Annotated in this window: 200 protein-coding genes, 2 tRNA genes, 3 rRNA genes and 4 pseudogenes (2 of these 209 only partly in view); 87 read left to right on the top strand and 122 right to left on the bottom strand. The window is 66.2% G+C overall.

Annotated elements, in window-relative coordinates; translation table 11 throughout:
* A protein-coding gene (locus tag RAM80_RS28860; protein WP_416423779.1) for an efflux RND transporter permease subunit crosses the window boundary here: on the bottom strand, positions 1-1,578 show its 5' portion. The gene continues 807 nt to the left of window position 1, outside the view; only the first 1,578 of its 2,385 coding nucleotides appear in the window; the start codon lies at positions 1,576-1,578; the stop codon falls past the left edge of the window.
* Complete coding sequence (locus RAM80_RS28855) at positions 1,575-2,606, bottom strand: WD40/YVTN/BNR-like repeat-containing protein (RefSeq protein ID WP_416423778.1); 1,032 nt, start codon at positions 2,604-2,606, stop codon at positions 1,575-1,577. The genes RAM80_RS28860 and RAM80_RS28855 overlap by 4 nt, the downstream gene beginning before the upstream one ends.
* Before the next feature lie 182 nt (positions 2,607-2,788).
* On the opposite strand from RAM80_RS28855, the gene RAM80_RS28850 reads away from it, so the two are divergent.
* From RAM80_RS28850 to RAM80_RS28830, 5 genes are all read left to right on the top strand, one after another.
* Positions 2,789-4,618, top strand: a complete 1,830-nt coding sequence (locus RAM80_RS28850) for a DUF1302 domain-containing protein (protein WP_416423777.1) — start codon at positions 2,789-2,791, stop codon at positions 4,616-4,618.
* Positions 4,619-4,634: 16 nt separating this feature from the next.
* A complete protein-coding gene (locus RAM80_RS28845) occupies positions 4,635-5,987 on the top strand; it encodes a DUF1329 domain-containing protein (protein WP_416423776.1) in 1,353 nt (450 codons plus the stop codon).
* Positions 5,988-6,113: 126 nt separating this feature from the next.
* Positions 6,114-7,031 carry a LysR family transcriptional regulator gene (locus tag RAM80_RS28840; protein WP_416423775.1) on the top strand — a complete coding sequence of 306 codons (918 nt, stop codon included), beginning with the start codon at positions 6,114-6,116 and terminating at the stop codon, positions 7,029-7,031.
* A gap of 200 nt (positions 7,032-7,231) precedes the next feature.
* The gene (locus tag RAM80_RS28835; RefSeq protein ID WP_416423774.1) at positions 7,232-8,482 is read left to right on the top strand and encodes an MFS transporter; all 1,251 of its coding nucleotides are present in this window, start codon (positions 7,232-7,234) and stop codon (positions 8,480-8,482) included.
* Between the two features lie 102 nt (positions 8,483-8,584).
* Positions 8,585-9,667, top strand: coding sequence for a M14 family metallopeptidase (locus RAM80_RS28830; protein WP_416423773.1), 1,083 nt, complete (start codon positions 8,585-8,587; stop codon positions 9,665-9,667).
* A gap of 21 nt (positions 9,668-9,688) precedes the next feature.
* Here RAM80_RS28830 and RAM80_RS28825 read toward each other — a convergent pair whose 3' ends face one another.
* On the bottom strand, positions 9,689-10,633 hold the full coding sequence (locus tag RAM80_RS28825; RefSeq protein ID WP_416423772.1) for a 2-hydroxyacid dehydrogenase: 945 nt from the start codon (positions 10,631-10,633) through the stop codon (positions 9,689-9,691).
* A gap of 364 nt (positions 10,634-10,997) precedes the next feature.
* Here RAM80_RS28825 and RAM80_RS28820 point away from each other — a divergent pair, with 364 nt between their 5' ends.
* From RAM80_RS28820 to RAM80_RS28810, 3 genes are read left to right on the top strand one after another with little or no spacing between them, the layout of a single operon-like run.
* Positions 10,998-11,780, top strand: a complete 783-nt coding sequence (locus RAM80_RS28820; protein ID WP_416423771.1) for an endonuclease/exonuclease/phosphatase family protein — start codon at positions 10,998-11,000, stop codon at positions 11,778-11,780.
* On the top strand, positions 11,777-13,006 hold the full coding sequence (gene clsB / locus RAM80_RS28815; protein WP_416423770.1) for a cardiolipin synthase ClsB: 1,230 nt from the start codon (positions 11,777-11,779) through the stop codon (positions 13,004-13,006). The genes RAM80_RS28820 and clsB overlap by 4 nt, the downstream gene beginning before the upstream one ends.
* A complete protein-coding gene (locus RAM80_RS28810) occupies positions 12,999-13,973 on the top strand; it encodes a lysylphosphatidylglycerol synthase domain-containing protein (RefSeq protein WP_416423769.1) in 975 nt (324 codons plus the stop codon). Before clsB ends, RAM80_RS28810 begins: the two co-directional genes overlap by 8 nt.
* Here RAM80_RS28810 and RAM80_RS28805 read toward each other — a convergent pair.
* From RAM80_RS28805 to RAM80_RS28790, 4 genes are all read right to left on the bottom strand, one after another.
* Complete coding sequence (locus RAM80_RS28805) at positions 13,924-15,969, bottom strand: ATP-binding protein (RefSeq protein WP_416423768.1); 2,046 nt, start codon at positions 15,967-15,969, stop codon at positions 13,924-13,926. The two genes, RAM80_RS28810 and RAM80_RS28805, sit on opposite strands and share 50 nt — an antisense overlap.
* A 55-nt stretch (positions 15,970-16,024) precedes the next feature.
* Positions 16,025-16,702 (bottom strand): response regulator, encoded by a 678-nt coding sequence (locus tag RAM80_RS28800; protein ID WP_416423767.1) that lies wholly within the window; start codon positions 16,700-16,702, stop codon positions 16,025-16,027.
* Positions 16,699-18,081, bottom strand: a complete 1,383-nt coding sequence (locus tag RAM80_RS28795) for an ATP-binding protein (RefSeq protein WP_416423766.1) — start codon at positions 18,079-18,081, stop codon at positions 16,699-16,701. The genes RAM80_RS28800 and RAM80_RS28795 overlap by 4 nt, the downstream gene beginning before the upstream one ends.
* A gap of 216 nt (positions 18,082-18,297) precedes the next feature.
* Positions 18,298-19,350, bottom strand: coding sequence for an NAD(P)-dependent alcohol dehydrogenase (locus tag RAM80_RS28790; RefSeq protein ID WP_416423765.1), 1,053 nt, complete (start codon positions 19,348-19,350; stop codon positions 18,298-18,300).
* A 183-nt stretch (positions 19,351-19,533) separates the two neighbouring features.
* On the opposite strand from RAM80_RS28790, the gene RAM80_RS28785 reads away from it, so the two are divergent.
* Both RAM80_RS28785 and RAM80_RS28780 read left to right on the top strand, forming a co-directional pair.
* Positions 19,534-20,436: an AraC family transcriptional regulator N-terminal domain-containing protein gene (locus tag RAM80_RS28785; protein ID WP_416423764.1), complete on the top strand. Its 903-nt coding sequence runs from the start codon at positions 19,534-19,536 to the stop codon at positions 20,434-20,436.
* A gap of 121 nt (positions 20,437-20,557) precedes the next feature.
* Positions 20,558-21,343, top strand: a complete 786-nt coding sequence (locus RAM80_RS28780) for a CSS-motif domain-containing protein (protein WP_416423763.1) — start codon at positions 20,558-20,560, stop codon at positions 21,341-21,343.
* A 122-nt stretch (positions 21,344-21,465) separates the two neighbouring features.
* On the opposite strand, the gene hppD is transcribed toward RAM80_RS28780, so the two are convergent.
* Positions 21,466-22,542 (bottom strand): 4-hydroxyphenylpyruvate dioxygenase, encoded by a 1,077-nt coding sequence (gene hppD, locus RAM80_RS28775; protein ID WP_416423762.1) that lies wholly within the window; start codon positions 22,540-22,542, stop codon positions 21,466-21,468.
* Positions 22,543-22,871: 329 nt separating this feature from the next.
* Here hppD and RAM80_RS28770 point away from each other — a divergent pair, with 329 nt between their 5' ends.
* The 3 genes from RAM80_RS28770 (at position 22,872) to RAM80_RS28760 (ending at position 25,428) form a co-directional block, all read left to right on the top strand.
* The gene (locus tag RAM80_RS28770) at positions 22,872-23,696 is read left to right on the top strand and encodes an HDOD domain-containing protein (protein WP_416423761.1); all 825 of its coding nucleotides are present in this window, start codon (positions 22,872-22,874) and stop codon (positions 23,694-23,696) included.
* Positions 23,697-23,874: 178 nt separating this feature from the next.
* Positions 23,875-24,186, top strand: a complete 312-nt coding sequence (locus RAM80_RS28765) for an RcnB family protein (RefSeq protein ID WP_416423760.1) — start codon at positions 23,875-23,877, stop codon at positions 24,184-24,186.
* Between the two features lie 312 nt (positions 24,187-24,498).
* Complete coding sequence (locus tag RAM80_RS28760; RefSeq protein WP_416423759.1) at positions 24,499-25,428, top strand: AEC family transporter; 930 nt, start codon at positions 24,499-24,501, stop codon at positions 25,426-25,428.
* A gap of 4 nt (positions 25,429-25,432) precedes the next feature.
* Here the strand turns inward: RAM80_RS28760 and RAM80_RS28755 are convergent, their stop codons facing one another.
* Positions 25,433-26,278 carry an SDR family oxidoreductase gene (locus RAM80_RS28755; protein WP_416423758.1) on the bottom strand — a complete coding sequence of 282 codons (846 nt, stop codon included), beginning with the start codon at positions 26,276-26,278 and terminating at the stop codon, positions 25,433-25,435.
* A gap of 89 nt (positions 26,279-26,367) precedes the next feature.
* On the opposite strand from RAM80_RS28755, the gene RAM80_RS28750 reads away from it, so the two are divergent.
* Entirely contained in the window at positions 26,368-26,748 is a 381-nt protein-coding gene (locus RAM80_RS28750) for a winged helix-turn-helix transcriptional regulator (protein WP_416423757.1), read from the top strand.
* Between the two features lie 109 nt (positions 26,749-26,857).
* Here RAM80_RS28750 and RAM80_RS28745 read toward each other — a convergent pair whose 3' ends face one another.
* Both RAM80_RS28745 and RAM80_RS28740 read right to left on the bottom strand, forming a co-directional pair.
* Complete coding sequence (locus tag RAM80_RS28745) at positions 26,858-27,586, bottom strand: methyl-accepting chemotaxis protein (RefSeq protein ID WP_416427585.1); 729 nt, start codon at positions 27,584-27,586, stop codon at positions 26,858-26,860.
* 126 nt (positions 27,587-27,712) lie between these two features.
* Positions 27,713-28,483, bottom strand: a pseudogene (locus tag RAM80_RS28740) (MCP four helix bundle domain-containing protein); the annotation flags it as partial.
* A 224-nt stretch (positions 28,484-28,707) separates the two neighbouring features.
* Here RAM80_RS28740 and RAM80_RS28735 point away from each other — a divergent pair.
* The gene (locus tag RAM80_RS28735; RefSeq protein ID WP_416423756.1) at positions 28,708-30,288 is read left to right on the top strand and encodes an aldehyde dehydrogenase (NADP(+)); all 1,581 of its coding nucleotides are present in this window, start codon (positions 28,708-28,710) and stop codon (positions 30,286-30,288) included.
* Between the two features lie 78 nt (positions 30,289-30,366).
* Here the strand turns inward: RAM80_RS28735 and RAM80_RS28730 are convergent, their stop codons facing one another.
* From RAM80_RS28730 to RAM80_RS28710, 5 genes are read right to left on the bottom strand one after another with little or no spacing between them, the layout of a single operon-like run.
* Complete coding sequence (locus RAM80_RS28730; RefSeq protein ID WP_416427584.1) at positions 30,367-31,149, bottom strand: sugar phosphate isomerase/epimerase family protein; 783 nt, start codon at positions 31,147-31,149, stop codon at positions 30,367-30,369.
* Positions 31,146-31,886, bottom strand: coding sequence for an SDR family NAD(P)-dependent oxidoreductase (locus RAM80_RS28725; protein ID WP_416423755.1), 741 nt, complete (start codon positions 31,884-31,886; stop codon positions 31,146-31,148). Before RAM80_RS28725 ends, RAM80_RS28730 begins: the two co-directional genes overlap by 4 nt.
* A 13-nt stretch (positions 31,887-31,899) precedes the next feature.
* The gene (locus RAM80_RS28720; RefSeq protein ID WP_416423754.1) at positions 31,900-33,228 is read right to left on the bottom strand and encodes an MFS transporter; all 1,329 of its coding nucleotides are present in this window, start codon (positions 33,226-33,228) and stop codon (positions 31,900-31,902) included.
* 55 nt (positions 33,229-33,283) lie between these two features.
* Entirely contained in the window at positions 33,284-34,111 is an 828-nt protein-coding gene (locus RAM80_RS28715) for an amidohydrolase family protein (protein ID WP_416423753.1), read from the bottom strand.
* Positions 34,108-35,130, bottom strand: coding sequence for a Gfo/Idh/MocA family protein (locus RAM80_RS28710; protein WP_416423752.1), 1,023 nt, complete (start codon positions 35,128-35,130; stop codon positions 34,108-34,110). The genes RAM80_RS28715 and RAM80_RS28710 overlap by 4 nt, the downstream gene beginning before the upstream one ends.
* A 99-nt stretch (positions 35,131-35,229) precedes the next feature.
* On the opposite strand from RAM80_RS28710, the gene RAM80_RS28705 reads away from it, so the two are divergent.
* The 3 genes from RAM80_RS28705 (at position 35,230) to RAM80_RS28695 (ending at position 38,677) form a co-directional block, all read left to right on the top strand.
* Positions 35,230-36,183, top strand: coding sequence for a LysR family transcriptional regulator (locus RAM80_RS28705; protein WP_416423751.1), 954 nt, complete (start codon positions 35,230-35,232; stop codon positions 36,181-36,183).
* A 69-nt stretch (positions 36,184-36,252) separates the two neighbouring features.
* Positions 36,253-37,656, top strand: a complete 1,404-nt coding sequence (locus RAM80_RS28700; protein ID WP_416423750.1) for a DUF2252 domain-containing protein — start codon at positions 36,253-36,255, stop codon at positions 37,654-37,656.
* 73 nt (positions 37,657-37,729) lie between these two features.
* Positions 37,730-38,677, top strand: coding sequence for an aldo/keto reductase (locus RAM80_RS28695; protein WP_416423749.1), 948 nt, complete (start codon positions 37,730-37,732; stop codon positions 38,675-38,677).
* 4 nt (positions 38,678-38,681) lie between these two features.
* On the opposite strand, the gene RAM80_RS28690 is transcribed toward RAM80_RS28695, so the two are convergent.
* From RAM80_RS28690 to RAM80_RS28675, 4 genes are all read right to left on the bottom strand, one after another.
* The gene (locus RAM80_RS28690) at positions 38,682-39,092 is read right to left on the bottom strand and encodes a response regulator (RefSeq protein ID WP_416423748.1); all 411 of its coding nucleotides are present in this window, start codon (positions 39,090-39,092) and stop codon (positions 38,682-38,684) included.
* 126 nt (positions 39,093-39,218) lie between these two features.
* Positions 39,219-40,484 (bottom strand): NupC/NupG family nucleoside CNT transporter, encoded by a 1,266-nt coding sequence (locus tag RAM80_RS28685; protein ID WP_416423747.1) that lies wholly within the window; start codon positions 40,482-40,484, stop codon positions 39,219-39,221.
* A 31-nt stretch (positions 40,485-40,515) separates the two neighbouring features.
* The gene (locus RAM80_RS28680; protein ID WP_416423746.1) at positions 40,516-40,911 is read right to left on the bottom strand and encodes a cytidine deaminase; all 396 of its coding nucleotides are present in this window, start codon (positions 40,909-40,911) and stop codon (positions 40,516-40,518) included.
* Positions 40,912-41,209: 298 nt separating this feature from the next.
* The gene (locus tag RAM80_RS28675; protein WP_416423745.1) at positions 41,210-42,070 is read right to left on the bottom strand and encodes an aldo/keto reductase family oxidoreductase; all 861 of its coding nucleotides are present in this window, start codon (positions 42,068-42,070) and stop codon (positions 41,210-41,212) included.
* A 199-nt stretch (positions 42,071-42,269) separates the two neighbouring features.
* On the opposite strand from RAM80_RS28675, the gene yghU reads away from it, so the two are divergent.
* Positions 42,270-43,109, top strand: coding sequence for a glutathione-dependent disulfide-bond oxidoreductase (yghU, locus tag RAM80_RS28670; protein WP_416423744.1), 840 nt, complete (start codon positions 42,270-42,272; stop codon positions 43,107-43,109).
* 36 nt (positions 43,110-43,145) lie between these two features.
* On the opposite strand, the gene RAM80_RS28665 is transcribed toward yghU, so the two are convergent.
* Positions 43,146-43,604 carry an REP-associated tyrosine transposase gene (locus tag RAM80_RS28665; protein WP_416423743.1) on the bottom strand — a complete coding sequence of 153 codons (459 nt, stop codon included), beginning with the start codon at positions 43,602-43,604 and terminating at the stop codon, positions 43,146-43,148.
* Between the two features lie 2,000 nt (positions 43,605-45,604).
* Positions 45,605-46,276, bottom strand: a complete 672-nt coding sequence (gene rutR, locus RAM80_RS28660) for an HTH-type transcriptional regulator RutR (protein ID WP_416423742.1) — start codon at positions 46,274-46,276, stop codon at positions 45,605-45,607.
* Positions 46,277-46,501: 225 nt separating this feature from the next.
* Between rutR and rutA the strand changes: the two genes are divergently transcribed.
* From rutA to RAM80_RS28630, 6 genes are read left to right on the top strand one after another with little or no spacing between them, the layout of a single operon-like run.
* On the top strand, positions 46,502-47,584 hold the full coding sequence (gene rutA / locus RAM80_RS28655; protein WP_416423741.1) for a pyrimidine utilization protein A: 1,083 nt from the start codon (positions 46,502-46,504) through the stop codon (positions 47,582-47,584).
* Entirely contained in the window at positions 47,584-48,312 is a 729-nt protein-coding gene (gene rutB / locus RAM80_RS28650; RefSeq protein ID WP_416423740.1) for a pyrimidine utilization protein B, read from the top strand. The genes rutA and rutB overlap by 1 nt, the downstream gene beginning before the upstream one ends.
* Positions 48,313-48,323: 11 nt before the next feature.
* Positions 48,324-48,707, top strand: coding sequence for a pyrimidine utilization protein C (gene rutC, locus RAM80_RS28645; RefSeq protein ID WP_416423739.1), 384 nt, complete (start codon positions 48,324-48,326; stop codon positions 48,705-48,707).
* Positions 48,708-48,716: 9 nt separating this feature from the next.
* On the top strand, positions 48,717-49,496 hold the full coding sequence (gene rutD, locus RAM80_RS28640) for a pyrimidine utilization protein D (RefSeq protein ID WP_416423738.1): 780 nt from the start codon (positions 48,717-48,719) through the stop codon (positions 49,494-49,496).
* A gap of 14 nt (positions 49,497-49,510) precedes the next feature.
* Positions 49,511-50,032 (top strand): NADH-dependent FMN reductase RutF, encoded by a 522-nt coding sequence (rutF, locus tag RAM80_RS28635; RefSeq protein ID WP_416423737.1) that lies wholly within the window; start codon positions 49,511-49,513, stop codon positions 50,030-50,032.
* 23 nt (positions 50,033-50,055) lie between these two features.
* Complete coding sequence (locus RAM80_RS28630; protein WP_416423736.1) at positions 50,056-51,081, top strand: purine-nucleoside phosphorylase; 1,026 nt, start codon at positions 50,056-50,058, stop codon at positions 51,079-51,081.
* Positions 51,082-51,181: 100 nt separating this feature from the next.
* On the opposite strand, the gene RAM80_RS28625 is transcribed toward RAM80_RS28630, so the two are convergent.
* The 13 genes from RAM80_RS28625 to RAM80_RS28565 form a co-directional block, all read right to left on the bottom strand.
* Positions 51,182-52,342: an alpha/beta hydrolase family protein gene (locus RAM80_RS28625; protein ID WP_416423735.1), complete on the bottom strand. Its 1,161-nt coding sequence runs from the start codon at positions 52,340-52,342 to the stop codon at positions 51,182-51,184.
* Positions 52,343-52,362: 20 nt separating this feature from the next.
* Positions 52,363-53,337 carry a VOC family protein gene (locus RAM80_RS28620; protein ID WP_416423734.1) on the bottom strand — a complete coding sequence of 325 codons (975 nt, stop codon included), beginning with the start codon at positions 53,335-53,337 and terminating at the stop codon, positions 52,363-52,365.
* 243 nt (positions 53,338-53,580) lie between these two features.
* The gene (locus RAM80_RS28615; RefSeq protein ID WP_416423733.1) at positions 53,581-54,324 is read right to left on the bottom strand and encodes an SDR family NAD(P)-dependent oxidoreductase; all 744 of its coding nucleotides are present in this window, start codon (positions 54,322-54,324) and stop codon (positions 53,581-53,583) included.
* A gap of 14 nt (positions 54,325-54,338) precedes the next feature.
* Entirely contained in the window at positions 54,339-55,793 is a 1,455-nt protein-coding gene (locus RAM80_RS28610) for a carbohydrate porin (RefSeq protein ID WP_416423732.1), read from the bottom strand.
* Between the two features lie 85 nt (positions 55,794-55,878).
* Positions 55,879-57,114, bottom strand: a complete 1,236-nt coding sequence (locus tag RAM80_RS28605; protein WP_416423731.1) for an MFS transporter — start codon at positions 57,112-57,114, stop codon at positions 55,879-55,881.
* 123 nt (positions 57,115-57,237) lie between these two features.
* A complete protein-coding gene (locus RAM80_RS28600) occupies positions 57,238-58,176 on the bottom strand; it encodes an NAD-dependent epimerase/dehydratase family protein (RefSeq protein ID WP_416423730.1) in 939 nt (312 codons plus the stop codon).
* A 2-nt stretch (positions 58,177-58,178) separates the two neighbouring features.
* Positions 58,179-59,162 (bottom strand): fumarylacetoacetate hydrolase family protein, encoded by a 984-nt coding sequence (locus RAM80_RS28595; RefSeq protein ID WP_416423729.1) that lies wholly within the window; start codon positions 59,160-59,162, stop codon positions 58,179-58,181.
* Positions 59,159-59,590, bottom strand: coding sequence for a VOC family protein (locus RAM80_RS28590; RefSeq protein WP_416423728.1), 432 nt, complete (start codon positions 59,588-59,590; stop codon positions 59,159-59,161). Before RAM80_RS28590 ends, RAM80_RS28595 begins: the two co-directional genes overlap by 4 nt.
* Before the next feature lie 11 nt (positions 59,591-59,601).
* Entirely contained in the window at positions 59,602-60,348 is a 747-nt protein-coding gene (locus RAM80_RS28585) for an SDR family NAD(P)-dependent oxidoreductase (RefSeq protein WP_416423727.1), read from the bottom strand.
* Complete coding sequence (gene hisD, locus RAM80_RS28580; RefSeq protein WP_416423726.1) at positions 60,348-61,631, bottom strand: histidinol dehydrogenase; 1,284 nt, start codon at positions 61,629-61,631, stop codon at positions 60,348-60,350. Before hisD ends, RAM80_RS28585 begins: the two co-directional genes overlap by 1 nt.
* A gap of 28 nt (positions 61,632-61,659) precedes the next feature.
* Positions 61,660-62,676: an SMP-30/gluconolactonase/LRE family protein gene (locus RAM80_RS28575; protein ID WP_416423725.1), complete on the bottom strand. Its 1,017-nt coding sequence runs from the start codon at positions 62,674-62,676 to the stop codon at positions 61,660-61,662.
* A gap of 14 nt (positions 62,677-62,690) precedes the next feature.
* Positions 62,691-63,821, bottom strand: coding sequence for an FAD-dependent oxidoreductase (locus tag RAM80_RS28570; protein ID WP_416423724.1), 1,131 nt, complete (start codon positions 63,819-63,821; stop codon positions 62,691-62,693).
* Between the two features lie 328 nt (positions 63,822-64,149).
* Positions 64,150-64,917: an SDR family NAD(P)-dependent oxidoreductase gene (locus RAM80_RS28565; protein WP_416423723.1), complete on the bottom strand. Its 768-nt coding sequence runs from the start codon at positions 64,915-64,917 to the stop codon at positions 64,150-64,152.
* 168 nt (positions 64,918-65,085) lie between these two features.
* On the opposite strand from RAM80_RS28565, the gene RAM80_RS28560 reads away from it, so the two are divergent.
* Together RAM80_RS28560 and msrA are read left to right on the top strand one after the other, a co-directional pair.
* Positions 65,086-65,991, top strand: coding sequence for a LysR family transcriptional regulator (locus RAM80_RS28560; RefSeq protein ID WP_416423722.1), 906 nt, complete (start codon positions 65,086-65,088; stop codon positions 65,989-65,991).
* Positions 65,992-66,064: 73 nt separating this feature from the next.
* Entirely contained in the window at positions 66,065-66,571 is a 507-nt protein-coding gene (gene msrA, locus RAM80_RS28555; RefSeq protein WP_416423721.1) for a peptide-methionine (S)-S-oxide reductase MsrA, read from the top strand.
* A 210-nt stretch (positions 66,572-66,781) separates the two neighbouring features.
* Here msrA and RAM80_RS28550 read toward each other — a convergent pair whose 3' ends face one another.
* The 3 genes from RAM80_RS28550 to RAM80_RS28540 all read right to left on the bottom strand — a co-directional run bounded on the left by RAM80_RS28550 (position 66,782) and on the right by RAM80_RS28540 (position 68,331).
* Positions 66,782-67,069, bottom strand: a complete 288-nt coding sequence (locus tag RAM80_RS28550; RefSeq protein ID WP_416423720.1) for a DUF3077 domain-containing protein — start codon at positions 67,067-67,069, stop codon at positions 66,782-66,784.
* Positions 67,070-67,502: 433 nt separating this feature from the next.
* Positions 67,503-67,862: a DUF427 domain-containing protein gene (locus RAM80_RS28545; protein WP_416423719.1), complete on the bottom strand. Its 360-nt coding sequence runs from the start codon at positions 67,860-67,862 to the stop codon at positions 67,503-67,505.
* 52 nt (positions 67,863-67,914) lie between these two features.
* A complete protein-coding gene (locus RAM80_RS28540; protein ID WP_416423718.1) occupies positions 67,915-68,331 on the bottom strand; it encodes a winged helix-turn-helix transcriptional regulator in 417 nt (138 codons plus the stop codon).
* Between the two features lie 135 nt (positions 68,332-68,466).
* On the opposite strand from RAM80_RS28540, the gene RAM80_RS28535 reads away from it, so the two are divergent.
* Positions 68,467-70,068 carry a phytoene desaturase family protein gene (locus tag RAM80_RS28535; protein WP_416423717.1) on the top strand — a complete coding sequence of 534 codons (1,602 nt, stop codon included), beginning with the start codon at positions 68,467-68,469 and terminating at the stop codon, positions 70,066-70,068.
* Positions 70,069-70,070: 2 nt separating this feature from the next.
* The gene (locus RAM80_RS28530; protein ID WP_416423716.1) at positions 70,071-70,301 is read left to right on the top strand and encodes a hypothetical protein; all 231 of its coding nucleotides are present in this window, start codon (positions 70,071-70,073) and stop codon (positions 70,299-70,301) included.
* Between the two features lie 82 nt (positions 70,302-70,383).
* Here RAM80_RS28530 and RAM80_RS28525 read toward each other — a convergent pair whose 3' ends face one another.
* A complete protein-coding gene (locus tag RAM80_RS28525) occupies positions 70,384-71,361 on the bottom strand; it encodes an aldo/keto reductase (RefSeq protein WP_416423715.1) in 978 nt (325 codons plus the stop codon).
* A 100-nt stretch (positions 71,362-71,461) separates the two neighbouring features.
* Between RAM80_RS28525 and RAM80_RS28520 the strand changes: the two are divergent.
* Positions 71,462-72,368 (top strand): annotated as a pseudogene (locus RAM80_RS28520) (LysR family transcriptional regulator).
* Positions 72,369-72,401: 33 nt separating this feature from the next.
* A complete protein-coding gene (locus RAM80_RS28515; RefSeq protein WP_416423714.1) occupies positions 72,402-73,247 on the top strand; it encodes an NAD-dependent protein deacetylase in 846 nt (281 codons plus the stop codon).
* Between the two features lie 37 nt (positions 73,248-73,284).
* Here the strand turns inward: RAM80_RS28515 and RAM80_RS28510 are convergent, their stop codons facing one another.
* The 6 genes from RAM80_RS28510 to RAM80_RS28485 all read right to left on the bottom strand — a co-directional run bounded on the left by RAM80_RS28510 (position 73,285) and on the right by RAM80_RS28485 (position 79,087).
* Positions 73,285-74,205 carry a GlxA family transcriptional regulator gene (locus RAM80_RS28510; protein ID WP_416427583.1) on the bottom strand — a complete coding sequence of 307 codons (921 nt, stop codon included), beginning with the start codon at positions 74,203-74,205 and terminating at the stop codon, positions 73,285-73,287.
* Between the two features lie 116 nt (positions 74,206-74,321).
* The gene (locus tag RAM80_RS28505; RefSeq protein WP_416423713.1) at positions 74,322-75,320 is read right to left on the bottom strand and encodes a 4-hydroxyproline epimerase; all 999 of its coding nucleotides are present in this window, start codon (positions 75,318-75,320) and stop codon (positions 74,322-74,324) included.
* 10 nt (positions 75,321-75,330) lie between these two features.
* Positions 75,331-76,182: an ABC transporter permease gene (locus RAM80_RS28500; protein ID WP_416423712.1), complete on the bottom strand. Its 852-nt coding sequence runs from the start codon at positions 76,180-76,182 to the stop codon at positions 75,331-75,333.
* The gene (locus RAM80_RS28495) at positions 76,179-77,042 is read right to left on the bottom strand and encodes an ABC transporter permease (protein WP_416423711.1); all 864 of its coding nucleotides are present in this window, start codon (positions 77,040-77,042) and stop codon (positions 76,179-76,181) included. The genes RAM80_RS28500 and RAM80_RS28495 overlap by 4 nt, the downstream gene beginning before the upstream one ends.
* Positions 77,039-78,157, bottom strand: coding sequence for a quaternary amine ABC transporter ATP-binding protein (locus tag RAM80_RS28490; RefSeq protein WP_416423710.1), 1,119 nt, complete (start codon positions 78,155-78,157; stop codon positions 77,039-77,041). Before RAM80_RS28490 ends, RAM80_RS28495 begins: the two co-directional genes overlap by 4 nt.
* 78 nt (positions 78,158-78,235) lie before the next feature.
* Complete coding sequence (locus RAM80_RS28485) at positions 78,236-79,087, bottom strand: glycine betaine ABC transporter substrate-binding protein (RefSeq protein ID WP_416423709.1); 852 nt, start codon at positions 79,085-79,087, stop codon at positions 78,236-78,238.
* 667 nt (positions 79,088-79,754) lie between these two features.
* Here RAM80_RS28485 and RAM80_RS28480 point away from each other — a divergent pair.
* The 4 genes from RAM80_RS28480 to RAM80_RS28465 all read left to right on the top strand — a co-directional run bounded on the left by RAM80_RS28480 (position 79,755) and on the right by RAM80_RS28465 (position 85,002).
* The gene (locus RAM80_RS28480) at positions 79,755-81,074 is read left to right on the top strand and encodes an NAD(P)/FAD-dependent oxidoreductase (protein WP_416423708.1); all 1,320 of its coding nucleotides are present in this window, start codon (positions 79,755-79,757) and stop codon (positions 81,072-81,074) included.
* 166 nt (positions 81,075-81,240) lie between these two features.
* Positions 81,241-82,572, top strand: coding sequence for an MFS transporter (locus RAM80_RS28475; protein ID WP_416423707.1), 1,332 nt, complete (start codon positions 81,241-81,243; stop codon positions 82,570-82,572).
* Between the two features lie 31 nt (positions 82,573-82,603).
* Positions 82,604-83,509: a dihydrodipicolinate synthase family protein gene (locus RAM80_RS28470; protein ID WP_416423706.1), complete on the top strand. Its 906-nt coding sequence runs from the start codon at positions 82,604-82,606 to the stop codon at positions 83,507-83,509.
* Positions 83,506-85,002, top strand: a complete 1,497-nt coding sequence (locus RAM80_RS28465) for an aldehyde dehydrogenase (protein ID WP_416423705.1) — start codon at positions 83,506-83,508, stop codon at positions 85,000-85,002. Before RAM80_RS28470 ends, RAM80_RS28465 begins: the two co-directional genes overlap by 4 nt.
* A 95-nt stretch (positions 85,003-85,097) precedes the next feature.
* Here the strand turns inward: RAM80_RS28465 and RAM80_RS28460 are convergent, their stop codons facing one another.
* From RAM80_RS28460 to RAM80_RS28440, 5 genes are read right to left on the bottom strand one after another with little or no spacing between them, the layout of a single operon-like run.
* Positions 85,098-85,403 carry a DUF4124 domain-containing protein gene (locus RAM80_RS28460; protein ID WP_416423704.1) on the bottom strand — a complete coding sequence of 102 codons (306 nt, stop codon included), beginning with the start codon at positions 85,401-85,403 and terminating at the stop codon, positions 85,098-85,100.
* A 48-nt stretch (positions 85,404-85,451) separates the two neighbouring features.
* Positions 85,452-86,582: an XdhC family protein gene (locus RAM80_RS28455; RefSeq protein ID WP_416423703.1), complete on the bottom strand. Its 1,131-nt coding sequence runs from the start codon at positions 86,580-86,582 to the stop codon at positions 85,452-85,454.
* Positions 86,569-87,792: a c-type cytochrome gene (locus RAM80_RS28450; RefSeq protein WP_416423702.1), complete on the bottom strand. Its 1,224-nt coding sequence runs from the start codon at positions 87,790-87,792 to the stop codon at positions 86,569-86,571. Before RAM80_RS28450 ends, RAM80_RS28455 begins: the two co-directional genes overlap by 14 nt.
* Positions 87,793-87,803: 11 nt before the next feature.
* The gene (locus RAM80_RS28445; RefSeq protein WP_416423701.1) at positions 87,804-89,996 is read right to left on the bottom strand and encodes a molybdopterin cofactor-binding domain-containing protein; all 2,193 of its coding nucleotides are present in this window, start codon (positions 89,994-89,996) and stop codon (positions 87,804-87,806) included.
* Positions 89,997-90,006: 10 nt separating this feature from the next.
* Positions 90,007-90,459 carry a (2Fe-2S)-binding protein gene (locus RAM80_RS28440; RefSeq protein WP_416423700.1) on the bottom strand — a complete coding sequence of 151 codons (453 nt, stop codon included), beginning with the start codon at positions 90,457-90,459 and terminating at the stop codon, positions 90,007-90,009.
* Positions 90,460-90,635: 176 nt separating this feature from the next.
* Here RAM80_RS28440 and RAM80_RS28435 point away from each other — a divergent pair, with 176 nt between their 5' ends.
* A complete protein-coding gene (locus RAM80_RS28435; protein ID WP_416423699.1) occupies positions 90,636-91,037 on the top strand; it encodes a hypothetical protein in 402 nt (133 codons plus the stop codon).
* A 192-nt stretch (positions 91,038-91,229) separates the two neighbouring features.
* On the opposite strand, the gene RAM80_RS28430 is transcribed toward RAM80_RS28435, so the two are convergent.
* Positions 91,230-91,814: a DUF4760 domain-containing protein gene (locus tag RAM80_RS28430; RefSeq protein WP_416423698.1), complete on the bottom strand. Its 585-nt coding sequence runs from the start codon at positions 91,812-91,814 to the stop codon at positions 91,230-91,232.
* Positions 91,815-91,948: 134 nt separating this feature from the next.
* Between RAM80_RS28430 and RAM80_RS28425 the strand changes: the two genes are divergently transcribed.
* On the top strand, positions 91,949-92,152 hold the full coding sequence (locus RAM80_RS28425) for a hypothetical protein (protein ID WP_416423697.1): 204 nt from the start codon (positions 91,949-91,951) through the stop codon (positions 92,150-92,152).
* A 35-nt stretch (positions 92,153-92,187) separates the two neighbouring features.
* Here RAM80_RS28425 and RAM80_RS28420 read toward each other — a convergent pair whose 3' ends face one another.
* Positions 92,188-92,529 carry a hypothetical protein gene (locus RAM80_RS28420; protein WP_416423696.1) on the bottom strand — a complete coding sequence of 114 codons (342 nt, stop codon included), beginning with the start codon at positions 92,527-92,529 and terminating at the stop codon, positions 92,188-92,190.
* Positions 92,530-93,038: 509 nt separating this feature from the next.
* On the opposite strand from RAM80_RS28420, the gene RAM80_RS28415 reads away from it, so the two are divergent.
* Positions 93,039-93,485, top strand: a complete 447-nt coding sequence (locus RAM80_RS28415; protein WP_416423695.1) for a hypothetical protein — start codon at positions 93,039-93,041, stop codon at positions 93,483-93,485.
* A gap of 18 nt (positions 93,486-93,503) precedes the next feature.
* Here the strand turns inward: RAM80_RS28415 and RAM80_RS28410 are convergent, their stop codons facing one another.
* From RAM80_RS28410 to RAM80_RS28400, 3 genes are all read right to left on the bottom strand, one after another.
* A complete protein-coding gene (locus RAM80_RS28410; protein WP_416423694.1) occupies positions 93,504-95,015 on the bottom strand; it encodes a DHA2 family efflux MFS transporter permease subunit in 1,512 nt (503 codons plus the stop codon).
* Between the two features lie 129 nt (positions 95,016-95,144).
* Positions 95,145-95,894, bottom strand: a complete 750-nt coding sequence (locus tag RAM80_RS28405) for a sulfite exporter TauE/SafE family protein (RefSeq protein WP_416423693.1) — start codon at positions 95,892-95,894, stop codon at positions 95,145-95,147.
* A gap of 69 nt (positions 95,895-95,963) precedes the next feature.
* On the bottom strand, positions 95,964-97,079 hold the full coding sequence (locus tag RAM80_RS28400) for a Rieske 2Fe-2S domain-containing protein (protein ID WP_416423692.1): 1,116 nt from the start codon (positions 97,077-97,079) through the stop codon (positions 95,964-95,966).
* Between the two features lie 341 nt (positions 97,080-97,420).
* Here RAM80_RS28400 and RAM80_RS28395 point away from each other — a divergent pair, with 341 nt between their 5' ends.
* A complete protein-coding gene (locus tag RAM80_RS28395) occupies positions 97,421-98,578 on the top strand; it encodes an MFS transporter (protein ID WP_416423691.1) in 1,158 nt (385 codons plus the stop codon).
* A 173-nt stretch (positions 98,579-98,751) separates the two neighbouring features.
* Here the strand turns inward: RAM80_RS28395 and RAM80_RS28390 are convergent, their stop codons facing one another.
* Complete coding sequence (locus RAM80_RS28390; RefSeq protein ID WP_416423269.1) at positions 98,752-100,002, bottom strand: IS256 family transposase; 1,251 nt, start codon at positions 100,000-100,002, stop codon at positions 98,752-98,754.
* Between the two features lie 15 nt (positions 100,003-100,017).
* On the bottom strand, positions 100,018-101,298 hold the full coding sequence (locus tag RAM80_RS28385) for a hypothetical protein (RefSeq protein WP_416423690.1): 1,281 nt from the start codon (positions 101,296-101,298) through the stop codon (positions 100,018-100,020).
* Between the two features lie 361 nt (positions 101,299-101,659).
* Between RAM80_RS28385 and RAM80_RS28380 the strand changes: the two genes are divergently transcribed.
* Entirely contained in the window at positions 101,660-101,953 is a 294-nt protein-coding gene (locus RAM80_RS28380; protein WP_416423689.1) for a Bro-N domain-containing protein, read from the top strand.
* Between the two features lie 343 nt (positions 101,954-102,296).
* Here RAM80_RS28380 and RAM80_RS28375 read toward each other — a convergent pair whose 3' ends face one another.
* Positions 102,297-102,644, bottom strand: a complete 348-nt coding sequence (locus RAM80_RS28375) for a type II toxin-antitoxin system ChpB family toxin (RefSeq protein WP_416423688.1) — start codon at positions 102,642-102,644, stop codon at positions 102,297-102,299.
* Entirely contained in the window at positions 102,641-102,895 is a 255-nt protein-coding gene (locus RAM80_RS28370) for an AbrB/MazE/SpoVT family DNA-binding domain-containing protein (protein WP_416423687.1), read from the bottom strand. The genes RAM80_RS28375 and RAM80_RS28370 overlap by 4 nt, the downstream gene beginning before the upstream one ends.
* 253 nt (positions 102,896-103,148) lie before the next feature.
* Here RAM80_RS28370 and yfcF point away from each other — a divergent pair, with 253 nt between their 5' ends.
* From yfcF to RAM80_RS28355, 3 genes are all read left to right on the top strand, one after another.
* Complete coding sequence (gene yfcF, locus RAM80_RS28365; protein WP_416423686.1) at positions 103,149-103,766, top strand: glutathione transferase; 618 nt, start codon at positions 103,149-103,151, stop codon at positions 103,764-103,766.
* Positions 103,767-103,919: 153 nt separating this feature from the next.
* The gene (locus tag RAM80_RS28360) at positions 103,920-104,300 is read left to right on the top strand and encodes a DUF2946 domain-containing protein (protein ID WP_416423685.1); all 381 of its coding nucleotides are present in this window, start codon (positions 103,920-103,922) and stop codon (positions 104,298-104,300) included.
* 94 nt (positions 104,301-104,394) lie between these two features.
* Positions 104,395-106,455, top strand: coding sequence for a TonB-dependent receptor (locus tag RAM80_RS28355; RefSeq protein WP_416423684.1), 2,061 nt, complete (start codon positions 104,395-104,397; stop codon positions 106,453-106,455).
* Between the two features lie 8 nt (positions 106,456-106,463).
* Here the strand turns inward: RAM80_RS28355 and RAM80_RS28350 are convergent, their stop codons facing one another.
* Positions 106,464-107,042 (bottom strand): CGNR zinc finger domain-containing protein, encoded by a 579-nt coding sequence (locus RAM80_RS28350; RefSeq protein ID WP_416423683.1) that lies wholly within the window; start codon positions 107,040-107,042, stop codon positions 106,464-106,466.
* A gap of 127 nt (positions 107,043-107,169) precedes the next feature.
* Here RAM80_RS28350 and RAM80_RS28345 point away from each other — a divergent pair, with 127 nt between their 5' ends.
* Positions 107,170-108,021, top strand: a complete 852-nt coding sequence (locus RAM80_RS28345) for an alpha/beta fold hydrolase (protein ID WP_416423682.1) — start codon at positions 107,170-107,172, stop codon at positions 108,019-108,021.
* Between the two features lie 24 nt (positions 108,022-108,045).
* Complete coding sequence (locus RAM80_RS28340; protein ID WP_416423681.1) at positions 108,046-108,840, top strand: alpha/beta fold hydrolase; 795 nt, start codon at positions 108,046-108,048, stop codon at positions 108,838-108,840.
* Here the strand turns inward: RAM80_RS28340 and RAM80_RS28335 are convergent.
* Complete coding sequence (locus tag RAM80_RS28335) at positions 108,833-109,453, bottom strand: cell wall hydrolase (protein ID WP_416423680.1); 621 nt, start codon at positions 109,451-109,453, stop codon at positions 108,833-108,835. The two genes, RAM80_RS28340 and RAM80_RS28335, sit on opposite strands and share 8 nt — an antisense overlap.
* A gap of 309 nt (positions 109,454-109,762) precedes the next feature.
* On the opposite strand from RAM80_RS28335, the gene RAM80_RS28330 reads away from it, so the two are divergent.
* Positions 109,763-110,818, top strand: a complete 1,056-nt coding sequence (locus RAM80_RS28330; RefSeq protein ID WP_416423679.1) for a permease — start codon at positions 109,763-109,765, stop codon at positions 110,816-110,818.
* A gap of 27 nt (positions 110,819-110,845) precedes the next feature.
* Here the strand turns inward: RAM80_RS28330 and mnmH are convergent, their stop codons facing one another.
* The 3 genes from mnmH to otnI all read right to left on the bottom strand — a co-directional run bounded on the left by mnmH (position 110,846) and on the right by otnI (position 114,088).
* Positions 110,846-111,952, bottom strand: coding sequence for a tRNA 2-selenouridine(34) synthase MnmH (gene mnmH, locus RAM80_RS28325; RefSeq protein WP_416423678.1), 1,107 nt, complete (start codon positions 111,950-111,952; stop codon positions 110,846-110,848).
* On the bottom strand, positions 111,945-112,982 hold the full coding sequence (selD, locus tag RAM80_RS28320; protein ID WP_416423677.1) for a selenide, water dikinase SelD: 1,038 nt from the start codon (positions 112,980-112,982) through the stop codon (positions 111,945-111,947). The genes mnmH and selD overlap by 8 nt, the downstream gene beginning before the upstream one ends.
* Before the next feature lie 323 nt (positions 112,983-113,305).
* Entirely contained in the window at positions 113,306-114,088 is a 783-nt protein-coding gene (otnI, locus tag RAM80_RS28315) for a 2-oxo-tetronate isomerase (protein WP_416423676.1), read from the bottom strand.
* Between the two features lie 161 nt (positions 114,089-114,249).
* Between otnI and RAM80_RS28310 the strand changes: the two genes are divergently transcribed.
* Positions 114,250-114,723: a DUF1348 family protein gene (locus RAM80_RS28310; protein ID WP_416423675.1), complete on the top strand. Its 474-nt coding sequence runs from the start codon at positions 114,250-114,252 to the stop codon at positions 114,721-114,723.
* A gap of 246 nt (positions 114,724-114,969) precedes the next feature.
* On the opposite strand, the gene RAM80_RS28305 is transcribed toward RAM80_RS28310, so the two are convergent.
* From RAM80_RS28305 to RAM80_RS28265, 9 genes are all read right to left on the bottom strand, one after another.
* Positions 114,970-117,243 (bottom strand): FdhF/YdeP family oxidoreductase, encoded by a 2,274-nt coding sequence (locus RAM80_RS28305; RefSeq protein ID WP_416423674.1) that lies wholly within the window; start codon positions 117,241-117,243, stop codon positions 114,970-114,972.
* Between the two features lie 219 nt (positions 117,244-117,462).
* Positions 117,463-118,050, bottom strand: coding sequence for a PqiC family protein (locus RAM80_RS28300; protein WP_416423673.1), 588 nt, complete (start codon positions 118,048-118,050; stop codon positions 117,463-117,465).
* Between the two features lie 5 nt (positions 118,051-118,055).
* The gene (locus tag RAM80_RS28295; protein WP_416423672.1) at positions 118,056-119,723 is read right to left on the bottom strand and encodes an intermembrane transport protein PqiB; all 1,668 of its coding nucleotides are present in this window, start codon (positions 119,721-119,723) and stop codon (positions 118,056-118,058) included.
* Complete coding sequence (locus RAM80_RS28290) at positions 119,716-120,330, bottom strand: paraquat-inducible protein A (RefSeq protein WP_416423671.1); 615 nt, start codon at positions 120,328-120,330, stop codon at positions 119,716-119,718. Before RAM80_RS28290 ends, RAM80_RS28295 begins: the two co-directional genes overlap by 8 nt.
* Positions 120,327-120,935, bottom strand: a complete 609-nt coding sequence (locus RAM80_RS28285; protein WP_416423670.1) for a paraquat-inducible protein A — start codon at positions 120,933-120,935, stop codon at positions 120,327-120,329. The genes RAM80_RS28290 and RAM80_RS28285 overlap by 4 nt, the downstream gene beginning before the upstream one ends.
* A gap of 159 nt (positions 120,936-121,094) precedes the next feature.
* Positions 121,095-122,060 (bottom strand): L-arabinose ABC transporter permease AraH, encoded by a 966-nt coding sequence (gene araH, locus RAM80_RS28280; protein WP_416423669.1) that lies wholly within the window; start codon positions 122,058-122,060, stop codon positions 121,095-121,097.
* Positions 122,061-122,081: 21 nt separating this feature from the next.
* A complete protein-coding gene (gene araG, locus RAM80_RS28275) occupies positions 122,082-123,611 on the bottom strand; it encodes an L-arabinose ABC transporter ATP-binding protein AraG (RefSeq protein WP_416423668.1) in 1,530 nt (509 codons plus the stop codon).
* A gap of 104 nt (positions 123,612-123,715) precedes the next feature.
* Positions 123,716-124,720, bottom strand: coding sequence for a substrate-binding domain-containing protein (locus RAM80_RS28270; protein WP_416423667.1), 1,005 nt, complete (start codon positions 124,718-124,720; stop codon positions 123,716-123,718).
* Between the two features lie 118 nt (positions 124,721-124,838).
* Positions 124,839-125,717 carry an SMP-30/gluconolactonase/LRE family protein gene (locus RAM80_RS28265; RefSeq protein ID WP_416423666.1) on the bottom strand — a complete coding sequence of 293 codons (879 nt, stop codon included), beginning with the start codon at positions 125,715-125,717 and terminating at the stop codon, positions 124,839-124,841.
* A 200-nt stretch (positions 125,718-125,917) separates the two neighbouring features.
* On the opposite strand from RAM80_RS28265, the gene RAM80_RS28260 reads away from it, so the two are divergent.
* Entirely contained in the window at positions 125,918-127,066 is a 1,149-nt protein-coding gene (locus RAM80_RS28260; RefSeq protein ID WP_416423665.1) for an aldose epimerase family protein, read from the top strand.
* Between the two features lie 86 nt (positions 127,067-127,152).
* Here RAM80_RS28260 and mrdA read toward each other — a convergent pair whose 3' ends face one another.
* The 7 genes from mrdA to RAM80_RS28225 form a co-directional block, all read right to left on the bottom strand.
* Positions 127,153-129,081 (bottom strand): penicillin-binding protein 2, encoded by a 1,929-nt coding sequence (gene mrdA, locus RAM80_RS28255; protein ID WP_416423664.1) that lies wholly within the window; start codon positions 129,079-129,081, stop codon positions 127,153-127,155.
* 361 nt (positions 129,082-129,442) lie between these two features.
* Positions 129,443-130,144 carry a GntR family transcriptional regulator gene (locus RAM80_RS28250; protein WP_416423663.1) on the bottom strand — a complete coding sequence of 234 codons (702 nt, stop codon included), beginning with the start codon at positions 130,142-130,144 and terminating at the stop codon, positions 129,443-129,445.
* Positions 130,145-130,174: 30 nt separating this feature from the next.
* On the bottom strand, positions 130,175-131,263 hold the full coding sequence (locus RAM80_RS28245) for an AI-2E family transporter (RefSeq protein ID WP_416423662.1): 1,089 nt from the start codon (positions 131,261-131,263) through the stop codon (positions 130,175-130,177).
* Between the two features lie 72 nt (positions 131,264-131,335).
* On the bottom strand, positions 131,336-132,655 hold the full coding sequence (locus tag RAM80_RS28240) for a sensor histidine kinase (RefSeq protein WP_416423661.1): 1,320 nt from the start codon (positions 132,653-132,655) through the stop codon (positions 131,336-131,338).
* Positions 132,652-133,320, bottom strand: coding sequence for a response regulator transcription factor (locus RAM80_RS28235; RefSeq protein WP_416423660.1), 669 nt, complete (start codon positions 133,318-133,320; stop codon positions 132,652-132,654). Before RAM80_RS28235 ends, RAM80_RS28240 begins: the two co-directional genes overlap by 4 nt.
* Positions 133,320-133,628: a PepSY domain-containing protein gene (locus RAM80_RS28230; RefSeq protein WP_416423659.1), complete on the bottom strand. Its 309-nt coding sequence runs from the start codon at positions 133,626-133,628 to the stop codon at positions 133,320-133,322. Before RAM80_RS28230 ends, RAM80_RS28235 begins: the two co-directional genes overlap by 1 nt.
* On the bottom strand, positions 133,628-133,936 hold the full coding sequence (locus tag RAM80_RS28225) for a PepSY domain-containing protein (RefSeq protein WP_416423658.1): 309 nt from the start codon (positions 133,934-133,936) through the stop codon (positions 133,628-133,630). Before RAM80_RS28225 ends, RAM80_RS28230 begins: the two co-directional genes overlap by 1 nt.
* Positions 133,937-134,148: 212 nt before the next feature.
* On the opposite strand from RAM80_RS28225, the gene RAM80_RS28220 reads away from it, so the two are divergent.
* From RAM80_RS28220 to RAM80_RS28205, 4 genes and pseudogenes are all read left to right on the top strand, one after another.
* On the top strand, positions 134,149-135,228 hold the full coding sequence (locus RAM80_RS28220; protein WP_416423657.1) for a patatin-like phospholipase family protein: 1,080 nt from the start codon (positions 134,149-134,151) through the stop codon (positions 135,226-135,228).
* A gap of 60 nt (positions 135,229-135,288) precedes the next feature.
* Positions 135,289-135,645 (top strand): 6-carboxytetrahydropterin synthase QueD, encoded by a 357-nt coding sequence (queD, locus tag RAM80_RS28215; protein ID WP_416423656.1) that lies wholly within the window; start codon positions 135,289-135,291, stop codon positions 135,643-135,645.
* Between the two features lie 240 nt (positions 135,646-135,885).
* Positions 135,886-136,647 (top strand): annotated as a pseudogene (locus RAM80_RS28210) (Tar ligand binding domain-containing protein); the annotation flags it as partial.
* Complete coding sequence (locus RAM80_RS28205) at positions 136,645-137,508, top strand: methyl-accepting chemotaxis protein (RefSeq protein ID WP_416427582.1); 864 nt, start codon at positions 136,645-136,647, stop codon at positions 137,506-137,508. The pseudogene RAM80_RS28210 and the gene RAM80_RS28205, both read left to right, overlap by 3 nt.
* A gap of 235 nt (positions 137,509-137,743) precedes the next feature.
* Here RAM80_RS28205 and rrf read toward each other — a convergent pair.
* From rrf to RAM80_RS28180, 5 genes are all read right to left on the bottom strand, one after another.
* Positions 137,744-137,859: ribosomal RNA gene (gene rrf, locus RAM80_RS28200) — 5S ribosomal RNA — on the bottom strand.
* 143 nt (positions 137,860-138,002) lie between these two features.
* Positions 138,003-140,896, bottom strand: a 23S ribosomal RNA gene (locus RAM80_RS28195).
* Positions 140,897-141,115: 219 nt separating this feature from the next.
* A tRNA-Ala gene (locus RAM80_RS28190) sits at positions 141,116-141,191 on the bottom strand.
* A 10-nt stretch (positions 141,192-141,201) separates the two neighbouring features.
* A tRNA-Ile gene (locus tag RAM80_RS28185) sits at positions 141,202-141,278 on the bottom strand.
* A gap of 84 nt (positions 141,279-141,362) precedes the next feature.
* Positions 141,363-142,899: ribosomal RNA gene (locus tag RAM80_RS28180) — 16S ribosomal RNA — on the bottom strand.
* The 16S, 23S and 5S rRNA genes sit together here with 2 tRNA genes alongside, the layout of an rRNA operon.
* Before the next feature lie 946 nt (positions 142,900-143,845).
* On the opposite strand from RAM80_RS28180, the gene rhtA reads away from it, so the two are divergent.
* The 4 genes from rhtA to RAM80_RS28160 all read left to right on the top strand — a co-directional run bounded on the left by rhtA (position 143,846) and on the right by RAM80_RS28160 (position 146,670).
* On the top strand, positions 143,846-144,733 hold the full coding sequence (gene rhtA, locus RAM80_RS28175) for a threonine/homoserine exporter RhtA (protein WP_416423655.1): 888 nt from the start codon (positions 143,846-143,848) through the stop codon (positions 144,731-144,733).
* A gap of 182 nt (positions 144,734-144,915) precedes the next feature.
* Positions 144,916-145,197 (top strand): hypothetical protein, encoded by a 282-nt coding sequence (locus RAM80_RS28170; RefSeq protein WP_416423654.1) that lies wholly within the window; start codon positions 144,916-144,918, stop codon positions 145,195-145,197.
* A gap of 105 nt (positions 145,198-145,302) precedes the next feature.
* Complete coding sequence (locus RAM80_RS28165; protein WP_416423653.1) at positions 145,303-146,043, top strand: SDR family oxidoreductase; 741 nt, start codon at positions 145,303-145,305, stop codon at positions 146,041-146,043.
* A gap of 30 nt (positions 146,044-146,073) precedes the next feature.
* The gene (locus RAM80_RS28160; protein WP_416423652.1) at positions 146,074-146,670 is read left to right on the top strand and encodes a 2-hydroxychromene-2-carboxylate isomerase; all 597 of its coding nucleotides are present in this window, start codon (positions 146,074-146,076) and stop codon (positions 146,668-146,670) included.
* 57 nt (positions 146,671-146,727) lie between these two features.
* Here the strand turns inward: RAM80_RS28160 and RAM80_RS28155 are convergent, their stop codons facing one another.
* On the bottom strand, positions 146,728-148,536 hold the full coding sequence (locus RAM80_RS28155; RefSeq protein ID WP_416423651.1) for an aminopeptidase P family protein: 1,809 nt from the start codon (positions 148,534-148,536) through the stop codon (positions 146,728-146,730).
* Positions 148,537-148,821: 285 nt separating this feature from the next.
* On the opposite strand from RAM80_RS28155, the gene RAM80_RS28150 reads away from it, so the two are divergent.
* The 3 genes from RAM80_RS28150 (at position 148,822) to RAM80_RS28140 (ending at position 152,971) form a co-directional block, all read left to right on the top strand.
* Positions 148,822-150,948 (top strand): TonB-dependent receptor family protein, encoded by a 2,127-nt coding sequence (locus tag RAM80_RS28150; protein WP_416423650.1) that lies wholly within the window; start codon positions 148,822-148,824, stop codon positions 150,946-150,948.
* 153 nt (positions 150,949-151,101) lie between these two features.
* The gene (locus RAM80_RS28145; protein WP_416423649.1) at positions 151,102-152,214 is read left to right on the top strand and encodes a DUF3182 family protein; all 1,113 of its coding nucleotides are present in this window, start codon (positions 151,102-151,104) and stop codon (positions 152,212-152,214) included.
* Positions 152,201-152,971, top strand: a complete 771-nt coding sequence (locus tag RAM80_RS28140) for an alpha/beta hydrolase family protein (RefSeq protein WP_416423648.1) — start codon at positions 152,201-152,203, stop codon at positions 152,969-152,971. Before RAM80_RS28145 ends, RAM80_RS28140 begins: the two co-directional genes overlap by 14 nt.
* Here RAM80_RS28140 and RAM80_RS28135 read toward each other — a convergent pair whose 3' ends face one another.
* Positions 152,972-153,217 carry a hypothetical protein gene (locus tag RAM80_RS28135; protein ID WP_416423647.1) on the bottom strand — a complete coding sequence of 82 codons (246 nt, stop codon included), beginning with the start codon at positions 153,215-153,217 and terminating at the stop codon, positions 152,972-152,974.
* Between the two features lie 431 nt (positions 153,218-153,648).
* On the opposite strand from RAM80_RS28135, the gene msuE reads away from it, so the two are divergent.
* From msuE to RAM80_RS28115, 4 genes are read left to right on the top strand one after another with little or no spacing between them, the layout of a single operon-like run.
* Positions 153,649-154,212 carry an FMN reductase gene (msuE, locus tag RAM80_RS28130; RefSeq protein WP_416423646.1) on the top strand — a complete coding sequence of 188 codons (564 nt, stop codon included), beginning with the start codon at positions 153,649-153,651 and terminating at the stop codon, positions 154,210-154,212.
* An 8-nt stretch (positions 154,213-154,220) separates the two neighbouring features.
* Positions 154,221-155,369, top strand: coding sequence for an FMNH2-dependent alkanesulfonate monooxygenase (gene ssuD, locus RAM80_RS28125; RefSeq protein WP_416423645.1), 1,149 nt, complete (start codon positions 154,221-154,223; stop codon positions 155,367-155,369).
* A complete protein-coding gene (locus tag RAM80_RS28120; RefSeq protein WP_416423644.1) occupies positions 155,366-156,538 on the top strand; it encodes an acyl-CoA dehydrogenase family protein in 1,173 nt (390 codons plus the stop codon). The genes ssuD and RAM80_RS28120 overlap by 4 nt, the downstream gene beginning before the upstream one ends.
* An 8-nt stretch (positions 156,539-156,546) precedes the next feature.
* Complete coding sequence (locus tag RAM80_RS28115) at positions 156,547-157,647, top strand: sigma-54 interaction domain-containing protein (RefSeq protein ID WP_416423643.1); 1,101 nt, start codon at positions 156,547-156,549, stop codon at positions 157,645-157,647.
* A 79-nt stretch (positions 157,648-157,726) separates the two neighbouring features.
* On the opposite strand, the gene sfnG is transcribed toward RAM80_RS28115, so the two are convergent.
* Positions 157,727-158,815, bottom strand: a complete 1,089-nt coding sequence (sfnG, locus tag RAM80_RS28110; RefSeq protein ID WP_416423642.1) for a dimethylsulfone monooxygenase SfnG — start codon at positions 158,813-158,815, stop codon at positions 157,727-157,729.
* A gap of 154 nt (positions 158,816-158,969) precedes the next feature.
* Positions 158,970-160,529: a glucosyltransferase domain-containing protein gene (locus RAM80_RS28105; RefSeq protein WP_416423641.1), complete on the bottom strand. Its 1,560-nt coding sequence runs from the start codon at positions 160,527-160,529 to the stop codon at positions 158,970-158,972.
* A gap of 210 nt (positions 160,530-160,739) precedes the next feature.
* Between RAM80_RS28105 and RAM80_RS28100 the strand changes: the two genes are divergently transcribed.
* Positions 160,740-161,978, top strand: coding sequence for an acyl-CoA dehydrogenase family protein (locus RAM80_RS28100; protein WP_416423640.1), 1,239 nt, complete (start codon positions 160,740-160,742; stop codon positions 161,976-161,978).
* A gap of 135 nt (positions 161,979-162,113) precedes the next feature.
* Here RAM80_RS28100 and RAM80_RS28095 read toward each other — a convergent pair whose 3' ends face one another.
* The 5 genes from RAM80_RS28095 to RAM80_RS28075 all read right to left on the bottom strand — a co-directional run bounded on the left by RAM80_RS28095 (position 162,114) and on the right by RAM80_RS28075 (position 167,825).
* Positions 162,114-162,893 (bottom strand): glycosyltransferase, encoded by a 780-nt coding sequence (locus tag RAM80_RS28095; RefSeq protein ID WP_416423639.1) that lies wholly within the window; start codon positions 162,891-162,893, stop codon positions 162,114-162,116.
* On the bottom strand, positions 162,890-163,333 hold the full coding sequence (locus RAM80_RS28090) for a GtrA family protein (RefSeq protein ID WP_416423638.1): 444 nt from the start codon (positions 163,331-163,333) through the stop codon (positions 162,890-162,892). The genes RAM80_RS28095 and RAM80_RS28090 overlap by 4 nt, the downstream gene beginning before the upstream one ends.
* Complete coding sequence (locus tag RAM80_RS28085) at positions 163,330-164,838, bottom strand: glycosyltransferase family 39 protein (RefSeq protein WP_416423637.1); 1,509 nt, start codon at positions 164,836-164,838, stop codon at positions 163,330-163,332. The genes RAM80_RS28090 and RAM80_RS28085 overlap by 4 nt, the downstream gene beginning before the upstream one ends.
* Before the next feature lie 178 nt (positions 164,839-165,016).
* Complete coding sequence (locus RAM80_RS28080) at positions 165,017-166,411, bottom strand: FAD/NAD(P)-binding protein (protein ID WP_416423636.1); 1,395 nt, start codon at positions 166,409-166,411, stop codon at positions 165,017-165,019.
* Positions 166,412-166,460: 49 nt separating this feature from the next.
* Positions 166,461-167,825 (bottom strand): LLM class flavin-dependent oxidoreductase, encoded by a 1,365-nt coding sequence (locus tag RAM80_RS28075; protein WP_416423635.1) that lies wholly within the window; start codon positions 167,823-167,825, stop codon positions 166,461-166,463.
* 328 nt (positions 167,826-168,153) lie between these two features.
* On the opposite strand from RAM80_RS28075, the gene hflK (RAM80_RS28070) reads away from it, so the two are divergent.
* The 4 genes from hflK (RAM80_RS28070) (at position 168,154) to RAM80_RS28055 (ending at position 174,124) form a co-directional block, all read left to right on the top strand.
* Positions 168,154-170,085: a protease modulator HflK gene (hflK, locus tag RAM80_RS28070; protein ID WP_416423634.1), complete on the top strand. Its 1,932-nt coding sequence runs from the start codon at positions 168,154-168,156 to the stop codon at positions 170,083-170,085.
* A 15-nt stretch (positions 170,086-170,100) separates the two neighbouring features.
* On the top strand, positions 170,101-171,141 hold the full coding sequence (gene hflC, locus RAM80_RS28065; RefSeq protein WP_416423633.1) for a protease modulator HflC: 1,041 nt from the start codon (positions 170,101-170,103) through the stop codon (positions 171,139-171,141).
* A complete protein-coding gene (gene hflK, locus RAM80_RS28060; protein WP_416423632.1) occupies positions 171,138-172,184 on the top strand; it encodes a protease modulator HflK in 1,047 nt (348 codons plus the stop codon). Before hflC ends, hflK (RAM80_RS28060) begins: the two co-directional genes overlap by 4 nt.
* 68 nt (positions 172,185-172,252) lie before the next feature.
* The gene (locus RAM80_RS28055; RefSeq protein WP_416427581.1) at positions 172,253-174,124 is read left to right on the top strand and encodes a cation-translocating P-type ATPase; all 1,872 of its coding nucleotides are present in this window, start codon (positions 172,253-172,255) and stop codon (positions 174,122-174,124) included.
* Between the two features lie 319 nt (positions 174,125-174,443).
* Here RAM80_RS28055 and RAM80_RS28050 read toward each other — a convergent pair whose 3' ends face one another.
* Together RAM80_RS28050 and RAM80_RS28045 are read right to left on the bottom strand one after the other, a co-directional pair.
* The gene (locus RAM80_RS28050) at positions 174,444-175,481 is read right to left on the bottom strand and encodes a GlxA family transcriptional regulator (RefSeq protein ID WP_416423631.1); all 1,038 of its coding nucleotides are present in this window, start codon (positions 175,479-175,481) and stop codon (positions 174,444-174,446) included.
* A gap of 64 nt (positions 175,482-175,545) precedes the next feature.
* Positions 175,546-176,109: a helix-turn-helix domain-containing protein gene (locus RAM80_RS28045; RefSeq protein ID WP_416423630.1), complete on the bottom strand. Its 564-nt coding sequence runs from the start codon at positions 176,107-176,109 to the stop codon at positions 175,546-175,548.
* Between the two features lie 275 nt (positions 176,110-176,384).
* Between RAM80_RS28045 and RAM80_RS28040 the strand changes: the two genes are divergently transcribed.
* From RAM80_RS28040 to RAM80_RS28015, 6 genes are read left to right on the top strand one after another with little or no spacing between them, the layout of a single operon-like run.
* Positions 176,385-179,306, top strand: coding sequence for a monovalent cation/H+ antiporter subunit A (locus RAM80_RS28040; protein WP_416423629.1), 2,922 nt, complete (start codon positions 176,385-176,387; stop codon positions 179,304-179,306).
* Positions 179,306-179,650 (top strand): Na+/H+ antiporter subunit C, encoded by a 345-nt coding sequence (locus tag RAM80_RS28035; RefSeq protein ID WP_416423628.1) that lies wholly within the window; start codon positions 179,306-179,308, stop codon positions 179,648-179,650. Before RAM80_RS28040 ends, RAM80_RS28035 begins: the two co-directional genes overlap by 1 nt.
* Positions 179,647-181,263 (top strand): monovalent cation/H+ antiporter subunit D, encoded by a 1,617-nt coding sequence (locus RAM80_RS28030; protein ID WP_416423627.1) that lies wholly within the window; start codon positions 179,647-179,649, stop codon positions 181,261-181,263. The genes RAM80_RS28035 and RAM80_RS28030 overlap by 4 nt, the downstream gene beginning before the upstream one ends.
* Positions 181,260-181,748, top strand: coding sequence for a Na+/H+ antiporter subunit E (locus RAM80_RS28025; RefSeq protein WP_416423626.1), 489 nt, complete (start codon positions 181,260-181,262; stop codon positions 181,746-181,748). The genes RAM80_RS28030 and RAM80_RS28025 overlap by 4 nt, the downstream gene beginning before the upstream one ends.
* Positions 181,745-182,023, top strand: a complete 279-nt coding sequence (locus RAM80_RS28020; protein ID WP_416423625.1) for a K+/H+ antiporter subunit F — start codon at positions 181,745-181,747, stop codon at positions 182,021-182,023. Before RAM80_RS28025 ends, RAM80_RS28020 begins: the two co-directional genes overlap by 4 nt.
* Positions 182,020-182,364 (top strand): Na+/H+ antiporter subunit G, encoded by a 345-nt coding sequence (locus RAM80_RS28015; protein ID WP_416423624.1) that lies wholly within the window; start codon positions 182,020-182,022, stop codon positions 182,362-182,364. Before RAM80_RS28020 ends, RAM80_RS28015 begins: the two co-directional genes overlap by 4 nt.
* 188 nt (positions 182,365-182,552) lie before the next feature.
* Here RAM80_RS28015 and RAM80_RS28010 read toward each other — a convergent pair whose 3' ends face one another.
* Positions 182,553-183,560, bottom strand: coding sequence for an ABC transporter substrate-binding protein (locus RAM80_RS28010; RefSeq protein ID WP_416423623.1), 1,008 nt, complete (start codon positions 183,558-183,560; stop codon positions 182,553-182,555).
* A 53-nt stretch (positions 183,561-183,613) separates the two neighbouring features.
* A complete protein-coding gene (locus RAM80_RS28005; RefSeq protein WP_416423622.1) occupies positions 183,614-184,081 on the bottom strand; it encodes a hypothetical protein in 468 nt (155 codons plus the stop codon).
* A 355-nt stretch (positions 184,082-184,436) separates the two neighbouring features.
* Between RAM80_RS28005 and RAM80_RS28000 the strand changes: the two genes are divergently transcribed.
* The 3 genes from RAM80_RS28000 to RAM80_RS27990 all read left to right on the top strand — a co-directional run bounded on the left by RAM80_RS28000 (position 184,437) and on the right by RAM80_RS27990 (position 185,445).
* Positions 184,437-184,715 (top strand): hypothetical protein, encoded by a 279-nt coding sequence (locus RAM80_RS28000; RefSeq protein WP_416423621.1) that lies wholly within the window; start codon positions 184,437-184,439, stop codon positions 184,713-184,715.
* Positions 184,716-184,740: 25 nt separating this feature from the next.
* Complete coding sequence (locus RAM80_RS27995) at positions 184,741-185,130, top strand: hypothetical protein (protein WP_416423620.1); 390 nt, start codon at positions 184,741-184,743, stop codon at positions 185,128-185,130.
* A 75-nt stretch (positions 185,131-185,205) separates the two neighbouring features.
* Positions 185,206-185,445 carry a DUF2789 domain-containing protein gene (locus RAM80_RS27990; RefSeq protein ID WP_416423619.1) on the top strand — a complete coding sequence of 80 codons (240 nt, stop codon included), beginning with the start codon at positions 185,206-185,208 and terminating at the stop codon, positions 185,443-185,445.
* Here RAM80_RS27990 and RAM80_RS27985 read toward each other — a convergent pair.
* From RAM80_RS27985 to RAM80_RS27930, 12 genes are all read right to left on the bottom strand, one after another.
* Positions 185,433-185,648: a hypothetical protein gene (locus tag RAM80_RS27985; protein ID WP_416423618.1), complete on the bottom strand. Its 216-nt coding sequence runs from the start codon at positions 185,646-185,648 to the stop codon at positions 185,433-185,435. The genes RAM80_RS27990 and RAM80_RS27985 overlap by 13 nt on opposite strands.
* A 118-nt stretch (positions 185,649-185,766) precedes the next feature.
* Positions 185,767-186,993, bottom strand: a complete 1,227-nt coding sequence (locus tag RAM80_RS27980) for a methyl-accepting chemotaxis protein (protein WP_416427580.1) — start codon at positions 186,991-186,993, stop codon at positions 185,767-185,769.
* A 438-nt stretch (positions 186,994-187,431) separates the two neighbouring features.
* On the bottom strand, positions 187,432-187,836 hold the full coding sequence (locus tag RAM80_RS27975) for a TraR/DksA family transcriptional regulator (RefSeq protein ID WP_027979546.1): 405 nt from the start codon (positions 187,834-187,836) through the stop codon (positions 187,432-187,434).
* Between the two features lie 349 nt (positions 187,837-188,185).
* A complete protein-coding gene (locus tag RAM80_RS27970; RefSeq protein WP_416423617.1) occupies positions 188,186-189,211 on the bottom strand; it encodes an ABC transporter permease in 1,026 nt (341 codons plus the stop codon).
* A gap of 10 nt (positions 189,212-189,221) precedes the next feature.
* Positions 189,222-190,778 carry a sugar ABC transporter ATP-binding protein gene (locus RAM80_RS27965; RefSeq protein ID WP_416427579.1) on the bottom strand — a complete coding sequence of 519 codons (1,557 nt, stop codon included), beginning with the start codon at positions 190,776-190,778 and terminating at the stop codon, positions 189,222-189,224.
* A 30-nt stretch (positions 190,779-190,808) separates the two neighbouring features.
* Entirely contained in the window at positions 190,809-191,693 is an 885-nt protein-coding gene (locus tag RAM80_RS27960; RefSeq protein ID WP_416427578.1) for a sugar ABC transporter substrate-binding protein, read from the bottom strand.
* A 227-nt stretch (positions 191,694-191,920) separates the two neighbouring features.
* A complete protein-coding gene (locus RAM80_RS27955; RefSeq protein WP_416423616.1) occupies positions 191,921-192,937 on the bottom strand; it encodes a Gfo/Idh/MocA family oxidoreductase in 1,017 nt (338 codons plus the stop codon).
* A gap of 146 nt (positions 192,938-193,083) precedes the next feature.
* Entirely contained in the window at positions 193,084-195,021 is a 1,938-nt protein-coding gene (gene iolD, locus RAM80_RS27950) for a 3D-(3,5/4)-trihydroxycyclohexane-1,2-dione acylhydrolase (decyclizing) (RefSeq protein WP_416423615.1), read from the bottom strand.
* A 110-nt stretch (positions 195,022-195,131) separates the two neighbouring features.
* Positions 195,132-195,977, bottom strand: coding sequence for a TIM barrel protein (locus tag RAM80_RS27945; RefSeq protein WP_416423614.1), 846 nt, complete (start codon positions 195,975-195,977; stop codon positions 195,132-195,134).
* A 51-nt stretch (positions 195,978-196,028) separates the two neighbouring features.
* Entirely contained in the window at positions 196,029-196,838 is an 810-nt protein-coding gene (gene iolB, locus RAM80_RS27940) for a 5-deoxy-glucuronate isomerase (RefSeq protein WP_416423613.1), read from the bottom strand.
* Positions 196,835-197,743 carry a myo-inosose-2 dehydratase gene (gene iolE, locus RAM80_RS27935; RefSeq protein ID WP_416423612.1) on the bottom strand — a complete coding sequence of 303 codons (909 nt, stop codon included), beginning with the start codon at positions 197,741-197,743 and terminating at the stop codon, positions 196,835-196,837. The genes iolB and iolE overlap by 4 nt, the downstream gene beginning before the upstream one ends.
* Before the next feature lie 35 nt (positions 197,744-197,778).
* Entirely contained in the window at positions 197,779-199,722 is a 1,944-nt protein-coding gene (locus tag RAM80_RS27930) for a bifunctional 5-dehydro-2-deoxygluconokinase/5-dehydro-2-deoxyphosphogluconate aldolase (RefSeq protein WP_416423611.1), read from the bottom strand.
* 274 nt (positions 199,723-199,996) lie between these two features.
* Between RAM80_RS27930 and RAM80_RS27925 the strand changes: the two genes are divergently transcribed.
* Together RAM80_RS27925 and RAM80_RS27920 are read left to right on the top strand one after the other, a co-directional pair.
* Positions 199,997-200,905 (top strand): MurR/RpiR family transcriptional regulator, encoded by a 909-nt coding sequence (locus RAM80_RS27925; RefSeq protein ID WP_416423610.1) that lies wholly within the window; start codon positions 199,997-199,999, stop codon positions 200,903-200,905.
* A gap of 334 nt (positions 200,906-201,239) precedes the next feature.
* Positions 201,240-201,596 (top strand): hypothetical protein, encoded by a 357-nt coding sequence (locus tag RAM80_RS27920; RefSeq protein ID WP_416423609.1) that lies wholly within the window; start codon positions 201,240-201,242, stop codon positions 201,594-201,596.
* On the opposite strand, the gene RAM80_RS27915 is transcribed toward RAM80_RS27920, so the two are convergent.
* Both RAM80_RS27915 and ercA read right to left on the bottom strand, forming a co-directional pair.
* The gene (locus RAM80_RS27915) at positions 201,581-202,903 is read right to left on the bottom strand and encodes a NahK/ErcS family hybrid sensor histidine kinase/response regulator (protein WP_416423608.1); all 1,323 of its coding nucleotides are present in this window, start codon (positions 202,901-202,903) and stop codon (positions 201,581-201,583) included. The genes RAM80_RS27920 and RAM80_RS27915 overlap by 16 nt on opposite strands.
* A complete protein-coding gene (ercA, locus tag RAM80_RS27910) occupies positions 202,887-204,050 on the bottom strand; it encodes an alcohol dehydrogenase-like regulatory protein ErcA (protein ID WP_416423607.1) in 1,164 nt (387 codons plus the stop codon). Before ercA ends, RAM80_RS27915 begins: the two co-directional genes overlap by 17 nt.
* A gap of 178 nt (positions 204,051-204,228) precedes the next feature.
* On the opposite strand from ercA, the gene RAM80_RS27905 reads away from it, so the two are divergent.
* Together RAM80_RS27905 and RAM80_RS27900 are read left to right on the top strand one after the other, a co-directional pair.
* Positions 204,229-204,360 carry a hypothetical protein gene (locus tag RAM80_RS27905; protein WP_416423606.1) on the top strand — a complete coding sequence of 44 codons (132 nt, stop codon included), beginning with the start codon at positions 204,229-204,231 and terminating at the stop codon, positions 204,358-204,360.
* 46 nt (positions 204,361-204,406) lie between these two features.
* Positions 204,407-205,072: a response regulator gene (locus RAM80_RS27900; protein ID WP_416423605.1), complete on the top strand. Its 666-nt coding sequence runs from the start codon at positions 204,407-204,409 to the stop codon at positions 205,070-205,072.
* 107 nt (positions 205,073-205,179) lie between these two features.
* On the opposite strand, the gene RAM80_RS27895 is transcribed toward RAM80_RS27900, so the two are convergent.
* A complete protein-coding gene (locus RAM80_RS27895) occupies positions 205,180-206,502 on the bottom strand; it encodes a putative bifunctional diguanylate cyclase/phosphodiesterase (protein ID WP_416423604.1) in 1,323 nt (440 codons plus the stop codon).
* Between the two features lie 176 nt (positions 206,503-206,678).
* On the opposite strand from RAM80_RS27895, the gene RAM80_RS27890 reads away from it, so the two are divergent.
* Positions 206,679-207,341, top strand: a complete 663-nt coding sequence (locus RAM80_RS27890) for an HAD family hydrolase (RefSeq protein ID WP_416423603.1) — start codon at positions 206,679-206,681, stop codon at positions 207,339-207,341.
* A gap of 50 nt (positions 207,342-207,391) precedes the next feature.
* On the opposite strand, the gene RAM80_RS27885 is transcribed toward RAM80_RS27890, so the two are convergent.
* The 3 genes and pseudogenes from RAM80_RS27885 to RAM80_RS27875 form a co-directional block, all read right to left on the bottom strand.
* Positions 207,392-208,102: a methyl-accepting chemotaxis protein gene (locus RAM80_RS27885; protein WP_416427577.1), complete on the bottom strand. Its 711-nt coding sequence runs from the start codon at positions 208,100-208,102 to the stop codon at positions 207,392-207,394.
* A gap of 228 nt (positions 208,103-208,330) precedes the next feature.
* Positions 208,331-208,540 (bottom strand): annotated as a pseudogene (locus RAM80_RS27880) (methyl-accepting chemotaxis protein); the annotation flags it as partial.
* A 1,011-nt stretch (positions 208,541-209,551) separates the two neighbouring features.
* Positions 209,552-211,083 (bottom strand): IS3 family transposase gene (locus tag RAM80_RS27875; RefSeq protein WP_416422263.1). Its coding sequence is split into 2 segments (ribosomal slippage): positions 209,552-210,642 and positions 210,642-211,083, totalling 1,533 coding nucleotides; the frame shifts between segments, so codons are not numbered across the junction.
* A 314-nt stretch (positions 211,084-211,397) separates the two neighbouring features.
* Between RAM80_RS27875 and RAM80_RS27870 the strand changes: the two genes are divergently transcribed.
* The 3 genes from RAM80_RS27870 (at position 211,398) to RAM80_RS27860 (ending at position 214,361) form a co-directional block, all read left to right on the top strand.
* Positions 211,398-212,929 (top strand): IS3 family transposase gene (locus RAM80_RS27870; RefSeq protein ID WP_416422263.1). Its coding sequence is split into 2 segments (ribosomal slippage): positions 211,398-211,839 and positions 211,839-212,929, totalling 1,533 coding nucleotides; the frame shifts between segments, so codons are not numbered across the junction.
* Between the two features lie 376 nt (positions 212,930-213,305).
* A complete protein-coding gene (locus RAM80_RS27865; protein ID WP_416423602.1) occupies positions 213,306-213,788 on the top strand; it encodes a GNAT family N-acetyltransferase in 483 nt (160 codons plus the stop codon).
* A 33-nt stretch (positions 213,789-213,821) separates the two neighbouring features.
* Positions 213,822-214,361 (top strand): YbhB/YbcL family Raf kinase inhibitor-like protein, encoded by a 540-nt coding sequence (locus RAM80_RS27860; protein WP_416423601.1) that lies wholly within the window; start codon positions 213,822-213,824, stop codon positions 214,359-214,361.
* Between the two features lie 82 nt (positions 214,362-214,443).
* On the opposite strand, the gene eutC is transcribed toward RAM80_RS27860, so the two are convergent.
* From eutC to eat, 3 genes are read right to left on the bottom strand one after another with little or no spacing between them, the layout of a single operon-like run.
* Entirely contained in the window at positions 214,444-215,244 is an 801-nt protein-coding gene (eutC, locus tag RAM80_RS27855) for an ethanolamine ammonia-lyase subunit EutC (RefSeq protein WP_416423600.1), read from the bottom strand.
* Between the two features lie 9 nt (positions 215,245-215,253).
* The gene (locus tag RAM80_RS27850) at positions 215,254-216,648 is read right to left on the bottom strand and encodes an ethanolamine ammonia-lyase subunit EutB (RefSeq protein WP_416423599.1); all 1,395 of its coding nucleotides are present in this window, start codon (positions 216,646-216,648) and stop codon (positions 215,254-215,256) included.
* 15 nt (positions 216,649-216,663) lie between these two features.
* Positions 216,664-218,025 (bottom strand): ethanolamine permease, encoded by a 1,362-nt coding sequence (gene eat, locus RAM80_RS27845; protein WP_416423598.1) that lies wholly within the window; start codon positions 218,023-218,025, stop codon positions 216,664-216,666.
* Between the two features lie 396 nt (positions 218,026-218,421).
* Here eat and RAM80_RS27840 point away from each other — a divergent pair, with 396 nt between their 5' ends.
* On the top strand, positions 218,422-219,477 hold the full coding sequence (locus RAM80_RS27840) for an AraC family transcriptional regulator (protein WP_416423597.1): 1,056 nt from the start codon (positions 218,422-218,424) through the stop codon (positions 219,475-219,477).
* A gap of 4 nt (positions 219,478-219,481) precedes the next feature.
* Here RAM80_RS27840 and RAM80_RS27835 read toward each other — a convergent pair whose 3' ends face one another.
* The 3 genes from RAM80_RS27835 to RAM80_RS27825 all read right to left on the bottom strand — a co-directional run bounded on the left by RAM80_RS27835 (position 219,482) and on the right by RAM80_RS27825 (position 222,524).
* Positions 219,482-220,729 carry a hypothetical protein gene (locus tag RAM80_RS27835; protein ID WP_416423596.1) on the bottom strand — a complete coding sequence of 416 codons (1,248 nt, stop codon included), beginning with the start codon at positions 220,727-220,729 and terminating at the stop codon, positions 219,482-219,484.
* 107 nt (positions 220,730-220,836) lie between these two features.
* Positions 220,837-221,310: a GFA family protein gene (locus tag RAM80_RS27830; RefSeq protein WP_416423595.1), complete on the bottom strand. Its 474-nt coding sequence runs from the start codon at positions 221,308-221,310 to the stop codon at positions 220,837-220,839.
* A gap of 59 nt (positions 221,311-221,369) precedes the next feature.
* Positions 221,370-222,524 carry an MFS transporter gene (locus tag RAM80_RS27825; RefSeq protein WP_416423594.1) on the bottom strand — a complete coding sequence of 385 codons (1,155 nt, stop codon included), beginning with the start codon at positions 222,522-222,524 and terminating at the stop codon, positions 221,370-221,372.
* A 293-nt stretch (positions 222,525-222,817) separates the two neighbouring features.
* On the opposite strand from RAM80_RS27825, the gene RAM80_RS27820 reads away from it, so the two are divergent.
* Positions 222,818-224,576 carry the 5' portion of a mechanosensitive ion channel family protein gene (locus RAM80_RS27820; RefSeq protein WP_416423593.1) on the top strand. It continues 260 nt past the right edge of the window, so only the first 1,759 of its 2,019 coding nucleotides appear in the window; its start codon is at positions 222,818-222,820; its stop codon lies off the right edge, out of view.

Raw genomic sequence — 224,576 nt, 5'->3', positions numbered from 1 at the left:
CACGGTGACCAGCGACACCGTCGACTGCACCCCGGCGGTGTTGTCCAGCTGCCACATCAGCTCGTCCATCGGCTGCATGGTCTCGTAGCGCGAGCAGCCTTCGGCGGCGGTCTGCACCATCACCACCAGCACGTCGGAGCTGGTGGCGTAGTGGTCGATGATGAACTGGTTGTCCTGGTTGTAGCGAGAGTCGGGGCGCAGCTCCGGGGCACCCTGGTCGAGGTCGCCGATCTTCAGGTTGTGGCCGTACCACAGGCCGCCACCCAGGGCGATCAACGCCAGCGCGACCGACACCGGCGCCACTTTCGGGCTGGCAAAGTTCGCCAGCGCGCGCCAGAACGGGTGCTCGCGCACCGCGTCCTTCTTGCTGCGCTCAATGGCGCGTTTGCTGATGCCCACGTAGGAAATCGCCACCGGCAGCAGGATCAGGTTGGTGAACACGATCACCGCCACGCCGATCGAGGCGCCGATGGCCAGCTCGCGGATCACGCCGATGTCGATGATCAGCAGGGTGATGAAGCCCACGGCGTCGGCCAGAATCGCGATCATGCCCGGCAAAAACAGCTGGCGGAAGGTGCGCCGCGCTGCGGTCAGGGCGTTGTCGGCGTCGCTGGACTGCAGGGCGATGCCGTTGATTTTCTGCACGCCGTGGGAGATGCCGATGGCGAAGATCAGGAACGGCACCAGCATCGAATACGGGTCCAGGCCGAAGCCGAACGCGTGCATCAGCCCCAGCTGCCAGACCACCGCCACCAGCGTGGTGCTGAGCACGGCGATGGTGCTGCGCAAACAATTGGTGAAGAAATACAGCAGCACCAGGGTAATGACGAAGGCGACGCCGAAGAACATCACCACCATGATCAGGCCGTCGATCAGGTCGCCGACCTTCTTGGCGAAGCCGACGATGTGCACCTTGACGTTGGGGTTCTGCGCCTGGAACTTGTCGCGGATCTTTTCCTCAAGGCTGTGGGAAAACTTCTGGTAGTCCAGGCTCAGCAGCTTGCCCTGGTCGTTGGGGTCGGGGTAGGACTCCAGCAGCGGGATCTCGACGATGCTCGACTTGAAGTCGTTGGCCACCAGCCGCCCCACCTGGCCGGACTTGAGGATGTTGCTGCGCAGCAATTCGAGGCTGTCGGCCGAGCCGTTGTAGCTCTGCGGAATCACCTCGCCGCCGGCAAACCCCTCCTCGGTGACCTCGGTCCAGCGCACGCTGGGGCTCCACAACGACTTCATGCCCGAGCGGTCGACGCCGGGAATGTAGAACGCCTCGTCGTTGATCTGCCGCAGGGTCTCCATGTAGTCCTTGTTGAAGATGTCGCCGTTCACCGCCTCCACCGAGATACGCACGGTGTTGCCCAGGTTGGCCAGGTCATTGCGGTGTTCAAGCATGCGCTGGATAAACGGATGCTTGAGCGGGATCATCTTCTCGAAGCTGGTGGAGGGACGAATCTGTGTGGCTTGCCAGAACAGGAAGAGGCTGGCCAGCAGGCAGAGAATGATGACCGCGGGGCGGTTGTTGAAGATCAGGCGTTCCAGCAGGGTGCCCTGGGGTGCCGGGAAGCGTTGCTGAATGCTCATGGTTGCACGGCCTCGCTGCCGTTGAGGGTGGCGCGATGCGCACCGTTTTCGCCTACCAGCAGCAGGCCGTCGCCAGCGGCTGCTGCGGCCGCCAGGGCCTGGCGGTCCGGGCGGGTGACGCGGCTGAAGCGCTGGCCGTCGTCGACGCTGCGCAGCACCGTGCCGCCCTCGCCCACCAGCACCAGCGTGCCGTCGTGCAACAGCCGGGCGTTGGCCAGGCCGGCGTCCAGCGGCCCGCGTTCGCCCTGCACGGCGATGGCTTGCCAGCTGTCACCGAAGTCGGTGGAACGGAACACATGGCCGCGCAGGCCGAACACCAGCAAGGTGCGGGGCTGGGCGGTGGCGACGGCGCCGAACAGCGTTCCCTCGTAGGGGCCTTGCAGGCGCTGCCAGCTGGCACCGCCGTCCGCGGAACGGAACATCAGGCCCTGCTCGCCGACGATCACCAGGCCCGCGTCCTTCACCGCGGCAATGGCGTTGAGGTGCAGCTGGTCGGGGTTGTCCAGCCGTGCGCTGGCGTCCTGCCAGTGGCTGCCACCGTCCTCGGTCACCAGCAGCGCACCGTAGGCGCCCACGGCGAAACCGTGGCTGACGTTCTCGAACCACACCCCCAGCAACGGCGCCTGCCGCGCCGGGTCCTGGAACTGCAGGGCCCAGGTGGCGCCGCCGTCGGCCGTGGCGAGGATCTGCGCGTCGTGCCCCACCGCCCAGCCGTGCTGGGCATCGACGAAGTACACCGCCGTCAGCAGTTGCTGGCTCGGCACGCTCGCCTGGCGCCAGCTGCGGCCCTGGTCATCGGACAGCAACACATGGCCGCGCTCGCCCACTGCCACCTGCCGCGTGCCGACGCTGGCGACGTCGGTCAACAACCCCGACGCCGCCCGTGGCAGTTCGCCGGCCTGCACGGCCCCGGCCATCACCAGCGCCAGCCACCAGGCGCCCCCCTTGCCCACCCTCAACCGCTGCCTCGCCACCGCACTCGCTCCCATGACTGTCGCCGCCACCCCCAGGGCGCGGCCCGGGGCCATTCTAGGGAGCCGCCCCAGGCCCACGCACTTCACCTTTGGCTATAGGCATAAGAATTTGCTGGAAGGCAGAACCCGGCGCGCTCCCTACCATGCGGCAGACCTGGAGCACAGGGGATATCACCAGCAGCCAGCGGGGCAACTGACCCCGCGTCTTAGCCATGCAGGTTTTGGGGGAGAGCAGCGTGAACACGATAAAAACCTTGGGGACACTGTATCCCCACACCCTGGCAATGGCCGTGGCCCTTGCCGGCGCCGCGCCGGCCATGGCAGCGGATTTCAGCATCGGCGACATCGAGGGCCACCTGGACTCGACGCTGTCCATCGGCGCCAGCTTCGGCACCGCCAACCCGGACAAGCAGTTCATCGGCACCGCCAACGGCGGCCACGCCGCCACCCGCACCAGCGACGACGGGCGCCTGAACTTCAAGAAGGGCCAGGCGTTTTCGGAGATCTTCAAGGGCGTGCACGACCTGCAGCTCAAGTACCAGGACAGCGGCGTGTTCATCCGCGCCAAGTACTGGTACGACTACGCCGTGGAGCACGGCAACACGCACCTCTACGACATTGACGACAGCGGCCGCGACGAGGCCGCCAAGGGCCAGGGCGCAGAGATTCTCGACGCCTTCGTGTACCACAACTACAGCATCGCCGACCTGCCGGGCAGCGTGCGTGCCGGCAAGCAGGTGGTCAGCTGGGGCGAGAGCACCTTCATCGGCAACTCCATCAACGCCATTAACCCGGTGGACGTCTCGGCCCTGCGCCGCCCCGGCTCCGAGGTCAAGGAGGGGCTGATCCCGGTGAACATGCTGTACGTCAGCCAAGGCCTGAGCGACAACCTGTCGGTGGAAGCCTTCTACCAGCTGACCTGGCAGAAGACCGAGCTGGACAACTGCGGCACCTTCTTCGGCAGCGACGTGGCCGCCAAGGGCTGCACCCAGGGCATGACCATCAACGGTAGCGACTTCGACCGCACGGCCAGCAACTACGGCTACGTGCCGCGCGGCAGTGACGACGATGCGCGCAACAGCGGCCAGTTCGGCGTGTCGCTGCACTGGACCGTGCCGCAGCTCAACGACACCGAGTTCGGCTTCTACGCCCTCAACTATCACGCGCGCAACCCGGAGTTCAACTGGACCGTGGGCAAAGGCGCGCTGGCCGACCCGGTGGGCGGGCTGAGCGGCAAGGGCGGCGTGAGCACCGCCACCTATTACCTCACCTACCCCGAGGACATCCACCTGTACGGCCTGAGCTTCGCCACCAACGTCGGCGCCACGGCGCTGTCGGGCGAGATCAGCTACCGGCCGAACATGCCCATGTCGCTCAACGCCAGCGACGTCTCCAACGCTGCCGTGCTGGGCTCGGCCGCCACCAGCCCGCTGGTCAACGCCGGCCTGCCGATTTTCAGCAGCGGCTGGGCCAGCTCGACCTACGGCTCGACCATCCAGGGCTACAAACGCATGCCCTACACCCAGGCGCAGACCACCGCGGTGCGCACCTTCGACCACGTGCTGGGCGGCGACCGCCTGAGCCTGGTGGGCGAAGTGGGGATGGGCTACATCAGCGGCCTGGGCGCCACCGACGGCTCGGACCTGCGCTTTGGCCGCAGCAGCGTCTACGGCAACGGCGCGCTGGCCGACGCCGGCACCGCCTTGCTGCTGGGCGGGCTGTCGGGCAACGCCATCTGCCAGGCGCTGAACAGCTCCAACCCCGGCCAGTGCAACAGCAAGGGCTACTACACGCCGATCTCCTGGGGCTACCGCCTGCGCGCGGTGGAGGAATACAGCGACGTGTTCGCCGGGGTCAACCTCAAGCCCAACGTCACCTTCTCACACGACGTGCGCGGCAACGGCCCGACCTTCACCGAGGGCAGCAAGGCCATCAGCGTGGGCGTGGATGCCGACTACCTGACCAAATACACCGCCAGCCTCAGCTACACCAACTTCTTCGGCGGCGATTACAACACCAACACTGACCGTGACTTCGTCGCCTTGAGCGTCGGCGTCAGCTTCTGATCCTGCGAGGTACCCGATGAAACACTTGCACCTGTTTACCCTGAGCCTGTGCCTGCTGGCGTCCCACGTGCACGCCGCGGTGACCGCCGACCAGGCCGCGCGCCTGGGCGCCGACCTCACCCCGGTGGGCGCGCAGAAGGCCGGCAACGCCGACGGCAGCATCCCGGCCTGGACCGGCGGCCTGCCGGTGAACGCCGGCAAGGTCGACGCCGACGGCTTCCTGGCCGACCCGTTCGCCAGCGAAAAGCCGCTGTTCGTGATCACCCAGGCCAACGCCGCGCAGTACAAGGACAAGCTCACCCCGGGCCAGCTGGCGCTGTTCGCCCGCTACCCCGACAGCTACCGCATTCCCGTGTACCCCAGCCACCGCACGGTGAGCCTGCCCGACAAGAGCCTGGCCGCCACCCGCCAGAACGCCACCGACACGCAGCTGGTGGCCGGCGGCAACGGCCTGGAACACTACCACCCCGGCGCGGTGCCCTTCCCGCTTCCCAAGGACGGCCTGGAGGTGATCTGGAACCTGATCGGCCGCTACCGTGGCGACACCATGAAACGCATCGTCATGCAGGCCTCGCCCCAGGCCAACGGCGACTTCACCCCCACCGTGCTCAAGCAGGAGCTGGCCTTCCCCACCGGCCTGAGCGACTACGACCCGCAGGAGCAGGCGAATATCCTCAGCTTCTACCGCGAGGAGTTCCTGGCCCCGGCGCGCATGGTCGGTGGCGTGCTGCTGGTGCACGAGACCGTGGACCAGGTGAAGGAGCCGCGCGAGGCCTGGATGTACAACGCCGGCCAGCGCCGGGTGCGCCGCGCGCCGCAGGTGGCCTATGACAGCCCGGCCGCCGAAGGCCTGCGCACCTACGACGACTTCGACCTGTTCAACGGCGCCCCGGACCGCTTCGACTGGAAGCTGGTGGGCAAGCAGGAGCTGTACATCCCCTACAACAGCTACCGCCTGGAAGCGCCGACGCTCAAGTACACCGACATCGTCAAGGCCGGCCATATCAACCAGGACCTGACCCGCTACGAGCTGCACCGGGTGTGGCACCTGACCGCGACGCTGAAGCCGGGCGAGCGGCATATCTATTCGCGGCGTGATATCTACATCGACGAAGACAGCTGGCAAGGCGCCGAGACCGAGGCCTACGACGGCCACGGCGCGCTGTGGCGGGTGTCGGAGGGCCATGCGAGCTTCTTCTACAACGTCAAGGCGCCGTCATTCGCCGCCGAGGTGCACTACGACCTGCTGTCGGGGCGCTACGCGGTGAACTCGCTGCACAACGAGGAGAAGAACGGCTACACCTTCAACGTCCCCATGAGCCGCAAGGACTTCACCCCGTCGGCGTTGCGGGTGACCGGCATTCGCTAAAAGCGGACGCGGCCTGGCGGCCGCTGCTACGGTGTTCGCGAATCCCGTAGCAGCGGCCGCCAGGCCGCCTCATAGGCCCGAATTTTGCTTTGAATTCATGAACATCCTGAAGTTCGGCGAGTGCTCATGAAGTTGCATCAACTGCGGGCCATGGTCTCCATCTGTGAAAGCGGCAGTATCCAGGAGGCCTCGCGCCTGCTGCATATCTCCCAGCCGGCCCTGTCCAAGGGCATCAAGGAACTGGAAGCGGAGCTGGGCGTGCCGCTGCTGATCCGCTCCAACCGCGGCATCACCGCCACCGAGTACGGTGAACGGCTGGTGCGCCGCGCACGCCTGATCCTCGAGGAAGTGCGCCGCGCACGCGAGGAAATCGAGACGCTCAAGGGCGTGATGGACGGCAAGCTGTCCATCGGCGTGTCACCGGTGACGCCGGGGCCGCAGTTCGTCAACAGCCTCAACCGTTACCGCAAACGTTACCCAAAGGTGCACATCCAGATCCACGAGCTGCGCCCTTCCAAGCTGATGGAGGGCCTGCGCGAGGGTTTGCTGGACATGGCCCTGACCTCCCTGCCCGCCGCGCGCTGCACCGATGGCTTCCATTGGGTGGAGCTGTTCGAACAACCCGCGGTGCTGGCCGTGCGCACCGGCCACCCCAGTGCCGGCGCCACCAGCCTGGCCGAACTGCGCGAGCTGGACTGGCTGCTGCAGGACTCCATGGAGCAGTCCAAGGTGAACATGATGTTCGAGCACCATGCCATCGCCTGGCCCGACAACGTCATCGAGTGCGCCTCGGTGGTGCTGTTTTCCGAGATGGCCGCCACCAGCGATGCGGTCAGCTACTGGTCGCAGCGCATTCTCGACCGCACGCAGAATTTCACCAACGGCCTGCAGGTGCTGAAGATCGCCGAGCCGGTGCCGCCGATGAACATCTCGCTGGTGTGCCGCGACCAGGAGCTGATGACGCGCGAGGCCAAGGCGCTGGCCGATGAGCTGATCTATGTGTACAAGAGCCCGCATGCGGTGAAGGCGCCGGAGCTGGCCTGACACCCGTAGCCGCTGCCGAAGGCTGCGCTGGCCCTGTGCCTCACTGAAAATCTCCGGTGTTCACACCGGCCAGCGCAGCCTTCGGCAGCGGCTACGGTCGCCATAACCAGCCCTGATAAGCATGTGCAGAGGTGATTATCCAGGCGCAGGGGGCTGGGGCATGCTGTGGCCATCGCAACTCCACCGCACAAGGATTTCCCATGAGAGCGCCCCCGCGCCGCCCCTTGGTGATCGGCCTGCTGATGGCCGTGATGGTCATCAGCGTGCTGGACAAGACCATCTTCGCCTTCGCCGGCCCGCAGATCATCGATGAACTGCAGCTGAGCGCCGAGCAGTTCGGCTTCGTCGGCAGCGCGTTTTTCTTCCTGTATTCGCTGTCGGGCATCGCCGTGGGCTTCCTCGCCAACCGCTTTCCCACCCGCTGGATTCTAGCCCTGATGGCGCTGGTGTGGACCAGCGCGCAGCTGCTGGTGACCTTCGCCAGCGGCCTGGCGGCGCTGACCGCCAGCCGCCTGCTGCTGGGCGCCGGTTGTGGCCCGGGCACGGCGGTTACCCAGCACGCCAGCTTCAAGTGGTACGCCGCCGACAAGCAGGTGCTGCCGGCGTCGCTGCTGCAGGTGTCGATCATGCTGGGCGGCCTGCTGGGCGCTATCGCCCTGCCCTTCAGCATTGCCCATTTTGGCTGGCGCTCGGCCTACCTGCTGTTGGCAGGCCTGAGCCTGGCGTGGATGCTGGCCTGGTGGCTGTTCGGCGCCGAAGGCAGCCAAGGGGCAGCACCGCAAGCGGCGAGCCCGACCGTGCCCTACCGGCACCTGCTGCTCAACCGCACCTTCGTGTGGATCTCGCTGATGTGCTTCCTGGCCTACCTGCCCAACGCGCTGTCGTTCAGCTGGTCGGCGGTGTACCTGCAGAAAGGCCTGGGCCTGGGCAGCATGCAGGCCGGCTACGTGCTGTTTGCCGCCACCTTGAGCATCATCGTCATCAACCTGCTGCTGTCGGCGCTGTCCCAGCGCCTGCTCAAAGGCGGCGCCAGCGTGCAGCGCAGCCTGGTGCTGCCGCCCATGGCCTGCTGCATCCTCGGCGGCCTGGCCTTCTGCGCCCTGGGCACGCTGACCGCCGGGCTGGCCATGAAGCTGGCGTGCTACGTGCTGGGCGGCGTGCTGCTCAACGGCGTGTTCGCCTTCGGCATGACCATCACCTCGCACATCTCGCCGCTGCGCCAGCGCGGCGCCATGCTGGCGATTCACGTGGGCAGCATGACCCTGTCGGGCATGTTCGCGCCCTGGGCCGTGGGCCGGCTGGTCACGCTGTTCGACGGTGACATCGCCCGCGGCTTCGAGACCGCGCTGCACGGCATCGGCGTGGCCGCCATGGTCTGCGCGGCGCTGGGGCTGGTGATCATCGCGCCGGCGCGCACGCGCCAAGCCCTGCAGGCGCGCTGGGCCGGCTGAACCCCCCTGTTTTCCATTGCTTGACCCACGGCGCGCGGGCCTGCCCCGCGCGGCGCCTGCCTGCGCGCGCCGTTCCCGTTCGTTGCCTACCAGGACCCTCGCATGAACCTTTCCGTGTTTGCTTCAAGCTACGCCCAGGCGCGCCAACAGTTTCTGCTGGCCTGCGCGCGCCGCGGCCTCGCCGTGCAGTCGCACGTGCACCCGCACACCGGCAGTGACAATGAAACCCTGGCCCTGGACGTGTGCCGGGTGGGCGCGCCCGACGCGCGCAACCTGATGGTGATCAGCAGCGGCTGCCATGGCATCGAGGGCTTTTGTGGCTCGGCGGTGCAGCTGGATCTGTTGAACGACGACAGCTGGATGGCGCTGACCGAACAGCAGGACCTGGCCGTGCTGTACCTGCACGCGCTCAACCCCTACGGGTTTTCGTGGCTGCGGCGGGTGACCCATGAAAACGTCGACCTGAACCGCAACTTCCTCGATTTCAGCCAGCCCCAGCCGGCCAACCCCGGCTACGCCGCCATTGCCCAGCGGCTGCTGCCCGAGCAGTGGCCGCCGTCGCGCATCAACGAACTGAAGCTGATGCTGCAGGTGCTGCGCAAGGGCCGCAAGGCACTGCAAGCGGCCATCTCCAGCGGCCAGGCGAGCCACCCCGACGGGCTGTTCTTCAGCGGCACCGCGCCCACCTGGAGCAACCAGCGGGTGCGCCAGGTGCTGCGCGAACACGCCCAGGCCTGCCAGCGCATCGGCTGGATCGACCTGCACACCGGGCTGGGCCCGATGGGCGTGGGCGAACGCATCTACAAAGGCCCGGCCAGCGCCGACGACCTGGCCCGGGCCAAGGCCTGGTGGGGTCCTGCGGTGACCAACAGCTTCGACGGCAGCTCCACCTCGGCGCACCTGCGCGGCACCCTCGACCTGGCCGTGATGGAAGAATGCCCGCAGGCCCAGTACAACGGCCTGACCCTGGAATACGGCACCCAGCCCGGCCCGCAAGTGCTGCAGGCGCTGCGCGCCGAACAGTGGCTGCAGCGCCACCCGCGCACCGGCGCCGAGCAACGCCAGCGCATCAAACAGCAGATACGCGAGGCGTTCTACGTGGAGACTGATGAGTGGAAGCGCCGGGTGCTGGAGCAGGCCCGCGAGGTGTGCCGGCAGACGGTGGACGGCCTGCTCACCCGATAAAGCCCCCTAACAGCAAAGGGGTTACACCGGGGTGAGCGGGCGCTTGCCGTTGTAGAACCAGCCCTCGATGTTCTTCCACACCAGGTCGCCCATGGCCTGGCGGGTTTCCTGGGTGCCGCTGCCCACGTGTGGCAGCAGCACCACGTTGTCCATCGCCAACAGGCTTTCGGGCACCTGCGGTTCGGCCTCGAACACATCCAGGCCGGCGCCGGCGATGGTGCCCTGCTGCAGCGCCTGGATCAGCGCCGGCTGGTCCACCACCGAACCGCGGGCGATGTTGATCAGGAAGCCCTTGCTGCCCAGCAACGCCAGGCGCCGCCCGTCGATCAGGCGGTCGGTGGCCTTGCCGCCCGGCACTGCCAGCACCAGCACGTCGCAGGCGCTGATCATCGCGTCGAGGTCGGCGAAGTAGCGGTAGTCGACCCCCGCCTTGGGGCTGCGGTTGTGGTACAGGATCTCCATGTCGAACGCCGCCGCCCGCCTGGCGATGGCCTGGCCGATGTTGCCCAGGCCGACGATGCCCAGCTTCTTGCCGCCGACCTTCACCGCCACCGGGAAGCGCGCTTGGGGCCACTTGCCGGCACGCACGTAGCGGTCGGCCTCGGTGAAGCGGCGCAAGGTGTCGAGAATCAGGCCCATGGCCGTGTCCGCCACGCAATCGTCCAGCACCTGCGGGGTGTTGGTGACCACGATGCCGCGGTCGCGGGCCACGTCCACGGCGATGGCGTCATAGCCCACGCCGAAACTGAAGATGGCCTCCAGGTTGGGCAACTGCCCCAGCAACGCCGCGCTGGCCCCGTACACCCCGCTGGTGACCAAGGCCTTGATGCTGGCGCCGTGGGCCTGCAGCCAGGCCTGCTGGTCGGCCAGTTCCCAGTAGTGGGTGGCGGCGAAGTGGGTGTCTACCGCTGTTTGCAGACTGGGCAGCAAGGGGCCTGCGATAAGGACTGGGGTGGGCTGGGTCATGGGAGCTCCTGGGGTAGTTGTTGTGCGAAGCGGGTGAAGTCATCGTACAACTTAGCAGAAGTGTACGCAAAGGACGCGGCCTGCGGCCGCTGCTACACCCCGTCCTGTAGCAGCAACTGTCTTGAAACCGCGTTGCCTGCATCGCGACTAAAGTCGGCTCCTACGCCGTCCGTGGTAGGAGCCGGCCTTGGCCGCGATGCAGGCGACGCGCATTCGCGGGCATACCGCGCCGTAGCTACGCGGGTTTGGTGTAGCCGCAGCACCTGTAGCAGCGGCCGCAGGCCGCGTCCCACCCACACCAGCGAACTTTGCCCGCCCCCCCGAGTCGGTATTGAATACCCAGCCGCGCAAGGACGGTCACGCCATGCTCACGCCCCAACCCCGGCCATTCGCCGAGGCGGCCGCCACGGTGCGCACCCTGCGGCTGCTAACGGTCAACACCCACAAGGGCTTCAGCGCGCTGAACCGTACCTTCGTGCTGCCCGAGCTGCGCGAGGCGGTGCGGGCGGTGTCGGCCGACGTGGTGTTCCTGCAGGAGGTGCTGGGCATGCACCGCCTGCACGGCCAGCGGTTCGACAACTGGTCGGACGTGCCGCAGTACGAGTTCCTCGCCGACAGCATGTGGCCGGTGTTCGCCTATGGCCGCAACGCGGTGTACCCGGACGGCGAGCACGGCAACGCGCTGCTGTCGAAATTCCCGATCCTGAGCCATGACAACCACGACATCAGCGTCAACGGCGCCGAGCAGCGCGGGCTGCTGCACTCGGTGCTGGCCGTGCCAGGGCACCGCGAGGTGCACACGGTGTGCGTGCACCTGGGCCTGGGTGAACGCCAGCGCCAGCGCCAGTTGCAACTGTTGGCGCAGCTGCTGGACGCGCTACCCATCGACGCCCCGGTGATCGTCGCCGGCGACTTCAACGACTGGCGCAAGCGCGCCGACGCGGTGCTGGCCGAGTGCGGCCTGCACGAGGTGTTCGCCCAAGCCTACGGCGCCCCGGCCCGTACGTTCCCGGCGCGCCTGCCGCTGCTGTGCCTGGACCGTGTGTACCTGCGCAACGCCACCGCCCTGACCCCCAAGGTGCTGGCGCGCAAGCCCTGGTCGCACCTGTCCGACCATGTGCCCCTGGCCGTGGAGGTGCGCCTGTGAACCGCTCGTGGCGCGATGACAACGCCGTGCAGCTGCTGATCAACGGCGAGGCGTTCTTCGACAGTGTGCTGCAGGCCATCGCCGCGGCGCGCGAAGAGGTGCTGATCGAGACCTTCATCCTGTTCGAGGACGAAGTGGGCCGGCCCTTGCAGTTGGCGCTGATCAGCGCCGCCCACCGCGGCGTGCGCGTGGAGGTGCTGGTGGACGGCTACGGCACCGCCGACCTCAGCAGCCGCTTCCTGCGCGAACTGGTGGAGGCCGGCGTGCACCTGCAGGCTTTCGACCCGCGGCCCAAGGTGCTGGGCCTGCGCACCAACCTGTTCCGCCGCCTGCACCGCAAGATCGTGGTGGTGGACGGCGAGACCGCCTTCATCGGCGGCATCAACTACAGCGCCGACCACCTGCTGCAGTCCGGGCCCATGGCCAAGCAGGACTACGCGGTGAAGGTGCAGGGGCCGATCGTCGCCGACCTGCACCAGGCCACCCTCACCCTGCTCGACGAGACCAGCCGCGTGCGGCGCCAGGCCCGGCCCTGGCTGACGCCGCGCCAGCGCATCGAGGCCGACAGCGGCACCGCGCGCATGCTGTTGCTGATCCGCGACAACCAGGCCCACCGCGATGACATCGAGCACCAGTACCTGCTGGGCATCCGCCGCGCGCAGCAGCGCATCATCATCGCCAACGCCTATTTCTTCCCCGGCTACCGCCTGCTGCGCGAGTTGCGCAACGCCGCGCGCCGGGGCGTGGCGGTAACCCTGATTCTGCAGGGCATGCCCGACATGCCGCTGGTGCGCCTGTGCTCGCGGCTGCTGTACAACTACCTGCTGCGCGACGGCGTGCAGATTCGCGAATACACCCAGCGGCCGCTGCACGGCAAGGTCGCGGTGATCGACCAGACGTGGGCCACGGTGGGCTCCAGCAACCTCGACCCGCTGAGCCTGTCGCTGAACCTGGAAGCCAACGTGGTGATCGACGACGCCACGTTCAATCAGGTGCTACATGACCACCTGGCCGAGCTGGCCAGCCAGCATTGCAAGACGGTGACCCTGCAGCGGGTGCTGCGCGGCTACTGGTGGCGGGCGCCGCTGATTTTCCTGAGCTTCCACTTTCTGCGGCATTTCCCGGCCATCGTCGGCATGTTCCCGGCCCACTCGCCGAAGCTGGCCCCCTTGGGGCCGGTACTCAAGGAACCGGTGGAGAGCGCCGAGGCCAAGGCTTATGAGTAGCCACCCACGCCTGTGGAAATGGCTGCGCCGGGGCGTCAACGTGCTGTTCCTGGTGCTGGTGCCCGTGCTGCTGGTGATGCTGCTGCGCAACATGGACTGGCAGGAGGTGGGCCACGCCCTGCGCGCCTACCCCTGGCCGTTGCTGGCCGCGGGCGCCGGCATCGCCCTGCTGAGCTACGGCGTGTTCGCCAGCTACGACCTGCTGTCGCGGCGCTACACCGGGCACCGCCTGCCCGCGCGCCAGGTGCTGCCGCTGGCGTTCGTCTGCTACGCGTTCAACCTCAACCTCAGCTCGTGGGTGGGCGGCATCGCCCTGCGCTATCGCCTGTATGGCAAGCTGGGGCTGGACGTGCCGACCATCACCAAAATCCTCAGCCTGGGGCTGGTCACCAACTGGCTGGGCTATTTGCTGCTGGGCGGCGTGGTGTTCGCCGCCGGCCTGCCGCCGCTGCCCGACAGCGTGAAGATGGGCCAGGACGGCCTGCGCCTGATCGGCGTCGCCATGCTGCTGGCCGGCGCCGCGTACCTGCTGGCCTGCGCCTTTGCCACGCGCCGCACCTGGCATGTCCGCCAGCAGGCCATCACCCTCCCCGGCGTGCGCCTGGCGCTGGCGCAGGCGCTGCTGGGGGCACTGAACTGGTCGCTGATGGCGGCGTTGATCTACCTGCTGCTGCCGGCCAAGGTCGGCTACCCGACGGTGCTGGCGATCCTGCTGATCAGCAGCATTGCCGGGGTCATCACCCACATTCCCGCCGGGCTGGGGGTGCTGGAAGCGGTGTTCATGAGCCTGCTGCAGGGCCAGTACTCCAAGGGCACGCTGCTGGCGGCGCTGCTGGGCTACCGCGCGCTGTACTTCCTGCTGCCGCTGCTGATTGCCTGCGTGGCCTACCTGTGGCTGGAACGCCGGGCCAGGGCGGTCACGCGTCCAGCACCGCCCGCACCCGCTCGCTCAGGGCCTGCAAGGTGAACGGCTTGACCAGCAGGTGCATGCCCGGCTCCAACTGCGCCCGGGTCATCACCGCCTGCTCGGCGTAGCCGGTGATGAACAGCACCTTCAGCCCCGGGCGGATGCGCGCGGCGGCGTCCGCCACCTGGCGGCCGTTGAGGCCACCGGGCAGGCCGACGTCGGTGATCAACAGGTCCACCTCGCCGGTCATCTGCAACAGCGCCAGGCCGGCCACGCCGTCGGCGGCCTGCAGTACTTCGTAGCCCATCTCCTCCAGTTGCTCGGCCACCAGGGTACGCAAGGTGGCCTCGTCGTCGATCAGCACCACGGTCTCGCCCAGCCGCGCCGGGCGCGCCACCGGGCTGGCGCAAGGGTCGCTGGCCTGCTGCGCGGCGCCCAGGTGGCGCGGCAGGTACAGGCGCACCGCGGTGCCCTCGCCCAGGGTCGATTCGATGCGCACGCGCCCGCCCGACTGGCGGGCGAAGCCGTAGACCATCGACAGCCCCAGGCCGGTGCCCTGGCCGATGGGCTTGGTGGTGAAGAACGGATCGAAGGCCCGGGCGATGACTTCGGGAGGCATACCGGTGCCGCTGTCGATCACGCTGAGGCACAGGTACTGGCCGGCGGGCAGATCGTCGTCGCTGCGCGCCGGCAGCGACTGCTCATGATGGTGCACCTGCAGCACCAGGTGGCCGCCGTCGGGCATGGCGTCGCGGGCGTTGATGCACAGGTTCAGCACGGTGCTTTCCAGCTGGTTGGGGTCCACCAGCACGGTCCACGGCGCCAGCTGCGGCTGCCAGTCGAGCACCACGGTGGGGCCCAGGGTCTGGCGGATCAGGTCGCGCAGGCCGTCCACCAGCAGCACGACGTCGGTGGGGCGCGGGTCGAGGGTCTGGCGGCGGGCGAAGGCCAGCAGCCGGTGGGTCAAGGTGGCCGCGCGGTTGGCGGCGCCGTGGGCGGCGTCCAGGTAGCGGTCCAATTCACCGAAGCGGCCCTGGTCGATGCGCCGCCGTAGCAGCTCCAGGCTGCCGGTGATACCGGTCAGCAGGTTGTTGAAGTCGTGGGCCAGGCCACCGGTCAGTTGGCCCACGGCTTCCATTTTCTGGCTGTGGCGCAGCAGCTCTTCGGCCTGGCGCAGGGCCTCGGTGCGCTCGCGCTCGACAGTGATATCGCGGCCCACGGCGTTGAAGAAGCCGTCGCCGGGCACCGCCGCCCAGTTGATCCAGCGGTAGCCGCCGTGGCTGTGGCGCAGGCGACAGTCGAGGTCGTGCACCGATTCGCCGCGGGCCAGCTGCGCGGCGGCGGCCAGCACGGTGGCGCGGTCATCTTCATGCACCAGGTCGAGCACGCTGCTGCCGCGCAGCTGGCACTCGTTCCAGCCCAGCACCTGCTCCCAGGCCGGGTTCAGGGCTACCACCTGCAGGTCCTGGCGGGTCACCAGAATGATGTCCGAGGACAGCTGCCACAGGCGGTTGCGGTCGGCGGTGCGTTCGGCCACCTGGCGCTCGAAGCTGTCGGCCAGCTCCTTGGTGCGGCGCTGGGCGATGATGGTGTCGGTGGTCTCCATCACCGTGTCGAGAAAGCCCATGACCTGGCCCTGCTCGTCGCGCACCGGGCTGTAGGAGAAGGTGAACCAGGCGGGCTCGGGGTAGCCGCGGCGGTTGATCACCAGGGGCAGGTCCTGGTTGAAGGTGGGTTCGCCGGCCAGGGCGCGGTCGGCGATGGCGCGAACCTGGGGCCACACTTCGCCCCACACCTCGCTGAACGGCCGGCCCAGGGGCGCGGGCTTGTCACCGAGGATCGGCACGAAGGCGTCGTTGTGGATGGCGATCAGCTGCGGGCCCCAGGCCAGGCAGGCCGGGAAGGCGTTGGACAGCACCAGCTCCACGGCCATGCGCAGCGCCAGCGGCCAGTCGTCCATGGGCCCCAGGGGCGTGGCGCTCCAGTCGAAGCGGCGCACTTCGTCGCTCATCACGCCGGTGGTGGCGGGAAAAACACCCAGCGATACTTCCTGCATCGGCTGAACCTTCAATGGCTGAGCCCGACAGGATAGCCCCTGGGTGCCGGGGCGGCTACCACTCCAGCTTGTAGCCCACGCCGTAGATCGACTGGATCGGCTCCTGGCCCGGCGCCGCCTGCTCCAGCTTGCGCCGCAGGTTCTTGACGTGACTGTCCACGGTGCGGTCGGTGACCACGCGGTGGTCGCTGTACAGGCGGTCGATCAGCTGGTCGCGCGAATACACCCGCCCCGGGTGCTCGTTCAGCGCCTTGAGCAGGCGGAACTCCACGGGCGTGAGGTCCAGTTCCACCTGGTTGAAGCGCGCCTTCCAGGTGCTTTCGTCCAGCTGCAGGCCGGCGTCGCTGGCCGCGCGCGGCCGCCGGCGGAGGATGGCGCGCACCCGGGCCACCACTTCACGGGGGCTGAAGGGCTTGCAGATGTAGTCGTCGGCGCCCACGTCCAGGCCCAGCAGGCGGTCCACCTCCTCCACCCGCGCGGTGATCATCACCACCGGCACGTCGCTGAAGGCGCGCAGCTGGCGGCACACCGCCACGCCGTCCTGGCCGGGCAGCATCAGGTCCAGCAGGATCAGGTCGGGCATGGCCGCGCGCACTGCGGGCAGCACCTGCAGGCCGTCGCCGATGCATTGCACCTGGTGGCCGGCGGCGCTCAGGTAGTCGCGCAGCAGCGCCGCCAGCTTGGGTTCGTCTTCTACTACGAGGACGTGTGCGGGTAGGTCTTCGATGCTCATGCTTGCTCCAGGGGCAACACGATGGCCAACCACAGCCCGCCCATGGGCGAAGGCTGCGCAGTTAGCGTACCACCGTGGGCCTCGACGATGGCGTGGCAGATGGCCAGGCCCAGGCCGGCGCCGCCGCTGGCGCGGTTGCGCGAGGCTTCGCCGCGGTAGAAACGCTCGAACAGGCGTGGCAGGAATTCAGGGCTGACGCCGGGGGCGGTGTCCATGAAGTCGATGTGCACCCGGCCGCCTTCGGCGATGGCACTGACCCGCAGCTGGCCGCCGGCCTGGGTGTAGCGCAGGCTGTTTTCCAGCAGGTTGTTGAACAGCTGCTGCAGGCGGCCTTCGTCGCCCAGCACCTGGATGGGCCCGCGATGGGCCTGCAGGTCCAGGCGAATGTCATGGCTGGCGAAGCGCTCGCGGAAGATGGCGGCGCACTGGCCCAGGGCGTCGACCACGTCCATGGAGTGCTTGCGGTAGGACAGCGCGCCGACGTCGGCCAGGGACAGCTCGTAGAGGTCGTTGATCAGCTTGCCGAGCATGCCCACCTCTGCCAGCAAGGACTGCAGCGATTCGCCGTCGAGCTTGCGCACGCCGTCTTCCAGCGCTTCCAGCTCGCCACGCAGCACCGACAGCGGCGTGCGCAGTTCGTGGGAGACGTCGGCCATGAATTCGCGGCGCATGCGCTCGTTGCGCTCCAGGGTCAGGGCCAGTTGGTTGAAGTCGCGGGCCAGCAGGCCGACCTCGTCGTCGCTGTCCACCGCCACCCGCTCGCTGTAGGTGCCCGCGGCCAGCCGGTGGGTGGCGGCGGCCACCTGGCGCACCGGGCCCAGCAGGCGCCGCGACACCCACCAGACAATCAAGGCGGCGAGCATCAGCGCGACCATGGCGACGATCAGGCTGGAGGCGATCTGCTGGCGCATGAAGCGCTCGCCGCCGGCCTCGGTGACGCTTTGCAGCGGCGTGGTGGCCAGCCAGCCGACGGTCTTGCCAGCGACCACCACAGGCACGCGCAGGGCGTCGTCGCTGACGTCGTCGAAACCCATCACGCGCTGGTTGTCGGTGTCCAGCAGGGTGATGCGGAACACTGCACCGGTCAGGTCGGAGGTGGGGGTGAAGCGCACCACGTCGTCGGCAGTCGGCGCGTCGGGGCGCACCAGCTGGAACCAGGCGTGGGGCTGGTTGCGCAGAAAGTCCCAGCTGCCGTGCTCGCGGTAGGCCTGCACGAAGCGTGGCTGGGCGTCGCGGGTGCGCTGCTCGGCCAGTTCGTTGATATAGCCAAGGAACCCGCGGGTAAAGCTGAAGCCGTTGGCGAAGGCCATGGCCAGCACCACCAGGATCATGGTGGTCATCAGGGCCAGGAACAGTTTGGTGGACAGGCGGGTTTTCATCGGGCGGGCACACGGGAGTCGCTGGAGCCGTGTATTTAAGGCGCGCCGGGGGGATGGGTGCAAGGGTTGCGAGGGAAAGTTCGCATTTGCTGCACATTTTCCACACCACGCCGTAGCCGCTGCCGCAGGCTGCGCTGGCCCTTGCGTACGCTGAAGATCTTCAGTGCATGCGAGGGCCAGCGCAGCCTGGCGGCAGCGGCTACGGGGTGCGGTGCATCAGGCCTTCAGGGTGGCCATGTCGATGACGAAACGGTACTTCACATCACCCACGATCATGCGCTCGAACGCTTCGTTGATGTTGCGGATGTCGAGCATCTCGATGTCACAGGTGATGCCGTGCTCGGCGCAGAAGTCCAGCACTTCCTGGGTCTCGGCGATGCCGCCGATCAGCGAGCCGGCCAGCACGCGGCGTTGCAGCACCAGGTTGGCGGCGTGCAGCGGCGGCGACACCGGCTCGATCAGGCCCACCAGGATGTGCACGCCGTCGAAGGTCAGGGTCTGCAGGTAGGGGTTGAGGTCGTGCTGCACCGGGATGGTGTCCAGCAGGAAGTCGAAACGCCCGGCGGCAGCGGCCATCTGCGCCTCATCGGTGGAGACGATGACGTGGTCGGCGCCCTGCTTGCGTGCCTCGGCGGCCTTGCTGGCGGAACGGGTGAACACGGTCACTTCGGCGCCCAGGGCCTTGGCGAACTTGATGCCCATGTGGCCCAGGCCACCCATGCCCAGGATGCCGACCTTGTGGCCAGCGCCCACGCCGTGGTGCTTGAGCGGCGAGTAGGTGGTGATGCCGGCGCACAGGATCGGCGCGGCAGCAGCCAGGTCCATGCCCTCGGGAATGCGCACCACGAACTCTTCACGCACCACGATGTGGTCGGAGTAGCCGCCCATGGTGTTGGTGCCGTCGATGCGGTCCGGGGTGGCGTAGGTCATGGTCGGGCCGGCCTGGCAGTACTGCTCCAGGTCCTTGCGGCAGGCCGCGCACTGCTGGCACGAGTCGACCATGCAGCCCACGCCCACCAGGTCGCCGACCTTGTAGTTGCGCACGGCCGGGCCCACGGCGGTGACCTTGCCGACGATTTCGTGGCCAGGCATCAGCGGGTACACGGCAATGCCCCACTCGTTGCGGGCCTGGTGCAGGTCGGAGTGGCACACGCCGCAGTACAGGATATCGATGCTGACGTCGTTGGCGCGCGGGTCGCGGCGTTCGAAGGCCAGTGGCGCCAGGGGCGTGGTGGGGGTAAGTGCGGCGTAACCCAGAGCTTTAGACATGCGGTACCTCTTTTGCGATAACAGGGCACAAGCCCTTAAAGCGGCGGCATTGTCCGGATTCAGGCGCCCCGGGGCCATGGGTGATCCTGCGCGATGCATGCCTATTCCTCCGGGAGCCCCCGCAGGCGGGCAAAAATTTGCGATCATGGCACCCTGACTGTCATCACCATTGCGGAACCCTTCATGTCACCCACCTGCCACCTGGACGCCAATGCCCGTCTGGTGTCCCTGCTCCAGCCCCTGGCCCACTGCGACGGCTTCCTGCCCACGGCCATCGACGGCCTGCGCGTGGTCAGTTCCCACGGCAACGCCGCCCGTTGCCCACAGATCTACGACCCCAGCCTGATGATCATTGCCCAGGGCAGCAAGATCGCCTACCTGGGCGAGCGTGCGCTGGAGTACGGCGCCGGCCACTACCTGGTGCAGGCGCTGCCGGTGCCGTTCCAGTACGAGACCTTCGCCACCGAGCAATTGCCGCTGCTGGGCGTGAGCATTCCCATCGACCGCCTGGTGCTGGGTGAGCTGGTGCTGGCCATGGGGCCAGCCGAGCATCAGGTGCAGACGCCCTCCTCGATGGTCAGCGCCGAGCTGGACGAGGACATGCGCTGCGCCGTGGAACGCCTGCTGGAGTGCCTGCACGACCCGCAAGCCTGCCGCATCCTGGGCCAGTCGCGCCTGCGCGAGGTGCTGTTCGCCGCCCTGCGCGGGCCCCAGGGCGGGGTGCTGCGCGCGCTGGTGGAGCAACAGGGGCAGTTCGCGCGCATTGCCGGCGCCCTGACCTGGCTGCACAGCCATTTCGATCAACCGCTGCAGGTCGATGAACTGGCGCGCCGGGCCAATATGAGCGCCTCGACCTTCCACGAGCATTTCAAGCGCGCCACCATGGCCTCGCCCATCCAGTACCTCAAGCAGCTGCGGCTGATCAAGGCACGCTCGATGCTGGTGGCCGAAGGCATGAGCGTCAGCCAGGTGGCGCACCGCGTGGGCTACCAGAGCAGTTCGCAGTTCAGCCGCGAGTACAAGCGCTACTTCGCTCGCAGCCCGGCCCAGGAACGCCTGCCGCGCGCCGAGGCGCTGGCCAATTGAAACGGCCCACCGGGCGCTGCGTGAAGTCCCACGCCACGCTGCGATAGCGGCCACAAAAACGCCGGGCACGCGCCCTTATGCTGGCGGGATGATCCTCCTCCCCCGACACAAGGACGTGCCCATGAAAGCCTTTCCCCTCCCCTCGGCGCGCGTGCGCGCGCTGCTCGTCGCCGGGCTTATCGGCTTGCTGCCGGTGCTCAGCGGCATGCTGGTGCTGCGCTGGCAGGTGACCCGCACCTTCGAATTCCAGGCCCAGCATGTGGCTGGCGAAGCCGTGCGCCAGCTGGACAGCATGATCGACCAGGCCGCCCAGAGCGCCCAACGCCTGATGCCACTGGCGGGCAAGCCCTGCAACGCCGCGGTGATCCAGGCGATCCTGCAGGAAGTCACCATCGAGCCCTACGTGCGCTCGGCCAACCTGGTGCGCAACCACGACGCCTACTGCAGCTCGTTCTACGGCGCCTACAAGCGGGCGGTGGAGCCTGGCGAATACTTCAACCGTCACCTGCTGTTGCGCGCCAGCAACCCGGTGACCCCGAACGAGGCATCGCTGGTGTACCGGCTGTACGAACACCCGCGGGGCGTGCGTACGGTGATCGACGGCCGCACGCTGGCCGAGGCGCTGCGGCTGATCCAGGGCGACACAGTGCTGATCATGCAGGTAGGCAACGCGTTCCTGTGGGGCGACAGCAGCATCCAGGATGGCGAGATTCCCGACCACCAGGCGCATCACACCTCGCAGGTGTCGGAACGCCATGGCTACCGGGTGCACAGCGGGTTCTCGCCGGAGAAGGCCTGGGAGCTGTGGAGGATACAGGGACTGTCGACCCTGGGCGGGTTGTTGTTGCTGGGGGTGCTGACCGGCGGCGTGTGCCATTGGCTGTTGCGCCGCCAGCAGCGTCCGTAGCAGCGGCCAAAGGCCGCGTCCGCGTATACCGCAGATCGGCGGTGGGGCCGGACGCAGCCTGCGGCAGCTGCTACGCACATCACCCGGCCCAAGGCTGGGTCCGCGTGCACCGTGGATCGGGGTTATTCGGTGCTTAACACGCCGCGCTCGATCTGGTCGCGCTCGATGGATTCGAACAGCGCCTTGAAGTTGCCCTCGCCGAAGCCGTCGTCGCCCTTGCGCTGGATGAACTCGAAGAACACCGGGCCCATCAGGGTCTGCGAGAAGATCTGCAGCAGCAGGCGCTGGTCACCCGGCTGCGACGAGCCGTCCAGCAGGATACCGCGCGCCTGCAACTCGCCCACCGGCTCGCCGTGGCCGGGCAAGCGGCCCTCGAGCATCTGGTAGTAGGTGTCGGGCGGCGCGGTCATGAAGCGCATGCCAATGGCCTTCAACGCGTCCCAGGTCTGCACCAGGTCGTCGGTGAGGAACGCCACGTGCTGGATGCCCTCGCCGTTGAACTGCATGAGGAACTCCTCGATCTGCCCGGCGCCCTTGGACGATTCCTCGTTCAGCGGGATGCGGATCAGGCCGTCGGGCGCGGTCATGGCCTTGGAGGTCAGGCCGGTGTATTCACCCTTGATGTCGAAGTAGCGGATCTCGCGGAAGTTGAACAGCTTCTCGTAGAACCCGGCCCAGTAGGCCATGCGCCCGCGGTAGACGTTGTGGGTCAGGTGGTCGATGACCTTGAGGCCCGCGCCCACGGGGTGGCGGTCCACGCCCGGCAGCCAGTTGAAGTCGATGTCGTAGATGGAGCTGCCCTCGCCGAAGCGGTCGATCAGGTACAGCGGCGCGCCGCCGATGCCCTTGATGGCCGGCAGGCGCAGCTCCATGGGCCCGGTGGCGATCTCGATGGGCTGGGCGCCCAGTTCCAGGGCGCGGGCGTAGGCCTTGTGGGCGTTGGCCACGCGGAAAGCCATGCCGCACACCGACGGCCCGTGCTCGGCGGCAAAGTACGACGCCAGGCTGTGCGGCTCGTTGTTGAGGATCAGGTTGATGCTGCCCTGGCGGTACAGGTGCACGTCCTTGGAGCGGTGCTCGGCCACCTTGGTGAAGCCCATGATCTGGAAGATCGGCTCAAGGGTGCCAGGGGTGGGCGAGGCGAATTCGATGAACTCGAAGCCCATGAGGCCCATGGGGTTGTCGTAGAGATCGGCCATGATGTGTTTCCTCGTGCAGGCAGTGCGCTAAAAACGAAAGAGGGTGTCGTTCGGTCAGGCACGTGCACGGGGTGGCGCGCAGGAGATGCCCCGCACGCTGCGGGCGAGAAAATCACCAAAAATCAATTTGAACCCGAGTCGCTTCATGTGGACCCATTCCCCGCCGGTTTATTCTTATATGCGTAACTTGATTCTACAACGCGTAATTCGATTTGTCCCGCCCTGGTTTCCCGGTCGGGGTAACAGCACATTGCGTCGGGATTTGCCGGGCAAGCCGGCAAAAATTGCCTATGGTTGAATCTACCCGCGTCCACAACAGGTGTCATGCCATGGAAATCGAAACGCTATTCGCCGATCTGCACAGCCTGCCCAGCATTCCCAAGGTGGCGCAAGACCTGATCCAGCAGTTCGACAGCCCCTCAACCAGCCTCGAAAGCGTGGCCCGCAATATCGAGAAAGACCCGGTGATCGCCGCCAAGATCCTGCGCCTGGCAAACTCCGCGCGCTTTCGCGGCGCCCGTGAGTCGGCTAGCATCGAGGACGCCGCGCTGCGCCTGGGCTTCAACACCCTGCGCACCCTGGTGCTGGCCTCGGCCGTGACCGGTGCCTTCAAGGCCAGCGCCAACTTCGACCTCAAGGGCTTCTGGCTCAAGAGCTTCCAGGTGGCCGGCATCTGCCGCCTGCTGGCCAAGCAGGCCGGGCTGGACGCCGAGACCGCGTTTACCTGCGGGGTGATGCACAACATCGGCGAGCTGCTGATCCAGACCGGCGCGCCCATGGTGGCGGCGCAGATCAACCACGCCCACAAGGCCGGCAACGCCGGCCGCGCGGCCAGCGAAACCCTGCACCTGGGCTTTGGCTACCCCGAGGTGGGTGCCGAGTTGGCGCGGCGCTGGCAGCTGCCGGTGAGCATCCAGCACGCCATCGCCTACCAGGCCCGTCCCGTGCAGGCCCCGCCACCCGCCGAGCTGCCACGCGTGGTGGCCCAGGCCATCGCCATCTCCGACGCCCTGCAGGCCAGCGGCGGCGACACCGACGACGCCCGCGAGGCCGTGGACGGCCCGCTGCTGGAGGGCCTGGACCTGGACGCGCTGTTCAGCGCCCTGCCGGCGGTGCTGGAAGCTGACAAGGCGTTTGCCGAGTTGTTGACCTGAGGGGCCCTGTGGGAGCGGGCTCTGCCCGCGAAAGCCACACTGCGGGGAAACAGTCCGACCGCAGTGGTCTTTTCGCGGGTAGAACCCGCTCCCACAAAGGCGTCCGCCGGCAAAAAAGGAATGTTTCGGCGCCCCCGGGGTCAGAGGTTGTGACGACCTCAATCACCGGGAGTACAGGATGAAAATCACGACATGGACCGCGATGGCGGTCGTGGTGGCAAGTCTGAGTGGCGTGGCGGGGCTGACCCAGGCGGCGCAACCCGCGGAGCCGGCGGTGCAGATACCCGGCACCGACACCGGCCAGTTCAAGGTCGGCGACAAGATCCCCGACCACTTCCGCCGCGATTCCGAAGAGGTGAAGAACTGGCAGGCCCACGGCCTGTCGGCCCCCGACGAGGACAAGAGCCACTGGGTGCGGGTGAACGACAAATACGTGCTGGTGCAGTTGAGCAACAGCGTCATCGAGAAAATCGTGCCGGTGAAAAAATAAGCCCCTGCGGGGGCTTTTTCGCAGGCAACAAAAAACCCGCCGAGGCGGGTTTTCTTCAAGACCATCCAACTCCTTGTCGGCAGCCCTCCGGGCCAATGGTCGATCTTCCCTGATCCCGCTGCACTCCTGTGCAGCAGTTGATGGATCCAAGTCTACGCAGGGTGAGAATTTTCCCATAGAGGAGATTCCCGCCGGCCCGTGTAAGCATTCTCCTACACGCTGTACGCCAGCCCCGGCAAGAAAGATTGGACGCTAACGATTCACTTCCTTAACCTTGCCAGCCTGTCCGGCACTCCAAGGTTTCCGCTGCTCATGTCTTCTGTGTTGAATGTCCTGTTGCCCATTTTCGCGCTGATCCTGGTGGGCTATGTCTGCCGCCGCACCAACCGCCTGGGCCCCACCGCTGCCTCGGAGATCAACCGCATGGTGGTGTGGCTGTGCCTGCCGGCGCTGTTGTTCACCTCCACCGCCACGGCCACCTGGGAGCAGATCTGGCACCCCGGCTTCGTCGCCACCTTCACCCTGGGTACCCTGGCGATGTTCGTGCTGACCCTGGCGCTGCGCTGGAAGAAAGCCGGGCACTTCGCCGACGCCAGCATCGACGCCCTCAGCGCGTCCTACGCCAACACCGGCTACATCGGCATTCCCCTGTGCGTGATGGTGCTGGGCGGCAGCGGCCTGGAGCCGGCGCTGATCGCCTCGCTGCTGGTGGTCTGCGTGCTGTTCGGCCTGGCCCTGGTGTGCATCGAGATTGGCCTGCAGAGCGAAGCCCAGGTGCACCGCATTGTCTTGAAAGTGCTGGTGGCGCTGGCCAAGAACCCGCTGGTGGTGTCGCCGATCCTCGGCGCCTGCTGGGCCATGACCGGCGCGCCGCTGCCGGCGCCGGCGAGCAAGTTCCTGAGCCTGCTGGGCGCGGCCACCACGCCCTGCGCGCTGATTTCCCTGGGGCTGTTCCTGGCGCAGAAACAGCAAGGTCCCCGCCAGGGGACCTCGCTGCTGGTGCTGATCAAGCTGGTGGGCCACCCCTTGCTGACCTGGTTCCTGGCCTACAAGGTGTTCCACCTGCCGCCGCTGTGGGCGCATTCGGCGCTGCTGCTCAGCGCCCTGCCCACCGGCACCGGGCCGTTCATGCTGGCCGAGTACTACAAGCGCGAGGCCTCGGTGGTGTCCAGCACCATCCTGATCTCGACCCTCGGTTCGCTGCTGACCCTGTCGATCTGCCTCTACGTCATCAACAACTGACGCCTCAGCCCTTCAGGGCGACCGCCACCGCCTCGGCCACCGGGGTGGTGGGCCGGCCGATCAGGCCGCTCAGCACTTTGCTGTCATCGAACAGCGCGCCCTTGGCCGCCGCCGCGTCGGAGTTGGCCAGCAGGTCAGCGATCGGCTCGGGCAGGCCCACCTGCACCAGGACGGCCTTGTAGTCGGCCTCCGGCAAGTTGTTGTAGGGCACGTTTTTACCGGCCTGGCGCGACACCTCGGCAGCCAGCTCGGCCAGGGTGTAGCTGCTGTCGCCAGCCAGTTCGTAGGTCTTGCCCACGTGGCCTTCGCTGGTCAGCACCACGGCGGCGGCCTCAGCGTAGTCGGCGCGTGCAGCGGAGGCGATGCGCCCTTCCCCGGCGGCGCCCAGCAGGGCGTCATGGGCCACGGCGGCCGGCACGCCGGCGCTGTAGTTCTCGTTGTACCAGCCGTTGCGCAGCAGCACATGGGGCACGCCGCTGGCGGCCAGCGCCTGTTCGGTCTGCTGGTGTTCGGCGGCCAGGCCCAGGGCCGAGCCGGTGGCGTGCAGCACGCTGGTGTAGGCCACCAGCTTGACGCCGGCCTGCTTGGCGGCGTTGATGACGGCCTGGTGCTGGGCGGCGCGCTTGCCCAGTTCGCTGGACGAAATCAGCAGCAGCTTGTCCACGCCCTGCAGGCCTACCACCATGGCTTCGGGCTGGTCGTAGTTGAATTCACGCACGGCCACGCCCAGGTCGCCGGCCTTTTCCGGGTGACGGGCCAGGGCGATGATTTGGTCGGCGGGCACGCGCTTGAGCAGCGCAGCGATAACCAGACGACCCAGCTGACCGGTGGCACCAGTGATTGCGATCATGAAGATTTACCTTGGCAAGTGATGAAAGAGCGATCACCCTATAGCCTAAGCTAACGAAAAGTAAGTACGCACAAAAAGGTAAGTATGAAATGAGCGATTCATTCTCCGCCCAGGCGCGCCGGGGCGAATTGATGGACGCCAACTGCCCCTCGCGCGACGTGCTCAAGCATGTCACCAGCCGCTGGGGGGTGTTGGTGCTGGTGATTCTGGCGGGCGGCATGCACCGCTTCAGCGACTTGCGGCGCAAGATCGGCGGGGTCAGCGAGAAGATGCTGGCGCAGACGCTGCAAGGCCTGGAAGGCGACGGGCTGGTGCTGCGCACCTCGCTGCCGGTGGTGCCGCCCCATGTGGAATACCGCCTGACGCCCTGGGGCGAGGAAGCGGCCGCCTTGGTGGGCGGCCTGGCGGACTGGATCGAGCGCACCTTGCCGCAGATCATGGCGCACCGGGCGGCGGCCGAAATCGAGTAGGGCCCCGTGTAGCCGCTGCCGCCAGGCTGCGCTGGCCCTCACGTACACCACACATCTGCGGCGTGGCTGCCGGCCAGCGCAGCCTGCGGCAGCGGCTACGGGGCGAACCTCAGAACTTGAACCGCGACACCAGCCCGTCGAGGTTGCCGGCCAGCTGCGCCAGGTCGCGGGTGGCTTCGCGGGACTGCTCGGCGCCCTCGGCGGCGCGGCTGGCGAAGTCGCGGATGTTGAGCAGGTTGCTGTCCACCTCGCGGGCCACCTGGGCCTGTTCCTCGGTGGCGCTGGCGATCACCAGGTTGCGCTCCATGATCTGCTCCATGGCCTGGGTGATGCCCTGCAACGCCTGGGCGGCGCCATCGGCGATGCCCAGGGTGGCGTCGGCGCGCTGGGCGCTGGTGTGCATGGCCTGCAGCGCCAGGTCGGAGCCGCTGCGCATGCCCTGCACCATGGTTTCGATCTCCAGCGTCGACTGCTGGGTGCGGTGGGCCAGGGCCCGCACTTCGTCGGCGACCACGGCAAAACCACGCCCCGATTCACCGGCGCGCGCCGCCTCGATGGCCGCGTTCAGCGCCAGCAGGTTGGTCTGCCCGGCGATGGCGCCGATCACGTCCAGCACCGTGCCGATGGCCTGGGAGCGCTCGGCCAGGGCGCTGACCTGGGCCGCGGTGGCCTGCAGGTCGCTGCGCAGTTGTTCGATGCTGGCGCGGGTGTCGGCGACCTGCCCCTGACCCTGGCGCGCCACCTGGTTGCAGTCGCGGGTCGAGTCGGACGTGGACACCGCATGGCTGGCCACCTCGTCCACCGCCGCGCTCAGCTGGGTAACGGCGGTGGCGGCCATGTTCACTTCTTCGCTTTGCCGGTGCATGCCGTCGCTGCCGGCCTCCGAGGCCTGGCGCAGGGCGTGCAGGGAAGATGCCAGGGCGCTGGCGCTGGTGGAGATTTCACCCAGGGTCTGGCGCAATTGCTGCTGCATGGCCGCCAGCGCGGTCAGCAGGCGCCCGGCCTCGTCGCTGCCGTCGGCCTTGATCGGCTGGCTGAGGTCGCCGCCGGCAATGCGCTCGGCCGCGGCCAGGGCGGCGTTCAGCGGGATGACGATGCTGCGGGTGAGGATCAGCGCCAGGCTGATGGTGGCCAGCGCCGCCAGGCCGATGAACACCAGGATCACCGTGCGCGACCGCGCGTACTGCTCGGCCGAGCCCTGGGTTTCGTTGCCGATGCCGGCGCTGTAGTAGTCGGCCAGCTCATTGAGCTGGCTGCCGGAGTCATCCACCAGCGGCTTCATGTCCACCAGCAGCAGCTTCAACAGGCCGGCGCGGTCGCCCTGCCCAGCCAACACGAACGAGCGTTGCAGGGCGCTGTTGTAGCCGTTGAGCGACTGCTCGAAGCGGGCAAAGATCGCCTGCTCCTGGGGCGTGTTCACCCGTGGTCGGTAGCCCTGCAGTTTCGCCTGCAGGTCGTTGAGGCGGGTGTCCATCTGGCTGCGGTAGCTGATGATGCTGGTGGGGTCGGTGTCCAGCGCCATGCGCAGGGAGATGGTGCGGATGCGCAGCATGATTTCGCGGATGTCACTGACCGCCCGCAGGCTGGGCACCCAGTCGTTTTCAGTGGCCACCTGGCCCTGGCGAATATTGGCCATCTGCCCCAGGGCAAAGAACCCCAGCAGGGCCACCAGGGCGGCGATCAGGGAGAAGCCGGTCAAGGCGCGGGGGGCAACACCGATGTTTCTTATTAGCATGAACGTGTCCCGAGGCAGGTGAGTAATGGCCAGTGGCCAAATCCTGCCTAGTTATCGTACATCACAGTGCAATCTGTAGCCCTGAACGCAAATATTCTCCGATGGAATACCCGTCTTTACTCACGGACCTGCGATTGCACAAGCCTCATCATGGTTGTACGATGTCCGTCAACATCAAGCCGTTAGTGCTTTCTCAGAACAATCTGAAGAACCAGGAGATCACGATGTCCACCCTTCTCGGCCACAACTTCATTGCCGGCAGCCGCAGCGCCCAGGGCAGCAAGCGCCTGCAGAGCCTGGACGCCACCACCGGCGAGGCCCTGCCGTTCGAATTCATCCAGGCCACCGAAGCCGAAGTCGACGCCGCCTGCCTGGCCGCCGACAGCGCCTTCGCCGAATTCCGCCACCTGAGCCCGGCCCGTCGCGCCGAATTCCTCGAGGCCATCGCCGACGAAATCGACGCCCTGGGCGACGACTTCGTGGCCATCGTCTGCCGCGAAACCGCCCTGCCCGCCGCCCGCATCCAGGGTGAGCGTGGCCGTACCAGCGGGCAGATGCGCCTGTTCGCCAAGGTGCTGCGCCGCGGCGACTTCCTCGGCGCGCGCATCGACCTGGCCCTGCCCGACCGCAAGCCGCTGCCACGCGTGGACCTGCGCCAATACCGCATCGGCGTAGGCCCGGTGGCCGTGTTCGGCGCCAGCAACTTCCCGCTGGCCTTCAGCACCGCCGGTGGCGACACCGCCGCCGCGCTGGCATCCGGTTGCCCGGTGGTGTTCAAGGCCCACAGCGGCCACATGGCCACCGCTGACCAGGTGGGCTGCGCGATCATCCGCGCCGCCGAGAAGACCGGCATGCCCAAGGGCGTGTTCAACATGATCTTCGGCGGCGGCGTGGGCGAGTGGTTGGTCAAGCACCCGGCCATCCAGGCCGTGGGCTTCACCGGTTCGCTGAGCGGCGGCAACGCCCTGTGCAAGATGGCCGCCGAGCGCCCGCAGCCGATTCCGGTGTTCGCCGAGATGTCGAGCATCAACCCGGTGGTCTTGTTGCCCGAAGCCCTGGCCAGCCGCGGCGAGACCGTGGCCAAGGACCTGGCTGCCTCGGTGGTGATGGGCTGCGGCCAGTTCTGCACCAACCCGGGCCTGGTGATCGGCGTCAGCTCGCCAGCCTTCACCGCGTTCCTGGGCCAGCTGCAAACGCAGATGGCCGCCCAGGCGCCGCAGACCATGCTCAACGCCGGCGGCCTGCGCAGCTACAGCCAGGGCCTTGCGCACTTGCTGGCCCACCCGGGTGTCACCCACCTGGCTGGTGAGGCCCAGTCGGGCAACCAGGCGCGGCCGCAGCTGTTCAAGGCTGACGTGTCGCTGCTGCTGGAAGGTGATGAACTGCTGCAGGAAGAAGTGTTCGGCCCGGCCACCATCGTCATCGAGGCCAAGGACGATGCCCAGCTGAAAGCGGCCCTGCAGGGCCTGCGCGGCCAGTTGACGGCCACGCTGATCGGCGAGTCCGCCGACCTGGTCGCCTACCAGTGGCTGGTGCCGCTGCTGGAGCAGAAGGTCGGGCGCATCCTGGTCAACGGCTACCCCACTGGCGTGGAAGTGTGCGAAGCCATGGTACATGGCGGCCCGTACCCGGCCACCTCCGACTCCCGCGGCACCTCGGTGGGCACCCTGGCCATCGACCGTTTCCTGCGCCCGGTGTGCTACCAGAACTACCCGCAGGAGCTGCTGCCTGAAGCACTGCGCAACAGCAACCCGCTGGGCCTCAAGCGCCTGGTGAACGGCGAGTGGAGCGACGCCGCGCTGTAGCGCAAAACCCCGTAGCAGCTGCCGAAGGCTGCGTCCGCGGCCCACCTGAAGGGCCGGTGACGCGGCCTTTGGCCGCTGCTACAGGGGTCGCAATTGTGTTGCGGTTTGATAGGCCAAGGCCAGACGCGCCTGGCTTTCCAACGCCCCATAGGGCATCTCCACACTCACCTGCACATCCTTCGGCAACGCCGCCAGCAACCCGGCCAGCGGCAATTGGCCCTGCCCGAGTGGCAGGCGCCCTTCCCGTGCTTCAGTGATGATCAGCGCTTCCGGCGGCGCCAACAACGGCGCGTCGCACAACTGCACCGCACGCAGCCAGCGCGGGTCGACATCGGCCAGCATTGCCACGTCCCCTCCACTGCGGAACAGGTGCAACGCATCCACCAGGATGCCGCCGTTGGCCTGCCCTGCCCCTTCCACGATCTGCCGCGCCTGGGCCAGGTTGCCCACCGCGCGCCAGCGCATGAACTCCAGGTCCACCCGCAGGCCGAAATCCACCGCCAGCTCGCACAGGTGCGCGTAGTGGTCGGTCAGGCGCGAAAACTGCGGGTCATCGCCGGACACCGTCAAGCTGACCGCGCCCAGGTCGGCACCGGCTTCCAGCAGCGGCAGGCAGGCCGCCACGTCGACGTCGGGGGTCAGTTCGACGAACTCGATGTCGCTGACAGCCATGCCTTCGGTGTCCAGCAGCACCTTCAGGGCCTGCCGCGCCGCGGCGTCCAGCGGGTAGCACAAGCCACCGGCCGTGGCCGGGTGCAGGCGCAGGCCCACGGCAGAAAAACCAGCCCCCGCGGCCTGGCGAACCAGGTCGGCGGGGGCCAGTTGCAGCGCGGTCAGGTGAGCCACGCCAAGGGCCATCAGTAGGTGGCCCTGCCGCCGCTGAGGTCAAACACGAAGCCGGTGGTGAAGCTGCACTCGGGGCCGGCGATCCAGGTCACCATGTTGGCGATTTCCTCGATCTGCAGGAAGCGCCCCATGGGGATCTTGGCCTTGCTGGCGGCGATGTGCTCGGCGGTCATTTCGGCCATCAGGCCGGTTTCCACCATGGCCGGGGCAATGCAGTTGAGCAGCACGCCGTCCTGGGCCAGTTCCTTGGCCGCCGACTTGGTGAAGGCAATGACGCCGGCCTTGGCCGCCGAATACGCCGAGATGTACTGCACGCCGTCCTTGCCGGCCATGGAGGCGACGTTGACGATGCGCCCGTACTTGCGTTCACGCATGTGCGGGATGGCGGTGCGGCAGCAATAGAACACGCCGGTCAGGTCGATGGCCAGCACCTGGTCCCAGGCCTCCACCGGGTAGTTCCAGCTTTCCACCACCGGGCCGTTGATGCCGGCGTTGTTGACCAGAATGTCGACGCGGCCCAGCTGCGCCACCACCTCGGCGAAGGCGGCTTCCACCGACGCCAGCGACGCCACGTTCACCGACTGGCGCAGGGCCGGGGTGAAGCCGTTGGCGCTGGTGTCCCAGTTGTCGACGTTGAGGTCCCAGATCACGATGTTGGCGCCCGCCTGGCGCAGGCGCTTGGCGATGCCCAGGCCGATGCCGCGCATGCCGCCGGTGATGATGGCCGTCTGGCCTTCCAGGTGTTGACTCATGAAAACGCTCCTTTCAAAGGTTCGGGATATCGGGCAGACGCTTGAGGTCTTGCACCATGAACAGGTAGCAGGCGGCGCCGAACAGCGTCACCAGCGAGATAAAGGCCATGGCCCAGACGAACGAGCCGGTCAGGGTCACGATGATGCCGATCACCAGCGGGATGACGATGCCGGCGGCGTTGGCAAACAGGTTGAACAGGCCGCCGCTCAGGCCGATCAGGCCCTTGGGGGCGATGTCGGAGACAATCATCCAGGCCAGCGACGACATGCCCTGGGCGAAATAGGCCACGCACAGGATGGCGATCACCAGGGCGTCGGAGGCCACGTAGTTGGCCAGCACGATCACCGAGGCCATCAGCAGGCCGGTGATCACCGGCAGCTTGCGCGCCACGTTCAGGGAAATGCCGCGGCGCAGCATGGCGTCCGACAGCCAGCCGCCGAACAGCGTGCCCACCGAGGCGGCAATGAACGGCAGCACCGCCACCCAGCCCACTTTCAGCCACGGCATGTGGCGCTCGGTGACCAGGTAGGTGGGGAACCAGGTGAGGAAGAACACGTTGGTGGAGTTGCAGGCGAACTGGCCCAGGCAGATGCCCAGCATGTTGCGTTGCTTGAGCAGTGCCGGAATCTGCGACCAGGCAAAGCGCGTGGCCTTCTGGCTGCCGTCCACCACGCCACCGCCCTCGGCGATGTAGTCCAGTTCGGCCTGGTTGGCCTGGGTCGACTCGTGGGGCTCATGGAATTTGCGCCACCACACCAGCCCGTACAGCACGCCCACGGCGCCCACCGACATCAGCATGAAGCGCCAGCCGTAGGCGTGCAGCACCCAGAACAGCAACGGCGTGAGGAACGCCAGGCCGCAGTACTCGGCCAGGGTGTAGATGCTGGTGGCCCGCGCCCGCTCGCTCTGCGGGAACCAGATGGCGACCACGCGGCTGTTGGTGGGGAAGCACGGCGCTTCGGTGGCGCCGATCAGCAGGCGGATGCCCAGCAGCGAGGCGAAGCCGGTGGCCAGGCCCTGCAGGCCGGTGAACAGCGACCACAGGGTCAGCGCCAGCCAGTAGGTGAGCTTGGTGCCCAGGCGGTCCAGGAGGATGCCGCCAGGAATCTGCGCGGCGGCGTAGGTCCAGGAGAACGCCGAGAAAATCAGGCCCATCATGGCCGCGTTCAGGCCCAGGTCAGCGCTGATGCTGGGGGCAGCGATGCCCATCACGCTGCGGTCCAGGTAATTGATCAGGGTGCCCCCGGCGATCAACCCCAGGATCATGAAGCGGGTGCGGCTGCGCGCGGCCACGGCGGGGGCGGCGTACGCGGGAAGTTCAAGTTTGCTGTCGACACTCATGGCGGGTACCTCATCTTGTTTTTGTTAGTGCACAGGCATCCTTGCCGCCGGCAAATCAGCAGAACCCGAACAGGCGCCGCGGCGTCTCCCACATCACGGTGCGGCGCACGGCCACGTCGGGCATGAACTGCTCGGCCAGCTTCAGCAGCGGGCCGTAGTCGACGCGTTGCTGCATGCGCAGGAACGGCCAGTCCGACCCCCACACACAGTTATCCGCGCCGAAGGTTTCCAGCAGCGCCTGCACATAGCCCACGGTGTCCTCGAACACCGTGTCCATGGGCGCGAACTTCTGCATGCCGGAGATCTTCACCGTGGCCCGCCCGCGCTCGGCCAGGCGCAGCAGCGCCTGGAAGCCGGGCTGGTACAGGCCGTGCTCGATCTCGGGGCGGCCGCAGTGGTCGATCAGCAGGCGCACGTCGCTCTGGTCAATCAGTTCCAGCAATTGCACCAATTGGTCGCCCACCGTCTGGATCTGCGCGAACATGCCCAGCTCAGCCAGCTTGGGCAGCAGCGCCTCGGCGCCGGCCATCACCGTCAGGCCCTCGGTGGCCGGGTTGAAGGCCACGCCCACCACGCCCTTGGCCTGGTAGCTGGCCAGGGCCTCAAGGCTGATGTCGTGGTCGACCACCACCACGCCCTTGTAGCGCCCCTGCCCTGCGGCCAGCGCCGACAGCAGCAGGCGGTTGTCGCCGCGGTAGCCGCTGGTGGGCTGCACCAGCAGCGCGTGCTGCACGCCGTAGGCGTCCAGCACCCGGTCGAACTGGTTGAGGGTGCCGATCTCCTGCCCGGCGGGGCGGTAGATCGTGTTGGCCAGGTAAGGGAAATTGGCCGGGTCGAACAGGTGGTTGTGGCAGTCGATCTTCGGTTCGTCGTAGATGCTCATTGCACGGCCTCCCAGCCGCCGCTGCGCTGCGAGGCAAACAGCGCTTCAAGGGTACGCAGGGTCGCCAGGGCATCTTCGATGGGCCAGCTGGGCACGTCGTCGCCCAGCAGCTTGCGCGAGAAGCGTTCGATCTGCAGTTGGTAATGGTTCACCGGTTCAAAGCTCAACACTTCGCTGGGGAAGGCGCCGACGCTCAGGTGGTCGCCGATCTGCAGGTGGCAGGCGCTGGGCCGCGCGTGGGCGCAGGGGAAATCGAAATTCACCCAGCCGGTGGCGCCCAGCACCGCCAGGCGCTGGTGCGTGCCCCAGCCGTCGGGCCCGGCCTGGGTCGCCACGGTGAGCGCGGCGTGGCAGTCGCCGTAGTCGAGCAAGGCGCTGGACAGCCGGTCGATGCCGAACACCGGGTCGTACTCCAGCGCCGCGATCACGCGTTTTGGCGAGCGCTTGAACACCAGGTTGCAGGCGCTGACCGCGTACACGCCCAGGTCATAGAGGGCGCCGCCACCGGCCGTGGGGTCGTTGCGGATGTCGGCCGGGTCGAGAAACTGCTTGGCCAGGGTGATGTGCGCGGCGCGCACCGCACCCAGGGTGCCTTGCACGCTGGCCTGCTCCAGCGCCGCCCACTGCGGGTGGTTGCGGAAGGCCAGGCCTTCCTCGATGTGCAGGCCGGTGCGGTCGCGCACCTGGCACAGCTGCTGCACCTGGGCAGCGCTCAGGCACAGGGGCTTCTCGCACAGCACGTGTTTGCCGGCTTCGAGGGCGCGTACCGCCCAGTCGAAATGCAGCTGGTTGGGCAACGGCACGTACACCGCGTCCACCGCCGGGTTGGCCAGCAGGTCATCGTAGCTTGCGTGCAGATGGGGAATATCGAAGCGTTCGGCCACCTCGCGGCCCTTGCTCGCGTCGCGGCTGGCCAGCGCCACCAGGCGGGCGCTGGGGGCCAGGAGCATGGCGGGCATGGTGCGTTCGGTGGCGATGTTGGCGGCGCCGAGCACGCCCCAGTGGATAGTCCTGGCCATGGCCGGTCACCCTTGTTGTTATGAATGGCGCCAGACTACAAAAATACCCCCGCGATGGCTCATACTCAGATGGCGCAAACCATAACCAAAGGTTAAGACATGCCCCTGCTCCCTGCCGAAGGCCCTGAACCGGGCAACATGGTCTTCAAGCTGCGCCACATGGAAGTGTTCCGCGCGGTGATGCTCACCGGCTCGATCAGCGGTGCGGCGAAGATGCTCTACGTCTCGCAGCCGGCGGTGAGCAAGCTGATCGCCTACGTCGAGAGCCGCCTGGCGCTGCGCCTGTTCGACCGCGTCAACAACCGCCTGGTGCCCACCAGCGAGGCCCAGGCGCTGTACCGCGAGGTGGAGCGCGTGTACCAGGCGGCGCTGTGGGTGAACGAGTGCGCGCAGTCCCTGGCCACCACGCCCAACCGCCAGCTACGGGTGTGCTGCAGTGCCTCGCTGTCCACGGTAGTGCTGCCCCATGCCCTGGCCGAGCTCAAGCGCCAGGTGCCGGCCATGCACATTGAATGGCGCACCATTCTGATGAGCGAGATGCCGGTGCAGATCCTCGGCAAGAAGGTCGACCTGTCGATCTCGGCGCTGCCGGTGGTGCATGACCACCTGTATTCGCTGCCGTTCATGCGCGGGCGCATGGTCTGCGTGCTGCCGCCGGGGCACGCGCTGGAAAGCCAGCCAGTGATCGACATGGCGCACCTGGCCCGCGAGCCGCTGCTGCTGTTCCGCCCCGACATCCCGTTCGGCAAGCTGATCAGCGACGCCATCGAGCGCAGCGGCGTGGCGCTGAACTCGTTCCTGGATTTCACCAACGCGCCGGAGGCGGTGGCGCTGGTGAAACAAGGGCTGGGGGTGACCATCATCGACGAGTTCGTGGCCCAGGACAGTGGCCTGGTGGTGAAGCCGCTGGCGGAAGAGATCGGCTTTGATATCAGCTTCGTGTTCTCGCGCTTCGACCCGCTGCCCGAGGCGGCGCGACGGATGATGCAGGTGCTGCTGGACCAGGCACAGCGCCTGGGGCGCCAGATCCCCGGCTTCAACTGGCCCGCCTGACGCCCACATTTTCATGTGGGAGCGGGCCGCTGCTACACTGGCCGGGTCTGCCAAGGAAGCGTACACCCCATGCCCACCCCCCGCGAAAACCACGGCAAGGCTGCGCGCAAGCATTGCCCGCGTTCCAGCCACCGCCACCCCGGCAACGTCGACCGCGACCCGCTGGCGCTGATCGAGGCGTCCAGCAAGGGCCGGGTGAAATCCCTGGTGGCCCTGCGCTACGGGCGCATGCTGGCCTCGCCCTTCACCTTCTACCGCGGCAGCGCGCTGCTGCAGGCCCACGACCTGGCCGGCACCCCGGACATGGGCCTCAACGTGCCGCTGTGCGGCGACGCGCACCTGATGAACTTCGGCGGCTTCGCCACCCCCGAACGCAACCTGGTGTTTGGCCTCAATGACTTCGACGAGGCCCACCCCGGCCCCTGGGAATGGGACCTCAAGCGCCTCACCGCCAGCTTCCTGATTGCCGCGCGTTCGCTGCGCCACAGCGAAAGCGTCGAGGAAAACCTCTGCCGCGAAGTAGTCAACAGCTACCAGGCCACCCTGCTGTTGTGCGCCGAGCAAGGCGTGCTCAACACCTGGTACGGGCGCATCAGCCCCGGCGAGCTGATGGAGCAGCCACAGAACAGCCACACCCTGGAATACCTGCGCCAGACCATCGAGAAAGCCCAGCGCCGCACCCACGCGCGGCTGCTGCCCAAGATCGTCAACGAGAGCCGCCACGGCCACCTGACCCTGCGCGACGACTTGCCGGAGATCTTCCACCTGCACGGCAAGCACTCGCTGCTGGACCACGATGACGACTGGCTGGCTGCGCACCGCTGGCAACCGCTGTACAAGGCGCTGATCAGCAAGTACCGCAGCACCCTGCAGGGCGACCGCCGCGAGCTGTTCTCGCGCTTCGAGGTGCACGACCTGGCCTTCAAGGTGGTGGGCGTGGGCAGCGTCGGCACGCGCTGCCTGGTGGCGCTGCTCACCGACGAGCTGCGCAACCCGCTGTTCCTGCAGTTCAAGGAAGCGCGGCGCTCGGTGCTGGCCGACTACGTCAAGGCGCGCTCGCCGTTCAAGCACCACGGCCAGCGCGTGGTCGAAGGCCAGCGCCTGATGCAACCGGCCAGCGACCTGTTCCTGGGCTGGACCGCCAGCCCCAACGGCCACCATTTCTACCTGCGCCAGCTGCGCGACATGAAGGTCTCGGCCGAGCTGGAAACCTTCGACGACCAGACCCTGGCCGCCTACGCGCGCCTGTGCGGCCGCGCCCTGGCCCGCGCCCACGCCAAGGCCAGCGGCGAGGCGGCCACCATCAGTGGCTACATCGGCCGCGGCCAGGCCATGGCCGATGCGCTGTTCGCCTATGCCCAGGCGTACGCACTGCAGAACGAAAAAGACTATGAGCGTTTCCAGCACGCCTGCCGCAGCGGGCGCCTGCAAGCGCGCAGCGAAGCGGACTTCACGGCCGATCGCCTGCCTTGATCTTCATCCGCTGGCCGGTTTATCTGTGCTTACATCCAAGGGGTTCTTTCATCTCACTGCCAGGAGCAACGCCATGCAACTGCGACACTTGGGCACGACCGGCATCGACATCGCGCCGCTGGTCTTCGGTGGCAACGTACTGGGCTGGACCGCTGACGAAAAGACCAGCCTGGCCATCCTCGACGCCTTTATCGACCAGGGTTTCAACGCCATCGACACCGCCGACGTCTACTCGGCCTGGGTGCCGGGCCACCAGGGTGGCGAATCGGAAACCCTGCTGGGCAAATGGTTCGCCAGCCGCCCCGGCGTACGCGACAAGGTGGCGCTGTTCACCAAGGTCGGCATGCGCATGGGCAGCGACGACAAGCAGGGCCTGAAGGCAAAGTGGATCGTGCAGGCGGTGGAGGATTCCCTGCGCCGGCTGAACACCGAGCGCATCGACCTGTACTTCTCGCACCAGTTCGACGCCAGCACGCCGGCCGAGGAAACCCTGGCGGCCTACGCCAAGTTGCTGGACGCCGGGAAGATCCGCGCCATCGGCGCCTCCAACTTCACCGCCGGCCAACTGGCCGCCAGCCTGGCCACCGCCCGCGCCCACGACCTGCCCAGCTACCAGGTGCTGCAACCGGAGTACAACCTCTACGACCGCGGCAGTTTCGAGGGTGAACTACGCGCGCTGTGCATCGCCGAGCACATCGGCGTGGTCACCTACTACAGCCTGGCCTCGGGCTTCCTCACCGGTAAATACCGCAGCAAGGCCGACCTGGGCAAAAGCGTGCGCGGCGGGCGCATCGACAAGTACCTGGACGCCCGCGGGCTGGCGTTGCTCATGACCCTGGACGACATCGCCCAGGCCCATCAGGCGCAACCGGGGGAAGTGGCCCTGGCCTGGCTGATCGCCCGCGAAGGCGTGACCGCGCCCATCGCTAGCGCCACCAGCGTGGCCCAGGTCGAAAGCTTCGGGCGGGCGGCGCGGCTGAGCCTCAGTGCCCAGGAACTGGCGGCGCTGACCGCCGCCTAGCCGCCTAGTGGGCGGCGCGGGCGTGCTGCAGGGCATCTTCCACCCCTTGCAGCATCTGCCCGATGGTCCACGGCTTGCGCAGGAACGCCACCTCGCACTTCACCCCGGAAGACTCCGGGGTTTCGTGGCCCGACATGATCAATATCGGCAGTTGCGGCCAGTGGTCGTGGACAAAGTTCGACAGGTCAGCGCCATTGAGCTGGCCGGGCATGAGGATATCGGTCAGCAGCAGGCCGACCTCGGGCGCACGTTGCTCAAGGAAGGGCACGGCGGCGTCGGCCGTCTCGAACTCGACGGTCTGGTACCCCTCTTCCTTGAGAATTTCGCAGACGAACTCGCGGATGATCACCTCATCCTCTACCACCACGACCAGGGGGTGAGCGAGTTCGTTGCGTTCCATCGTGACTGAATTCATGACTATCATTTCCTGATCTGGGCTACAGCGTGCGCCGCGTGTACAACGTAGGAGCAGCAACCCGGACGGAAATTCAATTTTGATTCAATACAGTTACATTTCTCGCCGATTTCCGTTGCCGCGGCGTCACAACGAGATGAAAAACCCGACGATCGCCGCACTCATCAGGTTCGACAACGTGCCGCCAATCATCGCCCGCAGCCCCAGCCGCGCCAGCTCCTGGCGCCGCTCGGGGGCGACGCTGCTCAGCCCCGCCAGCTGGATGGCAATCGACGACAGGTTGGCGAACCCGCACAAGGCGAAGGTCACGATCACCTGGGTGTGCGCCGACAGCAGCGGCACGCCCGCCTCCGCCGCCTTGCCGGGCGTAAGGTGGTTGGCCAGGTCGGCGTAGGCTACGAATTCATTGAGCACCATCTTCTCGCCAATGAAGCCGCCGGCCAGGATCGCCTCGTTCCATGGCACCCCCAGCAGGTACGCCAGCGGCGACAGCACGTAGCCCAGGATCAGCTGCAGGGTCAGCTGCGGGAAACCCAGCCAGCCGCCGGCCCAGCCCAGCAGGCCGTTGACCATGGCGATCAGCGCGACGAACGCCAGCAGCATCGCCCCTACCGCCAGGGCCAGGCGCAAGCCCACCTGGGCGCCTTCCGCGGCGGCATCGACAATGTTGGCGGCGCGGTTTTCCTTGGCGTGCAGGGCCTCCAGCGCCTGGTGGTCGTGGGCCTGCTCGGTCTCCGGCTCCATCAGCTTGGCCATCAGCAGCGCCCCCGGGGCGGCCATGAAACAGGCGGCGATCAGGTACTTGAGCTCCACCCCCAGGCCGGCGTAGCCCAGCAGCACCGAGCCGGCCACTGCCGCGAAGCCGCCGACCATGATGGCGAACAGCTCCGAGCGCGTCAGCCGCGCCAGAAACGGCCGCACCACCAGTGGTACCTCGGACTGGCCGATGAAGATGGCCGAGGTCACTACCATGGATTCCACCCGGCTGGTGCGCAACACCAGGCGCAGCACGCCGCCCACCACGCGAATGATCCAGCCCATCACGCCCAGGTGGTAGAGCACGGCGATGAAGCTGCCGAAGAACACAATCATCGGCAGCACGCGGATGGCGAACACGAAGCCACCGCTGCCGAACACCTCGAACATGTGCGGCGAACTCAGGCCGCCGTACAGAAATTCGATGCCTTTGTTCGCGTACACCTGCAACGCTGACACGCCGCTGGCCAGCTCGGCCAGCGCCGCCTGGCCCCAGGGCACGTACAGCGCGAAGGCGCCGATCACCACTTGAATACCGAACGCGCCCAGCACCGTGCGCCAGTTGATGGCGCTGCGTCGGGACGATAGTGCCAGGGCGATGGCCAGCAAGGCGGCCATTCCAACAAGACTGATCATGCAGTTGACTCCGTGTCGCGCAAAGGGTGGATCAGAAGGATTCGAAAGCGCCTGGCAGCAGTTGCGCCAGGGTCCACACCCGCGTGGCGTCGGGGTCGCTGCCCTGGCAGATGATGCGCGCGTCGGGCGCCATCAGTTCCACCAGCACCTGGCGGCAGGCGCCGCAGGGGCTGATCAGCGCCACCTTGGGCGCATAGATGGCCATGGCCTTGAAGCGCCGGGGCACCAGGCCCTGGCTGATGGCGGCAAACAGCGCGCTGCGCTCGGCGCAGTTGGTCAGGCCGTAGGAGACGTTCTCGACGTTGGTGCCCAGCACCACTTCATCGTTTTCCGCCAACAGCGCCGCCCCCACGGGGAACTGCGAATAGGGCGACCAGCTACGGTCGGCGGCAAGCCTGGCCTGGGCCAGCAGGGCATCATCATTCATGAGTGGTTCGTTCCTCGAAAAGCGCAACAGCATGAAGGGCAATTGTGTAAACACGTCGAGCGGCAAGCGAGAGCATTTTATGTGCCACAGGCGGGAGTACGTTGCAATTCAAGCGCTTGATGAAGACAGGCGGACCACATGCTCCGAACCAGAGCACCTGGTTCGCGCACGACGCGCTTATTGGGGGCGCACATTCTCCGTAGCCGCTGCCGAAGGCTGCGCTGGCCCGAACCCACGCTGAAGATCTTCAGTGTACTCAGGGGCCAGCGCAGCCTATCGGCAGCGGCTACGGCGAAAGTTAGATGGCGTTGAGTTGCTGGATGATTTCCGGTGCCAGCACCCGCTCCCCGGCCGCCAGGTTCTGCTGCAGATGCGCCACCGAAGAAGTCCCCGGTATCAGCAGGATATTCGCCGAACGCTGCAGCAGCCACGCCAGCGCCACCTGCATGGGCGTGGTCTGCAACTGCGCCGCCACCTGGTCCAGGGTGGCCGACTGCAGCGGCGTGAAGCCGCCCAGCGGGAAGAACGGCACGTAGGCGATGCCCTGCCCCGCCAGCTGGTCAATCAGAGCATCGTCAACACGGTGCGCCAGGTTGTAGTGGTTCTGCACGCACACCACCGGCGCGATGCCCTGGGCTTCCACCACCTGCGCCGCCGACACGTTGCTCACGCCCAGGTGGCGGATCAGGCCCTGGCGCTGCAACTCGGCCAGGGTGGCGAACTGCTCGGCAATCGACGCCTCGTCCGGCGCGTGCATGCTGCCCCAGGCGCGGAAGTTGACCACTTCCAGCACGTCCAGGCCCAGGTTGCGCAGGTTATCGTGCACCGCGGCGGTCAGTTCCGCGGCGCTGTCGGCGCGCAGCCAGGCGCCGTCATCACCGCGACGGGCGCCGACCTTGGTGACAATCACCAGGTCCTGCGGGTACGGCGCCAGCGCCTCGCGAATCAGCTGGTTGGTGACGTGCGGGCCGTAGAAGTCGCTGGTGTCGATATGGTTCACACCGCTGGCGATGGCCGCGCGCAGCACCGCCAGCGCCGCGTCGCGGTCCTTGGGCGGGCCGAACACGCCGGGGCCGGCGAGTTGCATGGCGCCGTAGCCCAGGCGGTTGACGGGGCGGTGGCCGAGGGTGAAGTGGGTGGCGGTAGACGGCGTGGTCATGGGAAAATTCCTCGTGTCGCAGTGGCAGAGGCAACGATGATAGGCGCAAAAAAACCATGGCGCCTTGGTTTGCTGATGCATCGCCTGCATAGAAGCGTCGGGTTGGCAGTTAGACGAAAATCTTCAGTTGGGCTGGCCTGCCATGGGCCGGATGACTCTGTTAAGGTCAACCCCCTCGATTTCTCCCAGAGGGTATCTCATGTCGCCATCCACCTACGTCCCCCCCAAGGTCTGGACCAACGACGCCGAGTCCGGTGGCCAGTTCGCCAGCATCAACCGCCCCACCGCCGGCCCTACCCACGACAAGACGCTGCCCGTGGGCAAGCACCCGCTGCAGCTGTATTCGCTGGCGACGCCCAACGGCGTCAAGGTCACCATTCTGTTGGAGGAGCTGCTGGCCCTGGGACACGGCGGCGCCGAGTACGATGCCTGGCTGATTCGTATCGGTGATGGCGACCAGTTCTCCAGCGGTTTCGTCGAGGTGAACCCCAACTCGAAAATCCCGGCCTTGCTGGACCGCAGCGCCGACCCGGCCATTCGCGTGTTCGAGTCGGGCTCGATCCTGCTGTACCTGGCGGAGAAGTTCGGCGCGTTCCTGCCGACCGACCCCGCCGGGCGCACTGAAACCCTGAACTGGCTGTTCTGGCAGATGGGCGCCGCGCCCTACTTGGGCGGCGGCTTCGGGCACTTCTACGCCTACGCGCCGGAGAAGCTCGAATACCCGATCAACCGCTTCACCATGGAAGCCAAGCGCCAACTGGACGTGCTCGACCGGCGCCTGGCCGAAAGCCCGTACCTGGCCGGCGACACCTACACCATCGCCGACATCGCCGTATGGCCGTGGTACGGCCAGCTGGTGCGCGGCAACCTCTACTCCGCCGCCGAATTCCTCGACGCCGGCAGCTACACCCACGTCCAGCGCTGGGCCCAGGCCATCGCCGAGCGCCCCGCCGTGCAGCGCGGCCAGCGCGTCAACCGCACCTGGGGCGACGAAGCCACCCAAGTCCCCGAACGCCATGCGGCGGCCGACCTGGATTGATACTCCCTACGACCGCGTAGCCGCTGCCGCAGGCGGCTACGCCCATTTGGCGTCCCAAAGCGGGTAATCGCCCAGACGTCCTGCTATGCCGGCGCGCAGAGGATTGGCGATTACGTAGCGCGCCACAGCCTTGAGATCAGCCTCCTGACGCAGTGCGCGATCATGATAGCCCTTCTGCCAGAGACGACCTTGCTGGTGTCGGGCCGCATTCACACTCAAGCTGCTGCGTGACTTGGCCTGACACATCAATTCGCCCAACGTGCCCCGCTGCAGCTCGACCAACCAATGCAGATGATCCGGCATCACCACCCACGCCAGCGATTCCACCCGACCTGCCTCATGCGCGTGGCGCATTTCATGGACAAGCAGTCGCCCCAACCGCCAGTCCGCAAACACTGGATTGCGGCCTTGGGTCACGACCGTCAACAGGTACACACGACCGACCTCACTGCAACGGCCTGTCAGCAACCGATGTCCCAAGCTACGAGTCAGCATCCTTGCGTTCCCTTCGTCGATGGAAACGCTACCTTAAGGTGCGACCCTCAAGATCGGTACTGTCAAATCATCAGCAAACGTGACAGCGGCTACGCGGGCGGCAGGTGCGTCCCAATCACCCACCACCGCAACTCCGTAGCCGCTGCCGCAGGCTGCGCTGGCCGGTATGAACACCCGAAATCTTCAGCGAGGCACAGGGCCAGCGCAGCCTGGCGGCAGCGGCTACGCGGCCCGCAGGTGCACCCCAAATCACGCACCACCGCAAATCCGTAGCCGCTGCCGCAGGCTGCGCTGGCCGGTATGAACAGCCGAAATCTCCAGCGAGGCTCAGGGCCAGCGCAGCCTGGCGGCAGCGGCTACGCGGCCCGCAGGCGCACCCCAATCACCCACCACCGCAACTCCGTAGCCGCTGCCGCAGGCTGCGCCGGCCGGTATGAACACCCGAAATCTCCAGCGAGGCACAGGGCCAGCGCAGCCTGGCGGCAGCGGCTACGCGGCCCGCTGGCGCACCCCAAATCACGCACCACCGCAACTCCGTAGCCGCTGCCGCAGGCTGCGCTGGCCGGTATGAACACCCAAAATCTCCAGCGAGGCACAGGGCCAGCGCAGCCTGGCGGCAGCGGCTACGCGGCCCGCAGGTGCACCCCAAATCACGCACCACCGCAAATCCGTAGCCGCTGCCGCAGGCTGCGCTGGCCGGTATGAACACCCGAAATCTCCAGCGAGGCACAGGGCCAGCGCAGCCTGGCGGCAGCGGCTACGCGGCCCGCAGGTGCACCCCAAATCACGCACCACCGCAAATCCGTAGCCGCTGCCGCAGGCTGCGCTGGCCGGTATGAACAGCCAAAATCTCCAGCGAGGCACAGGGCCAGCGCAGCCTGGCGGCAGCGGCTACGCGGGCCGCAGGTGCACCCCAAATCACGCACCACCGCAACTCCGTAGCCGCTGCCGCAGGCTGCGCTGGCCGGTATGAACACCCGAAATCTCCAGCGAGGCTCAGGGCCAGCGCAGCCTGGCGGCAGCGGCTACGCGGTCCACTGGCGCCCCCCAATCACGCACCACCGCAATTGCGTAGCCGCTGCCGCAGGCTGCGCTGGCCGGTATGAACAGCCAAAATCTCCAGCGAGGCTCAGGGCCAGCGCAGCCTGGCGGCAGCGGCTACGCGGCCCACTGGCGCACCCCAATCACCCACCACCGCAATTGCGTAGCCGCTGCCGCAGGCTGCGCTGGCCGGTATGAACAGCCAAAATCTCCAGCGAGGCTCAGGGCCAGCGCAGCCTGGCGGCAGCGGCTACGCGGCCCGCAGGTGCACCCCAAATCACGCACCACCGCAAATCCGTAGCCGCTGCCGCAGGCTGCGCTGGCCGGTATGAACACCCGAAATCTCCAGCGAGGCACGGGGCCAGCGCAGCCTGGCGGCAGCGGCTACGCGGCCCGCAGGTGCACCCCAAATCACGCACCACCGCAAATCCGTAGCCGCTGCCGCAGGCTGCGCTGGCCGGTATGAACAGCCAAAATCTCCAGCGAGGCTCAGGGCCAGCGCAGCCTGGCGGCAGCGGCTACGCGGCCCGCAGGTGCACCCCAAATCACGCACCACCGCAAATCCGTAGCCGCTGCCGCAGGCTGCGCTGGCCGGTATGAACACCCGAAATCTCCAGCGAGGCTCAGGGCCAGCGCAGCCTGGCGGCAGCGGCTACGCGGCCCACTGGCGCACCCCAACCACGCGACATCGCAACTCCGTAGCCGCTGCCGCAGGCTGCGCTGGCCGGTATGAACACCCGAAATCTCCAGCGAGACACAGGGCCAGCGCAGCCTGGCGGCAGCGGCTACGCGGCCCGCAGGCGCACCCCAATCACCCACCACCGCAACTCCGTAGCCGCTGCCGCAGGCTGCGCTGGCCGGTATGAACACCCAAAATCTCCAGCGAGGCACAGGGCCAGCGCAGCCTGGCGGCAGCGGCTACGCGGCGGGCGAATGCGCCCAAGGCCGCGTCCTGGCCCTCAAGCCCGCGGGCGAATGCCGTTCAACACCAGCTGCCGCACGTTCACCAGCACCTCGTCGAAGAACACCGGGTCGGCCAGGGTCTTGCCGGTCACGGCGTGGACCTGGCTGGCGAAGTCGGCGTAGTGCTGGGTGGTGGCCCACAGCGAGAAGATCAGGTGGTGCGGGTCGATGGGCGCCAGGCGGCCGGCGTGGATCCAGGCCTGGATGACCTGCACTTTGCTGTCCACCAGTTCGCGCAGCGGGTCCTGCAGCTCGCCGAGCAGCAGCGGCGCGCCCTGGACGATTTCCAGGCAGAACAGCCGTGACTCGGCCGGGTGGTCGCGGGACAGTTCCAGCTTGATGCGAATGTACTCGCCAATGGCCTGCAGCGGGTCCTGCTCCACGCTGAAGCCGCGCAACGGCCGCAGCCACACGTCCAGCAACTGGCGCAAAACGCTCAGGTACAGCTCGTCCTTGCTGGCGAAGTAATACAGCAGGTTGGTCTTCGACACGTCGGCCATGTTGGCCACCTGGTCCAGGCTGGTGCCGTGCACGCCGAAGCGCGAGAACAGCTGCAAGGCGGCATCGAGGATGACCGCGCGCTTGCCCTCCATCAGCCGGTGGCGGCGCTGCAGGGTGGACGCGCTGGGGGTGCGGGCGGGCTTGGCGGGGGGCGACTTCTGCTTCACGTAAGGGACCTGCGGCCAACGAAACACCCCCGCACTTTACCCTGCCCGCGCCACCAGGCAATGGCCAATAGCGCCCCAAGGCCGTGCACGGCGCACCAACCAGGCGCTCTGCACCAGACCATTTGGTCCGTCACTAAATATAACCCTTTGTTACATAACGCTAAAAGATTATTGGCCTGCTTCCTGCTAAATCCCTTGGGTACTCGACCCCAAGAGGCTCACATCATGGACGTAGGCATCTTCATCCCGATCGGCAACAACGGCTGGCTCATCTCCACCACGGCGCCGCAGTACAAGCCCACCTTCGAACTGAACAAGACCATCGTGCAGAAGGCCGAGCACTACGGCTTCGACTTCGCCCTGTCGATGATCAAGCTGCGCGGTTTCGGCGGCAAGACCGAGTTCTGGGAGCACAACCTCGAATCCTTCACCTTGATGGCCGGCCTGGCCGCGGTCACCAGCCGCATCCAGCTGTTCGCCACCGCCGCCACCCTGACCCTGCCGCCGGCCATCGTCGCGCGCATGGCCAGCACCATCGACTCCATCTCCGGCGGGCGCTTCGGCGTCAACCTGGTCACCGGCTGGCAGAAGCCCGAATACGAGCAGATGGGCCTGTGGCCCGGCGACGAGTTCTTCCACACCCGCTACGACTACCTGGGTGAATACGCCCAAGTGCTGCGCGAGCTGTGGGCCACCGGCAGCAGCGACTTCAAGGGCCAGTACTTCCAGATGGACGACTGCCGCGTCAGTCCCAAGCCCCAGGCCGCCATGAAGGTGATCTGCGCCGGCCAGAGCGACGCCGGCATGGCCTTCTCGTCGCAGTACGCCGACTACAACTTCTGCTTCGGCAAGGGCGTCAACACCCCCACCGCCTTCGCGCCCACGGCCGAACGGCTGATCCAGGCGAACGAAAAAAGCGGCCGCGAGGTGACCTCCTGCGTGCTGTTCATGATCATCGCAGCCGACACCGACGAAGCCGCCCGCGAGCGCTGGGAGCTGTACAAGGCCGGCGCCGACGAGGAAGCCATCGCCTGGCTGGCCGAGAAAGGCGCGGCCGACAAGAGCCCCGGCTCGAACATGCGGCAGATGGCCGACCCGACCTCGGCGGTGAACATCAACATGGGCACCCTGGTGGGCTCGTGGGCCAGCGTGGCGCGCATGCTCGACGAGGTGGCCAGCGTGCCCGGCACCCAGGGCGTGATGCTGACCTTCGATGACTTCGTGCAGGGCGTGGAAGACTTCGGCGAAAAAATCCAGCCGCTGATGACCTGCCGCCAACACATCAACCTGCTCAAGGAAACTGCCTGATGAACGCGCCTGCGCCGCTCAGCGGCTACGCCCTGCCCCTGGACACCCTGCCTGCCCGCACCCTGCCCGCGCGCCCCGAGGCCCTGAACCTGAAGGCCAGCGAGACCGCCCTGGTGGTGGTGGACATGCAGAACGCCTACGCCAGCCTGGGCGGCTACCTGGACCTGGCCGGTTTCGACGTCAGCAGCACTGGCCCTGTGATCGCCAACATCCAGAAGGCCCTGGCCACCGCCCGCGCGGCCGGCATGCCGGTGGTGTTCTTCCAGAACGGCTGGGACGCCGACTACGTCGAAGCAGGTGGCCCCGGCTCGCCCAACTGGCACAAGTCCAACGCCCTGAAAACCATGCGCCAGCGCCCGGAACTGCAAGGCACGCTGCTGGCCAAGGGCGGCTGGGACTATGAACTGGTGGACGAACTCAAGCCCCAGCCCGGCGACATCCTGGTGCCCAAGACCCGCTACAGCGGCTTCTTCAACACCAACTTCGACAGCCTGATGCGCAGCCGCGGCATCCGCAACCTGGTGTTCACCGGCATTGCCACCAACGTCTGCGTGGAGTCGACCCTGCGCGACGGCTTCTTCCTCGAATACTTCGGCGTGGTGCTGGCCGACGCCACCCACCAGGCCGGCCCGGCGTTCGCCCAGCAGGCGGCGCTGTTCAACATCGAGACGTTCTTTGGCTGGGTGTCCAGCGTCGACGCCTTCTGCAGCACCTTCGCCACCGCTTGAGGAGCCCGAGCATGAGCAAGAAAGCCATTATCCCCGCCGGCACCGGCGTGCCCATCGCCCCCTTCGTGCCCGGCTCGCTGGCCGACGGCATCCTCTACGTGTCCGGCACCCTGCCCTTCGACAAGGACAACAACGTGGTGCACGTGGGCGACGCCGCCGCCCAGACCCGCCATGTGCTGGAGACCATCAAGGGCGTGGTGGAGACCGCCGGCGGCACGCTGGACGACGTCACCTTCAACATGATCATGCTGCGCGACTGGGCCGACTACGCCGCCATCAACGCCGTGTACGCCGAGTACTTCGCCGGCGAGAAGCCAGCGCGTTATTGCATCCAGTGCGGCCTGGTGAAGCCCGACGCCCTGATTGAAATCGCCAGCATCGCCCACGTCGGCTGAGGAGCGCCCATGTACCACGAACTGCTTGGCCGCACCGACCCGCACGCTCCTACCCTGGTGCTCAGCTCGGGCCTGGGCGGCTCCGCGCGCTTCTGGGCGCCGCAACTGCCGGTGCTCACCGAGGCCTACCGGGTGCTGGTGTACGACCACGCCGGCAGCGGCCGTAGCCCGGCCACGCTGCCCGAGGGCTACAGCATCGCCACCATGGCTGCCGAGTTGCTGGCGCTGCTGGACGAACTGGACGTGCAGCGCTGCCACTTCATCGGCCACGCCCTGGGCGGCCTGGTGGGCCTGGAACTGGCGCTGCAACGCCCCGGGCTGTTGCAAAGCCAGGTGCTGATCAACGCCTGGAGCAGCCCGAACCCCCACAGCGCGCGCTGCTTTGCGGTGCGCAAGAACCTGTTGAACCACAGCGGCCCGGCCGCCTACGTGCAGGCCCAGGCGCTGTTCCTGTACCCCGCCGACTGGATCGCCGCCAACAGCGCGCAACTGGCCGAGGACGACGCCCACGCCCTGGCGCACTTTCCCGAACCCGCCAACCTGCTCAAGCGCATCGCCGCGCTGCAGGCGTTCAACGTCGAAGCGCACCTGGGCGATATCGCCGTGCCCACCCTGTTGATCGCCAACCGCGACGACATGCTGGTGCCCTGGCAACGCTCGCAGCACCTGGCCCAAGGTTTGCCCAACGGCCGGCTGTGCCTGCTGGACTATGGCGGCCACGCCTCCAGCGTCAGCGACAGCACCACGTTCAACCGCGTTTTGCTCGATTACCTGGCTGAACAAGCCTGACTGGAGTGCCCATCATGCTCATGTCCGAAATCGTCGCCCCCCACGTCGCTGCCCAGGACTTCCGCCACGCCATGGCCGGCCTCGCCGCCGCGGTCAACGTCATCACCAGCGATGGCCCCCAGGGCCGCGCCGGGTTCACCGCCACCGCGGTGTGCAGCGTCACCGACAACCCGCCCACCCTGCTGGTGTGCCTGAACCGCAGCGCCTCGGTGCACCCGGTGTTCAGCGCCAACGGCGTGCTGTGCGTGAACACCCTGGGCAGCGACCAGCGCGAGCTGTCGAACCTGTTCGGCGGCAAGACCGCCATGAGCGAACGCTTCGCCGCCGGCGCCTGGAGCACCTGGGTCAGCGGTGCGCCGGTGCTGGACGGCGCGGCGGCCAGCTTCGACTGCCGCATCAGCCAAACCCTGAGCGTGGGCACCCACGACATTCTGTTCTGCGAAGTGATGGCCCTGCGTCGCGAAACCGACGCCGACGCACTGGTATATTTCGACCGCGCCTACCATGAGGTGCACCCGCAGCAACCCCCAGCCTGATTTCACCTGAAAAAGGACTTCACATGCGTCATACCCTGTTCCCCCTGGCCACCCTGGCACTGGGGGCCACCCTGAGCCTGGGCGCCGTGGCGGCGCCGCTGCAACCCAAGGTGATGCTGATCACCATGTTCGGCCCCGAGGCGCAGAACTGGATCGAGCGCCTGCACCTCACAGAGAAAGTGTCGGTGCCCGGCCTCGCCGCCGAATACCCCGATGTGCACTGCAACAGCCAGCAGGTGTGCCTGATGACCACCGGCATGGGCCAGACCAACGCCGCCGCGTCCACCCTGGCACTGACGCTGTCCAGCCAGTTCGACCTGCGCCAGACCTATTTCCTGGTGGCCGGCATTGCCGGCATCAACCCCCGCGAAGGCACCCTGGGCACCGCCGCCTGGGCCCATTACCTGGTGGAGTTCGGCACCCAATGGGAGCTGGATTCGCGTGACGTGCCCAAGGACTGGCCTACCGGCTACCTGGGCATCAACACCAAGGGCCCGAACGAGAAGCCGCCGCTGGACTACAAGACCGAAGTGTTCGAACTGAACCCGGCGCTGCAGGCCAAGGCCTTTGCCCTGTCGCAGAACGTGGTGCTGGGGGAAAGCAAGGAATCGGCGGCCTGGCGCCAGCACTACCCCTACGCCCCGGCCAACCAGCCGCCGGTGGTGACCCGTTGCGATACCCTGGCGGGCAACACCTGGTACTCGGGCACGCGCCTGAGCGAGCGCGCCGAGGCGTGGACCAAGTTGCTCACCGATAACAAGGGCACCTACTGCACCACCCAGCAGGAGGACAACTCCACCTACGAAGCGCTGCTGCGCGCCAGCCGCCTGGGCCGCGTGGACATCCAGCGGCTGGCGGTGCTGCGCGCCGGCTCCGACTTCGACCGGCCGTACCCGGGCTACAGCGAGGTGGACAATTTGCTCAAGTACGCCGACCAAGGCGGCTTCGTGCCGGCGCTGGACAACCTGTACCGGGTGGGCAATGCGCTGGTGCAGGACATTACCGGGCATTGGGCGCAGTGGCAGCATGGCGTGCCTTCCGCGCCGTAGCCGCTGCCGCCAGGCTGCGCTGGCCGGTGTGAACCCCCGGGATCTCCAGCGAGGCATAGGGCCAGCGCAGCCTTCGGCAGCGGCTACGCTGGCGGTGGGGTCAGGACAGGCGCCCACCCAACCGCTGCGCCACCCAATCGGCAATCCACGCCCCCGCGTTGGCGGTGTTGTCCAGGCTGCTGTGGTGGATGCCGCCCTCGCGCGGGGTGAAAATCTTCAGCTCGCGGTCCGGGCTGGCAGTCAGCTGGTCAAACGACTGGTGCGCATACTCCAGCGGGATCTGCCGGTCGGCCTCGCCGTGGGTCACCAGGAACGGCACCTGGATGCGTTCCATCACGCCATTGAGGTGCACCTGCTCGGCGATGGCCATGAATTCGTCCATGTCCGCCGCGCCCCACACCCAGCGCACGTGCTCCCAGTAATGCGGCACCGGCCGCTCGCCTTCGCGGGCCAGGCGGCGTTTCTGCATCTCGCCCCAATTGTGGTTGGCGCCCCACACCACGCCCAGGGCAAAACGCGGTTCGAAGGCCACCGCGCGCGGGCAGTAGTAACCGCCCAGGGACACGCCCAGCAGGCCGATGCGTTGCGGGTCGATGTCAGCGCGCCCTTGCAGGTAATCCACCACCTTGCTCGCCCACACCTCGGTGTTGGCCACGGCGTTCATGCCGTGCAGGCGCAGCGCCTCGCCGGTGCCCGGCTGGTCGAGGAACACGCTGGCGATGCCGCGCTTGGCCAACAGTTGCGGGAACAGCCCGGCGCGGTAAACCATCTCCTTGGTGCTGTCCAGGCCGTTGATGATCACCAGGCACGGCGCCGGCCCCTGCACGCCTTCAGCCGGGGTATAGAGACCGGCGAGGTGCGCGCCGTGGTAAGGAATTTCCACCCGTTGCAACGTCTCGCCGGCCAGCCGCGCGCCCTCGGCGAAGGTTTGCAGGAACTTGGCGTACAGCGCCTTGCGCGGCGCGTAGCCGTGGGCCTGCATGCGCTCGGCGGTGATGAAATACACGGCGGCGCGGTTGAGCTTGTCGCCGGCGCTGAACAGCCGGCCGCACGCCTTGTCCTCCTGGGCCAGGGCCACCAGGTTGTCGCCACCCGCCTCCCAGGCCTTGAGGAACGCCTGGGTGCCGGCGTCGTCGCCCTGGCGCGCCACCTCCACCAGTGGCCGGCACATGGCCTCGATCTCGCCGATCTTGCCGCCCATCTCGATGGCCGCCGCCACCGCCAGGCTCCACACGTAATTGGTCTCGAAATACTGGAACATCGTGGTTTTCCTTGTTGTGATCAGCGGCGCATGGCCGGTTCGCTGCCCTGGTAGAAGGTCACGTCCCAGGGGATGTCGTCCTGCATGAACGCCGGCGGGTTGCCCATCCACTGCGCCGTGCCGAAGCGGAATTCCCACTCGCGTGGCACCCAGTTGTCGTCCAGGTAGTCGGTGTCGGCGCCGTACTCGGCCTCGCCGCCGGTGGGCGAGTTGAAGTAGCAGAAAATCGCCGAGGCAATGCGGTGCCGGCCGGTGCCGAGGAAGCCGTGCTGCCAGCCGCGCCGGGTCATGTAGTTGGAGCCCACCATCACCTCGTCGAAGTCTTCCACGCCAAAGCAGGTGTGGTGGAAACGCGGCACGCCGCCAGCGCCCGGCGCCTTGTTGTTGAGCAGGAAGGTGTTGTGGTGCTCGTTGGCGCCGTCGGCGCGCAGGTAGGTGCCCACGCCCTTCTGGTGGTCGGACAGGCGGAAGTTCAGGCGGTCGCGGAAAAAGGCGAAGCTGGCCCAGTAGTCGTCCACGGCGAACACCACGTGGTTGATGGTCTTGGGCCGCGCGCGGGTGCGCCACTTGCGGTGCTGGTTGAGGCGGTTGACGTTGCCGGCGGCGTTGATCGGGTCCGGCGCATACGTCACCTTCTTGCGCGTGAACACCCGCAGGCCCAGGGCCTGGCCGCAGTCGCTGAGGAAGTGCCAGGCGCCGTCGTCGCCCAGGCGCACCTCGCGGTCACGGGCCAGGTCGTCCACCAGGCGGCGCAAATTGTCGGCGTTGTCCACGCCCCAAATGGTTTCCTTCACCCCGAAGCCCTCGTAGCGCGAGGCCGGTATGGACGGATGCTCCAGGGCGCGGACGATGATGGTCGAGCCCTCGTCAAGCCGGTAGACGGTTTCGTCGTCGCTGGCGCTCAGGCGCACCAGGCCGAAATCGTCGAAAAACTGCGAGGCCCGGGCCAGGTCCTCGACGCCGTACAACAGGGTGTCGATGCCGATGATCGCCATGTCAGGCCTCCTGGAATCGTGAGTTGCGGTGCATTGTTATTGTCCTTGTAGAACGCGTTTGCCCGGCCAGCGTACGAAGCCCGGCGCACGGAAACCAATCGTTTGTGGGCATGGGATGCATCCATGGCGTGGATGCATTAGCCCAGATACCCCTGCAGACTGAATATCTGTGGGAGCTGGCTTGCCAGCGAGCTGTTGAGGCCCTAAAGGCTCGCTGGCAAGCCAGCTCCCACAGGTATCAATTCATAGGAGGAAGCCGCCGTCGAGGTTGAAGACCTGGCCGGTCATGTAGCTGGAGTCATCCGAGGCGATGAACGCCAGCACCCCGCACAAATCCTCCGGCACGCCGTTGCGCTTGATCATCTGGCTGTCGCGGACCTGCTCGAACAGCTGCGCCGGCAACGCCGCGGCGCTGCCGGGGTGGCGGATCAGGCCCGGGGAGATGGCGTTGACGGTGACGCCGTGCTCGCCCAGCTCCACCGCCAGGGCGCGGGTCAGGCCGATGACGCCCATCTTCGCCGCGATGTAGGCCAGGAAGCCCTTCTGCGGCCGGCCGGTGTTGCTCGACGCCAGGTTGACGATGCGCCCCCAGCCGCGCTCGCGCATGCCCGAGGCGAACAGCTGGCTGAGCAGGAACGGCGCGTCCAGGGTCACCGCCTGGCAGTCGCTCCAGTCCAGCAGGCTGGTGTCGTCCAGGGACTTGAGCGGGATCCAGGCGGCGTTGTTGACCAGCACGTCGCAGCGGCCGAAGTGCTCCAGCACCTGGCGGCCCAGGTAGGCGATCTGCTCGGGTTGGCGCAGGTCGCAGTGAAAGCCCTGGGCGGTGCCGCCCTGGGCCTGGATGGCGCGCACCGTGGGGCCGGTGTCGACGCAATCGACCACGGCAATGTGCAGGCCGGCGGCGGCCAGGCGCAGGGCAAAGGCGTGGCCCAGGCCGCCAGCGGCGCCGGTGATCAGCGCCACGCGGGGTTGCAGGTGTTCGGTCATGGCAAAGCTCCTGGTCAGTGATGGGCGTTGAGGCCCAGCAGTTCGTCGAATTGGATGTGGAACAGCAGCCCGGCGGCGTAGCCGTCACGCGGGCTGACGGTGCTGTAGGGGTTGAGCCAGGTGCTGGCACCCCAGGTGCGCAGCACGAACGGGCTGACCACGATGCTGTCGGTGAGCACGAAGTTGGCGTCCAGCGACACCCCGTATTCGTTGCGGCCGGGGCTGTAGCTGCCGGCGCCGGAGGCTTCGTGGGCTTCCTCGAGGAAGCGCTGTTCGCGGCTGGTGAGCTGCGCCCAGTTGACGTTCACCGAGTAGCTGTCGAACGGCCGGCTGCGGAACGGCGCCGACAGGATCAGGCCGGCGTTGCCCTGGGTGCCGACGCCGTTGGCGGTGTCCTGGTCGACGGTGTGGGTCAGGCTGGCGAAGGCAGTCAGCGCGGTGGGATTGAGGTCGTTGCCCTTGCCGCCGTCCTGGCGCCAGAAGGTCTTTTTCGCGCCCAGGTAGAAGCCGCTGACGCCCTTGCTGGTGCGCGCCGCCGCGGTGCTGTCCTGCACCTTGGAGGTACCGTTGACGGTGTAGTACGGGTCGGTCTGCTCGCCGTTGTTGTGGAAGCCGAGAATCTCGTAGGTCTGCGGGTAGGCTTCCATGTGGTAGTCGGTGCGGTAGGCCAGGTTGGCCAGGTACACCGTGCTCAGGGTGCCGCCGCTGTCGCCGCCGGTGCGCTCCCAGCCGTTGGTGAACGGGTAGGCGTTGTTGCTGCGCCAGGCGCCCACCTGCGCGCGCAGGGCCGGGGTCAGGTCGTAGCCGATGCGCGCGCCCCAGTTGGCGTATGGCGGCGGGTTGATGCCCGCAGTGTCCTGCAAAATGGCGTTGACGCAACCCAGCGGCACGTTGCACAGCGGCAGCGCGAAGTAGTTGCCGGCGTTGCTCTTGCCCACCTCGATGGCCAGCTTGTCACCCAGCAGTTTCTGCTCGTAGGTGAACAGGCTCAGGTGGCTGACCCGCGGAATGTACGGCCCCGGCTTGCCGGCGATGACGTCGCCGACCTGGGTGCCGTAGGCCAGGTTGCTGGTCCAGGGCACGTACAGTTGCTCGAAGTGAACCGTGCCGCCAGGAATGCCCACCAGCTTGTCGAGGTTGAAGTCGCCGCCGATGGCGAAGATGGTCAGCGCCTCGTGGTTGCCAGTGCTCAGCCCCGCGCTGGGGTTGCGCAGGTAGATTTCGGTCATCGACAGGTGCGGGCTGATGCCGTGGTCGTTCAGCCACTTGCCCTGCTCTTCCAGCAGCTTGCCACTGGACGCCGGCACGTTGTTCTCGACGTTGAGCACCCGCGGGCCGATCTTCTGGTTGGGGTATTCAGTGGCCATGGTATCGGCCACCGGGCCTTGTACAGGTGCAGGCTCTTCGGCCATTACCGGGCCTGCCAGGGTGATGATCAGGGCACAGCCAAACGCCGCTCGATTGCTCATGTTCGGTCTCTTTTTGTTGTTTTCAGGATGAGGCTGTCCGCCCCGGCGCGCACGCGCGCCGGGGGTGTAGCAAGGGTTCAACGGGTCAGGCGTCTTCGAGGTTGACCGCGGCCAGTTGCAGGTCGCGTTGGGCCCGGCGCTTCACCAGGCTGGCGCCCAGCGCCGCCAGCACCACCAGCACGCACAGGCCGCCGGCCCAGCTGACGGTGGTGGCCAGGCTGCCGCTGGCCTTGCTGACTGCCACCACCAGCAAGGGGCTGAAGAACATGCCCAGGCAGTAGCTGCCGTACCACATGCCGGTGCCCAGGCCGCGGCGCTGCCAGGGCAGTTCGCGCATGTTCCAGATGGCCAGGGTGGGCAGCATCAGGCCGCAGCCCAGGCCGTTGACCAGGGCCACGGCCATGATGCCCTGCCAGGTGTGCATGGCCGGGATGGCGATGAAGCTGGCGGCAATCAGGCCGAACGCCAGCGCCAGGCAGTGCGGGGTGCGCAGCCCCAGCCGGGCGAGCATGTGCACGCTGAGGGTGCCGAGCACGATCATCACGCTGCAGGCCGAGGCCACCAGGCCTGCAGTCTGCGGCGAGTGCTCGCCGATGTCGCCCAGCAGGTAGGCCATCTGGATTTGCAGAATCATGAACATCACCGCGCCAATGAAGGTGACCACGCAGATGCCCAGCAGCACCAGCGGCCGGAAACGCACCAGCGGCCCGCGCTCCTCGGCGTCGGCCATGGCCGCGGCCTTGGGTTCCCACAGCAGCGCCTTGCTCACCAGCGCCAGCAGCAGCGGCACGGCGTACACCACATAGGGCGCGCGCCAGCCGATCTCGCCCAGGGCGCCGCCGACCATGAAGAACAGGATGGCCGAGGACGAGGCGAAAGTGGTCTGCAGGGCCAGGTACTTCTGCCGCTGGGCGCCGCTGTAGTAGTCGCCGATGAGCATGGTGCTGACCGTCACCACCACCGATTCCACGCAGCCCAGGGCCACGCGGCTGACGATGATGGCGTACAGCGAGTCGAGGAACATCGGCAGCAGGCCGAAGATGCCGTAGCCGACGATGGACGCCACCAGCAGGCGCTTGCGCCCGTAGCGGTCGGCGAGGATGCCGACCACCGGGCTGAGCAGGGCCACCAGCAGCCCGGGAATGGTCAGCGCCACCGGGATGAGGAATTCGACGTTGGGCACCGCGGCGAAGTGTGCCTGCATCTGCGGCAGGCTGGGCGCCACGACAATGGCTGCCATGGGCGACAGGCAGTTGATCAGCAACAGCAGGTACGTGGCGAACGTCGCCTTGGACTGGGTGACACGGCTGGGAGCGTTCATGGCCTCTCCGGATTGTTATTATTTAGAGTAATGGGCACGCGTTGTATCGCTTGATGTGGGAGCTGGCTTGCCAGCGAGCTTTTGGGGGCGCCAACAACTCGCTGGCAAGCCAGCTCCCACGGGTCACGCCAAAGTGTTGTTGATCAATTCCTCCAAAGTGCCGTCATGGCGCAGGCCCAGCGCCTCGGCCGCTTCGGCGTGCAACGGCGGGTAGCGGCCGAAGTTCGCTTCCAGGGCTTCATTGGGTTCGTAGCTGACCAACGCCCGGCGGTCCTCGCCGAAACGCTGGCACAACCCATCAATCAACTGCAACAGGCTCAAATGCAGCACCGGCAAGGCAAACACCCGCCGCGCCTGCAACGCAGCCGCCGGCACGCGCGCCGCATGCAGCAGGTTGTCGACGCAGCGCGCCGCCGACATCCACCAGGCCTGCGCACCCGGCGACACCGGGCACACGAACGGCTGGCCAGCCTTGAGTTTCCAGAACACCTCGCTCATGAACGCGGACAGCAGCCCCGAGGGCGCTGGCGGCCGGGCGACGATGCCGGGCAGGCGCAGGCTGATACCGTCGATCCAGCCACGGCGGCTGAAATCGTCGATCAGCAGTTCACCCATCAGTTTTTGCGTGGCATAGCTCAGCTGCGGGCGCAGCGGCGTGTGGTCGTCCACCGTCTCAAGCAACGGCGACCCGTAGACGGCGATGGTGCTGGCGAACACCACCCGCGCCGGCGTGGCTTGGGCTTTCAACCCTTCCAGCAAGGCCAGGGTGGCGTCCAGGTTCACGCGGCGGCCTAGCGCGTAATCACGCTCGGCCAGGCCACCGGGCACGCTGGCCAGGTGAAACGCCACGTCCACCGGGGTTTCCAGGGCGTCGGCCAACAGGCGGCTGTCGTCAATGCTGCCTGCCAGCGAACGCACCCGTGGGTCGTGAATCGGCGTATCGAACGTCAGGTCCAGCAGGGTCAGTTGGCTCCAGCCCGGCAACGCCGCCGGGTCGGCCAGCAGCCGTTGCACCAGGGTGGCGCCGACGAAGCCGTTGGCGCCGGTGATGAGTATGTGCATGGTCACACCTGCGCCGGTACGAAGCGGTGGTCGATGGCGCCGAACACGCTAGCGCCGTCCAGGCCGAAGATCTCGAAGCGCAGGCGGTCGCCGAACTTCAAGAACGGCGTCTTCGCCTCGCCTTGTTCGATGGTCTCCACCGCCCGGCGCTCGGCCAGGCACGCAGAGCCGGTGACGTTGTAGTCGCGGTTGGAGAAGGTGCCCGAGCCCAGCACCGTGCCGGCGCCCAGCTTGCGCGTGCGGGCCAGGTGCATCACCAGTTCGGGGAAGCTGAAGTCCATCTCGGTGCCGTTGGGCTCGCCGAAACGCTGGCCGTTGCACTGCACGTGCATGGGCAGCTTCACCCGCCCCTCGTCCCAGGCCGCGCCCAGCTCGTCGGGGGTGACCGCCACCGGCGCAAACACGGTGCTGGGCTTGGCGCGCAGCGGGCCGAAGCCGATGCTCACTTCCTTGAACAGGTGCGCGCGCAGGCTCACGTCGTTGAGCAGCATCAACAGCTTGATATGGCCTGCCGCCTGGGCAGGCTGGATGCCCATGGGCACATCATCGAGTACCACGGCGACCTCCCCTTCGAAATCGATCTGATGCTCTTCACCGGGTACCGGGTAGTCGTCGCAGGCGCCGAGGAAATCATCGCCGGCGCCCTGGTAGATAATAGGCACGCCGGGGTCTTTCTTGATGTCCAGATTGTACGCACGCTCCATCAGCATGCCGTGGTTGAGGAACGACGAGGCGTCGGCCCATTGGTAAGCCCGTGGCAGCGGCGCCATGGCCTCGCGCGGCTCGAAATCGAACGCCTGGGTGGCGCGGCCGCCGTTCAGCGCCGCCGATAATTGCTGCAGCAGTGGCTCGCAGCGGGCCCAGTCTTCGATGGCGGCCTGCAGCGTGGCGGCGATGCCCGACGCCAGCACGGCGCGGCGCAGGTCACGGGATACCACGACCAGGCGGCCGTCGCGGCTGCCGTCCTTGAGGGTGGCCAGTTTCATAGGGGTGCTCCTTGGTCGGCCCACAGGGCCGGGTATTGGATGAGTTCCAGCAGGTTGCCGCTGTTGTCACGCAGGAAGCCCATGGGCGTGCCGTCGATGACGTTCTCGAAGACGATGTCGGCGCCCTTGGCGCGCAGCGCGGCGAAGGCGGCCGGGGCGTCCTGCACGGCGAAGCACAGGTGCTTGTGGCCGTGGGTCTGCAGGTCCAGGTGCGGCTCGCGGCGCTCGGCCGGCAAGGGCTTGGCCTGCGCCAGTTGGAACAGTTCGAGGCGGTAGTCGCCGCTGCGAATGAACGCGATATGCGCCGGAATCTGCTCGATGAAGGCGCGGCTTTCCAGCTCGAAGCCGAGCATGTGCCGGTACCAGTCAATCGACTCGTCCAGGCTGGGCACGCTGATGCCGCCGTGGTGCGGTTTGATCGCGAACATGGGCGCCCTCCTCAGCTCAGCGGCCGGCCGCCATCCACAGGGATGACGGCGCCAGTGGTAAAGGTCAGTTGCGTGGCCAGGGCCAGCACCGCGCGCGCCACTTCGGCGGGCAGCGCCAGGCGCCCCAGGGGCGTGCGCGCGGCCTGCTCGTCGCGCCAGTCCTGGGCCAGGCCCTGGACGAACTCGGTGTCGGCCAGCCCCGGCGCCACCGACACCACCCGCACCTGGGGCGCCAGGGCGCGGGCCAGGGATTGGGTAAGGTTGTCCACCGCCGCCTTCGACGCGCAGTAGGCGATGTTGCTGCCCATGGCCGTGCGCGCGGCGATGGAGCTGATGTTCACCACCAGGCCGTCACCGCTGGCCTTGAGCAGCGGCGCCAGGGCGCGTACGCAGGCAATGGGGCCGCGCACGTTGGTGGCCAGGATGCTGTCGATCAGCCCGTCGTCCAGGCCGTCGAGGTCGGCATGGGCAACGAAGCGCGTGGTGCCGGCGCAGTTCACCAGCAGGTCGCAGCGGCCGTAGTGCGCTTGCACCGTGGCTGCCAGGGCGTGTAACGCAGCGCTGTCGGTGACCGGCGCGGCCACCGCCAGGTGGTCGCCGCCGGGCAGCGCGGCGACCAGCGCCTGGGCCGCCTCGGCGCTGCGGTTGTAGCCGGCCACCACCCGCGCGCCGGCCTGGGCCAGGGCGGCGCAGATCGCCCCGCCCAGTCCGCCGGTGGCGCCAGTGACCACCGCCACCTTGCCTTCCAGGGCCTGCATCACAAGGCCTGCTTCAGGCGGCGCACACGAATGTCGGCCTGTTCCTTGTGCCCGGAGAAATGCTCCAGGGCGCACAGCCGCGAGCACACCTCGCCGATGGCCACGCTGGCCTCATCGGTGAGCACGCGCTGGTAGGTGTGGGTCTTGATGAACTTGCCCACCCACAGCCCGCCGGTGTAGCGCCCGGCGCCCATGGTCGGCAGGGTGTGGTTGGTGCCGATCACCTTGTCGCCGTAGGACACATTGGTGCGATGGCCCAGGAACAGCCCGCCGTAGTTGGTCATGCGCGCCAGGAACCAGTCCGGGTCGCGGGTCATCACCTGCACGTGCTCGGAGCAGATGCGCTCGGATTCGGCGAGCATTTCCTCGTCGGTGTCACAGAGGATGATCTCGCCATAGTCGCGCCAGGCCACGCTGGCAATTGGCGCGGTGTCGAGGCGCGCCAGCACTTTCTCGATGGCCGCCGGCAGTTCTTCGGCGATGCGCGTGCTGGTGGTGACGCAGAACGCTGGCGAGGTCGGGCCGTGCTCGGCCTGGCCCAGCAGGTCGACGGCCACCAGTTCGGCGTCCACCGTGTCGTCGCAGATCACCATGGTTTCGGTGGGGCCAGCGAACAGGTCGATGCCCACGCGGCCGTACAGCTGGCGCTTGGCTTCGGCCACGTAGGCGTTGCCGGGGCCGACGATCATGTCCACCGGGGCAATGTGTTCAGTGCCCAGGGCCATGGCGGCCACGCCCTGCACACCGCCCATCACGTAGATCTCATCGGCGCCGGCCAGGGCCATGGCGGCGATGATCTCCGGCGACGGTTTGCCGTCGAACGGCGGCGCGCAGGCAATCACGCGCTTCACCCCGGCCACCTTGGCGGTCAGCACGCTCATGTGCGCCGAGGCCAGCAGCGGGTACTTGCCGCCGGGAATGTAGCAACCCACCGAGTTCACCGGGATGTTCTTGTGGCCCAGCACCACGCCAGGCAGGGTCTCCACTTCCACGTCGCGCATCGACAGCAGCTGGATCTGCGCGAAGCGGCGGATCTGCGCCTGGGCGAACTTGATGTCGGCGATGGCCTGGGGCGACAGGCTGTCGATGCAGCCCTGAATTTCCTCGGCGCTCAAACGCAGGCTGGTGGGGTTCCAGCGGTCAAACTTCTCGGAATACTCACGCACCGCCGCTTCGCCGCGCTGTTCGATGGCCTGGATGATCTGCTCCACGGTGTCGCGCACCTGGGCGTTGAGTTCGGCCTTCTGCTGGGCCGGCTTGCCTTGCTTGAGATAACGAATCATGGTCGGTTCCTTGTTGTTCTAATCGAATTCAGCGCCAGTGGATCAACGCCTGGCCGGCCACCGGGGCCTGGAAAAACGGGATGCGCGTGCCCTGCAGGCTGCCCAGGTACACGGTCTTCAGATCCGCCCCGCCGAAGGTCAGGCTGGCCAGCCACGGCGCCAGGGTGCCGTGGGCCGCCTGCATGATCTGCGGGGTCAGGGTCTTGGCGTGGTAGTGGCGGTTGAGCTCGGCGGTGGCGGCCGGGTTGCTGTCGTCCAGCAGGGTCAGCACCTCGCCGTCCGGGGTCAGGACAATGAGCTTGTCGGTCATCACCAGGGTCACCCACAGGTTGCCGTAGCTGTCGAAGGCAAAGCCGTCGGGGAAGCCTTCCAGCTCGGCCGGGCCGAACACCTCGCGGTCGCTGAGCGAGCCATCGGCGTTCAGGCGCAGCCGCGAGATGCGGCGCACGTTGCTTTCCACCACGTACAGCCACTCTTCGTTGTCGTCGAAGCGGATCTCGTTGGTGCCGCCAAAACCCTCGGCGACGATGCGCATGCCGTTGTCGTCGATCACGCCGATGTAGCCGTCCAGCACGCCGGAATTGATCGAGTCGGTCCAGGGCTGCATCGTGGTGGTCACGGTGAACCAGATACGGCCCTTGCTATCGCGCAGCGGGAAGTTGGTCTTGCCCAGGGGCTTGCCGTCCAGCTGGTCGAACAGCACCTTGATGTTGCCCTGGCGGTCGAGCTGCTCGATGCGGTCCAGGCCCCAGTTGCAGATGATGAAGTCGCCCTGCGCAGTCAGCGCCAGGCCGTTGGGCAGCGAGGCACCCTGGGACTGCACGTAGCGCGACTCGAACGAGGCCTGCTGCGGCGCGGGCTGCTTGGGCGCCAGCAGGGTCTGCTCGCCGTTGACGGCAATGTGCATCACCCCGCCGCGGGCGTCGGCGGCCCACAGGCTGCCGTCGGGCTGGGCGATGATGCATTCGGGGCGTTGCAGGTCGTGGCCGATGAAGCCGATGGCGTCGCGGTCGACCTGCCAGCCTTTGAGCGGGTTGGGTTTCATGCAGGGCACCTTGGTCAGATAGGTTGGGCAACGACGTTGATCATCTGCGCCATCAGGCCGGTGAAGTCGGCGTCGGCACTGGGCCGTTGTTCCCATTCGCCGATCTGCACCGAGCCTTCGTTGATGAACTTGCAGCGCTCGAAACGCCGTGCCATGAAGCGCTCCAGCACCTCGGCCAGGCTCAGCCGCGGCAGGCCGCACAGTTCGCCCAGCACCACCGCATCTTCCACCGCCTGGGCGGCGCCCTGGCCCATGTGCGGGGTGGTGGCGTGGGCGGCGTCGCCAATCAGCAGCACTCGGCCGCGGTACCAGGGCGCGGGCATCAGCAGCGCCTCCAGCGGGCGGTACACCACCTGGCTGTCGTCGGTGATCTGCTCGCGCAGCTCGGGCACCAGGCCGCCGTAGCCTTCCAGGCGCTTGCGGAACTCGGCGGCCAGGGTGTCAGGGGCGAAGAACGGGTTGCCCGGTTCCTCGAACACCGACAGCACGTACAGGCTGTCTTCGGTCAGCGGCGTGTAGCCGGCCTTGCCGCCCGGCTTGCCTTCGAACATGTGCGACCACAACAAGTCCTTGGGCCGCGGCAGGTTGTAGCGCCACACGCCCTGGCCGGTGAAGCGCGGTTTGTACTGTTCGCCGAACACCGTGGTGCGTACTTTCGAATACACGCCGTCGGCGCCCACCAGCAGGTCGTACTCGCCGCTGCTGCCGTCGGTGAAGCGCACCGCCACCTTGTCGGCGCTCTGTTCGATATCACTGAAGGTCAGGCCCAGGCGCAGGCTGGCACCGCTGGCGGCCACCGCGTCCAGCAGCACTTGGTGCAACGCCGGGCGGGTCAGGCCGAGGTTGGCCGGGTACTGCTTGCCGGCCAGCTGCGCGCCGCTGAGTTCGGCCTTCACCTGGCCCTGCTGGTTGCAGATGCGCAGGCCCTTGTAGGGGAAACCGGCGGCCACGGCGGCGTCGGCGATGCCCAGCTGGGCCATGGCCCGGATGCAGTTGGCCTGCACCACGATGCCCACGTGGTAGACCTTGGCCTGGGGGCTGATCTCGACGATATCAACCTCCACCCCGGCGTTGCGCAGGGCAATGGCGGCGCTCAGCCCACCAATGCCTGCGCCTACGATCAGCACTTTTGCGATGTCGCTCATCAAGCGTTCCTCATGCAACGATTCTTCTGGACGGCCACGCACGGGGAAGCCCGGCGCATGCCTGTGCAAACGGCGAAAGGGGGTCAGGTGTGGGGGGTATTCAGGGGAAGCGACATGGGGGTATCTCCGGTTTGTTCTTATTGTGTGCAGCGTTGGGGTTACCTTAAACAGCGGCCGGGTATGCCGGAAATTGTTTGTTTGGATGCGAGGCATTTGTGGGGTGGATGCTTGATCGCGGTGCCTGCTTCGCGACCAAGGTCGGCTCCTACCACACCCGGCGTAGGAGCCGGCCTTGGCCGCGATGCAGGCGCCGCGGTGGGAGGGTTATTCAACAGGCCGTCGCGCCAGCGTCTATGCGCAGATCTGTCGCCGTCACCCAGGCGGATTCATCGCTGGCCAGATACACCGCCGCCCAACCGATGTCTTCCGGCCGGCCGATACGCTGTGGCAGCAACTGATGGTCCAGCGCCGCCTGGCGAAACCCCGGGTCTGCGGCCAAATGCGCGCGGGTGGCACTGGTCTCGATCAACCCCGGTGAAATGCTGTTGGCGCGAATCCCGTGGGGCCCGCCCTCCATGGCCAGTTGCCGGGTCATGGCCAGCACCCCGCCCTTGCCCGCGCAATGGGCCAGGGCGGGTGAGCCCTTGAGGCTCATCCAGGCGTTGGCCGAGGCGAAGTTGATGATCGAACCGCCGCCGCGGGCCTTCAGCACTGGCCAGGCGGCCTGGCACAGCAGGAACACCAGGTCCAGCTCGCCGGTGAGGGTCTTGCGCCAGTGCTGCTGGTAGTCCATGTCTTCGATCCAGGCGAAGGCGCCGAAGGCTGCGGCGTTCACCACAATGTCGAAGCCTGCGTGCAGCCCGCAGGCGAACTCCACCAGGGCGGCGGCCTGGGCCGGGGCGGTGAGGTCGCAGGGGTCGAGGCTGTCGATGTGCAGCCCCTCGGCTGCGGCCAGGGCCACGGTGTGGCGGGCGGCGGCCGGGTCCAGTTCGGCGCCGACGACGCGCGCGCCCTGGCGGGCGAACATCAGCGCGCAGCACTGGCCGATGCCGCTGCCGATTCCGGTGACAATGGCGGTTTTTCCCAAGAGGCGCATGCGGTTTCCTTATGATTGCCAGTGAGGCCAATCACTATAAGAAGCCCCGCACGCCTGCGGAAATTCGGCTTGGGCATGCCTGCCATGGGCTCGACGAATAACCCCGGCGCAGGTATAACGGCAACAAATGCCTGTGCCCACAATCATAAGAAAAACGGAGCAACGACCATGCGTTTCCATGGTTTGGACTTGAACCTGCTGGTGGTGCTGGACGTGCTGCTGGCCGAGCAGAACATCACCCGTGCCGGCGAGCGCCTGCACCTCAGCCAGCCTGCCACCAGCGCCGCCCTGGCCCGCCTGCGCAGCTATTTCGACGACGACCTGCTGGTGCAGATAGGCCGCAAGATGGTGCGCACGCCCATGGGCGAAACCCTGGCGCAGCCGGTGCGCGACCTGCTGATACAGATGCGCGCCACCCTGGAAAACCGCAGCCAGTTCCAGCCGCAGCTGTCGAGCCGCACGTTTACCCTGATGGCCTCCGACTACGTGGGCATGGTGCTGATGCCCGAGGTCAGCCGGCGCTTGAATGCCATTGCCCCGCAGTGCGCCATCGAGCTGTTCTCGCCCACCGACGATGCGTCGCTTGAGATTGAACGCGGGCACGTGGACTTCCTGCTGCTGCCCGACACCCACATCCTCGAACAACACCCTTCGACGGCGCTGTTCAGCGACGAATTCGTCTGCGTGGTGTGCCGCGACCATGGCCCGCAGGCGCTGACCTTCGACGACTACAAGCACAACGGCCACGTGCTGGTGCGCTTCGGCACCGAACACCGTGCGCCCACGGTGGACGACTGGTTTTTGCGCAGCTTCGGCTTCGAGCGCAAGGTGGAAGTCACCACCCACACCTTCAACAGCGTGCCGCCCTACCTGATCGGCACCCCGCGCATCGCCACCATGCACAAGCGCCTGGCCCAGCGCTGGGCGCAGTACCTGCCGCTGCGCATCCTGCCCACGCCGTGGGCGGCGCCGCAGATGACCATCAGCCTGCAGTGGAACAAGTACCAGCAGCATGACCCAGGGTTGGCGTGGTTGCGCAATCTGGTTATCGAGACGGCGGCGAGCCTGGCCTGATCTGTAGCCTGCGGCAGCGGCTACGATGGCGTATGCTGCCCTTCTGACTCATTCCGAGGGGAAGGACCGCACCATGACCACCCAAACCGAAACCGCGATTCTCGCCGGCGGCTGCTTCTGGGGCATGCAGGACCTGCTGCGCCGCTACCCCGGCGTGCTCGCCACGCGCGTGGGCTACACCGGCGGCGACGTACCCAATGCCACGTACCGCAACCACGGCGACCACGCCGAAGCCATCGAGATCGTCTTCGACCCGGCGCGCATCAGCTACCGGCAGATTCTCGAATTCTTCTTCCAGATCCACGACCCCACCACCCCCAACCGCCAGGGCAATGACCGCGGGCCCAGCTACCGTTCGGCGATCTATTACCTGAACGAGCAGCAGCGTGACATTGCCGAAGACACCGAGGCCGATGTGAACGCTTCAGGGTTGTGGCCGGGGCGCGTGGTGACCGAGATCGAGCCGGCGGGGCCTTTTTGGGAGGCGGAGCCGGAGCATCAGGATTACCTGGAGCGTATTCCGAACGGGTATACCTGCCACTTCATTCGGCCTAGCTGGAAGTTGCCCAAGCGCGGTTAATGGCCAGGGCTCGGCGTCGCCTGTATCGCGGCCAAGGCCGGCTCCTACCCCAACCGTGGTAGGAGCCGGCCTTGGCCGCGATGGGGTTACCTCGTACAGGTTCCATGCGCCTGGCGCGTAGCCGCTGCCGAAGGCTGCGCTGGCCGGTGTGAACCCTGAAGATTGCCAGCGGGGCACAGGGCCGGCGCAGCCTGGCGGCAGCGGCTACGGTCAGGTGTGAGCCGTGGGGTGCGGCTGGGCCACCACCGCGTCCACCAGCGCCTTGGCGCTTTCCACCAGGTGCAGCACCGACCACAGCAGGCCGGAATGGCCAAGGCCGATGTCAGTCAGTTCGTAGGTGGTTTCGTAGGCGCCCTTGAGCAGCAGCGAGGCGTGGGCCAAGGCGTCTTCGGCCCTGGCGCCTTCGGGGATGCAGAACAGCGGCTGGTCGTCGCTGTCGCGGATGCCGAAGGGGTGGTTGTGGGTGGTGCGTGGGGTATCGAGGGTCAAATTGTCCATCTTTGGCTTCCATGTGGTTGCCCACACCCGCCGCTGCTAAACGGTGGGTGGCGGCTGTACGCGGGTTAGCAGACCGAGGAAACCAACGAACCCGGCGCATCCGAAGATGCCCCGCACACAGCCGCCATAGTGGCGGACCATCGGACACACAAGATGCGTCAGCTGGCCGTGAACCGGCGCTTGTTCGTTGATTTCCTCCAGGTCTGCTAAAACCCGACCACTGCAATGGCAGCGGCGAACGGAGGGTAATGGCAGCCCTGGAACCGGAACAAGCGCAGAATCCGCACGGGGTATTATTTCAGAAGCGTCCTACAAAAGCCCACGGCATAGCCGCCAAATCCTGACCATTACCCCCGTAGCAGCGGCCGCAGGCCGCGTCACCGGCGCCCCCTCCTTTCCTGGTACACCGCTGGACGCAGCCTGGCGGCAGCTGCTACGGGGTTGTGGTGAACGTTACGCGGTCGGGGTAGAACGCCACGTAGCCCTCGATACCGGCCACCGCCGGGTAGGGTTTTTCATAGCTCCACACCGCGTTCTCGCTGACCTGATCGCCCGCCACCAGGCTGAAATAACTGGCCTGGCCCTTGTACGGGCAATAACTGGAATGCGCCGTGCGCTGGAAGTGCCTGGCGACGATATCCGCGCGCGGCAGGTAATACACCGGCGGGTAATGCGCCTCCTTGAGCGTCAGCGCGCGGGAGGTGCGGGCAATGGTGGTGCCGTGGAACTGCACCTCCAGCGTGCCGCCCACGGGGCTGACGGTGATGGGGTGGTCGGCGGATGGCTGTTTCATCAGGTGCCTCGACGCAAAATGGTCCAACCACAAGCGTAGCCGTTGCCACGGGTCAGGCTTGATCGTACGCCACCCGCGCCGCCTCGATCGTCGGCGCCTGCTGCTCCAGCCACCCCACCAACCCTTCCAACCGCGCCACCAGTTCCATTCCCAGCGGCGTCAGGCGGTATTCCACCTGCGGCGGAATGGTCGGGATCACGGTGCGCTGCAGCATGCCGTCGCGCTCCAGCGCGCGCAGTTTCAGGGTGAGAATGCGCTGGGACAGCTCGCTGTCGGCCATGGCGTTGACCTCGCGCTGCAGTTCGGTGAAGCGCAGCATGCCGTGGCGCAGTATCAGCAACAGCAGCGGGCTCCAGCGGTCGCCCAGGCGCGCCAGGGTTTCGCGGATGGGGCCCTGGGGGTCGTTGCCGTTGTGCTGCACGCGGGCGCGCAGTTGGTCCAGGGCCTGGCGTTGGGCGTCGTCGTTCACGGGGTATTCCTTGTTATTGGCTGGGGGGTACGCACATTCAGGTAACCCACCCACATAAAAGTGCGATCTTCCGCGCGCTGCACGCCTGCCCCATCATCGCCCCCACAGCCAATGAGCTGACTGACAAGAACAACAATGACGCGGAAGGTCCACATGAATCACTACGATGTCGTCGCCATCGGCGGCGGGCACAACGGGCTGGTGGCCGCGGCCTACCTGGCCAAGGCCGGCAAGAAGGTCCTGGTGCTGGAGCGCAAGGACTACGTGGGCGGTGGCGTGTCGACGCGCCAGCTTAACACGCCCGGTTTCTGGCATGACGAGCACTCAAGCGTGCACATCATGATCCAGGGCAACCCCATGATCACCCAGGACGAACTGGGCCTGTTCAAGCACTTCGGGCTGAAATACAACTACTCCGACATTCCCCACGCCACGGTCTTTGAAGACGGCAGCGCGCTGATCACCTACCGCGACCTGGACAAGGCCTGCGAGTCGATCGCCAGCGTGTCGCCGCGCGATGCCGAGACCTACCGGCGCCTGGCGCTGAAAGCCATGGGCCTGCTGCCCATGTTCCTCTCCGGCTTCTACTCGCCGCCGCTGCCCATGGGCGCCATGGTCGCCATGCTCGACCAGAGCCTGGAAGGCCGCGAGCTGTTCGACGCCATGCAGCGCAGCACCCTGGACATCATCGACCACCTGTTCGAGCACGATAAGGTCAAGATCCACCTGCTGCGGGTGATCGCCGAGAACCTGCAGATGCCCGACGAGCTGGGCACCGGCATGGGCGTGTACGCCTTCGTCGGCATCATGCACAGCCACGGCGTGTCGCAGCCGGTGGGCGGCAGCGGCAAGCTGTCGGAGGCGCTGGCGCGCTGCATCGAACACTACGGCGGCGAGATCCGGGTCAACAGCGAGGTGCGCAAGGTGATCGTCAGCGACGGCCGCGCCGCCGGCGTGGAACTGAGCGATGGCGAACGCATCCTGGCCCGCGACGCGGTGATCGGCGCCCTGCACCCCCACGTCATCAGCCGCTTCGTCGAAGGCCTGGACGCCGGCGTGGTGCAACGCGCCGAACGCGCCAGCCTGGCGCCGTTCAGCCTGTTTGTCAGCCACTACGACCTGCACAACAAAGCCGAATTCCACGCCGGCCCCGACGTCGGCCGGGCGACCATGCTGACCATGATGAGCAGCGACCGCCTGGGCGACATGCTCGACGACTTCGACGAGCTGCGCCGCGGCCGCGTGTCCAAACGCAGGCTGGTGGCCGGCGGCGACGAGAGCATCAACGACCCCACCCGCGTGCCCGCCGGCAAGGGCATGTTCCACGGCATGACCTTCGCCCCCTACAACCTGGCCGACGGCGGCGCGGCGCGCTGGGACGAGTACAAGGAAGAGTTCGGCGACCTGAGCCTTGCGGCCTACCGCAAGTTCGTGAAGAACCTGACGCCCGACAACATCATTGCCCGCACCGTGTGCTCGCCGCTGGACCTTGAGCGCAGCTCGCCCAATTCCATGGTCAAGGGCGACGTGCACGGCGTGGCGCCCTACTTCTACCAGAACTTCGCCCACCGCCCCACGCCCGACCTGGGCCGCCTGAGCGTGCCGGGGCTGGACAACCTGTACCTGGTGGGGCCGTTCATGCACCCCGGCGGCGGTGTGTTCGGCGCAGGGCGTGGCACGGCCATCAAGATGTTCGATGACCTGGGCATGGATTTCGAGCGAGTGACGAGGAACTGACCATGAAGATTTTTGGCAGCGATAACAGTGAGCTGATGGCGGTAAGCACCATCGAGCGCAGCGGCAACGAGCTGGTGCTCAAGGGCAAGATTTTCGGCGCCATGCCGATGATCGCCAAGGTGCGCCCCGAGGAGGCGCGGGCGGCGTTGAAGTTGCTGGACTTCAGGACGGTGATGTTTTTGTTGAGCCTGTTGTTTCGGCCGACGGTGAAAGTGAAGAAGCCGCTCCGCTGATTGTCTTGTGGGAGCTGGCTTGCCAGCGAGTTTCTAGGGCCTCAACAACTCGCTGGCAAGCCAGCTCCCACAGGGGTATGTGTTACACCAACCGCTGGCCCTGCACGGATGCCGCCAGCGCGTCCAGGCTGGCCAGCGCCTGGGCGTCCAGGCGCAGGGTCAGCGCCGCCAGGTTTTCCTGCAACCGCACCCGGCGGCGGGTGCCTGGAATGGGCACCACGGTCAGCCCATGCACCTGCGCTCGCTGGTGCACCCAGGCCAGCGCCACCTGCGCCGCCGTTACCCCCAACTGCCCGGCCAAGGCCGTGACCTGCGCTGCCAGCTGGCGGTTGTGCTCACCGGCCGCGCCGCCAAACTGCGGCAGCAAGCCACGAATATCACCCTCGGCGCCCGTCAGCCCAGCGCCAGTCAACATGCCCCGGCCCAGTGGCGCGTACGGCACGAAGGCGATGCCCAGTTCCGCCGCCATGGGCACCACTTCGGCCTCCACGTCGCGGGCAAACAGCGACCATTCGCTTTGCACCGCGGTGATGGGGTGAATGCTGTGGGCCTCCTGCAACTCTTGCGCCGTGACCTCGCTCAGGCCCAGGTAACGCACCTTGCCGGCAGTGACGAGGTCGGCCATGGCGCCCACCGATTCCGCCAGCGGCACGTCCTTGACCCGGCGGTGCATGTAGTACAGGTCCAGGGTCTCGATGTTCAGCCGGCGCAAGGTTTCATCGATGGCGCGGCGGATGTACTCGGGGCGGTTGTCGAGGCTGAAATTCAGGCCCTCGCCGGGTGTGCGCACGAAGCCGAACTTGCTGGCGATCAGCACGTCGGCGCGGCGCGCACGGATGACCGGGCCAATGAAGCGTTCGTTGTCGCCGCTGCCGTACATGTCGGCGGTGTCGATCAGGCTGACGCCACGGTCCAGCGCCAGCTCCAGGGTGGCCCGGGATTCGTCGCGGTCGCTGACCCCGTAGAACTCGCTCATGCCCATGCAGCCCAGGCCTTGCACGCCCACCAGCGGGCCGTGGGCGCCCAGGCGGGTGGTGGCGATCGGGTCGTGTCCGTTCATTGCGTGGTGTCCTTTCAGTCAGTGAGCCGCCATGGTAAAAGTGCGAGGACAATGCGACTAGACAGCACAATCGGCATGGCCTTGTGAGCAGGATGCAGCAATGAAACGTGATGAACTGAACGATTTGGCGGCCTTCGTCGCCGTGGCTGACGAGCAAAGTTTCACCCGCGCCGCCGGGCGCCTGGGCATGTCACCCTCGGCCCTGAGCCACGCCATTCGTGGCCTGGAAAGCCGCCTGGGGCTGCGCCTGCTGACCCGCACCACGCGCAGCGTGGCGCCCACCGAGGCCGGCGAGCGGCTGCTGAAAACCCTACGCCCGTCGTTCGCCGCCATCGCCACCGAACTGGGCGCGCTGGGCGAGCTGCGCGCCACCCCGGCCGGCAGCGTGCGCATCACCACCGTGCACCAGGCGGCCGTGTCGATCCTTAGCCCCGCCCTGCCCGCCTTCCTGGCCCAGTACCCGGACATCCGCGTGGAAATCAACGTGGATGAGCGTTTCACCGACATCGTCGAGCAGCGCTTCGACGCCGGCATCCGCTTTGGCGAGTCGGTGGAGAAAGACATGGTGGCGGTGCGCATCGGCCCCGACCTGCGCGGCGCGGTGGTGGCGGCCCCCGCCTACCTGGCGGCCCATGGCACGCCGAAGACGCCCCAGGCGCTGACGACCCACCGCTGCATCAACTACCGCCTGGCCAGCAGCCAGGCCCTGTACCAGTGGGAGTTCGCGCACAAGGGGCGGCCGCTGCGGGTCAAGGTGGATGGCCCGCTGGTGTTCAACGACAACGGCCTGGTGGTGCAGGCTGCGGTGGATGGCCTGGGCATCGCCTGCGCCCTGGAAGAGCAGGTGGAGCAGCACCTGGCCAGCGGCAGGCTGGTGCGCCTGTTGCAAGCCTGGTGCCCGCTGTTCCCAGGCTTCTACCTGTACTACCCCGGCCACCGCCAGACGCCGCCAGACGCCGCCGGCGCTGGCGGCGCTGGTGGAGGCCTTGCGTTACCGCCCCGCGTAGGGGCTATGCTGATTGCTTTTGCGGAGCCTGCCCATGAGTGACTTCGACACCCTGTGCACGCTGATGGCCGCCCAGCCCTTCGTGGTGCTGACCGGTGCAGGCATCAGCACGCCCTCGGGCATCCCCGACTACCGCGACCGCGAGGGCGTGCGCCGCGGCCGCGCGCCGATGATGTTCCAGGAATTCCTCAGCGGCGCAGCCCTGCGCCAGCGCTATTGGGCGCGGGCCATGCTCGGCTGGCCGAAGGTGCGCCAGGCGCGCGCCAACGTCGCCCACCAGGCGCTGGCGGCGTTGCAGGCGCGCGGGTTGATCAGCGGCCTGATCACCCAGAACGTCGACGGCCTGCACGACCAGGCCGGCAGCACCGAGGTGGTGGAGCTGCACGGTAATTTGCACCGGGTGCTGTGCCTGGACTGCGGCCAGCGCCAGCGGCGCGATGCCGTGCAGGTGGTGATGGAGGCCGAGAACCCCTACCTGGCCGGCGTCGATGCCACCCAGGCGCCGGACGGCGACACCCTGCTGGACCCGCGCTTCGAGGCGCGCTTCAAGGTGCCAGTGTGCCCCCACTGCCATGGCCAGCGGCTCAAGCCCGACGTGGTGTTTTTTGGCGAAAACGTGGCGGCGCCTACCGCCGAACGGGCCATGGCCCTGGCCAGCGCGGCGCCTGGGCTGTTGGTGGTGGGCTCGTCGCTGATGGCGTATTCGGCGTTCCGCCTGTGCCGCGCGGTGGCCGAACGCGGGCGGCCGGTGGTGGCGATCAATCTGGGCAAGACCCGTGCCGATGATTTGTTGGCGATGAAGTTGGAAGTGCCGTGCGATGAGTGTTTGCCGCGGTTGGCGGCGGGCCTTGTGGGAGCTGGCTTGCCAGCGAGCCGTTGAGGCCCGAAAAGCTCGCTGGCAAGCCAGCTCCCACAGATCATTTGACGAACCGGGTCTCCTTGGACGGCCGGTAGCCGAAGTAGCCGCTGTAGCAGCGGCTGAAATGGCTGGGCGAGACGAAGCCGCAGGCCACCAGCACTTCCACCATCGACAGCTCGGTGTGCTGCAACAGGCGCCGCGCCTCGATGATGCGCACTTCCAGGTAATAACGCTGGGCCGTGGTGCCCAGTTGCTCCTTGAACAACCGCTCGATGTGCCGCCGCGAACGCCCGGCGTAGGCCGCCAGCTGGGCGAACTCCAGCGGTTCCTCGAGGTTGGCGTTCATCAGGTCGATGACCTGGCGCAACGCCGGGCTCACCGAGACGTTCTTCGACGGGTTGAGGCGCCGGTAGCGGGATTCGCCAAACGCCAGAATATCCTCGATGCCTTCGATCAGGGCCTTGTCGTGCAGGCCCTTGATCCACTCCAGGGTCATCTGAAACGCCCCCGCCGGGCTTGAGGCGGTGAGGCGGTCGCGGTCCAGCACGTAGGCTTCGCTGGTCACGTGGGACACCTTGGCGATTTCCGCCAGGGCCGGCCGGTGCTCGGGGTGGACCACGCAGCGGTAGCCGTTCAGCACCCCGGCGCGGCCCAGGAACCAGGCGCCGTTCCACAGCCCGGCCAGGGTCACCTCGCGGCTGGCGGCCGCGGTGATGAACGCGCTCAGGGCCGGGTCGGCCTTGAGCTCGGTGCGGTGGCCGCCGCACACCACCAGCAGGTCGAAATCCGCCGGCGTCACGGCGCCCAGCAGCGCATCGGGGCGAATCACCAGGCCCAGGTCGCTGGTCACCTCCTCGCCCGCCAGGCCCAGGGTGGTGCTGGCGAACAGCCCGGGGCGCAGCAGGTTGGCGGTGACCAGGGTGTCCAGGGCCTGGGTGAAGGCCGGCAGCGAGAAGTGCTCCAGCAGCACGAAGCCCACGCGGGTCTGCCGCGCGCCCGCCGCCGGGGCTGCGGGGCTGGCGCCTGCCTGGCGGGTGGCGGCAACGGGGGAAGTACGGTGTGAAATCACGTTGTTCTCTTATTCGTGGCTGGCGCCTACAGCAATAGAAAGCCGTGGGCCAGGGGGTCGCGGTCATCGACGAAAATTGTATTGTGCCCGGTGATCCTTGCCCAGCCTCCAATGCTGGGGGCGATGCCATCGTAGGTTCCCACCTTGAGCAGCGCCTCCACCCTTCCTTCGAACAGCGTGCCAATCAGGCTCTCGTGCCAGTAGGTGTCACCGGCCTTGAGCCGGCCCTTGCCCACCAGCTGCGCCATGCGCGCCGAGGTGCCGGTGCCGCCGGGCGAGCGGTCGATGGCCTTGTCGCCGTAGAACACCGCGCAGCGGCCGTCGGCCTTGGGGCTGCGCGGGGCGTCGCACCAGATGGCGTGGTGCACGCCGTGGATGTGGGTATGCAGCGGGTGCACCGGCTGGCACACCTGGGCCAGGGCCGTGCGCAGGCGCCGGCTGAGGCTGACGATGTCGCCGCTGCCCATGCCCTCCAGCCCCGGCCAGTTGGCTTGCGGCTCTACCACCGCATAGAAATTGCCGCCGTAGGCGATGTCCACCACCAGCCGCCCTGCCCCCGGCACGTCCACCTCGACGTTGGCGGCGTGCAGGTAGCTGGGCACATTGCGCAGGCGGATCGAATCGACCCCGCCGGGGCCCATCTGGTACTCGGCGTCCACCCGCCCGGCCGGGGTCTCGATGGCCAGCCGGCCCGGCTCGCGCGGGGTGACCAGGCCTTCTTCGATGGCCACCGTGGCCAGGCCGATGGTGCCGGCGCCGCACATGGGCAGGCAGCCGCTGACCTCGATGAACAGCGCGGCGAAGTCGCAGTCCTCACGCACACTGGGGTAAAGGATGGCGCCCGACATGACGTCATGGCCGCGCGGCTCGAACATCAGTGCGGTGCGCACCCAGTCGTGGTCACGCACGAAAAGGTCGCGGCGTTCGGCCATGGGCAGCAGCGGCAGCAGCGGCCCGCCGCCGGCCACCACGCGCACGGGGTTGCCGCAGGTGTGGGCGTCGATGCAGAAAAAGCTGTGGCGCATGGTCGACTCCTCAGGCCAGCTGGCGTGGTGAATGGCGCTGCAGGGCGCCACGGGACAGGCGGTCGAGCAACAGCGCCACGGCGACAATGGCCAGGCCGGCGCGCAGGCCCAGGCCCATCTCCATGCGCGTCAGGCCGCGCGTGACCTCGGCGCCCAGGCCGCCAGCGCCCACCAGCCCGGCCAGCACCACCATGGCCAGGGACAGCAGGATGCACTGGTTAAGCCCCACCAGCAGGGTGGGCGCGGCGGTGGGCAGTTCGATCTTCAACAGAATGTCGCGTGGCGAGGCGCCCGAGGCCTGGCCCAGCTCCAGCAGGTCCTTGGGCAGCTGCTTGAACGCCAGGGTGGTGAGCCGCAGCATCGGCGGGATGCCGTAGACGATGGTGGCGATGATCGCCGGCACGCGGCCCAGGCTGAACAGCATCACCGCCGGAATCAGGTACACCCATGGCGGCACGGTCTGCATGATGTTCAGCACTGGGGTGATCAGCGTGTCCACGCGCTTGACCCGCGCCGCCAGCACGCCCAGCGGGAAAGCCACGGCCACCGAGATCAGCACCGCCACCGAGACCAGGGCGATGGTCTGCAGGGACGCCAGCCACAGGCCGCTGAACAGGCAGAACAGCAGCATCAGCCCGGCGAACAGCGCCACGCGGCGGTTGGCGAAATACAGCGCCAGGGCCACGACGATGGCCACCAGCAGCAACGGCGGCGGCGCCAGCAATACGCCTTGCACCGCGCCCAAGGTGGCCTCGATGATTTCGCTGATGACCACGAACAGCGGGTGCAGGTGGCTGTTGAGCCAGTCCACCACGGGCGCCAGGTACTCGCCGGGGGAGAAACGCAGATCGGCAATGCTCATTGGCCACCTCCGGCCTTGCTGTGGGCGAAACTCTGCGCCAGGCGGTCGAGAATCAGGGTAAGAATGACGATGGCGACGGCGGCATTAATCGACTTGGCGATGTCCAGGGTGCGTATCGCGCCGTAGATGGACTCGCCCAGGCCGCCGGAGCCGACGATGCCAGCGATCACCACCATGCCGAAGGCCATCATCAGGCTCTGGTTGATGCCGGCCATGATGCTGGGCAGGGCGAACGGCAGGCGGATCTTGAAGAACATCTGCGTGGCGGTGACGCCGCTGGCGTCGCCCAGTTCGATGAACTCGCGCGGCGTCATGCGGATGCCCAGGGCGGTCAGGCGCAGCACCGGCGGCACGGCGACGATGAAGGTGGCCAGCAGCGCCGTGGCCGGGCCGTAGCCCAGCAGGGCGATGGCCGGCAGCAGGTAGATGTACGGCGGCAGGGTCTGCACCAGGTCCAGGCACGGGTCCACCAGCCGGTCCAGGCGCGGCGCCAGGCCGGCAGCCACGCCCAGGGGAATGCCCACCACCAGCGCCAGCACCGTGGCGGTCAGCACCAGGGCCAGGGTGCTGGTGGTTTCCGGCCACAGGCCGATCAGGTTGCAGCCCAGCAGCGCGACGAACGCCAGCAGCGCAAAGCGCCGGCCGACCAAACGCCAGCCCAGCAGCGCGATCAACAGGGCAATCACGTAGCACGGCGGCCAGGCCACCAGCCACAGCACGGCCTGGAACAGGCTCTTGAGCCCGGCGTTGGCCAGGTCGAACCAGTCGGCGCCGTGGTCCGACAGCCATTGCAGGCCGGCGTCGACGCGGTCGTCGAAGGGTTGGGCGAAATCGGGCAAGGCAACACTGGCCAGGCTCATTGGGCACGCTCCACCGCAGCCTCAGGCACATCCTGGGTGAAGTCGTTGGGCAAGCCCTGCACGCCGCGCAACAGGTCGCGCGGGGTGATGATGCCGACGATGGCGCCCTTGTCGGTGACGGCCAGGGCGTCGCGGTCCGAGGTCATGATCAGGCCGATCAGCTCGTCGATGTCGGCCTCGACCGTGGTTTTGCTCAGGCGCGACAGGTCGCTGCCCGGATGCGCGGCGCTGTAGGCGGCCACCGGGGTCATCACCGAGTGCGCCTTTACCAGGTGCAAGCGCGAGATGCCGGCGACGAACTCAGCCACGTAGTCATCGGCGGGGTTGAGGACGATGTCCTCGGCGGTACCCACCTGAATGATCACACCGTCCTTCATGATGGCGATGCGGTCGCCGATGCGGATGGCCTCGTCGAGGTCGTGGGTGATGAACACCGCCGACTTGCCCAGGTCCTTGGTCAGCTGGCGGAACTCGTCCTGCAGCTGGCGGCGGATCAGCGGGTCGAGGGCGCTGAAGGGCTCGTCCATGAGGATGATTTCCGGGTCGGCGGTGATCGCCCGGGCCAGGCCGACGCGCTGCTGCATGCCGCCGGACAGTTCATTGGGGTAGCGCTGGGCCCAGTCGGTGAGGCCGACCTTGGCCAGCGCGCGCTCGGCCACCTGGTAGCGCTCGGCCTTGCCCACGCCCTGCACTTCCAGGCCGAAGGCGGTGTTTTCCAGCACCGTGCGGTTGGGCAGCAGCGCCACGCTCTGGAACACCATGCCGATGTGACGGGCGCGCACCTGGCGCAGCTGGGTGGGGTTGAGGGTGGACAGGTCCTGGCCCTTCACCACCACCTTGCCGGCGCTGGGGGTAATCAGTTTGTTCAACAAGCGGATCAGCGTGGATTTGCCACTGCCGGACAGGCCCATGATGCAGAAGATCTCGCCCCGGCGCACCTGCAGGCTAACGTCGGAGACCCCGACCACACAGCTGAACTGTTGCAGCACCTGAGTCTTGCTCAGGCCTTTGTCCACCACCGCCTTCATGGCGGCAGGGGCGTTCTGGCCAAAGATTTTCCACAGGGACTGGCAATCGATCAGCACTTCATTGGCGTTTGCGTTGGACATTGTCATTTCGGAACCCGTCGAACCAGTTTTTCGCTGGTTTTTCTAATTAATCCAAGTTCGGCAGTGGCACAGCAGTGTCGAGGCTTATTGTTGTTTTACGTTTTCCCAGCGCTTGAGCAGTTCGCCGTGGCTGGCGGTCCAGCCCTGGATGGCCTGTTCCATGGTCTTGCCGTCCTTCACCTCGCCGTTGATGGCGGTGATGTCGGCCACCGGCACGAAGACGCTGGCCATCAGCTCACGGGCGTGGGGGTACTCAGCCGAGAAGCCCTTGTGGCCGATCCAGTAGTAGCCTTGTGGCGGCGGGAACACGCCTTTGGGGTCCTTGAGGAATTTGAGGTCGAACTTCTGCGCCATCCACGATGGCTCCCACACGGTGACGGCGATGGGTTCCTTGCGGTCCACGGCGGACTTCAGCGCGGCGGTCATGGCCGCGGTGCTGCCTTCCACCAGTTGCAGCTTGATGCCGTATTCGCTGACCGCCTTGGTGGCGTCGCTCATCAGGCCCGAACCGGGCTCGATGCCGATGATCTTGCCGCCCAGTTTGTCGGCGTTGTCGTTGAGTTGGTCCAGCGAATCGATGGGCACGTACTTGGGCACGGCGATGGCCTGGTACAGGCCGTGGGACACCGGCGAGAGTTTTTCCAGGCGGCTCTTGTTCTTGTTCCAGTAGTCATAGGCCGCGTAGTCGATCTGCGAAGCCAGTACCTGAATATCACCTTTGCCCAGGGCGGCGTAGGCAATGCCCCACTCCGAGAACTCCACCACTTTCACGGTATAACCGGAGTCTTCCAGCACTTTCTTGGTAATACCGGTAATGGGCGTCAGGTCTTCCCAGGACAACGTCCCCATGGTGATGGTCTTTTCCTCGGCGTGTACCGGCAACATCACCATACTTGCCAGGGTTGCCGCGCACAGTGCTTTCCACATCATTTTCATGTTCGACCTCGTAGTACGCCATAAACAACACAGGTTGAGTTTGTCAAAGCCACACGCCATCGCTCCGCACACGGCTGTATGCGGCCGTTACTTGTAAACGCCTCGTCGAATTTCACGCAGCCGGGCGCCGTACGCCTGTGCGTTGTTGCACTTGAACTCACTGGGGCCGGTTAGACCGGGACCGACCTTCACGGGCTGTTTGCGTCAGCGGCGGCCGGCTTGTGGGGCCCAGACTGGCACGGCGTTGGGGATCGGTCAACGCCTTGTATTCACGATGTATACGACACGAATACCTGAAATTTTTTTTGTTCCCAGGCCCAAAGCCTTGCGGTTCAAGGCGTTGCGCACATGGCTAGCAAAAGGCCTGGTCGCTAACGGGTAACAAGGCTGTCGTTTTCAGGACAGTGCAAGCGGCCTGCGGCAGCGCGCCACAGCCCCCTGGCGCGCCTCGAAATCGCCGCAAACGCCCGTGGCACAAGGGTTTCAGCGGAAAAAGCGACGATTGCAGGCCCCTTCAAACGGACAGATTGGGGCCTCTGGACACCCCGAGGAAACCTGCCCTATAGTGTGTCGACACGATGTATACACTAAGTATTCGTAACCCAATCGTGTGACACCGGTGTGAACAGCCACCGGGCTCAACCGATAACAATACCGGGGCGTTGAAATGGCAAAGGTCACCCATCTTCCAGCGGACGATTCCACCTGCGGCTGGTTCCACCTGGCACCGCCGCGCACGCCGCGGCCGGCCCATGCCGGGCACCGCTCGGCGCGCTGGGTGGTGGTCGGCGCAGGCTTCACCGGGCTGGCCGCGGCGCGGCAACTGGCCACGCACTTCCCCGACGAAGAGATCGTGCTGGTGGAGGCCCAACAGGTGGGCTACGGCAGCTCGGGCCGCAACGCCGGCTTTGCCATCGACCTGCCCCACGACATCGGCGCCGACGACTACATCGGTGACATCGCCACGGCGAAGATGAGCCTGGCGTTGAACCTGCAGGGCCAGTCGATTCTCAAGGCGCTGGTGAAGGAGCACGGCATCGACTGCCAGCTGCGCGAGTGCGGCAAGTACCAAGCCGCCATCGAGCACCGCGGCATCGCCGTGCTGGAGGCCTACCGCCGAGGCCTGGACAAGCTGGGCCAGTCCTACGAGGTGATCGCCGGGCATGACCTGCCCGGGCACATCGGCACCGGCTTCTACCGCCAGGCGCTGTTCACCCCCGGCACCGCCCTGGTGCAGCCCGCCGCCCTGGTGAAAGGCCTGGCCGACAGCCTGCCGGGCAACGTCACCCTCTACGAACACACGCCCATCACCCAGGTGGAATACGGCGCCCAGACGCGCCTGGTGCATGCAGGCGGCAGCCTGCTGGCCGACAAGCTGGTGCTGACCAACAACGCCTTCGGCATGAGCTTCGGCTTCCTCAAGGGGCGCATGCTGCCGATCTTCACCTACGCCAGCCTGACCCGGCCGCTGACCGCCGACGAGCAGGCGCGCCTGGGCGGCAAGCCGTACTGGGGGGTGATTCCCGCCGACCCGTTCGGCACCACCCTGCGCCGCACCGTGGACAACCGCCTGCTGGTGCGCAACAGCTTCAGCTTCAACCCCGACGGCGCCAGCCGGCAGAAGTACCTGCAGCTGTTCGCCAAACGCCACCGGGCGTCGTTCGCCAAGCGCTTCCCGATGCTGCCGGACGTGGGCTTCGAGTACACCTGGGGCGGCTCGCTGAGCCTGTCGCGCAACCACATGGCGCACTTTGGCCAACTGGCGCCCAACGTCTACGGGGCACTGTGCTGCAACGGCCTGGGCGTGACCCGCGGCACGGTCACCGGCACCCTGCTGGCCGACTGGCTGGCGGGCGAGCGCAGCCACCTCACCGACTTCCTGCTGGCCGCCCCCGGCCCCAGCCAGAACCCGCCGCAGCCGCTGCTGTCGGCCGGGGTGAACATGAACCTGGCCTGGGGCCAATACCGCGCCGGCCAGGAGAGCTGATCACGCTTGAGCCTGTTTCAACACTCTTGCACCAACAATAACAACAACGCCCCTTGTGGGAGCTGGTTTACCAGCGAGCTATCGAACAACTGCCAAAACTCGCTGGCAAGCCAGCTCCCGCAACGTACGCCCGGTGATGCAGTACCGGGCGATAGAGGAGAGACTCATGAAACCTTCAAACTGTTGCATTGAAGATGTTCCGCTCAATGCCTTTCACCGCAAACTTACCCTGCGTTCGGGCGGTGGTTCTTTTGTCGACGGTTATGTACTGAGTATTATCGGTATTGCCATGTTGCAAATGTCCGCGGCGTTGCAACTTACCGAATTCTGGCAAGGCATGATTGCCGCCTCGGCGTTAATTGGCGTGTTCTTTGGTGGCTTCTTCGGGGGGTTCCTGACTGATCGCCTGGGCCGCAAGAAAGTTTATTTTATTGGCCCGCTGTTATTTATTGTCTGTTCCCTGGCGCAACTGTGGGTGGACTCGGCCCCCGCGCTATTCTTGTGCCGCTTTGTCATCGGCCTGGCCGTGGGCATCGAATACCCGGTGGCCACCGCGCTGCTGGTAGAGTTCCTGCCGCGCAAATACCGCGGCCCACGCCTGGCCGCCTTGACCATCCTGTGGTTTGCCGGCGCCGCCTTCGCCTACATCGTCGGCAACACGCTGATCAACCTGGGCGGCGATGACGCCTGGCGCTATGTGCTGGCCAGCGCCGCGGCCATCGGCCTGGGCCTGTTGCTGTTGCGCCTGGGCACCCCGGAATCGCCACGCTGGCTGCTGAGCAAGGGCCGCGCCGCCGAGGCCGAACAGGTCATCAAGGGCGTGTATGGCCCGCAGTTCAGCCTGGCCAACCTGCCGGAACAGGCGGAGCTGGCCTGCACCACGCTGTGGGGCCTGCTGGTGAGCGGCTACGCCAAGCGCCTGGTGTTCGTCACGCTGTTCTGGTCGTGCTCGATCATTCCCGTGTTCGCCGTGTACGCCTTCGCGCCCAAGGTGCTCGAAGCCCTGCACCTGAAGGGCGACTGGGCGGCCTTCGGCTCCATCGCCATCACCCTGCTGTTCGTCATCGGCTGCATTTTCGCCAGCCAGCTGATCAACGTCATGGGCCGGCGCAGCATGCTCATTCACAGCTTCCTCTGGTCGGGCCTGGCGCTGTTGCTGCTGGGGCTGTTCCCCGACGGCAACGAACTGCTGGTGCTGGCCCTGTTCGGCGCCTACGCGCTGTTCATCGGCGGCGCCCAGGTGCTGCAACTGGTGTACCCCAACGAGCTGTTCCCCACTGAAATCCGCGCCGTTGCCGTGGGCATCGGCACCTCGCTGTCGCGGGTTGGCGCGGCGGTGGGCACCTACCTGGTGCCCCTCTCGCTACAAGGCATTGGCATCGGCCACACCATGTATGTGGCCGCCGCCGTGACCCTGGTGGGCCTTGTGGCTGCCTGGGCCATGGCCCCTGAAACCCGCTCACTGAGCCTGCGCGACGCCGCGGCGCTCGGCAATTGAACCTGCTGCCCCTTATCTAGGAGAACCACGCATGACTTTCGAAGGCATCTACACCCCGGCCATCACCGCGCTGACCGCCGACGGCCAGATCGACCGCCACGCCTTTGCCGAGACCCTGGAATACCTGATCGAGGCCAAGGTGCACGGCATCATCATCGGCGGCTCCACCGGCGAGTACTACGCCCACACCGCCCAGGAGCGCCTGGACCTGGCCACCCACGCCAAGGCCGTGATCGGCACCCGCCTGCCGCTGGTGATCGGCACCGGCGCCATCCGCACCGAAGACTCGGTGGCCTACGCCCAGGCCGCGCGCGAGATCAAGGCCGACGCCATCCTGGTGGGCTCGCCGCCCTACGCCCTGCCCACCGAGCTGGAAAACGCCGCGCACCTGCAGGCCGTGGACCGCGCCGCCAACCTGCCGATCATGCTGTACAACTACCCGGCGCGCATGGGCGTGAGCATGGGCGCCGCCTACTTCGCCGCCATCAAGCAGGTGAAGAACGTGGTGGCCATCAAGGAAAGCTCCGGCGACCCGGCGCAGCTGCACTTCCTGGCCCGCAACTACCCCAACATCGCCCTGTCCTGCGGCTGGGACGACCAGGCCCTGGAATTCTTCGCCTGGGGCGCGCGCAGCTGGGTATGCGCCGGTTCCAACTTCATTCCGCGCGAGCACGTGGCGCTGTACGAGGCCTGCGTGGTGGCGAAGGACTTCGACAAGGGCCGCAGGATCATGTCGGCGTTCATGCCGCTGATGGATTTCCTCGAAAGCGGCAAGTTCGTGCAGTCGATCAAATACGGCTGCGAACTCAACGGCCAGAGCACCGGCGGCGTGCGCGCACCGCTGCAGGCCATGACGGCTGAAGAGAAGCAGGCGCTGAAGAACGTCATCACTGACCTCAAGCGCGAAGTGGCGCAAATCACCGGAGGTGCGCAATGAGCGCGTTGCTGAGCAAGGCCGAGTACGCGGCCATCGCTGAAACCCTGGTGCTGCCGACCCAGGCGTTCGTTGACGGCGCGCCCTATGCCTCGCGCTCGGGCAAGACCTTCGCCACCACCAACCCGGCCACCGATAAAGTGCTGGCGCACGTCGTGGCCTGTGACAGCAGCGACGTCGACCACGCCGTGGCCGCCGCCAAGGCCGCCTTCGAGGACGGCCGCTGGAGCAAGCTTTCGCCCGGCGCACGGAAGAAGGTGCTGCTGCGCTTCGCTGATCTGCTGGAACAGCATGCCGACGAACTGGCGGTGATGGAAAGCCTGGACAGCGGCAAGCCGGTGCGCGAGTGCGCGCTGATCGACGTGCCGGAAACCATCCACATGATCCGCTGGCACGCCGAGTTGATCGACAAAATCTACGACAACACCGCCCCGGTGGGCAACGACGCCCTGACCCTGGTGGTGCGCGAAGCCATCGGTGTGGTCGGCCTGGTGCTGCCGTGGAACTTCCCGCTGCTGATGCTGGCGTGGAAAATCGGCCCGTCGCTGGCGGCCGGCTGCTCCATCGTGGTCAAGCCAGCCACCGAGACCACCCTCACCGCCTTGCGCGTGGCCGAGCTGGCCTTCGCGGCCGGCGTGCCGGCAGGCGTGTTCAACGTGCTGCCCGGCGGCGGCCAGGAAGTGGGCGAACCGCTGGGCCGGCACATGGACGTGGCCATGGTCAGCTTCACCGGCTCCACCGCCACCGGCCGCCGCTTCCTGCACTACGCCGCTGACTCCAACCTCAAGCGCATCGTGCTGGAGTGCGGCGGCAAGAACCCGGCCGTGGTCATGAGCGATGTCGAGGACCTGGACCTGGTGGCCAGCCACGTGGTCAACGGCGCGTTCTGGAACATGGGCGAGAACTGCTCGGCGTCCTCGCGGCTGATCGTCAACGAAGACATCAAGGACGATTTGCTCGAACGCATCGCCGTGCACCTGCGCGAATGGCAACTGGGCGACCCGCTGGACCCGGACAACCGCCTGGGCGCCATGGTCAGCAAGGCGCATTTCGACAAGGTGGCCTCCTACCTTGAACAGGCGCGCGTGGAACAGCTGCAGGTGCGCGTGGGCGGCCAGACTGAGCAAGGCGTGTACGTGCAGCCCACGGTGGTGGACGGCGTGCCAGCCGACAGCCGCCTGTTCCAGGAGGAGATTTTCGGGCCGGTGCTGGCGGTGACCACCTTCAAGACCATCGACCAGGCCATCGCCCTGGCCAACGACACCGTGTACGGCCTGGCGGCGTCGGTGTACACCGACAACCTGCGCAACGCCATCAAGCTGTCGCGCGAGATTCGCGCCGGCATCGTCACCGTCAACTGCTTCGGCGAAGGCGACGCCTCCACCCCGTTTGGCGGCTACAAGGAGTCGGGGTTCGGCGGGCGCGACAAGTCGGTGTGGGCGCACGACCAGTACACCGAGATCAAGACCATCTGGATCGACGTGTCCGAGCGCTGATTCCAGACGCGGCCTGCGGCCGCTGCTACAAGGACGCGCGCACCCCGCCGATCGCGCGGTTCCCGTAGCAGCGGCCGGAGGCCGCGTCCGAGGCGTCAGGGAATGACGCTGGGCGGCGGCGCGGCGCGGGTGTGGCGCACGGTCCAGGTGATGTGTTCCTGGTGGGTGATGACCGTGCGCACCAGCACCACCCGCGCCGGCGCGGCGGCGGCCGTGCGCTGGCGGGCGGCTGCCGCCGGGTCGTTGCCGCTGGCGGGCGGCACGAAGGTGCTTTCGCCCGCGCCCGGCGCGCAGGGCGTGGCGGCAAAGGCCACCGCGCCATCGGGAGCAACGCATTTATAGGCGGTCGCAAACGCCGAGGGCGCAGCCAGCGCCAGCAGTACGATCAACGCTTTTCTCATCACCGCACTTCCCTGTCTGCCCAGTGGCGGCGTAATGCTATCAAGCAGTCAAGTGCTTGTCTCGTGAATCAACGACGCCTCGTGCAGCACCGACGGCTCGACGTCATGAATGCCCTGCCGGCGCGCCTTCAACGGCCCGCCGGCGCGGCCATTGAACACCGCGGCTATCTCGGCCAGGATGGCCATGGCCACGCTTTCCGGGTTGTCGCCGCCCAGGTCCAGGCCCATGGGGTAATGCAGGCGGTCCAGCGCGGGCAGGTGCGCGGCGTCCATGTCCGCCAGCAGCCGCTCGGTGCGGTCCCGTGGGCCCAGCTGGCCGATGTACGCCGCACCGCTGCCCAGCGCCGCCTGCAACCAATGGAAGTCCTGGGTCAGGCTGTGGGTCATGACGGCCACGGCGGCGCCGTTCAACTGCACGCTGGCCGGCAACGGCTCGCGCGCCTGGGCGCACAGCACCGCCTGGGCCTGGGGGAAACGCTCGGGGCGGGCGAAATGCGAGCGGCCGTCCACCACCGTGACCTTCCAGCCCAGCAGGTCGGCCATGCGCACCAGCGGCTGCACGTCGTGGCCGGCGCCGAATACCACCAGCCGGCGCGCCGGGGCCAGGTATTCCAGGAACACCTCGACTTCACCCCACTCGCCACGGTAACGGCGCAGCGCCGACTTGCCCTGCTGCAGCACGCAGGCAAGCCCCTGCTGCACCTGATCATTCAACGCCTGCGGCCAACCTTCGCTGCCCAGCACGCTGCGCGCGCCGACCGGCAACGGCCCGTCGCTGGCGATCACCGTGGCCAGGGCGCAGGCCTCGCCACGGTCGCGCACCCGGCGCAAAGTGCGCATCAGCAGCGAGTCGTGCTGCACGCGCTCCATCAACACGAACACCGTGCCGTTGCAGCCCAGGCCGAAACTGAACGCGGCCTCGTCCAGCGGGTCGTCTTCATCGGCGGCGGTGCTGTAGGCCACCACCTTGGGCCCCTGTTCGCTCAGCCACCAGGCCTTGCGCGCCACCTCGTTTTCCAGGCAGCCGCCGCTGACCGTGCCGCGCGGGTCGCCCACCTGGGGGATGAGCATGCGCGCGCCCGGCCGGCGGTAGGCCGAGCCCTGGACCTTGACGACGGTGGCCAGCACCGCCTCGGCGCCGTCATCCAGGGCGCCCAGCAGCTCATCAATGCAGTGCACTGGCACGGCTCCGGGCCACTTGCTGGGCGGTGATGCGGGCATCGGTTTCGCCAAAGCGGCGCAAGACGAAGGTACTCACGGCGGCCAACTCCTGGTTGCTGTAGGCCTGGGCAAAATCAGGCATCTTCTGTTGCGACCCGAACGTGAACGGATAGTGCCCGGCCAGCAACACGGCAACGACGTTGGTGCCCGCCGGATCGTTCAGCGACTTGAGCCCGGTGAGGGTCGCAACGCCAGTCTGGTTGCCCTGCCCGTCCAGGCGGTGGCAGCCGGCGCAGGCGTCGACGAACACCTTGCGGCCCAGGCCATCGCCCGGCGGCAGCGGCCCGTCGTTGACCGCCACCGCCGGCCGCGCAATGCCCTCGGCACGGGCCGGCGAGCCCTGCAGGTACACCGCCACCGCCTTGATGTCAGCCGGGGTGAGGAAGCGCAGGCTGTGCTCCACCACGTCGCTCATCGGCCCGCCGGCCATGGCGTAGCCGGGCGCCTCGCCGGTGGCCAGGTAGCGGGTCAGCACGTCCTGGGGCCAACCGCCCACGCCATAGCGCTTGTCGGCGCTGATGTTGTAGGCCTGCCAGTTGCCGAGGGTGGCGCCGGCCAGGGACTTGCTGGTGTCCACCGCCTGGGCCAGGTTGCGCGGCGAATGGCACTCGCCGCAGTGGCCGGGGCCCTGCACCAGGTAGGCGCCGCGGTTCCACTCGGCGGATTGCGCAGGGTCCGGCGTGAAGCGCTTGTCGTCGGCGAACACCATGTTCCACAGGGCCATGCCCCAGCGCTGGTTGAACGGGAAGCCGATGCTGTTTTCCTTCGGCGGCTGGTTCACCGCCGGCAGGCTGGTGAGGTATGCCTTGATCGCCAGGATGTCCTCGCGCGGCATCAGCGTGTACGAGGTGTAGGGGAACGCCGGGTAATAGTGCTTGCCGTCCTTGCCCACGCCTTTCTGCAGGGCGCTGACGAAGTCGTCGTCGCTCCAGCTGCCGATGCCGGTGGCGGTGTCGGCGGTAATGTTGGGCGAGTACAGGGTGCCGAACGGCAGCTGGAACGCCAGGCCGCCGGTGAACGGCTTGCCGCCGGGGGTGGTGTGGCAGGCCTCGCAGTCGGCGGCGCGGGTCAGGTATTCGCCCTTGGCGATCAACTGCGGGTCGGCGGCCAGGGCGTTGGCCCCCAGCACGGCCAGGGTGGCGGCCAGGGCAATCTTGATAAACGTCATGTCAGCCATCCTCAAACGGTGTAGTAGCCGGAACGGCTCAGGGGCAAGCGGCGCACGCGGGCGTTGGACGCTGCGTGCAAGGCGTTGACCAGGGCCGCCGCCACCGGCACCGCGCCGGTCTCGCCGACGCCACCGGGGCTTTCCAGGCTGGGCATCAGGTGCACTTCAACCGGCGGCGCGTCGCTCATGCGGATCTGCCGGTAGGCGTTGAAGTTGTTCTGCTGCACCCGGCCGTTTTCCACCAGGATCTCGTTGAACAGCGCCGCCGACAGGCCGAACAGCGTGCCGCCCTCCACCTGCGAGGTCACCGAGGTGGGGTTGTTGACGAAGCCGCAGTCGATCACCGACACCAGGCGCTTGATCTTGAGGGCGCGCTCACCCTGCATTTCCAGCTCGACCACGGTGGCGATGAAGCTGCCGAACACGGCGGTCACGGCAATGCCGCGCCCCTGCCCCTTGGGCAACGGCGTGTGCCAGTCGCTCAGCTCGGCGGCGCGCTTGAGCACCGCCAGTGCCCGCGGCTGCGTGCTGATCAGCCCCGCGCGGTAGGCCACCGGGTCGGCCTTGGCGCGGTGCGCCAGCTCGTCCACGAACGACTCCAGCACATAGGTGCTGCGCAGCGGCCCCACGCCGCGCCACCAGGACACGGGGATGGTTTTCGGGTCTTCGCGGATGTAGCGCACCTGCAGGTGCGGCAGCTGGTAGATGGGCTCGATGGCCACCTCCACCGCGTCGGCATCGACGCCGCTGGGCGGCAACGCGCCGACGAAGGCGGCGATCACCGAGGCGCCGGCAATTCGGTGGTCCCAGCCCTGGGGCCGGCCGTCGTCGTCCAGCGCGGCGTTGATGCGGTCGACGTAGTGCGGGCGGTAGAGGTCGTGGGTCATGTCCTCTTCACGGCTCCACACCAGCTTGATCGGGTAGTCGACCTGGCGGGCGATGTCCACGGCCTGGAAGATGAAGTCCGACTCCAGCCGGCGGCCAAAGGCGCCGCCGATCAGCTGGTTGTGGATGATCACTTTGTCCTGGGGCAGGCCGCTGATTTTCGCCGCGCCCATCTGCGCGAACACCGGCGCCTGGGTGCCCACCCACAGCTCGCAGGCGTCGGCGCGCACGTGGGCCACGCAGCCCATGGGCTCCAGCGGCGAGTGCGAAAGGAACGGCTGCTGGTACACCGCTTCGAAGCGGCTGCTGGCCGCGCCCAGGGCCTGGGCGATGTCGCCACTGGTGTGGGCGACCACGCCGTCGCGGCCGCTGGCGTCCAGCAAGGCCTTGTCCAGCAGCGCCGAATGGCCTTCGCCGTTAGGGCCGTAGTCCCAGTCGATGCGCAGGGCCTTGAGGCCTTGCTGGCAGGCCCAGAAGTGGTCGCCGATAACGGCCACGGCGTTGCTCAGCTTGATGATGTCATGCACGCCGGGCACCTTGCGCGCGTCGCCTTCGTCCAGCGCTTTCAGCGTGCCGCCGTGCACCGGGCAGGTCAGGGTCGAGGCGATGCGCATGCCCGGCACGTGCAGGTCGATGGTGAACTGGGCCTTGCCGGTGACCTTGTCGGGGGTGTCGAGGCGCCGGGCCGGGGTGCCCAGCAGCTTGAAGTCGCCGATGGCCTTGAGCGGCACGTCGGTGGGCAGCGGCAGTTGTGCGGCGGCGTTGGCCAGCTCGCCGTAGCCGGCCACCTGGCCTTGGGGGCCGTGGATCTGGCCGTGTTCGGCGCGGCACTGGCTGGGCGCGACCTTCCAGCGAATGGCGGCGGCCTGGGTCAACAGGATGCGCGCGGTGGCGCCGGCCTTGCGCAGCGGCTCCCAGGTGTAGCGCGTGGATGACGAACCGCCGGTGGCCTGGAACTGCAGGATAGTGTCGGTGTACAGCGCGCCATTGGGCGGCGCTTCCTGGATCTGCACCTGGTCCAGGCCCACTTCCAGCTCTTCGGCGACCATCATCGCGATGCCGGTCTGGGCGCCCTGGCCCATCTCGATCTTTGGCGAAATGACGCGCACGCGGCCGTCCTCGCCGATTTGCACGAAGGCGCCGAAGCCTTCGAACTGGGTGGCACCGGGGCGCCCGGGCGCCACCGCTTCAGCCGCGGCGGAGCGGGCCACCAGCGGTGGCAGCCAGGTGCTGAGCACCAGGCCGCCCAGGGTCAGCGCGCTGCCCTTGAGCAGGCCACGGCGCGACAGGTCGGGGCCGGGGAATTTTGCAGAGTTCATGGGGTTACCCTCAGGCCTGGCTGACGCTTTTGATCGCGGCACGAATGCGCGTGTAGGTGGCGCAGCGGCACAGGTTGCCGCTCATCGCCGTGACGATCTGCTCGTCGTCCGCCTTGGGGTGGTTGTGCAGCAACGCCGCCGCGGCCATGATCTGCCCCGGCTGGCAGTAGCCGCACTGCACCACTTCGTGCTCAAGCCAGGCCTGCTGCAACTGCGCGCCCACCGGCGTCTCGCCGACGCCCTCGATGGTAGTGATGGCATGGCCTTGCACTGCGCTCACCGGCAGCACGCAGGAACGCACCGCCTGGCCGTCCAGGTGCACCGTGCACACGCCGCACTGGGCGATGCCGCAGCCGTACTTGGTGCCGGTCATGCCCAGCACATCGCGCAGTACCCACAGCAGGGGCATGTCGTCGGGCACGTCGACGTCATGCGCCTGCCCATTGATGGTCAAGGTGTGCATGGTGTTTCCTCATTACAGCGATCACGGTGGCGCCTGCCGGGCTACGTTGGCCGGGCAGTACGATTTGCAAGTCTAGAACTCTAGCAGTGCAGGCCTCGGTTTATTGGACCGACGTGCTATAACCGGACGATGAAGCAAGCATTCCGCAGTTTTGTGCAAGCCGCTATGCTGGAGCCATGACCAGCCCCGTCCCGATCCGCCAGCCCTGCCCCCCGGCCGCCTGCAACTGCGGGCACGGCCAGCTGCTGGCCGACCCCGGCGCCGACCTGCGCATCCTGCAACTCACCCGCTTCGAGGAACGCAAACTGCTCGAGCGCCTGGAAAGCCTGCAAAGCTTCGAAGACCTGCAGCGCCTGTGCGGGCGCATGCACGAGTTGCTGGGCATCCGCGTGCGCATCCGCCCCAGCCACAACGAAGTGCGCAGCGCGCGCGGCTTGCTGATCGAATTCGACGAACAGCCAGGGCTGTGCCGCAAAACGCGCGAGGCGATACCGGCGGCGATACGGCGGGCGTTGGTGCAGAGGCCGGAGATATTGTTCCGGTTGCTGGATGCGGAGGATTTGTTGCGCGATGCATGAATATCTGAATTATTCGTGCCCCCGCCCCTTACGTGGCTGTCCGGTGTAGGGCACGCACTGAATAAATTACTTACAAATTGAAATACCAACAAACCTTATTTAGAGAAGACACCCTTCTAGATCCACATTTCTGCGTAGCACCCCATAAAAAATCAGTGTACCGCTTATAGTTCCACCTTTTCAAAATTCCGTTCACCCCCCTGCACCTAACCGAAGAAACTCCTGTTCACGGCGAACTTTCCAACGTAGATAAAGCCACTTCAAATTGACGAAAACCTTTGCATTTGCTGACTGCCTCTGCTGTATAAATGGGTTCAAGGTCGAGCAGAGTTTCAGCAACAGGGTTCCATATATGTCATACAGCATCTCTTCATCATAAACATCGTGCTTCAGAGCAACAGCAACTCGCTCCCACGCGTTTAAGATCTGGACGACTCGATCGTGTTCCTTCGTCGGTTTGCGCTCCACAGCTAGCGCCACGATCTCTGCGCTCGTCATTTTGCACAACTTCACATGAAAGGTTTTAGCCGCCTTTCTCATCACTTCAGAATCACTAAACGACACCTGAAAATCCATAGTATGCTTCGCTCGAGTCAGGTGCCGCTGGGACCCCCAACTTAAATAGGCAATACAGGACGTGACCGTCAAAAAAATTAACGTCGGATTCTTCTTCAAAAAGAAAAATATTTGTAAAAAAGTAAAATTAGCCTTGATCACAAGAAAAGAAAAGACAGCCACTACAATTAGCCAAAATATAGGCTTATGCGCTTTAACCACAACCATACTCCCTGTTAAAATAAAAACGCCCCCATCTCTGGAGGCGCCTTAGTAAATCTTGAAGCTTTAGATCCAATCTTCTTCACGGTAGATACGGGTCATAGATTCCTCCTTCGCTCCTTTCGGGAGCCGCCATGGTAAAGATCAAAGCACACTTGTCAATTCAAGCCGATAAGCGTGGTTCCCCGGATGACGGCTCATTCAAGCTACCCCAGCAAGCCGGTGGGGTCAAGGTTGAGTATCAAGCCCTATTTGCCTGGCCAAACCAGCGACACGAGCAACCCTTGAACGCAGCCATTGGCATCGGTACCACATATATTTTCACACAAATGCGCTGAGAGTCCCCCGAGGGACATGCGGAACTCATGGACGCTTAAATTGAGGTACGCCATGGTTTAGCTGCACGCATGATCTCTGCCAGACGGTACACCTTGTCGCGCCCTTTGTGGCGGGTCCAGCGCAGGTTTTCTACCAGCGTTTTTTCTTCGGCGTTCAAGCGCAGGTATCCCAATGATCGAACGGCGTGTTGCCGAATTGCCGCGTCGTCTGGGCATGCTTCGAGCGCTTCGCGCAACTGCCGCAGCACCAGCGCCTGGAGGCCGGGGCTGATCAGATTGTCGGGGGTAGCCTGGGGTGGGGCGAGGTTATCGAGCAAGGCGATAAGGGATTGCAGCTGGGTGGAAGTTGAGGCGGGTAAGCAAGTTGGGTTATGCATGGTTCAATCTCCTAGGACGCAATGATCGCCCCCTGACGCCAATCAGGTGGGCGAAGCCGTACGGGTTGGCGTACCGGAGGAGATCCCGGCGTGCCCGAAGGCACCCACGCACGGCTTCGCCCATAACGGTCGCAACCATGCCGCAAAGATGAGAAGACCGCCATAAGCGGCTTCTCATTTGCTCTCTCCTTCCAGGACGCCAATCCTGCACCGCTGATGTGCAGCGGCGGGCGAACCTTACTCGGATTGGTCGGCGCGAGGCAACCCCTACATCCGCTTTGCGACAGCGGCGACGCAACGGGTGCAACCGTACCACCCGTAGCAGCGGCCGCAGGCCGCGTCACGGGCGCCACCGTTTAGCAGGGACACCGCATAGGGGCCGGACACAGCCTGCGGCAGCTGCTACGGGGCTGCGTGGTTGTTGTAGGAAAATTCTGATTATTCGCGTCCGGGACCCGATCGACGATTCCGCGTGTAAACTGCCGCGCCCACGCCTGTCAGGACGACAAATGCATATTCCGCCTTTACCCCGTGGCGCCCTGCAACGCGCTGCCAATGTCCTACTGGTACTGGCACTCGCCACCCTCGCCTGGCAATGGCTCACCCGCCCCACCGCCCCGCATCTGGACAAACTGGTGGTCAAGCAGCCGTTGGGCGACAGCACCTTCCTCTACGGCGCACGCGACAACCGTGGAGGCGCGACGACCGGCTTCAGCTATCGATACTACGTGCAGCAGGACGCGGGGGATGACGCAGCGACGTTGGAAAAGCTTGCCCAGGCCTCTGCGTTCCTGGTGGCTGATGATGATGCCGTTAAAGCGGAACAGGGCCAGGACAGCATCACGATCAAGGTCAACGGCCGGGTATTCGACTATCGAAGTGACGCATTGGTCGCAGCGCCCAACCATTACCGGCAGGTGCGATTTTCAATGATACAAACCGCGGCCCGCCCGTAGCAGCGGCCACAGGCCGCGTCACGGGGGTGGGGTTTTGGTTGCGCGGGAAAGCACCAGGCTGAGCACCAACAGCCACGCCACCGTCATTACCGCGCCACCCGCCAACAGGCTGGCGCTGATGGCCGTGCGGTACAGCTCGGTCAATTGCGCCACATCCGCCCCCGCCACTGCACCCAGCCCCTGGGGCAAGGTCAGCGACATGCCTTGCAGCGCCGCCGGCAGCTCGGCCAGTTCCCGGCGCAGGGTGTAGCTCATGATGCCGCCGGCCACGGCCACGCCCAGCGCCGCACCCAGGGAGCGGCAGAACGACAGCCCCGCCGTGGCCGCGCCCATCACCTTCAACGGCACGGCGTTCTGCACGATGACCGTGGCGTTGGGCATGCCGATGCCCATGCCCGAGCCCAGCACGCCCATGGCCAGCAGGAAGTAGCCGGCGCCCAGTTTGTGCTGGGCAAAGATCAGCAGCATGAACAGGCCCACCGCTTCCAGGCCCACGCCCAGCAACAGCAGCACTACGTGGTTCTGCTTGCGGGTGGAGATGGCGCCGCCGATGAACGAGCTGATGACCATCATCACCACCTGCGGCAGGGTCATGATGCCCGACTCGGTTGGCGTCTGGTGCAGCACCGCCTGATAGTACAGCGGCATGAACACCAGCGAGCCCATCATGGCGAAGGCCATGGCCGCCATGGCGGCAATGGCGATGGAGTAGCGGCGGTTGGCGAACAGACGCGGGTCGATGATCGGCTCCGGCGCCTTGTGCTCCACCCGGTACAGCAGGGCGAAGCCGAAGAATGCCAGCAGGCCCAGGGCCCAGGTGCTGAAACTGTCCGCCTGGCCGGCCAGGGAGAAGGAATGGGTGAGCAACAGCAGCGCCGAAGTGGCCACGCACAGCACGGCCGCGCCGCGGTAGTCGACCTTCACATCGGCCTGGCGCTTGATGGCCGGCAGGTTGATCATCAGCCCGGCGATGGCCAGCGCGCCCAGGGGAATGTTGATCAGGAACACCCAGCGCCAGCTCCACTGGGTGGTGATGAAGCCGCCCAGCAGCGGGCCCGCCGCGGCGCTGACGGCGAAGGCTGCCGAGAACAGCCCCTGGTAGCGCCCCCGCTCGGAGGGTTTTACCACGCTGCCGATCACCACTTGGGATAAGGTCATCAGGCCGCCAGCACCCAGCCCCTGCAGGCCGCGGAAGGCAATGAGCTGGGTCATGCTGGTGGCCAGCCCGCACAGCAGCGAGGCGCCGACGAATACGCCGATGCTGATCAGGAACAGCGGCCGCTGGCCGTACTGGTCCGAGAGCTTGCCGTACAGCGGCGCGCCGATGGTGCTGGTGAGCATGAACAGCGTCACCACCCAGCTCATGCCCTCGATGCCTTTCATTTCACTGGCGATCACCGGCAGCGCGGTGGCGACGATGCTCTGGTCGAGGGCCGCCAGCACCATGGCCACCAGCAGCGAGGCCAGCAGCCAGAAGCGCGGTGAGGTGGAGGCCGTGGCGGCGGTTTCCGTGGTGGAGGTGGAAGACAACGGGCAGTTCCTCGAAGGTCAGGTAAAGGCGCGGCCGCTGATTTAGCCTTGCCGGCTATCCATCTGACAAGGGTGCAGGCGAAAGCTCCGCAGTTTCTGCACAGTTGCCGAAGAGCCGGGCCGCGCTGCCTAGTGTTTCAATGCCAGCAAGCCGGCACACAGCACCAGGAACAGGCAGAACAGCGTGCGCAGGGTGCGCTCGGGCAAGCGGTAGGCGACTTTCACGCCCCAGCTGACGCTAACCAGCCCGCCCACCGCCATGGGGATGCCCATCAGCCAGTTCACATGATGGTGCAGCGCGTAGGTGACCAGGGTGATGCCGGTGCTGGGCGCTGCCAACGCCAGGGACAGTGCCTGGGCCGCCACCTGGCTGGCGCCGAATACGCTGGTGAGCACCGGCGTGGCCAGCACCGAACCGCCCACGCCGAAGAAGCCGCCCAACACCCCGCTGCCACCGCCCAGGGCCAGCAGTGCCGGCCAGCGGGCGCGCACCTCGCCGCTGCCGGCGGCCTTGGGCAGGAACATCTGCGTGTAGTTGTAGGCGGCCAGCACCAGCATGAACACGGCAAAGCCGATGCGCATGGCATTGGGGTCCAGGCCCACGGCAATCATCGAGGCAAGCCCTGCGCACACCAGCCCGCCGGCCGCCAGCGGCAGCGCCTGGAAGAAGTTGATGGGGGTGCGCTGGTGGTAGCGCCACATGGCCAGCAGAATGTTCGGCACCACCATCACCAGCGCCGTGCCCTGGGCCAGCTGCTGGTCGAGGTTGAAGAACAGCGCCAGCACCGGAATGGCGATCAGCCCGCCGCCGATGCCGAAAATCCCGCCCAGGGTGCCCATGGCGGCGCCCAGCACCAGGTACATCAGCCACTCGATCATCTTGCTACCTTCATTCGTCGTCGCCCCGTGCGCGGCGGCGACCTTACTGCAGCGCGGCGCGCAGGACAATCACGAACGCGGGGCGGTGACGTCCAGCAGCGGGATTTCCTCGATGGCCCAGGCCCCGCCCTCGCGCCGCGCCGGGCTGGGCACCACGCAGGCAGTGCGGCCGGTGAACTCACGGGCCAGGCGCGCCTCGTCGATGCGCCAGCCGCGCTGTTCCAGCTCGCGCAGGCGCTGGCGGAAGGCGATCTGCAGGCCGTCGGACTTCACCGACACCTCCTGCTGCCAGGTGTCCGGCACGCGTTCGGGGCGCACCTTGCGCAGCACTTCGTGGTCCTGCTCGAAAATGCGCAGGTTGCTGGCGATGGTGCGGCGGTCGAACAGCGGCGAGCGCAGGAAGGTGCGGCCCATCATCCACCAGGTGCGGGTGCGGTTGGCGGCCACCGGCACGTGGGCGGAGACGATATGGATGCGCCAGCCCGCGCGCGGCGCCAGCTCCAGGGTGGCGCAGGGGCCGGAGAAGTGGAAGCCGGGCACGGTGGTGACGTCCACGTGCTGGCCCGTGGGCGTGCGCCGCAGCCAGCCCTTGCGCACCGGGCGGCGCATGACCATGTGGGCGTGGCCGCTCCAGGCCTGGCGCTCGACGTCGAAGGCGGCGATTTGCGGGTGGTCGGGGTCGCCGAAGGTGGACCCGTGCACGAACGGCGCGTGGGCAAAATCCAGGCCGTTTTCCATGACCCGGTCCCAGCTGGCGTCCCAGTCGAAATGCCCGGACACCACGCGCACGTTGGGGTCGTCGACCCAGTCCAGCGCGGGCAGCGGTGGCCGTTCGGCCTCGGGCAGGTCGCCGATGAAGGCCCAGACCCAGCCATGGCGTTCAAGGGTCGGGTAGGCGTCCACCCGCGCCTTGACCGGTATGCGCGCCTCGGGCTGCGCCGGAATGTGCGTGCAGCGGCCATCGGCGCCGAAGCGCCAGCCGTGGTAAGGGCACTGCACGCTGGCGCCGACCTTGCTGCCCGCCGACAGCGAGCCGCCGCGGTGCACGCAGATATCGGACAGCAGCCGCGCCACCCCGGCCTCGTCACGGAAGGCCACGAACGGCTGGCCCAGCAGTTGCACCGGCGCCAGGCCATCAGTCAGCTGCGCCGAAGGCAGCACCACGTACCAGAGATTTTTCAGCATGGGAATGAACAGGCCAGAAGGGAGGACAAGGTTACCCCTTGGACCACGCCAGGGCCAAACAGTTGACCGTTCGGCCAGGCCTGGCCTAGAGTAGCCGCCTGTTTCAGCGGACCGCCTTGCACATGCTTCGTGCCCACCACCCTTTCCAGGCACTGCCACCCTGCCCCACCGACGCCGGCCTGAGCCGCCGCCGCAGCGTGCTGTTCGCGTTCACCTTCTCCCCGCCCCGCCACGCCTGATCCCCACGGCCAGCCCCTGTTCCTGACGGCAGCGGCTCGCCCGGTTGCGCGCGCGTGCCCGACGGGTTGCGCGCGCTGTTGATTTGCCTGCGTGGACCACCCATGAATCGCCTGACCCTGCCTGTACTGTTGTTCGTCGCCGCCGTGACCGGCATCTGCCTGGGCGCCACCGCGCCCCTCACCGCCCTGCGCCTGCTGGAAGGCGGCGCCAGTGCCGCACAAATCGGCATGCTCTCGGCGCTGCCCGCCGTGGGCATGATGCTGGCCGCCAGCTTGTGCGCGCGGCTGGCCCGGCGTTTCCACCGGCGCCAGCTGTTCCAGGCCTGCCTGGCCCTGTGCCTGGCCAGCGTGGCGTTGCTGGAACCGGCACGCCATTCGCTGTACAGCCTGGCCGCGCTGCGCCTGGGCATGGGGCTGGGCATGGGCCTGGTGATCATCCTCAGCGAGGCCTGGATCAATGAACTGAGCAGCGACCAGCGCCGCGGCCAGTCCATCGCCGTGTACACCACCGCCTACACCGGCAGCCAGATGCTCGGCCCGTTGCTGATCTCGCTGCTGGGCACCGACGGCCCGGCGGTGATCGTCACCGCCAGCGTGAGCGTGGTGCTGGCCTGGTTGGCCTTGCTGGGCCTGGACAGCAGCGACCCCGCCGCCAGCGAAGCAGACACCGCCCGCAGTTTCTCCCTGGCCGGTTTCCTGCGCCTGGCCCCAACGCTGTGCATGGGCGTGCTGTTTTTCTCGTTCTTCGACAGCGTGGTGCTGGCGCTTTTCCCGGTGTACGCCAGCGACAACGGCATCGCCCCGGCCGAAGCCGCGCTGATGGTCAGCGTCATCCTGCTGGGCGACATGTGCCTGCAGCTTCCCCTGGGCTGGCTGGCCGACCGCGTGCCGCGCGCCGCCCTGCACCTGGCCTGCGGCGTGTGCGTGCTGGCCATCGGCGCCAGCCTGGCGTGGCTGATCGGCGCCGGCAGCCTGCTGTGGCCGGTGCTGTTCCTGCTGGGCGCGGCGGCGGGCGGCACCTACACCCTGGCCATCGTGCTGATTGGCGAGCGCTTCCGCGGCCAGGACCTGGTCACCGCCAACGCGGGCGCCGGCTTGCTGTTCGGCCTGGGCAGCGTGCTGGGGCCGGTGGTCAGTGGCGGGTTGATGCAGGCGTCCAGCGTGGGCTTGCCGGTGGCGCTATCGATAGCGGCCGGGGTGTTCGTGTGCACGGCGGCAGGTGGGGTGTGGCAGGCGCGGGGGCGGTTGGCGGCGGGTTGAGGTGTTGGCCCTGACGCAGGGTGGCCTAGTGGCCCAGCACTTTGAAAATTCTTTCGAAGCGGCTTACGTAGTAATCACCCTCCGGGGACAGCACAGTACTTGGGTTGGCGCCGGGACTGTCAGATATTTTGTGTACGAGCCGGTAACGGCCTGCCGTCAGGCAGGCCGTGCTCTTACCAGGTCGGCCTGATAAACCGATCACCGTACAGAATCGCGAATTGATTCATCGCACTCTTCCAATCCTGAGCCGCATTGCCCCAGTTTGCCGTGATATTTCGCAATCCCAGCCAGATAAGCTTCGTCGCCGCCTCGTCCGTAGGGAAGTGGCTTCGTGTCTTGATAATCTTGCGCAGCTGGGAGTTTATGCTCTCGATGGCGTTGGTGGTGTAGATCACCTTCCGTATGGCTGGTGGGAACACGAAGAACGGGATGACCCGGTCCCACGCCCGCCGCCAGGCTGCAACCACGGTGGGGTGTTGCTTGCCCCAAGGGCCGGCTTCAAAGTCGTTCAGCGCCTGCTCAGCTACCTCGGCGTTCAGCGCCTGGTAGATGGGTTTGAGCGCCTTGGTCAACTCGCGTCGCTTGTCCCAGGCCACGTAATCCAGGCTGTTGCGGATCAAGTGGACGATGCAGGTCTGCAGCGTCGTCTGCGGATAAACCGCCGCCAGCGCTTCTGGCATGCCCTTGAGCCCGTCGGTGACGGCGATCAGCACATCTTCCACGCCCCGCGTCTTGAGGTCGTTGAAGACCTTCATCCAGAACTTGGCGCCCTCGGTCGTCTCGATCCAGATACCCAGGATATCGCGGGTTCCGTCAGGCAAAACACCCAGCGCAAGGTAGACCGCCTTGTTGCGAACCAGTCCTTCTTCGCGGATTTTGACCCGCAGCGCATCGAAGAAAATAACCGGGTACATAGGCTCCAGGGGCCGCTGTTGCCACGCACCGATCTCAGCCATCACCTCGTCGGTTACCGAGCTGATGAAGTCAGGCGAAACGTCCGTGCCGTATTGCTCGGAGAGAAACGCACGGATTTCCCTGACCGTCATGCCACGGGCATACATGGCGATGATCTTGTCGTCGAAACCGGTGTAACGGCGCTCGTGCTTGGGAATCAGAATGGGGGCGAAAGTGCCGTCCCGGTCGCGCGGGATTTCCAGTCGGATGGGCCCATCACCGGTCAAGACCGTCTTGCCGGTTTTGCCGTTACGGTGATTGGTTTCATCCTCTGGGCGCTGCGCGCCCGGCGGATAGCCCAAGTGATGGCCGAGTTCGGCACTCAAAGCTCGTTCAATCAGGGCCTTCTTGAACGCCGCAGAGGCATCCTCGATAGCTTCGGCCGTCATTGGCCCGTCAACGAACTGCTCCAGCAGCTCTTTCGGGATTTTTGGTAGCTCGCGGAGCGGGGTTTTCTTTTTGGTTGGCATGCATGCACCTCTTACTCATGTTATGCCCGAACACAAAATTTCTGACACTCCCTTGGCGCCTGACAAAAGCGTACTCGGAGGACGATTCGCAAATCGGCTGATCCCACCCTCACCGAACGCCGGGTCCGGTTGTGCTGCGCCATCGACTCGGCCAATACGGACTTCAGCCTCGTCGTTGGTTACACCGCTCACGACCAGGCGGAAATTTTCCCCCGCGCCAGTCGCTACGCCGCTTACCCAGCGGCTTCCAGCAGGATGACTGGGGCTAACCCAGAGCTCGCCATTATTGAAGGTCGGATCCGTCTTCCCATCAGCGTTATAAGCACGCACAGTGGCCAAGCTCTGCTCGCCTCCCGCATTCAGCCCCGCCAGCTTGAAGTCGTCATCAGCTCCCAGGATCAAATACGGATAATCACTGAGCTCGTTCCTGTTTATTGGAAGTAAAGGGGAGCCTTTTGGACCAAAGTCATAATCAGGCTCGCCGCTGCTCAAGCGGCGCACGAGAATACTGTTCACGGGGGGGCTGCCGATCAGGTTTCTATCAACGGTCAGGAGGGGTTTACCGCGATTTTCCCCATTTCGTTGTACCTGCAGTTGAAGCGGGAAGTTCATATTCCGCTCTTCACCGGCCAAGTCGATAACAACGTAACCGGACCGATTGAAGCTCAACTCAACCGCGCCCTCACTCGTCAGGCACAACAAGACAGACAATGGCAAGCGTGCATCGGTGAAGCGCGCCGAGAAGGCAACGAACCAGCGATTATCGATGCCCGCCGTCACAATCCCGCCGCCTGAGTAGTTGGGGATTTTTTCGCCAGTTCGTTCCTCAAGGGCGTGTTCGGCGAGAGGGGCAAACGAGACGACAACATCGTCTTTTTCCCGAGATAAAACATCGTCCAACGCGACGAACACTTTGCCATCAGGCCCGAACGCCTGGTCTGGCTGACCATGGTCATCATAACGGGCTAGCATCAAACTGCCCTCATGCGCCGCAAACACCAGAATTTTGTCTTCTGCCAGTTCCAGCGAAACCCGAGGCCTGCCACTTGGGTGTACGTCCTCCTTCACACCGCCTGTACCAAACGTTGGGTCAAGCGTGCCGTCAGGCAAAAACTTGCTGACTTGGTAGCCGGGCAGTTGCGCGTTGTGAGTGAGCACCACCAGCGCACCGTCCGGACTGACCCTGGTGGTAACAATCGCTGACAGACTCGGGAGGTGATTCATGTTGATCCAGCCTTGATCACCAAAACGCGTATCCAGGTCACCGGCTTTTCGTGTGCCACGTTGGTTATTCATGAGCGTTCACTCTTGGTGGGAAAGGCCAAGGGTCACGCTGTTCTGGTGCTCCCGGATACTGTCAGAACTAACAGTGGATTCACGCAATTTCCCCTTACATCCTCACGGTTGCCAGCCCCCCAGGGCAGCCGTACCCTACGCACCGTCTTCCAACAACGAAGACCGGGTTTAGCGACCCGATTCACGAAGCCCGCAGCACCATAATGCTTATTGGAGGGCAAAATGCCTAAAATAAGCCTTATGGCAGTTGCGTGCGGGAGGCCTTCGGGCCTGCCGGTCGTGACCGGTTCGCTAACCTGCGCGCAGCTGCCACCCACCATCTTCCGCCCCGTGGCAGCGCTGGCCCCCTGGAGCTATCGCCATGGACGCGTTCACCGCCACAACGTTTTTCCGCCACCAACGGCCGCTTCGCGCGCTGATGATCGAAGGCCAGGCCTGGTTCTGCGTCAAAGACCTGGGCCGCCTGCTGGGGCTGCCCTACCCCGAACGCCGCCTGCACCGCCTGGAACGCGACCAGCACCGCGACACCTGGGTGAAGGCCGACGGCCAGTGGGGCAAGCACCTGCTGGTGAGTGAATGCGGGGCCCTGACCCTGATCGTGCGCAACCAGACCCCGAAAACCGCGGCATACGCCACTGGCTGGTGCACGAGGTGATTCCCGCGCTGCGCCATGGCGAACCTTGCGAGCAACCGTCGGTGACGGCCATGAGTTGGCGCGGCGAGCCGCTGCGCGTGATGTATTGGCGCGATGAGCCGTGGGTGCGGTTGCGGGACATGCCCGGGGTGCTACCCAGGGAAGGGGCAAGGCCGAAAGAGCGGTGGTGGGCGCGGTGGAATTGAAGCGTAGCCGCTGCCGCCAGGCTGCGCTGGGCCCGGCGTACGCTGAAGGTTTGCAGCGTGGCTGAGGGCCAGCGCAGCCTGCGGCAGCGGCTACGGGTGGGGGGCGGGAGAGCGGTGTGTATCCCGGACGCGGCCTGGCGGCCGCTGCTACAGGTGGCTTATTCCAACAGGGCCTGAACCCTGGCCAATGCATCGTCTACCACCGCTTGCGGCGCCTTTTCGATTCGCTTGGCTTGGCGGGCCTCAAGGTCCATTGAACGAATCTGATTGACCAACACCGCGCCCTGGGTCTCACAGCCGCTTCCCGTCAACGGCACCGCGAAGCCTGCATCCCGGGAGAAATTTCCTCCTTGGGTGATGGGTGCCACCAGCGCCAGGCCCAGCGCATTGAATGCAGCCGGGGACAACACCATGGCGGGCCGTGAGTCGCCTTGCTGCTCCCGTCCAGAGGTGGGGTTGAAGGTGATACGAATGATGTCCCCGCGATCAATCTTGCCGCGTCTCATACTTCGCGCCCTACAGGCGGCAGGGCATGCCAATCAGCCATACCCTCTGTTTCGGGAGCCGTGCTATCGCACTGATCCAGCAGTTCTGCGAGCGTATAGCGGGGCTTCTTCGAGGCTGGGGTCAACACAATATTGCCGTCCAGAATATCCAGGCTCAAAGTATCGCCCATGCTGATCCCCAGTTGCTTGAGCACGGTTGCCGGTACTCGAAGCCCGGCACTGTTACCCCATTGCTGGATTTTGACATCCATGACCGCCTCCATTTCTTCACCTCTTATGTTGATACATTGTATATCCGCTTCATAGGCGGGATTCAACGCATATGTTTATACAAAGGCTCTACGGAATGGCCTGTGCTTGCAGTAGGACTTTTCCGATCTTTGACGGAGAACTGGTTCCTCCCCCCAATTCCCGCCCGGAATGCCCCCATGAAAACCCCTCATTTCATTTCCCGCCGCCCATCCCGTACGCTGCCCCTTCACCCGCCAATCAAGGAGCCGTGCCGTGAGTCTTCGCCTGTATGTCGATGCCCAGTTCACCAGCCCCTATGCCATGTCCGTGTTCGTCACGCTGACGGAAAAAGGCCTGCCGTTCGAGGTGCACCCGGTTGACCTGGACGCGCTTGAGCAACACGCCACGCCCTACGCCGGCTTGTCCCTGACCCGCCGCGTGCCGACCCTGGTGAACGGCGATTTCGCCCTGTCGGAGTCCTCGGCCATCTGCGAGTACCTGGACGAACTGTATTCAGACCGCCCGGTCTACCCGCAGGCCCTGGAGGCCCGTGCCCGGGCGCGGCAGGTGCAGGCGTGGCTGCGCAGCGATTTGGCGGCCATCCGCCAGGAGCGCTCCACGCTGGTGGTGTTCTGCGGCCAGAAGGCAGCGCGCTTGTCTGCGGAAGCCGAAGCCGGCCGGGACAAGTTGTTCGCTGCCGCCGGAGCCCTGCTGGGCGACGGCCGCGAGCACCTGTTCGGCGACTGGTCGATCGCCGACACGGACCTGGCGCTGATGCTCAACCGCCTGGTTTTGAACGGTGACGAGGTGCCGCCGGCTCTGAAGCGTTATGCCCAGAGGCAGTGGCAGCGACCGTCCGTGCAGGCCTGGGTTGCGCAGCTTCGGGCCTGACGCACCGCGGCGTCTGGGACGCGGCCTGCGGCCGCTACATCCTGTGGGAACTGGCTTGCCAGCGAGCTCTTGGGACCATAAAAGCTCGCTGGCAAGCCAGCTCCCACAAAGACCGTTGCTGCTACACTGCGCGCCCCGTTATCGGAACCGCGCATGAGCGTTACCCGCCGCTTCAGTCACTGGCTTGCCTGTTTTGCCGTGCTGGTCAATCTGTTGGCCATGCCCCTGCATGCCCAGCAGATGCAGGCGATGGAAGGCATGCCGGCCGAGCACTGCGGCATGCCGGGCATGGCGGCCATGCACGACGACATTCGCCGCCTGGTGGACGTGCTGGACCCGCACCCGCACAAGATGCACCACGGCGACTGCTGTTGCTGTGGCGCCAGCGGCCTGGCCGGGCCGCCCGCCAGCCACTGGCGCGCGCCCCTGCCGCGCTATGTGGCCCAGGGCCCGGTGCTGCAACCCACGGTACCCAGCGTAACGCCCCGTTATCGCTGGCCCAGCCTCAACCCGCGCGCCTCCCCGCTGACCTGAGCGGTACCCCCTCATCTGCTCCGCACACCGCAGCCCGCCAAGGGCCTGCGCGCCCGTGCACGACTTTTACTTGGCTCACCAGGAACCGTGAACCATGGCTTTTCAGCGCAACCTTCACCCGGCGCGGCCTGCCCGTGCCTGCACCACCTGCCTGCTGCTCACCGGCGCCTTCACCTGCGCCCACGCCTTCGCCGGCAACGCCCAGGACTCGACCCTGACCCTGGGCACCGTCACCGTCAACAGCGCCCAGGCCGGGCCACTGTCCACCAGCAGCGTGCTCAGCTCGGTGGACATACTGGGGGGCGACGTGGTGGAAAAAATGCCCGTCACCTACAGCTGGGAGCTGTTCAGCCGCCTGCCCGGCGTGGAACTCACCGAGTTCAACCAGGGCACCACGTCCGGCAAGATCTCCTTCCGCGGCTTCAACGGCGAAGGCGAAGTGAACGCCGTGAAGCTGCTGATCGACGGCATTCCCAGCAACAGCAACGACGGCAACATGCCCTTCATGGACATGGTCTTCCCGCTGGACATCGACAGCATCGAGGTGGTGCGCGGCACCAGCGACCCGCGCTACGGCCTGGACAACATCGCCGGCAACGTCAACATCAACACGCGCATCGGCGGCGACTACACCAAGGCCCGGGTGCGCTATGGCAGCTACGGCACCCGCGAGACGCAGCTGGCCAAGGGCATCGAGAGCGCCAACTGGACCCAGAACTACTTCCTGGCGTACCAGAAGGCCGACGGCTACCGTGACCACGCCGACCAGGACCGCGTGTCGGTGGCCGGCAAGTGGTTCTACACCCCGGACGACGCGGCCTACCGCCTGGGCCTGATACTGCGCCACTACGAAGGCCAGGCCGACGAGCCCGGCTACCTCACCGGCGCCAACGCCCACAGCCACCCCACCATGACCAACAGCTACAACGACAGCGACCAGGGCACCCGGCGCATGAACAGCGCCAGCCTGCACTTCGACACGGACCTTGCCGACGACCTGTCGCTGGCCGCCAAGGCCTACCTCAACACCTTCGACGACCGCCGCTGGACCCGCTACTGGAGCAGCAGCACCCAGCAGGAGCGCGACGCCTACGAAACCCAGTACGGCGCCATGACCACCCTGACCTGGCGCCCGCAGGTGGACGTGCTGCACGCCCTGGCCGTGGAAGGCGGCGTGGACGTGCAGCGCCAGCAGAACGTCAGCGAGCGCTACAGCACCGTGGAACGGCTGCGCAGCGCCCAGACCCGCGACCAGCATTTTGATTTCAACACCCTGGGCGCCTACGTGCAGACCGTCATCGAGCCCACCGACAGCCTGAAGATCATCCCCGCCTACCGCGTCGACAAGCTCAGTGGCGACTACACCGACGAGCTGACCGGGCACAGCTACGCCATGAACGACTACGGCCTGATCAAGCAGCCCAAGCTCAGCGTGGTGTATTCGCCCTGGTCGGTGGCCAGCCTGTACGCCAATTGGGGCCGCACCTTCCAGGTCGGCACCGGCTCGTCCAGCTACAAGGTGCCGCCGCAGACCAGCGACCTGGCGCCGTCGATCAACGACGGTTGGGAGACCGGGGTGAAGTTCACCCCCACGGCCTGGCTGGACGGGCGCATCGCCTACTGGCAGCAAGAGGCGTCCGGCGAGGTCAGCCGCCGCTTGAACGACCCCAGCGGCGCCTCGGACAACATCGGCGAAACCCGGCGCTGGGGCTACGACCTGCAGCTCAACCTGCACCCCGGCGAGCGCACCCAGGCGTGGCTGGCGTACTCCTGGCAGTACTCGAAAATCCTCAAGGCCGGCTCCACCTACCCCGACAGCCAGGGCAACGAGATCGACCACGTGCCGCACCACGTCTACAACGCCGGCGCCAGCTACCAGTTGACCCCGGCGCTGAGCGTGAACGGCTGGGTGAACGGCCAGAGCGACTACTACCTGGAGGACGACAACCGCCAGGGCAAGTTCGGCGGCTACGTGCTGTTGAACCTGGGCGCCACCTACAAGCTCAGCGAGCACCTGAGCGTGGACGTGCAGGTGAAGAACCTCGCCAACCGCTACTACGAGTACGTGTGGTACGACCCGGACGGCGCCCAGGCGCCGCTGCACTCACCCGGCGACGGGCGCGCGCTGTACACCGGGCTGACGCTGGACTTCTGAGGCTGGCTTCATAAGCCCGCTTCCTGCCGCCGCTTGCGGAATTCCGCCACCTTGTGACGGTTGCCGCAGGCGGCCATGCTGCACCAGCGGCGCTTGTGCGACTTGGTGCGGTCGTAGAACAGCAGCGTGCACTCGTTGCTCTCGCACTGGCGCACCAGGCTGAAGTCGCCGTCGGCCAGCAGCTCGGCGGCGCTCAGCGCCAGCTGGCTCACGCAGCGGGTGACCGCGTCGTCGCCGCTGGCCCGGTCCAGGCTCACCCCGCCATCTTCCCTCCATACCAGCTGCACCACGGCCTTGCGCAGCAGCGCGTTCAGGGCCGTGGGGTCGGCTGCCTGGCCTGCCAGCCGCGCGTAGAGCAGCGGTTCGAAGGTGTCGCGCAGCTGTTTCAGCGCCAGCAGCAGTCGCGCCTGCTCAGCCGATGTATCAGCGCCGGGCACATCCAGGCCCAAGGCCTCCAGCCATTGCAGCGCCACGTCTGCGCTGGTCAGCAGGTCGCGGCGCTGGCCGTCGACCATCATTTGCGTGTTGAGCAGGTCCAGGGCCGGGTGGTCGGCGACCACCAGCGGCGCTGGCAGGGTTGCGGTCATGGTGCGGTCTCCGTTCGTCTCGCCCACAGTGTAACCGATAAAAACAATTTGACTAGTTACAGAATGCATGAACAAATAGACCTGTAACCACCAATATCGCAATTAACAGTTACATGAGGCCGCCACCATGACCGTTCACTACCGCTATGCCGACGCCGATGGCGTGCGTGTGTTCTACCGCGAAGCCGGCGCCGCCGACGCCCCGGTGCTGTTGCTGCTGCACGGCTACCCCACCTCCTCGCACCAGTTCCGCGAGCTGATCCCGCTGCTGGCCGGCCACTTTCGGGTCATCGCCCCCGACCTGCCGGGCTTTGGTTTCACCCAGGTGCCGGCGGCGCGCGGGTACGTCTACAGCTTCGACAACCTGGCCCTGACCCTGGGCGCGTTCCTCGACACCCTGGGCCTTGAACAGTACGCGATGTACATCTTCGACTACGGCGCGCCCACCGGCCTGCGCCTGGCCCTGGCCCACCCCGAGCGCGTCACCGGCCTGGTGTCGCAGAACGGCAACGCCTACCTCGAAGGGCTGGGCGATGCCTGGGCGCCCATTCGCCGCTACTGGGCCGAGCCCACTGCCGAGCACCGCCAGGTGGTGCACGACAACGTGCTGAACCTTGAAGGCACCCGCTACCAATACGAGGAAGGCGTACCCCACCCCGAGCTGATCGCGCCCGAGAGCTACACCCTCGACGCGCTGCTGATGGAGCGCCCGGGCAACAAGGACATCCAGCTGGACCTGTTCTACGACTACCGCAACAACCTCACCCTGTACCCGGCGTTCCAGCAGTTCTTCCGCGACACCCGCCTGCCCACGCTGGTGATCTGGGGCAAGGGCGACCCGTTCTTCATTCCGCCGGGCGCGCAGGCCTACGCCCGTGACAACCCCAACGCCATCGTCGAGCTGCTGGACACCGGCCACTTCGCCCTGGAAACCCACGTGCGGCACATCGCCGGGCGCATTATCGATGTGCTAGGTTAACGGCCTTTTGCCGAGGCCTTACCCATGCAAGGATCTGTCATTTCCCGCGATGGAACGTCCATTGGCTACCAGCGCTGGGGCACCGGCCCGGCGCTGGTGGTGTGCCATGGTGCCTTCAGCCAGGCGCGGGACTGGACGGCGTTCGCGCAACTGCTGGGCGAGAGCCACACGGTGTACCTGTACGACCGCCGCGGCCGTGGGGCCAGCCCCTATGGCGCGGCGCCCTATTGCCTCGACGCCGAGCTGGACGACCTGGCTGCCATGGTGGAACTCGCCGGTGATGGCTGCGCGGTGCTGGGCCACAGTTTTGGCGGCGGCTGCGCGCTGATGTACGCCCTGCGCGATGGTTTCAAGGGCACGCTGGTGCTGTACGAACCGATGAACTCGCTGCCACGCCAGGCCAGCGACGGCCACCTGCCGCGCCTGCAGGCGCTGGTGGCGCAGGGTGAGCTGGAGGCGGCCACGGTGCACGCCCTGACCCACATCGTGCGGATGAACCCGGCGCAGGTGGAGCTGATGAAGCACATACCGCTGTGGCCGGCCATGGTCGCCACCGCGCCGGCCTTCGTCAACGAAGCGGCGGCGCTGGACACCATCACGCCGTCGCTGGAGGACTGCCGCGCGCTCAAGGCCCGACCCTTCATGCTGCTGGGCGAAGCCAGCGACCACGACCCGTGCCTGCTGTGCCCGGCGGCGCTGGTGGACCGCCTGCGCGGGCTGACCCTGTACCCGCTGCGGCGCCAGGGCCATGCCGCCTACCTCACCGACCCGGTGCAGCTGACGCGCGTGGTGCGCCAGTGCCTGGCCACGGCTATTTAGCCTTGCCTTCGCGCGGCTTGTAGAACAGGAATTCGGCGGTTTGCGCCGTGCGCAGGTATTTGCCCGCCCACGCCGGCTTCACCTTTCTATCGTGAAAATACATGGCGCCATGGGTGGCGTCCGGCGACTCCTGGTTGAGCGCCTTGCGCGCGATTTCCTTGGCGATGCTGTAGCGGTCGGCCTCCTGCACGTCATCGGCGCGGCCGTCGCACCACCAGGAAAACTGGCAGACCTTCTTGTCGGCGCCCTCCTTCACCACCTCGCACACGGTGCCGGGGAAGCCCTCGTGGCCGACGCGGTTGAGCACCACATGGGCCACCGCGTCCATGTCGGCCGGGGTGCCGCCCTTGGCTTCCCAATAGATGGTGCGCGCCAGGCAGGTCAGTGGCTCGTCCACCGGCTTGGCGCCGGCGGGGTCCACCACCTGGGCTTCGGTCTTGGTGATGATCTCGGCCTTGGGCACCGGGGTGGCAGTGTCCTTGTCGGCGGCTTTCTGCTCCAGCACCTCGGCCTTCTGGATGGCCTTGGCGGGGCTGGCGGGAGGATCGTCGGCCAGTATGAAGGGGGAAAACACCAGCATTGCCACGCCTGCCACGGTAACGAGAGCGCGCATGATTGGAACTCACTGAGGGTGCCGCGACGGTCCTGCCCAAGCCCCGTATGCCCCCGGTTTTGCGGGGCCATCGGGCCATTATCCTTATTGGTGAAATCACTGTAGCAGCTGCCGCAGGCGGCGTCGCAGGCAACGCTTGGTTATCCCAGCTACGTCGGCGTCGCCTGTATCGCGACCAAGGTCGGCTCCTACCACGGACGCCGTAGGAGCCGACCTTGGTCGCGATGCAGGCAACGCCATTCGGGCGGCGGCAGCGTGTTGTGCAGCGGCTACAATTGTTCCTTACCTTCCCTCGCCGGTACCGCCGCCATGAGCACGCTCACCTCCCCCGCCCATACGCGTTCGTCCCTGTTCTGGCTCAAGCCGCTGCTGTTCGTGCTGGTGGCGGTGGTTGGCCTGTACTACGTGAAGTGGTCGCCCTATTACCTGAAGTCGTTCGTGGCGGCCAGCAACCACAGCATCGGCGCCTCGATCATCGACGACCACGCCCAGGACCCCATGGCCGCCGCGCTGGCCTACGCCCAGGTGTACTTCCTGGCCATCTGGAAGGCCGCGGTGCTGGGGGTGCTGCTGGGCTCGCTGGTGCAGGTGCTGATACCGCGTGACTGGCTGTTGCGGGTGTTCGGCCGCGCCGGCCTGGGCTCGACGGTGCGCGGCGGGTTGTTCGCGCTGCCGGGCATGATGTGCAGCTGCTGCGCCGCGCCGGTGGTAGCCGGCCTGCGCCGCCAGCGGGTGTCGGTGGGCGCGGCACTGGCGTTCTGGATGGCCAACCCGGTGCTCAACCCGGCCACGCTGATCTTCATGGGCTTCGTGCTGGGCTGGGGCTTCACCGTGCTGCGCCTGGTGGCCGGGGTGATTCTGGTGGTGGGCGTGTCCCTGTACGCCCAGCGCATCGCCGCGCCGGAAGTGCTGCCTGAGCCTGCGGTGGAGGCGGTGGCCGATGCGTCCAGCGCCCCCCAGGGCAACCTGTTCAACCGCTGGATGCGCTCGCTGTGGCAGCTGTTCTGGACCACCATCCCGATCTACGTGCTGGCCGTGCTGCTGCTGGGCGCTGCGCGGGTGTGGCTGTTCCCCCACGTGGACGGCGCCATGGGCAACAGCCTGCTGTGGCTGGTGCCGCTGGCGGTGGTGGGCACGCTGTTCGTGATTCCCACGGCGGCGGAAATCCCCATCGTGCAAACCCTGATGACCCTGGGCCTGGGCACCGCGCCGGCGGTGGCGCTGCTGATGACCCTGCCCAGCGTGAGCCTGCCGTCGATGCTGATGCTGCGCAAATCCTTCGATGCCAAGGTGCTGATGACGGTGGCGGTACTGACCATGGTGGTGGGCGTGATCACCGGCTTGATCGGGGCTGCGGTCCTGTAAGTTAGCGGACGCGGCCTGCGGCAGCTGCTACGGGGTTTGGCGGCGGCGGTGGTGGAGGTAGGCCTCCACTTCGTCGGCGCTGCCCATGAACTCGATGCGCGCGCCCTTGGCCTGGCGCTGGTAGGCGTACATGGGGTCGTAGTATTCGTCCAGCAGCACGCGGATCCACGCCCGGTGCAGCTCCACCGCGCCGCTGCGGTACTGCTCGTCCAGTGCCGCGTCCATGGCACTGGCCAGGCGCTGGAAGCGCTCGCCGCCCAGACGCTTGACGTTGCTGGCCAGGCTTTGCTGCATGCGCTGGGCGAACAGCGCAAAGCCCTGGTCGGCGCCGTGCAGGCCGACGAACTCGGCGCACAGGTCCACCACGTAATCCTTGAGAATGCGCTGCACGCGCTGCTCGACGCTGTCCAGCAGCCACACCAGCGGCGCGCCCTGCATGCGCCGGTACAGCGCCAGCGGCACCGCCCGGCTGCCGATGGCGCGGCCTTCGTCTTCCAGCACGAACTGCTGCACGCCGCGCGCGCGCTGCTTGAGGATAGCCACCGCCAGCTGGTTTTCGAAGTTGATCTGCACCGGCTGCGGCGTGGCGTGCTTGCCGAAGCTGGAGCCCCGGTGATGGGCGTGGCCCTCCAGGTCCAGGGCGTTGTCCAGGCGCTGCAGCACCTCGGTCTTGCCGGTGCCGGTCATGCCGCCCAGCAGCACGAAATCACACTGCTGCGCCGCCTCTTCGGTGACGCTCAGCAGGCAGTGGCGCAGCGCCTTGTAGCCGCCCACCACCCGCGGGTACTGCACGCCCGCCTCGTCCCGCAGCCACTGCTGGCTGATTTGTGAGCGCAGGCCGCCGCGATAGCAGTACAGGTAGCCATCAGGGTGCCGTTCGGTGAACGCCCGCCAGGCGTCGATGCGCGCCTGCTTGAGCGCCCCCTGCACCAGGCGGTGGCCCAGTTCGATGGCGGCCTGCTGGCCGTGCTGCTTGAAGCAGGTGCCCACCTGCTCGCGCTCGCGGTCGTCCATCAGCGGCAGGTTGCAGGCGTGGGCGAAGGCGCCGTGGTGGAACTCCACTGGCGCGCGCACGTCGATCAGCGGGGTGTCGGCGAGGAACAGCGCGCGATAGTCCCGGCAGTCGTCACGCATCCAGTTCCACCGCGTGGGCCTGTTGTGCCTCGAAGTGGCCGATGGGCGCCAGGACCATGCCCAGCTCCGCCGCCAGCGCCAGGAACGCTTGCTGGGCGTGGGGTTCGACGGCCACCAACAGGCCGCCGCTGGTCTGCGGGTCGCACAGCAGCAGCTTGTGCATGGCGGTCAGGCGCCCGATGCGCTCGCCGTAGCTGTCGAAATTGCGCAGGGTGCCGCCGGGCACGCAGCCCTTCTCCAGGTAGTATTCGATGTTGGCCAGCACCGGCACCTGGCGCACTTGCAGGCGGGCGGTCAGGCCGCTGCCGTCGGCCATCTCCACCAGGTGGCCAAGCAGGCCGAAGCCGGTGACGTCGGTCATGGCGGTGACGCCCGGCAGCCGGGCGAAACGGCTGCCGGCGTTGTTCAGGGTGCACATCAGGTCGCGCGCCACGCCGACGTCGGCCTGGCGCAGCAGGCCTTTCTTTTCCGCCGTGGTCAACACGCCGATGCCCAGGGGTTTGGTCAGGTACAACTGGCTGCCCAGGGTGGCGGTGTCGTTGCGCTGCATGAAGCGCTTTTCCACCAGGCCCGTCACCGCCAGGCCGAAGATCGGCTCCGGGGCATCGATGGAATGCCCGCCTGCCAGGGGAATGCCGGCGGCATCACAGACCGCGCGCCCCCCGCGGATCACCTCGCGCGCCACCTCGGCGGGCAGCACGTTCACCGGCCAGCCGAGGATGGCGATGGCCATCAGCGGGTCGCCGCCCATGGCGTAGATGTCGCTGATGGCGTTGGTGGCGGCGATGCGGCCGAAGTCGAAGGGGTCATCGACAATCGGCATGAAGAAATCGGTGGTGGACACCACCCCGCGCTCGCCATCGATGCCGTACACCGCCGCGTCGTCACGCGAGGCGTTGCCCACCCACAGGTTGGGGTCCAGGTGTTGCGCGCCGCTGCCGGCGAGGATCACCTCCAGCACCTTGGGCGAGATCTTGCAGCCGCAACCGGCGCCGTGGCTGTACTGGGTGAGGCGGATGGGTTCACTCATGTCCGAAAGCCCTGGCAGGTCAATCCATTGAGTCTAACAGAGCCTCCGAACGGTGCTGGACCCACCAGTTTGGTCATTATTTCATCACATCGACTCCACCCCCGGTTTTGCTGGGGTTGGGCGTTTTATCCACAGAGATACTCACGATTTCCGGGGACAACTTTTCTGCGGGGGCTGGATGGGTGAACAGTGGTGTAGCGCCGTAGCAGCACCTGTCTTGAAATGGCGCCGCCTGCATCGCGACTAAAGTCGGCTCCTACGCCACTCGAGGTAGGAGCCGGCCTTGGCCGCGATGCAGGCGACGCGATTCATGGGGTATCCGTTTACAGGGCGCGCCAGTCGCGCAGCCAGGCCAGGCCGGCGCTGGTGTCGCCCTTGGGGCGGTACTCGCAGCCGATCCAGCCGTCGTAGCCCAGGTCGTCGATGAGCTGGAACAGGTACGGGTAGTTCAGCTCGCCCAGGTCTGGCTCGTGGCGGTCCGGCACGCCGGCGATCTGGATGTGGCCGATGCCGGCCATGTCGCGGCGCAGTTTCACCGCCAGGTCGCCTTCGACGATCTGGCAGTGGTAGCAGTCGAACTGCACCTTGAGGTTGGCGGCGCCCACTTCGCGGCAGATGGCCTGGGCCTGGTCCTGGCGGTTGAGGAAGAAGCCGGGCATGTCGCGGGTGTTGATCGGCTCCAGCAGCACGGTGACGCCGACCTTGGCAGCCTGGACGGTGGCGTAGGCCAGGTTTTCCAGGTACACGGCGTGGTGGCGGGCGCGCTCGGCTTCGGACGGCAGCAGCCCGGCCATCACATGCACGCGGTTGTTGCCCAGCACCGCGGCGTATTCCAGGGCCTGGTCGAAGCCTGCGCGGAATTCGGCCTCGCGGCCCGGCAGGCTCGAAGTGCCACGCTCGCCCTTGGCCCAGTCGCCGGGCGGGGCGTTGAACAGCGCCTGCACCAGGCCGTGGTCGTCCAGGCGCTGCTTGAGTTGGGCGGCGCTGTACTCGTAGGGGAACAGGTATTCCACGGCGTCGAAACCGTCGGCCCGGGCCGCGGCGAAGCGGTCGAGGAAGTCGTGTTGCGGGTACAGCATGCTGAGGTTGGCAGCGAAACGAGGCATGTTGGCTCCAGGAAAGCGCAAGGCTTGCGAGCCTACCGCACCGGTACCGGTATCCACCAGCACGTTGCGGAACAGACCATCGGCACCGGCATGCCGGTGGTGGTTGTGGCTTTGCGGATTTGCCGCGATGCTGTACCTCCCCCTTTGCCGAGGACACCCCGATGAGTGAAGCCCCCCGCCCGCCCCTGCCCCCTTTCACCCTGGAAACCGCCACGCAGAAAGTCCGCGGCGCCGAGGACGGCTGGAACTCCCGCGACCCGGCCAAGGTGGCCCTGGCCTATACCGAGGACACCTACTGGCGCAACCGCAGCGAGTTCATCCACGGCCGCGCCCAGGCCCAGGCGTTCCTGGCGCGCAAGTGGAACAAGGAGCTGGACTACCGCCTGATCAAGGAGCTGTGGGCGTTCGCCGACAACCGCATCGCCGTGCGTTATGCCTACGAGTGGCACGACGACTCGGGCAACTGGTTCCGTTCCTACGGCAACGAGAACTGGGAGTTCGCCGAGAATGGCCTGATGCAACGGCGCTTTGCCTGCATCAACGACCTGCCGATCACCGAGGCCGAACGCAAATACCGCTGGCCGCTGGGACGCCGTCCGGATGACCATCCAGGCCTGAGCGCCCTGGGCCTCTGACAGCAGCTCCCACGCACCCCCCGTAGCAGCGGCGGGGCGGCCATCCGCCGCAGGCCGCGTCTCCAGGCACCGCGCACTATACCGCCCAAGACGCAGCCTTCGGCAGCTGCTACGCGAATGCGGATACCCCATAGACCGCGTCGCCTGCATCGCGGCCAAGGCCGGCTCCTACCACGAACCGTGTAGGAGCCGACTTTAGTCGCGATGCAGACGACGCCATTTCAAGACAGTTGCGGTTACGGGGGGTCAGCTAAATTCGGAGCGCATCACCCGCACCGGCACCGACTTGTACGACGGCGTGCCGCTGTCCTTGTCGATGTAGTCCAGCGGCACCAGCGAATTGGCCTCGGGGTAATAGGCGCCCACCGACCCGGGGGCAATCTTGTATTCGATGGCGGTGATCTTCTCGTAGCGCATCCGCCGCCCCTCGGTCACCGTTTCTATGTCCACCAGGTCGCCATGGGCCAGCCCGCGCGAGTCCAGGTCAGCCTGGCTCATGAACAGCACGTCACGGCGCCCGAACACGCCGCGGTAACGGTCATCCAGGGCGTAGATAGTGGTGTTGTACTGGTCGTGGCTGCGCAGGGTGATCAAGCGCAGCACGTCGGCTCCCTCCACCACCATGTCTTCGTGCAAGCCGGGGAACACGAAGAACTCGGCCTTGCCGGAAGGGGTCAGCCACTTGCGCTCAGTGGCCGGCAGCGGCATGCGGAAGCCGCCGGGCACGCGGATGCGCGCGTTGTAGTTGTCGAAGCCGGGGATGGTCTGCTCGATCAGGTCGCGGATCTTGTCGTAGTCAGCGGCAAGCGCTTTCCACGCCACCTGGCTGTCGGGCAGCGTGGCGCTGGCCATCCCGGCGACGATGGCCGGCTCCGACAGCAGGAACGCCGACGCCGGCGCCAGCTTGCCCGCCGAGGCGTGGACCATGGACATGGAGTCTTCCACAGTGATGGCCTGGGCCAGGCCGTTCTGCACGTCCAGTTCGGTGCGGCCCAGGCAGGGGAACAGGAACGTCTCCTTCGACACCAGCAGGTGGTTGCGGTTGAGCTTGGTGCCCACGTGCACCGCCAGGTCCAGGCGGCCCATGGCCGGGAAGCATTGCGCCGGGTCCGGCAGTGCCACGGCGAAGTTGCCACCCAGGCACAGCAACGCCTTGGCGCTGCCGGCAATCATGGCCTGCATGGTTTGCACGGCGTCATGACCGTGGCCGGCGGGCGGTTTGAAGCCGAACACCTGTTCCAACTTGGCCAGGAAGCTGGCCGACGGTTTCTCGGTGATGCCCACGGTGCGGTTGCCCTGCACGTTGGAGTGGCCGCGCAACGGGCAGATGCCGGCGCCCGGCTTGCCAAGGTTGCCGCGCAGCATCAGCAGGTCGCAGATCAGCCGCACATTGGCCGTGCCCTCGTTGTGCTGGGTGACGCCCATGCCATAGGTGACGATGGTGGCGTTGGACTTCGCGTAGGCAGCGGCGACCTTCTGCATGTCGTCCTGCAGCAGGCCGCTGGCGTGCTCGATGTCCGGCCATTGGGTGACCAGCAGGTCGGCCTTGAGCGCCTCGAAACCTTGGGTGTGCTCGGCGATGAAGGCATGGTCGAGCACCTGGCCAACGCTGTCTTCGAGTTCCAGCAGCGCTTTCATCACCCCCTTGATGGCCGCCGCATCGCCGCCGGCCTTGACCTGCAGGTAGGTGGAGGCAATGCGCGTGGAGCCGTAGGTGGCCATTTCGACCATGCTCTGCGGGTCGGCGAAGCGCTCCAGGGCGCGCTCGCGCAAGGGGTTGAGCACCATGATCGGCACCTTGCGCCGCGAGGCCTCGTGCAACGTGCCCATCATGCGCGGGTGGTTGGTGCCGGGGTTGTGGCCGATGGAGATGATCAGCTCGGTGACGTCGAAATCCTCCAGCGACACCGAGCCCTTGCCCATGCCGATGGAGCGCGGCAGGCCGACGCTGGTGGCCTCGTGGCACATGTTCGAGCAGTCGGGGAAGTTGTTGGTGCCGTACTCCCGGGCATACAGCTGCCACAGGTAGGCCGCTTCGTTGGAGGCGCGGCCCGAGGTGTAGAACTCTACCTGGTCGGGTTGCAGCCCGCGCAGGATCTCGCCGATGCGGGCAAACGCGGCGTCCCATTCGATGGGCTGGTAAGTGTCGCTGGCGCGGTCGTAGACCATGGGGTGGGTCAGGCGGCCGAGGTCTTCCAGCTCGTAGTCGGAGCGGCGCAGCAGGGCCGAGACCGGGTGGGTGGCGAAGAATTCAGGGGTGACGCGTTTGTTGGTGGCTTCCCAGGTGACGGCCTTGGCGCCGTTCTCACAGAACTGGAAGGTGGAGCGGTGCTCCTTGTCGGGCCAAGCGCAGCCGGGGCAATCGAAGCCGTCCGGCTGGTTGGTGCGCAACAGCGTCAGCGGCGCCTTCAGGGTGTCCATCTGCTCGCGCACCGCCGTGGCGGTAGCCTTCAATGCACCCCAACCACCTGCGGGGCCGTCGTAGTCCTTGATGCCCGGTACTGTGCGTCGAGTGGCCATGATCTCTCCGTCTGCACGTGGCTCATGGCCGGCTGGCCGGAGCCTGGGAGGACTACATTACGCCTGGCGGCAGGCACGTGCATGATCGGTCGACCGAGCGGTACCTGCATCAGTGCGCCGCGTATTGGCTGGAACACTGCGCCGGGGCCAGACGCAGCCTGCGGCAGCTGCTACGCAACCCCGTAGCAGCGGCCGCAGGCCGCGTCCCAGGCGCCGCGGTCAGCCTGGGCAGGCCCAGCTGTTGGCCGCCCTGGCGATCTGCCCGGCCAGTTGGCCGATGGCTTTCTGGTGCGCCAGCACCAGGTCATCCATGCCCACGCCGCTGGCCTCGCGGATCACGCTGGCGCAGGTCAGGGTGCGGCGCTTCTGGCCGTCGCTGCGCTGGCTGAGGCTCCACACCACGTCGATCAGCGCGTACTGGCCCGGCAGCGAATCGAAGCGGCGTACGTCGGTCTGCAGCGACACCACCGGCTTGTCGGCGGCCTTGGGCAGGCCCGCCAGGTCGCGGGTGCCCAGCTTCTGCTCCAGCTGCCCGGCCAGGGCGTCGTGGAACTCGTCGGCCAGGGGCGCGCCCCAGCGTTCGGTTTCGAGGATGGCCAGGGCGCCGGTGCTCTGGCGCACCACCATCTGCGGCTGGTCGACCTGCACCGGCATGCGCACGCTGAGCATCTCGAACTGGAACGCCGGCGCCGGGACGCTGGCGGGGCTGGCCGGCGCGGTGGCCACCAGGGTGTAGTAGTGGGTTGGCGCCGAGCTGCAGGCCGCCAGGCCCAGGGTGGCCAGCAGGGCCAGGGAACGGAGGGTCATGGCGGTCATTCCTGTGCAGGTTCACGAGAGGTCGACGAAGTGGGCTGGTAAGCGTCCGGCTTGCCGTCCTTGAGGCGGCCACGGATCAGCGCTTCGGGGTGGCGGCCGAGGAAGTCGGTGAGCACGCGCACCGAACGGGCGGTGCGCTGCACCTCATCCAGGGCCTGGCCCAGCTGCTGACGCTGCGGCGAGTCTTCGGCGAAGCTGTCGTTGGCGGTGGCCAGGGTCTTGCGCGTCTGCACCAGGGTGTCACGCATCTCCGGCAGCACCTGGCCGTTGACGTTCTCCAGGGTCTTGTTGAGCTGGCCGAGGCTGCCGTTGAGGTTGTCGGCGATCTGGTCGATCGGGATCTTGCTCAGCTTGTCGACGAAGCTCTGCAACTGCTCCTGCAACTTGTCCAGGCTGCCCGGCACGGTGGGGATCACCATGGGCCGCGCGCTCATGTCGAAGGGCACCGGGCGGGCATTGGGCACGAAGTTCATCGACACGTACAGCTGGCCGGTCAGCAGGTTGGCGCTGCGCGCCTGGGCGCGCAGGCCGCGCTTGACGAACTGGCTCATCAGCAGCGCGCCCTTGGCATCGTCCTCGCCACCCATCTGCGCCAGCAGCTTGTCGTGGGCCTTGCCCAGGCGGTTGGGGTAGATCACCGCGCCAATCACCGTGGGGAAGGTCTCGGTCTTGGCGTCGTAGTCCAGGTCCACCGACACCACCTTGCCGACGTTGACGCCCAGGAACTCCACCGGCGCGTTCACGGCCAGGCCCCGCAGGGACTGGTCGAAGCGCATCTGCACGTAGCGCGCCTCGCCATCGGGTGGCGCCAGCGCGGTTTCCTGGTCGTCGAACAGGGTGAACTGCTGGCCTTCGTCGGCCTGGGCCTTGTCGGCGCTGTAGTTGGGCTCCACGAAGGCAATGCCGCCGGAGAGGATGGAGGCCACCGACTGGGTGTTCACCTTCAAGCCGTTGGCGCCCAGGCTGACGTCCACGCCGCTGGCGTTCCAGAAGCGGCTGTCCTTGCGCACGTACTGGTCATTGGGGGCATTGATGAAGACGTCGACGTCGACGCCCTTGCCGTCGTCGGCCAGGTGGTAGGACACCACCTGCCCCACCTGGATACGGCGGTAGTAGACGGCCGAGCCGATGTCCAGCGAGCCCAGGTCACCGGTGTGCAGGGTGAAGCGCTTGCCCTTCTGGCCGTAGGTGATGGCCGGCGGGTTCTCCAGGCCGACGAAGTTCTTCTCGGTGTCGTCGGAGTTGCCCGGGTCGGCGCCGATGAAGGCCCCGGACAGCAACGTGTCGACGCCCGATACGCCGCCGGCGCCGATGCGCGGGCGCACCACCCAGAAGCGAGCGTCACGGGCGGTGAAGGCCTTGGCCGACTGGTCCAGCTCGACCGTGGCGTCGATGTGGCTGCGGTCTTCGCTGAGGGTGATGGCGGTGACCTTGCCGATCACCACGTTCTTGTACTTGACCTGGGTCTTGTTGGCTTCCAGGCCTTCGGCGGTGAGGAAGCTGATCTGGATCTGCGGGCCGGCCGACATGGCCTTGTGCACCACCATCGACAGGCCGATCAGGGCGGCCACGATCGGCACCAGCCAGACCAGCGAGACGTTGAAACGTCGGCGCCGGATCTCGGGGCTCGAAGGCGTGAGGGTGGAACTTGGGTGATCAGACATCTTCAACCTCTGCATCCCAGATAAGCCGGGGATCAAAACTCATGGCCGCCAACATCGTCAGCACCACGACCAAACCAAAGAACAGGATACCCAGGCGCGGCTCGATGCTGCTCAGGGAATGGAATTGCACCAGGGCCGCCACCAGGGCCACCACCAGCACGTCAAGCATGGACCAGTAGCCGATGATCTCGATCAGCCGGTAGAGCTTCGAGCGCTCGCGCATGGCCCACTGGCTGCGGCGCTGGCAGGTGATGAGCAAAGTGCCCAGCACCACGAATTTCATGCACGGCACGGCGATGCTGGCGATGAAGATCAGCAGGGCAATGTCCCAGGAGCCGCCGGCCCAGAACTCCATGACGCCGCTCATGATGGTGTTCTCGCTGCCGCTGCCGAACATGTCGGTGTACATCACCGGCAGCAGGTTGGCCGGTATGTAGAAGACCAGGCTGGCGATCAGGAACGCCCAAGTGCGTGCCAGGCTTTCGGGCTTGCGCCGGTGCACCACCGAATCGCAGCGCGGGCAGTAGTGGCTGCCTTCGGCGCAGGCCAGGCCGCAGGTGTGGCACAGCACCAGCTTGAGTTCGTGGGCATAGGGCGGCTGGCTCATGGAATGACCCCTTCCAGGTCATGCCACAGGCGGCGGATGCTCTTGCCCGAAATCAGGATGATCAGCACCGTCAGCATGGCCAGCGCCCACAGGCCCAGGCCGGGGTGCACGTCGAGCATGCCGCCCAGCTTGACGATGGCGACCAGGATGCCCAGCAGGCACACCTCGAGCATGCTCCACGGGCGCAGGTGCTCCAGGGCGCGCATGCAGGCCTTGAAGCCGGGCGCGGCGACGCCGGCGCAGGCGAAGCTGAGCACCCAGCACAGCAGGATGATCTGCAGCATGGGCGCCAGGATGATGGTCAGCCCGGCCACTGCGGCGATGACGCTGATGCGCCCTTGGGCCAGGGCTTGCACCGACTGCCAGAGGGTGGCTTCGTTGCTCAGGCCCTGGAGGCTGATGGAGATCACCGGGAAGGCGTTGGCGAAGCAGAAGACGATGGCCGCGCAGATGGACAACGCCAACAGCTGCTGGGCGCTCATCTGCCCGCCCCGGGCCAGCACCGCGCCGCAACGGGTGCAGCAGGACTTTTCCCCGCGCACCAGGGGGGTGGGCTGGTAGACGGAGTCGCAATGCTCGCAAATGATCCAGTCGGGGTTGTTCATGAGGCTCGTTGACACGGGTGGGAGCGGCATTTTCCTTTGAATGGCAGCGCCGCGTCTAGTTCAGCGTAGGATACATATGTAATTGCATGATAGTGGGTGGGGGACGCGGCCTTCGGCCGCTGCTACGCCCGTAGCAGCGGCCACAGGCCGCGTCCGGGCTCAGCGCTGCTTCAGTCGGTCAATGATCACCGCGATCAGCAGGATGGTGCCGCGGATCACGTATTGGTAGAAGGTGTCGATGTTCTTCAGGTTCATGGCGTTCTCGATGATCGCCAGGATCAGCACGCCGGCTATCACGTGGCGGATCATGCCGATGCCGCCGCTCAGCGACACCCCGCCCAGCACGCAGGCCGAGATCACGGTCAGTTCAAAGCCCTGCCCCACCATGGGCTGCCCGGAGGTCATGCGCGAGGCCAGCACCACGCCGGCCAGGGCGCCCACCAGGCCGTGCACGGCGAAGATGATGATTTTGGTGCGGTCCACGTGCACGCCGGCCAGGCGTGCGGCTTCCTGGTTGCCGCCAATGGCCATGGTGTTGCGGCCGTAGGTGGTGTAGTTGAGCAGCCAGCCGAAGAAGATGAAGCAGACGATGGTGATCAGGATGGGCACCGGCACGCCGAACACCTGGCCGTTGCCGAACACATAGAAGCCCTCGTTCATGACGCCCACGGCCTTGCCGTTGGAGAAGATGTAGGCCAGGCCGCGGACGATCTGCATGGTCGCCAGCGTCGCGATCAGCGCGTTGATGCGCAGCTTGGCGATGACGATGCCGTTGATCAGCCCGACGATCAGGCCCATGCCCAGGGCCGCGGACACGCCAAGGAACACGCTGTTGGTGTCACGCATCACCACGGCGGCGATCACCCCGGCGCAGGCGATGACCGAACCGACCGACAGGTCGAAATGCCCGGAGGCCAGGCAATAGAGCATGGTGCAGGCGGCGATGCCGGTGGTGGAGATCGCCAGGCCCAGGCCGCGCATGTTCATCGGCGACATGAAGTTGTCGATCAACAGGGTGCAGAGCAGGAAGATGCCCAGGGCCGCCAGCAGCATGGCCCACTCATCGAGAAACCGGCGCATGTTCAGTCCTTGCCGCGGCGCGTGCAGGGTGGTGGGAGTGGTCATAAGCACCTCGTTTATTATTGTTCAGCCACGGGTGCGTGGCAGTGCCAGTTGCAGCAGACGGGATTCGTCGGCCTGTTCACGGTTCACTTCGCCGGTCAGGGCGCCTTCGCTCATCACCAGGATGCGGTCGCTGATGCCCATCACTTCCATCAGGTCGCTGGACACCACGATCACCGCGATGCCCTGGGCCGCCAGGTTGTGGATGATCTGGTAAATCTCCGACTTGGCGCCGATGTCGATGCCGCGGGTGGGTTCGTCCAGCAGCAGCACCTTCATGGGCATCGACAGCCAGCGGCCGAGAATGGCCTTCTGCTGGTTGCCGCCGGACAGGAACATGATCTGCTGGCCGGGGCTGGGGGTTTTCACGTTCATGGCGCTGATCTGCTGGCGCGCGTTGTCGCGCTCCCAGCGGCCCTGCAGCAGGCAGCCCAGGTGGGCATGGCGGCTGCGGGCGCCGATGTTGATGTTCTCGGCAACGCTGGACAGCGGCACGATGCCTTCTTTCTTGCGGTCTTCGGGGCACAGCAGGATGCCGGCGTCGATGGCCTGGCGCGGGTTCTTCAGGTGCAGCGGGCGGCCTTCCAGTTCGATGTCGCCGGCGCTGTGGCGCGCCAGGCCCGACAGCAGCCGCAGCAGTTCGGTGCGCCCGGCGCCCACCAGGCCGAAGAAGCCCAGCACCTCGCCCTTGTGCAGGCTGAAGCTCACCGGTTCCTGCAGGCCGGGGCCCAGCAGGTCTTTTACCTGCAGGGCCACGCCGCCCTGTTCGCGGGTGCGGTAGTCGTAGATGTCCTGGATGTCGCGGCCGACCATGCAGGTCACCAGCTGGTCGTGGGTCAGCTGCGCCATGTCATCGAAGGTGCGAATGAAGCGGCCGTCCTTGAACACGGTGACGGCGTCGCAGATGCGGAAGATTTCTTCCATGCGGTGCGACACGTACAAAATCACCCGGCCCTCGTCGCGCAGCCGGGCGATGATGGTCATCAGCCGGTCGATCTCGCGGGCCGAGAGGCTGCTGGTGGGTTCGTCGAAGGCTATAACGTGGGCGTTGCGCGACATGGCCTTGGCAATTTCCACCAGTTGCCGCTGGCCCAGGGACAGCTCGCCCAGGCGCGTGCCGGGGTCGATCTCGTCGGCCAGGCCTTTGAGCAGCTCGCGGGCGCGGCGCTGCATGGCGCCGCGGTTGACCAGGCCGAACCGCGCCGGCATGTGCCCCAGCAGCAGGTTTTCGGCCACGCTCATTTCCGGCACCAGGTGCAGCTCCTGGTGAATCACCGCCACGCCGTGGGCGATGCTGTCGGCGGCGGACTTGAACGCCATGGGCTGGTCGCCGATCAGCACCTGGCCAGCGCTGGGCTGGTAGGCGCCGCCGAGGATTTTCAACAGGGTGGACTTGCCCGCGCCGTTCTCGCCCATCAGCGCCAGCACCTGCCCGGGGTGGGCGGTGAAGCTGATGTCGGACAGCGCGCGCACGCCCGGGAAGTTCTTGCCGATGGCGTCGAAGCGCAGGCTGCCGGTGGCGGTGTGTGGTTGTGTTGCCGTGGATGCATGCATGAGAAGTCTCTTCACCTAGCGATGGCAAAACCCGTAGCAGCTGCCGCAGGCTGCGTCAGCGGTGCGCTGTGACGCGGCCTGTGGCCGCTGCTACGGGATTGGCGTTACTTCCAGAGCCCGATCTTGGTCAGCACGTCCTGGAAGTTGGCGCGGGTGATCAGCGTCACGTCGTCCATGGCGGTGTACTTGGGCGGTTCCTTGCCGGTGGTGACCCACTCGAACACCTGCGACGCGGTGTTGTAGCCTTCCTTGTCGGGGCTGGGCAGCATCGAGCCGAAGAAGCCGCTTTTCGGTTTCTTCAGCTCGTCGATGGCGTCGGTGCCATTGATGCCGATGCCGATCACGTGGTCAGGCTCGAAGCCGTTCGAGGCCGTGGCCCGCACCCCACCCAGCACGGTGTTGTCGTTCATGCCGCCGATGATCAGGTTTTTCGCGTTCGCCGGCAGCTTGGGCAGCGCCGAGTTGACCGCGTCCATGCCACCGGGCACGTCCAGGGTCTTCTGCGGGGCGGTAAGGATGTGCTCGGCGGGCAGGCCGGCTTTTTTCAGCGCGTCGATGGAGCCGTCGGTGCGCTTCTTGCCGGTGTCCAGCTCGTTGTAGGTGTTGATGACGGCGTAGGTGTCTTTCCAGTCCCAGTTGCGCTTCTTGGCCTCATCGGCCATGGCGGCGCCCTGCTTCTGGCCCACTTCGAAGGCGGCCATGCCCAGGTACGGCACGTCCTCCATGAATTTGCCGTTGGCGTCGACGAAGCGGTCATCCACGGCCATTACCTTGAGGTCGTTGGCCTTGGCCTTGGCGACGATGGCCGGGCCCAGGGACACATCCGGCGGGCAGATGACGAAGCCCTTGGCGCCGTTGGCGGCCAGACTGTCGATAGCCGAGAGGGTTTTCTCGCCGTCGGGCACGGCGATCTTGATCAGTTCGAAGCCCTTGTCCTTGGCGGCTTTTTCGGCGAAGGCCCATTCGGTCTGGAACCAGGGCTCTTCAGCCTGCTTGACCAGGAAGCCGATCTTCACCGGGTCGGCGGCGAAGGCGGTGGAGCCCAGGCCGAGGATGGCGGTAGACACGGCGGCACAGCACAGGGAACGCATCCCATGGCGACTCAACATAGCTAACTCCTTGTTCTTATTTGATATAGCTACAGCGTCCAGCGGTTTGAGTGGCGCACCCGCAAAGGCGCGATTTACAGTCTTAGCATGTAATCCGGTGTCTCTATGTAACGTAGTGTCACCCGCCGAAACGCTGGCACGGCTGGCCGCGCACGCCCAGGTCGGCCCACAGCACGGCGCCGTCCAGGGGGTTGTGACTGCCGCTCTGGCGCGAGCTGGTGACGTACAGCCGCGTCAGGTCCGGGCCGCCAAATACGCAGCTGGTGGGGTGTTCCACCGGCAATTCGACGATTCGGTCCAAACTGCCGTCGGGGGCGAAGCGCAGCAGGCAATGGCCGCCCCAGCGCGCGTTCCACACGTAGCCGTCGGCGTCCATGGCCGAGCCATCCGGGGCGCCGCGCGGGTGCTCGGCCGCCCATACCTGGCGCGGGCCGGGCAGGCCCTGGGCGTCCAGGGGGTAGCGGTAGATCACGCCGTCGAGGGTATCGGCGCTGTACAGCCAGGCGCCGTCGTCGCTCCACAGCAGGGTGTTGACGATGCCCTGCCCGGCCAGCAACGGCGCCACGCGCCCTTGGTGGTCGATACGGAACAGGCCGCCGCTGCGGCGCTCAAGCGGCAGGTCGCCGCCTTCGGCGTCGAGGTTGTTCTGCATGCTGCCCAGCCACAGGTTGCCCTGGGGGTCGCAGCGGGCCTCGTTGGCGCGGTTGCCGGCGACAGGGTCGGCCTGGCACCACAGGCGCAGGGCCGGGGCCTGTTCGGGGGAATCCAGGGCCAGGCGGTGCACGCCGCTGGCCAGGGTCACCAGGGCGTCGCCGGCCTGGGTGGGAATGAACGCCGACACCGGCTCGTGCAACTGCCAGTGCCGCTGCGCGCCGCCCTGCAGGCGGCACGCTTTGAAGCCAGCGATGTCCACCCAGTACAAGGCCTGGGTGGCGACGTCCCAGCACGCGCCTTCGGCGAGCCGGTAACGCACGGGGGAAAGTGCCTGCCAATTCATGTCACGCCCTTCTGTTCTTATTGTTGACGCGCGGGCCTCACCGGGCCACGACACCACTAAATAGTATTACCATTTATTTTTCAAGTGCTGTTTTTTGGACTATATAAGCTTGCCACTGCAAAAATGAAGGTAAATAGTCTGACCAATAGACAGGAAATTTCCGCAAGCATCCGCCACAACAACAAAAAGGAAGGCTTACCATGCAACCACGTCTTACCCTCGCCAGCCTGGGACTCTCGATCATGATGGCCAGCATCACTGCCCACGCCGCGGGGCTCAGCGCCGAACGCGGCAGCTTCGGCACCCTGCCCGATGGCACCGCCATCGAAAAATACACCCTGAAGAACAGCCACGGCGTGCAAGCCACCATCATCACCTACGGTGGCATCCTGCAGTCGCTGCTGGTGCCCGACAAGCACGGCAAGGCCGCCGACGTGGTGCTGGGGTTCGATGACGTCAAGGGCTACCAGGCCAACCCCACGGTGTATTTCGGCGCCACCATCGGCCGCTACGGCAACCGCCTGGCCGACGGCAAGTTCAGCCTCGACGGCAAGCCTTACCAGATTCCCACCAACGACGGGCCCAACGCCCTGCATGGCGGCACCCAGGGCTTCGACAAGCATGTGTGGAAGGCCGAGCCGAGCAAGGCCAAGGACAGCGTCGGCGTGACCCTGAGCTACGTGTCGGCAGACGGCGAGATGGGCTTCCCCGGCACCCTGACCACCCACGTGACCTACAGCCTCAACGAGCGCAACGAGCTGCGCATCGAGTACCGCGCCACCACCGACAAGCCAACGGTGCTCAACCTGACCAACCACAGCTACTTCAACCTGGCGGGCGCCGGCAACGGCGACATCCTCAAGCAGGTGGCCACCGTGTTCGGTTCCCATTACACGCCGGTGACCGCCAAGCTGATCCCTACGGGCGAGCTGGCACCGGTGGCCGGCACGCCCATGGACTTCCTCAAGCCCACGGCGTTTGGCGCGCACATCAAGGATGATCACCCGCAGCTGAAGTTCGCCGAGCCCAAGCAAGGCGGCTTTGACTTCAACTGGGTGCTGGACACCCACGGCGACGTGAAGCGCCTGGCCACCGAGGTGCATGACCCGGCGTCGGGCCGGGTGCTGCAGCTGTACACCACCGAGCCTGGGGTGCAGCTGTACACCGCCAACTTCCTCGATGGCAGCATTCATGGCAAGGGCGGCACGGTGTACCCGCACTGGGGCGCGTTCACCCTGGAGACCCAGCATTACCCGGATTCGCCGAACCAGCCGAAGTTCCCGAGCACGCGGCTGGACCCGGGCAAGGCCTACACCCAGACAACGATTTTGCGCTTCAGCGCGAAGTAGAGACCGCGTCGCCTGCATCGCGCCCAAGGGCGGCTCCTACGCAATTGGCGTAGGAGCCGCCCTTGGGCGCGATAGGCGTAATGCGGTTATACGGGGGAGTGCTTGGGGTGCAGCGGCGCTGCCGCCACCGGGTCGGCCTTGGCCGGCGGCGTGGGGTTGGCGTACTCAGGCTTGAGGTGGCCGTTCTGGTCCAGCAGCCAGGCGTCCATGATCTGCCGCACCACCGGGCCTGCGACCCGGCCGCCGGCCTCACCGTTCTCGATCATCACCGACACCACGATCTTCGGGTGTTCGGCCGGCGCAAAGCCGACGAACAAGGCGTTGTCGCGGTTGCGTTCCAGGGTTTTCAGGCGGTTGTAGCGCTCGCCCTGCTTGATCGCCACCACCTGCGCGGTACCACTCTTGCCAGCGATGCGGTACTGGGCGCCCTGGGCAGCGGCGCGGGCAATACCCCGCGGGTCATGCATCACCATCTGCATGCCGTGGTTCACCTGCTCCCAGTACTGCGGGTTGCGCAGCACGATGTTGGGCATCGGGTTCTCGTCCACCGGCGCCACGCCACCGACCGTTTCGGCCAGGTGTGGCCGGCGCCACACGCCCTTGGCGGCGATCAGGCTGGTGGCCTGGGCCAGCTGCAGTGGGGTGACCTGCATGTAGCCCTGGCCAATCCCCAGGATCAGCGTTTCACCCGGGAACCAGGCCTGGCGGCGGGTGGCGCGCTTCCACGCCGGGGACGGCATCAGCCCTGGCGCTTCTTCGTACATGTCCATGGACACTTTCTGGCCCAGGCCGAAGCGGGTCATGTAGTCGTGCAGGCGGTCCACACCCAGCTTGTGCGCCAGGTCGTAGAAGTAGGTGTCGTTGGAGCGCATGATAGCCGCGTCCATGTCCACCCAGCCGTCACCGCTGTGGTTCCAGTTGCGGTATTTGTGGTCGTAGTTGGGCAGCTCGTAGTAGCCGGGGTCGAACACCCGCGACTGGGCGGTGGTGGCGCCGCTGTCGAGGCCGGCGATGGCCACTTCCGGCTTGATGGTCGAGCCGGGGGCGTACAGGCCGCGCAGGGCGCGGTTGAACAGCGGTCGGTCGATGGAGTCGCGCAGGCTGGCGTACTGCTTGAAGCTGATGCCGGTGACGAACAGGTTGGGGTCGAACGCCGGCTTGCTGACCATGGCCAGCACCTCGCCGGTGTCCGGGTCGATGCACACCACCGAGCCACGGCGGTCGCCCAGGGCGTCCTCGGCGGCCTGCTGCAGGTGCGCGTCCAGGCTCAGCACGATGTTTTTGCCGGCCACCGGGTCGGTGTGCTTGAGCACGCGCATCACCCGGCCCTGGGCGTTGGTTTCCACTTCCTCGTAGCCCACGTGGCCGTGCAGTTCGGCCTCGTAGAAGCGCTCGATGCCGGTCTTGCCCACCGACTGGGTGCCGCGGTACTCGGTCTGGTCGAGGGTCTTGGCCTCTTTCTCGTTGATACGGCCCACGTAGCCCACCGAGTGGGCGAAGTGCGTGCCCAGCGGGTATTCGCGCACGAACTGCGCTTCCACGTCGATGCCCGGCAGCAGGTACTGGTTCACCGCGATCTTGGCGATCTGGTCCTCGGTCAGCTCGTACATCAGCGTCACGGGCTCGAAGGGGTGGCGCACGCGCTTGAGTTCCTTGTCGAACTGCTTGCGGTCGTCCTCGGTGAGCCCGAGGATCTGCACCACTTCGTCCAGCACATGGCGGTAGTCCCCTGCCCGCTCGCGGGTCAGGGTCATGTTGAAGCTGGGCCGGTTGGTGGCCAGCACCACGCCGTTGCGGTCGTAGATCACCCCGCGCTCCGGCGGAATGGGCAACACGTGGACGCGGTTGTTCTCGGAAATGGTGGAGTGGTAGGCAAATTCGATGACCTGCAGGAAATACAGGCGGCCCACCAGGGCCAGGGCCAGGGCCAGCACAAAGACCGCACAGGCGATAAGGCGCCGATTGACCAGGCGCTTCTCTTTTTCGTGGTCTTTCAGGGGAATGGGTTGTGGCATTAAACCGCTCTGACGACAAAAAAATGAAAAAACAGCAGTCCCCGAACACCTCGACACGCCTGCCCACGAAGGCAAACGCCGGTTTCAGGGGGTGAAACGCCCTCCGGGCGCGTAGGAAAAAGAAACAAATGCCGTAGGTAATGAGCACGGCGTGCGCGATGGTAACGAAAGCAGCCGGTCCGCCTCAAGGCTGATGTCCCGCGGCCCGACGTAGCGCCGCTGCGCGGGGCGCGATTATGCCGGGTGTGGTGCGGGCAGGAAAGTGAACAAAGCTGACCCGTAGCAGCGGCCAAAGGCCGCGTCCCCATGCAACGCGGTGTGCCGGGGGACGCGGCCTTTGGCCGCTGCTACGGGAGGTGGGTTAGCCGCGCAGTACTTTGACCTGGTCGGAGGCGGCCTGGAACACCCGGGCGTAGCGCAGGGTGGCGTTGGCGTGCTCGCGCATCAGCGCCTCGGCGCGGGCGCCCTGCCCGCAGGCCAGGGCGTCGACGATGGAGTGGTGTTGCATGTGCGCGTAGTCGAAGCGGCGAAATTCGTCCTTCAAGTTGTCGCAGTCCACCGCCAGCGCCGTCACCGAGGCGAACGGCATGTGGTCGTTGCGCTGCAGCGCGCCAGCGATGGCGGGGTTGCCGCTGCCCTGCAGGATGATCTGGTGGAAGCGCATGTTGAGGTCGTGATACAGCTGCAGGTCGTCCTCGGTGACATGGCCCTTGGCGAAGATTTCATCGCCCTGCGCCAGGCACTGGCGCAGGGCGGCCAGCTCTTCCTCGCTGACGCCGCGTTCGGCGAACTGCCGCGCTGCCAGCCCTTCCAGCACCCCGCGCACCTCGATGGCGCCGGCGATGTCTTCCTCGCTGACCTTGCGCACCTGGTAGCCACGGGCGCCGTACTGCACCAGCAGGCCCTCCTGCTCCAGGGTGCGGAAGGCAATGCGCACCGGCGTGCGCGACACGCCCAGGGCCTCGGCCACGGTGACTTCGAACACGCGCTCGCCCGCCGCGATCTCCCCCGCGGCGATCATCTTGCGCAGTGCAACCAATACCCTTTGTCCGGGTTTACTCATGAACACTCTGCCAAAAAAATTGGATCCTGCTCATGATACCCCAGAAGTTCCTGGATCTTGCGGCAAACGTACCTGTTTTTTGGTGGCGACGAAAATCGACCAACTGGACATGAACAGTGCCGCAATCAATGGCCCGATGACAAAGCCATTGAGCCCGAACACCGCCAACCCGCCCAGGGTCGACACCAGGATCAGGTAGTCGGGCATGCGCGTGTCCTTGCCCACCACGATGGGGCGCAGCACGTTGTCGACCATGCCGATCACCAGCAGGCCGTAGCCGGTCAGCAAGGCGCCCTGCCAGAGGGCGCCATTGAGCAGGAAGAACACCGCCACCGGCGCCCACACCACGCCCGCGCCCACGGCCGGCAGCAGCGACATGAAGGCCATGACCACGGCCCACAGCAAGGCGCTGGGGATGTCGAGGAACCAGAAGATCAGGCCGCCCAAGGCGCCCTGCACCACCGCCATCAACAGGTTGCCCTTGACCGTGGCGCGCACCACGCGGTTGAACTTGAGCTGCAGCCGGCGTTTCTGCTGTTCGGCCAGGGGTACGGCGTTGCGCACCCGGCGCACCAGGTCCGGACCATCGCGCAGGAAGAAGAACAGCAGGTACAGCATGATGCCGAAGCTGATGATGAAGTCGAAGGTACCCTGGCCGAAGCTGAAGGCCTGGGAGGCCAGGTACTGGCTGCCCTGCATCGCCCATTTGCTGATCTTGTCGCGCAGGCCTTCGAGGTTGCCCATGCCCATGCGGTCGGCCAGGTGTTGCAGCGACGCTGGCAAGGCGTGCTTGAATTGGGTGATGTAGCCGGCGATGTCCAGTTCACCGCTTTCGATGTTCTTGTACAGCCCGGTGCCCTCCTGCACCAGCAGCGCACTGACGATGATCACCGGGATAATCGCGATCACCAGGCAGATCAACAGGGTGGCCAGGGCGGCCAGGTTGGGGTTGCGGTTGAATTTGAGCTTGAGGCGCCGCTGCAGCGGCGCGAAGACGATGCCGAGGATGACGGCCCAGAAGATCGCCCCGTAAAAGGGCAGCATGATCCAGATGAACGCCAGGGTGACCAGGGTCAGCAGCACCATCAGTGCCTTGTGTTGCAGCAGGGTTTCGTTCATGTCCGGTCCATGTCAGGTCACGCGGTGCGGCAACGGCCGCACAGGTGTTAGGCAACGGATCGCGGCGAGAATTCAGGCGCTGCGCCGGGGCAGGCCGATGCGCACGCGCAGGCCGCCCTGGGGGCTGGCGAGCAACGCCAGGGTGCCGCCCCAGGCGTCGACGATGTCGCGGACGATACCCAGGCCCAGGCCGTGGCCACTGACCTGCTCGTCCAGCCGCGAACCGCGGTTCAGCACCGCGTCGCGCTGGGCCTGGGGAATGCCGGGGCCGTCGTCGTCCACCTCCAGCACGTAGCCGCGCGGGCTGCTGGTGAGGGTAAGGCGCACCTCGCTGTCGGCCCACTTGCAGGCGTTGTCCAGCAGGTTGCCCAGCACTTCCAGCAGGTCCTCGCGGTCCCACGGCAGCTTGAGGCCCGGCGGCTGGCTGCAGCTGATGAGCAACTCCTGGCCATGAATCATGCGCAGGGTGGCCAGCAGGCCAGGCAGCTCGGTGGCGCAGTCGAACAGCTCGCCGGGCAAGGCATCGCCGGCCAGGCGCGCGCGGTTGAGCTCACGGCCCAGGCGCTGCTCGATCTGCTCCAGCTGTTCGCGCAGCGCCCTGGCCAGTTCGGGGTGGGCCGCCAGGCGTTCCCCCGCCACCAGGCTGAACAGCACCGCCATCGGCGTCTTCAGCGCATGCCCCAGGTTGCCCAGGGCATGCCGTGAGCGGCGCAGGCTGTCTTCGGTATGTGCCAGCAGGTGGTTGATCTGCGCCACCAGGGGTTCCAGCTCCAGCGGCACCTGGGTGTCGAGTTGCGAGCGCTGGCCCTGCTGCAGCTGGGCGATCTGTTCGCGCGCACGCTCCAGCGGCCGCAGCGCCCGTTTTACCGTGACCCGTTGCAGCACCAGGATCAGCAGCAGCGCCCCCAGGCCCATGGCCAAGCCGATCTGCTGCATGCGCTGGAAGCTGGCGCGCACCGGCGTGTAGTCCTGCGCCACGCTGATGGACAGCGACTGGCCCAGGCGCTTGTAGTCCGAGCGCAGCACCAGCAGCAGTTGGCCCTCGGGGCCCAGGGTCAGGTTGGCGTGCAGCCCCGGCGCCTCGGGCTGGGCAAATTCCTGATCCCAGAGCGAGCGCGAGCGCCAGTGGCTGTCGGGAAAGTCGACACGGAAATAGTGGCCGGAGAACGGCCGCTCGTAGGCAGGCGAAATGCGCCGGTCGTCCAGCTGCAGGCCACTGGGGCCGCGCACCAGGGCCACCAGCAGGCTCTCGCTTTCATTGCGCAGGCCTGCCTCCAGGTAGCGTTGCAAGCCCACTTCGAACAGCCACAGGCTCAACTGCGCCACCGCCACGCCGACCACCACCAGCACGCTGATGAGCCCGACGCTGAGGCGCCCCTGGATCGACTTCATCCGCCGCCGGCGCCGAACAGGTAGCCCTGGCCACGGCGGGTTTCGATCACGGCGCGGCCCAGCTTGCGGCGCAGGTGGTTGACGTGCACTTCCAGCACGTTGGAGTCGCGCTCGGTCTCGCCGTCATACAGGTGCTCGGCCAGGTGGCCCTTGGAGAGGATCTGCCCGGGGTGCAACATGAAATAGCGCAACAGGCGAAACTCCGCTGCCGTCAGTTGCACCTCTGCCCCCGCCTGGTTCACGCACTGGCGGCCCTCGTCCAGTTGCAAGCCGGCGGCCTGCAGCGTGGGCTGGTTGCTCAGGCCGCGGGCGCGGCGCAGCAGCCCCTGCACCCGCAGGTGCAGTTCCTCGGGGTGGAACGGCTTGGTCAGGTAGTCGTCGGCGCCGGCCTTCAGGCCTTCGATGCGTTCGGCCCACGAGCCCCGCGCCGTGAGAATCAACACCGGGGTGGCCTGCCGCGCCGCGCGCCATTGCGCCAATACATCAAGGCCGGGCAAGCCGGGCAGGCCCAGGTCGAGGATGATCAGGTCATAGGGCTCGACCGCGCCCTGGTAGGCAGCGTCGCGGCCGTCAGCCAGCCAGTCCACCGCATAACCCTGGGCCTTGAGGCCGGCGGCCAGCTCGTCGGCCAGCGGCACGTTGTCTTCAACCAGCAGCAGGCGCATCAGTCGTCTTCCTCATCCTTGCGCAGGTGGCCGGTGGCCGCCTCCAGCTCGATCTCGCGCACCACGCCGTCGCGGGTCAGCAGTTCCACTTCGTAGGTATACACGCCGTCATCTTCTTCCAGCTCGGCCTGCAGCAGCTTGGCCCCCGGGTAGCGCTGCAGCGCTTTCTCCAGCAGCTGTTCCAGGGGCAGGATGACGCCGGCCTGGCGCAGCCGCAAGGCTTCATCCTGGCTCAGGTCATGGGCGTGGGCGAAGGTACAGCAGGCGGCCAGGGCCAACAGCAGGCCTGGCCGGGTCATCACGTTCATCAGGTGTCCTGGTGGTCCTTGAGGATTTCGCCGGTGGCGGCGTCCAGTTCGAGGTCCCATTCGACGCCCTTGGCGTCGCGCAGTTCAACCTGGTACAGGTGCTTGCCGTAGGACTCCTCGAGCTCGGTTTCCTTGACCGTGGCGCCGGGGTGGCGGCCGATGGCGGCGGCGTTGAGTTTCTCGAACGACTGGATGGTGCCGGCGTCGCGCAGGCGCAGCGCCTCGTCGGGGCCCAGGTCGCGGGCCTGGGTGGCAGTGGCGCAAAGGCCCAGGGTGATGGCGACGGTGAAGGCGGTGAAATGGTTCATGGGCGGCTCCGTTATCAGTCAAGTGTGTACGGAGCAGAGGCTAACCGGAACAACTTAATTGAAACTGAAATTGAATGGCCATCATGGTAGCGGACGAAGGGAAGCGTGTCGGCAGGGCAAAGGCAACGAGTTATGTAGGACGTTTCGCGGGGTTGCGCGTTTGCATGCACTCGCCACGCGGAGTAAATTTCGGCGTCCGTCACGAGGTTCCCATGAGCGCCATCCACATCAAGTCCCCTTCCCTGTGCATCAAGGCCGGCACCCAGGCCATGGCGCGGATTCGCCAGCGCGGCCTGCAGCCCGCAGACGTCGGCATCCTGCCGGGCGCTGCGGGCGGCCCCAAGGCGCTGGGCATACAGGGGCTGGACCTGGCGCTGTTCGGTGACTGGCTGCCCCGGGCGGAGCGCGAGCGCTCGCTGATCGGCGCGTCCATCGGTTCCTGGCGCTTCGCCAGCGCCTGCCTGCCCGACCCGGTGCAAGGCCTGCGGCTGCTGGGGCGCCTTTATAACGAGCAGAGCTTCGCCAAGGGTGTGACCATGGCCGAGGTCAGCCACAGCTGCCACCGCATGCTCGATGAACTGCTGGCCGGCCAGGACGCGCGCATCCTCGACAACGCCCATTACCGCCTCAACGTGATGGTGGTGCGGAGCCACGGCCGCCTGGCCCATGACCACCGCGGCCACCTGGGGCTGGGCCTGGGCTCGGTGATCGCCGACAACTTGCTGGGCCGCGCGCGCCTGTCCCGGCATTTCGAGCGGGTGATCCTGCATGACCAGCGCCTGGCGCCGCCACTGCACGCGCTGACCGATTTCCCCTCGCGCTGCCTGCCCTTGAACACCGGCAACCTGCGCCAGGCGTTGCTGGCGTCGGGCTCGATTCCCATGGTGATGGAGGGCGTGCGGGACATTCCGGGGGCCGGGCCCGGCACCTTCCGCGACGGCGGCTTGCTGGACTACCACCTGGACCTGCCCTACAGCGGCGACGACCTGGTGCTGTACCCGCACTTCACCGACAAGGTCATCCCCGGCTGGTTCGACAAGACCCTGCCCTGGCGGCGCGGCGATGCCCAGCGCTTGCGCAACGTGGTGTTGCTGGCGCCGTCGCCGCAGTACCTGGCCGGCCTGCCCTACGGCAAGCTGCCCGACCGCAGTGACTTCAAGCGTTTCATGGGGCAGGACGAGGCACGCCAGGCCTACTGGCGCACCGCCATGGCTGAAAGCCAGCGCCTGGGCGACGAGTTCCTGGAGCTGGTGGAGACCGGCCGGCTGGGTGATGTGCTGCAGCCCCTCTGACACCCGGGTCAGGTTACTGGTAGACTAGGTGATTGCATTGGCTTTTCGGGTTTTAGACACGTGGAAATTTTTAAAGAGTTTACGTTCGAATCGGCTCACCGCCTGCCACATGTCCCTGAAGGGCATAAATGCGGCCGCCTGCATGGCCACTCGTTCAAGGTTGCGCTGCACCTGACCGGCCCGGTTGACCCGCACACCGGCTGGATTCGCGACTTCTCGGAAATCAAGGCGATCTTCAAGCCGCTGTACGAGCAACTGGACCACAACTACTTGAACGACATTCCTGGCCTGGAAAACCCGACCAGCGAAGTGTTGGCCAAGTGGATCTGGCAACAGGTGAAGCCGTTGCTGCCGGAACTGTCGAAGGTGCGCATCCACGAGACCTGCACCAGCGGCTGCGAGTACTACGGCGACTGATTAATACCATTGTTGAAAAACCACCTGCGGGTGGTTTTTTTATGCCCGCTGCGCGGCAATCTGTCGCAGTTTTGGCCGGTTATCGCCCACTACCCGGCTGACCAGCCTAAAGAGTGGCCACATGCTATCGATATAAAGGACAGCGGATCAATCTGACAAAAACAATCCAGATGCGCTTGTCTCCCCCTTCCGGGATGAGTGAAGAGTCCGCGCCCGCTCTCGATCCCTGGAGTTGATCGCATGTTTCGTCACCTCAGCATTCGCACTAGCATGTGCGGCATCCTGGCCCTCTTCGTGTCTGCCCTGCTGTTTTCCACCGTGAGCGCCTGGCGCAACGCCGAGCAGAGCGACGCCCAGGTGCAGGAATTGCACCGCACCGCGTTGCAGGCAGACCGCTTGAACAACGCCCTGCTGCTGGCCATCCGTACCAGCGCCAACGTGTCTTCGGCTTTCCTGGAAAACCTGGGTGGCCAGCACGAAGCGTCCACCACCCGCCTGGCGCGCTCCGAGGAGATCTGGCAACAGTCGGCGCAACTGGTCGACCATTTCGGCCAGACCCTGGAACCGCAGAACACCGCGCTGGGGCTGCAGTTGGAACAGTCCTTCGTGGCCTACGGCAAGACCATCGAAGGCCAACGCGCTGCCGCCCGCGCCGGCGACCTGGGCGCCTATTTCACCGTGAACCAGCAGGCAGCCTCGGCCATGGGCGCGCTGCAGGAGCAGCGTAATGCGTTGATGAAGGCGCTCAATGACCGCAGCGAGGCCTTGATGGTGCTGACCGACTCGCGCTTGCAGCAGGCCAAGACCATGGCGGTGTTGCTGCTGGTGATTACCTTGCTGCTGGCCGCCAGCTGCTGGACCTTTATCGCCGCACGGGTGCTGCGCCCTCTCAGCCTGGCTGGGCAACACTTCAAACGCATCGCCGCTGGCGACCTGCGTGAGCCCATCGTGGTGAGCAGCCGCAACGAGATTGGCGAGCTGTTTGCCGAACTGAGCCGCATGCAGGACAGCCAGCGCCAGACCATCGCCCATATCAGCGCTTCGGCCCAGCAACTGGCCGATGCCGCGCAGCAGTTGACCACGGTCACCGAGGAGTCGAACCGCGGCGTGCAGCAGCAGGACCAGGAACTGGAGCAAGCGGCCACCGCCGTCACCGAGATGACCACGGCGGTGGAAGAAGTGGCGCGCAACGCGGTGTCGACCTCCCAGGCGGCGGAGGCCTCCAACGCGCTTTCCCATCAGAGCCGCCAGCAGGTGCAGGACACCATTGACGGCACCCACGCCATGGCCGCCGACATTCAGGGCAGCGCCGAGTTGATCCAGCAACTGGCTGGCGAGACGCGGGAAATTGGCAAGGTGCTGGACGTGATCCGCGCGGTGTCCGAACAGACCAACCTGCTGGCGCTGAACGCTGCCATCGAAGCGGCTCGCGCCGGTGAAGCAGGCCGTGGCTTCGCGGTGGTGGCGGACGAGGTGCGCACCCTCGCCCACCGCACCCAGGAATCCACGCGTGAAATCGAACAGATGATCGTACGGTTGCAGACCGGGACCGAGGCAGCGGTGAACTCCATGCGTTCGAGCACCGAGAAAGCCCAGGTAAACCTCACCTTGACCCAGGCGTGCGGAGAGGTGCTGGAGCAGATCTACAGCGCCATCAGCGAGATCAACGAACGCAACCTGGTGATTGCCAGCGCAGCCCAGGAACAATCCCACGTGGCGCGGGAAGTGGACAGCAACCTGATCAATATCCGCAATTTGTCGTTGCAGTCATCGGAGGGGGCGACCCGTACCAGCGCGGCAAGCCGGCAGATGACCACGTTGGCGGAGGAGCTGACGGGGTTGGTGGCGCGGTTCAGGGCATAAGGTAACGAGTCAATGGAGCCACCCTTCGGGGTGGCTTTCCCGTAGCAGCAACTGTCTTTGTGGGAGCTGGCTTGCCAGCGAGTTTTTAGCGCCTCAACGGCTCGCTGGCAAGCCAGCTCCCACAACAACGTCGTAGCAGCGGCCGCAGGCCGCGTCCGGGGTCTCCGGTGCTTTTCCGCACGCCCGAAAGACAAAACCCCCACCTGCCTTCGCAGATGGGGGTTTCGGAATTTAATCTTGACGATGACCTACTCTCACATGGGGAAACCCCACACTACCATCGGCGATGCATCGTTTCACTGCTGAGTTCGGGATGGGATCAGGTGGTTCCAATGCTCTATGGTCGTCAAGAAATTCTGTAGCCAGGATGCCCTTTGGGAGGCATTCCAGCGAATCGGGTATGTGATGGTATTTGTGAATCAGCAAACTTTCGGTTCGTATCATCTTCACAACACCGCAATCTGGTCGTTCGACGCAAATTGCTTGGGTGTTATATGGTCAAGCCTCACGGGCAATTAGTATTGGTTAGCTCAACGCCTCACAGCGCTTACACACCCAACCTATCAACGTCGTAGTCTTCGACGGCCCTTCAGGGAACTCAAGGTTCCAGTGAGATCTCATCTTGAGGCAAGTTTCCCGCTTAGATGCTTTCAGCGGTTATCTTTTCCGAACATAGCTACCCGGCAATGCCACTGGCGTGACAACCGGAACACCAGAGGTTCGTCCACTCCGGTCCTCTCGTACTAGGAGCAGCCCCTCTCAAATCTCAAACGTCCACGGCAGATAGGGACCGAACTGTCTCACGACGTTCTAAACCCAGCTCGCGTACCACTTTAAATGGCGAACAGCCATACCCTTGGGACCGGCTTCAGCCCCAGGATGTGATGAGCCGACATCGAGGTGCCAAACACCGCCGTCGATATGAACTCTTGGGCGGTATCAGCCTGTTATCCCCGGAGTACCTTTTATCCGTTGAGCGATGGCCCTTCCATACAGAACCACCGGATCACTAAGACCTACTTTCGTACCTGCTCGACGTGTCTGTCTCGCAGTCAAGCGCGCTTTTGCCTTTATACTCTACGACCGATTTCCGACCGGTCTGAGCGCACCTTCGTACTCCTCCGTTACTCTTTAGGAGGAGACCGCCCCAGTCAAACTACCCACCATACACTGTCCTCGATCCGGATAACGGACCTGAGTTAGAACCTCAAAGTTGCCAGGGTGGTATTTCAAGGATGGCTCCACGCGAACTGGCGTCCACGCTTCAAAGCCTCCCACCTATCCTACACAAGCAAATTCAAAGTCCAGTGCAAAGCTATAGTAAAGGTTCACGGGGTCTTTCCGTCTAGCCGCGGATACACTGCATCTTCACAGCGATTTCAATTTCACTGAGTCTCGGGTGGAGACAGCGCCGCCATCGTTACGCCATTCGTGCAGGTCGGAACTTACCCGACAAGGAATTTCGCTACCTTAGGACCGTTATAGTTACGGCCGCCGTTTACCGGGGCTTCGATCAAGAGCTTCGCGTTAGCTAACCCCATCAATTAACCTTCCGGCACCGGGCAGGCGTCACACCCTATACGTCCACTTTCGTGTTTGCAGAGTGCTGTGTTTTTAATAAACAGTCGCAGCGGCCTGGTATCTTCGACCGGCATGGGCTTACGGAGCAAGTCCTTCACCCTCACCGGCGCACCTTCTCCCGAAGTTACGGTGCCATTTTGCCTAGTTCCTTCACCCGAGTTCTCTCAAGCGCCTTGGTATTCTCTACCCAACCACCTGTGTCGGTTTGGGGTACGGTTCCCGGTTATCTGAAGCTTAGAAGCTTTTCTTGGAAGCATGGCATCAACCACTTCGTCGCCTAAAGGCAACTCGTCATCAGCTCTCGGCCTTAGAATCCCGGATTTACCTAAGATTCCAGCCTACCACCTTAAACTTGGACAACCAACGCCAAGCTGGCCTAGCCTTCTCCGTCCCTCCATCGCAATAACCGGAAGTACAGGAATATTAACCTGTTTTCCATCGACTACGCTTTTCAGCCTCGCCTTAGGGACCGACTAACCCTGCGTCGATTAACGTTGCGCAGGAAACCTTGGTCTTTCGGCGTGGGTGTTTTTCACACCCATTGTCGTTACTCATGTCAGCATTCGCACTTCTGATACCTCCAGCAAGCTTCTCAACTCACCTTCACAGGCTTACAGAACGCTCCTCTACCGCATCACCCAAAGGGTGATACCCGTAGCTTCGGTGCATGGTTTGAGCCCCGTTACATCTTCCGCGCAGGCCGACTCGACTAGTGAGCTATTACGCTTTCTTTAAAGGGTGGCTGCTTCTAAGCCAACCTCCTAGCTGTCTAAGCCTTCCCACATCGTTTCCCACTTAACCATGACTTTGGGACCTTAGCTGACGGTCTGGGTTGTTTCCCTTTTCACGACGGACGTTAGCACCCGCCGTGTGTCTCCCATGCTCGGCACTTGTAGGTATTCGGAGTTTGCATCGGTTTGGTAAGTCGGGATGACCCCCTAGCCGAAACAGTGCTCTACCCCCTACAGTGATACATGAGGCGCTACCTAAATAGCTTTCGAGGAGAACCAGCTATCTCCGAGCTTGATTAGCCTTTCACTCCGATCCACAGGTCATCCGCTAACTTTTCAACGGTAGTCGGTTCGGTCCTCCAGTCAGTGTTACCTAACCTTCAACCTGCCCATGGATAGATCGCCCGGTTTCGGGTCTATACCCAGCGACTAAACGCCCTATTAAGACTCGCTTTCGCTACGCCTCCCCTATTCGGTTAAGCTCGCCACTGAATATAAGTCGCTGACCCATTATACAAAAGGTACGCAGTCACAGAACAAAGTCTGCTCCCACTGCTTGTACGCATACGGTTTCAGGATCTATTTCACTCCCCTCTCCGGGGTTCTTTTCGCCTTTCCCTCACGGTACTAGTTCACTATCGGTCAGTCAGTAGTATTTAGCCTTGGAGGATGGTCCCCCCATATTCAGACAAAGTTTCTCGTGCTCCGTCCTACTCGATTTCATGACTAAGAGATTTTCGCGTACAGGGCTATCACCCACTATGGCCGCACTTTCCAGAGCGTTCCGCTAATCTCAAAGCCACTTAAGGGCTGGTCCCCGTTCGCTCGCCACTACTAAGGGAATCTCGGTTGATTTCTTTTCCTCAGGGTACTTAGATGTTTCAGTTCCCCTGGTTCGCCTCTTGCACCTATGTATTCAGTACAAGATAACCATCTTATGATGGCTGGGTTCCCCCATTCAGACATCTCCGGATCACAGTCTGTTTGCCGACTCCCCGAAGCTTTTCGCAGGCTACCACGTCTTTCATCGCCTCTGACTGCCAAGGCATCCACCGTATGCGCTTCTTCACTTGACCATATAACCCCAAGCAATCTGGTTATACTGTGAAGACGACATTCGCCGAAAATTTGCAATTTGAATCACAAATTTTACCTTAGCCTGAATAAACACCAGTGAAAGTGCTATCCAGTCTATCTTTCTATCACATACCCAAATTTTTAAAGAACGATTCTGATAAAGTTCAGAAATCAACATTCGATGCGAATATTCATTTCTAAGCTTTAGAAGCAGTAAGTGGTGGAGCCAAGCGGGATCGAACCGCTGACCTCCTGCGTGCAAGGCAGGCGCTCTCCCAGCTGAGCTATGGCCCCAACAAGAAACTGGTGGGTCTGGGCAGATTCGAACTGCCGACCTCACCCTTATCAGGGGTGCGCTCTAACCAACTGAGCTACAGACCCAGTTAAGAGCTGTTACCGATATCGTCTTCTTCAATGAATCAAGCAATTCGTGTGGGAGCTCATGATACAGCTGATGTCGTCGATTAAGGAGGTGATCCAGCCGCAGGTTCCCCTACGGCTACCTTGTTACGACTTCACCCCAGTCATGAATCACACCGTGGTAACCGTCCCCCCGAAGGTTAGACTAGCTACTTCTGGTGCAACCCACTCCCATGGTGTGACGGGCGGTGTGTACAAGGCCCGGGAACGTATTCACCGCGACATTCTGATTCGCGATTACTAGCGATTCCGACTTCACGCAGTCGAGTTGCAGACTGCGATCCGGACTACGATCGGTTTTGTGAGATTAGCTCCACCTCGCGGCTTGGCAACCCTCTGTACCGACCATTGTAGCACGTGTGTAGCCCAGGCCGTAAGGGCCATGATGACTTGACGTCATCCCCACCTTCCTCCGGTTTGTCACCGGCAGTCTCCTTAGAGTGCCCACCATAACGTGCTGGTAACTAAGGACAAGGGTTGCGCTCGTTACGGGACTTAACCCAACATCTCACGACACGAGCTGACGACAGCCATGCAGCACCTGTCTCAATGTTCCCGAAGGCACCAATCCATCTCTGGAAAGTTCATTGGATGTCAAGGCCTGGTAAGGTTCTTCGCGTTGCTTCGAATTAAACCACATGCTCCACCGCTTGTGCGGGCCCCCGTCAATTCATTTGAGTTTTAACCTTGCGGCCGTACTCCCCAGGCGGTCAACTTAATGCGTTAGCTGCGCCACTAAAGACTCAAGGTCCCCAACGGCTAGTTGACATCGTTTACGGCGTGGACTACCAGGGTATCTAATCCTGTTTGCTCCCCACGCTTTCGCACCTCAGTGTCAGTATCAGTCCAGGTAGTCGCCTTCGCCACTGGTGTTCCTTCCTATATCTACGCATTTCACCGCTACACAGGAAATTCCACTACCCTCTACCATACTCTAGCTTGCCAGTTTTGGATGCAGTTCCCAGGTTGAGCCCGGGGATTTCACATCCAACTTAACAAACCACCTACGCGCGCTTTACGCCCAGTAATTCCGATTAACGCTTGCACCCTCTGTATTACCGCGGCTGCTGGCACAGAGTTAGCCGGTGCTTATTCTGGCGGTAACGTCAAAACAGCAAGGTATTAGCTTACTGCCCTTCCTCCCACCTTAAAGTGCTTTACAATCCGAAGACCTTCTTCACACACGCGGCATGGCTGGATCAGGCTTTCGCCCATTGTCCAATATTCCCCACTGCTGCCTCCCGTAGGAGTCTGGACCGTGTCTCAGTTCCAGTGTGACTGATCATCCTCTCAGACCAGTTACGGATCGTCGCCTTGGTGAGCCATTACCTCACCAACTAGCTAATCCGACCTAGGCTCATCTGATAGCGCAAGGCCCGAAGGTCCCCTGCTTTCTCCCGTAGGACGTATGCGGTATTAGCGTTCCTTTCGAAACGTTGTCCCCCACTACCAGGCAGATTCCTAGGCATTACTCACCCGTCCGCCGCTGAATCGAAGAGCAAGCTCTTCTCATCCGCTCGACTTGCATGTGTTAGGCCTGCCGCCAGCGTTCAATCTGAGCCATGATCAAACTCTTCAGTTCAATACTGCAATCGGGTTTTGAGAAAACCCTATAAACTTGGCTCAGCAATCGTTGGTTAAACCATGATTTCTCGTGGAGTAACTTATGATGCTGATAATCTTTTTGACTATCAGTCTGAGTCACAAGCACCCACACGAATTGCTTGATTCAATTGTTAAAGAGCGGTTGGCTGATTCTTTCGTCTCAACCGAGGCGCGCATTCTACGCTTTCCTCAGAGCCTGTCAAGCGTTTATTTTGAAGTTTTTCAGAGAATCTCTAACAACTTCAACCACTTGGCTCGCTTCGATCTCTCGTTAGCGGGAGGCGAATTCTACAGCAACTTGCGTTACTGTCAACTGCCTTTTTTCACCGCTTTCGACGTTAAGATCGAAACCTTCCAGAGTCGCTTACTTCGGTTAACTCGTTGAGTTTCAAGGAGTTTTCCGTTTCGGTTGCGCCGGAAGTGGGGCGAATTATAGAGAGATTTGGGGGCAGGTCAAGGGTTAATTTCGAGGAATTGTCTTTAGAGTCAAAAGCCTCCCCACATCCCACCGTATCAGGGCCGCCAGGTGCATGTCGGGAGAGGTTCAGGCCTCACGACATCGAGCGCCGCCCGCGCGGCGCATCGCGGCCAAGGCCGGCTCCTACATCTGTTGCAACGTGCCCCGCTATAGATAGGTGTTGCGCCTGGTCGCACCAACGCAGAGCTGCAGTGAACCAACAAGGCGGACACCACGATGGCACTGCCATGACTGGCCCGAAACAGATGTAGGAGCCGGGCTTGCCCGCGATGCGCCGCGCGGGCGGCGCTCGATCTCAAGGGCGCCAGAAAAACAACGACATGCACCTGGCGGCCCTAATGCAATCTCACGACATCCCCTTGCGCAATATATTGCCCAAACCCGATTTCCCCCCCATCATGCTCCCACCTGATCCCTTCTTCTATATAGACGGACCCACTCCGCGATGAACAACAAGACCCGCAGCCTGGCCTCCTCGCTGTTTCCCATCGGCCTGCTGCTGATTGCCATGGCCTCCATCCAGTCTGGCGCGTCGCTGGCCAAGACCATGTTCCCGGTGATCGGTGCCCAGGGCACGACCACCCTGCGGCTGATGTTCGCCGCGGTCATCATGGTGCTGCTGTTGCGCCCCTGGCGTGCAACGCTGACGGCGCGCTCGCTGCTGACCGTGGTCATCTACGGCATTTCCCTGGGCGGGATGAACTTCCTCTTCTATATGGCACTGCGCAGCGTGCCGCTGGGGATCGCCGTGGCCCTGGAGTTCACCGGGCCGTTGGCGGTGGCGCTGTACGCCTCGCGCCGGCCGCTGGACTTTGTGTGGATCGCGCTGGCCGTGCTGGGCCTGATCCTGCTGATCCCCATGGGAGATGCCAAGGCCAGCCTCGACCTGACCGGCGTTGCCTACGCCCTGGGCGCCGGTGCCTGCTGGGCGCTGTATATCCTGTTCGGGCAGAAGGCCGGCAATGACAACGGTATCCAGACCGCAGCCCTGGGCGTAGTGATCGCCGCACTGTTCATCGCCCCCATCGGCATCGTGCACGCAGGCACCGCGCTGCTCTCCCCTGCCCTGCTGCCCGTGGCGCTGGGGGTAGCGGTGTTGTCGACCGCCCTGCCCTACAGCCTGGAGATGGTGGCCCTCACCCGGTTGCCGGCGCGCACCTTCGGCACGCTGATGAGCATCGAACCGGCGTTTGGCGCGCTGTCCGGCCTGCTGTTCCTGCACGAAGTGCTGTCGCTCGCCCAATGGCTGGCGATCGCGGCCATCATTACCGCGTCCATCGGCGCCACCCTGACCATGCAACGCGAACCGCACCCTACGCCGGTGGCGGATTGAAGTGAAAATCGATACAGAAAAGTCGTCATTGGCAATTGCGGCAAAGGGCCAGCCCCTTTAGGCTGTAACCCTTCGACAAACTTGAAGTTTTTCGACCGTGACATGGAGGTCCAAAGCGGGTCAGGTGATAAGCCGATAATCAGACCTGGGCACTAGATCCGGGCATGCCACTAAGGACATCAATGAAACATTTGCTGATCATGGCAGCCATCCTGGCCATCGCCGGTTGCGCTGCCACTTCGCACACCTCCGTCAAGCACGGCAGGAAGGGGTTGCACATCAACTGCTCGGGCCTGTCCTCGTCGTGGGACAAGTGCTATCAGGCGGCGGCCGACGCCTGCGGCACCAAGGGCTACAAGGTGCTGGCCAAATCCGGCGACGCGGTCGAAGACCCGGGCGACTACCCGTTCGGCCTGAACCCGGCCGGCTACACCAGCCGCAGCATGATCGTCATCTGCAAGTAGCCCTGTGATATAGCGGATTCACCCTTCAGAAAGGGCCGGCCACTGGTTGCCGGCCCGCCCGTCCCCGCCTAGGATCGTTCCATCGACAAACGAAGGAACCGCCCCATGGCTTCTGCTTCCGCCAACAACAAAGTCGTGCTGGTGATTGGCGCCGGTGATGCCACCGGTGGCGCCATTGCCCGCCGTTTCGCCCGCGAAGGCTATATCGCCTGCGTGGTACGCCGCAGCGCCGACAAGCTGCAACCCCTGGTAGACAGCATCCGCGCCGACGGCGGCCAGGCCATTGGCTATGGCTGCGATGCGCGCAAGGAGGAAGACGTCATCGACCTGGTGGCGCGCATCGAACGCGAGGTGGGCGTCATCGAGGCCTACGTGTTCAACATCGGCGCCAACGTGCCCTGCAGCATCCTCGACGAAACCGCACGCAAGTATTTCAAGATCTGGGAAATGGCGTGTTTCTCGGCGTTCCTCACGGCCCGCGAGGTGGCCAAGCGCATGGTCGCCCGCAAGCGTGGCACCCTGCTGTTCACCGGCGCAACGGCCGGCACTCGCGGCGCCGCCCATTTCGCCGCGTTCGCCGGGGCCAAGCACGCGCTGCGGGCCCTGGCCCAGAGCATGGCCCGCGAGCTGGGCCCCATGAACCTGCACGTAGCCCACGTGATCGTCGACGGCGCCATCGACACCGAGTTCATCCGCACCCAGTTCCCCGAAAAGTACGCCGAGAAAGACCAGGACGGCATCCTCAACCCCGAGCACATCGCCGACAACTACTGGTTCCTGCACACCCAGCCACGGGACGCCTGGACCTTCGAGCTTGACCTGCGCCCCTGGGGCGAACGCTGGTAACTCACCCTCTACCCACCGGGAGCCACCATCATGACCAAGACCGTTGAGTTCTACTTCGACCTGGGCAGCCCCGCCAGCTACCTGGCCTGGACCCAGTTGCCCGCGTTGTGCGCCGAGACCGGCGGGCAGCTGGTGTACCACCCCATGTTGCTGGGTGGCGTGTTCAAGGCCACCGGCAATGCGTCGCCGGCGAGCATTCCGGCCAAGGGCCGCTACATGAACCGCGACCTGCAGCGCTACGCCGAGCGTTATCAGGTGCCGCTGCGCTTCAGTGCCCACTTCCCCATCAACACGCTACCGCTGATGCGCATGGTCACCGGCGTGCAGATGCGCCAGCCCGAGCGCTTTCTCAGCCTGCTGGACTGCCTGTTTTCGGCGCTGTGGGTACGCGGGCTGAACCTGGGCGACCCCGCCGTGGTGCAAGAGGTGCTGGAGGCCGATGGCTTTGACAGCCAGGCGTTGCAGGCGCTGGTGCTGGACGAAGCGGTGAAGGAACGGCTCAAGGACACCACCGAGCAGGCGCTGCAGCGCGGGGTGTTTGGCGCGCCGAGCCTGTTCGTTGACGATGAGTTGTACTTTGGCCAGGACCGGCTGGAGTTTGTGCGCGAGGCGTTGTTGCGCAATTGATGCGGAGGACGCGGCCTTTGGCCGCTGCTACGGGTTTCGCGTAGCAGCGGCCGCAGGTCAAACGGCCGCGGTACGGGCCTGCAGCCACGCCAGCGCCGCGCCTTCCACCAACGGCCCGACGCGCTCCAGCACCTGGCGGTGGTAGGCGTTCAGCCAGTCACGTTCCTCGGCCGTCAGTTTTTCCACCAGCAGGCAGCGGGTGTCGATCGGGCACAGGGTCAAGGTCTCGAACTTGAGGAATTCGCCGAACTCGCTGCTGCCCGCGTCCTGGTTCATCGCCAGGTTCTCGATACGCACGCCCCACTGGCCCGGACGGTAGGTGCCCGGTTCGATCGAGGTGATCATGCCGGCCTGCATGGCCGTCTGCGGGCCTGGCGCCGCCTGGTAGGCGATGACCTGCGGGCCTTCGTGCACGTTCATGAAGTAGCCCACGCCATGGCCGGTGCCGTGACCGTAGTCGACGTTGTCGGCCCAGATGGGCGCGCGGGCGATGGCGTCCAGCAGTGGCGAGAGGATGCCCTTGGGGAAGCGCGCGCGGGACAGGGCGATGACGCCCTTGAGCACCCGCGTGCAATCGGCCTTCTGCTCGGTAGTAGGCGTGCCGACCGGCACCATGCGGGTGATATCGGTGGTGCCGCCCAGGTATTGGCCACCGGAGTCGATCAGCAGCAGGCCATCGCCCTGGATGACCGCATGGGATTCGTCGGTGGCGCGGTAGTGCGGCATGGCGCCGTTGGCGTTGAACGCGGCAATGGTCGCGAAGCTCAGCGAAACATAGTTCGGGCGGCGGGCACGGGCGGCGGTGAGGTGGGTGTCGACGTCCACTTCGGTGACCGTGCCCTGGGCCAATGCCGGCTCCAGCCAGGCGAAGAACTCGCACAAGGCCGCGCCGTCCTGCTCCATGGCCTGGCGAATATGCACCGCGTCGGCCTCGCTCTTGCGCGACTTGGCGAAGGTGCTCGGCGCAATGCCCTCCACCAGCACCACCTCGGCGCCCAGGTTGTCCAGCAGGCCACAGGTCACCTTCAGCGGGTCGACCAGCAGGCGCGCGCCGGCCGGCACTTCGGCCAGGGCGCCGCCCACGTCGTGGTAGTCACGCAGGGTCACGCCTTCCGCGGCCAGGGTGCGCGCCAGCTCGGCGTCCACCTTGCCGGCGCCGACGAACAGCAAAGCCTGGTCCTGGCTGATCAGCGCGAACGACAGGAACACCGGGTTGTAGGACACGTCGCTGCCGCGCAGGTTGAACAGCCAGGCGATGTCATCAACCGTGGCGATGAAGTGCCAGTCGGCGCCACGCGCCTTCATCTCTGCACGCACGCCAGCGAGCTTGTCGGTGCGCGCGACCGTGGCATAGGGCGGCAGGTGCGCATACACCGGCGCAGCCGGCAGGGCCTCGCGGTCGTGCCAGATCTCGCCCAGCAGGTCACGGTCGATACGCAGGGTGGCGCCGCGGCTGCGCAGCTTTTCGTCCAAGGTGCGGCGCGAAGCCAGGGCCATGACCGCGCCGTCCACCGCAGCCGTGCCGTTGTCCGGGGTGTTGTCGGCCAGCCACTCCAGCGGCCCCGGCTTGCCCGGCCCCAGTTTCACCAGTTCGATGCCGCTGCCCGCCAGTTCCTTCTCGGCCTGCTCCCAGTAACGGCTGTCGGCCCACAGGCCGGCGAACTGCTGGCTGACCACCAGGGTACCCACCGAACCATGGAAGCCGGACAGCCACTGGCGCCCCTGCCAGTAGCCGGGCAGGTACTCGGACAGGTGCGGGTCGGCGGATGGCACCAGCAGCGCGTCGACGCCTTCGCGGGCCATCACCGCGCGGATTTGCGCCAGGCGGGCTGGCACCTGGTTAGGGGTTGAAGACTGCGTGCTCATGCTCACTCCTGCGGCCACGGTGTTCATCGTTATAAGAAGCCGATAATGAAGCAGCGCCGGCCGGCGGGCAACCGTGGCACTGCTTGCGGCATGTGTCCGGCTGTTCCGCGAACAACAGCGCTTCCACACAACCCGGCTAGATCAACAGCTACCCACCTCTGCACTCGCCTAATCCTCGCGAAAAACCACGCCAAACGAATTGGCATAAAAAATGCCATTCACCTACCAAGCATGACTATACGAATAGAAAGCTGAGCCCAATCATCTATTCAGCAGGACGACTTTATGCATTCGGTTTCATGGGGAGAATCACACCAACTGGCCCGGGCCATCCGCCTGGCCACCCTGGGGCTAGGCTCGGCGCTGATGCTGGCCAACACTGCGCACGCCGACGACGCCACCACGCCGCAGCTCAAGACCGTGACCGTGGAGGTCAAGAAACAGACCCCAGTGCAGGCCGCCAAGAGCCAGCTGGACGAAGTGCCCGGCGGCACCAGCGTGGTCGACAGCGAGGACGTGGCCAAGGGCCGCACCGCCACCCTGCAGGACACCCTCGCCTACCAGCCCGGCGTGTTCGTGCAGTCCACCGGCGGCACCGACGCGGCGAAGATTTCCATTCGTGGCTCGGGCGCCAACACCTCGCCAGGCTATTTCCGCGAGGGCATCAAGTTCCTCTTCGACGGCCTGCCCATCACCGGTCCCGGCGGCACGCCCTATGAACTGCTGGGCGGCGCCGGGGTGAACTACACCGAGATCCTGCGCGGCGCCAACGCGTTCCAGTACGGGGCGCTGAGCCTGGGCGGGGCGATCAACTTCGTCAACCAGACCGGCTACACCGCCCCCGGCCTGCGCGTGCGCGCGGAAACCGGCAGCTACGGCTACAACAAGCAGAGCGCCAGCTACGGCGGCGTCGAAGGGCCGCTGGACTACTACATCAACGTCGACAACTACCGCAACGACGGCTACCGCGACTACAGCCTGGCCAAGAGCCAGGGCGTGGTGGCCAACTTCGGCTACCAGATCAACCCGAACCTGAAGACCGAGTTGCTGCTGCGCTACCGCGACGAGTTCCACGACGACCCCAGCCCCACTACCCTCTCCCAGGTGCTGCACCACCCGTCCCAGGCCAGCGCCACCGCGGCGTCCAGCGGCGCCGGCAGCCGCCGCCCGGGCAGCCTGTGGGCCGGCAGCAAGACCACCTACACCTTCGACGACGATTCGACCCTGGCCGTGGGCTTCACCTACTACAAGTACAACCACCACAACAGCCCGAACAGCCCCACCAACCCCAGCTACTGGGAGTGGACCGACCTGAGCGCGCTGCTCGACTACGAGCGCAGCGACGAGTTGCTGGGCCACCAGACCCGCTCCAGCCTGTCCTTCACCACCACCGACCACATCCGCGGCCAGGTGGACTCCACCTTCGCCAACAAGGCCAGCCGCAAGTTCGTCGACTACAACGGCTCGTTCGACCGCGTATTCGCCCTGGGCAACGACCTGGAACTGACTGATGGCCTGTGGCTGACCAGCGGCCTGTCGGCCATCAACGTCAAGCGCGACGTCGACGTGAAATCGTCCTTGGTGGCCAACACCAGCGAATACCCAGGCTCGGTGGACTACAACAACTGGAGCCTCGCCCCACGTCTCGGCCTGCGCTATGAACTCACCCCGCAACTGCAGGTATTCGCCAACGTCAGCCGCAGCATCGACCCGCCAGCCGACTGGGAATACTCCGGTTCCGGCCCGACCCAGCCGTACGTGCGGCCGCTGGTGGAACAGAAAGCCAACACCGTGGAGTTCGGCATCAAGGGCTCGTCCGGGCCCTTCGATGGCAGCCTGACGCTGTACCGCTCCTGGCTGCGCGACGAACTGCTCAACGTGCAGTTGATCGCTGCCACTTCCACCGCCGCCGCGGTCACCGGCGCGTTCAACGCCTCGCCCACCATTCACCAGGGCATCGAGGCGGGCCTGAACACGCAACTGTGGCAAGGCGCCAACGGCGACAAGGTCAACTACCGCCAGGTGTACACCTACAGCGACTTCCACTACCGCCACGACGCCACCTTTGGCGACAACCAGCTGCCGGGCATTCCCAAGCACGTCTACCAGGGCGAGCTGCAATACCAGCAGCCCAGCGGCTTCTACACCGGCGTCAACGTGCAATCCAGCTCGCGCACGGCGGTGGACTACGCCAACACCTTCTATGCGCCTTCCTACACCATCTACGGCGCCAACGTCGGCTACGAGGCCCCCAGCAAAAAGTGGAAGGTCTCGCTGGACCTGAAGAACCTGACCGACAAGAAGTACGTCACGGCGGTGCAGCCGGCGTATAACGTACAGGGGCAGGACACCGCGGCGCTGTACCCCGGCGACGGGATTGGCGCGTACGTGGGTGTGGAATACCGCTACTGAGTTCGGGACGCGGCCTGCGCCCGCTGCTACCGCCTCCCGTAGCAGCTGCCGAAGGCTGCGTCCTCCCCTCGCCGCCCCACAAACTGAACTATCTCCCCACCCCACCATTCAAACACTGCAAAGACCGCCCGCCCCACTCCACGGGAGCCGCCCATGCCCAGCACGCCACGCAAATCCGGGGTTGTCCTGCTGCCCGGCGCCACGCCGACGCCGGACCACGAACGCGCCGTGCACCTGGGCCTGGCGAAGCGCATCGCCACGCTGCTAGGCACCCGGTTCCTCGCTGAGGACGAACGCCAGGGCGTGCCGGAGCACGAGCTCTACTACCTGCCCGCCGACACCCTCATCGACCCCCAGGCCTGGCGCCAGCGCTGCGGCATCACCTGCGTGGACGACTTCTTCGGCGGCCTGGTCAGCCAGCCGTTCATGATCACCAAGGCCATTTCCCACCCCCGCGTCGAGGGCGGCGCAGCGCCCGCCGGCTGGGCCGACGCCTTTGCCGCGCACGCCGGCGACGCCCTGCTGGACGGCCACACCGTGTTCGACCTGGAGGACGCCCGCAAAGCCGCGGCGCACCTGCTCAAGGAGGCGCCGCTGCGGCTCAAGCCGGTGCGCGCCACCGCCGGGCGCGGGCAGACCATTATCCGTGACAGCCAGGAACTGGACTCGGTGCTCAACCACCTCGACGACAAAGAAATTCGCCTGTGGGGCCTGGTGCTGGAGCAGAACCTCACCGAGGTGCGCACCTACAGCGTCGGCCAGGTGCAGGTGGCGGGCATCACCGCCTCGTACCACGGCACCCAGCAGTTGACCGAAGACCACCGCGGCGAGCTGGTGTACGGCGGCTCGGACCTGGTGGTGGTGCGCGGTGACTACGAGCAATTGCTGGCCCTGCCGCTGGACGATGACACCCGCCTGGCCGTGGACCAGGCGCGGCGCTACGAACAGGCCGCGCGCAACGCCTTCCCCGGCTTCGTCGCCTCGCGGCGCAACTACGACGTCGCCCGCGGCCTCGACCATCGCGGCCGGCCGCGCAGCGGCGTGCTGGAGCAATCCTGGCGGGTGGGTGGCGCCAGCAGCGCCGAAATCCTCGCGCTGCAGGCCTTCGCCGCCGACCCGGCGCTGGCCTGCGTGCAGGCCTCCACCCATGAAGTGTTCGACAACAGCCCCATCCCGGCCGACGCCACCCTGTTCTACCAGGGCGACGACACCGAACTCGGCCGCCTGAGCAAATATGCAAGGATCCGCGACTATGAGCGTCCATAGCGAACCCATCGACATCCAGGTCGGCGGCGAGACCATCGCCGGCACGCTGCTGAGCCCCGGCAGCAAGGTCCCCGGCATTCTGTTCGTGCACGGCTGGGGCGGCAGCCAGCAGCGCGACCTAGCGCGGGCCAAGAACATCACCGGGCTTGGCTGCGTGTGCCTGACCTTCGACCTGCGCGGCCACGAGAAAACCGCCAGCCAGCGCGAAAGCGTGACCCGCGAGCAGAACCTGGAAGACCTGTTGGCCGCCTACGACCTGCTGGTCAGCCACCCGGCCGTGGACAGCCGCGCCATCACCGTGATCGGCAGCAGCTACGGCGGCTACCTGGCCGCCATCCTCACCCGCCTGCGCCCGGTGCGCTGGCTGGCACTACGGGTGCCGGCGCTGTACTGGGACAACGAATGGAACGTGCCCAAGTACGCCCTGGACCGCAGTGGCCTGCAGATCTACCGGCGTGAAAACCTGGGGCCCGCGGACAATCGCGCCCTGGCGGCGTGCGCGGAATTCGAAGGGGACGTGTTGCTGGTGGAATCGGAGCAGGACGACTATGTGCCGCACACTACCCTGATGAGTTACCGCTCGGCGTTCGTGGGGGCGCATTCCATGACCCATCGCATCGTCGATGGCGCCGATCACGCGCTGTCCACCGATGCCAACCAGAAAGCCTACAGCGCGATCCTGACCCAGTGGGTCAGCGAGATGGTGATAGGCGCGCGGCTGGAGAAATATCCGCACCACTCACCGCGGTATTCCTGATCAGCCTTCGCTCAGGCCTTTGCCGGCAACGGCGTGCTGGCCGATGACTTCGCGGGTCTGCGAGCGTTCGATGCGGGCGCGTTCACGCTGGTATTCGTCGAACGACAGGCCGCGGCGGCTGAGGTTTTCCAGCGCCAGTTCATGCTGTTCCTCGACGCTGTAGCCGCGAGTTTCAGGGTGGTTGTCGGCGCAACCGGCGAGGGCGGCGGTGAGGACTGCAAGGCTGAACGCGAGGGCGGTTTTCATGGGGGGCCTCCTGCACCCTGGGGTGCTTCATGTGGCTGATTCGATGTGGAAAGGTTACTGCCCGAGCCCCGTGCAGGAACAATCACTGCTCTCAATAGTGGCTATTGGATTTTTTGCCCTCGATGGTGGGGGGGGGGGACGCGGCCTGCGGCCGCTGCTACGGGGGTATATTCTTTGGTGATCTATTTGGATTACTTCTTGGTCTTTTACGGCATAAGCCTGCTTCCTCTATAACAGTGGCTGCCGCACCTGCCGCTGTTGCGCCAGCCACTGTTGCCCCAGCAACAGCCATTCCACAGCACGTCGCACCAGCGACACCGGCGGGGGTCGGCCATTTCGCGCCAGCCCAGGCGGGGCGCGGCTTCCAGGGATTGGTACGGTGCTTGCTCTGGAGCCTTCACTGTCCATTGAGCCACTGTTGAGGAATACACATGTCACGCCCATTGAACGTTGTTGCCGTCTCCGGGGGCACCTGGCGCCCGTCGCGCACCCTGGTGCTGACCCAGGCCATCGTCGCCCAACTGGGTGAGCTGCTGCCTATCCGGGCCCAGGTCATCGAACTCACCGACATCGCCCGCCCCCTGGGCGCCGCGCTGTCGCGCCAGGAAGCCGCTGCCGAGGTGGAAGCCAGCCTGGCCGCTATCGAAAACGCCGACCTGTTGATCGTCGCCTCGCCGGTGTACCGCGGCTCCTATCCCGGCCTGCTCAAGCACCTGTTCGACCTGGTCGACCTCAATGCCCTGATCGACACCCCGGTGCTGCTGGCCGCCACCGGCGGCAGCGACCGCCACGCGCTGGTGCTCGACCACCAGCTGCGCCCGCTGTTCAGCTTCTTCCAGGCGCTGACCCTGCCGATCGGCGTGTACGCCACCGAGGCCGACTTCAGCAACTACCAGATCACCAGCGAGCTGCTGCAGGCGCGCATTCGCCTGGCAGCCGAACGTGCCGCGCCGCTGTTCGGCGGCCTGTCCAACCACCTGCTGAAAATTGCCTGAGGCCTGACATGGATGTTTTCTGGTTCCTGCCCACCCACGGTGACGGCCATTACCTGGGCACCACCCAGGGCGCCCGCCCGGTGACCCTCAATTACCTCAAGCAGGTGGCCCAGGCCGCCGACGACCTGGGCTACCACGGCGTGCTGATTCCCACCGGCCGCTCGTGCGAAGACTCCTGGGTGATCGCCTCGGCGCTGGTGCCGCTCACCGAGCGCCTGCGCTACCTGGTGGCGATCCGCCCGGGCATCATCTCGCCCACGGTGTCGGCGCGCATGGCCGCCACCCTCGACCGGCTGTCCAACGGCCGCCTGCTGATCAACGTGGTCACCGGCGGCGACCCTGACGAAAACCGTGGCGACGGCAGCTTCCTGACCCACGCCGAACGCTACGAGGTCACCGACGAATTCCTGCACATCTGGCGCCGCGTACTGCAAGGCGAGGCCGTGGATTTCGAAGGCAAGCACTTGCACGTGCAGAACGCCAAGGCCCTCTACCCGCCGGTGCAGAAGCCCTACCCGCCGCTGTACTTCGGTGGTTCTTCCGAGGCCGCCCACGCGTTGGCCGCGGAGCAGGTGGACGTCTACCTGACCTGGGGCGAACCGCCGGCCGCGGTGGCCGCCAAGCTCGCCGACATTCGCGAACGCGCCGCCCGCCATGGCCGCCAGGTGCGCTTCGGCATCCGCCTGCACGTGATCGTGCGCCCCACCAGCGAGGAGGCCTGGGACGCCGCCAACCGCCTGATCGAACACATCAGCGACGACACCATCGCCGCCGCCCAGCAGTCGTTCGCGCGCTTCGACTCCGAAGGCCAGCGGCGCATGGCGGCGCTGCACGGTGGCCGCCGCGACGGCCTGGAAATCGCCCCCAACCTGTGGGCCGGCGTCGGCCTGGTGCGCGGCGGCGCCGGCACTGCGCTGGTGGGCAACCCTGAAGAGGTGGCCGCGCGCATCAAGGAATACGCCGATCTGGGCATCGAGAGCTTCATCTTCTCCGGCTACCCGCACCTGGAAGAGGCCTACCGCTTCGCCGAGCTGGTGTTCCCGCTGCTGCCCGAGCCGTACGCCAGCCTGGCCGGCCGCGGCATCACCAACCTCACCGGGCCGTTCGGCGAGATGATCGCCAACGACGTGCTGCCCGCCGCCAAGGCCACGCCATGAGCGAGTTGAATACGCCCCTGGAGATCGCCCGCGCCCTGGCCGCCGACTTCGCCGAAACCGCCGTGGAGCGTGACCTGCGCGGCGGCACGCCGAAGGCCGAGCGCGACGCCCTGCGCCGCAGCGGCCTGCTGGCCATGAGCATTCCCCAGGCGTTCGGTGGCCAGGGCGCCAGCTGGACCGAGACCCTGGGGGTGGTGCGCGAGCTGGCGCGGGTCGACAGTTCCATCGCCCACGTGTTCGGCTTTCATCACCTGATGCTGGCCACCGTGCGCCTGTTCGCCCGCCCCGAGCAGTGGCAGCCCTGGTTCGAGCAGACCGCCCGCCAGCAGTGGTTCTGGGGCAATGCCCTGAACCCGCTGGACACCCGCACCGTGGTGCGCCACTTCAACGGCTGGTGCGAGTTTTCCGGCAAGAAGAGCTTCTGCTCCGGCGCCAGCGACTCGCAGATGCTGATTGCCTCGGCGGTGGATGAGACGGCGGGCGGCAAGCTGCTGATCGCCGCCATCCCCAGCAGCCGCAGCGGCATCACCCTGCACGACGACTGGGACAACTTCGGCCAGCGCCAGACCGACAGCGGCAGCGCCAGCTTCGAGCGGGTGCGGGTGGAGCAGTCCGAGCTGCTGCTGGACCCCGGCCCCTTGAGCACGCCGTTCGCCTGCCTGCGGCCGCTGATCGCGCAGCTGACCTTCACCCACATGTTCCTCGGCCTCACCGAGGGCGCGGTGGAAGAAGCGCGGCACTACACGCTGCATGAGACCCGGCCGTGGTTCAAGTCCGGCAGCCAGGAGGCGCGCCACGACCCTTACGTGCTGGCCCACTACGGCGAGTTCTGGGTGGCGCTGGAGTCGGTGCGCCTGCTGGTGGAGCGCGCCACCCGCCTGCTGGACCAGGCCTGGGCCCGCGGCCCGGCGCTGACCGCAGACGAACGCGGGCACCTGGCCGTGGCCATCGCCACCGCCAAGGTGGCCGCCAGCCGCCACGGCCTGGAGATCTGCAGCCGCCTGTTCGAAGCCACCGGTGCCCGCGCCACCCACGCCTCGCTGCGCCTGGACCGCTACTGGCGCAACCTGCGCACCCAGAGCCTGCACGACCCTATCGACTACAAGCTTCACGAACTCGGCGACTGGGCCCTGAACCGGACGCTGCCGATTCCCACTTTTTATTCCTAGAGAAGCCCATGCAGCTATTGACCTTGCCGCCCTCGCCCGCCCTCGCGACTTCCATCCGCGCCACCGCCCAAGTGTTCGAAGACCCCAAGTCGCGAGCCCTGCTGGCGCACCTGCAACAGATCGCCCCCAGTGAGGCCAGCGTGCTGATCATCGGCGAGACCGGCACGGGCAAGGAGCTGGTGGCCCGCCACATTCACAACCTCAGCGGCCGTTGCAACCGGCCGTTCGTGGCGGTCAACTGCGGGGCGTTCTCGGAGTCGCTGGTGGAGGCCGAGCTGTTCGGCCACGAGAAAGGCGCCTTCACCGGCGCCCTGGCGGCCAAGGCCGGCTGGTTCGAGGAAGCCAACGGCGGCACGCTGTTCCTCGACGAGATCGGCGACCTGCCCATGGCCATCCAGGTGAAGCTGCTGCGGGTGCTGCAGGAACGCGAGGTGGTGCGCCTGGGCTCGCGCAAGTCCATTCCCATCGACGTGCGCGTGCTGGCAGCCACCAACGTGCAACTGGAGCGGGCGATCAACGCCGGGCACTTCCGCGAGGACCTGTACTACCGCCTCGACGTGGTGAGCATGGACCTGAGCCCGCTGCGCGACCGCCCCGGCGACATCCTGCCGCTGACCCGGCACTTCATCAACGCCTACAGCCAGCGCCTGGGCTACGGCACCGTGACCCTAAGCCCGGAAGCCGAATTCAAGCTGCGCACCTACCAGTGGCCGGGCAACATCCGCGAGCTGGAGAACGTGATTCACCACACCTTGCTGATCTGCCGCAACGGCGTGATCCAGCCCGAGGACCTGCGCCTGTCGCACATGCGCATCGAGCGCCAGGACGACAGCCAGCCCTGCGACGACTCGGCCGAAGCACTGCTGGAGCGGGCCTTCCAGAAGCTGTTCGCCGAACAGGCCGGGGCGCTGCACGAGAAGGTCGAGGATGCGCTGCTGCGCGCGGCCTACAAGTTCAGCCACTACAACCAGGTGCACACCGCCAACCTGCTGGGCCTGACCCGCAACGTCACGCGCACGCGGCTGATCAAAATCGGCGAACTGGCGGTGAACAAGCGCCGGCCGGGCGAGACCATCCAGCAGGACCGGGTGCTGCAGCTTTCAATCTGACAGTGGCAGGACGCAGCCTTCGGCAGCTGCTACGGGCCCCGTAGCAGCTGCCGAAGGCTGCGTCTCCGCCCCCCGCTACTCAGGCAGGCTCAGCCACCCGCAAAGCTTCAAGCTCACGCACCAGCGGCAACACGTGCTTGCCGAAATATTCCACCTCTTCCTGGAAGTGCAGGAACCCCGCCAGCACCAGGTCCACGCCCACCGCCTTCAGCGCGACGATACGCTCGGCGATCTGCCGCGGCGTGCCGATGAGGTTGGTCTTGAAGCCGTCGTTGTACTGCACCAGGTCCTCGTAGCTGGACTTGGCCCAGTTGCCCTCGCCTTCGGGCGAGGCGCTGCCGGCCTGCTTGGCCGCCGCACCGAAGGCGCTGACCGCCTCGAAGTCGGCCTTGTCGATGATCTCGGCCAGCACCGCGCGGGCCTCGGCCTCGGTGTCGCGGGCAATGACGAAGGCGTTGACGCCCACCTTCACCGAATGGCCGTTGGCGGCCGCCTTGGCGCGAATGTCGTCGACCTGGGCCTTGATGCCTTCCACCGTGTTGCCATTGGTGAAGTACCAGTCCGACACCCGCGCCGCCATGTCCCGCGCCGCCCGGCTGCTGCCGCCCTGGAAGATCTCCGGGTGCGGCTGCTGCAGCGGCTTGGGCTTGAGGGTGTAGTCGTTGAAGCGGTAGAAGTCGCCGCGGTAGGTGAAATGGTCCTGGGTCCAGATGCCCTTCAGCGCGGTGATGAACTCTTCCGAGCGGCGGTAGCGCTCGTCGTGCTCCAGCCACGGCTCGCCGATGGCGGTGAACTCGCCCTTGAACCAGCCGCTGACGATGTTCACCGCGATGCGCCCACCGGTGAGCTGGTCGATGGTGGCCAGCTGCTTGGCGGCCAGCGCCGGCTGCCACGGGCCAGGCAAAATCGCCGCGATCACTTTCAGCTTCTGCGTGGCCGCCAGCAGCGCGTGGCTGAACGCCACCGACTCGTGCTGGTTGTCGGCGCCGTAGCCGGCGGTGAAGCGGATCTGGGTGAGGCCGTATTCGAAGCCGGCGGCCTCGGCCAGCTGCGCCAGCTTGCGGTTGTAGTCGATGTCCCAGCTGGTGCGCTGGGCAATCTTGCTCACCACCAGGCCGCCGCTGACGTTAGGCACCCAGTAGGCAAATTTCACGGGGGTATGGCTCATGTCGGTTCGCTCTTGGGGACAAAGGTGCAGTACCCGGAGCAGCAACCATGCCAAACATTAAAACTTATGAAATTCAATCAGTTGGATGCAAAGGCAAGCCGAGCAACTGTCTGCCCGGATGCAATTGCTGAATCACTGTTGGCCCACCAACAGTTCACTCCAGCGCCGGGCATTCGGGCTGCGACACCCGCGCGGCGAAGCGGATGTAGGCCTTGTCCCCCACCACGTACAGGCCATAGAACGGCCGGCTGACCACCGGCGCGCCCAGGGTGGCGAGGTCCACCGACTCATCGGCCAGGGTGGTCACCCCCCACTTGCGCAGCTGCTCGGGCAGGAACTGGTAGTCGTTGGCGGCGATAAAGCGCAGTGCCGGCAGCATGCGTTGCACGCACACGCGGGCGAAGACGTTGTTGATGTCGTTGTTGTTGTCCTCCAGCACGCTGATGCTGCTGGCCTGGCTCACCTGCGGGTGGTTGAAGATGTCCGTCACCACCAGCGTGCGCACGAACTGCTGCAGCTCGTTCTGCTCGCGCAGGTACTGCCCGTAGACGTAGGCGAAAGACAGGAACACCGCCAGCGGCAACGCCAGCACCAGGGTCCAGCGCACTGCCAGGCGCGCGATGAAGCCATGGGCCAGGAGCAGCAGCGCCACCAGCAACGGCGCCACGCCCACCAGGGTACGGGCGTCGGAGTTGTTGCCGAAGTCGTACAGCACCAGCAGCAACCCGCCCACCGCCAGCACGGCCCCCACGGCCGCCAATGCGGTGATGGCCAGGTACGCGGCTTTCAGCCCCGCGCGCACCGGCGTGCGCAGCGCCGTCGCCAGCGTCAGCCCAAGCCCGGCCAGGGCGCACAGCGCCAGCAGGGCGAACACCCAGCCGTTGGCCGGGGTGATGAACAGCCCGACCTTGCCGGCCAGCGCGCCCAGGCGCACGCCCCACTCGTGCAGCGTCGGCCACACCACGCCGCCGCGGTCGTTCATCAGCAACTGGTAGGCCGTGAGGTAATAGAACACGCCGCCGGCCAGCAGCACGGCCAGGTGTTGCAGCGGCTGCCACAGCAGCGCCCTGAACGTGGCGGGGATGGTGGTGTGACGAAGCAGGTCCACGCAGGCCAGGCCGACGAAGACGTTCAGCGGCAGCTGGTCCAGGCTCATGGCCGCCGTCAGCATGGCGCCGCGAACCAGCACCTGCCACCCCGCCGCGCGCAGGCTGAAGCTGATGGCCAGCACCACCAGGGCCACGCCCAGGCTCAGGGTCAGGCATTCGTACTGGTACGACAGTTCCTGCAAGTAGAACGGGTTGTACCACAGCGGCAGCAACACCAGGCAGTGGCTCAGGGTGGGCCGCCGGAACCAGTGGAACGCCAGGTGGGCCAGGGCCACGGCCATCACCAAAATCGCCAGCAGCATCGACAGCGGGAAGAAATCCGGGGTGCCGGGGGTGAAGCTTACGGCGTTGAACAGGTAGTCACCCAGCGGCCGGCCCTCGGGCTTCCACCAGGTGGCCGCCTGCATTTCCCGCAGGTTGTCGTCGATGAACAACACGTTGTCGAGGATCAGCGGCAGCACGTACAGGCCCAGCGCGGCGAGGTAGAACAGCAGCACCTGCAGCGCCGTGAGCGGCTGGCTGGCCAGGGTCTGCAACAGGCGGCCCAGGCGCGCGCCACTGACAATGGGCATTTCAGCAAGGTCGGTATCGTGCGGTTGCGGCATCGAAGGCTCCACTTCAGAAAACGGTTCCTGCGACCAGTTCAGTGCAGGGCGGCGCATCCGTCCAGTGTCGTCAGGCCCACGCTTTGCTGATCCGCTGCTGCCACGCCAACAGCGCCAGGCCACCTGGCACGCGCATCGTCCCGGAAAACGGGGCGGTGCGACGCGGCACGATGCCTGCAACGCGGTGGTATCGAACCAGAGAACCTTGCCATGACCGACCATCAGATCATCAACCCGCTGGCCACCGGCACCGACTACCAGGCCCTGGCCGCCCGCTTCCGGCCGATCTTCGCGCGCATCGCCGAAGGCGCCGTGGCCCGCGAGCAGCAGCGCACCCTGCCCCACGAGCCGATTCGCTGGCTCAAGGAAGCCGGTTTCGGCGCCGTGCGCGTGCCGGTGGAGTACGGCGGTGGCGGCGCCTCGTTGCCGCAACTGTTCGAGCTGCTGATTGAACTGGCCGAGGCCGACGCCAACGTGCCCCAGGCCTTGCGCGGGCACTTTGCCTTCGCCGAAGACCGCCTCAACGCCCCGCCCTCGCCGGCCCGCGACCGCTGGTTCGCGCGCTTCGTGGCCGGCGATATCGTCGGCTGCGCCTGGACCGAGATCGGCGCGGTAAACATCGGCGACGTGATCACCCAGGTCAGCCCGGACGGCGAACAATGGCGCCTCAACGGCGAGAAGTTCTACAGCACCGGCAGCCTGTTTTCCGACTGGATCGACGTGTTCGCCCGCCGCAGTGACACCGGCGCCGATGTCATCGCCGCCGTGCGCACGAACCAGCCGGGCATCGTCCAGACCGACGACTGGGATGGCTTCGGCCAGCGCACCACCGGCAGCGGCAGCTCGCGCTTCGTGGACGCGGTGGTGGAGGCCGAGCACGTGATCGACTTCGCCAGCCGCTTCAAGTACCAGACCGCGTTCTACCAACTGGTGCTGCTGGCCACCCTGTCAGGCATCGGCCGCGCCGCCCTGCGCGACGTGAGCCAGGGCGTCAGCCAGCGCCGGCGCATCTACAGCCACGGCAACGCGCCGCAGGTCAGCCAGGATGCGCAAGTGCAGCAGGTGGTGGGCGAAATCGCCGCCTGGGTGTACGCCGCCGAAGCCGCTACCTTGCGCGCCACGCAGCCGGCACAGCGCGCCTACCTGGCACGCTTCGGCCACGACGCGGCTGCCGAGCACCAGGCCAACGTCGACGCCGAGCTGGAATCGGCGCGCGCCCAGGTCGCGGTCACCGAACTGATCCAGCGCGCCACCACCACGCTGTTCAACGCCCTGGGCGCCTCGGACGTGCGCACCGGCAAGTCCCTGGACCGCCATTGGCGCAACGCGCGCACGGTGTCCTCGCACAACCCCACCATCTACAAGGCGCGCATCGTCGGCGACTGGGCCATCAACGGCACCGAACCGCCGTTCGTATGGCAGATCGGCAACGGCCCCTCCGCCACGTAGCAGCTGCCCAAGGCTGCGTCCGGGTTCACCGCGGTACGCCGGGAACAGCGCGGCGCCTTGGACGCGGCCTGCGGCCGCTGCTACAGAAACCGGCCTTGGCGACGCGCATGCACGTAGCAGCTGCCGAAGGCGGCGTCACGGGCACGCGCTGGCAGGCTCGTCGTACAGCCCGCTGTGCAGCGCCCAGCGGATGCGGGCGATGTCTGCCAGGACGCCCACTGCCACCTTGGCAATGGCAACGCCGCCCAGCTTGCTGCCCTGCTTCACGTCGCGCCAATCGTCGATCGGCAGCACGGTACAGGGGTAACCCAACTGGCGGGCCAGGGCCAGCACCTCAAGGTCGAAGCCGAACCCGCCGATGCGCTGGCGGCTGAACAACGCCTGCGCCACGTCGGCGCGAAACACCTTGAAGCCGCACTGGGTGTCCTCGATGCCCGGCACCAGCAGCCACTGGGCCAGGTAATTGCCACTGCGCGAGATGTGCTGGCGCACGCCGCGATGGGTCACGCCCAACGGGCGTACGCCGATGCCCAGCGGCTCGTTGCGGGCCATCAGGGCGAACACCTGCTGCAGGTGGTGCAAGGGGGTGGCCAGGTCGGCATCCATGAACAGTCGGTACTGGCCGCGGGCGCCCAGCATGCCCAGGGCCACCTGACGGCCTTTGGTAAACTGCCCGGCGGGCCTGGGGCCGGCGTCGATCAGTTGCACGCCAGGGTGGGCGAGCACCACCTGCGCCGTGCCGTCGGGGCTGCGCGCATCCACCACCACGATGTCCACCGCCAGTTGCGAGGCATGCCGCGCCAGGTAAACACTGAGCTGCTCCAGGCTGCGCTCCAGGCGCGGCACACCCGCGACCGGCATCGCCTCGTTGTAGGTGGGGATGATGATGGACAGGTCGACGACGGGTGTGTTCACGGTGAACCCTCGGGCGCCCGGGCGCTGGCGACAAACACCCATCGCCGGTAGCCCAGGTAGTTGAACAGCATCACCAGTGCGACGGCGATGAACCAGGCCAGGTTGCGCAGCAACAACGCCTGGCCGGCCGGCGCCACCGGCAGCCAGCGCACCCAGGCCTCGCCGGCCCCAAGCACCCAGGCCATCAGCAAGGGCCGCAGCCCGTAGACACTGGCGGCCGTCAGCACCACGAAGAGTAGCCTGCGCGGCCAGGGCGTGCCGGCCACCCGGAACGTGAAGCGCTGGTGCAGGACAAAGCCGTTGAGCATGGCGACGCTGCCAGCGACCACCGCTGCGGCGATCACCGGTAACCCGAGCCAATCGGCGCTCAACAGGTTGAACAACAGCGCGTCCAGCAACGTGTTGGCCAGGCCCGCAAGGCCGAACCGTGCCAGGCTCACGGCCGGGCCTCGCGCTGGTACAGCCAGACTTCGGGGGTCTGCCCCTGCAAGTGATCCACCAACCGCCAGCCACCCTTCGAGAACGGGGCCTGGGCTGCAGCGTCGTGGGCGAAATCCAGCCACCACAACCGGTGGACGTCTGCAGGCACGTCGGCCAGCGAACGCAGGAGGTCCGCCGCCCCATCGCGATACAGCAAACCCGAGTAGCCGTAGGCAAACGGCAACTGCGGCCCGGCCAGTACCTGCATGGCCACCCCCTCCGGCAAGTAGAAAAACACCCTGGCATAACTGTAGATGCTGTCTGTCAGCACCAGGTCGCCGGGTTGCAGGCGAGCGCCCAGGTAGTGGGCCACGAAGGGCACGCGCTCGTCGGCGCGCGGCAGCTTCTCGACGCGATCGTTGCCGGTGAACAACGCGTGGAGCCCCACTGCCGACAGGCCGGCGAGCACCGCCAGCCCTGCCGCCGCCCAGGCCTTGTGGCGCGCCAATGCCTGGTCCAGTGCCAGCGCCAGCAGCAGCGGCAACGCACCCGCCGGGTAGATCAGGTAGCGGGGGTAGAACATCGACACCTTCCAGGACACGGCCAGCACCAGGACGATCGGCACCAGCACGCTCGCCACCAACAGCGCCGCCGGCTCCAGTGCGTGGCGCCGCCGCACCAGCAGCCCGACGGCCACGGCCAGCAGCGCCAGCGGCCAGGCGAGCCACAGCAGGGTGGGCCAGGCGTGGGCGTCGCCGAGCAAGGTAAAGGTCCAGATCAGGTCCGGCAGGCTGGCGGCCGTGACCGGCGGCACCCAGCCCAGGGTCCAGCCGGTGTGCTGCAGTTGCTGTTGCAGGCTGGGCAGCCAGGGCACGAACAGCACCGCCACGAGCCCGGTAGCGGCCCACCACTGGGGCGCCATCAACTCGCGCCGGCCGCGGCGCAGCCACAGCCATGCCAGGTAGCACCAGTGGCTGGCCAGGGCCAGGCCAGCGAAGTAATGGCTGTACAAGGCGGCGCTCATCAGTGCGCTGTATAGCAGCAACAGGGGCCAGCGCCCCGGCGAACGCAGCCACAACACCATCACCAGGGTCGCCGACCACAGCCACAAGGCCAACCAGCTGTACATGCGCACGTCCTGGCTGTAGCGCACCAGGAACGGCGCCACCGCCAACAGCAGGCCCGCCAGCCACGCCGTCCGGCGGCCGGCCAGCAGATCCATCAGCCAGGCCTGGACGAACACGCTGGCCACGCCGGGCAGCACGCTCAGCAGTCGGACCCCCGCGACGCTGTGCCCCACCAGTTCCAGCCAGCCGTGCAGCAGGAAGTAGTACAGCGGCGGATGGGCATCCAGCGCTGTCCAGTGCACGATATCGTCCAGGCTCATCTGGCTGAGCAGCAGGCTGTAGCCCTCATCGCCCGACAGCGGCCGCTGCGGCAGCTGCCAGCACCGCACGGCCGTGGCCAATAGCAGCAACAGCCAGAAACGGTAGTCACGCAACAGCGTGCGCGTGGTGGTGGGCATGCACACACTCCATGGGCCGGGTACCCATGACTGTGGCTGCGGGGCTGACACCTGTCCAGTCAGGTCAAAAAGTATTCAAGCGCGCCGCTGCGGGCACGATTGCCCACGCCCGTAGCAGCTGCCGCCAGGCTGCGTCAGGCCACACCGTGGTGACCGGGAACCAGCCTGGCGGCAGCGGCTACGGGGATTGTGTGACCAGGGTATTGGCCAGGGCCTTGGCTTGCAGCGCCACGTCGGTGACGGCCGTGCTTTCCCACCACAGGCCGCGCAGCGGTGGGCCCATGGCGAACAGCCGGGGCGAGGCCTGGCCGGCGGCGTCGTGCACGGCGCCGTTGGCTTGGGCAGCGATGCCCAGCGCCAGCGGGCCGGGGCGGATCAGGCCGCGCGCCAGCAGCTGCCGGGGCAGCGGCCGGTCCACGCGGCGCCAGTCGTATTCGATGCCGGTGGAGTTGATCAGCGCCACACCGGTATCGATGCGCTCGGCGGCCTGGCCGCGGTCACGCACGCGGATGCCCACCTGGCCGTCTTCGGTGGGGGCCAGGCCCAGCAGTTGCGCGGCGTCGATGCGCACCCGCCCCTCTTCCAGCAAGCGCTGCAGCAATGCATCGCTGGGCGGCGGCGAGCGGTGGTGATGGCTTTCCCACCACGGCCGCGCATGGCGCACGAACTGGCGCTTGTGCCAATCGCTGGCACCGCTCCACAGCCGGCCGATGTGGGCGCGCACGGTGTCCAGCGGCGCCTGCCAGTCGATGCCGGCGGCCTGGGCCTCGCGGCATTGCCGGCGCAGCGCGCGCCACACCTGCAACGGCGTGCGGAGGGTGGGGTCGGCGGCCAGGAAGTCCGGCCACGCCGGCGGCTGCCGGCGCACCTGGGGCAACAGGCCATGGCGCGAATAGATCTGGATCGGCCCGCGGTGCCCGGCCTGTTCCAGGGACACCACGGCGTCGACCATGGTCAGCCCGGAGCCGATGATCAGCACCCGGCCGTCTGGGTCGAGGCCAGCCATGGCCTGCACGTCCCATGGGTCCACCGCCGCGGCGTTGAGGCCGCTGGACTGGCGCTGGCGGGTGCGCGCCGCCGGGAACATGCCGGTGGCCAGCACCGCCTGGCTGCCGTGCACCTGGCTGCCGTCGGCGAGGGTCAGGCGCACGCCATCGGCGTCCACCTGCAGGTCGACGATTTCGCTGCGCACATGCTCCAGGGTCGATCCCCAGGTGGCCCCCGCTGCTCGCGCCGCCGCCAGGTGCTGCTGGGCGTAGACGCCAAACAACCCGCGCGGCGGGAACAACTCGGCAACCGGCACGTGCTGGCGGTCGGCCTCGGGCCAGCCGCCGGCGGCGATGTGCGCAGCCAGCCACTGGGTCAGGTCCTCGGCGTTGTCGGGGTCCACGCTCATGCGCGCGGCGTTGCCGTTGAGGGTGTGGCCCAGCTCGGTGGCGCTGTAGGCTTCGCCGCGGCCCAGTTCGGGGCGCGGTTCGAACACCCGCAGCCGGCGCTGGCCGGGCTGGCGCAGCAGTTGCGCGGCCAGCAGGGTGCCGGACAGGCCGCCGCCGATGATCAGGATGTCTTGCATGGGGTGCTCACTGTTAGCAGTGGGGTTGCCGGGAACATCATAAACAGCTTCACGGTTTTCGGTAGCCCGCCGCCGGGTGATTGCCGGGCAGCCGCGCGCCTTCGCCGAACAGCTTCTCGCGCAGGGTGCCGCTGCGGTACTGGGTCTTGTACACCCCGCGCTTCTGCAGTTCGGGCACCAGGTGGTCGACCACGTCACTGAAGGTTTCGTGAGTCACCGCGTAGGCCAGGTTGAAGCCGTCGACGTCGGTGTCGGCCACCCATTCCTCCAGCAGGTCGGCGACGGTCTCGGGGCCGCCGACGAACAGCGGGCCGAAGCCGCCGATGCCCACCCAGTCCGCCAGCTCGTTGGGGGTCCAGACCGTATCCGGGTCGGCGGTGCTGAAGGCTTCCACCGCCGACTGGATGGCGTTGGTCTTGACGTGGCGCAGGGCCTCGCCGGGCTGGAACTGGCTGAAGTCGATGCCGGTCCAGCCGCTGATCAGCGCCATGGCGCCCTCGTAGCTGACCCAGGACTTGTACTCCTCGAACTTGGCCCGGGCCTTGGCGTCGGTCTCGTCGACGATCACCGTCTGCAGGTTGAAGATCAGCACGCTGCGCGGATCGCGCCCGGCCTCGGCGGCGCGGCGGCGGATGTCGGCCACGGTCTTCTTCAGCAGCACCTTGGACGGCGCGGCAACGAACACGCACTCGGCATGCTCGGCGGCGAATTGCTTGCCCCGGCTGGACGCGCCCGCCTGGTACAGCAGCGGCGTGCGCTGCGGCGACGGTTCGCACAGGTGAATGCCGGGCACCTGGAAGTGCTTGCCGTGGTGCTTGATGGGGTGGATCTTGCTCGGGTCGCTGAAGAGGCGCCGCTCGCGGTCGCGCAGCACCGCGTCCTCCTCCCAACTGCCTTCCCACAGCTTGTAGCAGACCTCCAGGTACTCCTCGGCGTAGTCATAGCGCGCGTCGTGCTCGGTCTGTGCGGCCTGGCCGATGTTCTTGGCGCCGCTCTCCAGGTACGAGGTGACGATGTTCCAGCCGGCGCGGCCCTGGGTCAGGTGGTCCAGGGTCGACAGGCGCCGGGCGAACGGGTACGGGTGCTCGAACGACAGCGACGCGGTGAGGCCGAACCCCAGGTGCTCGGTGACCATCGCCATGGGTGGAATCAGCTGCAGCGGGTCGTTGACCGGCACCTGGGTGGCCTGGCGAATGGCGGCGTCGCCATTGCCCTGGTACACGTCGTAGATACCCAGCACGTCGGCGATGAACAGGCCGTCGAACTTGCCGCGCTCGAGGATTTTAGCCAGGTCGGTCCAATAGGCCAGGTCCTTGTATTCCCACGAGCGGTCCCGCGGGTGCGCCCACAGGCCTGGGGACTGATGGCCCACGCAATTCATGTCAAAGGCGTTGAGGCGGATTTCACGCGACATGCAGCTCTCCAAACTGAACAAAGATTCATACACTTGATGAGCAGGTCATTGCACAGTGCGTGCCGCTTCGCCGCGCCCCATGTTTGCGGGGCCATGGCCATAAGCCGGGGCGGCACGGGCTTGCTGTTGGCCAGCAAACTGTTGCGCGGCTGTTGGCTGAGCAACAGTGGCGGCGCGGGCGTGGGACGAAAATTTCACGGCCAGCGTTATACAGTTACTTTTTATGGGTAGACTGCCCGGTCGCCTGAGCGTCTGTTTTTATTCAACGGTAAACCGCAACGACCCTGGCCGGGTCGCGCACCTGCCTGTGCGAGCGTATGGAGATGTGATGAGAGTTGACCTGGATGCCCCGGCTGGGGATCTGCACGCCCTGCCGCGATTCGTGCGCGCGGCCTGGCAGGCGCGCCGCCTGTTCGGCCTGATGCTGGGGCTGGGGGCGCTGCTGATGCTGGCCCTGGTGGCCGGTATTTTCGTTGAGCTGTTTACCCGTGATTCGCTGTGGGTGCCGCTGCTGTGCGGCATCAGCGCCAGCTGCCTGACCCTGCTGGGCAGCAGCCAGTGGGCCTGGCGCATCGCCCGGTGGCGCGCCACCGCGCTCAACGGCGAGCCGCTGGAACCGGTCACCGAGTGGGTGCAGGACGAGCCGCGCGGCGCTTACGACCGCCTGCTGGACCGCGTCGGCGACACCCTGGCGGTGTGGCTGCAACGCCTGGGCGTGGCGGCACTGTGGCTGATGGCCGGCTGCGTGCTGGCGCTGCTGCTGGTGAACTACGGCTGGAACCTCAACCTGGCGCCCCAGGCCCTGGGCCAGACCGCCTACGCCGTCGCCGGGCTGTTGCTGGTGGTGGCCTTCGCCCTGCTGGTGCTGGAGCGCCACCTGAACGCCTGCGACCCGGTGGAGTGGCCCGAGGCCTCGGGCCTGGCGCTGCAACTGCGCATCACCCTGGCCAGCCTGCTGCTGGCCGCGGTGTGCCTGTTCTTCGCCAACGGCGAGGCGGTGTGGCCGCTGCGCCTGGCGGTGCTGGCCGGCCTGCTGCCGGCCCTGGGCGCCCTGGAGCTGCTGGTGCGCGCTCTACTGTCGGTGTTCAGCCCGCAGCGCCTGACCCTGGAACCGCAGATCGTCGCCGACAGCCTGTTCGCCGGCCTGCTGAACTGGCCGCCGCGCCCGCTGCGGCGCCTGCAGGATGAAATGCAGCAACGCTTCGGCATCGACCTGCGGCAGATCTGGGCGCTGGGCTTCATGCGCCGCGCCAGCCTGCCGGTGCTGGCTTTGATCGCCCTGATCGGCTGGCTGCTGAGCGGCGTCACCCAGGTGCCCATGAACGGCCGCGCCGTGTACGAGCAGTTCGGCAAGCCGCTGACCGTCTACGCCCCGGGCCTGCATGTGGGCCTGCCGTGGCCGTTCGGCCAGGCGCGCACCGTGGAGAACGGGGTGATTCATGAGCTGGCCACCAGCGCCGAAGGCGGCGCCGGCGATGAAACCAGCAGCGCCGACGGCCCGGCGCCCGTCACCGCCAACCGCCTGTGGGACGCCTCGCACCGCGCCGAGAAATCCCAGGTCATCGCCAGCAGCGCCGGCGACAAGCAGAGCTTCCAGGTGGTGAACATGGACGTGCGCTTCGTCTACCGCATCGGCCTGACCGACAAGGCCGCCCTGGCTGCCACCTACAACAGCGCCGACGTGCCGGCGCTGATCCGCAGCACCGCCAGCCGCGTGCTGGTGCACCAGTTGGCCGGCCGTGAGCTGGACGACATGCTCGGCGAGGCCCGCGCGCAACTGGGCGAGGACATTGGCAAGCAGGTGCAGGCCGACCTCGACCGCCTCGACAGCGGCGTCGAGCTGCTGGCCACCGTGGTGGAAGCCATTCACCCACCGGCCGGCGCCGCCGACGCCTACCACGGCGTGCAGGCCGCGCAGATCGGCGCCCAGGCGCTGATCTCCCGCGAGCGCGGCAACGCCAGCGTCACCAGCAACCAGGCGCGCACCGACGCCAGCATGGCCACCGACAACGCCCAGGCCACCAGCGCCGAGAACCTGGGCGCGGCCAAGGCCGCCGACCTGCGCTTCAGCGCTGAACTGCAAGCCTGGCACAGCGCCGGCCAGGCGTTCATCAACGAGCAGTATTTCAGCCAGCTGGCCCAGGGCATGGCCAATGCCAAGGCGTTGATCCTTGACCATCGCATTGCCCGGGACGAGCCGCCGACCCTGGACCTGAGAACCTTCGCCGCGCCGGTCGACCCCGGCCAGCCACGCCGCTAACGGCCTGCAGGAGTTTTGATTTTGAGTACATCGCACAACCACGCGGGCCACGACCACGGCCACGATCATCATGACCATGCACACCACGACCACGGCCATGACCACGACGACGGCGCGCCGTCGCGCCCCTGGAAGCGCATCGGCATCGCCGCCCTGCTGGTGCTGTTCGCCATCGCCACCGCCTGCCTGGTGCAGGTGCGCAGCGGCGAAGCCACGGTCATCACCCGCTTCGGCAACCCCTCGCGCGTGCTGCTGGAGCCGGGCCTGAACTGGCGCCTGCCGATCCCGTTCGAATCGGCGGTGCCGGTGGACCTGCGCCTGCGCACGACCTCCAGCGGCCTGCAGGACGTGGGCACCCGCGACGGCCTGCGGATCATCGTCCAGGCCTACGTGGCGTGGCAGGTGCAGGCCGACAACGCCGACGTGCAGCGCTTCATGCGCGCGGTGCAGAACCAGCCTGACGAAGCCGCGCGGCAGATTCGCACCTTCCTCGGCTCGGCGCTGGAAACCTCGGCCAGCGGCTTCGACCTGTCGAGCCTGGTGAACACCGACGCCAACAAGGTGCAGATCGCCGACTTCGAAGACCATGTGCGCCAGCAGATCGCCAAGCAGTTGCTCGACACCTATGGCGTGCGCGTGCTGCAGGTGGGTATCGAACGCCTGACCCTGCCCGCCGTGACCCTCAACGCCACCGTCGAGCGCATGCGCGCCGAACGCGAGACCATCGCCACCGAACGCACTGCCGAAGGCAAGCGCCAGGCGGCGGAGATTCGCTCCGGCGCCGAGCGTGACGCGCGCATCCTGCAGGCCGACGCCACGGTGAAGGCGGCCGATGTGGAAGCGCAGTCGCGGGTGGAAGCCGCGCAGATCTACGGCAAGGCGTACGCCGGCTCGCCTGAGCTGTACAACCTGCTGCGCTCGCTGGACACCCTGGGCACCATCGTCAACTCGGGCACGCGCCTGGTGCTGCGTACCGATGCGGCGCCGTTCCGCGCCCTGGTCGACGGCCCGCCGCAGCTGGCCGCCCCAGCCGCCGCCAGCGGTGCCAAGCCATGAGTGGTGCCGCCCCCGACCCACGGCTGCCCAGCCCCTGGCTGCAGGCCGGCCGCCTGACGTTCCTGGCGCTGTACGGCGTCACCCTGCTGGCGGCGTTCGGCTGGGCCGTGTCGAACATTCGCCAGGTAGGCCCGGAAAGCCGCGCCGTGGTGCTGCGCATGGGCGCCCTGGAGCGCATCCACAGCGCCGGCCTGCTCATGGCCTGGCCGCGGCCGTTCGAGCAGGTGGTGATGCTGCCCTCGGCTGACCGCGTCATCGAACAGCGAGTGGAAACCCTGCTGCGCGAAAACCAGACCCGCGGCATCGACCCCAACACCTCGCCCAACAGCGACGCGGTGGCCGGCGCCGGCTACCTGCTGACCGGCGACGCCGGGGTGGTGCAGTTGGACGTGCGCATTTTCTACAAGGTGGTGGACCCGTACCAGTACGTGCTGCAGAGCGCCAACATGACCGCCGCACTGGACCGCCTGGTCGCCCGCAGCGCCGTGGCCGTGTCCGCCTCCCGCGACCTGGACACCATCCTGGTGGCCCGGCCGGAGCTGGTGGGCAGCGACAGCCAGGCCGCCGAGCGCCGCGAGCGCCTGCGTGGCGACCTGATGCAGGGCATCAACCGCAGCCTTGACGCCTTGCAGGCCCAGGGCGCCGGCCTGGGCGTGCACATCGAGCGCGTCGACCTGCAGTCGAGCCTGCCCGATGGCGCGGTCAACGCCTTCAACGCCGTGCTCACCGCCAGCCAGAAGGCCGAGCAGAACATTGCCTCGGCCCGCAACGACGCCGCCAAGGTGACCCAGGCCGCCACCCAGGAGGCCGACCGCACCCTGCAGGTGGCCCACGCCCAGGCCAGCGAGCGCCTGGCCAAGGCCCAGGCCGACACTGCCACCATCGCCAGCCTGGCCCAGACCCAGCGCGACCACAGCGACCCGGGCCTGCTGATGCGCCTGTACCGCGAGCGCGTCCCGGCCATCCTGCAGAAGGCAGGTTCGGTCACCACCGTCGATCCCCACGACGACGCCCGTCTGATTCTGCAAGGCAGCCAACCATGAGTGCGCATTCCCACCATCACCACGGCCACGCCCACCACGGGCATTCCCATGGCCACCTCACCGGCGGCATGCTCAGCGTCGACGAGCGCCGCAGCGCCGCCCGCCAGCTGACCCTGGCCATGGTCGCCCTCGGCCTACTGGCGCTGGGGCTGGGCTGGCACTGGTTCGCCCCGGCCCAGGACGGCGTGGCGCAGATCCTGTTCGGCGTGGCCTCGCTGCTGGTGGCCATTCCGGTGCTGCGTTCAGCCTGGTTCAGCATCCGCCATCCCAGCCTGCATGGCCTCACCGACCAACTGGTGGCCATTGCCCTGCTGGGCGCCTGGGCCACCGGCGACCTGCTGACCGCGGCGTTGTTGCCGATCCTGATGATCTTCGGCCACGTGCTGGAGGAACGCAGCGTGATCGGCTCCCAGGAGGCCATCGAGTCCCTGGGCAAGCTGACCCGTAGTCATGCGCGGCTGATCGGCGCCGACGGCAGCATCCGTGAAGTGGACAACGCCAGCCTCAAGGCCGGCGACCAGGTGGAAGTGCGCGCCGGCGACCGCGTGCCGGCCGACGGCCGCGTGCTGGAAGGCCAGGCCAGCCTGGACACCGCGCCCATCACCGGCGAATCGGTGCCGGTGCAGGCCGCGCCGGGCATGGACGTGTTCGGCGGCGCCATCAACCTCGATGGCCTGCTGCGCATCGAGGTGTCGCGTACCGGCGAAGACTCTACCCTGGGCAAGGTCATCGCGCTGATGCAGAAGGCCGAGCAGTCGAAGCCGCCGATCACCCGTCTGCTGGAGCGCTACGCCGGCCAGTACATGGTGCTGGTGCTGCTGATTGCCGCCGTCACCTGGTTCATCACCAACGACCCGCAGGCGATGCTCGCCGTGCTGGTGGCCGCCTGCCCGTGCGCGCTGGTGCTGTCGGCGCCGGCCACGGCCATCGCCGGCATCGCCGTGGCCGCACGCCATGGCATCCTGATCCGCAGCTCGGCGTTCCTGGAAGAGTTCGCCGACCTCAGCTCGCTGGTGATCGACAAGACCGGCACCCTCACCTACGGCGCCCTGCACCTGCAGCGCCTGCAGGTGGTGCCCGAGTGCAGCGCCGACGAGCCGACCCTGCTGCACCTGGCCGCCAGCCTCGGCGCGGCCAGTAGCCACCCGGTGAGCCGCGCCCTGGCCACCCTGGTGCCCCAGGACGCCTACCACCCGCTGGAGCAGTTGCGCGAGCGCCAGGGCCTGGGCGTGATCGCCCAGACCCCGCAGGGCGAAGCGGCCCTGGGCCGCGCCGAGCTGTTCCAGCAGCTGGGCGTGGACCTGCCGCCGGTGCCCGAGCACGACGGGCCGATCGCCGGCCTGGCGCTCAATGGGCGCTTCCTGGCCTGGCTGCTGCTGGCCGACCAGGTGCGCCCGGAGGCCGCCGCGGCGCTGGCTGACCTGCGTGAACTGGGCCTGGGCCGCCAGCTGCTGCTGACCGGCGACCGCCTGCCGGTGGCCAACGCCCTGGCCGCCGAGGTGGGCATCACCAACGTGGTGGCCCAGGCGCTGCCGGAAGACAAGCTGCACCGGGTCACCGACGAAATCGGCAACGGCTTCCGGCCGCTGGTGGTGGGTGACGGCATCAACGACTCGCTGGCGCTGAAAGCTGGCGTGGTGGGCGTGGCCATGGGCGCCGGCGGTGCCGACATCGCCCTGGCCTCGGCCGACATCGTGCTGATCGGCAGCGACCTGCGCCGCCTGGGCACCTGCGTGCGCCTGAGCCGCCAGTGCCGCCGCACCTTGCAGGTGAACGTCGCCATCGGCCTGGGCTGGACCCTGGCCATCGTCGCGGCGGCGGCTTTCGGCATGCTGGGCGTGGCGGGCGCGGTGGTGGCGGCGTTGCTGCACAACCTCAGCACGCTGCTGGTGCTGGGCAATGCCGGGCGCTTGCTGCGGATCGAGGAGCCTCTCAAATAGGGGCTCGGCTCCGATTCATTGCCAGACACGTAAGGCGGACCGGGTGATGTCACAGACATAATTGGCCCGAAACAAATGTAGGAGCCGACCTTGGTCGCGATGCGCCGCGCGGGCGGCGCTCGATCTCATGGGCCCAGCAGGCCGAACGGCAAGCGCCCAGTCGCCATTATGCGATCCAGCAGCCTGACGCCAGCAGCTACCCCGGGGCGCGGGGTGCTGATAGGTGCTTGTCGGTGGTCCTTCGGTGTTCAAGCAATCGAGCGCCGCCCGCGCGGCGCATCGCGACCAAGGTCGGCTCCTACTGTCTATTTCGGGCCAGTTATGCCTGTGACATCACCTCGTTAGCCTTGTTTGCAGGGCCTTTGATCTTTGCAGGGCTACCCCCCCGGCCGCGCAACGCGAATGGGCGGTACAAGGTGCGCAAGCCATACTTCTCGCGATACTCGCTCAACGCATGCCCCGTCACCCGCAGGAAGATCTTGCGTAGCGCGCCGACGTCCTGGTAGCCCACGCTGGCGGCGATCTGGTCGACGTTGCGCTGGCTGGTTTCCAGCAGATGGCAGGCGCGGGCAATGCGCAGGTGCTGGCAGTATTCGGTGGGCTTGAGGCCGGTGCTGGCGTGGAAACGACGCAGGAAGGTGCGCGGCTCCAGCCCGGCGCAGGCGGCCATGTCATCCAGGGTCACGCCCATGGCGCGGTTGTCCTGCAGCCACAGTTGCACCTTGAGCACCGCCGCGTGGCCGTGGTCCAGGCGCGGCTGGAACGGGCTGGGGGGCAGCGGCTGGTCGCGCGGCGGCACGTTGAGCATGGCGTGGGTCTCCACCGCCAGCGATGCGCCGAAGTACAGCGCCAGCACCGCCAGGCCCAGCTCTTGCCAGGCCTGGCTGCCCGCCGCGGTGACCACGTCGCCTTCGTCCACCATCGGCTCTTGGGGCAACACCCGCACCTGCGGGTAATGCGCGGCCAGGGCCATGGCCGCGTCCCAGTGCAGCGTGGCCCGGCGGCCCTGCAACAGCCCGGCCATGGCCAGCAGCCAGGCGCCACTGTCGACGGCCATCAGCATCGCCCCGCCGGCATGCCAGCGGCGCAACGCCTGCAGCACCGGCGCCAGGGCCTCGGCATCAGGCACGCCGGCCTGGGCCAGCGGCGGCACGAACACCACTGCTGGCACAGCGCCTGCGTCCGAGTCCGCCAGGCTGTCTACCCGCACGGTTGGCGTTTTCGACATGCCCAGCTCTGCCCTCACCTGCTGTGCACAGGCAAACAGGTCGAGCAGCCCTGCCGTGCTGGAGGGCTGGGCACCGGGGTATTGCAGCAGGCCCAGGCGCAGCGTCGAAGGTTCGGGGATGTCTGTCATTTTTCACTGCCCTTTGCGCGAATTGGCACATGCTACCGAAACTGGGTGGGGGCAGAGAAGTGCTTTAGAACACCACGTTGCGCACAAAGCGCACGGCCACCTCGCCCTCGTTACGATAGCCATGGGGACGCTGGCTGGCGAACATGCAGAACTCGCCGGCGGCGATCTGTCGGGTGGCACCGTCGATTTCCAGGGTCAGGCAGCCTTCGTAGACGAACACCTGCTCGCTGAAACCCTCGCCATCACAGCTGCTGTCATAGCGTTCGCCCGGCGCCAGGCACCACTCCCACAGCTCCACCTCGCGCCGCGCCGGGGCGCTGGCCAGCAGCACGGCCTTGCTGCCGGGCTGGCTACCGGCCCAGGCCAGTTCGTTGATGCGGTTGGGGTCGCGGTTGTCGGGGGCGCGGATCAGGTCGCTGAACACCACGTCCAGGGCCTCGGCCACGCGGTCCAGGGTGCCGAGGCTGACGTTCTTCTCGCCGGCCTCGATGGCCACCAGCATGCGCCGGCTGACCCCGGAGCGTTCGGCCAGGGCGCTCTGGCTCAGGCCGGCGGCATGGCGCAGGCGGCGCACGTTGTGGCTGACGTGTTGCAGCACCGAGGCGCGGGAGGGGGAGTCTGGGGGCACGGGGTTCGGCTCTGGGGCTAGATATGCGCAGTATATTGCATTACCCCCCTTGTGGGAGCTGGCTTGCCAGCGAGCTGTCGAGGCCCTGAAAGCTCGCTGGCAAGCCAGCTCCCACAAATACCGTCAACGCCAACGAAAACCGAAGGCTTGTAAAATTTTGTCATGAAAAAGCTGGCAAATAGACCACTATTGTAAGGTTCTGGCACAGCTTCGCGGTTGGTGATGCCCGCCCGGCACCGTATGATCCTTTATCCCCTCCAGCAGATCAGATCGCTATGTCATTGATAGTCCTACTGCTTCTGCCTTTCATTGGTAGCTGCCTGGCAGCGGTGCTGCCCCACGACGCGCGCAACCGCGAGTCGATCCTGGCCGGCGTGGTGGCCCTGACGGGCACCGTCGCGGTGGCATCGATGTACCCGCAGATCGCCCACGGCGGTGTCATCCGCGAGACCTACGCGTGGCTGCCCAGCCTGGGCCTGGACTTCACCCTGCGCATGGACGGCTTCGCCTGGCTGTTCTCGCTGCTGGTGCTGGGGATCGGCACGCTGGTGTCGCTGTACGCGCGCTACTACATGTCGCCGGACGACCCGGTGCCGCGCTTCTTCGCGTTTTTCCTGGCGTTCATGGGCGCCATGCTCGGCCTGGTGATTTCCGGCAACCTGGTGCAGATGGTGTTTTTCTGGGAGCTGACCAGCCTGTTCTCGTTCCTGCTGATCGGCTACTGGCACCACCGCGCCGACGCCCGCCGCGGCGCCTATATGGCCCTGGCGGTGACCGGTGCCGGCGGCCTGTGCCTGCTGGCCGGGGTGCTGCTGCTGGGCCAGGTGGTGGGCAGCTATGACCTGGACACGGTGCTGGCGGCCGGCGCGCAGATCCGCGCCAGCCACCTGTACCCGGTGCTGCTGGCGCTGATCCTGATTGGCGCCCTGAGCAAGAGCGCGCAATTCCCCTTCCATTTCTGGCTGCCCCACGCCATGGCCGCGCCCACGCCGGTGTCGGCGTACCTGCACTCGGCAACCATGGTCAAGGCCGGGGTGTTCCTGCTGGCGCGGCTGTGGCCGTCGCTGTCGGGCAGCGAGCAATGGTTCTGGATGGTCAGCGGCGCTGGCGCCTGCACCCTGCTGCTGGGTGCCTACTGCGCCATGTTCCAGAACGACCTGAAAGGCCTGCTGGCCTATTCCACCATCAGCCACCTGGGCCTGATCACCCTGCTGCTGGGCCTCAACAGCCCGCTGGCAGCGGTGGCAGCAGTGTTTCACATCCTCAACCACGCCACCTTCAAGGCCTCGCTGTTCATGGCCGCCGGCATCATCGACCACGAAAGCGGCACCCGCGACATTCGCCGCCTGAGCGGGCTGTTCCGGCTGATACCCTTCACCGCCACCCTGGCCATGGTGGCCAGCGCCGCCATGGCCGGGGTGCCGTTGATGAACGGGTTCCTCAGCAAGGAAATGTTCTTCGCCGAAACCGTGTTCATCACCTCCACCGCCTGGGTGGAGGCGGCGCTACCGGCCATCGCCACCATCGCCGGCACCTTCAGCGTGGTCTATGCCCTGCGCTTCACCGTGGACGTGTTCTTCGGCCCACCCGCCACCGACATGCCCCACCAGCCCCACGAGCCCCCACGCTGGATGCGCGCGCCAGTGGAGTTACTGGTGATGCTGTGCCTGGTGGTGGGCATTTTCCCGGCGCAGTCGGTGGGGCCGCTGCTGGCCGCCGCCGCGCTGCCGGTGGTGGGCGGCGAGCTGCCCGCGTACAGCCTGGCGATCTGGCACGGCTTCAACGCACCGCTGATCATGAGCCTGATCGCCATGGGCGCCGGCGTGCTGCTGTACCTGCTGTTGCGCGGGCAACTGCAGCGCGGGCGCTTCCAGCGGCCGCCACTGGTGGGCCGGTTCAACGGCAAGCGCCTGTTCGAGCGCAGCCTGGTGCTGCTGATGCGCCTGGCGCGGCGCAGCGAACGCTGGCTGACCACCCGGCGCCTGCAACCGCAGTTGTTCATGCTGGTGCTGGTGGCCGTGGTGGCCGGGCTCATCCCGCTGCTGCACAGCGGCCTGGGCTGGGGCCTGCGGCCGAAAATCGCCGGCTCGGGGGTGTTCGTCGCCCTCTGGCTGATCGCCATAGCCTGCGCCTTGGGCGCTGCCTGGCAGGCCAAGTACCACCGGCTGGCGGCCCTGACCATGGTCAGCGTCTGCGGGCTGATGACCTGCATCACGTTCATCTGGTTCTCGGCGCCGGACCTGGCCCTGACGCAGTTGGTGGTCGAGGTGGTGACCACGGTGCTGATCCTGCTGGGCCTGCGCTGGCTGCCACGGCGTATCGAGGACGCCCTGCCGCTGCCCGGCAGCGAAGGCCGCGCCCGCCTGCGCCGGCTGCGCGACCTGGTGCTGGCCGTCGCCGTGGGCGGCGGCATGGCGGCGCTGTCGTACGCCATGCTGACCCGCGCCACACCCAACCATATCTCCGAGTTCTACCTGCGCAAGGCGCTGCCCGAGGGCGGCGGCAGCAACGTGGTCAACGTCATGCTGGTGGACTTCCGCGGCTTCGACACGTTGGGCGAGATCACCGTGCTGGCGGCCACGGCCCTGGCCATCTTTGCCCTGCTGCGGCGCTTCCGGCCACCGCGCGAGAGCATCCAGCTGCCGGCCCAGCAGCGCCTGCTGGCGCCTGACGTGGTCACCGACCTGGTCAACCCGCGCCAGGCCAGCGACACCGCCCTGGGCTTCATGATGGTGCCGGCGGTGTTGGTGCGGCTGCTGCTGCCGATCGCCCTGGTGGTGGCCATGTACCTGTTCATGCGCGGCCACAACCAGCCCGGCGGCGGCTTCGTCGCCGGCCTGGTGATGGCAGTGGCGTTCATCCTCCAGTACATGGTGGCCGGCACCCAGTGGGTGGAGGCGCAGATGCGCCTGCGGCCGCTGCGCTGGATGGGCGTGGGCCTGCTGTTCGCAACGCTGACCGGGGTGGGCGCGATGCTGCTGGGCTATCCGTTCCTCACCACCCACACCGCGCACCTGCACCTGCCACTGCTGGGCGAAGTGCACGTGGCCAGCGCGCTGTTCTTCGACATCGGCGTGTTCAGCGTGGTGGTCGGTTCGACGCTGCTGATCCTCACCGCTTTGGCGCACCAGTCGGTACGCAGCCACAAACCCACCGGGCTGCCCAAGCCCATTGCCGTACCGCAAGGGAGTGCCTGATGGAAGAAGTCATCGCAATTGCCATCGGCGTGCTGGCTGCCTCGGGGGTGTGGCTGATCCTGCGGCCGCGGACCTTCCAGGTGGTGATGGGCCTGTGCCTGCTGTCCTACGGGGTGAACCTGTTCATCTTCAGCATGGGCAGCCTGTTCATCGGCAAGGAGCCGATCATCAAGGACGGCGTGCCCCAGGACCTGCTGCACTACACCGACCCGCTGCCCCAGGCGCTGGTGCTCACGGCCATCGTCATCAGCTTTGCCATGACGGCGCTGTTCCTGGTGGTGCTGCTGGCGTCGCGCGGGCTCACCGGCACCGACCATGTGGACGGCCGGGAGCGTCAGGAATGAGCCTGATGCCGTCCCTGCTGATCGCGCCCATACTGCTGCCGCTGCTGACCGCCGCGGTGATGCTGTTGCTGGGCGAGAAACACCGCCCGCTGAAAGCCCGTATCAACCTGCTGTCCACCCTCGCCGGCCTGGGCATCGCCGCGCTGCTGCTGCACGGCGCCCAACAGCAGGGCCCAGCCAGCGCCATCGGCGTGTACCTGCCGGGCAACTGGCCGGCGCCGTTCGGCATCGTGCTGGTGCTGGACCGCCTGTCGGCGCTGATGCTGGTGCTCACCGGCATCGTCGCCAGCGCCGCCCTGCTGTTCGCCATGGCGCGCTGGGACCGCGCCGGGGCCAGCTTCCATGCGCTGTTCCAGATCCAGCTGATGGGCCTGTACGGCGCCTTCCTGACCGCCGACCTGTTCAACCTGTTCGTGTTCTTCGAGGTGCTGCTCGCGGCGTCCTACGGCATGCTGCTGCATGGCTCGGGGCGCGCGCGGGTGTCCTCGGGGCTGCATTACATCGCCATCAACCTGCTGGCGTCGTCGTTGTTCCTGATCGGCGCGGCGATGATCTACGGCGTCACCGGCACCCTCAGCCTCGCCGACCTGGCGCTGAAGATCCCGCTGGTGCCGGAAGCCGACCGCGGCCTGCTGCACGCTGGCGTGGCGATCCTGGCCACGGCGTTCCTGGCCAAGGCCGGCATGTGGCCGCTGAACTTCTGGCTGGTGCCCGCCTACGCCGCGGCCAGCGCACCGGTGGCGGCGCTGTTCGCGATCATGACCAAGGTGGGGGTCTATACCCTGCTGCGGCTGTGGACCCTGCTGTTCTCCAACCAGGCCGGGGCCTCGGCGCATTTCGGCGGCGCCTGGCTGCTGTACGGCGGGCTGGTGACAATCGCCGTGGCAGCGGTGGGCGTGCTGGCGGCCCAGCGCCTGGAGCGCATGGCCAGCCTGAGCATCCTGGTGTCGGCCGGCACGCTGCTGGCTGCCATTGGCTTCGGCGTGCCGGCGATCACCGGCGGCGCGCTGTTCTACCTGGTCAGTTCCACCCTGGCGCTGGCGGCGCTGTTCCTGCTGGCCGAGCTGATCGAGCGCTCGCGTTCGGCCAACGACATTCCCCTGGACGACGACGGCGACCTACTGCCGCGCCCGGTGGAGTCGCTGCACCCGCCCAAGGGCATCAACCTGGACGATGAGCAGAAGGCGGTGGTCGGCCAGGTGATTCCCTGGACCATGGCGTTCCTGGGCCTGAGTTTCATCGCCTGTGCGCTGCTGGTGATCGGCATGCCGCCGCTGTCGGGGTTCATCGCCAAGCTGAACCTGATCCGCCTGCTGTTCGGCGACGCCAGCCCAGCCGCGTGGGCGTTCGTCACGCTGCTGATCCTCTCGGGGCTGGCGACCTTGCTGGCCATGACCCGCGTCGGCGTGCAGCGCTTCTGGACGCCCCAGGAGCGGCCATCGCCGCTGCTGCGTCGCTTCGAGTGCGTGCCCATCGTGGTGCTGCTGGGCCTGTGCCTGCTGCTGACCGTGCAGGGCGAGGCGCTGCTGCGCTTCACCCAGGACACCGCTGCCCGGCTGGACGACCCCGCCCAGTACATCGAGGCCGTGATGGCCGCCGAGGTGCGCCCATGAAGCGCCTGCTCCCCGCGCCGCTGCTGAGCCTGGCCTGCGCCCTGCTGTGGCTGCTGCTGAACCTGTCACTGAGCCCGGGCAACCTGCTGCTGGCGGCGCTGCTGGGCGTGCTGGCGCCGCTGCTGATGACCTCGCTGCGGCCGCTGCCGGTGCGCATTCGCAAGCCAGGCACCATCCTGCGCCTGCTGGGCCGGGTGGGCATCGATGTGCTGGCGTCCAACCTGCAGGTGGCCTGGGGCGTGCTCAACCTGGGCCGCCGGCCGCCGCGCTCGGCGTTCGTCAAGGTGCCGCTGGAGCTGCGTGACGCCAACGGCCTGGCCGCCTTGTCGGCCATCACCACGGTAGTGCCGGGCACGGTGTGGTCCGAACTGGCGCTGGACCGCAGCATCCTGCTGCTGCACGTGTTCGACCTGGACGACGAGGCGCGCTTCATCACGCACTTCAAGACCACCTACGAACGCCCGCTGATGGAGATCTTCGAATGAGCGCCCTGCTTGACCCTGTCATCGTGCTGAGCCTGGCGATCTTCGCCGTGGCCATGCTGCTGACCCTGTACCGGCTGTTCAAGGGCCCCTCGGCCCAGGACCGGGTGCTGGCGCTGGATTACCTGAGCATCCTGGGCATGTTGACCATCCTCACCCTGGGTATTCGCTATGGCAGCGAAACCTACTTCGAGGCGGCGTTGCTGATTGCCCTGTTCGGCTTCGTCGGCTCGTTCGCCCTGGCCAAGTTCCTGCTGCGTGGCGAGGTGATCGAATGAACGAGTTACCCATCTGGGTGCAGGCGGCTATCGGCGCGTTGCTGCTGCTGGGCAGCCTGTTCGCGCTGCTGGGGGCCATCGGCATGGTGCGCCTGAAAGACTTCTTCCAGCGCATGCACCCGCCGGCCCTGGCCTCGACCCTTGGCGCCTGGTGCGTGGCGCTGGCGTCGATCCTGTACTTTTCCTTCCGGGAACAAAGCCCGGTGCTGCATGCGTGGCTGATCCCCATCCTGCTGGCCATCACCGTGCCGGTGACCACGCTGCTGCTGGCGCGCACGGCGCTGTTCCGCAAGCGCATGGCCGGCGAGGCGGTGCCTGGCGAGGTTAGCAGCCGGCGTTGATCACAAGCCCTGCGGTGTGCCGGACGCAGCCTTCGGCAGCTGCTACGGGGACGCGCGCATCCCGCTGATCGCGTCGTCTGCTCCTATCGCAGGCAACGCGGTTTCCGTAGCAGCGGCCGCAGGCCGCGTCCAAGGCGCCGCGCTGTTCAGGGACACTGTGGTGAACCCGACGCAGCCTGCGGCAGCTGCTACGGAGTTGCCAGGGCTGCGGCGACTTTCTCGGCCACCGGTGCCGGCACCCAGCTACGCCACAGTTGCGGGTGGGCCTTGAGGAACTCGGTCGCCACCTGGCGTGGCGGCAAATGGCCCTCGCTCATGGTCGCCAGCGCCTTGTTGAGGTCGTCGATGGGCAGCTGCACCTGCTGGAAGAACGTTACCAGCTGCGGGTACTGCTGGGCGAACGCCGACGACACCCCTACCGACAGAATCGAGGGCGGTGACCGCGTTGGCTTTGGCGCCGGGTTGTCGGCCTGGGTCAGGGTCTTCCAGGCTTCGGGGTCGAACGGCGGTTCCTGCAGCTGCACCAGCTTGTAGCGGCCCAGCAGCGGCGTCGGCGACCAGTAGTAGAACAGCACCGGCTGGCCGCGCTTGATCTGCGAAGTGATCTCGGCGTCCAGCGCCGCACCACTGCCGGAGCGGAAATTGCTGTAAGTGTCGGTCAGGCCATAAGCCTTGAGCTTCTGGCCGTTGACTACTTCGGAGGTCCAGCCGATGGGGCTGTTGAGGAAACGGCCCTTGTCGGGGTTCTCCGGGTCGCGGAACACCGCCTTGTAGCGTGGCAGGTCGCTGACGCTGCGCAGGTCCGGCGCCAGCGGCTTGAGGCCGCGCGCGGGGTCGCCCTTGATCACGTATTCAGGCACCCACCAGCCTTCGGTGGCGCCGGCTACCAGGTTTCCCAGGCCCTTGACCTGGCCCGCCGCCTCGGCCTTCACCCACACGGGGCTGCGCCCCGCCCACTCCTCGGCGATCACCTGGATGTCGTTTTTCGCCAGCGCGGTTTCCAGGGTGATGGTGGTGCCCGGCAGGGTGTCGGTGGGAATGTCGTAGCCTTTTTCCACCACGATGCGCAGCAGCTCGGTGATCAGGCTACCGCTTTCCCAGTTCAGGTCGGCAAAGTGCACAGGCGCCGGGGCCGCGCGCAGGGGCGCCACCACCAGTGCCAGGCACCAGAATACAACGGGAACGATCAGTTTCATTGGGCACGGTCTCTACAGTCAGGACTCACTGACTGTAGACCAGTGCCAACGGCTTATTCGCTGGGCTTGAAGGTCAACTCGCCCTTGCGCCACTTGGCGGCCTTGGACGAGGCGGCCTTGAGGGTCTTGGCCAGGCCTACCTGCAGCTGTTGCTTGGCAGCGAAGACCATGACCACGGTCTGGCTTTCCTTGAACACGATGCCTTCGCCGTCAGCAGTGCTGACAAACGCATATTCACCCAGGCCATACACCGCCAACTTGATCTCGCGGAACTTGATTTCAAACTTGCCGCCTTCGCGGCTGGGCAATACCGCGGCGCGGAAGTGGTCGCCAACCTTGAGTTCCAGGCGCTGCTTGTCATCGACCACCAATGCACTTTCAGTGTCGATCTCGGCCATGTAGATACCTTCGGCCGTTTGCTCGGTGACATACACGAAACGCGATTGAAAGAGTTTCACCAGTTTGGCGCGAAGATCGCCCAGCACGAACAAGGCGTGCATTTCCAGATTACTTACTGCCAATTAAAAATTCCTCGAAATGAAAAACCGCCCGTGAAAACGTGGGCAGCTGAACTGAACCTGTCCACACCCGATAACCAAGGTGCGGAACAACATGAAAACAAGTCCATGGGCAGGCGCGCGGCGCAAGCCTACAAGAAAGCCCCCCGGCTGGGACGCTCACGGATAGAGACTGCCCTTGAAGGAAAAGGCACAGGAACGCGTCGGCCATTGCCCAACTGCTGGAATCAGCAATACGCCGCAGGTTAAAGCGCCATTTCCTACATCGTGACGAAGTAAAAAGTGCGATAGCTATGCAACTCGCTCGACCATGAGGGTCAGCGCGACAAGCAGACAGTCCCCACAGGAAGGAACGAATATGCACGAATCAATGGAAAGCCGTCGAGGGAATATCGACACGGCTGACGCGGCTATCGACTTCGGCGCTGCATTGTACCGGCTGGAGGTCCCGCAGGGCTACCGTAACACGCTGCGTTGTCACGTGATTCCCGCCGGTCGCGACTTTTTTCATATACGCGAACTGGACTCGGGCCGCACCCTGGGGTTTCGCCGCGGTCACCTGGCCGCCTGCGCGTTGGCACGGCAACTGGAAAACACCACGGGCCTCAAGGAGTTTGTAATGACGCCGATACAATGAGCGAACCCCAAGGAGGTGGTCGCCCATGATGGATATCAATCCCGTCGCCGCGCTGTTCGGCCTTGCCCCCGATGACCCGGCCAAAGTGCGTGCCGAAGCCGACGCGGCCGCCGACAAGGCTGCGGCCGCCAAACGCCAGGCGCAACAGGCGGCCGCCAACCGGCGCGCGCGCAAACACAACCAGCAGATTGCCGACCTGAAGAGCCAGGCGCGTCATGAGCAGCATGAATTCATGGCGGTGCAGAACGCCGAGTATCACAGCGTGGCCGAGCGCAACCTGGCGCTGATTCGCGCCAAGGCCAGCATGATGGCCGCCCGCATCGCCAGCAACCTGGCAACCTCGGTGCCCTCCCGGCCGCAGCAGAATGCGCCCATGCAGAACATCGATTCGCGCAGCATCGATACCGACGCGTAGCGTGCAGCGAGGTGAACTCCTGGCTCGCCGACCTTTCAGAGGATAGGTACGGCACCACACAGCCAAGGAGATGACATGGAAACCGAACACACCAACCTGGGTACGCTATTCGAGCAACTGGGCCTGGATGGCGACCCCGCCAGCATCGACCGCTTCATCGCCGCCCACCCACTGGCGGCGGACGTGAAGCTCATTGATGCTCCATTCTGGAACGAACGCCAGGCCAACTTCCTGAAAGAGGAGCTACGCGCCGACGGCGGCGACTGGGCCATTCCCATCGACGAATTGAACGTTCGCCTGCATCAGCAGGCCTGACGCGCCGGCATCAGGCTGGGGTCCACCGCCAACTGCGCCAGCCAGGCCTCGCGGCACTCCACGGCTTCGGCGCGGCTGGCGAAGGCGGTGCCGCGTCGCTCGCCGTTGACCAACACCACCCAGCACACGCGCTTGCCGATGGCCTGGAGGCTGGCCGGTACACCACTGCCGATCATCACGGCCACATCAACTTGGGTTTGCATGATTTCCCTCCCGAGATTTCATTAGCAACCTAACAATATGGCCATCTTAATGCCTCCATTGCTCAAGAAACAGCCAAACCTGGTACAGCTTCGTTACAGCAACGGTAACAAACGGCCGTTATCCTCGAGCCTTTTGCGGTGTATATCCCAGCCGCAGCCCGCCCCAGTGCCGCCCCTTTACGGTTATCGGCACGGACAAGTCGTGCATGAGCTCACCTGTGTCACGGGTGTAGGTCTGCAGTAGCAACGGTTGCTGATGGCTGCCGCAGCGCGCCCCGGTGCGGTCGTCGAAACGGCGCTTGGTGCGGTTGTGCAGCGCGTCGTGGGCGGCGTCGCCGGTCAACGGCTGACTGAACGCCCGGTTGTGCGTGGGCACGTAGCCCTGGGGCGTACAGGCGATGGCGAACACCAGCCCTTCATGACGCGCCAGCAACGGCTCCTGGATCGCCGGCAGCACCTGGTCGGCGTAGCGGTCGAAACGGGTGTGGAACTTCGTCGGGTGAGTGTTGGCGATGGGCTGGTACTGACGGTCGAACAGCTCGTCGAGGCTGATACGCCCCTGCTCCACATCCTGCTCGAAGCGCTCGCCAATCTGCCGCGCGCCTTCGCGGGCCAGGTCATAGATGCGCTGGTGGTAGTCATCCATGCCCACCTCGGCCAAGCGCTCGCTGATGCGCTCGGCCTGGGCTTCCATTTGCACGGCGGCGTCGGCCAGGCTGCGGGTCTGGCCGTCGCTCACTGCCAGGTCGCCGCGCACCTGCTCTACCGCCTGGAACAGGCTGGCCAGTTGCACGCGGTTGGTCTCGGCGCCGCGGGCAATCTCGCCGACCTGGGTTTCCACCCCGGCGGCCAGCGCCGCGATGGTTTCCAGCTGCTCGCCCGTGCGCTCGACCTGCACCACGCCGGCGCCCAGGTCGCTGGCCAGTTCCCGGATCTGCTCCACCACCTGGGCGGTGCGCAGTTGGATGTCGGCGACCATCTGCCCCACTTCTTCGGTGGCAGTGGCGGTGCGCCCGGCCAGGCCGCGCACCTCGTCGGCGACCACGGCGAAGCCACGGCCGTACTCGCCGGCGCGGGCCGCCTCGATGGCGGCGTTGAGGGCCAGCAGGTTGGTCTGGCTGGCGATGGACTGGATCACAGCAGTCACCCGCTGAATGTCTTCGCTGCGCTGGCTCAGGGCCTCGATCAGCTCGCGGCTGGCAGTCGCCCGTGCGCTGAGCTGGTGCATGCGGCTAATGGACTCGGCCAGCACCTCGCGCCCGGCCACGCTGTGGCGGTGAGCTTCGCTAGCGGCGCCCAGGGCTTGCTGGCTGAGTTGCGACGTAATCTGTTCGGTGCCGATCATCACCTCGGCGCTGCTGACGATCTGCGCTGCGGCGCCCAGCTGGGATTGCACGCGCGCGGCCAGCTGGCGCACGGCAAAGGCCACCCCGGCGGCGGACAGGGCGTTGTGGCTGGTGCTGTGGGACAGGTCGCGGGTCAGCGCGGCCAGCGGGTCGGGCCCGGCGGCTGACGGTGCGCTGGCGGGCCTGCGCAGGCGCGACAACCAGGCGAAAACGCCCCCTGGGGCCGAAGGCCGGGCAGCGTCGAGCAGAGATCCGTCTCTCGTCATGGCAAGTACTCCATAGCTATTGTCGTTGTTTTGACGTCATTAAACGTCAAGTGATGGCAATTGGCTATGACCACTTGGGAGCAACGGGTGGGCGTGTTATGCCCTTTTGACGCGGCCTGCGGCCGCTGCTACAAGGGCCCGTAGCAGCGGCCGCAGGCCGCGTCCGAGGCATCAAGCCTGGCGCTGGTGCTTGTCGATCTGCTCGTGACGTTCCTGCGCTTCAATGCAGTACTTGGTGGTCGGGCTGATCAGCAGGCGTTTCAGGCCGATTGGCTCGCCGCTGTCGTCGCACCAGCCGAAGCTTTCGTCGGCGATACGGCCCAGGGCTTGCTCCAGCTGCGGCAGCGAACGCTGGTCGCGGTCGATGACGTTCACCAGCCAGTGGCGCTCTTCTTCCACGGAAGCGGCGTCGGCCGGGTCAGCCGGGGTGTCCAGGCTCTCGATGGCGATGCGGCTCTGCTCGATGCGCTCGTGGGTTTCCACCTTCAGCGCCTGCAGCAGCTCGGTGAAGAATGCCAGTTGCTCAGCATTCATGTAGTCATCGGCCGGCATGGCCAGCAACTTTTCCTTTGTCATTGATTTCTCTATAAAAAATACGTGCATTAAGGCGAATCAAAAGGTGTGACCGGGCCTTGCCCGACCTCACGGAATTCTTCAAGCGCCAACTGGCACTCAATTTATGAGGGGCGGCAGTCTAAGGCCGGTTTTCGCGCGCAGCAACTGAATTGACGGTAGATTTGACCAATAACCGCTATATAAACGCAATCGGGTGGATGGCGGAGGCCAAAAATACACCCCATAGGCGAATTGTGCTTGGGAAATTTGCGGGAATCGGCGGCGATCAGGCCGGTAACAAGTGGCCAAATGTAAAAAAGCCCGCGAGGCACCGGGAGCGATGCGACGCGGGCGAAAAGCCGCAGCGAAGTCAGCGTTTGAGTATGCGTTTGTTGCGATACTGGTCGATGACCACCGCCACCACGATGATCACGCCCTTGATGATGTCCTGCACGTAGGCATCTACCCCCACGAAGGTGAAGCCCGACGCCATCACCCCGAGGATCAGCGCGCCGATTACCGTGCCGCTGATGCGCCCTACCCCGCCCACCAGGCTGGTGCCGCCGATCACGGCCGCGGCAATGGCGTCCAGCTCGTAGGACATGCCCATGCCGGCCTGGCCGGTGGCCGCCCGCGCCGAGGCCACCACGCCTGCCAGCCCGGCCAGCAGGCCGGCGATGCTGTAGACGATGATCAGGTGGCGCTTGACGTTGATGCCGCTGGTGCGCGCCGCCTGCATGTTGCCGCCGATGGCGTAGGTGTACTTGCCGTAGCGGGTGTAGCGCAGGGCGATGTGGAAGATCACCGCCACCACCAGGAAGATGATCACCGGCATGGCCCCGCGGCCGATCGCCGTGTAGCTGTCCGAGAGCATGCTGATGGGCTGGCCTTCGGTGTACAGCCGCGCCAGGCCGCGGGCCGAGACCATCATGCCGAGGGTGGCGATGAAGGGCGGGATGCCGGTCATGGCGATGATGCTGCCGTTGATAGCCCCCGCCAGCAGCCCCACCGCCAGGCCGGCAATCACCGGCGCCCACACTGGCAGGTCGGTGAGGTGCGGGAACACTGCCCGGGCGTAGTCGGAACTCTGCGCCAGGCTGGCGGCGACCATGGCCGACAGCGCCAGCACCGAGCCCGACGACAGGTCGATGCCGGTGGTGATGATCACCTGGGTCACGCCGATGGCGATCAGGCCGATGATGGAGACCTGCAGAATCATCAGCACCAGGCGCTGTGAGTTCATCAGGAAGCTCTGGTCGCGCACAATCCAGCCGAACACCTCGAACACCAGGCCAATGCCGATCAGCACCAGCAGGATGCTCAGTTCGGTGGGCATGCGACGCCGCGAGCGGCTGGGCGGTGCGGCTACAGGTTTGTTTTCAGTCAGGGTAGTCATGGCAGGGTTCCTATTGGGCGTGCGCAGGCGCGGCAGGGTTGGGCGCCGCTGCGGTCACGCCGGAGGCCAGGTGCATGATGCGCTCCTGGGTCGCGTCGGCGCGGTCGAGGATGCCGGTCATGTGGCCTTCGTGCATCACCAGCACGCGGTCGCTCATGCCCAGCACTTCCGGCAGTTCCGAAGAGATCATGATCACCGCCAGGCCTTCGTCGGCCAGCTGCGCGATCAAGCGGTAGATTTCAGCCTTGGCGCCGACGTCGATGCCACGGGTGGGCTCGTCGAGAATCAGCACCCGCGGGTTGGTCATCAGCCAGCGCGCCAGCAGGGCCTTCTGCTGGTTGCCACCCGAGAGGCTGTCGATGCACTGGTCCAGCGACGGGGTCTTGACCCGCAAACGCTTGCACATGTCCTCGCACAGCAGCCGCAGGGTCTTCTCGTGGACGAAACCGTGGCCCACATGGTGTGGCAGCACCGCCACCTGCATGTTCTCCAGCACCGACAGGCACGGGAACAGCCCGGTCAGCTTGCGGTCCTCGGTCAGCAGCGCCAGGCCCAGGTGAATGGCCTGGCCCGGGTCGCTCATGCGCACCGCCTTGCCGTCGACGAAAATCTCGCCCTGGGTGGCGGGGGTGATGCCGAACAGGGTCTCGGCGATGTTGGTGCGCCCTGCCCCCATCAGCCCGGCGATGCCCAGCACCTCGCCGGCGTGCAGTTCGAAGGACACGCCCTCGAACACCCCGGCCAAACCCAGGTTCTGCGCGGCCAGGCGCACCGGCCCCAGCGGCTGGGTGCGCTGGGGGAACAGCTGGGTCAGCTCGCGGCCGACCATCAACGTGATCAACTGGTCGCCATCAAGGCTGTGCGCCGGGTACTGGCCGATGAAGCAGCCGTCGCGGAACACCGCCACCTGGTCGGCGATGGCGAACACCTCGTCCATTTTATGGGTGATGTAGACGATGGCCTTACCCTGGGCCTTGAGGTCCTGGATGATGGAGAACAGGTGCGCCACTTCCTTCTCGGTAATGGCCGAGGTGGGCTCGTCCATGATCAGGATGTCGGAGTCGTAGCTCACCGCCTTGGCGATCTCGACCATCTGCCGGGCGGCGATGCTCAGCTCGCCCACCAGGTCGTCGGGCGACAGCGAGATGCGCAGGCGCTCCAGCAGTTGCGCGGTGGCGCGGTGCATGGCGCCGTGGTCCACCAGGTGCCAGGGGGTCAGCGGTTCGCGGCCGATCCAGATGTTCTCGGCGATGCTCATGTGCGGCATCAGGTTGAGTTCCTGGTGGATCATGGCGATGCCGGCCAGCTGCGCCGCCAGCGGGTTGTCCATCACCAGCGGCTCGCCGCGCAGGCGCAGCTCGCCGCTGTCGGGCTGGTGGATACCGGCGATGATCTTCATCAGCGTCGACTTGCCGGCGCCGTTCTCGCCCATCAGCGCCAGCACCTCACCGCGGTGCACGTTCAGGCGGACGTTGTCCAGGGCGGTGACGCCGGGGAAGCGCTTGGTCACGCCGGTGACTTCCAGCAGGCATTCGTGTTCGATTGGATCGTTGGCAAAGGCAAGCATCAAGGTGCACTCCACAGGCTGGGCGGGCGATCAGTGTTTGAACTGGTCGGCGTTGTCCGCGGTAATCAGCTGGTACGGAACCATGAGCCGGGGCGCCACGGTTTCCTTGTGGGCCATTTTCACCGCGGCTTCCACCGAGGCGTCGGCCTGCCCTTTCGCGTCCTGGTACACGGACACGGCCAGGTCACCCTTCTTCACCGCGTTGAGGCCGTCGGGCGTACCGTCGACGCCACCGATCAGCACCTTGCCTTTCTCCACGCCCGCCTGCTTGAGCGCCATGGCGGCGCCGATGGCCATCTCGTCGTTGTTGGAGAGCACGGCGTTGAATTCGCGGCCCTGGGTGATCCAGTCATTGACCAGGTCCATGCCCTTCTGGCGCAGCCAGATGCCGGTCTGTTCCTGGTCGATCTTGATGCCGGGGTACTTGGCCAGCACTTCCTTCACGCCCTTGGTGCGGTTCTGGGTGGAGTTGTTGGCCAGGTCGCCCAGCAGGATCACCACGCTGCCCTTGCCGCCCATTTTGTCGGCCAGGTACTGGGCCTGCATTTCGCCGGCCTTGATGTCATCGGAGGCCACCACGACCACGCCCTTGGGCTGGTTGGGGTCGTCGGGGCTACGGTTGACGTACACCAGCGGGATGCCGGCCTGGGTGGCTTCGTCGGTGATGCGCTTGGTGGCGGCCGTGTCCACCGGGTTGACGATGATGGCGTCGACCTTCTGGCTGATGAAGCTTTCCACCTGGCTGAGCTGCTTGACCACGTCGCCGCGGGCGTCCTCGAACTGCAGCGAGACGCCGTCGGGCATGGCCTTGGCCTTGGCGCCCATGGCTTCGCGCAGGTAGGTCAGCCAGGTGTCATCGAACTGCGACATGGCCACGCCGACCTTGATGTCGGCCAGGGCCACGCCACTGGCCATGGTCAGGGCAATTGCCAGGCAGAGGCGGCGAACGGGGGACGTGCGGGTGGAACGCAGCCGGGAGGCTTGCGGGGTGAAGGTTTTCATCGACGGCACCTTTTTATTGTTGTGCTTGGTTTTTTTCATCCGCCGCGCCGGTTGGGCGGCGGATGTGAAAGTCGGAACCTGCAATTGACTCTAGTAGAAAATAAATTCCATATCAAATGAATTTAGAATTTTATTGCATCCTATAATTTCACCACCTCACCCAGGGTTGCGCTGCGGCGCGCGGCATCCAGCACCACCAGCGCCTGTACCGCGTCGCGGGCGTCCACCGGCAGCGCCGCGCCCTGGTCCACGGCGGCCTGCAACTGCTGGTAGAACTGCAGCCAGTTGCCGCGTTCCGAGGGCACCTTCTCGCGTTCCGCGCCCTGCTCGAACCAACCCCAGCGCCGGTGCTCCTCCACGCCCCAGTTATCGCCGGCACTGGCCGGGGTGAGCCCGGCCTCGGCCTGTTCACTTTGCACGTCCAGGCCCTCGACACTGTAGCTGCCATGCTCGCCGCACACCCGGAAGCGTGGGCGTGGCGCGCTTTGCAGGCCGTTGCCGTGCAGGTGGCTGATGGTGCCGCTGGCGTGGGTAAGGGACACGAAGAAACCGTGGTCGACGGTCTGCCCGGGCGCCAGCGCCAGCTCGGCGTACACTTGGGTCACCGGGCCGAACAGCTGCAGCGCCTGGTCCACCAGGTGGCTGCCCAGGTCACGCAGCCAGCCGCCGCCACTGTCGTTGCCCAGGTTCTGCGGCTCGTAGCGTTCCACCGCCGACTCGAAGCGCTGCACCCGCCCCAGCACGCCGCTGTCCAGCAGCTTGCGCACGGTGAGGAAGTCCGAATCCCAGCGGCGGTTCTGGTAGACGCTGATGGGCACGCCCTGGCGCTCGGCCGACTCCACCAGCACCTGCGCCTGCTGGGCATCGGCGGCGAAGGGCTTGTCGCTGACCACCGCCACGCCATGCTCGATGGCCTCCAGCACCAGCGCCGGGCGGCCCTTGAGCGAGGTCGAGATCACCACCGCGTCAACGCCTGCCTCCACCAGCTGCGCCAGGCTGTCAAAGGCCGGCACGCCGGGGAAATCCGCCGCCAGCTGCGCGCGGCGCTCGGCCGAGCGCGTCACCACGCCCACCCACCGGGCGCCGCCCAGGCTGGCCAACAGCGGTGCATGGAACACGCGGCCGCCGCGGCCGTAACCTACTAATCCGATACGCATGATCATTCTCCCGTGTGGCGAGTCGGCCCAGTACGAAATCGATAAATGTGGGAGCTGGCTTGCCAGCGAGCTGTTGTGGCGCTGCGAAGCTCGCTGGCAAGCCAGCTCCCACACCACGTACCCACCCTCAAGTGTTCGTGCAGGCCCTAGTACTGGCGCGCCTTGGCCAGCTGTTCGTCGAGCGCGCGCCTGGCTTGGGCCGTGCGCGCGCTGGTGGATACTTCGGCCACGCCCACCCGCCACCAGGACAGGTAACCGTGGATCATGGTCTTGGGCAGTACCTTGATGTCGATCAGCGTCGACACCGTCTGCTGGCGGGCGTCACGCAGCGCCGCGTGCAACTGCTCCAGGGTGCTGACCTTGTAGGTCTTGCAGCCGTAGGCCGCCGCGCTCATGGCGAAGTCCACCGGCACGAAGCCGCCGTCCAGGTTGCCGGTCTCGGCGTTGCGGTAGCGGAACTCGGTGGCGAAACTGCCCATGCCATGACCCATCTGCAGGTTGTTGATGCAACCGAAGGTCATGTTGTCGAGCAGCAGCACGTTGATCTTGCGGCGCTCCTGTATCGAAGTGGCCAGCTCCGAGTGCAGCATCAGGTACGAGCCATCGCCCACCAGCGCGTAGACCTCGCGCGCCGGCTCGGCGAGCTTGACTCCCAGCGCCGCGTTGACCTCATAGCCCATGCACGAGTAGCCGTACTCCAGGTGGTAGCTGTTGACGCTGCGGCTTTGCCACACCCGCTGCAGGTCGCCGGGCAGGCTGCCGGCGGCGGCGACGATCACCGCATCGGCGTCCAGTTCGCGGTTGATCACCCCCAGCACCTGGCTCTGGGTCAGCGCCGAGCCGGTCAGCTCGATGAATTCGCGCAGCACCGCCGGGTCCAGGTGGTCGGTGATCTCCGGGCTGAAGTCCTCGCTGCTGTAGTGCGCCGCGTACACCCGCTCGACCTCGGCGTGGTACTGGCCGCGCGCCTCGATCACCTGGTTGCCCCAGCCGGCCCGGTAGCCCTGGCGCGCCAGCGGTTCGGCCAGCTGCTGCAGGCCCAGCTTGGCGTCGGCCAGCAGCTGCACGGCGTCGAGCTTGAGCACGTCGCCGCCGTTGACGTTGAGGTTGATGAACTGCACCTCGGGGTGCTGGTACAGCCACTTCGACGAAGTGGTGAAGTCGGTGTAGCGGGTGCCGATGCCGATGATCAGGTCGGCCTCCCTGGCCAGCAGGTTGGCCGCCAGGCAGCCGGTCTCGCCAATGCCACCGACGTTCAGCGGGTGACTGGAGACGATGGCGCTCTTGCCGGCCTGGGTCTCGGCGAAGGGAATGTCGAAGCGCTCGGCGAAGGCCTGCAGGGTGTCGGCGGCGCCGGCGTATTTCACCCCGCCGCCGCAAATGATCAACGGCTTGCGCTTGCTGGCCAGCAGCGCCACCGCGTCGGCCAACGAGGCCTCGCCCGGCTGGCGCCGCTCCACGCGGTGCACGCGCCGGGCCAGGAAGCTGTCGGGGTAGTCGTGGGCTTCGGCCTGCACGTCCTGAGGCAGCGCCAGGGTCACCGCGCCGGTCTCGGCAGGGTCTGTGAGCACGCGCATGGCCTGCAGGGCGGCGCTGATCAGCTGTTCGGGGCGGTTGATGCGGTCCCAGTATTTGCTCACGGCCTTGAACGCATCGTTGGTGCTGATGCTCAGGTCGTGGAACTGCTCGATCTGCTGCAGCACCGGGTCGGGCTGGCGGCTGGCGTAGACGTCGCCGGGCAACAGCAGCAAGGGAATGCGGTTGGCCGTGGCGGTGGCCGCGGCGGTGAGCATGTTCGCCGCCCCAGGCCCTACCGACGAGCTGCAGGCGTAGATCCTGCGGCGCAGGTGTTGCTTGGCGAAGCCGATGGCGGCGTGGGCCATGCCCTGCTCGTTGCGGCCCTGGTGCACCACCAGCTGGCCGCGGTCCTGCTCCAGGGCCTGGCCCAGGCCCAGCACGTTGCCGTGGCCGAAAATGGTGAACACGCCTTCGACGAATTTGCTCTGCACCCCGTCGACTTCAATGTACTGGTTGTCCAGAAAGCGCACCAGGGCCTGGGCCATGGTCAATCGTGTCGTGCTCATGCTTGCACCTTATTATTGTTCAAGAGGAGTGCCCTGGTAGGAGCCGAGCTTGCTCGCGATGAGCCTCCCCGCTCGATACGCGTAACGGCCATCGCGAGCAAGCTCGGCTCCTACGGGGCGACGTGCGAGGGCGCCAGAGTATCCATCTGGCGATTGAGGTACGCCATGCTCTGCCCCAGCGCCGTGCGGATGTCGGCCAGGTCGTGGACACTCTCGGCGAACGGCTCCCACGACACGTAGCCGTCGTAGCCGCTGCTGAGCAGGCTGTCGAGCTGCTCGGCGTTGCCAAGGATGTCGCCGTCGCCGATCAGCACCCGGTGGCCGTCGAGAATGCTGGCCAGCGGCGCCTGGCGGTCTTCCACGCCGCTGATGTGCACCAGGCCCGTCAGCGCCGGGAAAAACTCCTGCTCGCCGGCCAGGTGGTGGTGGAAGGTGTCATGCACCAGGCGGAACACGTCCAGGCCGCCGATGGCCTTGATCGCCTCCACCGCAGTGCGCTTGCGGCGCAGGGCCGATTGTTCGAAACCCAGCGGTTCGACGAAACCCAGCAGGCCATGCTCGCGCAGGATCGGCGCCAGCTCGGTGAGCGCCGTGCGCAGGCCGGCGGCGCGTTCGGCGCTGCTGCGGCTGTCGGCCTCGTTGAACGGGCACAGCACCAGGCCACGGGCACCGCAGCCACGGGCATAGGCCGCCAGCTTCAGGGCCTGGGCGCGGCGCTGGTCGTTCCAGACATCGAAGGGGTACAGGGCGTTGATCGACAGCACGCTGATGCCCTCGGCCGCGCACAGCTGGCGCACGGTCTCGGCGGGCGTGCCGTCTTCGATCTCGACACCCTTGAGGTCGTTGCGGATCTCGATGGCATCGGCCTTCAGCGCCACCGCCAGCTGGATGAACTCCACCAGGGGCAGGCGCGGGGCAACCATGCGGTTGAGGGCGAAACGCAGGGGCTGGCGCATTCTTGTTATTCTCCTGAGTTGGCAAACCGTGTGTGGGGCAAGCGGGCGCAGTCAGAGGTCCAGCAGCCATTCGTGCTGCGGGTCATTGTTGAATTGCCATACCCGGCGCGGGCCGGCCATGACGTTCAGGTAGTAGCTCTCGTAGCCATACGGCACGCTGACCGGGTGGTAGCCCTCGGGCACCACCACCAGGTCGTTGTTCTCCACGGCCATGGCCTGGTCGATGCTGCGGTCGTCGGTGTACACGCGCTGGAACACGAAGCCCTGGGGCGGGTTGACCTGGTGGTAGTAGGTCTCCTCCAGGAAGCTCTCGGCGGGTAGTGCGTCGCGGTCGTGCTTGTGCGGCGGGTAGCTGGAGCTGTGCCCCGACGGCGTGCGTACCTCCACCACCAGCAGCGAATGGGCCACTTCGGTGTCCGGCAGGATGTCGCAGACGTAGCGGGTGTTGGCGCCCTTGCCGCGGGTGCTGCGTTTCATGCTCTGGGCGCTGATGACCCGCGCCTGCAACTCGCCGGCCGGCGCACCGGGGGCGGCGCACACCGCCACCTGCACATCGCTCAGCGCCTGCAGGCGCGCCTGGCTGCCGCTGGGCAGGTACACCGCCCACGGCGATTTGTCCTCGAACACCGATTGCCGTTCACCCAGGTTGTCCCAGCTGAAGGCGCCCTGCACCGGCGCCTCGCCGGCAATGCTGGCGCGGCCACTGAGCAGCACCACGCACAGTTCCTGGCTGCCGGCGTGCAGCGGCAGGCTTTCGCCCAGGCTCAGGCGGTGGGCGCTGAAGCCCACGTATTCCAGGGCGCCCTCGGCCAGGCGTACCACTTCCTGGCCCTGCTTATTACTCTTCACCAACAGGCTCATGCTGCAGTCCTCCGTTGCCGGGCCTGGGCAAGCAAGGTGCTCAGGGTGTCGTAGCCTTTCTTGGCGTAGAAATAGCTAGGGGCCACGGCCGGGTCTTGCTCGGCCTCCACCACCAGCCAGCCGTTGTAGTCCACCGCCAGCAGCTCGTCGAGCAGCGGCGCGAAATCGATGTCGCCATCGCCCGGCACGGTGAAGGTGCCGTTGACGATGCAGTCGGGGAAACTCCAGAGGTTGTTGCGCGCCAGCTGCACCACCGGCTGGCGCACGTCCTTGAAGTGCACGTGGCAGACGCGCTTGATGTGCTTGCGCAACACCGCCAGCGGGTCGCCGCCACCCATGAAGCAGTGCCCGGCGTCGAACAGCAGGCCCACCTGCTCGCCAGTCAGGGCCATCAGCGTGTCGATGTCCTCGGGCGCCTCCACGTAGGCACCCATGTGGTGATGGTAGGCCAGGCGCACGCCCTGGCTCAGGGTATAGCTGGCCAGCTCGTCGAGCTTGGCGGCGTAGGCTTTCCAGGCCGCTTCGCTGTGGAAGCGCGGGCGCTCCACCAGGCGGATGCGGCTGCCCTGGATGGAGTCGGCCACCTCGCCGTACACCAGCACGTTGGCGCCGTTGGCGGCCAGCAGCTGCACGTGGCTGGCGATGGCGTCGATTTCCTCGGCGGCCGACCGCTGGGCCAGGCGCCCGGAATACCAGCCCGACACCAGCGCCAGGTCATAGGGCTTGAGCACCTGGGCCACGCCCTGGGCGTCCTTGGGGAATTTGCCGTTCAGTTCAAAGCCTGCGTAGCCGATGGCCTTGCCTTCGCTGAGGGCCGTGCTCAGCGGGGTTTCGCCGCCCAGGGACGGCAGGTCGTCGTTGCTCCAGGAAATCGGGTTGATGCCGATACGAATCGCGGATGGCATGGCTGCACCTGTTGTTGTTATCGGTGGGGTGACGCTCAGCGGCCGTGACGGGCCGAGCGCCAGGCTTCGATCAATTGGCTGAACCGCTGGCGCACCGCGGCTATCAGGCCGGCGTCGTCCAGTTCGCCCTGGAACCAGGCGCGGCTGGGCTCATGGAAAATCGTGCGGCCCACCGCAAAGCCGCGGCAGGTGGTGCTGGCGGCCGCCTGGGCAAAGCCCTCGGCAAGGTCGCTGGCCGGCGCGTTCAGGCCCAGCAGCACCACGCCGCGGCAATAGGGGTCGCGCTCGTTGATCAGCGCGTCGAGGGCCTGCCACTGCGCGGCGTCCTGGGCCTCGATTTTCCACCAGGCCGGGTAGATGCCCAGGTTGTACAGGCGCTTGATGGCGCGGTAGAGCACGTCGGGGTGGGCGCCGGGCAGGTCCTTGGGCGGGATGACTTCCAGCAGCAGTTCGTGGCCGCTGGCGATGGACGCCTCGTACAGGCCGCGAATCTGCGCTTCCTGTTCCAGGCGCAGCAGGGGCTCATCGTCCGGGTGGAATTGCACCAGGCACTTGATGATCTGCTCGCTGGGCCAGGCAATCAGGTTGCTGGCCACCGAACGGCCGTGCTCGAAGGCCAGCGGCCGCGAACCCTGCACTTCCACCGGGCGGGCCACCCACCAGCCACGGCCGGTGGCGGCGTTGAGGCTGTCCTGGCCGAAGCGCTGGTCGGCCAGCAGGCCGACGTCGGCGGCGATGCCGCGCTTGGCCAGGTCGGCTTGCACTTCTTCAATGGCGCGCAGGAACAGCTGCTTCAGCGCGGGAATGGTCGCCAGGTCGCGGCCGGCCTGCTGCGCCAGTTCCACCAACTGCCCGCGGTGGTCGAAGGCGAAGATGAACAGCTGCTGCCACTGCTTGCGCGGCACCGTGACCCGGTGCAGGCGTTGCAGGGTTTCGTCCTTGTCCGGGCGGGTGATGGGCACCGGGCTGTTGAACAGGTAGTCCAGCTCGGCAGGCGTGGGCATGGCCGGGGCACAGGCGTGGCGCGACACCACCAGGCCGCCGCAGGCATTGGCCAGCTGGCAGCAGCGGGCGTCGTCGGCATCGTTCAGCCAGCCGCTGAGGAAGCCGGACATGAAGGCGTCGCCGGCACCCAGCACGTTGAGCACTTCGACGCGGGTGCCGGGGTGAATCTCGCCGTCCTCGAGGCGCGCCGGAATGGCGCCGTGGATCACCGTGCAGCCCTGGGCGCCGAGCTTCACCACCAGGGTGGCGGCGCTCAGTTCACGCACGGTGCGCAGGGCGGTGAGCAAATCGGTGCTGCCGCCGGCGATGAGGAATTCCTCCTCGGTGCCGACGATCAGGTCAAAGCGCGGCAGGATGCGCTGCACGTGGGCGCTGACCTTGTGGTCGGCGACGAAGCGCGTCTCGCCATCGGCCTTGCCCGCCAGCCCCCACAGCACCGGGCGGTAGTCGATGTCGAGGATGCGCTTGACGTTGTGCCGTTCGGCGTAGTCCAGCGCCTGGCTGCTGGCCTTGAACACGCCGTCGGTGGAGAAATGCGTGCCGGTGATCAGCAGCGCCTTGCTGGCGGCGATGAAGTCCTCGCGCACGTCTTCGGCGCGCAGGGCCATGTCGGCGCAGTTTTCGCGGTAGAACACCAGGGGGAAGGTTTCGCGGTCCTTGAGGCCCAGCAGCACCATGGCGGTGAGGCGCTCGGGGTCGACCTTGATGGCCGAGGTGTCGCAGCCTTCACGTTGCAGCGACTCCACCAGGAACCGGCCCATGTGGTCGTCCCCTACCCGGCTCAGCATGGCGGACTTGAGCCCCAGCCGCGCCGTGCCGAAGGCGATGTTGGCGGACGAGCCGCCCAGGTACTTGGCGAAACTGGCGACGTCTTCCAGCCTGGCGCCCACCTGCTGGGCGTAGAGGTCGACGCCCAGGCGCCCCAGACAAATCAGATCCAATTGACGCCCAGTGGCAAAACGAGTCTGGCCCATGCTGGCTCCTGTTATTTTTATCAGCCTGCGCACCGGCCAATGGCGGCCGATGTCGTTGTCTTGGGTCCAGATTAGAACGGCTTTTCCATCGGATCAACTTTTTTTCCATAAAAATTTTATGCGGAATTTATTTTCTATTTTCTATCGCGCATACTGGGCTTGAGCGTTTCTGGCGGGTTTGCCACGGGAACTGGACCTTTTGCTCAGGTTTTTTTTCTTGCCTACCCTGTAGACTGCGCGAGCCAACAGCTCCAACCCCAAGAAGGATAAGCACATGTCCCGCCCCGATCAGCCGGCCCTCAGCGAGCCAACCGCCGCCAGCGCCCCGGCCACCGCCGAGCAGCTGCTGCAACTGATCACCCGTGAGTACGAAGGGCTGCCGCGCCAGCTCAAGCGCATCGCCAGCTACATGAGCCAGCAGAGCGACCGCATCATGGTCGACCGCATCAGCGACATCGCCGGCGAATGCGAGGTGCACCCCTCGGCCATCGTGCGCTTTTCCCAGCGCTTCGGCTTCAGTGGCTTCAGCGAAATGCAGGCGCTGTTCCGCGAGGCCTACACCCACAAGGCCACGCCGGTACAGAATTACCAGCAGCGCATTCGCAACCTGATTGCCAACAAGTCGCAGAAGGCCAGCGGCGCGGACCTGGCGCGCGAGTGCATCGACGCCACCCTGTCGGGCATCGAGCGCCTGGGCGGGGAACTGGACGACGTGGCCTTCGAGAAGGCCGTGGACCTGGTGGTCAACGCCGAGAACATCTACGTGGTGGGCGTGCGCCGCTCGTTCGCGGTGGCCGACTACCTGGTCTATAACCTGCAGCACACCAACAAGCGCATCCACCTGGTGTCCGGCCTGGGCGGCAGCTACCGCGAGCAGATGCGCAGCGTGCGCCAGGGCGACCTGGTCATCGCCATCAGCTTCACCCCCTACGGCAAGGAAACCCAGCACTGCCTGCGCATTGCCCAGCACCACCTGGCCAAGACCCTGATCATCACCGACTCCAACCTCTCGCCCCTGGCCAAGCGCGCCAACAGCGTGCTGCTGGTGAACGAAGGCAGCTCCTTCGCCTTCCGCTCCCTGAGCGCCACCCTGTGCCTGTGCCAGGCGCTGTTCATCGCCGTGGCCTACCGGCTGGAGTTGAAGGTGGACGAGATGCATGAGCAGGTGGGCTTCGAGGATTAACGCGGGGCCAGCGTGAACACATTCGCGTAGCAGCTGCCGAAGGCGGCGTCCGGGTTCACCGCGGTGTGCCGGGAACAGCGCGGCGCCTCGGACGCGGCCTGCGGCGGATGGCCGCCCCGCCGCTGCTACAGAAACCGCGTTGCGTGCGGGGTAGGAGCCGGCCTTGGCCGCGATATGGCATATGCGCATTCGCATAGCAGCTGCCGCCAGACAGCGCCCGCGCCATTGCCCCAGCAAAAGTGTAGTCATTTGTATCCGTCGGGTTGACCCGTTCAACAAACATCAACACGCTATCGCACCCGAAAATAAACCTTACTCACGGTGCAGAACGGTGATGCACAACCCAATTAACGGTAACGCTCCTCCCGCCCCGTCGCTGACCCCCGCAGAAGTCGACACCATCCTCAACTACTACCGCATCACCCACCCCAGCGCACAGGCCCCGGATATCGATGCCTTGAAAAGTACTCTGGAGCGCTTCGAGCCACCTGCAGATGCCCCGGAAGTCGACCCTCACATCGCAACCCGCCTGGCGACCGCACTGAGCGGTGGCGCAGCGGCAGGGCTGGCGGCCGCGTTGATTGCACCGATGATGCCGCTGGTCATGCTTGCCGGCGCGCTGGCCGGCGGGTGGTTGGGTTGGCGAATGGGCAAGCCGCCGGCGGCCGGCCCCGCTCACCCCAACAACTGACTCAACACCGCCCGCAACTTCCCCGCCTTCACCGGCTTGTTCAACAACGGCGCGCCGAGCCGCTGCAACTGCCGGCGGCACTGGTCGCTGCGCTCGGCGGTGATCACCACCACCGGGATGGCCTGGGCGAAGTGTTCGCGCAGGTGGCGGGCCACTTCGCAGCCGGTGACGCCATGGTCCAGGTGGTAGTCGGCGATGATCAGCTCCGGGGCCTGGCCGTGCAGGGCCGCCAGGGCGGCGGTCTCGTCGGTGGCGGTGATCACCTGGCAACCCCACTGGCCGAGCAGGTCGGCCATGCTGCGCAGAATGTCCGGTTCGTTGTCCAGCACCAGCAGGCGCCGCCCCGGCAGCGGGTTGCCCAGGCGCGGCTGCGGCACCGGGCTGGGCGCCGGCGGTTGGGCCGCCAGGGGCACCAGCAGGCTGAAGCACGAGCCGCGCCCTGGGGTGGAGCGCACCTGCACGCCAGTGTCGAGGATGCGGGCGATACGCTCGACGATGGCCAGGCCCAGGCCGACGCCCTTGCGCTCGGCGGCGCGGCCCACTTCCAGCTGGTTGAACTCGAGGAAGATCGCTTGCAACTGGTCGGCGGCAATGCCGCGCCCGGTGTCCCACACCTCGATGCGCAACTGGTCGCCGCGCCGCCGCGCGCCCAGCAAGATGCGCCCGCGTTCGGTGTAGCGGCAGGCGTTGCTGAGCAGGTTGCGCAGGATGCGCGCCAGCAGGCGCAGGTCGCTGCGCACGGCGAAGCGCCCGCAGCGCAGGCTCAGGCTTAGCCCGGCGGCTTCGGCCACCGGCTGGAATTCCGAGGCCAGCGGCGCGAGGACTTCCTCCAGGCGGTACACATCGACATCCGGTTTGATCGCGGCCTGGTCAAGGCGCGAGATATCCAGCAGGTCGGTCAGCAGGTCCTCGGCGCCTTCCAGCGCCTGGTGCGTGCGTTCCACCAGGCCCTTCTCGGCGCTGGGCAACGGTCGTTCACGCAAGGTGGAAATCAGCAGCCGCGCCGCGTTCAGCGGTTGCAGCAGGTCGTGGCTGGCGGCGGCCAGGTACTTGTCCTTGCTGAGGTTGGCGGCCTGGGCGGCGTCGCGGGCCTCGCGCAGTTCCTCGGTGCGTTCGCTGACGCGCCGCTCCAGTTCGTCGTTAAGCTCTTGCAGGCGCAGGGACAGCGCCTGGTAGCGGTTGCGCTCGGTTTCCAGTTCCTGGAGGCGTGCGGCCAGCTCGGGGTAATGGCTTTTGCGCACCGAATGGTTGGTCAGCCCCAGCAGCCCGGCCAGGGCTTGTTGCCGCGGGTCAGAGGGCTTCGCCAAAGACCACCTCGACATCGCGCTGGCTGGACTGGCGCGGGTTGGTGAGGATGCACGGGTCGTGCATGGCGTGGTGCGACAGGAACGGAATGTCCGCCACCCGCACGCCATGCAGGCCCAGGGTCTCGTGGAAGCCGATGGCGTGCTTCAGGGCAATCAGGTGCTCCACCAGGCGCTGGCGAATCTGCGCATGGTTGAGGCCGCGGCAGTCGATGCCGCAGGTCTGGGCAATGACCTGGAAACGCTCGGGCGCGGCGCTGTAGTTGAAGGCCACCACGTGCTCCACCAGCACCGCGTTGCACAACCCGTGGGGCAGGTCGAGAAAGCCGCCCAGGCTGTGGGACATGGCGTGCACCGCGCCAAGGATGGCGTTGGAGAACGCCAGCCCGGCCTGCATGCTGCCCAGCATGACCTTTTCGCGCAGGGCCAGGTCGTGGGGGTTGGCGATCATCTGCACCAGGTGGCCGTTGATCAGGCGGATGGCTTCCAGGGCATGGGGATCGGTGAGCGGCCCGTGGCCGGTGGACACGAAGGCTTCGATGGCGTGCACCAGCGCGTCAATGCCGGTGCAGGCGGACAGGAAGGGGTCCATGCTCAGGGTAGTCTCGGGGTCGATCAGCGCCACGTCGGGCACCGCGCCCTTGCTGACGATGGAGATCTTCATGCGCCGCTCCTGGTTGGAGAGGATGACGAACTGCGAGACGTCCGCCGAGGTGCCGGCGGTGGTGGGGATCAGGATCAGCGGCGGGCTGGGCACGCGCAGGGTATCCACGCCCTCGAACTCGAGGATGTGGCGGTCATGGGCGACGACGATGCCGATGGCCTTGGCGCAGTCCATGGGGCTGCCGCCGCCCACCGCGACAATCACGTCGCAGTGCTCGGCGCGGTAGCGTTCGGCGCCCAGCATCACCTCTTCCACCCGTGGGTTGGGCGACACCGTGCTGTACAGGCAGTAGTCGATGCCCTCGCCGGCCAGGCTGGCCTCGACGTCGGCGACCCAGCCGGCCGCCACCACCCCCGGGTCGCTGACCAGCAGCACCTTGCGGGCACCGAAGTTCTTCGCGTAGTTGGCAACGTGATGGCGGCAACCGGCGCCGAAGATGATTTCCGGGGAGACGAATTTGCGCAGCTGGCTGATGGCAGGGCTCATGTCTGTTCTTCTGGCAGGGACAGTTGGCGTCAGGGTAATGCATTGCCGGGCCAATGCGCAGCCTGGCCAGCCCTGCCCGCCTACTACTTTGGTACTGGTTCGGCAGGCCCAAAGGAGCATTTGCAAAGCCTGCGATGCGCCCTGTAATGCCCCCATAACTAGAAAGAGCATCGCCGCCATGATTCGCTTCCTTGCCCCCCTGCTCTGCCAAGCCGCGCTCGGCCTGGCGTTCGGTTGCCTCCTCGCCAACGTTGCCCACGCCGACACCCCGCCGCCCGGCCACCGCGGCAAGCTTCTGCACGCCCTGTGATACCCTGTTCCAGGCCCTTTGCCCACAACAAGAACAGCCGACGCCCATGTACCGATTCCTGATTGCCGACGACCACCCGTTGTTCCGCGAAGCCATGGCCCGCGTGCTGCTCGACGCCTTCGAGGGCTGCGAAGTACTGGAAACCGCCGACCTGGACAGCACCCTGCAATTGACCCAGCGGCACGATGACCTGGACCTGATCCTGCTGGACCTGAACATGCCGGGCATGCACGGCCTGGGCGGCCTGCTCAACCTGCGCAACGAGGCGCCGACCATCCCGGTGGTGGTGGTGTCCGCCGAACAGGACAAGCAGGTGGTGCTGCAGGCCATCACCTACGGCGCCGCCGGCTTCATCACCAAGTCCTCGCCGCGGGCGCAGATGACCAGCGCCCTGACCCAGGTGCTGGAGGGCGACGTGTACCTGCCGGCGGACATTATCCGCAGCGGCGCCGGCCGACCGGTGCAGGCCGGCACGCCGACGCCGGGGTTGTCGGTGGCATTATTGGAGGCGCTGACCCGCAAGCAGTTGCAGGTGCTGGAGCGCATGACCAAGGGCGAGTCGAACAAGCAGATCGCCTGGCACCTGGAAATCGCCGAGACCACGGTGAAGGCCCATGTGTCGGCGATCCTGCGCAAGCTCAACGTGCACAATCGGGTGCAGGCGATTCTCAGCGCTGGCGAGATCGACTTCGCGGCCTACTTGCGGCGTTGACTACATCCTGTGGGAGCTGGCTTGCCAGCGAGCTGTTGGGGCCATAAAAGCTCGCTGGCAAGCCAGCTCCCACAAGACGGCCGCTGCTACGGGGGCCGTGCCTGCCCTCAATACGCCAGCGGAAACTCGCCGCACTCGCTCCACGCCAGGAACTGCGCCTCGTCCATCGGCCGGGCGAAGAAATACCCCTGGGCCTCGTCGCAACCGTATTCACGCACCAGTTGCAGGCAGCGGAACGTCTCCACGCCCTCGGCCACCGTGCGGTAGCCCAGTTCGCTGGCCAGCTTGAGAATCGAACGGGCGATCTTCTGGTAGCGCGGGTTGTCCTCGATGCCGGTCACCATGGAACGGTCGAGCTTGACCACGTTGGCGGGAATCTCGTGCAGGTACGAAAAGTTGCTGTAGCCCGAGCCGAAATCGTCGATGGCCACGTCCATGCCCAGCCCGCGAATCTGCGCCAACTCGCCCAGCACCTTGGGGTTGGAGCGCAGCCATTCGCCCTCGGTGATCTCCACTTCCACCCGCTGCGGGTCGATGCCGTGCTGCTGGCACAGCCGGCGCAGGGTGCCGCTGACATCGTGGCCGTCGAAGTCCATGGGCGACAGGTTGATGGACAGCTGGCTCAGCGTCTGGCCGCGCCACTGGGCAAGCTTGCCCAGGGCCGTGTCGATGACCCAGCGGGTGACCTCGTGGATCATGCCGTTGCGTTCCAGCACCGGAATGAACTCGGCCGGCGACACCCGTCCCAGGCGCGGGTGCTGCCAGCGCAGCAGCACCTCGGCGCTGACCTGGGCGCCGTCGCCAATGGCGAAGCGCGGCTGGAAGTGCAGGCTCAACTGCCCGTCGGCCATGGCCTCGGTGATGTCGGCGGCCAGGTAGAAGCTGCGCCGGTACTCGGCGTCGCGCACCGGGTCATACGCCGCCCAGCGCTGGCCTGCCAGCACCGCCAGCTCAGTGGCGTACATGGCCTTGCGCAGCACGTCGCGCAGGGCCTCGGCCTCCAGCGCGAAGTCGACGCTGCCGGCGCGCACTGTGGGGTGGATCGGCACGGTGTCGAGCAGGGCCGGCTGGCGCAGGGTGTCCACCAGGCCTTCGATGAACGCCGGGAAGTCATCCAGGCCGGCGCTGATCACGAAGGCGAAGCGCTTGACGCCGATATGGTACAAACGTGCCACACCGTCCAGTTGCTGGTTCAACCGCGCGGAAATGCAGCGGATGATGCCCTCGAACGGCGCCAGGCCCATGGCCAGGGTCATGTCATGGGCCCAGTGCATGTCCAGCGCATCGATCAACACCAGGGTGCGTGCCTCGCCCGGGTGCTGGCTGGCCAATACGCCCAGATCGATGGCGAACTGTTCGCGATTGGGCAGGCCACTGATGGGGTCCAGCCGCGAAGCCGCCGATGGCTGGGCGTAAGCGTGTTGAAGCATGTGTAACTCCTGCAGGGCCGGTCAGGCAACGAACGGTCGTCACATAATAGCGAATTAACATCACCACAAACTGATCGGTGACAAGGTTTTATCGGCCGCCTTCGCCCTGACGTTAGGGTAATCACCTGATAGGATTACGCGCTTAAAGCTTTCAGCCACCCTGAATGGATATCGCGATGCTCACCGCCTTGCTGTTTGACCTTGATGGCACCCTGACTGACACCGACAAGCTGCACCTGCTGGCCATCCAGCAATTGCTGGCCGAAGAAGGCCGCGACTTTACCGAGGAAGACTTCGTCAAGCACTGCAGCGGACAGGCCAACCCGAACATGTGCCGCAACCTGTTCCCGGAGCGCTCGGTGGCCGAGCACCAGCTGTTCGCCGACCGCAAGGAAGCGCGCTTCCGCGAGCTGTCGCCGCAACTGGCCCCGCTGGCCGGCCTGCCGCGCCTGCTGGACTTCGCCGAAGCCCAGGGCATCGGCAAGGTGGTGGTCACCAACGCCCCGCGCGCCAACGCCGACCACATGCTGGGCGCGCTGGGCATTGCGCCGCGCTTCCACAGCGTGGTGGTGGCCGAAGAGCTGCCACGGGCCAAGCCCGACCCACTGCCCTACCTCACCGGCCTGGAACGCCTGGGCGCCCGCGCCAGCGAGGCGATTGCCTTCGAGGACTCGGTGCCGGGCCTGACCGCAGCGGTCAAGGCCGGCATTTTCACCGTGGCCCTGACCACCAGCCAGAGCCGCGAGACCCTGCTGGCGGCCGGCGCGCACCTGGTGATCGAGGACTTCAACGACGAGCGCCTGTGGCAGGCCCTGCGGGAGCTGCAAGCTGCAAGTTAAAAGCGGCAAGAAGAACAGCACACATCAGCTTGTAGCTTGTAGCTTGTAGCTTACCGCTGCGCCGTAAGGCGTGCGGTTACCTCGTTGAGTTGACGCGACAGGTCGTGCAGCCGCCGGCTGGCCACTTCGGTGCGCTGCACGTTGCCCTGGTTGGTGCTGGCGATCTCGGTGATGTCGGTGAGGTTGCGCGAGATGTCCTCGGCCACCGAGGTCTGCTCCTCGGCCGCCGTGGCGATCTGCCGGTTCATGTCGCGGATCGCCTCCACCGCCGAGGTGATCTGGCGCAGCATGTCACCGGCCTGGGTCACCTGGGCCACGCCCTCCTCGCTGCGCGCCTGGCCGCTCTGGATCGCTTTCACCGCGTCGCTGGCACCGGCCTGCACGGCGTTGATGATCTGGTTGATCTCAATGATCGACGCCGCCGTGCGCTGGGCCAGGCTGCGGACCTCGTCGGCGACCACGGCAAAGCCACGCCCTGCCTCACCAGCGCGGGCCGCCTCGATGGCGGCGTTGAGGGCCAGCAGGTTGGTCTGCTCGGCGATGCCGCGAATCACTTCCAGCACCTTGCCGATGCGTGCGCTGTCGTTTTCCAGGTTGCCGATGACCTGGGCGGTGGTGGTGATCTCGCCGCGCATGTGAGTGATGGTCTCGATGGTGGCGCGCATCACCTGCTCACCCCGGTGCGCGGAGGCATCGGCCTGGTCGGCCGCCTGGGCCGCGTCCACGGCGTGGCGCGCCACTTCCTGGGCGGTGGCGGACATTTCGGTCATGGCCGTAGCCACCTGGTCGGTGCGGTTGAACTGGTCGTGGGTGCCTTGCGACATCTGCCCGGCAATGCCGTGCAGGTCGGCGCTGGCGCCGTCCAGGTCACCGGCGTTGCGCTTGAGGCCGGTGAAGGTCTCGGCGAGGAAGTCGCGCAGGGTATTGGCTGCCACGGCCAGGCGGCCCAGTTCATCCTGGCGATGGCTGTCCACGCGCTGGTTGAACTGGCCGCGGCTGAGGTCGGCCACGTACTCGATCAGCTGCTGGATAGGCACCACCAGGTAGCGGCTGACCAGCACCAGGCTCAGCAGGCCGATCAACAGCCCGGACACCACCAGCACCAGCAGGCCGCCCCACACCGTGGTGTCGGCCGAGTCACGAATGGCCGCAGCCTGCTGCTCGCCGGCCTTGCGGATCTGGCTCACCAGCGCGCTCATCTGCTCGCTCACGGCGCGGTCCACGCCCTTCACTGCGGCATCGCCGGCGGCCGGGTCGGCGCCCGCAGCCACGAAGGCATCCCGGCCACGCTGGTAGTCCTGCTCCAGCGCCCGATGCTTGTCACGCAGGCCCTGGATATCGGCTTTCAGGTTGGCATCGATGCCCGGCTGGGCCACCAGGCGGCCAAGGATTTCCTGCACGTCACGCTGGCGGTCTTCGAACTGGCCCCAGTACTTGGCCAGGTCCGCAGGTTGCTTGCCGCGCAGCAACACGTCTTTCCATTCCTGGACCTGGATCTTGAATTGCAGGTTGGCCTCATCAATCAGTTGCGAGGTGCGCAACGGGCCTTCGATCAGCTGGTGATAGTCCTTCACACCATTGGCCAACAAGTGAAAGCAGGACAATGCGATCAGCAGCATGGCCAGCAGGCTGCCGCCGATCAGGGTGAGCATTTGGGCTTTCAGGGATTTGCGCACGACCATCGAGAGGTACTCATGACAGGGATAAACCACCGCGCCAAGGGTGCGCGGTGTCGAAGACGTCCCTTTCTTCATGCAGTAAAAAACGATGCTTCATGCCACGCATCGGCGGCGTTGCCGAGGACTTGAATGCAGTTCGTCGGCAGGCCATTTGCCATCCTTGGCTGGGAAATTTATATGGCAAATCAATGACAAATTGATGACAGAACAAACATCTTCGTACACCACCCAGCAGGCTTGTGATCTGCTGTTGATCTGGCTTTTGATTTTGCTTTTGATCTTGATTGTATGCCCCGTAAAGCGCCCGGGCCGACTGGAGGCGTCGCTCAACGGGCTGCCCGAAGGGCCGAGGCCGCAGGCCGAAGAGACGGTAACCCGCAGGCTTCTATAGCGGGTGCCGTCTGCCCGTTGAGCGGCGCCGGAAGGAGGGGACCCGTAGCGCAGCGGAGGGCCCAAGCAGGGGCAAGCCCTTTTTGCTTACTTTTTGGGGCGACCGGTACGTGTCAATGTACCTGTCGCCTAACTCCTGCCTCAACTCACGATAGCAACCCCGGCATCAGGCCGCTCCGGGTTCAAATACACCGCCTCGGCAAGCTGCCAATTACGCGTGTTCCGGCTCCACCGAACCGGGTTCCTCTCCCGGGCAGCTGCATACAACCTATCTCGGGCCTCCAGTAATTTGGGGGCCAAGCCTTCGTGACGCTCGTTCGGTGTTACGTACTTCAGGCCGCTATGGCGGTGTTCCTCGTTGTACCATTCAACAAATTTCTGCACCCACAGCCTCGCTTCAAGCAAGCTGTCAAAGGGACGTTCAGGCCATTGCGGGCAGTATTTGGCCGTGCGGAAAAGCGTCTCCGCATAGGCATTGTCATTGCTCACCCGCGGACGGCTGAACGAAGGCTCGACACCTAGTGAAATCATGCTCTCGCGCAGCAACGAGCCCTTCATCACATGGCCGTTGTCCGAGTGCAGCACCAGCGCTCGACCGGCCGTACGCTCGCGTAAACAGCCCTTTTCCAGCAAGACACAGGCATGTTCCGCACATTCGGATTCGTGCACTTCATTGGCCACCAGCTTGCGGCTGTAGATGTCCTTGACCATGTACCAGTAGAAAAAACGACCCTTCACCGTGCTCGGCAACCAGGTGATATCCCAGCACCAGACCTGGTTGGGGCCATCCGCCCGATGCGTGGTCAAGATGCGACGCTTGGGGGCCTTTGCACGGCCGCGTCGCGTGAGCTGGTTGTGCGCTTTCAATACTCGGTAAAACGTCGACTCCGAGGCCAGGTAAATCCCTTCGTCCGCCAGCTTTGGCACAATCTGATGCGGCGTCAGGCTCGAATAACCCGGCTGGTTGGCCGCGTCCATCACAGCCTGGCGCTCGGCTTCGCTGAGCTTGTTCGGCGGCGGTTTGCGCGGGACTGTCTGACGCTTGTCGGCGTCGCTGTGACGCCAACGCTGCACGGTCCGAAGGCACAATCCCAGCTCGTTGCAAGCACGAAACCGGCGTGCGCCGGCGTCGACGGCAGCAGCGATCAATACCAGAGCCTGCATGCGATCGGGGGCGCTGATCAGCCTTCCTTGTCCTTGCCCCAGATCGCATTGGCTTTTTTTCTGAGTTCCAGCAAAGCCTCCGCCTCCTTGCGACCGGCATCAGAGCGCGATAATTGTCGCTCCAACTCCTTGATTCGCCGTGAATCGGCAGTCTGCTTTTTGCTGGGTTGAACATCGAGCGCCGCGTTGGCGTTCTGACAGGCCAGGCGCCATTGCTGGATCTGCTCGGGAAAAATACCCTTGATCCGGCAGTACTGGGAAAGCTCGACCTCGCTCAGCGGCGCGGTCTCCATGACAGCGTTGAACTTGTCAGCGCTGGACCATTGATCGCTGGTCTTGTTGTTTCCAGGAACGATCAACCCTTTATCTCTAGCCATTTGTCTCCAGTTCCTAAGCGACTGTGGAGTGACGCCGATTGCGACGGCGAGCTCTGCCACGGAGCGGTTCAGGGGCGGCATCATTTGCTGAACCGCCCAGTCTCTGAAGTCATTGTCATAACGCTTCGTCATTGCCTTGCACCTTCGCCCCCTTGGATGATTGAGTCAATCAACAAAGGTGACAGGTAGGCTGACACGGGGGGCGACTGCCAAAAAGTGAGTCGGCGTAAGGCCGAAACGGTCGGTGGTCGCCCCGCGAAAATGGATATGTTCGAATCCCTCAGAAGCGACATTCGAAAGCCATGCACATATCCAATATCAAGGGTGATGCAGAATCACCTTTCCGCCCTTACGGCGGCTCACTTTTTGTCAAACCCCCCCGTGTCAGCCTACCTGTCACCTTTGTTGATTGACTCAATCATCCAAGGGGGCGAAGGTGCAAGGCAATGACGAAGCGTTATGACAATGACTTCAGAGACTGGGCGGTTCAGCAAATGATGCCGCCCCTGAACCGCTCCGTGGCAGAGCTCGCCGTCGCAATCGGCGTCACTCCACAGTCGCTTAGGAACTGGAGACAAATGGCTAGAGATAAAGGGTTGATCGTTCCTGGAAACAACAAGACCAGCGATCAATGGTCCAGCGCTGACAAGTTCAACGCTGTCATGGAGACCGCGCCGCTGAGCGAGGTCGAGCTTTCCCAGTACTGCCGGATCAAGGGTATTTTTCCCGAGCAGATCCAGCAATGGCGCCTGGCCTGTCAGAACGCCAACGCGGCGCTCGATGTTCAACCCAGCAAAAAGCAGACTGCCGATTCACGGCGAATCAAGGAGTTGGAGCGACAATTATCGCGCTCTGATGCCGGTCGCAAGGAGGCGGAGGCTTTGCTGGAACTCAGAAAAAAAGCCAATGCGATCTGGGGCAAGGACAAGGAAGGCTGATCAGCGCCCCCGATCGCATGCAGGCTCTGGTATTGATCGCTGCTGCCGTCGACGCCGGCGCACGCCGGTTTCGTGCTTGCAACGAGCTGGGATTGTGCCTTCGGACCGTGCAGCGTTGGCGTCACAGCGACGCCGACAAGCGTCAGACAGTCCCGCGCAAACCGCCGCCGAACAAGCTCAGCGAAGCCGAGCGCCAGGCTGTGATGGACGCGGCCAACCAGCCGGGTTATTCGAGCCTGACGCCGCATCAGATTGTGCCAAAGCTGGCGGACGAAGGGATTTACCTGGCCTCGGAGTCGACGTTTTACCGAGTATTGAAAGCGCACAACCAGCTCACGCGACGCGGCCGTGCAAAGGCCCCCAAGCGTCGCATCTTGACCACGCATCGGGCGGATGGCCCCAACCAGGTCTGGTGCTGGGATATCACCTGGTTGCCGAGCACGGTGAAGGGTCGTTTTTTCTACTGGTACATGGTCAAGGACATCTACAGCCGCAAGCTGGTGGCCAATGAAGTGCACGAATCCGAATGTGCGGAACATGCCTGTGTCTTGCTGGAAAAGGGCTGTTTACGCGAGCGTACGGCCGGTCGAGCGCTGGTGCTGCACTCGGACAACGGCCATGTGATGAAGGGCTCGTTGCTGCGCGAGAGCATGATTTCACTAGGTGTCGAGCCTTCGTTCAGCCGTCCGCGGGTGAGCAATGACAATGCCTATGCGGAGACGCTTTTCCGCACGGCCAAATACTGCCCGCAATGGCCTGAACGTCCCTTTGACAGCTTGCTTGAAGCGAGGCTGTGGGTGCAGAAATTTGTTGAATGGTACAACGAGGAACACCGCCATAGCGGCCTGAAGTACGTAACACCGAACGAGCGTCACGAAGGCTTGGCCCCCAAATTACTGGAGGCCCGAGATAGGTTGTATGCAGCTGCCCGGGAAAGGAACCCGGTTCGGTGGAGCCGGAACACGCGTAATTGGCAGCTTGCCGAGGCGGTGTATTTGAACCCGGAGCGGCCTGATGCCGGGGTTGCTATCGTGAGTTGAGGCAGGAATTAGGCGACAGGTACATTGACACGTACCGAAACGCCACAAAAAGTAAGCAAAAAAGGCTTGCCCCTGCTTGGTCCCTACGCTTCGCTGCGGGTCCCCTCCCTCCGGCGTCGCCCAAGCGGCCGACGGCCCGGAATAGAAGCGCCTCCGGTTCCGTCTTCCCCGGCTACGCCAGGGACCGCTTGGCCGCCGCCTCCAGTCGGCCCTGGCGCTTTATGGGGCACACAATCAAGATCAAAGGCCGCACGGGATCAAGATCAAGGGCGGCCGGCGTGATGGCTCGAAGGCGTGATGGCGTGATGGCGTGATGCGCTGCCCTCGCACAGTCAGGCACAATGTCAGCCTTTAATAGCCCTCAAGGAATGCCCCCTTGCCCCTGCACATCCGCCCCGCCACCCCCGCCGATGCCGAACTGATCCTGGGCTTCATCACTGAACTGGCCATCTACGAAAAAGCCGAGCACGAGGTCGTCGCCAACGTCGACGATATCCGCCGCAGCCTCGAAGACCCCGAAGGCTACGCCCGCGCCCTGGTGTGCTCGCTGGACGACGAGCCAGTCGGCTTTGCCCTGTACTTCCTCAGCTACTCCACCTGGCTGGGCCGCAAGGGCATTTACCTGGAAGACCTGTACGTGTCGTCGAAACATCGCGGCGTGGGCGCCGGCAAAGCGCTGCTCAAGCACCTGGCGCAGATTGCCCACGACAGCGGCTGTGGCCGCCTGGAATGGAGCGTGCTGGACTGGAATGAGCCGGCGATCAAGTTCTACGAATCGATTGGCGCCGCCGCCCAGCCGGAGTGGATTCGCTACCGCCTGGCCGGCGATTCGCTCAAGGCTTTCGCCCAGGCCGACTAGACTGGCTGGCAACGGGATAAAAGGAGAGGTTCCATGTTGCCACGCTCGATTGCCCTTGCCGCCTGTCTGTGCCTGCCCCTGCTGGCCCAGGCCGCGCCGTTCACGCTCAGGACCCCGGATGGCGACGACAACGCCCTGCTGCGCCAGGCCAATGCCGGCAACACCGGGGACTGCGGCGGTGAGAACGTCTCGCCGGCGCTGAGCTGGAGTAATGCGCCCCAGGGCACGCAAAGCTTCGCCGTGACCATTCACGACCCTGACGGCCAGAAAGGCCTGGGGGTGGACCACTGGGTGCACTATGGCATCAAGGCCAGCACCCATGAGGTGGGTGCCGATGCCAGCCTCAAGGGCAAGATCGAAGGCGTGGGCGGCAGCAACAGCAAGGGCCTGGCCACCTACAGCGGACCGTGCCCGCCGGTAGGGGAAAACCCGCATCACTACGTGATCCAGATTTATGCGCTGGACCTGGCGGCGGATGCGCTGCCGGCCGGGTTGACCCGTGATGACCTGCTGGCGCGAATCAAGGGGCATATCCTGGCCAACACCAGCGTGGTGCGGCGCTACAGTCGGTAGACCGCGTTGCCCTTATCGCGACCAAGGTCGGCTCCTACCGGGGTAGGAGCCGACCTTGGTCGCGATGGCCGCCCTACCGTCATCAGCGCAGCAGGAAATTCCCCGGCCCGGCTTGCCCCTCCACCACCGGCACCACCGCCTCATCCTTGAGGTTCACTCCCGACAGCTGCCGCCGCCACGCCTCGCGCATCAGGTACAACAGCTTGTGCGCCGCCATGGCGTAGCTCATGCCCTCCAGCCGCACGTTGGAGATGCAGTTGCGCGCCGCGTCGTTAAGCCCGACCCGCGGCGCGTAGGTGAAGTACAGCCCCAGGCTGTCGGGCGAGCTCAGGCCCGGCCGTTCGCCGATCAGGATCACCACCATCCGCGCGCCCAGGCGTTCGCCAATCTCGTCGGCCACCGCCACCCGCCCCTGCTCCACCAGGCTCACCGGCGCCTGGCGCCAGCCTTCGGCAGCGGCCATTTCGTCGATGAACTGCAGCATCAGCACGCTATGCCGGCGTACCGCCAGTGACGACAGGCCGTCGGCGATCACCACGGCCAGGTCATAGCCGTCGGGGTTGAGCTGGCGGTGTTCGTCCAGCAGCCTGGCCGAGGCACTGTCCAGCCGCCGCCCCAGGTCCGGGCGTTGCAGATAGACGTGGCGGTCGCTGGCGGCGCTGTGCAGCAGCAGCGCCTGGCCATTGAGGCTGGCGGCCAGCAGCTCACGGTCGAACGGCGTGTGCACTGCGTCCCGGGCCTGGGCGTGGGCGTACTGGAAATCCAGCTGCGCAGCGGTGGGCAGGCTGGTGCCGGCGCGGCCCAGGGCGATGCGTGCCGAGGTCAGGCTGCGCAGTTGCTGCCAGGGGTCGGCCTGGGCCGGTTGCTTGCGGTCATCGCTCATGGCTTGCCCTCACTTCAACTGTGCCAGCGCCTGGCGGAACGCCGGCGGCAGGCCCTTTCCCAGCTGCAGCGTGCCGTCGCCCTGGGTCATGATCTGCATGCGCGCCAACCATTCCTCGTACTCTGGCGCCGGGCGCAGGCCCAGGGTCTTGCGCGCATACAGGGCGTCGTGGAACGAGGTGGTCTGGTAGTTGAGCATGATGTCGTCGGAGCCGGGGATGCCCATGATGAAGTTGATGCCGGCCACGCCCAGCAGGGTCAGCAGCATGTCCATGTCATCCTGGTCGGCTTCGGCGTGGTTGGTGTAGCAGATATCGCAGCCCATGGGCACGCCCAGCAGCTTGCCGCAGAAGTGGTCTTCCAGGCCGGCGCGGATGATCTGCTTGCCGTTGTACAAGTACTCGGGGCCGATGAAGCCGACCACGGTGTTGACCAGGAACGGCTTGAAATGCCGGGCCACGGCGTAGGCGCGGGTCTCGCAGGTCTGCTGGTCGACGCCGTGGTGGGCATTGGCCGACAGCGCGCTGCCCTGCCCGGTCTCGAAATACATGAGGTTCTGGCCGACGGTGCCACGCTTCAGGCTCAGGCCAGCCTCGTAGCCTTCGCGCAGCAGTTCCAGGCTGATGCCGAAGCTGGCGTTGGCCGCCTCGGTGCCGGCGATGGACTGGAACACCAGGTCCAGCGGCACGCCGCGTTCGATGGCGGCGATGGACGAGGTGACGTGGGTGAGCACGCACGACTGGGTGGGAATCTCGTAGCGCTGGATGACGCCGTCGAGCATGCGCAGCAGGTCGCTGATGGCGCTGAGGCTGTCGGTGGCCGGGTTGATGCCGATCATGGCGTCGCCGTTGCCGTACAACAGGCCATCGAGCACGCTGGCGGCGATGCCGGCGGGGTCGTCGGTGGGGTGATTAGGCTGCAGCCGCGTGGACAGCCGCCCGCGCAGGCCTACGGTGTTGCGGAATCGAGTGACCACGCGGATCTTCTGCGCCACCAGCACCAGGTCCTGCACGCGCATGATCTTCGACACCGCCGCGGCCATCTCCGGGGTAAGGCCCGGGGCCAGGGCGCGCAGCGTGGCTTCATCGGCCTCGTCGCCCAGCAGCCAGTCGCGCAGGCCGCCCACGGTCAGGTGGCTGACCGGGGCGAAGGCTGCAGCGTCGTGGCTGTCGAGGATCAGCCGGGTCACTTCATCGCTTTCGTAAGGGATCAGCGCTTCGTTGAGGAAGTGCTTGAGCGGCACGTCCGCCAGGGCCATCTGCGCCGCAGCGCGCTCGGCATCGCTGCCGGCGGCGACTTCAGCCAGGTAGTCACCAGAGCGGGCCGGGCTGGCCTTGGCCATCAGCTCCTTGAGGCTGTCGAAACGCCAGGCCAGGCCACCCACGGTATGCACGAAACCACTCATTTCAGGACTCCTTTCTCAAGCGTTGCCGGCCAGGGCGACACGGGCGGCGCCGCGGCCCAGCACGACCTTGCAGAATACCGCACCTGCAATCATCAGGCCGGCGAACACGCAGGCGATCTGGCCGTTGAACCAGACCATGGCGATCAGGCAGACCACGGCCAGCACCAGGGCGATGCCCGGCACCACAGGATAGCCCGGGGCGCGGAAGCTGCGTTCCAGGTTCGGTTCGATCTTGCGCAGGCGGAACAGGCTCAGCAGGCTGATGATGTACATCACGATAGCGCCGAACACCGACATGGTGATCATCGCCGCGGTCAGGCTCATGCCCTGCAGGTTCACCAGGCCGTCGCTGAAGATGGCCGCGATGCCGATCACGCCGCCGGCGAGGATGGCGCGGTGCGGGGTCTGGAAGCGCGACAGCTTGGCCAGGCCGGCCGGCAGGAAGCCGGCACGGGCCAGGGCGAAGAACTGCCGCGAATAGCCCATGATGATGCCGTGGAAGCTGGCCACCAGGCCGAACAGGCCGATCCACACCAGCATGTGCATCCAGTTGGAGTTGTTGCCCACCACGGTCTTCATGGCCTGTGGCAACGGGTCGTTGAGGTTGGACAGGGCCTTCCAGTCGCCCACGCCGCCGGCAAAGACCATGGTGCCGATGGCCAGCACCACCAGGGTGAGGATGCCGGTGATGTAGGCACGCGGGATGGTCTTCTTCGGGTCCTTGGCTTCTTCGGCGGCCATGGCCGCGCCTTCGATGGCAAGGAAGAACCAGATGGCGAACGGAATGGCCGCGAACACGCCGGACAGCGCGCCCAGGCTGAAGGTGTCACTGCCGGCCCAGCCGCCCAGCACGAAGTTGCTGAAGCTGAAGCCCGGCGCTACCACGCCCATGAACACCAGCAGTTCCAGCACCGCCAGCACCGTGACCACCAGTTCGAAGGTGGCGGCGATGTTGACGCCGATAATGTTCAGGCCCATGAACACCAGGTAGGCGCCGGCGGCGGCCCACTTGGGGTCCAGCCCCGGGAACTGCACGTTCAGGTAGGCGCCGATGGCCATGGCGATGGCCGGTGGCGCGAACACGAACTCGATCAGGGTGGCCAGGCCGGCGATCATCCCGCCGCCCACGCCAAAGGCGCGCAGGCTGTAGGCGAACGGGCCGCCAGCGTTGGGGATAGCGGTGGTCAGTTCGGTGAAGCTGAAGATGAAGCAGGTATACATCACCGCCACCATCAGCGTGGTCACCAGGAAGCCCAGGGTGCCGGCGGTGCCCCAGCCGTAGCTCCAGCCGAAGTACTCGCCGGAAATCACCAGGCCCACGGCGATGCCCCACAGATGGAGGGTGCCCAATGTCGGTTTGAGTTGCGTGCTGCTCATTGTGTCGTACCTTCGAGAGGATGCCTGGGGCCCAGCATATCGAAGCATTTGCTTACAAGACTTGACCGGTAAAACCGGCTTTTGTGCCCTGCGGTCAAGTTTGGCGAAGGGTGCGCAATGGCGGGGCATGGCCTGCGGCCGACGCACCACAACGGCCCTCGGCGTACCGTGGGAGCGGGCTCTGCCCGCGAAGAACACACCACGGTCCGTCAGAAAGCCTGCAGTGCAACCTTCGCGGGCAGAGCCCGCTCCCACAGGGTTACCGGAATTCCCAGTCAGGGGGCCGGTGATTGCAGCTTATCGGCCGTTCAGGCCTCTACACCGCCGGAAACATGAACCCGGAACAACTCTTGCTTGAAGTTTTTTCATGATGCCCCCGCTGACAAGGTAACCGCCATGCCCCCTTCGCTGTTCTCCCCCGCCGCGCACCCAGGCTCCCGGGCGAACAACCGTGGGGTGTTGTCGGCGGCGGCCAACGGCCTGGACCAGTTCATCACCCACCACGGCGGCGACCTGGACCGGGTGTTCGGCCATGCCGGCATCGACGCTGAACAGCTACGCCACCCCACGCTGAGCCTGGCGCTGCCCAACTATTGCCAGGTGCTGGAAGAAGCCGCACGGCAGACCGGCTGCGATAATTTCGGCCTGCGCTACGGCGAGCAGTTCAAGCCCCAGGCCCTGGGGCTGCTGGGCTACGTGGGCCTGTGTTCGGCCACCCTGGAAGAGGCGCTGGTCAACTTCGCCCAGGCCTTCCCCTTCCACCAGCACAGCACCCTGATCCAGCTGGTGGACCAGGGCGAGTGTTACCGTTTCGACTATCAGGTGCGCCACGGCGCCATCCTCGAAAAGCGCCAGGACGCCGAGCTGACCATGGGCATGGCCATGAACCTGGTGCGCCACGTGCTGGGGCAGCACTGGGCGCCGCGCGAGGTGCAGTTCGAGCACGCACGGCCCATGGACTGGCAGGAGCACCGCGCGGTGTTCGACGCGCCGGTACGCTTTGACCAACCGTGCAACGCCATCCTGATTCCCAAGCAGGACCTGCAGGGCAAGCCCATGCCCGGCCATGACCCGGTGCTGCTGATGCTGGTGATGGATGCCATCCGCCAGCTGGGCGACGCCGATGCCGGCCCGGACCTGCTGGACCAGGCCCGCCAGGCCATTCGCGCGGTGTTGCACCAGGGCGAACCGGTGCTGGAACTGATTGCCGAACAGCTGGAACTCACCGATTCGGGCCTGCAACGCCGGCTGCGCGAGCGCGGCATCAGCTTCAGCCAGCTGATTGACGAAACTCGCCAGCTGCTGGCCCGCCAGTACCTGCGCCAGGCCAGCCTGTCGATCAGCGACCTGGCGCCGCTGTTGGGCTACTCGGAAACCAGCGCGTTCTCCCGCGCCTTCAAGCGCTGGTTCGGGATGAGCCCGCGGCAGTGGCGGCAGGCGGCCACGTGCTGAGCGCCTAGCGCAACAGATACCCGCGCATGAAGGATTTGGTCCCCGACCGGGAGGCAAAACCTGTCACGACCAGACGATTCGCGGTCGCCACGAACATGGCCTGCACTTTGTTGGTGTTGGGGTTGAACCCCACATCCCGTACAGTCACTACGCCCCCCTCGCCAAACGTTGGATCTAAGGCACCGTTCGCGCCAATACGGCCGAATGCAGGCCAGGTCTGAGCTGCATTCGCTGGGTTGTGCCGCACACCCGCGACAATGACGCCGCTGATAGGGTCCTGTGCACCATGCAACCAGGTCAGGTCGCCGAGGCCATCCTCCAAGAGCAAAGGCTCGCCCTGGTTGAGATCGGTGTCGTTACTGCCATCCTGGTTCACGCTTATCAACAGGGAGGAATGCTGGGTATCGGACAGTGCCTTGCCCAAGCCAACCACGGCCCATTTCAACTGATGTTTGAGCAAGCTTCCGGATACCGCGGCACTGGCCTGAGGAATAGCGTGGCGAACAAAGCCGCCGGCGCCGAAGCCCTGGTCCAACACGCCGGCAAGCGTTACGCCGGCGAACACACCTGTGGCTCGTGCAGCGCCTGCCGCGGTTTCATCCCCGGCCACGATGAGACGATCGTAAGGCTCCGGGACCTCCAGCGCACGCAGATGCAGGTCGTGGTTTGCCTGGCCAGTGATGGCCAGGACCCCGGAACCATTGAATGCCGTGTCGAGCCGCCCCTGCAGGTCCAGGCTGATCAGCCTGTTGGGACGAGCGCCTTCGCCGCCGGCAAGAATATAGATGCCCCGCGGCGTGACCCGAGCGGTCAGTTGATCGAGGGTTTCCAGCCCCTCCAGCCCTGACTCCGGGCCGAGAATGGCATAGCCCGGCGTCGCAGGGTTGCCAAACGTCGGCACCAATTGAAGCTGGCGGGTCACCTTGCTCATAAACGGGAAATAACCCTGGCGCCCCGGCAGGGTCAACGCCCCCAGGACAACAATGCCGTCACCCTGCATGAATAAAGCCAGGCCAGACGCACTACTGCCCGTGGGGACCTGACTGTAGTACTCCCGACCCGTCGGGGTACCATAGTCGTAATGCTCTGCAACGTAGAAATAATCGGGATAAGACCATTGCCCGGTCACGTAGATACGCTTGTCGTCCACGGCATTATCGAAGGTTGCCCCATAGGCGACATGGGGCAGGATGTCCCCGTTTCCAACGCTAAAGAGCGGGTCTTGGCCGCCACTGTAAGTTTCAGTCGTCATGTCTGCAATCCAAGGGAGAGTGAATAGAGCTCCATTGGGCGCCCCCCCGCGTCGATATCACAACTGACAGAACTGACAGGAGCAAAATGGCCATCATCCCGCGTGTATCAGCTTTCCAACCCCAACCGCTCATGCCACTGGGCGATCGACTCCTGTGGGTAACCCTGGAATTGCTGGTCGCCCTTCTTCACCTGCACCTCCACCCACGGCGCCTTGGAATCGAGCAGCAGATGGGTGTGCTCCGGTGGCACCGGCAGCGGTGTGTCGATGGCACTGGCAAAGGGGTGGATCAGCTCCGGCCACTCCGGGCTGAACAGCCACAGCCCGCTGCCGCACCGGCTGCAGAAGTGCCGCTCGGCGCTGCTGACGTCGGTCTGGTTCAGGCGCGCATGGTAGATGCTGATGTGCTTGCGCCCCTTGACCTGCAAGGAAGCGGCGTCGCCGCCCAGGTTGATGGCGTAGCCGCCACCGCCCTGGGTCTTGCGGCAGATGGAGCAGTAGCAGCGCTGGTACGGATAGGGGTGCTGGCTTTCGAGGCTGAACGTGACGGCGCCGCAGTGGCAGGAACCTTCGAGCAACATGGCGGGACTCCCCGGTGGTTGAGCGTTGCTACTCTAGACCACCGGGCAACCCGCGCCGTTCACACCGTGCGCAAGGCCCGGCCACTGGCGGCGACGAACGCCAGCAACAGCACCATCACCCCCAGCGCCACCGCCAGGCTGCTGGCGTGGGCGATGAAGCCGATGGCCGCCGGGCCGATGAGGATGCCGGCGTAGCCCAACGAGGTCATGGCCGGGATGGCGACGCTCTGGGGCATGGTCTTCTGCCGGCCGACGGCAGTGAACAGCACCGGCACGATGTTCGAGCAACCGGCGCCCACCAGCGCGTAGCCGACCAGGGCCAACGCCCAGTTCGGCGCCAGGATCGACAACGCCAGGCCGGCCGCCGCCAGTGCGCCGCCGACGATCACCACGCGGGCGCCGCCCAGGCGGGTGACGATCACATCGCCGGTCAGGCGGCCGATGGTCATGGTGGTGGCAAACGCCGCGTAGCCGAGGCCGGCGTAGCGTGGGTCCATGCCATGGTCGCCCACCAGGAACACCGCGCTCCAGTCCAGCACCGCGCCTTCGGCCTGGAACACGATGAAGCACAGCACGCCCAGGAACAGCACGATGCCCCGGGGCCGCGCCAGCAGCGGGCCGGGCTCGCCGTTGCCGCTGGTCAGCAGGTGCGGGGCAGCGGCCCACAGCGCCAGCACGGTCAAGGCCACCACGCACAGCACCGCGGGCAGCGCCTCAAGGCCCAGGCTGAGCAGGCCGGTCATGCCCGCCGCCCCGGCAATGCCGCCAACGCTGAACAGGCCGTGGAAGCCCGACATCATCGCCCGGCCGCTGGCACGCTCCACCAGCACCGCCTGGATGTTCATGGCGCAGTCCAGGGCGCCGATGCCGGCGCCGAAGCAGAAGATCGCCGCCATCAGCAGCCACGGGTTGGCCACGGTGGCCAGCAGCGGCATCACCAGGCACATCACCGCGCTGCCCACCAGGATCACCCGGCGGCAGCCGACCCGGGCGGTGAGGTAGCCGGCCACCGGCATGGCCAGGATCGAGCCGGCGCCCAGGCATAGCAGCAACAGCCCGAGCATGCCGTCGTCGAGGCCGGCGCGCAGCTTGGCCAGGGGCACCAGCGGCGCCCACGACGACATGGCGAAACCGGCGATGAAAAAGGCCACGCGGGTGGAAAAGAATTCCTGCTTGCCAGGCTCCGCCTGGATTGCCGAAGAAGTGGAAGACATGGGGAGACAGCCTTATCTCGCTGAACGGAAATGTGCGAACTACCTTGGTGGCGCCCCAAAAAAATTGCAACCCCTACCCCCCGTAGCAGCGGCCGCAGGCCGCGTCCTGGGGTTACGCGGTGCCTGGGACGCAGCCTGGCGGCAGCTGCTACGGGCAATTTGCGCATTTTCCCCGTAGCAGCGGCCGAAGGCCGCGTCCCGCGGTTACACAAATGTCTTGCGAACTTGCAGGGCTTTTGTCGATCAGTTCCTAAGACCCCTGTCGGCAAGCAAGGAGAAATCGGGTGCTATCCATGAAGGCCAAAACATTTCTGCCCTGGGTGCTGGGCCTGCTGCTCAGTGTCAACCTCGCTACCGCGGCCACCCCAGCAGCCCCAGCGCCGGCGAAACCCGAGGTGCTGGTGCAGGGCGGCCTGCTCAGCACCCTGTCGTCGGGGATCGACGAGGTGCAGGACAGCCTCGACCTGGACGGGCACCTGGCGGACAGCTGGCGCCTGCGCGCCGACCGCGCCGCCGATGAAGTCGGCGACCTGGTCAACCAGCATTCGGCGCGCTCGGCCCTGAGCCTGGCCGGCGACTTCGCCCTGCTGACCCTGTGCTGGGTGGGTATCTTCGCCGTACTCAGCCTGCTGGGCCGCTGGATCGCCCGGCGCGCGGCGCGCCAGCGCTTCATCCACCAGCGCCCGCGGGTGCAGGGCCTGCTGGACTACCTGCTGCCGTTCACCGTGCCGGCGCTGATCAGCCTGCCCCTGACCCTGACCATCAGCCACAACCTCGACGGCTCCGTGGCTCGCGCCCTGGCCCTGTGCCTGGCCTACGCCACCAGCAGCGGCCTGGTGTCGAGTTCCATCATCCTCTGCCTGATCGTGCTGTTCGACAGCGGCCACCGCCGGACCGCCGTGCGCATCCTGCGCCAGCGCGCGCCGCGGCGGCTGTTCGTGATCGGCTTCCTGGCGGCCCTGGGCGATGCCCTCAACAGCCCGCAGATCGCCCGCCAGCTGGGCGGCAACATCACCGCCAGCCTGGCGGTGCTGTGCGGCCTGCTGGCGACCCTGGCCTTTGCCGTGCTGGTGATTCGCATGCGCCGCCCGGTGGCCCACCTGATCCGCGACCGTTCGCTCAAGCAACGCCTGGAACACCGCGCCGTGCAGGAGTCGCTGCGTATCTTCTCCGGGGTGTGGTACCTGCCTATCCTGCTGATGATCCTGGTGTCCATGGTGCACCTGATCGGCGCCGGGGCCGAGAGCCAGCAGGCGCTGCAAAGCGCCCTGCTGACCACCTTGCTGCTGGTGGGCACGGTGTTCCTCAGCACCTTGCTGCAGCACCTGTTCAAGCCCGGCGAAAATGCCCCGCGGCAAAGCCGCCGGCCCTACCTGGAACTGTTGCGCAACCTGGCCCACGCGCTGTCGCGCATCGCCATGGCCATCGCCTTCATCGAACTGCTGGGGCGCATCTGGGGCGTGTCGATCCTCACCTTTGCCGCGCAGAACTCCCTGGGCCGGGCCATCAGCGACTCGTTGAGCAGCATCGGCCTGATCCTGCTGGTGACCTGGCTGTTGTGGGTGGTGATCGACACCGCGATCCAGGAGGCGCTGACCCCGGCAGTGGGCAAGCGCGCCGGCCGCGAGCCCAGCACCCGGGTCAAGACCATCCTGCCCATGCTGCGCAACGCCACCAAGATCGTGCTGGTGGTGATCTGCGCCATCACCACCATGGCCAACCTGGGCATCAACGTCGCGCCGCTGCTGGCGGGCGCCGGGGTGGTGGGCCTGGCCATCGGCTTCGGCTCCCAGCAACTGGTACAGGACGTGATCACCGGGTTGTTCATCCTGATCGAGGACACCATCGCCATCGGCGACTGGGTGGTGCTCGACTCCGGCCACGCCGGCACCGTGGAAAGCCTGACCATCCGCACCCTGCGCCTGCGCGACGGCAAGGGCTTCGTGCACTCGGTGCCGTTCGGGCAGATCAAAGCGGTCACCAACCAGTCGCGGCAGTTCGCCTACGCGTTCTTCTCGGTGCAGGTCAGCTACGACAGCGACATCGACACCG

It is taken from the genome of Pseudomonas sp. App30 (genome assembly GCF_047947025.1).
Classification (GTDB): domain Bacteria; phylum Pseudomonadota; class Gammaproteobacteria; order Pseudomonadales; family Pseudomonadaceae; genus Aquipseudomonas.
This window is presented reverse-complemented; position numbering and strand designations above follow the sequence as displayed.

What these genes read in the sequence shown, in the direction of transcription:
- RAM80_RS28855 (WP_416423778.1), bottom strand. Translation starts at nt 2,606, where the DNA reads ATGGCCCCGGGCCGCGCCCTGGGGGTGGCGGCGACAGTCATGGGAGCG.
- RAM80_RS28845 (WP_416423776.1), top strand. Translation starts at nt 4,635, where the DNA reads ATGAAACACTTGCACCTGTTTACCCTGAGCCTGTGCCTGCTGGCGTCC.
- RAM80_RS28840 (WP_416423775.1), top strand. Translation starts at nt 6,114, where the DNA reads ATGAAGTTGCATCAACTGCGGGCCATGGTCTCCATCTGTGAAAGCGGC.
- RAM80_RS28835 (WP_416423774.1), top strand. Translation starts at nt 7,232, where the DNA reads ATGAGAGCGCCCCCGCGCCGCCCCTTGGTGATCGGCCTGCTGATGGCC.
- RAM80_RS28830 (WP_416423773.1), top strand. Translation starts at nt 8,585, where the DNA reads ATGAACCTTTCCGTGTTTGCTTCAAGCTACGCCCAGGCGCGCCAACAG.
- RAM80_RS28825 (WP_416423772.1), bottom strand. Translation starts at nt 10,633, where the DNA reads ATGACCCAGCCCACCCCAGTCCTTATCGCAGGCCCCTTGCTGCCCAGT.
- RAM80_RS28820 (WP_416423771.1), top strand. Translation starts at nt 10,998, where the DNA reads ATGCTCACGCCCCAACCCCGGCCATTCGCCGAGGCGGCCGCCACGGTG.
- RAM80_RS28810 (WP_416423769.1), top strand. Translation starts at nt 12,999, where the DNA reads ATGAGTAGCCACCCACGCCTGTGGAAATGGCTGCGCCGGGGCGTCAAC.
- RAM80_RS28805 (WP_416423768.1), bottom strand. Translation starts at nt 15,969, where the DNA reads ATGCAGGAAGTATCGCTGGGTGTTTTTCCCGCCACCACCGGCGTGATG.
- RAM80_RS28800 (WP_416423767.1), bottom strand. Translation starts at nt 16,702, where the DNA reads ATGAGCATCGAAGACCTACCCGCACACGTCCTCGTAGTAGAAGACGAA.
- RAM80_RS28795 (WP_416423766.1), bottom strand. Translation starts at nt 18,081, where the DNA reads ATGAAAACCCGCCTGTCCACCAAACTGTTCCTGGCCCTGATGACCACC.
- RAM80_RS28790 (WP_416423765.1), bottom strand. Translation starts at nt 19,350, where the DNA reads ATGTCTAAAGCTCTGGGTTACGCCGCACTTACCCCCACCACGCCCCTG.
- RAM80_RS28785 (WP_416423764.1), top strand. Translation starts at nt 19,534, where the DNA reads ATGTCACCCACCTGCCACCTGGACGCCAATGCCCGTCTGGTGTCCCTG.
- RAM80_RS28780 (WP_416423763.1), top strand. Translation starts at nt 20,558, where the DNA reads ATGAAAGCCTTTCCCCTCCCCTCGGCGCGCGTGCGCGCGCTGCTCGTC.
- hppD (WP_416423762.1), bottom strand. Translation starts at nt 22,542, where the DNA reads ATGGCCGATCTCTACGACAACCCCATGGGCCTCATGGGCTTCGAGTTC.
- RAM80_RS28770 (WP_416423761.1), top strand. Translation starts at nt 22,872, where the DNA reads ATGGAAATCGAAACGCTATTCGCCGATCTGCACAGCCTGCCCAGCATT.
- RAM80_RS28765 (WP_416423760.1), top strand. Translation starts at nt 23,875, where the DNA reads ATGAAAATCACGACATGGACCGCGATGGCGGTCGTGGTGGCAAGTCTG.
- RAM80_RS28760 (WP_416423759.1), top strand. Translation starts at nt 24,499, where the DNA reads ATGTCTTCTGTGTTGAATGTCCTGTTGCCCATTTTCGCGCTGATCCTG.
- RAM80_RS28755 (WP_416423758.1), bottom strand. Translation starts at nt 26,278, where the DNA reads ATGATCGCAATCACTGGTGCCACCGGTCAGCTGGGTCGTCTGGTTATC.
- RAM80_RS28750 (WP_416423757.1), top strand. Translation starts at nt 26,368, where the DNA reads ATGAGCGATTCATTCTCCGCCCAGGCGCGCCGGGGCGAATTGATGGAC.
- RAM80_RS28745 (WP_416427585.1), bottom strand. Translation starts at nt 27,586, where the DNA reads ATGGCCGCCACCGCCGTTACCCAGCTGAGCGCGGCGGTGGACGAGGTG.
- RAM80_RS28735 (WP_416423756.1), top strand. Translation starts at nt 28,708, where the DNA reads ATGTCCACCCTTCTCGGCCACAACTTCATTGCCGGCAGCCGCAGCGCC.
- RAM80_RS28725 (WP_416423755.1), bottom strand. Translation starts at nt 31,886, where the DNA reads ATGAGTCAACACCTGGAAGGCCAGACGGCCATCATCACCGGCGGCATG.
- RAM80_RS28720 (WP_416423754.1), bottom strand. Translation starts at nt 33,228, where the DNA reads ATGAGTGTCGACAGCAAACTTGAACTTCCCGCGTACGCCGCCCCCGCC.
- RAM80_RS28715 (WP_416423753.1), bottom strand. Translation starts at nt 34,111, where the DNA reads ATGAGCATCTACGACGAACCGAAGATCGACTGCCACAACCACCTGTTC.
- RAM80_RS28710 (WP_416423752.1), bottom strand. Translation starts at nt 35,130, where the DNA reads ATGGCCAGGACTATCCACTGGGGCGTGCTCGGCGCCGCCAACATCGCC.
- RAM80_RS28705 (WP_416423751.1), top strand. Translation starts at nt 35,230, where the DNA reads ATGCCCCTGCTCCCTGCCGAAGGCCCTGAACCGGGCAACATGGTCTTC.
- RAM80_RS28700 (WP_416423750.1), top strand. Translation starts at nt 36,253, where the DNA reads ATGCCCACCCCCCGCGAAAACCACGGCAAGGCTGCGCGCAAGCATTGC.
- RAM80_RS28695 (WP_416423749.1), top strand. Translation starts at nt 37,730, where the DNA reads ATGCAACTGCGACACTTGGGCACGACCGGCATCGACATCGCGCCGCTG.
- RAM80_RS28690 (WP_416423748.1), bottom strand. Translation starts at nt 39,092, where the DNA reads ATGAATTCAGTCACGATGGAACGCAACGAACTCGCTCACCCCCTGGTC.
- RAM80_RS28685 (WP_416423747.1), bottom strand. Translation starts at nt 40,484, where the DNA reads ATGATCAGTCTTGTTGGAATGGCCGCCTTGCTGGCCATCGCCCTGGCA.
- RAM80_RS28680 (WP_416423746.1), bottom strand. Translation starts at nt 40,911, where the DNA reads ATGAATGATGATGCCCTGCTGGCCCAGGCCAGGCTTGCCGCCGACCGT.
- RAM80_RS28675 (WP_416423745.1), bottom strand. Translation starts at nt 42,070, where the DNA reads ATGACCACGCCGTCTACCGCCACCCACTTCACCCTCGGCCACCGCCCC.
- yghU (WP_416423744.1), top strand. Translation starts at nt 42,270, where the DNA reads ATGTCGCCATCCACCTACGTCCCCCCCAAGGTCTGGACCAACGACGCC.
- RAM80_RS28665 (WP_416423743.1), bottom strand. Translation starts at nt 43,604, where the DNA reads ATGCTGACTCGTAGCTTGGGACATCGGTTGCTGACAGGCCGTTGCAGT.
- rutA (WP_416423741.1), top strand. Translation starts at nt 46,502, where the DNA reads ATGGACGTAGGCATCTTCATCCCGATCGGCAACAACGGCTGGCTCATC.
- rutB (WP_416423740.1), top strand. Translation starts at nt 47,584, where the DNA reads ATGAACGCGCCTGCGCCGCTCAGCGGCTACGCCCTGCCCCTGGACACC.
- rutC (WP_416423739.1), top strand. Translation starts at nt 48,324, where the DNA reads ATGAGCAAGAAAGCCATTATCCCCGCCGGCACCGGCGTGCCCATCGCC.
- rutD (WP_416423738.1), top strand. Translation starts at nt 48,717, where the DNA reads ATGTACCACGAACTGCTTGGCCGCACCGACCCGCACGCTCCTACCCTG.
- rutF (WP_416423737.1), top strand. Translation starts at nt 49,511, where the DNA reads ATGCTCATGTCCGAAATCGTCGCCCCCCACGTCGCTGCCCAGGACTTC.
- RAM80_RS28630 (WP_416423736.1), top strand. Translation starts at nt 50,056, where the DNA reads ATGCGTCATACCCTGTTCCCCCTGGCCACCCTGGCACTGGGGGCCACC.
- RAM80_RS28625 (WP_416423735.1), bottom strand. Translation starts at nt 52,342, where the DNA reads ATGTTCCAGTATTTCGAGACCAATTACGTGTGGAGCCTGGCGGTGGCG.
- RAM80_RS28620 (WP_416423734.1), bottom strand. Translation starts at nt 53,337, where the DNA reads ATGGCGATCATCGGCATCGACACCCTGTTGTACGGCGTCGAGGACCTG.
- RAM80_RS28615 (WP_416423733.1), bottom strand. Translation starts at nt 54,324, where the DNA reads ATGACCGAACACCTGCAACCCCGCGTGGCGCTGATCACCGGCGCCGCT.
- RAM80_RS28610 (WP_416423732.1), bottom strand. Translation starts at nt 55,793, where the DNA reads ATGAGCAATCGAGCGGCGTTTGGCTGTGCCCTGATCATCACCCTGGCA.
- RAM80_RS28605 (WP_416423731.1), bottom strand. Translation starts at nt 57,114, where the DNA reads ATGAACGCTCCCAGCCGTGTCACCCAGTCCAAGGCGACGTTCGCCACG.
- RAM80_RS28600 (WP_416423730.1), bottom strand. Translation starts at nt 58,176, where the DNA reads ATGCACATACTCATCACCGGCGCCAACGGCTTCGTCGGCGCCACCCTG.
- RAM80_RS28595 (WP_416423729.1), bottom strand. Translation starts at nt 59,162, where the DNA reads ATGAAACTGGCCACCCTCAAGGACGGCAGCCGCGACGGCCGCCTGGTC.
- RAM80_RS28590 (WP_416423728.1), bottom strand. Translation starts at nt 59,590, where the DNA reads ATGTTCGCGATCAAACCGCACCACGGCGGCATCAGCGTGCCCAGCCTG.
- RAM80_RS28585 (WP_416423727.1), bottom strand. Translation starts at nt 60,348, where the DNA reads ATGCAGGCCCTGGAAGGCAAGGTGGCGGTGGTCACTGGCGCCACCGGC.
- hisD (WP_416423726.1), bottom strand. Translation starts at nt 61,631, where the DNA reads ATGATTCGTTATCTCAAGCAAGGCAAGCCGGCCCAGCAGAAGGCCGAA.
- RAM80_RS28575 (WP_416423725.1), bottom strand. Translation starts at nt 62,676, where the DNA reads ATGAAACCCAACCCGCTCAAAGGCTGGCAGGTCGACCGCGACGCCATC.
- RAM80_RS28570 (WP_416423724.1), bottom strand. Translation starts at nt 63,821, where the DNA reads ATGAGCGACATCGCAAAAGTGCTGATCGTAGGCGCAGGCATTGGTGGG.
- RAM80_RS28565 (WP_416423723.1), bottom strand. Translation starts at nt 64,917, where the DNA reads ATGCGCCTCTTGGGAAAAACCGCCATTGTCACCGGAATCGGCAGCGGC.
- RAM80_RS28560 (WP_416423722.1), top strand. Translation starts at nt 65,086, where the DNA reads ATGCGTTTCCATGGTTTGGACTTGAACCTGCTGGTGGTGCTGGACGTG.
- msrA (WP_416423721.1), top strand. Translation starts at nt 66,065, where the DNA reads ATGACCACCCAAACCGAAACCGCGATTCTCGCCGGCGGCTGCTTCTGG.
- RAM80_RS28550 (WP_416423720.1), bottom strand. Translation starts at nt 67,069, where the DNA reads ATGGACAATTTGACCCTCGATACCCCACGCACCACCCACAACCACCCC.
- RAM80_RS28545 (WP_416423719.1), bottom strand. Translation starts at nt 67,862, where the DNA reads ATGAAACAGCCATCCGCCGACCACCCCATCACCGTCAGCCCCGTGGGC.
- RAM80_RS28535 (WP_416423717.1), top strand. Translation starts at nt 68,467, where the DNA reads ATGACGCGGAAGGTCCACATGAATCACTACGATGTCGTCGCCATCGGC.
- RAM80_RS28530 (WP_416423716.1), top strand. Translation starts at nt 70,071, where the DNA reads ATGAAGATTTTTGGCAGCGATAACAGTGAGCTGATGGCGGTAAGCACC.
- RAM80_RS28525 (WP_416423715.1), bottom strand. Translation starts at nt 71,361, where the DNA reads ATGAACGGACACGACCCGATCGCCACCACCCGCCTGGGCGCCCACGGC.
- RAM80_RS28515 (WP_416423714.1), top strand. Translation starts at nt 72,402, where the DNA reads ATGAGTGACTTCGACACCCTGTGCACGCTGATGGCCGCCCAGCCCTTC.
- RAM80_RS28505 (WP_416423713.1), bottom strand. Translation starts at nt 75,320, where the DNA reads ATGCGCCACAGCTTTTTCTGCATCGACGCCCACACCTGCGGCAACCCC.
- RAM80_RS28500 (WP_416423712.1), bottom strand. Translation starts at nt 76,182, where the DNA reads ATGAGCATTGCCGATCTGCGTTTCTCCCCCGGCGAGTACCTGGCGCCC.
- RAM80_RS28495 (WP_416423711.1), bottom strand. Translation starts at nt 77,042, where the DNA reads ATGAGCCTGGCCAGTGTTGCCTTGCCCGATTTCGCCCAACCCTTCGAC.
- RAM80_RS28490 (WP_416423710.1), bottom strand. Translation starts at nt 78,157, where the DNA reads ATGACAATGTCCAACGCAAACGCCAATGAAGTGCTGATCGATTGCCAG.
- RAM80_RS28485 (WP_416423709.1), bottom strand. Translation starts at nt 79,087, where the DNA reads ATGAAAATGATGTGGAAAGCACTGTGCGCGGCAACCCTGGCAAGTATG.
- RAM80_RS28480 (WP_416423708.1), top strand. Translation starts at nt 79,755, where the DNA reads ATGGCAAAGGTCACCCATCTTCCAGCGGACGATTCCACCTGCGGCTGG.
- RAM80_RS28475 (WP_416423707.1), top strand. Translation starts at nt 81,241, where the DNA reads ATGAAACCTTCAAACTGTTGCATTGAAGATGTTCCGCTCAATGCCTTT.
- RAM80_RS28470 (WP_416423706.1), top strand. Translation starts at nt 82,604, where the DNA reads ATGACTTTCGAAGGCATCTACACCCCGGCCATCACCGCGCTGACCGCC.
- RAM80_RS28465 (WP_416423705.1), top strand. Translation starts at nt 83,506, where the DNA reads ATGAGCGCGTTGCTGAGCAAGGCCGAGTACGCGGCCATCGCTGAAACC.
- RAM80_RS28460 (WP_416423704.1), bottom strand. Translation starts at nt 85,403, where the DNA reads ATGAGAAAAGCGTTGATCGTACTGCTGGCGCTGGCTGCGCCCTCGGCG.
- RAM80_RS28450 (WP_416423702.1), bottom strand. Translation starts at nt 87,792, where the DNA reads ATGACGTTTATCAAGATTGCCCTGGCCGCCACCCTGGCCGTGCTGGGG.
- RAM80_RS28445 (WP_416423701.1), bottom strand. Translation starts at nt 89,996, where the DNA reads ATGAACTCTGCAAAATTCCCCGGCCCCGACCTGTCGCGCCGTGGCCTG.
- RAM80_RS28440 (WP_416423700.1), bottom strand. Translation starts at nt 90,459, where the DNA reads ATGCACACCTTGACCATCAATGGGCAGGCGCATGACGTCGACGTGCCC.
- RAM80_RS28435 (WP_416423699.1), top strand. Translation starts at nt 90,636, where the DNA reads ATGACCAGCCCCGTCCCGATCCGCCAGCCCTGCCCCCCGGCCGCCTGC.
- RAM80_RS28425 (WP_416423697.1), top strand. Translation starts at nt 91,949, where the DNA reads ATGGTAAAGATCAAAGCACACTTGTCAATTCAAGCCGATAAGCGTGGT.
- RAM80_RS28420 (WP_416423696.1), bottom strand. Translation starts at nt 92,529, where the DNA reads ATGCATAACCCAACTTGCTTACCCGCCTCAACTTCCACCCAGCTGCAA.
- RAM80_RS28415 (WP_416423695.1), top strand. Translation starts at nt 93,039, where the DNA reads ATGCATATTCCGCCTTTACCCCGTGGCGCCCTGCAACGCGCTGCCAAT.
- RAM80_RS28405 (WP_416423693.1), bottom strand. Translation starts at nt 95,894, where the DNA reads ATGATCGAGTGGCTGATGTACCTGGTGCTGGGCGCCGCCATGGGCACC.
- RAM80_RS28400 (WP_416423692.1), bottom strand. Translation starts at nt 97,079, where the DNA reads ATGCTGAAAAATCTCTGGTACGTGGTGCTGCCTTCGGCGCAGCTGACT.
- RAM80_RS28395 (WP_416423691.1), top strand. Translation starts at nt 97,421, where the DNA reads ATGAATCGCCTGACCCTGCCTGTACTGTTGTTCGTCGCCGCCGTGACC.
- RAM80_RS28390 (WP_416423269.1), bottom strand. Translation starts at nt 100,002, where the DNA reads ATGCCAACCAAAAAGAAAACCCCGCTCCGCGAGCTACCAAAAATCCCG.
- RAM80_RS28385 (WP_416423690.1), bottom strand. Translation starts at nt 101,298, where the DNA reads ATGAATAACCAACGTGGCACACGAAAAGCCGGTGACCTGGATACGCGT.
- RAM80_RS28380 (WP_416423689.1), top strand. Translation starts at nt 101,660, where the DNA reads ATGGACGCGTTCACCGCCACAACGTTTTTCCGCCACCAACGGCCGCTT.
- RAM80_RS28375 (WP_416423688.1), bottom strand. Translation starts at nt 102,644, where the DNA reads ATGAGACGCGGCAAGATTGATCGCGGGGACATCATTCGTATCACCTTC.
- RAM80_RS28370 (WP_416423687.1), bottom strand. Translation starts at nt 102,895, where the DNA reads ATGGATGTCAAAATCCAGCAATGGGGTAACAGTGCCGGGCTTCGAGTA.
- RAM80_RS28360 (WP_416423685.1), top strand. Translation starts at nt 103,920, where the DNA reads ATGAGCGTTACCCGCCGCTTCAGTCACTGGCTTGCCTGTTTTGCCGTG.
- RAM80_RS28355 (WP_416423684.1), top strand. Translation starts at nt 104,395, where the DNA reads ATGGCTTTTCAGCGCAACCTTCACCCGGCGCGGCCTGCCCGTGCCTGC.
- RAM80_RS28350 (WP_416423683.1), bottom strand. Translation starts at nt 107,042, where the DNA reads ATGACCGCAACCCTGCCAGCGCCGCTGGTGGTCGCCGACCACCCGGCC.
- RAM80_RS28345 (WP_416423682.1), top strand. Translation starts at nt 107,170, where the DNA reads ATGACCGTTCACTACCGCTATGCCGACGCCGATGGCGTGCGTGTGTTC.
- RAM80_RS28340 (WP_416423681.1), top strand. Translation starts at nt 108,046, where the DNA reads ATGCAAGGATCTGTCATTTCCCGCGATGGAACGTCCATTGGCTACCAG.
- RAM80_RS28335 (WP_416423680.1), bottom strand. Translation starts at nt 109,453, where the DNA reads ATGCGCGCTCTCGTTACCGTGGCAGGCGTGGCAATGCTGGTGTTTTCC.
- RAM80_RS28330 (WP_416423679.1), top strand. Translation starts at nt 109,763, where the DNA reads ATGAGCACGCTCACCTCCCCCGCCCATACGCGTTCGTCCCTGTTCTGG.
- mnmH (WP_416423678.1), bottom strand. Translation starts at nt 111,952, where the DNA reads ATGCGTGACGACTGCCGGGACTATCGCGCGCTGTTCCTCGCCGACACC.
- selD (WP_416423677.1), bottom strand. Translation starts at nt 112,982, where the DNA reads ATGAGTGAACCCATCCGCCTCACCCAGTACAGCCACGGCGCCGGTTGC.
- otnI (WP_416423676.1), bottom strand. Translation starts at nt 114,088, where the DNA reads ATGCCTCGTTTCGCTGCCAACCTCAGCATGCTGTACCCGCAACACGAC.
- RAM80_RS28310 (WP_416423675.1), top strand. Translation starts at nt 114,250, where the DNA reads ATGAGTGAAGCCCCCCGCCCGCCCCTGCCCCCTTTCACCCTGGAAACC.
- RAM80_RS28305 (WP_416423674.1), bottom strand. Translation starts at nt 117,243, where the DNA reads ATGGCCACTCGACGCACAGTACCGGGCATCAAGGACTACGACGGCCCC.
- RAM80_RS28300 (WP_416423673.1), bottom strand. Translation starts at nt 118,050, where the DNA reads ATGACCCTCCGTTCCCTGGCCCTGCTGGCCACCCTGGGCCTGGCGGCC.
- RAM80_RS28295 (WP_416423672.1), bottom strand. Translation starts at nt 119,723, where the DNA reads ATGTCTGATCACCCAAGTTCCACCCTCACGCCTTCGAGCCCCGAGATC.
- RAM80_RS28290 (WP_416423671.1), bottom strand. Translation starts at nt 120,330, where the DNA reads ATGAGCCAGCCGCCCTATGCCCACGAACTCAAGCTGGTGCTGTGCCAC.
- RAM80_RS28285 (WP_416423670.1), bottom strand. Translation starts at nt 120,935, where the DNA reads ATGAACAACCCCGACTGGATCATTTGCGAGCATTGCGACTCCGTCTAC.
- araH (WP_416423669.1), bottom strand. Translation starts at nt 122,060, where the DNA reads ATGACCACTCCCACCACCCTGCACGCGCCGCGGCAAGGACTGAACATG.
- araG (WP_416423668.1), bottom strand. Translation starts at nt 123,611, where the DNA reads ATGCATGCATCCACGGCAACACAACCACACACCGCCACCGGCAGCCTG.
- RAM80_RS28270 (WP_416423667.1), bottom strand. Translation starts at nt 124,720, where the DNA reads ATGTTGAGTCGCCATGGGATGCGTTCCCTGTGCTGTGCCGCCGTGTCT.
- RAM80_RS28265 (WP_416423666.1), bottom strand. Translation starts at nt 125,717, where the DNA reads ATGAATTGGCAGGCACTTTCCCCCGTGCGTTACCGGCTCGCCGAAGGC.
- RAM80_RS28260 (WP_416423665.1), top strand. Translation starts at nt 125,918, where the DNA reads ATGCAACCACGTCTTACCCTCGCCAGCCTGGGACTCTCGATCATGATG.
- mrdA (WP_416423664.1), bottom strand. Translation starts at nt 129,081, where the DNA reads ATGCCACAACCCATTCCCCTGAAAGACCACGAAAAAGAGAAGCGCCTG.
- RAM80_RS28250 (WP_416423663.1), bottom strand. Translation starts at nt 130,144, where the DNA reads ATGAGTAAACCCGGACAAAGGGTATTGGTTGCACTGCGCAAGATGATC.
- RAM80_RS28245 (WP_416423662.1), bottom strand. Translation starts at nt 131,263, where the DNA reads ATGAACGAAACCCTGCTGCAACACAAGGCACTGATGGTGCTGCTGACC.
- RAM80_RS28240 (WP_416423661.1), bottom strand. Translation starts at nt 132,655, where the DNA reads ATGAAGTCGATCCAGGGGCGCCTCAGCGTCGGGCTCATCAGCGTGCTG.
- RAM80_RS28235 (WP_416423660.1), bottom strand. Translation starts at nt 133,320, where the DNA reads ATGCGCCTGCTGCTGGTTGAAGACAACGTGCCGCTGGCCGACGAGCTG.
- RAM80_RS28230 (WP_416423659.1), bottom strand. Translation starts at nt 133,628, where the DNA reads ATGAACGTGATGACCCGGCCAGGCCTGCTGTTGGCCCTGGCCGCCTGC.
- RAM80_RS28225 (WP_416423658.1), bottom strand. Translation starts at nt 133,936, where the DNA reads ATGAACCATTTCACCGCCTTCACCGTCGCCATCACCCTGGGCCTTTGC.
- RAM80_RS28220 (WP_416423657.1), top strand. Translation starts at nt 134,149, where the DNA reads ATGAGCGCCATCCACATCAAGTCCCCTTCCCTGTGCATCAAGGCCGGC.
- RAM80_RS28205 (WP_416427582.1), top strand. Translation starts at nt 136,645, where the DNA reads ATGCAGGACAGCCAGCGCCAGACCATCGCCCATATCAGCGCTTCGGCC.
- rhtA (WP_416423655.1), top strand. Translation starts at nt 143,846, where the DNA reads ATGAACAACAAGACCCGCAGCCTGGCCTCCTCGCTGTTTCCCATCGGC.
- RAM80_RS28170 (WP_416423654.1), top strand. Translation starts at nt 144,916, where the DNA reads ATGAAACATTTGCTGATCATGGCAGCCATCCTGGCCATCGCCGGTTGC.
- RAM80_RS28165 (WP_416423653.1), top strand. Translation starts at nt 145,303, where the DNA reads ATGGCTTCTGCTTCCGCCAACAACAAAGTCGTGCTGGTGATTGGCGCC.
- RAM80_RS28160 (WP_416423652.1), top strand. Translation starts at nt 146,074, where the DNA reads ATGACCAAGACCGTTGAGTTCTACTTCGACCTGGGCAGCCCCGCCAGC.
- RAM80_RS28155 (WP_416423651.1), bottom strand. Translation starts at nt 148,536, where the DNA reads ATGAGCACGCAGTCTTCAACCCCTAACCAGGTGCCAGCCCGCCTGGCG.
- RAM80_RS28150 (WP_416423650.1), top strand. Translation starts at nt 148,822, where the DNA reads ATGCATTCGGTTTCATGGGGAGAATCACACCAACTGGCCCGGGCCATC.
- RAM80_RS28145 (WP_416423649.1), top strand. Translation starts at nt 151,102, where the DNA reads ATGCCCAGCACGCCACGCAAATCCGGGGTTGTCCTGCTGCCCGGCGCC.
- RAM80_RS28140 (WP_416423648.1), top strand. Translation starts at nt 152,201, where the DNA reads ATGAGCGTCCATAGCGAACCCATCGACATCCAGGTCGGCGGCGAGACC.
- RAM80_RS28135 (WP_416423647.1), bottom strand. Translation starts at nt 153,217, where the DNA reads ATGAAAACCGCCCTCGCGTTCAGCCTTGCAGTCCTCACCGCCGCCCTC.
- msuE (WP_416423646.1), top strand. Translation starts at nt 153,649, where the DNA reads ATGTCACGCCCATTGAACGTTGTTGCCGTCTCCGGGGGCACCTGGCGC.
- ssuD (WP_416423645.1), top strand. Translation starts at nt 154,221, where the DNA reads ATGGATGTTTTCTGGTTCCTGCCCACCCACGGTGACGGCCATTACCTG.
- RAM80_RS28120 (WP_416423644.1), top strand. Translation starts at nt 155,366, where the DNA reads ATGAGCGAGTTGAATACGCCCCTGGAGATCGCCCGCGCCCTGGCCGCC.
- RAM80_RS28115 (WP_416423643.1), top strand. Translation starts at nt 156,547, where the DNA reads ATGCAGCTATTGACCTTGCCGCCCTCGCCCGCCCTCGCGACTTCCATC.
- sfnG (WP_416423642.1), bottom strand. Translation starts at nt 158,815, where the DNA reads ATGAGCCATACCCCCGTGAAATTTGCCTACTGGGTGCCTAACGTCAGC.
- RAM80_RS28105 (WP_416423641.1), bottom strand. Translation starts at nt 160,529, where the DNA reads ATGCCGCAACCGCACGATACCGACCTTGCTGAAATGCCCATTGTCAGT.
- RAM80_RS28100 (WP_416423640.1), top strand. Translation starts at nt 160,740, where the DNA reads ATGACCGACCATCAGATCATCAACCCGCTGGCCACCGGCACCGACTAC.
- RAM80_RS28085 (WP_416423637.1), bottom strand. Translation starts at nt 164,838, where the DNA reads ATGCCCACCACCACGCGCACGCTGTTGCGTGACTACCGTTTCTGGCTG.
- RAM80_RS28080 (WP_416423636.1), bottom strand. Translation starts at nt 166,411, where the DNA reads ATGCAAGACATCCTGATCATCGGCGGCGGCCTGTCCGGCACCCTGCTG.
- RAM80_RS28075 (WP_416423635.1), bottom strand. Translation starts at nt 167,825, where the DNA reads ATGTCGCGTGAAATCCGCCTCAACGCCTTTGACATGAATTGCGTGGGC.
- hflK (WP_416423634.1), top strand. Translation starts at nt 168,154, where the DNA reads ATGAGAGTTGACCTGGATGCCCCGGCTGGGGATCTGCACGCCCTGCCG.
- hflK (WP_416423632.1), top strand. Translation starts at nt 171,138, where the DNA reads ATGAGTGGTGCCGCCCCCGACCCACGGCTGCCCAGCCCCTGGCTGCAG.
- RAM80_RS28055 (WP_416427581.1), top strand. Translation starts at nt 172,253, where the DNA reads ATGCTCAGCGTCGACGAGCGCCGCAGCGCCGCCCGCCAGCTGACCCTG.
- RAM80_RS28050 (WP_416423631.1), bottom strand. Translation starts at nt 175,481, where the DNA reads ATGACAGACATCCCCGAACCTTCGACGCTGCGCCTGGGCCTGCTGCAA.
- RAM80_RS28040 (WP_416423629.1), top strand. Translation starts at nt 176,385, where the DNA reads ATGTCATTGATAGTCCTACTGCTTCTGCCTTTCATTGGTAGCTGCCTG.
- RAM80_RS28035 (WP_416423628.1), top strand. Translation starts at nt 179,306, where the DNA reads ATGGAAGAAGTCATCGCAATTGCCATCGGCGTGCTGGCTGCCTCGGGG.
- RAM80_RS28030 (WP_416423627.1), top strand. Translation starts at nt 179,647, where the DNA reads ATGAGCCTGATGCCGTCCCTGCTGATCGCGCCCATACTGCTGCCGCTG.
- RAM80_RS28025 (WP_416423626.1), top strand. Translation starts at nt 181,260, where the DNA reads ATGAAGCGCCTGCTCCCCGCGCCGCTGCTGAGCCTGGCCTGCGCCCTG.
- RAM80_RS28020 (WP_416423625.1), top strand. Translation starts at nt 181,745, where the DNA reads ATGAGCGCCCTGCTTGACCCTGTCATCGTGCTGAGCCTGGCGATCTTC.
- RAM80_RS28015 (WP_416423624.1), top strand. Translation starts at nt 182,020, where the DNA reads ATGAACGAGTTACCCATCTGGGTGCAGGCGGCTATCGGCGCGTTGCTG.
- RAM80_RS28010 (WP_416423623.1), bottom strand. Translation starts at nt 183,560, where the DNA reads ATGAAACTGATCGTTCCCGTTGTATTCTGGTGCCTGGCACTGGTGGTG.
- RAM80_RS28000 (WP_416423621.1), top strand. Translation starts at nt 184,437, where the DNA reads ATGCACGAATCAATGGAAAGCCGTCGAGGGAATATCGACACGGCTGAC.
- RAM80_RS27995 (WP_416423620.1), top strand. Translation starts at nt 184,741, where the DNA reads ATGATGGATATCAATCCCGTCGCCGCGCTGTTCGGCCTTGCCCCCGAT.
- RAM80_RS27990 (WP_416423619.1), top strand. Translation starts at nt 185,206, where the DNA reads ATGGAAACCGAACACACCAACCTGGGTACGCTATTCGAGCAACTGGGC.
- RAM80_RS27985 (WP_416423618.1), bottom strand. Translation starts at nt 185,648, where the DNA reads ATGCAAACCCAAGTTGATGTGGCCGTGATGATCGGCAGTGGTGTACCG.
- RAM80_RS27980 (WP_416427580.1), bottom strand. Translation starts at nt 186,993, where the DNA reads ATGATCGGCACCGAACAGATTACGTCGCAACTCAGCCAGCAAGCCCTG.
- RAM80_RS27975 (WP_027979546.1), bottom strand. Translation starts at nt 187,836, where the DNA reads ATGACAAAGGAAAAGTTGCTGGCCATGCCGGCCGATGACTACATGAAT.
- RAM80_RS27970 (WP_416423617.1), bottom strand. Translation starts at nt 189,211, where the DNA reads ATGACTACCCTGACTGAAAACAAACCTGTAGCCGCACCGCCCAGCCGC.
- RAM80_RS27965 (WP_416427579.1), bottom strand. Translation starts at nt 190,778, where the DNA reads ATGCTTGCCTTTGCCAACGATCCAATCGAACACGAATGCCTGCTGGAA.
- RAM80_RS27960 (WP_416427578.1), bottom strand. Translation starts at nt 191,693, where the DNA reads ATGGCCAGTGGCGTGGCCCTGGCCGACATCAAGGTCGGCGTGGCCATG.
- RAM80_RS27955 (WP_416423616.1), bottom strand. Translation starts at nt 192,937, where the DNA reads ATGCGTATCGGATTAGTAGGTTACGGCCGCGGCGGCCGCGTGTTCCAT.
- iolD (WP_416423615.1), bottom strand. Translation starts at nt 195,021, where the DNA reads ATGAGCACGACACGATTGACCATGGCCCAGGCCCTGGTGCGCTTTCTG.
- RAM80_RS27945 (WP_416423614.1), bottom strand. Translation starts at nt 195,977, where the DNA reads ATGCGCCAGCCCCTGCGTTTCGCCCTCAACCGCATGGTTGCCCCGCGC.
- iolB (WP_416423613.1), bottom strand. Translation starts at nt 196,838, where the DNA reads ATGAGCCTGTTGGTGAAGAGTAATAAGCAGGGCCAGGAAGTGGTACGC.
- iolE (WP_416423612.1), bottom strand. Translation starts at nt 197,743, where the DNA reads ATGCCATCCGCGATTCGTATCGGCATCAACCCGATTTCCTGGAGCAAC.
- RAM80_RS27930 (WP_416423611.1), bottom strand. Translation starts at nt 199,722, where the DNA reads ATGGGCCAGACTCGTTTTGCCACTGGGCGTCAATTGGATCTGATTTGT.
- RAM80_RS27925 (WP_416423610.1), top strand. Translation starts at nt 199,997, where the DNA reads ATGTCCCGCCCCGATCAGCCGGCCCTCAGCGAGCCAACCGCCGCCAGC.
- RAM80_RS27920 (WP_416423609.1), top strand. Translation starts at nt 201,240, where the DNA reads ATGCACAACCCAATTAACGGTAACGCTCCTCCCGCCCCGTCGCTGACC.
- ercA (WP_416423607.1), bottom strand. Translation starts at nt 204,050, where the DNA reads ATGAGCCCTGCCATCAGCCAGCTGCGCAAATTCGTCTCCCCGGAAATC.
- RAM80_RS27905 (WP_416423606.1), top strand. Translation starts at nt 204,229, where the DNA reads ATGATTCGCTTCCTTGCCCCCCTGCTCTGCCAAGCCGCGCTCGGCCTG.
- RAM80_RS27900 (WP_416423605.1), top strand. Translation starts at nt 204,407, where the DNA reads ATGTACCGATTCCTGATTGCCGACGACCACCCGTTGTTCCGCGAAGCC.
- RAM80_RS27895 (WP_416423604.1), bottom strand. Translation starts at nt 206,502, where the DNA reads ATGCTTCAACACGCTTACGCCCAGCCATCGGCGGCTTCGCGGCTGGAC.
- RAM80_RS27890 (WP_416423603.1), top strand. Translation starts at nt 206,679, where the DNA reads ATGCTCACCGCCTTGCTGTTTGACCTTGATGGCACCCTGACTGACACC.
- RAM80_RS27885 (WP_416427577.1), bottom strand. Translation starts at nt 208,102, where the DNA reads ATGTCCGCCACCGCCCAGGAAGTGGCGCGCCACGCCGTGGACGCGGCC.
- RAM80_RS27860 (WP_416423601.1), top strand. Translation starts at nt 213,822, where the DNA reads ATGTTGCCACGCTCGATTGCCCTTGCCGCCTGTCTGTGCCTGCCCCTG.
- eutC (WP_416423600.1), bottom strand. Translation starts at nt 215,244, where the DNA reads ATGAGCGATGACCGCAAGCAACCGGCCCAGGCCGACCCCTGGCAGCAA.
- RAM80_RS27850 (WP_416423599.1), bottom strand. Translation starts at nt 216,648, where the DNA reads ATGAGTGGTTTCGTGCATACCGTGGGTGGCCTGGCCTGGCGTTTCGAC.
- eat (WP_416423598.1), bottom strand. Translation starts at nt 218,025, where the DNA reads ATGAGCAGCACGCAACTCAAACCGACATTGGGCACCCTCCATCTGTGG.
- RAM80_RS27840 (WP_416423597.1), top strand. Translation starts at nt 218,422, where the DNA reads ATGCCCCCTTCGCTGTTCTCCCCCGCCGCGCACCCAGGCTCCCGGGCG.
- RAM80_RS27835 (WP_416423596.1), bottom strand. Translation starts at nt 220,729, where the DNA reads ATGACGACTGAAACTTACAGTGGCGGCCAAGACCCGCTCTTTAGCGTT.
- RAM80_RS27830 (WP_416423595.1), bottom strand. Translation starts at nt 221,310, where the DNA reads ATGTTGCTCGAAGGTTCCTGCCACTGCGGCGCCGTCACGTTCAGCCTC.
- RAM80_RS27825 (WP_416423594.1), bottom strand. Translation starts at nt 222,524, where the DNA reads ATGTCTTCCACTTCTTCGGCAATCCAGGCGGAGCCTGGCAAGCAGGAA.